Raw genomic sequence first — 230,686 nt, 5'->3', positions numbered from 1 at the left:
TGCACCTTCTCCTATAAGGTAACTCCCTGTTGATGCAGCTAGCCGAAAACCATGCTGACTAGTTTTAAATTTTATCTTAGTGTTTTGATCACAACTGATGATTGTATCTGGAAACATTTCTTTATACCAAGCCGAACTCATAATATATCGAGTATCCAAAGAATGCTTAATACTCAATCCATATGAATAACTAGCTACAATAATATTAAGCGATGGGTCGTTTCCCATAAGCCAAGCAGGAAAAACAATACTAAAAAAAAAAGATTTCATACTACGAGGTGGCATATTTATAATTGATCTCTTTATTTTAAAATTTTCTACAGCCTCGATATGATCAAGTATTAAGTCTAAATGCCAAGATTCATGAAATTGTGTATTAGGAAACAATTCTTTAAAGCATTTTAAAACAAAGATCTTAAAATCGTAATTATTCTTATGAGGCATTAATGTTATTATTCTCTAGAAATAAGAAAATTCTAATTTTATGCCTATAGCCCTATACTAGAAAGCAAAAAATATATAAAATAGGATTGGTTGTGTTTTGCTCACGAAAAGTAATCACTAAAATTGATGTGTTATAATCTTGTTTTAGGTAGCCGTATTTATGATGAAATATAGCAGGAGATCTTTTATGGTCTATGGTCTATGCTTGATATCACTAAGCATTATCCCCAAAATTTATACTGTATCATCTAAAAATAGAAAGAGAAACACAGCAAATAAAACAAGCTATCCTTTTCAAGGAACAAATAAGGTCAGCATAATATCAATTGATAAACCTGATAAAATCGTAGCAAATGAAAAACACTTCTTTCTCATATAAATATGAAAAAATGACAGAAAAGAAGATTTTTAGTAGAAGAAGATTCATAATTTCATCTCTATTTTTATCATCTCAGCTCATTTTATTAAGTAGATTATATTATCTACAAATGGTAAAAGGTAATAAATATAAACTATTATCAGATCTTAATAGAACTAGAACATCCGTAATATACCCTTTAAGAGGCAATATATTAGATAGGAATATGAAAGTAATCGCTAATAACAAATTATGCCACAGTATCATATATGACCCTTCTATTCCATCTGATAACAAAAATATATTACAAGATATCCTTTCAGTAATTGATATTTCAGAGCAAGAGAAATTAGCAATTCAAAAAAATTCTTCTAAAACACATAAACCAATCATATTAATAGGTAATGCGTCATGGGAAGATATAATCAAAGTAGAAATCAACAGCTCAAATTTAAAAGGGGTATACATAGAACCATACTATAAAAGATCCTATCCATATGCATCTATTATATCTCATTTAATAGGATATGTTAGAAATTTCTATGGTGGATCAAAGCTGTTTTATAATCTCAGTGCAAGAGAAGTAATAGGATCAAGCGGAATAGAATACATACATGAAGAAACTTTGAAAGGTACGCAAGGATTTATACAAAATGAAGTCAATTCTCACGGTGTAACAGTACGAGAATTATCAAAATTAGATGCAACATCTGGAAATCAAATAGTACTTTCTATAGATATAGAGTTACAGTCTTATATTTATAAATTACTTAATGATCTAGTAATTGCTAGCGGAGCATCTGCAGGTGTTATGAATACAAGAAATGGGGAGATTCTTTCCATGGTTAATACCCCTTCATATGATAATAATACTTTCACTTCAATCATTTCTGACGATTTATGGAAAAAATCTATGCAAGATATAAAAAAACCTATGTTAAACAGATTTTTATCATCAAGAATATCTCCTGGATCAACGTTTAAGTTGGTTATAGCAATAGCTTTATTAGAAGAAAATCTAATATCACCTGAAGAAGAAATTGAATGCACTGGCAAAGTTACTGTCGGAGATCGTGAATACCATTGCTGGAAAAAAACGGGACATGGAAAACTGAATCTGTATAAAGCAATTTCTTGCTCCTGTAACGTGTACATATACCAAATGATAAAACGGATAAAAACTATAGATTCAATACACAAAATAGCAACTGAGCTTGGATTAGGTAAACATTGCAGACATACAAGATTGAAGGAAGAAAATACTGGAATAGTTCCAAATCAACAGTGGATAAAAGACAATAATATCCCATGGTATCTAGGAGATCGAATTAACCTTAGCATCGGGCAAGGATACATCTCAATAACTCCCATGCAGATGATAATTATGACAGCTAGAATAGTCAGTGCTAAAAAGATTAATCCTGTTTTTTTATTCAATGAAAAAAGAAGTTTTGAAAAATTAAACATCAGTGAAAGAACATTAAGCATTATTAAACAAGCTATGATAAGTGTTGTCTCTGAACCTTACGGGACAGCAAGAAGTTTCTACAGTAAAAATTTTGTCACGGGAGGTAAAACAGGAACAGTACAAAATCAGAATAAAGATAATCACTCCATTTTTACTGGATTCATGGAATCTAATAATGAACAATATGTAATTTCTGTCGTTCTGGAGAACAATAATGTCAATTCATCAGTAAGAGCAACAAGAATAGCTAAAGATATCAGTACTTATTTATCGCAGATATTATAGATATCACTTAATCTTTCTTTCTTTTCCTTCTATTAAGTTGAAGATATTGCTTTTATGTCTATATATTATAACAATACTCATGGAGAGAATTAGTCCAATATCTAGTTTATTATCAAGAAAAATCACGCTACCAAATAATATTGTCAAAACACTAGATATACTTGCCAGAGAAGAATAGCGAAAAAATAAAAAAATTCCCAGCCATATTACACATGCACACAATGTTATCATTGGTTGTATTATAAGGCATCCAGAAATAATACTGGCAACCCCCTTACCGCCTTTGAATTTCAAAAAAATAGGAAATATGTGACCCAACACAGACGCAAAAAGAATATGTAGCAAGTATACATCTTCTAAGTGAAGATAATATTTAGCTAATAATATAGGAATAACTGTTTTAAAAAAATCACAAAAAAAAACTACCAAGGCAGCAAATAAACCTGCTGTCCTATAAACATTTGTCGCACCTATATTACCAGAGCCAATTTTTCTCAAATCCTTTTTATAAAAAAAACGAATATAAAGCAATCCAAATGGAATAGAACCCACTATATACACAAGCAAAATAAATATAAAAGATTGATATGAGTAAATAGGAAACATAATGATTTAAAATCAAATAACTTTAATAACGGTCGTTTATAACATACTTTAAGATATTTCATCAACTTTATGAAAATCTCTTGGCTCTCTGAACTCTTTTAAATTCTTTGATATTTTCATTTTGCTCTGCTAGTGTTGTTGCAAAATTATGTTTGTTATACCCATTAGAAACAAAATAATAATAATTATGATGTGCATATTCTAAAACAGCAATAATGCTTTCTAAACTTGGATTTGCAATCATCTGTGGTGGTAAACCATATTTTTTGTATGTATTAAAAGGATTATCATATAGTTTATCTTTGTCCGTAAGTCTTCTTTCTAAATTTCCAGAACCACCAGTTAAAGCAAATATTAAAGTGGGATCAGAATCTAAGCGCATATTTATTTTCAAGCGATTAATAAAAACACCAGCAATGATCCTAGGGTCATCTTCCACTCCTCTTTCTTTTTCAACAATAGATGCAAGAATAAGTAATTTTTCCACATTATTAATTTTAGGAGGCATTTTTCGTCCATTTAGCGCTTTACTTACTGCTTCGCTGCCTTCCCTTGACATAAAATTTATTATCTCACTCATTTTTGAATATTTTTCAAAATAATAAGTACTAGGAAAAAGATACTGTGTAGGAAGATCAGTCAGATCATTTATCACGCCATTATAATCACTATCAGACATAATACGATCTATCACTTGATAATTAGATAGCCCCTCAGGTAATTGTATTTTGATAAGATCAGTAATACCATTGACCATTTTATATATTACATCATATACCATCATATCACTATCAATGATGAAATGTCCCGCTTTATAACAATCTTCTACACCTAAAATAAAAGAGAACAATCTCAAAGAAAATACACTATCGATAATTCCCTCATCTTTAAATTGATCAGCTATTGCAGTCATAGAACGTCCAGAAGGAATATCGATTTTCACTTTGGCAGCGTAATCTAAATCTGGTAATACATTAGAGGATAAAAAATAAGCTCCGTAGAAAAAAAAAGAGCAAATGAAGACAAGAAAATAAACAAAAATCAAGTCAAAAAAAAAGTAATACTTCTAAAAAAAAAGTCTTGATTCATCTAATCTTCTTAAAAATCAATGAAGCGTTCATTCCACCAAAGCCAAAAGAATTTTTTAAGGCATAATCATATACTTTATCTTGAGGATAATTAGGCACAAGATTAATACCCTCTGCATAATCATCTGGCTCTTCCAAATTAATGGTAGGAGGTAATATCCCTTTATTTAATGACATTATCGTTAATATTGTCTCTATAGCTCCTGCAGCACCTAAAGCATGACCTATAGAAGATTTAGTAGATGAAACTGCAATATTATTACAATGTTCTCCAAACACCTCTTTAAGCGCAAGGAGTTCTGCTTTATCACCAACAGGAGTAGATGTTCCATGAGCATTCACATATCCTATTTTATCAACAGATATATCAGCCTTTTTAAGCGCATTCCGCATTGCGGAAATAGCACCTCTTCCATCTTCTCTTGGAGCAGCATAATGAAAAGCATCTGAAGAACAGCCATAACCGACAATCTCAGCATAAATTTTAGCTCCACGACGTACAGCGCTTTCATAGCTTTCTACAACTAATATTCCGGCACCTTCGGCCATTACAAAACCGTCTCTATTTTTATCCCAAGGCCTAGAAGCTTTTTGTGGAGTATCATTAAATTTAGAGCTAAGTGCACGCATAGCATCAAATCCAGCAATTCCAATCTCACATATAGCGCTTTCAGCACCTCCAGCCACTACTATATCTGCTTCTCCTTGTCTGATTATACGAATCGCATTAATAATAGAGTGACAACCAGTAGCACATGCAGTGACACAGCTATCAGAAGGCCCCATAATACCATGCTGGATAGATATCTGACCAGATAAAAGGTTGACCAATGAAGATGGGATAAAATAAGGAGAAATACGTCTGGCTCCCCTATCTTTAAGAGTAAAACAAGATTTTTCTATATATTGTAACCCACCTATACCAGAGCCAACGGTCAAGCCGACTCGATTCATATCTACAGACCCAACAAATCCAGAGTCTTCAATCGCTTGAGCCGCTGCAACCAAACCATAAAGTATAAATTCATCTGAAGCCTTAACAACAGAATGAGTAATTCCATATTGCTCTTCTGCTTTAAGCTTTTTGGCTTTCTCAAAGATATCACAGCCCAAACTCTTGGATACTTCAAGACTACCTGCAACTTTACTTCTCATACTAGAAGGATCAAAAGAAGTTATAGTATCAGTAAAACTTGTAGAAGAAATTATACCATTCCATGAATCCTTAACGTTCTCACCAGCAGGACAGAGTAATCCCATCCCCGTTATAACAATCCTGCTATCACTTAAATCGCTCATACTTCAAAATCACCCCGTTAACTTACTATTATTATTAATGAACAAAAAAATCGTTCCAGAGATCTTTATTTTCTATTTGATTACGAAGAAATACAATTTTCACCCGTTTCTATTTGCTGATCATCAGATAATAATAATAATTTATTCTGATCTTTCATTTCTTTTTCAAGAGGACATCTATATCCTAATTTTTCGGCCAATAGATCAAAAAAATCATCGCTAAAATCATCATGAGAAGCAATCAATGAATCTTGAGCAACATTATCTTGCAAATAATCAACAATAGTTAAAATATTAACCATCTTTTCTGCCACTTCATCAGGAACAGCGATACTATATTTATCTTCAATTCCCATTATCATTTCAATAGTATCCAAACTATCTACACCGCCTTTTTCACGTATTCCAGCATCAATTGGCAAACCTTTTAGTTTTGGCTTTGTTAACTCTCCTGCATTTTTGTATAAGACTTCCCTAACTACAAATTCTATAGAAGAACGCAATATAATTTGATTGATCTCTTTCACATCTGAAATATCAACACCATCTTTATTTGTTTGATCCATTTTAACTCTGATCACTGACATATTACTTAAAATTACTAATACAAAAAGTATGCAAGAAGCTAACAAAAATAACATAATCAGACAACCGGCATGAATCAGATAAAAAATCTATACCTGATAAAACCAATTCATAAATATGAAATTCATAACTCCGCTGTCATATATTATTATATAACGAAGCACAAAAAACAAATTTTTTATTAAAAAAAAATATTTTTTTACAAAAAAAAATGTTAAATTAACTATTTTTAGATTAATTTTCTCTGAAATTTACTAGTACATTAAATATATAATTATTTGAACATACCAATCAATTTATTAAGCATCAAAAAAAATCTGTCTTATTTTGTTTTCTATAAAGTAATTTATTATAATTTATATACTTATCACTTATATTGTGCTGGAAATATTTCACTAAATTTTGTCTAATTATTCCTAAGTATGCAATATAATAGATTTTTCTCGATTAGTATAATTTTTTAATTATAAATTAATATAAAATGGCAAATGAAAATGTATCAGATATAACAATAATAGGAGCTGGTCCTGTAGGATTATTCACTATATTTCAAGCTGGAACTCTAGGGATGAAGTGTAACGTTATTGATAGCCTAGATATACTAGGAGGTCAATGTTCCTTTTTATACCCAGATAAATACATTTACGACATCCCAGCATTTCCTAAAATTAAAGCACTTGAACTTATTAATGCATTATACAAACAGTGCAAAGTTTTTAATCCAAACGTATATCTTTCTCAAACTGTATTATCCATCGAGAAAAAAAATAACTGCTTTCTAGTAAAGACATCAAAAACTGAAGAAATATTATCTAAAAAAATAATATTAGCCATTGGAGCAGGAAATTTTGAGCATAATAAAATACCTATTGAAGATGAACATTTACATAATGGAAAATCGATTTTGTATTCTATAGATAAAATAGATAGATTTACAAATAAAAGAGTTGCGATTTTAGGCGGTGGTGACGCCGCTGTTGATTGGGCACTAAATTTAGCAGAGAAAGCAAAAGAAATATACTTCGTACACCGAAGAAATAAACTAAGATGCTTACCAGAAAGTCAACAAAAACTTGAAAATTTAGTTCAAAAAGGTCTTATAAAGCCTTTAATACCATATAAAATAGTCAAGATAAACAGTAATCAAAATGGTAATATCTCTTCTGCTGATTTTGAATCTATCGGACTTATAGATAATACAAAAATCGAGACAATAGATCTGGACTATATTTTGCCATTTTTTGGCTTAAAACAAAACTTAAGTACAGTTGCTAAATGGAATATCAGTGTTGCAAACGGAACTATACCTGTAGAATTTTCAAATTGTGAAACAAATATTGAAGGAATATATGCAGTAGGAGATATTGCATCATATAATGGAAAATTAAAACTTATATTGTCAGGTTTTTCAGAAACAGCAATGGCATGTAATCATATCTTTAAAAATCTATACTCTAATAAACCTTTTAATTGGGAATATTCAACTAGCAAATCTCATATATTTGAAACAAAAATAGGCACTTGAATGAAAATAATAGTACAAAAATATGGTGGATCTATAATCAACTCATCAGACGATATAAATAAAATAGTTAATTGCGCTATTAGGGAAAAACAAAATGGAAATAAAGTAATAATTGTAGTATCTGCGATGAAAAATTTTACTGATAATTTAATATCGCATGCTAAGAACTGCTTTTATGGAAGCGATTTAACTTCTCTTTCGTGTTACGATTTTTTAACATCATCAGGTGAATATATAACAGCAGGTTTATTTGCATTAGCACTAAAAAATCACAAGATTAAATCAGAAGCGCTATCTGCGTGGCAAATTCCTATCAAGACAAATTCCCGACATGGCATAGCTTCGATAAAATCAATTAACACCAAGATAATTTTGGAATTGCTATCAAAAGATATAACGCCAGTAATCACAGGTTTTCAAGGAATAGATGAGCAAAACAGAATAACTACAATAGGCAGAGGAGGCTCTGATACTACAGCCGTTGCTATAGCAGCAGCTGTTAATGCAGATTTATGTCAAATATTCACCGATGTTGATGGTATATACAGATGTGACCCCAAAATAATTAACAATCAAAACACAAATCCAATACCTTGCTTATCCTATAAGCAAGCAATGCTTCTATCTACAAGAAATATCAAGATCATCCATAACGAAGCAGTTAGAATAGCTTTGAATAATAATGTTAAGGTAAAAATTTTAACACCAGACAGTAAAACGAGAGGAACCTTTATAATGTCCAACAATGAAGAAAAAAATTATGATTATCTATTTGAAGATAAAATTATAAAAAATATGCTATTCACTAAGCCAATGTATTTAATTGAAATAGATTGTAGCACCTTGAAAGAGGTTCTAAAATATACGGAAAGCAACGATATAAACATTATATCGTATTCAGATAAAAAAACTGTTTTATTAATCAATCCAGCTGCTCTAAAAGCCGTCAAGGATTTAATCAATGATAACGACATTATCTCCAATAATGCTGTAATGACATCAATAATCGGATCATTTGATAATGAATTATATTCCAAGATACTGGATATCATATCAGAAAATAATATAAATCTATATTTCTTATCTTCTTCAGATAAATGCACGATTTCATTAATAATAGAACACACACAACATATACTATTAAAAGAGAAGTTGGACTTACATCTAGAACAAATGTATAACCAGAAAGAAAATAAAGAAGAGAAAGTTTAAATAACAAGGAAAGGCATAATAATTATAAACAGTACTTGAGTAAATATTTCTCATTATTTTTTGATTGCATATTCTCGTGATCTTCTTTTTCTAATTTTACAAGATGGATATCCACATCATGATTTAACGGTAAAGGATAATTAATTTCTCCGTGACCAAAATTTTCATTAATAAATATTGGTATAGAGCCCTCAGTTTGAAGCAATATTTCTTTACAGACAATTTCATACATTTTTTTTATCATCTCTGATATATCGCTTTCAGGTTCTCGCACAGTAATTGAACCAATAATAACAGCTTCTGCATCTTTAATTAATCCCGTAGATAACAATTGATAAAATGATCTCAAAAATTCATACGCTTTATCATAACTAATTATATCTTCAAAAAATAGAATTTTTCCTTTAACATCTAAAGAAAAATCAGTCTGCAGAGAGCAATTAATCAAAGATAAATTACCACCGGCTATTTTGATATTATCAAAAGATTTTTTCATACTTCCAGATACATGATGCAATTCATATTGCGCATTATAATTACCCTTAAGACCATTTTGAATATGAGAAAGCATATCTATTGTGGTAGTAACGGTTGGGTTATTTACATCAAGATCTTTTAATCCAGAAGGCATTGAAGCATGAATAAAAACCCAATCAAATTTTTGAGTGAAGTATATGCCAAGGATAGTAGGATCACTGTAACCAACAATCACCTTGCTGTTAACATCATCATGTATACTAATAGGGTTCTCCAATAATTTATAAGCAATAATATTGGCCCCATAACCACCCCTTATGATCCATAATACATCATTATCTTTATTATTTATTGCTTCAATAAAATATTGAAATTTATTATTTTGGATAATTTCTTCAAGATTATCAGACTCACCTTTAGTTAACTCTGATTCCAGTACCTTTTTATGATCCAAGGAATAATTTACCCCCTTTTCTTTTAATAATTGTTCAAACCTTTGAATTGCAGCAATTTCATCATCTAATATAGTTCTTGAGACAGCAACTATATCAATACCAGTAGTAGAAACATTTTTAAACATCACGGTCACCATATAAAAAACAATCCATGGAAAAAATACGCTTATAACAATCAAGATTGAAAAAATTCAATAATCCTTCCTAAATATGGATCTAACAATGCAATATTGTCAAATTTATCAGATTCAATAATTATTCTAATTAAATTATTTTCTGTCCCAGATTTTCTGATGAAGACACGTCCGGTTTGTCCTAGATCATTTTCCATATTGCGACATAATAATGTAAATTCATCACTAGAAATCATAGAATCTATATCAGATACATCATGATAATAATCATATTCTATTCGAACACTCTCCTTGAATTTGGTCATCATATCAATGAATTTCTCTCCATAAAATGAATACATTTCAAGAATCTTCATAAAAACAATAATAGCATCAGCTGATTTATTAATACTCTCAGGAAGTATAATATGCCCAGATCTCTCACCACCTATTTTTATATTATGCTCCATCATAGCACGTGTTATATTTTTATCTCCTACATCCACACAAACACAATTTATACCCTTACTATAAAGATAGTCAGATAAATTACTAGACGATACAACACTTACAATAGCATCAGATAATCCGTATTTTTCTTTATGAAATACAGCAATAGAAGCTATCAATTGATCTCCTGTAACAATACCACCTTCTCTAGTACAAACAACTATACGGTCACCATCTCCATCAAATGCAACTCCCAAAGAAGAAGAGTGTTTGTTAATCGAATTAGATACAATTTTAGGAAAGAGCGCTCCGCAATTTTGATTTATCTTCAAGCCGTCATTATCATTATTCAAATACCTAACATTCTTAATAAAAGGATCTATGATATCTCTTATCAGACTAGAAATAGAACCATTAGCACAATCTAGATCTACAGAAAAATTATCTGATAACTTTATCTTTTCAGCAAAACTATTTATTACATAATCCTTGTATAATTTAATTTCACAAGATACATCATCTCCTTTTTGTAACATATCTGTAGATATAGGAAATTTATCTAATATTTTTTTATTTTTTAGAAGATGATAGAAAGCTGATTCAATTTGCGTCTCTTTCTCATCGGAGATTTTATAGCCATGATTATCAAATATCTTGATCCCATTGTACTTATAATCATTGTGTGAAGCAGTAACCATTATTGAATAATCCACATCCATTTTATTTGTCAAAAAAGCAAGACAAGGGGTTGTGATAATCCCTATATTTAACACCTTCACACCCAAAAATTGCAAAGTAGAAGTAATCATATTGATTATCGAAAATCTCGATATCCTATTATCAGAGGCTATTAGCACGATACCACGTTCCTTACCATATAACACACTGTGAACGGCAATAGTCAAGAAATTTAATGATAAAACATCTAAAGGAAATTTTCCAAATTCAGTTCTTATGCCATCAGTTCCAAAGATTTTGCTCATAAAACATTACGTGATATTATCTCTTCTGATTTCTATTAGATGTCTTTGTCTTATTTGCTCGATAATATCAGTAGAATATTTAAATATTTTTTGATTAACAATAATATTCTCAAAGACATCATTCAAATGACTGTCATCGCATATCAGAAATTTTGTCTTTTCCTTATTTTCAAGATCAACAATATCATATTGATTACTCTGAATAATTTTTTTACGCGCTGAAGGCTTCAAATTAACAAAACTAAGCTTATAAAGATTCTTATCTGCATTAACATTCTCAACAGAATTTTTTGATTCATAGTTCATTTCAAAATCAACTACTTCCTGTTCCTGTCTTGCGTTACACATTGCACGCCCTATTCCAGAATGCCCATCTTTCTGTAATGGAATTCCTAGCACATAAGAATCAAGAATCTCTGAATTTTCTCTATCATATATCCTATATACATCACAACTTTTCTTGTTTTGTGTATAAAATATATCTTCCACATCAGATAAATGTGACATCTTTTCAATTACATTATCAGGTAAAAAATCTTTTTCTATCCATACTGGGTCACTTTTAGATCTCACATTATTTAACTTTTTGTTCTTTAAAATATCAAACTTGATCTCTGAAAATTTAGAGCAGCTACTAACAGGAAAAGAATATTTTGCCAACATGATGCTTTCTTTATCAATTGATGGATTATTTAAATAGCGCATATTATATATCTCATTTTGAGAAGCGCTTAGTCTATTTTTATATTCTCTGTCCATTAACATGGTCAGCATAAAACTTGAGGCCATATCCTCTCTCAAAAATTTCTGAAAAGCTTTATTTGTAATATCAACAAACGAATTTTCAATGGCTGTAATTTGCTCGCGTGATAAAGAAGCCCCCAGTCTCTTAAATTCTGTCGTCACTAAAAACACGTTGATCATGCTATTAAGTAATTCCAATTTTTGTTCTTTTAATTCAGTCGCGTCAATCTTAATAAGAGCAAGATCGTTATATTCTCTAACGGCATCAAAAATAATATCTACTTCTATATTAGTAAAAGGGATATTATCAATAACTGCTACAACTTTAGACTCAAACTTATCCTTAGCAAAAACGCATGCTATACAGGTATAAAAGAAGAAAACAAATACAGAAAATTGTATCAATCTAGACGACATAACAGACAAAAGCAAATAACGAAACGATATAAGCTAACTAAAAGATGGTTGAATCATGTTAACAAAATTCACAACTAAAACCAACCCCTATAATAGCTAGCGCAAGCAACAACAAGATAAGAAAATATAATATTAAAAGAATCGGAGTGACAGGATTTGAACCTACGACCTCTAGTCCCCCAGACTAGTGCGCTACCCAAGCTGCGCTACACCCCGATAAACATAATCATATTACTTTTTATTGTCTTTAATTTTGTAGTAAATGGACTCCAATCGCTTATTAATTTGTAATAAGGAGTTATAAAGTTCACCACTTCTTCTCGCAGACAAAAAATCTTTGGCTCCTTTAATAGTATATTTCTTTTCGTACAATAAATGTACTATTTTTTTTAGAAGCTTAATATCATCAGGGCTATAATATCTAACACCTTTATATCTTTTTGGATTAAGCATTGGAAATTCTTTTTCCCAAAATCTAATTACATACTTTTCCAAATTTAATTCTTTTGATACTTCTGCAATATTTTTAAATATTTTATCATCTAAACTAATCTTATCAATAATATTTCTCATCATAATTGAATAAATAGGCAAAATTCAGAATTATTATCTATACAATAGGATAACATCCAGGATACAATACAAAGTACACATTAATAGTATATTTTATACCATTAGCCGACAAAAGGATAAAAATATATTTGTTTTTGTTATTCTTATTGAGTAGAATATATTTTCGGTTTCGTTGATCTTTCGGCTTGTGGGGATTTCATACAACAACGAGCTATTGTTTGTGAATTATGTTATATTATTGTTTGTTTTATGTTAAATTTCTCAGAATTCAACATTAAAAATTTTTTCTGCTACTTCATATTATTGTTTTTTTTGTTTCCGTGTTGCATTTTCTGCGCACAATCTACAAATGAAAGTCCAAAATTAATATATAAATCCAAAGATTGGGAGCTTTATCTATATAAAGAGGGTAATAGCGTAGCTTGTTTTATGACTTCTTCTCCTATACATACAGCAGGTAATTTCACAAGAAAAGGTGAATCGATGATTTTTATTAACCACATTGCACCTAACATAGATGAAATAAGCGTCAAAGCTGGTTATCCATATAGTGATGCTGTGCCAGTAGCAGTATATTACAGCTCTGGAGAGAGTACTCAAAAAATAATGGCCACTGTTCTGTCAAATGCAAAATCAGGAAAATGCTCTACTGGATCTGATTTAAATATGTACTTGGATATTATTGTTGATGAGACAGCATGGTCCCGTAATGTTGATGTTGATCAAAAAGCTGTAGCCTCAATGAGAAAAGGATATTTTTTAATAACAAAAGGAAGATCTCCAAAAGGAACATGTTCCGTTGATGTATATTCTCTCCTCGGCTTCTCTTCTGTCTACGAAAAAATGTTGAAAGAATGTAATTAACAGGAAAAGAGAATATTACTTTATTCCTATTGTACCGTCTATAAGCACTTTCCCTCTTATGATATTTCCAGTATCGCTCATCTTTACTTTAATTTCATCTTGATAGGAACCATTCTCCATAGCTTTTCCTTTTGCTTTTATCTTAATTGAGTCACTATTATAAACGATGTCTACTGTTGCGTTTTTTCTTACTAATTCCGTGTCTTTTAAGAAATTTTTTTCTAGAGGAACGTGTGCTTCTACTTTTTTTTTTACAGTTTTACCAATTAGAGTTTTTTTATTCTTAACATAACGATGATTCAAATTATTCTTGCGGATTTTATTGCGAATTGCTTCAGGCACAATAGTATCATCGATACCATCCAAATCAATCTGCTCCAACATATTAGGAAGTATAACATCGCCCACTGATACATCGTGTTTAAACGCGTACGCAAAATCTTCTGCATACAGATTTGTCATATTTAGAAAAACTGTACAGCATAAAATCAAAGAGACTCTACAAATTTTCTTCATCTTAATATTTGTAAAAATTAACATAACGCATTTCTTATAATAAATTGATCATAATTTTCTTAATTATATTAATATAATAATATTTGTTAATAATTTTATTTCATTTTAGACTAAATTACGTTACTTTATTATTTGAATTAAATACTGATTTTAACATTTCATGCGAAGTGTAAAGACACTTTAAGCAATAATCAAAATTCCTATGTACTTTCATCATATCTGTCATGGTAGAAACTATATTAACATTAGAACCTTCAAGAAAACCTTGGGATAAAGTTCCCGCAACTTCTTCTCCAGGGATATAATTCTCCGGTGGACCAGACCCAACAGTTTCAGCATATAAGTTATCACTCATTGCTTGTAAACCAGAGGGATTAATAAAGGTTGCCAATTCTATTTGGCCTAAATTAACTTCTGTTAACTCTTTATCTTCTCCAAGAATAAAGCCATCTCCTGTGATTTTAATATTAACAATATCATTGCTAATCGTTATTCCAGGATATAATTCAAATCCGTCTGATGTTACAATTTTGCCATTGGCATCCAGACGAAAATGACCATTTCTGGTATATCGCTCTTCCCCATCGGGCATTGTTATAATAAACATACCCATACCCACAATAGCAACATCTAAAGGAACTCCCGTGGTTTGCAAGGGGCCTTGTTCATGTATTCTAGAGATATCAGAAACTTGTGTCCCTAACCCTACTTGCATTTGCTTTACATATGGTTCGTCATCATTCTTCTTAATATTACGATTAACAGATTGATAAGCTAAATCACTAAAAACTGCATAATTTCTTTTATAACCAACTGTACTAGCATTTGCTAAATCGTTAGCAATAACGTCAAGACTTGTATCTTGAGCAATCAATCCAGTAGTAGAAGAATCTATTGATATACTCACTTTCTATACCTTAAGATCGTAAAAGTAATCCTGAATTTCTAACACAGTTAGATGAAATTATTATTAATATAGAATATTAACGATATCAGAAATATTATTTATTATGAAAGCCAATTTTTTACGGAAGTTTTATTTATGAGTATGAGATATTAATGAATAAATTTAGGAAAAAAAGAAGAATAAGAACAAAACTAAGATCTGTTATTATATCTTTCAATCATTTTTGAAGCACAAGAAATGCCTTGCCCAACCATAAAACTAACAGCACCTGATATTGCAGTTCCTACAATTAGGCTCATATCATGTCTATCAGACATATCGGCATTCACAACAGGAGCGATGACTTCATCGACATATGAATTCATTATATGGTTAACCACATAGCTACTAACAGCTACTCCACTAGCAATTTTAAGTATACTACCTACAAAATGTGCTTTACCACCACCAAATATATGAGAAATGCCCTCTTTTATAGGCTGATTAATAGCTTGAGAAAGTTGATTTGGGCATAAAGCAACTTGAATAGCCGTTGCGGCCGCCATAGATTGCGCTGCATGATAATTAATATTCCCTACATCTTCTTTTACCCAATCAACTGCAGATTCAATATAATTTTGATTATTACCAGCATCATAAGCTGCAACACTGCTGTTAACATATGGCGTAGATTGCAAGGCTGAGATATTAGAATAGTCGTCCATTTATTTTCATATATTAATATAGATATTAATTGTAATTTTAACATACTATTTTGTTATATTAACATTTTTTAGTTCAAAAGATATTAAAATTAATCTTTAAATTGTATTATATATATTATATTTTTTCAATAAATATTATTATAAAAAATATTAATATTTGTTTTTTTAATCCATATATATATATTTTGAAAATCATATTATATATGATAGATTTATACTTATATTAATATTTAACATGTTTGACATTAATATCGATAATAGCATATTTTCGTTAACTGAAAATTTCAATGAAGCTTATCATAAAGATTGTACATTCAAAGAAATTTGGCATGTAGTGACTCCTTCAAATGAAAGTATCAATATGGAAATTAACCAACTATCTTTTATCTTTATAAATTCTAAGATTGAGTTTATAAAAGAAAGCGAAGAGCTATATGATTTTTCAGATGCAGAAAAACAAAACGTAATACTACAAGATTCTACTGGCTCAATTACTCTAAAAGACAAAATAGACTCTCTGGTAGAAGATGAGTTGTTGATTTATCTAACAGATGCAAATTTTGATAAGGATAGAAATACAGTAGTTCTTAGCTATAGAATAGGAAATTATCATGTAGCAAGATTTATGCCTCAAGTAATAAATTATTATAATGATAATCCTGAAAATATCGAAAGAATAAGAGAATTAAAATCAATTTATAGAACTGGTGTTATATCAGCAATGCTGACCAATGATGATTACACTGTAATTTTTGAAAGAAAAAATGATAACCTATTTTCTGGACTTGGTGGTTTTATGAATCCACTTACTAGTGATGAAAATATTGCATTGGCAAATTGCAAAAAAGAAATGGAAGAGGAATTTCTACAAACCGCAGCAGAAACAGAAAAGGGGAATAATTATGATTTTGCAACAAAAACAAAAATATACGATAGATCATTTGTGATATCTATCAGAAAATTTACCGATGAAGATAAGTTAAACGTTCCTACTGTAATTGAAATATTCATTCCAATAAAATTTTCCTATATGTCATCGGATACATTAAAACAGATGATAAACACAAGAATTCCAACCAAAGCAGATCATGAATTGTCTGAGCATGATCAATCAATGAAAGCAAGAGATGCATGGGAGCATACAGGAAAATATCAAATGCTATCATTAACAGAAAAAGGAACATTGAAAAATTTATTTGAATCAAAAAATGGCAAAGGAATGGGTTTAATAACACCACTATTTATGGCAGCAAAAATGGCTTTTATGGGAGATAATTTACCCCAACAAAAAGAAGATTTTTGTAATATATTGAGAGATGAAATAGAAGATTTAAAGTGTCAAATTATTAAATACAAGTAATATATTTCTTTTTTAGAAAGCAGATCTTGTATTTTTCATAGGAAGGACAATATAAATCATAAGTAAATGATTACTATTAATAATGCAAGAATCTTTATACCATTTCGCTGATTTCGCAGTAAAGATAGTTTTATTCTTCATCTTTACCTATCTCGTTTTTAAAATAATCATATATCTGTTAATGGCAGCTCTATTTTTGATGCTTTTGTTTGCTATCATCTACTTATGTTGTAAAACAAATAGGATCAATTGAAATCAGTATGTTGATGTTATTGTAGAAGATTATTCCCACTCTATCGTACCCGGTGGCTTGGAAGTAATATCAAAAAGCACTCTATTAACACCTTTTACTTTATTTACTATTTCGTTACTAATGTGCTTCAAAAAATTTACCATATGTATAATTTCTACGTCATCTTTAAAGTTAAAAGGCACAACATCAGCGGTCATTCCATCAACCGAACTAATGGCTCTTAACACACAAGAATATCCGTAAGACCTACCATCTCCCATTACCCCGACACTTCTTACAGGTAATAAGATTGCAAAAGCTTGCCATATTTTGTCATACAGATTCTCTTTCTTAAGAGCAGAAATATATACTTCATCGATTTCTTGCAGGATATTTATTTTCTCTTCAGTGATCTCACCGGGAATTCTTACAGCTAATCCAGGACCAGGAAATGGATGGCGCCATAATAAATCATGGGGTAAGCCTATTTCTGCACCAATTCTACGCACCTCATCCTTAAAAAGCATTCTCATAGGCTCCAAAATTTTCAAATTCATTTTTTCCGGCAAGCCTCCAACATTATGATGAGATTTTATCTTTGCACCACCAGATTTACCGGATTCTATTAAATCTGGATATACTGTTCCCTGTAATAAAAATTCTTCCTCTTTAACTACAGATTCAAAAATAGAAATAAATTTTTCTCCAATTATTTTACGCTTCTTTTCAGGATCTGAAACTCCCTTCAATACTGATAAAAATTCTTCTTTGGCATCTATCACTTCCAAATTTATATTAAAGTTATTCCTCAAAGATTCTTCAACATTTTGCCTCTCATTTTTTCTTAACAGACCAGTATCAACAAAAATACATCTAAGATTATCTCCTATAGCGCTAGATACTAATGCAGCAGAAACAGAAGAATCAACTCCTCCACTAACAGCCGCTAAAACCTTTGACTTTCCAACGATTCTTTTAATATCATTTACAATTTCAGACTGTAATATTTTTGCATTCCAACTTCTTGATACTTGGCATATGGACAAAAAATTCTCTAATATTTTTTCACCATTTTCTGTATGATGCACTTCCGGATGAAATTGGATTCCATATATATTTCTTTCTTCATTAGAAACAATCACATTTTCACAATTAATACTGCCAGCAATGCTTATTAAATCATCAGGCAAATGAACCACACTATCTCCATGACTCATCCAAACGTTAAAATTCTTCTCAGCAATATCAGATATGAGTTTAGAATTTCTATTCACATTCACAGAAGCTAAACCATATTCTGCATCCGAAGAGTGAATAGTACCTCCCATATATCTACTTAGACATTGATGCCCGAAACATATTCCCAATACAGGAATTTGCAAACTCTTATTAATTTTTAATATTTCATTTAATAAAGGGCTGAAATCTATATCATTTACAGAATTATAGCCACCAGATAGTATTATTCCTTTTGTATATCCGGCTTGAAAATTAAAATTATCTGGTGTCACGACGATAGAAAAAGAATTCAAATCCCTTATTCTACGTGCAATTAAACTAGTAAATTGAGACCCAAAATCAATTACCAATATATGTTCCGCCAACCCCATATTTCTTTCCAAAATAATCCAAGAGAAATGATCGATAGATCTAAAAACCATTACAGGTTACGTCAGTATAATACTATGCCGTAAATATATATTCAAGGTATTATTCTTATGAGAGAAAAAATCTAATAACTTAAAATGACCTATTGCAAATAACTTTTAAAACCAAAAAATTTATGTTATTTTGGATTTTGATGTTTGTTTTTTTGCAATTCCATTATGTCTAATATCAGCTATTCGGGAATAATAACAGCATTAATCACACCTTTTATGAATGATAAACTAGACTTAAAATCTTGGGAAAATTTAATAAAAAATCAAATAAAAAGTGGGATAAACGGTGTTGTAGTAGCTGGAAGCACCGGAGAATCTTTTTCTTTAAGTGACAATGAAAAACACGAATTACTTCATAGTGCAAAAGATGTAATAAAAAATAAGATACCAATTATTATGGGAATCAACACTAATTATCATCATAAAACTATAGAGCAAATAAATAGATTCAAAGAAGCTGATGCATTTCTTCTTTGTACTCCTTATTATGTAAAACCCAGTCAAATTGGTATCCAGGAATACTATACAGAAATCTCAAAATATACTACAAAAGATATAATAATATATAATGTTCCTAGCAGAACTGCTTTTAATTTAGATATAGATTCAGCTATTCAACTACTTTCCTTACCTAACGTTATCGGATTGAAAGATGCCGTACAAGATATTTCTCGTGCATCAATTATTAAAAATAACCATAAAGATAAATACATCCTCTCTGGGGATGATGCAAGTTTTTTTGGCTATATTCTATACGGTGGCGACGGAGTGATCTCGGTTTTATCAAATTTAATCCCGAATTTCATGTCTACCGTATATCAAGAGTGGAAAGAACAGAAATTAGAATCTGTTCAAAAAAATTTAATGATAATAAGCGCAATCAATCAAAGTTTGGACATAGCATCAAATCCGGTTCCGATTAAACATGCAATGTCCAAATTATATCACTACATACAAAAAGATGTCAGATTGCCATTAGTTACACTAGATAAAGAGCAAATAGAGATACTAGAAAAAACTCTTGATGACTATATCTTTATCTTAGATTCAGAATTATCGCTATCTGTATAACTATTATTTTCAGAAAGAATTTGAATAACTTCTCCTGATACAGTATTCTGTGAAAAGGATGATATACGCATCTGTGCAACTTTCCCATATAATGATAAATCATTACTGTAGAATGCTTGCATGTAATCTGTTCTACCCATTACTTGATCACCTTTTATTTTATCAAACACTACACGCACAGATCGCCCTACAGTAGATTGATTAAATTCCATTTGCTGTTCTTTTAATAAAGATTGTAATATTGCCAATCTCTCTTTTTTTAATTCTTCAGGAATTTGATTAGGGAATTCACTGCTTGGAGTTCCAGGCCTTGGGCTATACTTAAAACTGTAGGCACTAGCATATTTTACTTCCTTTACTAACTTTAACGTATCTTCAAAATCCTCATTTGTCTCTCCTGGATATCCAACAATAAAATCAGAAGAAAACGCTAAATCAGGATTCGCTTTACGCAATTTGGCTATAACTTCTAGATAATAATTAGCAGTATGTCTCCGATTCATTGTCTTTAAAACTCTATCTGAACCCGACTGCACTGGTAAATGCAAAAAATTGATTAATTTATTCTCATAAGCGTGAGCTAAATACAAATCTTCATGCATATCAGAAGGATGAGAAGTAGTATATTGTATACGCAACAAACCTTCTATACGCGCTAATGAATTTATCAATAGCCCTAGATTATATTCTTTATCATCATAGGTAGAACTATAAGCATTGACATTTTGTCCTAACAATACTATTTCCTTCACTCCACTTGATACGAGATTCAAAGCCTCTCTATATATTGCCGGCACTTCGCGTGAATATTCAGCGCCTCTTGTATAAGAAACCACACAATAATGACAAAATTTATCACAACCTTCTTGTATTGATAAATAGGATGAAACTTTCCCTTTTTCTATTCCATGTGTTTGATCATATTCTTCTACAGAATCAAACTTGGCTATTGGGTCAAAATCCAAAGAAATAGTGTCTCCACTTTTTTTATTTAAATTAGATAAAAGTACAGGAATAGTATGTATACTCTGTGGTCCCACAACTATATCAACATTCTTACTTCTCTTTTTTATAACTTCTCCCTCGGCTTGTGCTACACATCCTGCAACAATAACAGTAACTTTTTTGTTCCTTCTTTTAGCCATAAAATCTATTGTGCCTAGCTCTGAATAAACTTTTTCCGTAGCTTTTTCTCTTATATGACAAGTATTTAACACAATAACATCAGCACAATCTATTGATTCAACACTCTGATAACCAAGAGATTTTATCATCTTACTTATGATATTTGAATCATAGACATTCATCTGACAACCATAAGTTTTTATATAAAAATTTTTCATATCTTACACACAATATAAAAAGATAAAAATCTCACAAATAAGAATGATTTATTCATATTCTTTACGCCCCATAAATGCAAATTCCAACGTACTTTCGTCTAGATAATTTATCTCTCCTCCAACTGGAATACCATAAGCCAGTCCCGTAACTTTAGTACTAGAATGCTTTTTAATTAGATCAGAAATATAGTAACCGGTTGTTCTACCGTCTATTGTAAGATTTGTAGCAATAATAACCTCTGATATACTATTTTTTTTGATTCGGTCAATTATAGAGTTAATTTTTAGATCTTCTGGGGTAACCCCTTCTAAAGCTGACAAACATCCTCCAAGAACATGATAAACTCCATTAAAAATATTAGAGCTCTCAATAGTCCAGAGATCTGATACATCTTCTACAATGCATAATTTATCCTGTACTCTATTTTCATCACTACACACATAACACAGCAAGGAATCATCTATATTGTTACAGACGCTACAACATTTCACATTATCTGCAACATCTTTGAGCAATTTTGATAAATTAAGCACCAAGTTCTTTTGGTCTTTTACAAGCGTTAAAACAATGCGTTTTGCGGAACGATGACCCACACCATTAATTAAAGAGAATAGCTTAACTAATTTATCCAAAATAGGTGGCATTTAATTATATTTATTTAAAACGTTCATTATAACATTTTGATAATTTCTTTACAAAAGGCAAAGATAAAAAGCAATCAAATTTTATTTATGTATAATAACTACATATTATGATCTGATATATTCAGCAAAAATTGTAATGTATAAAAAAATATATTAGATTATACGTTTCTGTGTATTGAATAATTTAGATGCAATCTATCAAAACTAAATCAATGATAACTTTGTTTATTATTTCTCTTTTCTTCATTTTGTTACTACACACAAATTGTACTCTTAGCAATGTGAATCCCGTTTATGCAGCAGAAAAAACAAAGGTGGGTGAAGATAAAAACGCAAAAAAAAGCAAAAAATTTGACGAAAAAGAAATAGTAGAGTGGGTATATGGACAAAAAGATGCTCCTTTGGAAATTATAACGTATATATCCATGAGCTGTTATGCTTGTAGGACAATGTATGAAAGCATTATTCCTAAAATACAGGAAGATTATGTTCAAGATGGACTTGCAATGTTAAAAATACGCTATATATCCACTGAAGTAACATCTTTTGAAGCTGAAATATTGGCTCATTGCATGAAAATAAGTAAATATCAAAAAACCAAAGAAAGAAGGGATCCTAATAAACCTATGGATATGATATTTAAATCTGCAAAACAGTGGTATGGAAAATCAAATAATAGACAATTGATGTTTGATACGCTTTCAACTAGCGGCTATAACAGATCAGAAATGGAATTATGTTTAGAAGATAAGCAGATGACAGATCAAGTATTAAAATCTAGGTTGTATACAGCAAAGAATATGCAAATATTAGCAACACCAACAATGATAGTAAATGGTAAGCATTATCAAGGATTGCACTCATATGACTGGGTTGATAAAACTCTAAAAGAAGCATTAAGAAACGCTGAAGTTACAAAAAAATAGATTTCTATACTTTTAATTGAAAACTATTCCCACAGCCACAAGAAGCCATAGCTGATTTGTTGATTATAACAAAACCGCATCTCACCAAGGTATCTTCATATCCAATTTCACACCCTTTGAGCATTAAACTTAAAGATAAATGATCAACTATCACCGCTGGAATATCTTCACATTTAAAAATTGCATAGCAAAGTGATTTTTTCGCCTCACCAACAACACTAAAAAAATTTACTTTATATTTCTCAATAAATTTCTCTATTAGGTCATTAGCATGATTATCCTGTGCACTATTCTTATCCACAGTATCTTTTAAACTAGATAGCGCATCACTAACATTGATACAATTTTCAAAATTCATTGTTTTGAATGCGTAATATTCATCTAAATTAACCATCTCTAGCTTATAGTGATAATCTTTACATCCACCAGATTTGATAGCAACTTTCAAACAATAATTTGCTCCTTTGATTTTCTTTAATTTCATTATTTGAGCAAAACCATCCGCTGCAACGGAAAATAAACCTTCTTCTGTCATAAAAAGTAAATTGTTATATAATTTTAATCGATAATAATATTATACTACTAGTAAGTATTATATTATCTTGATATATATGTTTGCAAATTATCGTTCTGAATCCGTAAAAACAAAGGGTAGGTTATTTGAAGAACAAAATGATGTTCTACCCTTTGAAAATTGCTATGAAAAAGACAGAGACAGAATTTTATACTCACATTATTTTAGAAAATTAGCAAATAAAGCACAAACATTTCTCCACTATAAAGGAGACTATTATAGAACAAGATTAACTCACAGCCTTGAAGTTGCTCAAATAACTCGTTCTATATGTAAATCAATGGGGTTAAATTCAACTCTAGGTGAAGTTATTGCTCTTGCACACGATATTGGTCATCCACCTTTTGGTCATACAGGAGAAGATGCATTAGCAGATTTAACAAAGGATTATGAAAAATTTGAACATAATGCTAATACCATTAAGATTCTCACAAAATTAGATCAAAGTTACATCAATTTTCCTGGGTTAAATTTAACTTGGGAAGTCTTAGATGGCCTAATAAAACGTAAGGGACATGTTAAAAAAGACCTAGCGCATCCTTACATATTAGAATATAGCAAAAAACACAATATCAAATTAGATACTTTACCTTCTCTTGAAGCACAGATAGCCGCAAGATCAGATGAGATAGCATATCATATGCACGATTTGGATGATTGTATAAGATCCAATATAGTAAAAATAGAACAATTATTTGAATTATCATTTTATGGTGAATTCTTCAAACAAAGCTATGAAAAATATAAGAATAATAATATTGAAATAAAATATATTGCATTGCATGCGATAAAAAAAATCACGAACTGTTTGATACTAGATATCATAGAAAATACAAAAGGTGTGATAGAAAAAAAAGCTATATCATCTATAGAGCAAATACAAAATGAGAATACATTTATTGCTTCTTTTTCACCAGTAATTAACGATAACATTAAGCAATTACAAGAATTCTTCATCACTAATATGTATAATAATTATCGGATTCTTAGAATTACATCAAGGGCTCATAAGATGATTAAAGATATATTCAACGCGTTATTGAACAAGCCAGAGATGCTTCCCTCTCTTTGGTTTGATAAATTCAAAAATGCAGAAGGTGATAGAGATAAAGTGACAGTGATAACAGATTTCATATCTGGCATGACAGATAGATATGCCATAAAAGAACACGGTGAATTAATTGATAATCAGACTTTGCAAAATTTCTATTATGTTGAATAATATATGAAAGTACATTACATAGAATTATTAAATACTGTAGTTCCATAAAATGAGACATTTTCTGATTGTAGGCACCTTTTTATTAAGCACATTCATTATATATGATGCACATGCTGAATGTGTGTGCGCTGTAAATAACTCCTCTCAACAAAATATGAATGCAGGAAATCAGGCGACACAAACAGAAAAGGTCAATGTTTATAATCAGTATGATGTAATTGCATTGGGAAAAGTTGCGAAAAAATTTTATCTCAATGAAGAAGATGAAATGATCAAATTCCTTGTGGCTGTTTCCTGGAAGATGAAAAAGAAAGAAAAATACATATATTTGCTTACTAAATCAAATCCCGATAAATGTGGATTTTTTTTCAAAACAGGGCATGACTACGTTATATTTGGCAAAAGAATGCAAGAATTATTCTTAATAAGTAGTTGTAGTCCAACAACAGATTTATATGATATGACTGAAGAGCAATTGAAAAATCTGGGAGGATGTAGAATAATTAATCCAGATTATATGCATGATGATCTAATAAAGATGTTGGGTGGTAACTTGAAGAAAATAAGCAATCCCCAAACTAAAAAGAATAAGAAGATGTTGATTAAGCCTCCTACATGAAAATAGAAGATAAAGGGATTGTCATCAAAATAATCGAAACTCTCAATGATGCTTATATAGTTTCGGTACTCACGAAAGATCATGGCATTATTAAGGGATATTTTAAAAGATCTAGAAATGCAAAATATCTAATATCCATAGGTTGTATGGTACAAATATCTTTTTATTCTAGAATTGATCAAAATCTTGGATATCTAAAACTAGATGTAGAAAGAAATATTCCAGCAAATTTAATGTTAGATCCTTCTAGGATGTGCATTGTAGATTCAATGTGCAGTTTAATTAACTATGCAATTCCTATAAATCATAGAGAAATGGCAATATATGAAGAGATGCAACATCTGATATTTCAAAAAGAACCTATTTTATATCCCTCTTGGGTGATATGTCATATCGCAATAGAAATGTATTTATTAAAAATATCAGGATTTGGATTCAACTTTAACGAATGCTATATTAATGGAATAAATCATGAAGTAGAGTTTATTTCTCCCAACACAGGAAATTCCGTATGTAAAATAGTTGGAGAGCCTTTTAAAAAAAGACTATTTGCAATACCTAAAATTATGAAGGATATATATTTTAAAAAAAATATGGATTATTCAATTGATATTGAAGATGTAAAAAAATGCTATGAGATATTATTATTCTTTTTACAAAAAAATATTTTCAATGGCAATAAGAGTAAAATGCATCCTAAAAGGCTTAACATACTGAAATATGTTAAAGTATAAGCATTATTTTTTCTTATAAAAAAATCAAATGTTTAAGAAAGCTAAGTATCTTATAATATTTCTTATACTTTTTATCTCAATCGATAATGTTAATGCTCAATTTATAGGTTTAGCAAATTATAGTAACATCATAGATGATGAACACATTATAGAAATTCTAAAAGACTTCAATATAATAGATGTAACATCACAGATCCAATATGAGAATTTAGACCCAGCTGTTGATCTAATAATAATTTTTGGTGGTAATGATCCAAATAACAATATAAAAATTGAAGAAGCAATAAACAATATAAAAAAGTTCAAAAAGCCTGTAATAACATCTGGTTATGCAACACTATATTGGCTTGATATTGAAAACGTAAAACAAGATACACCAAATACTACAAATAATATAAATATGTTGAAGCTAAATCCTATATCTTATTTAGCAAAATATATAAATGATGTTAAATGTAATATCTATGATACAAATGGCTGGATATATTTTGAATCTCTGAATACAAATATCCCATTAATAAAAGTGGATCAATTTTTAAAACAAAAAGAAATATATAGAATAGTCGGGATTAATCCGCATAACGTGAGCGTAGATATAACAGAAAGCCTGAGTAATAATTCGTATACTATTTTGTTTAGAGAAGCAATTGAATTATCATTTTTAGCCCCTGAAGAAAATAAATGCATCATAGATAACTTCATGGCACTAATAAAGGGAATAGTTGATATATAAAATGTATTACTTTGAAATCTTAGTATCACAAAATCTAAATCAAACATTTACTTATAAATATCATAGCGAACTATCTATTGGGCAGATAGTCAAAATAGATTTTGCAGACAGGATCATAAATGGACTGATAATTAAAAAACAAACTATACAACCTCAAGGAAAAAATTACATAATAAAGGATATCACACACCCCTATAAAGAAGTTATTTTCACATCAGAAATTATTAAATTTATAAAATTTGTAGCACAATATAATCTGATAAGCTTAGGTAATATACTTCAATCTTTCTTAATAAAGGACATCATTGATATAGGAATCATTTCTTGTGATTCTACGTTAAAACATAAAATAAAAAAGACTATTGAAAAAAACAGTCAAACAACAACTAGGGATGCTATTAAAGAAATGCGAATAAGCAGTATCCATAAAATGATAAAAAAAGGAGATTTGATAATATCCCCAATAAATCACAGTAACCATACAATTGAATTAGCCTATATCCTTGAACCAAAACAAGAAGAAATAAAAAATAGTATTATAAAATATCAAGATAATTTCAAAGTATCACTAATAGATGGTGTCACAGGCTCGGGAAAAACAGCTATATATATTTCTATAATATCAGAATTATTAAATAGCCACATACCCAAACAAGCCCTTATATTAATCCCAGAGATAGCCTTGACCGTTCATTTGATACAAAATATCAGAAAATATATAACTCCTAAATCTATAATACAAGAATGGCATTCGGGAATTTCAGAGCATCAAAAAAGCATATTATGGGATAAAATAATAATTGGAGAGAAGATGATTATAATAGGCACAAGATCTGCGTTATTCTTACCATATAAAAATATAAGTGTAATAGTTGTAGATGAAGAGCACGATACATCATTGAAAGATACCAATAGCTCAATAAACACAAGAGATATGGCAATAATGCTGAGTAAAATAAAGAAAATACCGGTAATATTAAGCTCAGCAACACCTTCATTAGAATCAATATATCAAGCAGAGCAAAAAAAATACGATTATTATCAAATAAAAAGTAGATTCCAAGATATTCAAATGCCTTCGTTTCACGCTGTTGATATGCGTAAAACAAAAATGAAAACTAAAAATATTTCAGAACCTTTATATGAAGCAATAAAAAATACATTAAATAGAAACAATCAAGTACTTCTATTTATAAATAAAAGAGGTTTTGCTCCGATTATTTTATGTAACAAATGTGGAACAAAAGTAAAATGTAGATTCTGCTCTAGCTTTTTAAATTACCATAAAAAAGAACAGAAATTGATATGTCATTTATGCGGATACAATGAGATTTTTACCTCTGATTGTAAAAAATGCAATACCGTAGATTCAATAATAGATCATGGCCCTGGTATAGAAAAAATAGCTCAGGAAATTAACATCTTATTTCCGCAAGCGCAATATTCTATTTTAAGTAGCGATACTATATACAATAAAAAATTAAAAGCAAAAGCCTTAGAAGGCATTGAAAATCAGCAAGTAGATATAATAATAGGAACACAATTAATATCAAAAGGATATCACTTTTCCAAAATAGAGCTAATTGGAGTAATAGATGGTGATAATAATGTCTCCAGTATTGATCTAAGAAACACAGAAAAAACTTTCCAATTGTTAACACAAGTCATAGGACGTGCCGGAAGAGAAAAGATGTTATCAGCAAGTGCCATTATACAGACTTTTCAACCAGAAAATAAAGTAATACAAGCAATACTAAATCTCAATCGAGATATACTGTACAAACAAGAATTATCTGAAAGAAAGAAATATGGTATGCCGCCTTATACACGCGCTACGGCGATAATTTTTTCTGGTAAAAATGAGGAAAAAACTCTACAATTTGCATCTATAATAAAAAAGATAATAGAGAAAGAACAAATCATGACACTAGGGCCATCAATTGCTCCTATACGAAAAATGAGATGCAGATACAGAGTCAGAATACTACTTATATACCCTAGGGATTTCAACATACACAAAAATTTGAATACTATATCAGAAAAAGCAAAAGCGCTAAATAAAGACATAAAAACAAGAATAGATATTAACCCTCTAGAATTTAGTTAGAAATCGTCCATGAGACAAAATCCAAAGATGTTCTTTATATTCTTTTGCTAAAAACAAAAATCAAATCTGAATAAGAAAAGTAACTAGCGTCTTAAACAAAGGTATTTTTTTAAGATCATATTTTATAATAATATATGAAAAAAACTTCTTCTATCTTGAATGCCTTCTTATTGCATCTCTCTGTGAACGAAGCATTTCGGCATCAGAATCAACCTGCGATACATCACCAGATTCTATATCAGAAGATGGATTGTTGCTTACTGCTGCATTTTTCTCAATTTTATCTGCTTTTACAACATCTTCATAAGCTGGTGGATTATCAGGAAATTCACTATACCTTGGAGGTCCAGCAATGTTCAACCTACACACTTTATCTAAAACTTCGTAATGTACTTGCCATAAAGCATTAATAGCATTAAACAGCATAAAATTCTGACGCTGTAAGTTATCAATAGCTGCACTCACACCATCAGGAGTATTAAACTCTTCTTCTTTCATTACCTTAGGACCCTGACTAGAAAATTTTGCAATATCCTCATCTTCTACAGGTAACCTTGGGTATAATCTCTCTTTTTCATCAGAAAGTTCTAGGACATCTTCTGCAGAAGGAGCAGAAGGTCTAAACTCTTCCATTGATGTCTTGCTTATATCTTGATTACCAAAACCTAGTGTTCTTTTAACAGCTACCAATGCACTCATTATACCCTTGGCTATACTTCGCAAAAAATTGCCAATTTTCATAAAAATTCCACTGGAACGGCTATTTGCTGAAAGATCTTCTTCTTTTGAATTTTTAGGTATCACCATAAACTAAATCCTCCTTTATTATCTTATATCATAATTATATCTTTAATATAGTTAAAATAATGTTAATGTTTTAACTATAAAATGAACAATTTTAAGAAATAAGTCCCAGAAAAATTGTTTAAGAGTGTATCTTAGATTTCTTTAAATGTACCATTATTGCAATAACAGCGGCAGGCGTAATTCCTGGAATTCTTTTTGCTATCCCAATGTTTGTTGGGCGTATACGTTTTAATATATCAATTACTTCAGACGATAAACTTTTGATGTTATCATAATCTATATCATCAGGTATTTTAACCGTCTCTTCACGTTGGAATATATCTATATCTTCCCTTTGACGTACTAAATATGGAGCATATTTGGCTCTGCTAACCAAATTATCTAATTTATCTGTACTTAGAGATAATAAATCAAGTTGCGGAAAGATATAATCTATATCTTTGGAAGATATATCACTAAAACCTAAGAAATCAAATGCATTTATAGTAGTTCCGTTACGAATAGTCCTTTTAAAATTTTTGCTCTTTAATAAAGCATTACTAACAAAAGAGTTATTTTTCATTTGATTAATTAATGCTTCAACTGCTTGATATTTTATTACACAATGATTATATCTTTCATTATTAACACAACCATAATCAAAAGCCTTTGTGGTCAATCTTTGATCTGCATTATCGGCACGAAGGTTCAGACGGTATTCCGCACGAGATGTAAACATCCTATACGGCTCTCCATTATTCCCTAGTCTTACTAAATCATCTATCATAACGCCAATATACGATTCTGAGCGATCCATAATAAAATCTTTATCTTCACCCTTAATTTTTAAAGCGGCGTTAACACCAGCAATTAAACCTTGAGCCGCTGCTTCCTCATAGCCTGTAGTTCCATTAATCTGGCCAGCCAAATACAATCGCGAAACCTTTTTTGTTTCCAAAGTCAGAAATAGCTCCCGAGGATCTATATAATCATATTCTACATGATATCCATAGTGAGCAACCTTAACATTTTCTAAGCCAACAATAGTACGTAAAAATTCATCTTGTATATTTTCAGGTAAAGAATTAGAAATCCCACTAGGATAAATCAAGTCACTTTTTAAGCCTTCAGGTTCAAGGAATATTTGATGTGAATCTCTATCAGCAAAGCGTCTTATTTTTTCTTCTATAGAGGGGCAATATCTGGGTCCTTTAGAATTAATACTAATACTCATCGCTGATAAAGGTAAGTTAGATCTTATAATATCGTGAGTTTTAATATTGGTTCTTGCTATATAACAGGATACTTGCTTCTGTGATACAGAATCATTCATATATGAAAAAGGACGAATAATTGCATCTCCACGTTGAGGCTCTAAGACATCCCAATTGATAGTATCAGAATAAAGTCTGGGAGGTGTTCCAGTCTTCAGACGTGACATATTAAAACCCAAAGACCTTATACTATCTGATAATCCAGCTACAGCAGGGTCACCTCTTCTTCCACCTTCAGATACTTTATTTCCTATATGCAATGTTCCATTTAAGAACGTACCAGCAGAAACAATAATAGCTCCTGCCTTGATAATATCATTATATTTTAATTTAACTCCAACAGCTGTATTGTTCTCTACAATTAACGATACAACTTCATCTTCTAATAATTCAACAAGAGGATAATTTGACAACACCTCTTGCATATGTTTTTTATATAGATCTTTATCAGCTTGTGCTCTGGGGCCCCAGACAGCAGTTCCTTTACTTCCATTCAAAATACGAGAATGAATACTGGAATAATCTGTTATTTTCGCCATCAAACCATCAAGCGCATCTATTTCTTTAACTATGATGCCTTTACCAATTCCTCCTATCGAAGTATTACAAGACATCTGCGCAATAGCATCAATTTTTGTTGTAATAAGAAGAGAAGGAACACCCATACGTGCAGCAGCAGCCACTGCCTCACAGCCGGCATGGCCCCCTCCGATAACAATTATTTCATAAGATTTATTAACATTAAGACATTGCATAAAATTTTATCTGCCATCTGATGCCATTTTTAATAACAAATAAACAACAAAAGCAAAACACCCCAAAGCAGCCCAAGATGTAAACATGAACAATTTCCAGTCTAAATTAAAAAAATAGTTAATAATATTTTAACATAAAATAGCAGGTATTACATAATTCTCAATCATTGAATGCAAATAAAAGAATTTACATATATCATCATCATTAGTTACAATATACCTTTAAACATATAATATTAATTCTGATTATGGGCTTTTCTTGTGGAATAGTAGGTCTTCCTAACGTAGGAAAATCAACTCTTTTTAATGCAATTACAGAAACGCAAAATGCTGAAGCAGCTAATTATCCCTTTTGTACAATTGAACCAAATATTGGAATAGTACCTGTTCCAGATATAAGGCTAGAAAAGGTCTCTGACATATCAAAATCAAAAAAAATTATAGCAAATCAGATAAAGATTGTTGATATTGCTGGTCTTGTAAAAGGTGCATCGAAAGGAGAAGGCTTGGGGAATAAATTTTTATCCCATATAAGAGAAGTTGATGCAATAATACATATGGTACGCTGCTTTGAAGATAAAAATATCCAACATACAAATAACACTATATTACCCATTGAAGATATTGAGATTATCGAGACTGAGCTAATAATTGCAGATATGCAAACAATAGAAAAACAATTGACTAAAAAAAATAGCGGTGGTTATGCAAAATCTACGTTAGAAAAATTACTAAGTGATCTTAATAATGGGACGTTAGTAATAAACAGCAAATATAGGAATGAAGTAAAAGATTTGAACCTAATTACCGATAAACCAGTAATGTATTGCTGTAATGTAGATGAAAATTCAGCTAAAGATGGGAATAAATTGGTCAATGAGGTCAAGGAATATCTTAGAAAAAAAGAGATAAAAGCGCCAATAGCTATCATATCTGCTAATATAGAATATGAGATAACTCTTCTAGAAGATTTAGCAGAGAGACTAGAATTCTTAAAAGATATCGGCCTTGAGCAATCTGGCCTTACAACGTTAATACAAGAAAGCTTCAGATTATTACAGATGATAACTTTTTTTACCTCAGGTGAAAAAGAAACTAGGGCATGGGCAACAAAGTCTAATAGCACTGCACCTATAGCAGCTGGAAAAATACACTCTGATTTTGAAAAAATGTTTATAAGAGCAAATGTTATCTCTTATAAAGATTTTATAGATTTTGGCGGAGAAACAGCATGCAAGAATCAAGGGAAAATGCGTACTGAAGGGAAAGAATATATAGTGCAAGATGGCGATATAATCGAATTCTTACACAATGCTTAGTATGAAGAATAATAATTACTGCATCGCTTACTCAATAATTAAGCATGAAAAACCTTAACAATATAGGCATTCATGGATTTATTCAAACGAAGCATATATTGATACAGTAAAGTTTCATATCAGCAAATAAATCCCCTATATTTATTTACAGATGCACTTTGTTTGTTTTCTGTGAAGCACAAAGATTTGATCGTTTAAAATGCACTATATACATCATAATTAACCCTAAGAGCACCAACGGTAAATTAAGAACCTGTCCCATTGTTACTTTATCCCATAAAATATAGCCAACTTGTGGATCAGGTTGTCTAAATAATTCACAAAGTATACGAAAAAAAGAATAAAGAAAGAAAAATAGGTATGATAAAACCCCATCTTTTGCTGGCCTATACTTATTTTTTATAACATTCATTATAAATAGCAATAGCAAACCTTCAAGAAAAGCTTCGTATAATTGACTAGGATGGCGCGCTACTCCTTCATTAATATAACTAACAGCCAATATAAAGTCAGATTCTCTCCCAATCAATTCATTATTAATTAAATTGGCAATTCTTCCTAAAAAAATAGCAAAAGGCACTATACAAACCAAACTATCTAATAGTCTAAAAAACGTGATCTGGTATTTTGCACTCATGTGATAAACAGCAATAGCACCACCAAATACTCCACCATGAAACGAAAGACCTCCTCGCCAAATATAGAAAATTTCTACCGGATGGTGCATAAAATATTTTGCTCCATAAAAAATTATGAAGAATAATCTTGCAAACAAAACACCATAAACAAAAGAAAAGAATATAGAATCTTCAAAAAAGTCTCGGGATGCTTTCATATCTTTAGAAACCTTAAAGCAGCATACAAATCCACCTATTAAAAGCAAAATCGCATACCAGCGAATATTAACCCATCCAAAATCTATAGCAATTGGATTGAAAAAAGGAACTTCTATAACCATACGCAAAAAATTCAAAATTTATAATGCACACTTATTAACATGAGCCATTTTTCTTCTATCACTTATTTTTTCTTTGCCATAGATATGAATAAAATGACTGTCACAAGAATATTTATCAGCTCCCACAGGATGCAAATCTCTTATATCCTCCCCCAAGATATTTTCCATGATACAATCATACGTCTTTTTTATCTTCTTCAAATTGTACCCGAATAATATTCTAACCAATTGTTCAAATTGACTAATATTACAAGCATTCATACTCCAGTGCCCCGTATTATGTGGTCTAGGAGCAATCTCATTAACAATGATATCTTCATTCTTGTCAATAAAGAATTCAATAGCTAATATACCAATTAAATCAATATTAATCGCTATTTTTTTGGCATAATTTTGTATTAATAATACTTGATCATTCCCAATATCTGCTGGAATTTTTGACGTACATAAAATTCCATCGCGATGTATATTTTCTGCTACAGGGAAAAAATCCACCTCCCCTTTCTTATCACGGGATACAATTATTGACACTTCTTTTTTAAAATCTATTACCTCTTCTGCTATTAAATCACAATCTGGAAAAACAAAATTCTCCAAATGGCCATTATCGCGAATTAAATATTGCCCCTTTCCATCGTATCCTAATTTATTAGTTTTTAGTAATGCCGGAAAGCCAAATTTTGATATATCATTTTTATTTCTTATTGGAGCATATCGTGCAGTTTTTATACCTATATCAGAGATAAATGTTTTCTCTAGCGTTCTATCTTGAGCGATTTTTAAAATCTTCGGATGAGGAAAAATATGATCATACCTTTCTAAGAAATCTAAACAATTGATTGTTATATTCTCAAATTCAAAAGTTAGATAGTCAACGCTGGCAGCAAATTTAGCTAATGATGCAGTATCATCGTAAGATGCAACAGTAGCAAAAGGTGTCATTAACAATGCTGGATCATCTTTTTTATCTGTATATATATGTACATTAGCACCGAATTCAAAAGCACTTAAGGCAATCATTCTTGCTAATTGTCCCCCACCTATTATACCCAGTTTTTTATACGATATAGACGACATATATCAAAAAAATTATATTCTATCAGAAAAAATTCTAACATAAAGATTTACGAAAGTTAAGGTGAGTTAGATTTAGAAATAAAACAAGAATATTCAACTCAAAAACATTTGAATTTTTGGTTCTTGCACAGAAGGTAATGAGTTTATATCCCCTTGCCATAATAATTGCCCATCAATAAGAAATAAAACTCTGTGGCCAACTTCATACATGCACTTAGCATTGTGCGTTATAGTAACAGCGGTTATTTCATACTTATTTATATAATGTTTAATTAATTTACTTATTTTATCATTGGTGATGGGATCCAAGCCTGTTGTTGGTTCATCAAAAATAGCAATCTTTGGCTTAATAATAAGGCTACGCAACACTGCAACTCTTTTCCTCATTCCTCCTGATAATTCATTAGGATAAAATTCAGCAACATCTTCATCAAGGCCAATATTTTTAAGCTCAGAAATAGCAATTGCTATAGCTACTTTTTTCTTCATATTTCTTCTCTTAATCAAAGCAATAGCAAGATTATCTTTAACCTTTAAACTATCTAATAATGCATCACTTTGAAAACAAAATGAGATATCATTAGAAACAACATTTCTTCGCAAATTAGTTGTTAATTTTTTATCATTTACCCTAATAGAGCCCGATTCTGGCTGCATAATCCCTATCATCATTTTGGCTAACACTGATTTTCCACTACCAGAATTACCCATAATAACTAAAGAATCCTTATGCGCTATGCTAAGATTGAAACCATCAATGACTTTTCTTCCAGAAAATTCCTTACATACATCTTTTAAAACTATAATATCTGCCATATAACCTATACTGACATTATCGAAGTAATAAAGTAATTTAGTACCATTATCATGACAAGTACCATAACTATAGCAAAAGTTGTATTAATCCCAACACCTCTAGTTCCTCCTGTTGCATTGTAGCCCATATAACAAGATACAAGACCAGCTATTAGAGAAAATATAAGTGATTTCACGAGACCAATATAGATATCATACCATTGCAATATGTTAATGATATGACTAATATACCCTAAACCACTCAATTTGAAATAGTATTGTATCACTAGATAACCACCATACAGCGCAAAAATATCAGCAAGTATTAACATCAATGGGAAGCCTATACAACATGCTAAAATCCTTGGAAAAACAAGAGTTGAGTAAGTATCAATGCCCATGACTTCCAATGCATCTATTTGATTAGTAATACGCATTGAAGCAAGTTCTGAAGTAGCCCACGATACAACCTTCGCAGAAAGAATAATCCCAGTAATAGCTGGTGCTAATTCACGCATTATTGCAAGCGAAACAATTTCTGCTACAATTTCCTCATCTTTGAACAGCTGTAGGCCTGTGTAAGTATGTACTGTTAAAACAGATCCTGTACTCAAAGAAGTCAAAGCAACAACTAGTAAAGAAAAAAAAAACACTTCCATAAAAGCGTACAAAGTGTTTTCCCAATAATCACGAAATTTTATGAAGCAAAAAATAGTTCTTACAGAAAATATAAAAAAGAGAGCAGCTTTAACACACAATTCAAAAAAAGAGCGTCCTGTTAAATTAACAAAATTAAACATCTACAATAGAAAGTTAGCTAAAATTGACATCAATATATACAAAATTATACAATGCACATATGAAAATAAAGTTTATATGTAAGAATTGTAGTTGTACATACTACAAATGGCAAGGCAAATGCTCAGAGTGCAATAACTGGAACACAATTGTACAGGATACTCAAACAAGTACATCATCGTATCAACCACAGGAAGTCTTCTCATTGGATAGAGGAATAACTTTAACTAACAATTCTATGTCCAGAATTAAATCTAATATAAAAGAAGTTGATCAAGTACTGGGAAGCGGTATGGTTAAAGGTTCTGCAGTACTCGTAGGAGGTTGTCCAGGGATTGGCAAATCTACTCTAATGCTACAGATATTATCCAAGTGTGAACAAGAATCTCTGTACGTTTCTGCAGAGGAATCTCTGGAGCACATATTAATGAGAGCCAATAGATTATCATTAGAAAATAAAGCAACAATAAAAGTTTTAACTACAAATTTACTAGAAGAAATAATTGCAACTGTTAATAATCTTAAAACTAATAACATATTAGTTATAGATTCTATCCAAACAATTTATAGTGAAACGATAGATTCTTCTCCGGGCACAATCACGCAGGTGAAATATTGTACTCAAGTGTTATTAGAGATAGCCAGAAAAAAAAATATAGTGCTATTTATCATAGGACAAGTAACCAAGGATGGACAAATAGCAGGCCCTAAAGTATTGGAACATATGGTAGATACAGTTTTATATTTTGAAGATGAAGCAAATGCATCTTTTAGAATATTACGAGCTATAAAAAATAGATTTGGCGCAACAAATGAAATAGGCATCTTAGAGATGTCTAAAGAAGGTTTAATAGCTGTACATAACCCTTCTGAGATATTCTTAGGAAACAATCATAAACCAACCAGTGGCAGCGTAATATTCTCTGGAATGGAAGGTACCAGGCCAATATTAGTAGAAATACAATGCTTGATCGTAAATACAAATATGACAATACCAAGACGCTCTGTAGTCGGGTGGGATATAAATAGACTAAACATGATAATCGCAGTTATACAATCTAGATGTGGAATATTCATGGGAAATAAAGAGGTATATTTAAATGTTTCTGGAGGACTGAAAATAACAGAACCAGCAATGGATTTAGCAGTAGCAACAGCACTAATTTCTGCTTATAAAAATAAACCTCTGATGGAAAGTACAGTAGCTTTTGGCGAAATATCTCTTTCTGGGGAAATAAAGCCTGTATCATCTGATTTATTACGATTGAAAGAATCTGCAAAATTTGGTATTAAAAAGGCAATTATTCCTTCCAAAGAGTATAAGACAACAATGGATTTTCATAAGATAGATAATGTAAAATTGCTACAACAAATAATTTAAAATCATCAATAAATTCCTCGTCAATATCAATTAACAGGATCAAAGAATTCTAAGGTGAAAACAAAACCTTATAACAATTACTCCTAACATAAATTATGTATCAACAGATAGCTTGCCTATATTTCTTAATTTTCAACAGCACTGCAATATCTCTCTTCAATAGAACATCCTAAGCTAAACAAATAGCAGATGTAACCTATTAATCACTAATTGAGATATTCCTACTCTCTTTTGGAACCTTAATAACCATTCCATCAAAGCTTTCATCAACCATAAGTTGACACCCTAAACGAGATGTCGGCTGTACATCATAAGCAAGATCCAACATATCCTCTTCTTCTTCTGTCGCAATACTCATTCTTTTAAAATCATCAGCAGTAAGAATCACATGACAAGTAGAGCAAGCCAAAGAGCCCTCGCATGCACCTTCCAGGGGAATATCATTATTTCTTGCAACAGTCAATATATTTTCCCCCTTAGCAGCTAAACATTCTATTATGTTTCCTTCTTCAAGTTCAAAATAAATTTTTATAATTTTATCTTCACTCATACTTTATCTATATTACTATCTAAAATATCATCGATCTTACTACTTAAATAAGTAGTAACTCTATTCTCTAGCTTGTCATACACAACATCTAAATCTTCAACCTTCAGATCGTGTACATCTATTTTCAGCAAACGATAGGCATCATTCAGACTGTTCCTTAAAAATTCAGAAGATTCAGTATCAATATTTTTGCTAAGAGAATCTTTACACAAAGAGAGCAATTCTTCAAGTTTTCTTTTTTTATCAATTTTCTTTTTAAACTGAGAATCCATCATGCCATACTCACAAGAATCTCCAATAAGACGATCAATCGCATCATCATCAATTCCATCTTTATAACTAAGCTCAATACTCTTCTTATTACCCGTTAATTTATCTTCCGCAGATACAATGAGCAAACCATTTTGATCTACCTTAAATGTTATATCAACTCTAGCCTTCCCAGCTTTAAAATTAGATAATTTAAAAGAAAATTCTCCAAGAAATCTAATCCCCTTAGTATCCATTTCTTGATCTAATATTTCCCTCTCTCCTTGCCAAATTCTCACAGACATATATCTTTGATCATCAGAATAATTTGTAAAAGATTGAGTTACACTAATTGGTAGAGGACTATTACAAGGGATTAATTTTTCTATTATACCACCCATTGTTTCTAATCCAATAGAAAGAGGTATAACATCCAAAATAACCTCTCCATAGCCAAACGATAACTTTTCTGCATATTTTGCAGCCCCCTTAACAACAGCTTTATCAGGATCGTCATAAAAACATAACTGTTTTAACTTTTCTTGAAAGAAATTTTTTAAAATTCTCATTTTTGTTGAACCACCAACAAAAACAATATAATCAATTTCATCAATACCTAAATCCAGTGATTGCAGCGTGCTTAACAATATCTGATAAGTAGAATTCAACAAAGGGTGAGAGGCATTTTCAAAATTATCATAAATAACATGACAACAATATTCTGCACCATTAAACTTCACGCTATATGATATTTCATCATTATCATTAAGTTTGCATTTGAGGCTTGGCATATCACGTATTATCTGCTGCTTCAAGATATCTGGAATTTCTTTAAAAGAATGAATATCTCGCAAATATGTACACACCATATCGTAGAGCAAATAATCAAAATCATCTCCTCCTAGATTATTATCCCCTCCTACACCCAATACTTTAACAATATCACCTTGAACATTAAGAATAGAAACATCAAAAGTGCCACCTCCTAAATCATACACAGCACATATCTTATTATTTATGTCAGATTTATCTGAAAAATTAGACTTATAGTGCATCAAAGCAGCTGTTGGTTCATTAAGTAATCTTAATACCTTAATATTAGCTATATTAGCAGCATCATAAATAGCGCTACGAGCTACTTCATCAAAATATGCTGGTACAGTAATAACTGCCTTATCAACTGTTGTGTTAAGATATTTCTCTGCTTTATACTTTAGTATTTTCAAAATTTCTGCAGTAATATCAACAGTATTAAATTTCTTCTCTCCTAGCTTAAAATTCAATGACCCCCTGCGACTAGAATCTTCAAAATCTATATTATGTATACTGCTATGAGTAGTTTCAATTGATTCAGTTACTGTTTTACCCAATAAGCGCTTAATGGATGCAATATGATTTTTCTTATCTAGAGCAGCATATCCAAAAAAAGATTGATCATCTTCATATGCAAAAGCAGATGGAAAATAATAATTATCTTCATCATCAATTGGAACAATTTCTATTATACCGTTTTTAGCATAAGCTATCAATGAATTGGTAGTTCCAAAATCAATACCAATTGCGATTCCATCTAGATTTTTCTTTGGCTCTTCAATAGTTATAAAGTTATTCATATAGTTATTAAATTAACTTATTCAAATATCTTAAAGATAAATAATGTTCTTTTATAGATGAATGATTATCCATATCAAATGCTCTCATCAAACACAATTTAGCATATCTTATCTTCTCTTTCACCAGATGTATCATAGCATCATCTTGCTTTTCTTCTTCTAATCTCATACGTAGATTAAACATCTCATTTAGAAATTCTTCACTAGGTGCTATATTATCATGATTAATTCCCCTAATTTTCATCATATATTCTGCTCTTAATATATCATCACGTAAAATTCTATAAGCATTTTGAATATCTAATAATTTTTTCTCACAGACCTCTTTTTGTAGATCAGAGACAAAATTATCAGGATGAATTAAAGAACAAATCTTCAGATAATTCTTCTCTAAGATCGTAAGATCCAAATCATAATTCTCTGATATTCTTAATATAGAGAAACAATCTTTCTTAACTGAAGCTTTCACCACAACCGCACCTACCAGATTCTTGTGGGTTATTAAAAACAAACCCTTGTGAAATATCATCTGATTTGTAATCTAATTCCGTACCTATCACAGATAAAATAGATCTTCGATCAACAACAACATAAAATTTATCCTTCAAATTTTTGTATTTGGTGGAGTGAATTCTGACAATCTCATCTAATTTATGAATAGTATCTTTATCGTATATAAATTCCATGTTGTACTTTTTTCCGTAACAACCGCCATTGACTACCACTATCTTTATAGCAAAAGCTCCTTGTTCTTCCTTATTAAGAATAGATTCAAACAATTTATCAGAAGCCAATGTTGTTACAGTAATTACACTACGCGCCATATCCAGAAAAGAATAATTATTTACCCTTCTATTTTATCAAATGATTCATCTTCATCTGTAGAATCATCTATTAAAAATTTATCTTCATAATCTTTCATAGCTGCACTGATTGCATCTTCTGCAAGAACAGAACAATGTCTTTTCACGGGAGGAAGAGAAAGGCGTGATGCAATAGCAGAGTTTCTAATCCCTTTAGCTTCATCAAGAGTTTTCCCAATCAACATAAGAGTTGCCAAAGAACTAGAAGCTATTGCTGATCCACATCCAAAAGTTTTAAATTTTGCATCCACAATAATTCTTGTTTTAGGATCAACTTTAATTTGCAATTTCATAACGTCTCCACATGCTGGAGCACCAACCATACCAGTACCAACATTTTTCTCATTCTTCGGGAAAGACCCAACATTATGAGGGTTATTGTAATGATTTTTTACATCTTCACTATAAGCCATATAAACACTCCTTTTAATGCTCAACCCATTCTACTTTTGAAAGATCAATACCTTCTTGCACCATTTCCCAAAGAGGGCTTAAATCCATCAATCTTTTAATTTGTTTTACTATTTTTTGTCCAGTGTATTCAATCTCATCTATAGTATTAAATCTACCGATACCAAATCGTATAGATGAGTGCGCCATTATATCATCTAAACCTAACGCTCTTAACACATACGAAGGTTCTAAAGATGCAGATGTACAAGCTGATCCTGAACTAACAGCTATATCATCAATAGACATAATAATAGATTCTCCTTCAACATATGGAAAACTAATATTAAGATTACCTGGCAATCTACTTATCATATCACCATTTACTGTAGCCGATGGAATACCTTCGCAGATTATATCACGCAATCTATTTCTCAAGGATAAACAGCGTTTGCTCTCTTCTTCCATAAACTCTGCACAAATCTCTGCTGCTTTTCCAAAACCTACAGCAAGTGGCGTTGGGACTGTCCCAGAACGCATACCTCTTTCTTGCCCCCCTCCTATTATAATCGGGGATAATCTAATTCTGACAGGTTTACGGCTCACATATAATGCTCCAATACCCATCGGGCCATATATTTTATGAGAAGATATACTTAAGAGGGATATATTCATATCATTTACATCAATTTTGATCTTTCCATAGGCCTGTGCAGCATCTACATGAAATATGATATCATTATCTTTGCATATTTTACCTATCTCTTTCATTGGTTGAATAACGCCAATCTCATTATTTGCAAACATGACAGATATAAGTTTAGTTTCAGATTTTATAGCTTCTTTTAAATCCTTAATATCTATTAAGCCGTTACTTTGTACTCTAAGATAGGTCACTTCAACACCCATTCTTTCTAACTTACGGCAACACTCTAAAACACATTTATGCTCTGTTTGAAGTGTAATAACATGCTTAATTTTATAAAATTCCACTGCCCCTAATATAGCAAGATTATTAGCTTCGGTAGCACCAGAAGTTAATATAATATCCTTTCCAGAAGATCCTATTAATTTGGCAATATTATCTTTAGCGTTATCCACTGCTTCTTCGGCACTCCAACCGAAATTATGGCTACGAGAGTGCATATTGCTAGGTTTCAGAAAAAAAGAGCTCATCTCTTCGAGAACGCGAGGATCAGTTTGAGTTGTAGCATTATTATCTAGATAAACTAACTTAATCATTTAAAACCTCTTCTTTAAAAAGTCCTTCTGAAATTCTCTATCTCCTAGTTCAATATAGGATAATTAAATTGATAGAGGGAATTATACATACTTTTCCAAGACTTTACAAGATGTTCAAAATCATTTTTATCGTTATTGATATTTGAGCTAATTCTAATAGCACATTGAGCTAAGGCATCTTCATAGCCCATAGCCTTCAATCCATGGGAAGTTTTATATAATCCAGAAGAACATGCAGAACCATTACTGACACATATTCCATTCATATCAAAATGTAACATCTGCAAATCATTTTTAACATTTGGTAATATTGTACAAGTTGTATTACCTATTCTAGATGCCTCACTACTACATATAATTATGTCAGGTATTAATTCACATAAATCGCTTTCAAAGGTGCTGTGTAATTTTACTAAATTCGCAAAAGATTGAATTCTATAATTTAACATATCTGCAATTTCCCCTAAAGCGTATATAGCAGGAACATTTTCTGTACCAGAACGCATTCCTTTTTCTTGCATTCCTCCTAGAAAAGTCGGAAGGATTGAAATATCTGATCGATATATTAAAGCACCGGCGCCAAATCCCGCGCCAACTTTATGTCCAGAAATAGTCATTAAATCTATTCCAAGGTCTTTAATATTTATATCAATCCGCGAATATGCTTGAACAGCATCTACATGTAAAAGTCCTCCCAGAGAATGAACAATATCAGATATTCTTTTTATATCTTGCATAACTCCTGTTTCACTATTCACAAAAGCTATGGAAATCAAGAAAGGTTCATTTAAACAAGTATTTTCATCAATCATTGATCGCAAGGTATTCAGATTTAATACTCCGTTGTTATCAACACCTATTAGATTAACATTAGGCAAATTATCTAATATTGAAACATGCTCTATAGCTGAACAAAAAAACTTACTAATACCTTTAATTTTTCCAATGTAATAATTAGCTTCTGTAGCGCTTGATGTAAATAATAATTTATAATCGGATTCTATCCCTATAGAACGTAATATTCTTTCACGAGCTTGTTCTATTAAATATTTTGATTTTTGCCCCAATTTATGAGTTGAAGACGGATTATAAAATAACTTAGAATTAATTTTTTGCTGTATGGTGTAATCAATTGGAATGGTAGCATTGCTATCAAAATAAATAATATTATCTTTCGAACCCGCCTGATATTTCTGAATTAAATCCAGGATTTTATAATCTGCTGTAAGAATTTGCTCCATGTTTTCTTGAAGATCTGCTAAAATATCGTGAATAAAACATTTAGCACCGTTATCAAGGCATCCAACATGATCTTTACAGCGTGTAAATTTTATACCATTTTCAATAGATTGGATTAAATCTAATATTGATAACTCTGATAAATCTTTGGCAATAAGATAACCGCCGCCAACACCAGAAGAAGACTTCAATAATCTGGTCTTAGCCATAACAGTCATTATTGATTCAAGATATTTTATTGATACATTTTGTCTTTTTGCAATCGCTTGCATTTTAACTGGTATCGTATTTTGCTCACTATTCATAATGATGTCAAAAACAGCTAAGATTGCATATCGCAAACGGTTAGATATCAGCATATCACAAAACAAAAATTAAGTAAGTACAACACATCCGTTGCAAAGATTAAAAATTTGACATATTAGCAAAATTTATTGTATAATAGAACCATTACGTTGTGCAACATTAATTGAGAAATTAAATGTATAACAAGTTAAAAAAAATCTACGTAAATGTACTTTTAGGGAATATTTAGACAACAAAGTGTTCTTTACAGATTTTTTAAAATTTATATTGAGATATTTATCCTCAATTAAAGCAAGGAGGTGTAATCTAAATGAAGCGAATATGTATTAATACAACCGCTGGTAAGATAACTGTGGATTCATATTTTCACAGCACCGATAGGTGTATGTTGTTATTTCCTCCTCATCCAAAGTATGGCAATGCTAATGCAAACCCTGCTATTAGAACAGTCAATAAGGCTTTTGCAGCAAATAATTTTTCAACACTATGTGTTAACTTGGATGAAAATATGGGAGAAGAAAGCTTTGGCAAGATAACAAGTAATCTGATTGCATGGATAGATAATAATTTCCCGCTATTGAGTGATTTTTGGATTGGTGGCATGTTTTTCGGCTCTTGGTTAGCGCTTAATTTAGTAATGAGAAGGCCAGAAATAACTGGATTTATAGCTCTGGGATTACCAAATAAACTTTATGATTTTTCATTTTTAGCACCATGTTCTGTTCCTGGAATATTGATACAAGGAGAAAAAGATAAATACTCTGATCTGCAGCAAGTAATTAATGTATCATCCACAATAAAAAAGAAAATGCCTTCACTATTTCACTGTGAAGTAATAAAAGATGGTGATCATTCTTTCAGTAGAGTATCTGATTTACAAAAGATCTATGATATAACACAGACGGAAGTAAAGAAAATCATTGCAAATTCCAAAACGCAAAAAAATGAAAATGCAAAATTGAATAAAAAGCCTAGTGATAGCAATAATACTCAATATTTATCAGATTTTACAGCAAAGAATATCAACCATTCGAGTTCAGAAGATGTGTCTGAGGAAAAAATGGAAGAAGAACTATTTGATTGCACTGGATAAATCTGCTTTATTTATTTTTCTTCTTGAGAATTATTGTATCTGTTTAAGATTCCTCCTTGACAGAATTTCTTTCTGACGCCAGTTGTTTGAGTTTCTGTGATATGTAGGTTCAATAGACTACGAACAGCTAAATATGCAAACGCCCCTGATTCTATGAAATCTCCGTTAAAATCACCAATTTTATCGATATCGATGACATCGATCTGCATTATTTGAGTAATGCAATCTATTATATACAGATTTTTTCTGCCGCCGCCTGATACTATAATCTTAATATTTTCAGTATCTCTCGCAAGACTATTAATAGCATCACATATACATAAAGCAGTAAAATATGCTGCAGTTGCTACTGCATCTTCAAGTATCATATTCTCAAAAAAATGCACACTAAAAAATTCACGATCAAAGGACTGTATTTTCTTTGTAGTTTTAAAGTAATCGGACAGACTCTTTATAACATTTTGATTCACATTGCCTTTAAATGCTATTTGCCCCCCTATGTCATAACATATTTTATCTGATTTTTTATACAGAATATTATCAATTATGCAATTCCCGGGGCCAACATCTGAAGCATGAATTTTATTTTTATAAAGATGAGTAATATTAGCAATACCACCAATATTAATTACAAATAATTCCTGACCTTGATAATATTGAGAGAATAGAGCGCGATGAAAGATTGGCACCAGTGGAGCACCTTGTCCCCCATAAGACATGTCATTTTTACGGAAATCACTTATAACATTGCATTCACAGAGAGCAGAAATTAAAGATGCATTACCAATTTGCCAAGTCATAGAAATATCTGGTCTATGAAGAACTGTATGACCATGAAATCCGATAATATCAATTCTTTTGACCCCAAAAGAAGCAGCTTTTTGAATTGCTTTATTTATTGCATCAACATGTAGTAAAGTAATATTATGCTCTATTTCTAAAATATCATTTACTACTAAACTAGTTTTACTGATATCTAACAAAGATTTACTAAAACGCTCATCATAGGCAAAGAATTCATTGTATATGAAACGAATAAATTCTTTACCATCGGTTTCAACAATAGAAATATCTATTCCATCACAAGAAGTTCCACTCATTGTCCCTACTGCAATGTAAGAATCCTCTTTATCCATATAATCTTCTTAATAAAATCTAAGAATTAACATTAGCAAGAAGATCTTTCAATTCTCCTGTTTGATAAAGATCACGTACAATATCTGCTCCACCTATAAATTCCCCTTTTACATAAAGCTGTGGGATAGTTTGCCAATCGGAGAAAGTCTTAATACCCTGACGGATTTCTATATCTTCTAGTACATCAAATGTTTTAAATTGGCAATTTAAATCATTAAGTATCTTCACAACAACCCCTGAATATCCACAGGCAGGGTAAAGCTCATTGCCTTTCATGAAGAGTACTATAGGAGCACTGTTAACGATATTAGTTATTTTCTCCTTGAGTGTTTCATCCAACTGTACATTGATAGGTAAATTCATATAAACATCAAAAAATAAAAATTAAGCAGCAGAATACTCAAATATTACAATCTTAGAAAGTCCATAACAAAATACTCTCTTTAAACTAAGATCTTTAGGAACATTCTGAAAAAGATATTTACTAGAAATTTCACAAATAATCAAGGATTCCGGTTTTAGCATATCATACTTTAGCATATTTTGTATTGTCCTATCTGCAAGTTTACTATCATAGGGAGGATCTAAAAACACAATATCCGCTTTTCTCAAACCTTTTTTGCCAATTCTAAGAGATAATACATCTGATGCTAACACAACAACTTTTTGATTATCTAAGGCATTAGAATCAATATTAGAAGTATTTGTATCAACTAAGTATAGTTTTTTTAATCCTAGTTTATTCAATATATTAAGGCTAACAGCAGCAGATCCACAATATAAATCATACATTATCTTTTCATCTAAGCTGTCGTAATAATGCTGTAAAAAATCGTATATGGCATCCCTAACTCTTGATTTGGTAGGCCTAAAAGCATTATTCTTATATCTATCAAACATAAGACATCTAGATAAATTTTATAGTCATAATAATGACATTATAATATTCAAAACTTACGAATACAAACAATTACTATATTTATATAAAGCATTTCTTGTTAAATATTTAACTTGTTTAATAATATCAAAGATACTTTCTATATTGTCTATAGCATCTTCGTTATAATAATATGTACTTAAGACATCTTCTATGCATTTATATATGCTATCAAATCCTATAACTCCAGAGATAAAATATTCTACTGCTATTTCGTTTGCAATTGTTAGTGTAATGTGCTGATCTGTTTTTAGAAAATTTAACATAGGATATTCACTAACATCCGCTCTAAAAAAAGATAGTTCGCCATGTTTTACAATATCAAGACAATTCTGATATGAATGCATTTCAGCAGAATCAAATATAGAGGATATTGGAATTTTCATATCCGGTAAAAATAATGAAGCGTGCTGTTCTCCATTCTTATAATGAACAAAAGAGTGCACTATGCTCTGTGGGTGAATAACAATGTCAATTTTATCTTTCGGGAAAGAAAATAGATAATGAGCTTCTATTACCTCCATAACCTTATTGAACATAGTAGCAGAATTAATTGTTATTTTCTTACCCATTGCCCAAGTAGGATGTTTCAAAGCATTATTAAGATTTTTAGTTATTTCTTTTTCTTGAAAAAAAGCACCACCTGATGCTGTGAGAGTAATTTTTTCAACATCATTATTTAGAATTCTGCTTATAGCATAATGCTCAGAATCTAGAGGAATAATCTGTTCAGCATAATCAGAAAAGAGCTTACCTCCACATATTATGGATTCTTTATTAGCCAATGCAACTTTATTGCCAGATTTTAATGCATTCATTGTGAATGTTAATCCATCATAACCCATAACAGCATTAACAACACAATCTACTCTTTCTGCAACAAGTGAATTAATTGCATCATACCCACATAACAATTTTGTTTGGGAATTTGTAAGCAATGATTTTAAATCATCGTAATAATCTTCATTTAATATGACAGCAAATTCTGGATTATATTTCCCTATCTGCTGTGCTAACAATTTATAATTATTAGCAGCTACAAGGGCAAAAACAGAGTAATTAGTGTAAATATCCAACAAATCCAAAGTTTGTATGCCTATAGATCCTGTAGATCCTAAAACGATTATTTTCTTATACGAGATCATTCATTTATATGGAAAAGAAAAATGTTAATCAGATATTATATATCAAATTTTTTAATTCTTGAACTGAGTTACTCAATCATTCTCTTGTAATGACAACTAAAGAAGTTTACACTAAACTAACTTCGTCTAATCTAATATTGAATTCTAATTCAAGTTCTCTTATTACAGAGTTAATAGTGGAATGTGCGATTCTTATTTTGCGTAATGAAAAATGAAAAAGCATAGAAATATACTAGAAATATTAAAAGAAATAAGAGATATTAGAAAAGATAAAATAGAAACTAGCGTCAAGGAGGACAATGATAGAATAACATTGTTAGAAATAATAGCAGTTTTGCATGCAAAAGGCTTTGCGATTCTGATACTGTTGTTTTGTTTACCTTTAACTGTACCTCTTCCCGTTCCTCCAGGATATACAACTGTTTTTTCTATTCCGACGCTATTATTTTCAGTACAGATGTTATTTGGCAGACAAGCACCTTGGCTTCCTAAAAAAATTGCAGAGATAAAAATCAAGCGATCAATATTAGCCTATCTAGTTGAAAAAACTTCACCGATTTTACATAAAATAGAACATTTTTCACGTGCACGTATTATGTTTTTTAGTTCAAAAAAAGGAGAAAAATTATATGCAATAATATGTTTGATATGTTCATTAGCTATAGCGCTACCTTTACCTATGACAAATATGATTCCTGCAATAGGTTTAAGCATTTATTCTATAGCATTAATCAATAGAGATGGTTTGTTAGCAATATTAGCAATACTAATTTGTATAACAGGCCTAATAGTTACATCCCTTGTTATAATATTAGGCAGTAAATTCGTGCATCTGATGCTAAACATAATAAAAAAATAATATCAATTGCACTTTTTCAGTTTGCTTTGAATGCCATAAAATAATTTGTATTAACTTTATTTTTTTGTAATTTCCATTCAAACAATAATGGATTGTAATTTAATCCAGTAATATCTAACAATTTTAATTTAATTAATGCATTAGTTATCTCCGAAGGTCTAACAAATTTATTCCATTGATGAGTTCCTTTAGGCACAAAATTCAAAAATCTCTCAGCAACCAATATAGCTTTAATATAAGAATGTATTGTTCTATTAATTGTTGAAAGCACTAATATCCCCCCGTGACATAATAAACTAGCACACTGCGTTAAAAAATCTTCCAATTGATCAACGTGTTCTACAACTTCCATCAAGCATATTAGATCATATTTTTTATCACCATTGGATATAAGGAAATCTTCTAATTCACAATGAAGATAATTTATATTTAAAGAGTTATCTTCAGCATGCTTTTTAGCAACACATATACTCTCATAACACGGATCAATTGCGGTGACATTTGCTTTAATCTTAGACAGTGACTCACTTAATATTCCTCCACCACAACCTATATCAAGAACTTCCAAGCTATCAATATTTATTAAGCTATTAATATAGCTAACACGCAAAATATTTAAATCATGTAATAATTTAAATTTACCATTTTTATCCCACCATTCATTTGCCAATTCAGCAAATTTTTTTATCTCAAAGCTATTTGAAACCATTTATACAAATTCTGTTAATAAACATTACATAATATAGCAATATAGTTTACTTGGTAAAGAATATTTTGAGAATTAGCATGCAAGATAAAATAGTGAAAATGTTTCATAAGAGTGTAAATAAAGTTATTTCTTTTCTAAAAAAGTTATTGCTTTCTTTCTGACATACTCTGGTGGATACCCCGCCATATGGCATACTTCTATGAAATCTGGATTCATATTAGTTAACCATTCAGTAGCTCTTTTTTTTTCAACAACGTTTTCTGTTCTTTTTGCCATACTGGATGCATCAAGAATAGCTTGTAAAATTACTCCTCTCCATAAAGAGCGATTTTTGGCAGTCTCAGTATTGTTATGAAAGATAATATCTTCTATGTCTTCATCGCTGTGCAAATAACCAAACTTTAGATTGTTATTCTCTATCCTACATACTTTCATAATTGTTTTTCCCCAAAAAAAAATTAGATCAATATGATTTTCGCCTAGCAAGTATTAAAGCTTTGAACAATAAGTTAATAGACTAGCTATGCAAATAAGAAACAATACAGAAATTATACTTTTCAAGGAAACAAATAAATAAAAAAAATATGTTATTTAACAATATATCAATAAAATAAATAATGTTAGAATTATAATATAATAATTCGCAAATAAAGAGAAAATGATTCTGCTAAAAGCTTGAAAGATAGGAACTTTTAACGCCTTCGAACGAACATAATAAGTGTGATAAATAGCAACTGATATCTTCTACTAATGCAGCTAAACAAGATTGGATAACCATGGTATATGCATATAATATGGCGAATTTATAAGTGGAGAAAAGATGTCACTCTTCTCTCCACTTAGCATTACATATGTATGGCTTTATCAAATGCTTGCAAAGCAGCTTCTTTTAACGCTTCTGGAAGGTCAGGATGAGAGTGACAAGTAACAGCAATATCTTCTGCTGATGCTTTATAATCTAAAGCTAAACAAGCTTCGGCAATCATAGTTCCCGCTTGTTGTCCTAATATATGTATCCCTAGTATTCTTTTATCTCCAGGCGCTACAATAACTTTAACAAAACCACTTGTTTCACCATTGACTTTTGCTCTACTGCAAGCAGAAAAAGGGAATTTTCCAACTGAGTATTTTATATTTTTTTGCTTTAATTCTTGCTCAGTAAGACCAACAAAAGCCGCTTCTGGGCTGGTATATATAACAGATGGCATACAACCAATATAGGGTTTTTTTCCAGATATTATCTCAGCTACTGCTATTCCCTCTTCAGAAGATTTATGAGCAAGCATAGGACCTTCTATTACATCACCAATTGCATAGATATTTTTTTTACCTTTCACTTGGAATATATCATCAACAGCAATTTGACCGCCCTTAGATAGCTCAGCATTTAAATTTAACCCCTTAGTATATGGCCTTCTACCAATAGAAATAAGTAATTTTTCTGCTTCTATATCATGCTCAGAACCTGAAATTGCATCTTTATATTTTATATTCACAGAATTTTTCTTCTTATCAACAGAACTCAACATGCTGTTTAATTTAATCTCTATACCCTGTTTAGATAAAATGCCCTGCATTGTTTTACTTACTTCGTTATCAAAGACAGGGATAATAGAATCAGAACCTTCTAATACTGTCACTTTAGAGCCTAGACGAACCCATACAGAAGCCATCTCTAGGCCTATGACACCTCCACCAACAATAACTAAGCTTTTAGGGATATAATCCAACTCCAATACACCAGTAGAAGACAGGATCTGTTTTTCATCGAATTCTATATTTGGAATAGCAATTGATTCAGAACCAGTAGCAATAACTATATTCTTAGCACGAATTATATCTTGATCATTTACTATAATTTCTTTAATATCTGAAGAATCATTCTTAATACTTGCAGTTCCAACGATTCTTGTAACTTTATTTTTTTTAAAAAGAAAATCTATTCCATTACAAAGCTGCTTAATAACTGCATCTTTTTCATCGTGCAACAATTTTGCATCGATATCAACATTCCCAACTTTGATAGATTTACTATGAAAGCTATTTTTTGCATCAAAATATCTATGTGATTCATTAAGAAGAAATTTTGATGGAATACATCCTTCATTTAAACATGCTCCACCAAGCGTAGAACGCTTCTCTATGCACGCAGTTTTTAATCCCAATTGTGCACTACGTATAGCACAAACATATCCACCTGGACCTCCTCCTATCACAATAACATCAAACACTTCACTGGTATTAGACATATACAACCTTATTCAATAAAAACACTACAAGAACATTATATAAACCAAAATTAAAATCTCAAAGGCTTAGTAAATGATTAACTAGATTGAACTTATAATGCTGGGCAGTGAATATAAATTGAAATACAAAGTTATTGAACATAAAAACAATTACTAGTATTATATCTTTGCTATCTAGTTAGTAGGAATCCACTAATTTGATTTTTTGTTAGATTGGTTAGCGAATAATTTTGGTAAGTAACAATAATAATTCTATGAACACATCATATATAACAAGTGAAGAAAAAAAGAAGTTGCTAGATACAATAAGTGATCTATACAAACAAAGAATTAAAGCGTTAAAAGAAAAAGAAGATGCGGCAGCTATGGGTGATTTATCAGAGAATAGTGAATATAAAGAAGCTATCAGAATGCTTGCTATAATAGATAGAAATTTAATGCGCTATAATAAAATAATTTCTAGTTCCAGCGCGGTCGATCCATCAAAATTAACTGGTGATACTGTAAAATTTGGAGCAACAGTAACTGTTATGGATATCGAAACTGACAAAGAACGTACATATCAGATAGTTAGTGAATATGGCGCTTCTATAGAAACCCACTCTATATCTATTCTTTCGCCTCTAGGGAAAGCATTGATAGGTAAAAAAACAGGAGATTACATAGAGTTTTTCACTCCCAAAGGCTTTAAAAATTATCAAGTAATAGATATTAAGTACATCTAGTAAACATACACTTCTTATGTCTTGAGTTCTTAATAAACATGAACAGTAATTTAATGGATGTTACGCACTTCAGAAAAGTGTTCTCAGAATATGCCTTTAGTGAAGATAATATGCTTTTGCTAAAATATTTTTATCCTATTATGTGCAGTAGATCAAAAATTGCGAATCCTGTTATCATGCAACTTGGATGTTTTAAACATTTCACTAATGAGTATATTGAAAAGTTAGGCTATAAAGAAGTTATAAATGTGGATTTTGCAAAAGGCATGATGACCGATGTAATAGGGGAAAAATCTCTATTACAGCATACGTTACAATTAAACAAGGGCTTTGAAAATCGATTTGATCTAGTTTTAAGCTTTATAATAATTGAAATGTTTCCAAATATTCAAAGAACTATCATTGAGATATACTCCACCTTAAAGATCGGAGGACAATTTATCGCAGCAGTGTTTGGTGAAGATAATTTGAAAGAGTTAAAAACCATTGTAAAACAGGAAAATATAGCATCAGAAAATGATCATAAAAATTTATCTAATATTTATATTGGCTCCATACTGCAGATGAGTATGTTCCAAAAAATTGTACTACAAAACGAATATCTCGTAATTAAATATAAAAGATTCAGTGATCTATTCAGAGATTTGCAAGCTCTTGGATATTCAGTTTATATTCCACTAGCTAAAAAAATAAAAAAAAGTACATATAAATCGATTAAACAGAAATACAAAGAATTATTCTATGATAAAGTGAATGGTTACACAGTAACAATACATTTGATATTAATTAGCTGTGAAAAAAGATAAATTATTCTAGATATGTTTTCTTCTATTCAATATATAGTAAGATAAGGCGACAATAGCAGCTGTCTCGGAACGCAATATATTAGAACTTAAATTGAGCTTTTTAATACACGGAACAGATAATTCATCTTCGGTTAAACCGCCTTCTGGCCCAATAAAAATAATAGGAGCCCTGACTTCATCAAAAATTTGTTCTAAATTTTTTTCCCCACTATAGCAATCACATGCCAAAATAGTATGATCTTTATACATGTTAATAAAATCTTTAAAGGAAATATATGGTTTGAATTCCGGCACACATAACCTATTAGATTGTTCTGTAGCTTCTACTAAAACATCATAGACTTTTTCATATTTAAAATTATAATTCCCGTTCGTATGAACTGTAAAAACTGGCTGAATAACATCAATTCCTATTTCTGTTAATTGCCTGAGCATAGTATGAAAATTACGCCATTTAATAGGAGAAACTGCAATCATGACCTTCATATCATCACTTCTTAGCGCTTCTGATCTAATAATCGATCCAACAACACATTGACTAATACCAAAAGTAGCTATCCACTCTTTTCCACTACCGTTAAAAACATAGAAATTATCTCCTTCTTTAAGTCTCATTACATGGAGTAAATAATGTTTATTCTCATTACTAAGAGAAAAAGCCGTCCCAGATTGCAGATAAGATTTGTGAAAGATTCTAATTTTTGACATTCAAAATAAAAGAAAAACGTTATACATCAATTATAAATGTATGATCACATAAAATAGCCCAATTTTCTAGATATATTTGATAGCTAGGAACATTAGAAATATTACTCTTAAGGTAGGCCATAAAACTCTCAATAGAAAGATTATATCCTTCTGAAGAAATTGAACCTCTGCTATGTAATGTTCTCAAATAGATTAGATAGGTACTCATAACATCAGATACACAATAATCCTTTAATTTTTCCCATTCACCTTTATCATACAGAGTAGTCACCTGAGAACCATCAACTCCTTCAATTTTACAAGGGATATTTAACAATGAACAAATTTCTAGCATCTTAACTGGAGCAGAAGCCTTATAATCAGAGAGAAATTCTAATAAATCACAATGCCAATCAAGACCGGTATATCGCTGATTATAGGAATTCCATTTATCTCCAGCAGAGTGAAAATGGCCCAATTGTATAAAATGCTTCATAGCTCTATACTTCAGAACTGGTAGATCGAAAATTTTACCATTAAAACTGACAATAATAGGCAAAAATTTCCCTGGTCTAAAAATAGAGAAAAAATGTTTTACGATATCATGTTCTGTATTATTATCTAGACCAATCGATGAAATCTTCTTCATAGACAAAAACCCTTCTTCTGAGACTTTTGCATGCAAAATACTAAGCATAACTATCTTATGAAAAGGCTGTCTTAAAAAGTCATTACCTGTTGATTCGTGATGATATTGTATCATAAAATCCCGAGCTTCAACATCTGATGTAAATTGCTTCCCCGTTAAGGATTCACAACATTCCACATCAGGTATCGTCTCAATATCAAATACAACTACATCACGAAAATTCATAGCAAGAATTACAAATATACTATCGTCATTTCACCAGAAGCGTCAGGAATATAAGTATAAACCTTAAACGGTGCAAAAGGCTCAACGTGCACCAAATCAGGATGACAAGTTATACTATGATACCGCATATCATAATCTGGCACTCCTTCCATAGCTGCAAAAAAACCATGGTCATGTTTGATTTCCTTATATACTTTATTATCTGTTGAATTACATACATTACATTTACTATCTGGTATTACAGCAAAAGCCTCTTTATGACCTGTAAAATAATTCACACTTTGCAAAAATATATTATCAAAACTCATACCACATGCCTTCCCAAAACCTCTATGAGTATCTACCCTAACTTCTTTAAAGCAGATATCGTATCCATTTTTCATACAATATTCTACTTTCCCAAGAAGAGAAACATTTGGTAAATGTCTTTCTAAACTAAGTAACATATTTACCCCCCTAAAAAATATGAAAATACATTATAACATAAATTGTATTTATTTGAAATTTAAAATTATAAAAACACGGAAACTTCATTACCTAATGAATCAATGCAGTTAATAAAGGGAACACCAAAGACATCTACTTGTACACTTTCAGGAAGAGAAATAGAAACTTGAAATTCCTCATTGAAGTCAAAAAATCGATCATCTTGATAATCTTCATTTTTGTATTTAAGTGCCTTCAATACATTGAAATGAGAACCTTTTTTCTGCGGTAAATCTGGCATAACAGCAAAAGCAACATAATCACTATTATAGCCAAAAATTTTGTTATATATATAATTAAAAAAACCTGATGAATTATTTTGTTTATTCATAACCTTTAAGAAGGCTATTCCAAATCCATTTTTTTCACAAAACTTAAATTTTTCTTTAATTCCAGCATTAGGCAAAATATAATCAAGAGAGCGATACATTCTATTAAATCTTACCAATAAAATCATCATTGGAGATTGTAATATCATAAAATGAGAATATCAATGAAATGCAATAATAAAAAATTCACAACCAACCCAATATATCATCATCGGGTAATATTATTATTTCGTTTAAGGAAATATTCTCATCTTGATAACTTGGTAAGCAAAATTGTCCATCTTGGATCAATTTTAAAAAAACTTGATTAAAGTCTTTCATATATGTGACATGTTCATGTTTTAGGGCTACTAGATGTGAATATAAATGCCCCTTCTGAGTTTTATGAGTGTTTATTTCGTCTAAAAGATACTGATAATATATATCAAACATATTTCTAGCATAAGCTATTTCATCAGGAGAAAGTTTTGAATAATCAAATTTTTTCAAAGAACAGGCTACCCTATGATAATCACCCCAACACTTAAGTGCTTTATTCTTTGTTATAGCTTTATGTAAATAACGATCAAATATCTTTTTTCCAGACACAGCATATTTCCCCCCGATAAAATCGTATTTTATCATATATGAGAAATTTTTCGAACATCAAATATTTAACTTATTTTTATTTCCCCATTTTTTATCAGGTTACGTGCAACAGATGCAATAGAAGATCTAGCAGTCAATATTTCTTCTTCTGTTACACTACCAGCTGACATTTGAATATCATCTTTAATAACACGAGCTGCACGTTCAGACATATTCTTGAAAATCATATCAAATATCTTTTTAGGTGCTTTCTGCATAGCAAATTTTAGATCTTCTTTATTTATAGCATTAAGTAGAGTTTGCATATCTTTTTCCCTTAAGCCCTCTAAATTCTCAAATTTAAATATGTGATTCTTTATAAAATTTGATAATTCAGGGTTAATAACATTAATTCTGCCAGTAAGATATTGTTCCTTTTTAACACTCAAATTATTAAATAATTCAATCAATACCCTTCTACTAAATGAAGATTGTATTTTTGTTAAACCATCTTTAAGGCTATCTTCTACTTGCTCTAGTATTTCATTATCTATATTTTCAACATTAGAAAGTGCTAAAACAATATCCAAGGCTCTTTCTTCTTCAATTTTAGTTATAAATTCAACTACCAAATCGCTTGATAGATGTGATAAAATCAATGCGACAACAGTTGGTCTTTCTTTATTTAAAAATTCAAATAGGTTCTCTTTATCAAGATTTTCAATATCTTTCCAGATAGTTCTATTGATGCCCTTTAAAATAGATTCTTTACGCTCAGGAGATAAATTAGATATCAGGTTTTCAACTGTCTTCATATCTCCAATTCTAGTAGATTGCCTTAATCTAACAACAAACTCTTTTGCACTAACATCAATAAAAGATTGTGAAATTTGACCAAGTTCACTAATAATAAAGCATATTGCTTGTACTTCCTCTATATCAAGCATATTCATGACCTTATCCGCTTGCACTTCCTTAAGTTGCATAACGATAGCAGCTACAGAACGTAGACCTTCGTAATTAAATTTATTACTAATTTCATTTGGGATTTTTTTCATCATTAAAAATCATTGATCTTAAAACATTCACAAAAGTATCTGGTCTTTTGGCTATAAAAGCATGTATTATACTCATATTTCTATCAGTATTATCCAGATTGATTCCATATAAATCTATATCTTCATTTTCTTCCAGAGCACTTAAAAAATCCCCTGCTTCTTCACCATCTTCCTCAAATTTTGAAGTCTCTTGCTTATTTGCATCATCTTCAATTTGATTTCCTATTTCATCCACTAATATATTATTCGCATCTTTCGTATTTTTTGCACCATAAATTTGATTTATCACTGACACAATAGGACGTGAAAATATAAACATTCCTAAAATTGCTACTATTCCATAAACTACGGTACTAACTATTGGATATATATCTTCTATATCATTTATGAAACCTAATTCTCCACTTTCTAAAATATCATCTTCAGAAAATTTAATATTAACTATCTCTAATTTATCACCTCTGTCATAATCTATCCCCACAGCAGAAACTACTAAAGTCTTAAAGGATTCAATAAATTCATCACTACGTGGTTTATACTGTATAACGCCGTCTGCATCAGCCTCATATTCACCATCTACCAATATTCCAATAGATATATTTTTTATAGACCCTGGAAAATAACTTATCTTATTAATAGAACGTGAAATTTCATAATTAAACATTTCCTCTGTTTTTCTATTGTTGCTAGCATCTCCCCCAGACTGCTGAGTAGGGCTTTGGTTAGGAATATTATTTTGTACAGAAACATTTGCAGAACTCCCACTAGTTTCGCTACCCTCTTCATTAAGAACATGGCTAGAACGAATAACTTGCTGATTGGGATCATATATCTCAGAATCTGTTATTTGATATTTCATATCTATATCAATAGAAACTTCCGCAGCTATTTTGCCATATCCAACAGTTTTGAATCCCAAATTTTCGATAGAATCTTTAATTTGGCGCTCCAAGGTTATTTTATATTCATACATGGAACTAGAACCATGTTCCTCTTCTCCATCAGCAAGCTTATAATTTCTTCCATCAGTACCAACAATTGTTATGTTATTTATATCGAGTTCTGGCACTGCTGATGCAACAAGGTGGCTGATCGCCTTTATTTCTTTTTTTGATAAATCTCCATCTTTATAAAGCTGTAAAGTAACAGATGCAGATGGAATATGCTTAGACTGCATAAACAGTTCTTTTTTAGGCAAAACAAGATGCACTCTTGCGTTTTTAATAGATTCAAACGAAGATAATGTCCTACTTAATTCCCCTTCCAAAGCACGCAATAGATTAACATTCTGTGCAAAATTTGATGTTCCTAAAAATTCACTTTTATTGAAAATTTCATATCCTATAGTACTCCCATTACGTGGCAATCCTTCCTCAGCGAGAGTAATTCTTGCTGTTTGCAAATTCTCAGAATTAACATAAATTGCTCCTTCTTTCTGAACATAATTAATACCAGATTTATTAAGAACATAAAGCAGCTCTGCAATCTCTGTAGCATCTGAAGGTTTATATAAAAGAGCTAAATTAGTTCTATTAGAAGAAAGAAAAAACAGCGAGAAAAAAAATAGAACTGCTCCCAACAAACCAAAATATATTTGCTTTTTAGGAACTAATTTAACCTTATCCCACAACATTACAACTAAACCACCTGCAATAGGAGAAAATCCTCATACCATACGTTACAAACGCTGGTAAAATCAATAAAATCCTATGATAGATAGAACATGTTTAAAAAAATACTAATTACACAGATAAAAATAAATTATAGCCAAATAACCTAATATATTCCGTCTTTAATTAACATTTCTCCTTCTTTATGAGTGTTATCATCTGCCCTTACAGTATCGGCATTATCCGCTTTATGAAGCAATTTATTTCTTACTTTCTGTTCAATATCTAAAGCTATATCTTTATTTTCTGATAAAAATTTCTTCACATTTTCTCTTCCCTGCCCTAGCTTTATATCTCCAAAGGAATAATAAGCCCCGGATTTATTTATCAGATCATGTTTAACTGCAATATCTAATATCTCTCCCTCACGAGATATACCTTGTCCAAATATTATATCAAACTCAACTTGCTTAAATGGAGGTGCGACCTTGTTTTTTACAACTTTAACTTTTACTTGATTTCCTACTGCTTCATCTTTATCTTTAATAGTGCTTATTCTTCTTATATCAAGACGTATCGAAGAATAAAATTTAAGAGCATTTCCACCTGTTGTGGTTTCTGGATTCCCAAACATAACGCCTATTTTCATACGTATTTGATTGATAAAAATCACAGTACATTTAGATTTAGAAACAGATCCTGTGATTTTTCGCAGAGCCTGACTTAACAATCTAGCTTGCAAACCCATATGAGAATCTCCCATTTCACCTTCAATTTCTGCTCTAGGTGTTAATGCAGCTACTGAATCAACAACAATCATATCAACTGCTCCAGAGCGCACTAAAATATCTACTGTATCCAGTGCTTGTTCTCCTGTATCAGGCTGTGAAACAATCAATTTCTCAGTTTGTACACCAAGCTTGTTAGCATAAACAGAATCCAATGCATGTTCTGCATCTATAAAAGCACAAGTTCCACCTTTTTTATGAACTTCTGCAATCGCATGTAATGCTAGGGTAGTTTTACCTGAAGATTCTGGGCCAAATATTTCGATAATCCTACCCAAGGGAAAACCTCCTATACCCAAAGCCACATCTAGTGAAAGAGACCCCGTTGAAACAGATTCCATATCTATTGGGTCTTGGTCTAGTCTCATTATAGAACCTTTTCCAAACATCTTCTCTATTTGCTTTTGCGCTAAATTCAAAGCTTGTTCTCTATCTTGTTGCATTATCATACTCGAATAAAAATTCACGATATAATTTCATGGTAATATACTATCACAAAATTACAACACACAACAATTATTTCATTATACGAAAATAGTATAAACTATAGTAGAGCGAAACCTTATATCTCCATTTCAGGATTACAATAGACATCCTCAGTTAAAGATTCTACAGAAGCTTCTGGTGCTTCTTCTGCTTTCTTCATGCTTTCAGCAACTTGTTTATTAATATCACTTTTAATGATCTTTACCTTATCAGCATCACAGATCTTATTTTCCAGCAAATAATTCTCCAACAGTATCATAGGATCTATTTTTCTCATTTCTTTTACCTCATCCTTAGATCTATATTTCGCAGGATCAGACATTGAATGCCCTCTATACCTATAAGTTTTAAATTCAACTATTATCGGCCCCTTATTCATGGCATGTTCTTTAGCTTCTGATAATGCATCTAAAGAATTAAACAAATCCATCTGATCAACTTTTATTCCAGGAATTTCAAATGATGCTCCTCTATTAAATAGATCTTCTGTTGGAGATACTCTATTTATCTTTGTTCCCATACCATACATATTATTTTCAATAACATATATAACCGGTAAATTCCATATAGCAGCCATATTAAATGATTCATACACCTGCCCTTGATTCATACCACCATCTCCAACGCAACTAAAACATACACCTCCATTTCCTTTGTATTTATTAGCAAATGCAATTCCAGTTCCAAGTGATATTTGTGAACCTACAATTCCATGCCCACCATAAAAATTATTCTCAGGAGCAAACATGTGCATGGAACCACCCTTCCCCTTTGAAATACCATCTTTTTTGCCTAATAATTCAGCAAATATTATATATGGATCAGCACCACAAGCAATCATCATACCGTGACACCTATAACCTGTGATAAGATAATCAAATTCTCCTTTTAAATACTCTATTGCAATACCAATAGCTTCTTGACCATCATATAAATGACAAAACCCCCCTATTTTTCCTTGAAGATAAGCATCTGCTATTTTTGCTTCAGATGACCTAATCAGCACCATATCATGATACATCTGTAACAATTTCTCATCACTTATTTTAAGCTTATTCATAAAGAACTATCTCCAAAGTTTAAAAAATTAGAATAATATAGCACATATTGCACCTTCAATAAAAGTAAACAATTATGGCAAACTATTATGATATTATGTATCCAAAAGGTTAAGAATAATACTATTCATCCTTCTGTAATGAGTTGTTTTAAAGAGTTAACAGATTTTTCCTTAGCAATCAAAACTTTTTTTCTGCCTAAAACAGATGCAATTCCCCTACTCATTACATAATATCTTATATCTTCCATAAGATTCTCTAATTTATATTTATCTATTAAGGAATTCAAAACCACAGCTGAGCGCTTAGACATAATAACAATCCCTGTAATTGATTGTTTTTTAATTAACGAAAGAACTTCTTCTGAAAAATCACTCTCTGCATCCATACGATAACAAGACACTTCTGTAAAATTAGAAAAGCCAGATTGCAATAATTCATCTTTAATATTTTTGGAAATATGTACAGCTCGCAAATATACTAATTCGCATGAATGATCAACATTTTTCTTAATAAACTGTATAAGAGAATTTACATCATTAGCAGCATGTTCTATTTTTCGAAAACCATTATCCATACCAAAGTGATAAGAATCAGAACCTACAGCAATAATTCTAGTATTAAGAAAATCATATTCAGAAGACAATAATATCTCAAAAATCCTAGGACTAGTGCAAATGATAGTTTTATCCAATATATAAGATAAATCAGGGTCTAAAGTTTGATATTTAAGAAGCGGATAACTTAATACTCCAGTTCCTATATTCGCAGATAATATCTTGGAAGTTAATGATTTTGCTCCGATCCCTTCACTAGTAATTAAAAGCACTTTCTAAATAATCCTAATCTGTGAAATAAAGCAAAATTTAAAATGATTATTAATCATCTTTATCATATCATCGGTCATATAACTTAATCTTAGTCTTATTGAACTAATATCTTGAGATTTAACATATAAAACAGCTTTTTCATCGTCAGAAAAAACAATTTTATGTGGCTGGCAAAGATTTGACAAAGACTCTCCAACAATATCATTCCAGTTGTAGAATAATTCAGAATTATATTTTCCAAAAGATACTTCAACGGTGGAAAGAACATTTTGCAGACATTTTTGAAACATCTTCATAATATACGGTTATCAGATCTATTATAGATAAACACTAAATTCTTGTAATACTTCTTCATAAACAACACGTTTAAATGCAGTTGATATATCATTCACTTTCAAATGATGCACCCAACACCAAGCACGAAATTCTCTAGGTTCACGCATTATGTTGATATCTTCATCTCTTCCTAAAAATTTAAATAACAACCAATTTTGTTCTTGACCAATATATTTATCTCGATCTATAAACTTCTTTCTGCTAATGCTGTCTTTAGGTATCTCATAACGAAAAGATCTATCACTACAAGCTATTAATTGAACTTTATCCCTTTCCAAGCCTACTTCTTCAGAAATTTCACGAAACGCAGCTTCTTCTAGAGTCTCTCCAGATTCAACTCCACCCTGAGGCATTTGCCAAATATTTTTGTGATCTATACGCTGCCCCACAAACACATAATTATCTTTATTAAACAAAACGATCCCAACATTTTTCCGATATATACCCATAAGGACAATCTACAGCACACATAAAGAACAATACAATCTGTTTCTTGCTAAACTATGAGCAACACTCAACAATAGCACCATTTTCAAAACAAGTTATAGGGGTCTTATTCAACTTAATAAGATACTGATTAGAACTTCCCCAAGTTGCAATACAATTCTTTAGCAGTGCTTTTGCTAAATCTTCAATGTAGTCAAAATGATTGTCTACAATAAATTTCCTAGTACAAGAGACTACATTATCATAGTCAATAATATCACTAGTATCAACTTCAATATGAACTAATAATTTACGATGTATGACCTTTTCCCAATCATATATTCCCAATTTTGCATAACATATAAAATCATCGATTATTAATTTCATCCTTTAATTGTTCAAATAAAAACAGTACATCGTATGTTCCAGGATTAGCTTCAGGATGATATTGAACAGAAAATATTCTACCATCTCTACTTCGTATACCTTCAATGCTGTTATCAATCAAAGAAGAATGCGTAATCTCTATTTGGGAATCATCTAATCCTTCTGATAATATAGCAAATCCATGATTTTGACTGGTTATAAAAGATCTATTGCTATTTAAACACACAACAGGGTGGTTAGAACCCCTATGCCCTACAAACATCTTTTCACACTTTGCACCATATCTAATACCGATGATTTGGTGCCCTAAACATATACCAAATATCACCCATCTTTCATCATCGATAATTTTACAAAGATCATCTTGCAGATTTTCAAATGTTTTGGAAGGGTCTCCTGGGCCATTACTTAAAACAATTCCATCAAATTTATCTTCGAGTAAAGTTTCATATAATCCTTCTTTCGATGGAAAAACATGAACATTCGCAAAGTCACGTAAACTACGTACTATGCCATCCTTAGCGCCAAAATCAATAACCGCAATACGAATCTGACTATTACTATCGTATGATTCATAAGTTTCAACATGATCAGATGTACATTCCGCAGCCATATCAAAACCTGTTACATTACCATAATCCATAATCGATTTTTGAGCATCTGTAACAGTTGTGTTATATGCTTTCTCACCCATAGCAACAAAAACACTGGAAGCAGGGTTACTTCTGATATACCTAACTAATCTTCTAGTATTTGCTCCAACTAAAACAGCAATCTTTTTTTCAGATAAAAACTTTACCATACTAGTATAACTTTGATAATGAAAACCCGTAAAAGGTTCATTATCTAAAACAACACACTTGATGAAGGGTAATCTAGATTCATTATCAAGATAATTAATCCCGATATTACCAATATGTGAAGTAGAAAAGACCAGAATCTGATTTGCAAAAGAAGGATCTGTAATACTATGTTGATAACCAGACATCCCAGTAGTAAAGCACAATTCCCCTATTATGGACTCTGTAAAACCTTCTAAAGCAAAACACTCTTCTCTAGAGCCATCAGAGAATTGTATAAAAGAATCGACAAATTGGTTATTACAGGCACTGTAAATCACTCACTACCTTCTTTGTTTTCATCACTAGAATCTAACAAATCAAACATGCTCTTCTCTCCCCATTTTTTCCTAAATTGAGAAATTTTATCAGTTTCTTCGACCTTCCCAACAGCACCAGTCCAAGCAACGTGATTTGTGGGATCCACAGCCATTTTGACAATCTTATCTTTTTCACGCAAACCCTTTCCATCAAGGGTGTAAATATCTAAATATATAGACTGCCCATTACTTAATTGAAACTCAACTGGATTAGGAGTAGGATGAATGCCCTTTTTCATTATTTAATAACCTTAAGAAGAACTTTATTATGTTGTAATATTACACTTTAAGCACTAAATTATCAACATCTTCAATTCCCACAATTAGTCTTATAAATTTCCTCAAAAAACCCATAATCAAACCAAAATATATAGGCAATAATATTGTAATCGCTATATATGTTTCTTAAGATATTCACATATCCAATAGCTTGTTGATAATAGTCAGAAGAACGCACATAATGCCCTGTTTTCAACTCTAGAATAGAAATAAGTTTTCTCGTTTTATCAATATAAAACCTATCTATACGCTTTATATTGTTATTGGCATCTATAAATTCAATCTCAGAAAATTCCTCTCCCGAAAAATTCTCCTTACATAATCTAACAGACAGCTTAATTTTATAAGTTAGATAAGACAAATCATCTTTTAATAAACAGGAGCCAATATGCTGATTCAACATATTTTTTATCCAAGCATCTTGTTTATCAAAATTAATATACATAACATGTTCAAATAGCATATGAATAAATTTCCCACGATCAGAAGCAATGTTTATTTTAGATTTTTGCCTATCTTCTGTTTCATTAATTGGGTTAAATTTAAGCTCTATTAATCTACCTTTATCAATTGTTTTCTTCTGTACTAATATATCTCCAGAGACAAATTTATCCCCATATTGTATAGAAAAATTATTTTCAGCACATGATAAAGCATAGTTATGCTTATTATTAAAATAATGACACAATTTTTCTTTATTATCATACAATATAGAACAGAGCGATTCATTTTGCTTGGATGAAGCTTTTTCACTGCTCCAGAAAAACAAATTTAAAATTGACTCCGCCCTAGTAAGAGCAACATATATACAACGCAAATACTCTCCATATAGTTCTTTTTCTAAAATTTGTTTCTGTTGATATATAAAACGAAAAATAGGTAAAGTTTCATCATCATCAGATAAGAAACCTCCCCAACCGTCATTGCTATGCAAAAAAATATTATTATTTTGAGAAATTAACGTACTCCCTAAAGGATTAACATCATAAGAATCTTTATCCGCAAAAATTATAATTGGCGCTTGCAAACCCTTTGCATTATGTACTGTTCTTAATCTTATAGCACTATGTTTTGTGTTATTGTATTCAATGTTAAAACTAAGAGAAGGCAATATATTCAAAAGAGTAGTGAAATCAGATATTTCTCTAATTTGAGATAAAAAAGAATCAATAATATTGCTACTCCCGAATCCAAAGAAATCATCTATAGCGTTTAACATTTCTATATTGAATATCCTTTTCAAGATGAAAAATACTGATTCATCTCTACTGTATAGCCAGGAAGAAAGGATTGTATAATTTTCAGCGTAATGAGAGTTAATAGTGTATAAAATACCTTTTTCCACACTGATTTTAGCATTGCATATTTTAAAGATATCTTCTTCTGAAAGACAAAAAGGAGGGAATCTCAATAACGAAATTAGAATACTATGATCATTAGGTGATAATAAGAATTTTGCTATAAGTGAAACCCACTTAATAACGATGTTATTGCTATCTATTTTATCAACTGAATAAGGTAATTTGGCACAATTTAACAAATGAGTCAAATAGCGATAAAAGTTTGAAACTCTTTTTCTAACTAAGATCATGATATCGCTTAAATCTACTTTCTGATCTACATAACTCAGTATTTTATCTACAACATTTTTTGCTGTCTGATACTCCGAACTATCTTGATATCCAAGCAATAAAGATCTTATAAAATCATCTTCTAGAACATCTTTTTTCTTAGGAAAATAGATGTTTATTTCCCCATATTTATCATGAACTGCATAGTGTTTAATATCAACATCTGTATCATTATTTAAGTGCTTATGTAAATTATCATTGGAATTTATCAATGTGTCTAAAAAATCCAAAACAAGTCGAGAAGATCGATATGAATTCTGAGATTGAGCATAATGAATATTTTTGTTCAAAGTATTTAAATATTGAGTAAATTGTATACGGCTTTTTATAAAATACTCTGGCTTAGAACCCTGAAAATTATAAATAGATTGTTTAATATCGCCAACAACAAAAATTGTATTATCTCTATGCTGAGATAATATATCCCAAGCGATTTTGCGTATTATTTCCCACTGCAAAAAAGAATTATCTTGTGATTCATCAATCAAGACATGTTCCACATTACCGTATAAGGCAAAAATTATACCACTTCGTTCATGATCTTTTGTATATAACAAGAAGAAATATAATATCTCATCATAAGTTATCTTACCGCCCTTTAGCCAAAAATAATGACGGGAAACCTTACATATCAATTCTATCAATTCTTGTGTATCAGATATTATACTTCTTTCAAATTCAGCATTTTTTTTCTTCTGTAATAATTGCTGAATATCAAAAATCAATTGCAAACAAATCTCTGGTAATTTATCTTTTTTTTTGATCATCTTCTTTCTTGGTGATAGTGTCTTGGTTAAAAATATCTCAGATAAATCACTTTTTGATGCTTTTAATTTGTTATAAAATTTTTGTAAAGATTCTGTAGGTTCATAGGAATTTATATATAATTCCAGATTTTGAGTTAACAAATCCACAGCCCCAGATATCTCATTGTCTATTTCAGATAAATCTGTTGTTTCAAATTGATACAAATCGCATAAAGAAGAGTAGAAGAAATCTGTAATTGCCTTGGAATCTTGAAAATTTGTAATATGAAAATTACAAAATAGATCATCGAATATCTTTAATAATCTAGAAAAGTCCAACTTCAATATTTCATTTTTTTCACTTGATAATACTGAAATTAATGAGCGCTTATATAAAAAATCTTTATTTTCCGTAAGAATTTGAAAATTCCCTAACAGATTTTCATCACGCAACAAGGAAATACAAAAGGAATGTATTGTATGTATATTGACGTAGCTTCGAAAACTATTATGTAGAATCCGAGCATTGTTTAAAACGTTATTATGAGGAAAATAACCAATAATATTCTTACATTCTAAATTTAGATCTTCATCTGATAAAGAAGCTAAATTAGTTAGTTTTTGACTTATCCTGCTAAACATTTCTTCTCTAGCAGCATTTGTAAAAGTAAGACACAATATATTGCGCTTTCCCATCAATAACATTTTTATTATACGAAACGTCAACAAATGGGTCTTACCACTTCCAGCATTTGCATCTATCCAAACAGAATTTTGAATATCCAAAGCGTATGAATCAATATTTTTTGACATTCACATAAAATAAAAAATCAACAAATCATATTATACTTTAACAAATAGTTCCGCATCTGTAATAAAAGAAATTTTTATGTTAACATCCTGCATAGAGGGTTTTATTTTTGATTGCTCAGGTTATCTAACAAAGTTCAGAGGGCAGATATTGAAATTGAAGAGGTATCTCTAGTGTTGTTATTTTTAATACAAAGCTTGTTTTTCTGCTTCATAAAGCCAATTAATTCTTTTAATTATGCCAAGAAATAGTTTATAGCGATATCAATAAATATGGAATGTATTAAAATTGGGTCGAGAAGTAGTACACTTGCGATTAAACAGGCAGAAATAGCAAAAAATATGCTTGAATCACTGGGACATAAGTGTGATATCATAGGGATCAAAACTTCCGGCGATAGAATCAGGTCGAAAATTAGCGAATACGGAGGGAAAGCTCTGTTTGTAAAAAAAATCGAAGAAAAATTATTAAACAAAACAATACATCTGGCAGTACATTCTCTAAAAGATATTCCAGCATTTATTGATGATAGATTATCTATACCCTGTACTCTAAAAAGAAATTTTCCTAATGATGTTTTAATATCCAAAAAATTTAGCTCTATAAATGAATTAAAACATAATGCAATAATAGGCACCTCTTCTTATCGTAGGCAAACTTTTTTAGAAGATAAGTGTAAATTCATTAATATAAGAGGTAACATTGATTCTAGGATAGAAAAAACCCTTTTATTAGATGGAATAATATTAGCACAAGCTGGAATTGAAAGAATAAATATTAAAAATCATATTCGTGATAATTTGAAAATGAAAATGTCGCAAATAAATACTGCCCAATTTATTCCATCACCTGGTCAAGGCACAATAGCTTTGCAGTGTAGGAAGGATGATGATTATATAATGAATATTATTAGTCAGATATCTGATAAAGAAACGATGTTGTGCAGCATTGCAGAAAGAGCATTTATGAAGTATCTTAATGCAGACTGTACTGTTCCAATGGCTGCGTATGCATTTATTGAATCAGATAAAATAGTATTTAATTCTATGCTAAGAACAAAAAAAGGAATATTTTATAACAAGACAACAGATAAAATTGAAAGAGCAAAAGAAATAGGAACAGAAAATGCAAAAAAATTATGCCTAAATTCAGATTATAAATAGACAATCAATGCAGCATCTATTTAGTGCTGCATGATTCCATGATTCAATAATTCGATATTTACTACTGACCTAAAACATTATTAATCTGCCTGGCTCTTCTTCTTGATTGGATGTGTCATCAACACCTGTACCATCTAACCACATTTGTGCTAATGCTCCAACACCCTGTGCCATTGCTCCAAAAAGACCGCTACTTGGACTTTGATTATCATCTCTTGGCGCAGCACTACTTAATGTCATATCATTAGGTGATAGATCAGATTCGTCATGATAATAGCTATTATAAGCAACCTCAATCGCAACACATTGTTCAAGACAGTAGCTTCTTTTCGTATCTTCATGTTTTTCTACTTTGCTATCTTGTATCACACCAGCTATATTTGCACATATATTGCCAGCCAATCCTGATCTTATAGATGTAAGCAAAATTAATTTAGGTAATAAGCTTCCTAAAGGAATATTTTTACTCAATGCAGTTGAAGACACTGCTATTACTAAAGCAAGCATCTGTGAACATGCATTCTGCAAAGATTTCAAATCTTCTGTTTCAGAATGACCATCTATTACTTGTAATGTACTAATCTCCGACTTTAACATATTAGAATTTAAAAATTCTAATACAAAAGGAGCAATTTGAACTGCTGGCATTTTGTTGGTACCGATCATAGTAAGTAATGCAGGAGCAGTATTCCTTATGATGTCTAAAGTAATTGTTGGTCCGTTCACTAATGATTTGATAGCAGAAGCATTTCCTACAATATAACGAAAAACATCACCATATATCTCTTTAAGTGTCTTTGCAACATCTCCTGCTATCGTCAAATTATTTTGTTGCTCTGATCCTTGAGTTATCAAACCAAGAGATTGACAATAATCTTTCATCATCGTATTCATAAAACTAGGATTATTTTTCGAAGTAATTTGGTTAAGAGCTATCATTTCAATTTCAGGATTATATATGTTATATACTTCTAAGGCAATTAACATACGAAAAAGATGTCTACGAGATTCAAAATTAAAAGGATTTTTTATCTTTTCAATTAAAATTTCTTTATATGCTTTTTTGATTTCATCTGACTCTCGAAACCCTGTTAAAGAATTAAATTCGCTTATCTTTCCCATTTTGTTAAAGTTAAATTGTATCCAGTTATTAAACCCTGGAGTTTCATGCCTTTTTATCATATCTTTTATTTTCTCAATCCATCCTTGGTCTAATTGTTGATAAAAATTATTTTCTAATTTCTTAAATGATCTATTATCTTCCACTGCAAGCATTTGATTCAATAACACCTCATTGTCTACAGATAAAGTAGATTCATCAAGCAAAAATAAAAAGAATAATATGTCTTCAATATTACCATCCTTCTTCTTTGAATGTAAAAATAAAGCTTGCGTCGTAATTTGTTTTCGTATCTGGTCAAATGCTTCGCTATCTAAAGCACCTGTAGAATCACCTTCAGAATGACCAATTTTTGGTAAACTATTACGTATACAATGCATTAAATCGACATCTGCATTCCGGGCATATCTCATAAAATAATGCAATAAAATCTCAGCTTTATAACAATCTAATGCTACTTCTTCTGTGCTTTCCTCTCTATCAATTGTAGCTCTCATTTCCTCTAATTCTTTCAAAGCAGAATGTACTATAAAGTCATCTGTTAATTTTGACTCTCCAGAAAATTGTAGATGTAGATCACGCATTATCATATTTGCTGTGACATTTTCATTGTCAGCATAATATATATTGAAAATACTATCATCTATTAGACCTTTCTGTAGTAAAAATCTACAAAATTCCCTTTCATAATAATCTGTACTTGAATTTAATAATTCAAAAAATTCTAATTTTAAGGTAATAATTTTAAAATCATCAGTAAAGCCATGATTTTGAGTAAACATTTGCACTACATTTTCTATAGTAAAAGCAGGTTGTGTCGATTTATTTTTTACATTAAGTAAATAGATAACACGCTTAAGAGTACAAATATCACTTATAGAAAGTTCTATTTCCCCCCCTGCTTGTACCATGCAACTGTATAAATCATCTATTTTATGGTCTGAAAAAAAATTTTTTAAGCCCTCTTCTCCTTTAGCCACAAAAATACACAGTATGTTTGATTCAGATAGAATTGCGTTATTAACACAGAAATCAATAAGTTTTTGCAATTCTACATCTTTGATATCGAAAAATTCTACTAAATTCCGTAGTTTAGGTTCTTTTACATTGATAGTCTCATTATCAGGTTCCATAGGTGTCACCATCTCTTCTTGAGCAACAAATTTCGCTAAATTATTACCAACAGCAGGATAAAGAAACATATGATGTTTCATAAAATGTCTGATATTGTCAATATCACCTATACCATTAAGTCTACAAATATTTTCAAATTCTTTATCTAATAATTGCTTTTTAGCAATAATTCTCTTGTCATGTTTGATAATATTTAAGAAATTTTTCACAACTTCAATACCATGATATTTAAACATATCAAGAATATTTTCAGTTGTTATTGATGTGTTATTTACTCTATTAGTAGCAGAACATTTTACAACTTCTAAATCTCTTTTTTTGACAACAGTCATCATAGGAGAAGGCGCGACAACCTTTTTTTCTCTACTATCATCTTTATTCATATATTGATGATCAGCATGCAATACAAGTTTCAGCAAGAGAGCAATTTCTCTATCTTCAGCAGGAAGTTGAATTAATATTTTATTCCATTTATCTTCTGCGTCATTTATCTCACTTGTAGTACATTTATTGTTTCTCTCATTAGAAGTTTGCTTTATTTTGTCTACACTTTTGTCATCTATAATTTCTCTCTTTTGCAAGAGTTCGATGTAATTATTCAACACACCCATAACAGTTTCTTTGTGTCCATCCAAACTTGTGCCTTTACATTCTAAAGTTGCAGATAAAAGATAGCTAAATTCATCAAAATCGGATACTTTAAAAATATCACTTGATCTTGTTATTTTGAGCATTACATTGTACAAAGTTTGCATTGTAGTATGCAGAACAAATATTATAGGAACAGTAACTAACATCAAACATTGAGAAGCCCAATTTAGCACTGCTAATCCTATTTTTAAAGTGAATATCAATAAGTTGTCACCATTATATGCAGAACTTAATAAGCCATGTATATGTGTGCGATTTAACAACATACTCAGTACAAATTTTTCTGTTGCACTAACAAAATAAGAATCTCGGTTGTGTTTCTCATCAATTGCACGCAATTCTTCTGAATAAGATTGTATACTTGACATAAAATTGTTGCCAAAATCTGATATAAAAATATTGAACATCGCATAAATAGAGCGCCGATAATAACCTCCACTGCTATTAACATTCGTCCCAATATTTACCCATTGAGTATGATCATTTTCGCTGTCACTATCAATAATAGTATCATTTCTTTCTATTTGTGTTGATGCATTATTATTTTCCGAACGAGTCAAAAACGATTTGAAAGAATTAAGCAAACCTACCATCTTATAAGGGATAGTAATACCTGCAATTAATGCAACAGCTAATGCCTGTGTTATCAAGCCTATTATAGAGTTAATAGCAACATTAATTGTTGCAAATGTTAAGATACGAATATATCTCAACAAACCCAATTGATTTATATTACTGCCGCGTAGCCCAGTATGTACTACAATATTTCGAGATAAATAATGTGCCAAATTTCTATTATCTGTTGTGTGATGTAAAAAATTGAATATATGGCTATACATCAGATCTAGTATTCTCGTACCTACAAGATCTAATGTGATGTCTTTGTGTGTTGTGTTTTCTGTTGTCATTTTGTCTTAAACTAATGATTTTTTTTGAGTATTTTTAAATTTCTATATATAGAAATTTATTTAGCAAGAATAATGTTATTTATTTTAATATTAGTATAACATTTTTAAATAAAAATATCTATTTTATCTGAAGAGACAATGATGCATTATATAAATTTTCTATACCTATAAAAAGATGTTAACAAAAATAAAATAATTTTACAAGTTATTAATTAATAAATAAATTTATTAAAAAATATAAAAAGAATTTTTTTAATATTTTTTTTAAGTATCCTTGATTTATGAATTGTTATGCTTATATCAATAATTGTAGTGTGATATTGGACAATCTGATCATTAGGCAGTGCGCATTTTGTTCATTAAAATAGAAAGCTAAACAGATCTTTGTTAGCAAAAATACATATTAATATACATAGTTAAAATTAAGTTTCATCATGAGTACAAAAAAAGCTGATTATTATGAAGTAATGGGAATTGATCGCAGCGCTTCACAAGAAGAGATCAAGAAAAAATTTCGTAAACTAGCCTTGAAATATCATCCTGATAAAAATACCGATAAGCAAACAGCAAGCGAAAAATTCAAAGAGATATCTAATGCTTATGAAGTATTAGGAGATCCTAAAAAAAGAGAACAATATGACAGATTTGGACATGCCGATGAAAATAGCGGATTTGGCCATCAAGGAGGATTTGGAGGAACATCTGGCTTTGGTAATGATTTTTCCGAAATATTTGAAGATCTATTTGGACATTCTTTTGGCGGAAGAACAAATAGCCGAAGATCACAAAAGAGTAGCGCAATAAATGGTGCAGACCTGAGATATGACTTAAATTTAACCTTGGAACAAGCTTTTGCTGGAACAACAATACCAATAAAATATTCAACATTTGTAAAATGCGACAATTGCAACGCCAGAGGTAGCACAAATTCTTCAATACCTTATAAAACATGCTCAACATGTAATGGGAATGGCGTTATTCACTTACAACAAGGCTTTTTTACAGTTGAAAGATCATGTCATACATGTAATGGAACAGGTCAAACTATAAAAGATCCATGTACAAAATGTAGCGGAGAAGGAAGATATAAAAAACAAAAAAATATTGATGCAAAAATTCCAGCAGGTGTTGATAATGGTTTTAAAGTAAGAATAAAAGATGCAGGTGAAGCAGGTATGAGAGGAGGCTCTAGTGGGGATCTATTCTTATATATAACTGTCAGTCCGAGCAACATATTCAAAAGACAAGGGAATAACCTGTGCTGTGATATTCCAATTAAAATGTCTACTGCAATACTGGGTGGTAAGATAGAATCTCCTTCTATTGATGGCGGAAAAATACGAGTAAATGTTCCAGAAGGCACTCAACATGGATCATTATTACGAGTCAAAGGAAAAGGGATGATGAAATTACACAGCACAGTAAGAGGAGATTTATTAATAAATGTAATAGTGGAAATTCCTGTTAATGTAAATCAAAGACAAAAGCAATTATTAGAAGAATTTGATAAAGAATGTAAATCAAACAGTCATCCAAAATTTGAAGCATTTGTAAAGAAAATGAAAAATTTCTGGCAATTCTAATAATGTTAAAAGTAGCAATTCTAGGACGCGCAAACGTAGGGAAATCTACTTTGTATAACAAATTAGTTAATAAAAAAAAGTCTATTGTTTATGATAGACCAGGTGTAACACGTGATGTCATTGAAGAAACAGTTGAGCTTGGTGATTATAAATTTAACATATATGATACAGCAGGTTTTGAAGACAAAGTCTTCTTTTCTAATGAATTTTCTGATACTGTCTTGCAATGCGCAGATGTAATTCTCTTTGTTGTGGCAGATTATCTGTTAAAACAAGATTATGAAATACTTTCTTTAATTAGAAAAACCAGTAAGAAGCCAAATCACAGGATAGTCTTGCTGATAAATAAATGTGATATTAAGAAAAACGATGATATTAGTGATTTTCTATCTCTAGGCATTGATGAATATATAAAAATATCTGCAGAACATAACATAGGGATAGCAGATATACACAGTATAATCATCGATGAATGTGAAAATTTTTATTCAAACATAGATGAATCTGAAAATGAACTAGATGAAAACGATACAATTAAATTAGCCATAATAGGCAAACCAAATGTTGGAAAATCAACTTTCATTAATAATATTCTTCAAGAAAACAGAATGATTACACAAGATGAACCTGGTACAACCAGAGATTCTGTAGATATCAATTTCATCCATAAAAATAAAAGATTTATCTTAACTGATACACCAGGAGTCCGCAAAAAAAGAAATATCACAGACAATTTAGAGAAAATTAGTTCTTATACCTCAATTGCTACAATAAAAAAAATAGATGTAGTTTTATTTATGTTTGAAGCAATAAGAGGCATTGATAAACAAGATTTCATTTTAATTAATCATGCTCTTAAAAATGGAAAAATCGTTATAATAGGAGCTAATAAATATGATATTATCAAAAAAAACAAAGATGACAAAGATATCAGAAAATATATTGAATATCAGTGTAAAAAGATCTTAGTATACAAAACGCCCATAGTTTTCTTCTCAGCTTTAAAGGATAAACAATGTGATGATATACTGGATGTTGTTCACATTTTAAAGACGCAAAGTCGGCGTAAATTCACTACAAGTAAATTAAACAAATGGTTAAAAGAAGCATGTAGCAAACATGTTCATCCATTAACCAATAAAAGATTGGCGATAAATTTCAAATACATAGTACAATCTGGCATTAATCCTCTATATTTTACAATATATTGCAATTATCCTGATCAGATATTAGACAGCTATATAAGCTATCTAAGAAATAATCTGAGAGAATTTTTTAAGATAGAGGCAATTCCTATATCTATAAAATTAGCAAAGAGTCACAATCCATATGCAAAATCAAAGTAGATACTCTGATTTTCTTATGTATCAATAATTGTATGTATAGCATTTTCCATAATGAACTCTTTTCTGGGAGCTACATTATCTCCCATAAGCATATTAAAAATACGATCTGCATTTTCTGCATCTTCAATACTGACTTGCAAAAGACTGCGAATTTTAGGATCTAATGTAGTATCCCACAATTGATCTGGGTTCATTTCACCCAACCCCTTAAAACGCTGTAAAGTTGAGCCTTCTTTTATCTTTGTTTCAGTAAAAAGTATGAAATCACTTGGAGAAGAAAAATATGTATTTTTGCTATTTCCACGTATAAATACAGATTCCAAGAAATACTTAGCAGAATCTATGATCGAGGTATAGCGATCAAATTTTAAGAAATAATCAAAACGCACTTTATAACTATGCTTGATACCATTCCGCATACAAGCACAAATTATATAATCATCATCTTTCACATCTATAGTCCAATCTTCAATTGGGTTTACTTTCTTAAGAATGTTAATTATTGTATCAAATTTTGCATTCTGCACATCCCCACAATAATAACCAATTAATAAAAGCTGCAATAAATTCTTTGGAACATCATATAAATCAAAAATGATAGAAGAATTAAAATTACGGCATGATAGAATAAACTGCTCTAACTCGTCCCCTGATAGATCAACATCACCAAAAGAAATTTTGAATTTTCTTATGCTTTCCTTCAGTACATAGGATAATAATTCTTCATCATCGCGCAAATAAATACCCTTATTGGCTCTAGATATACGATATAAAGGAGGTTGTCCGATATATAAATAACCATGCTCAATAATCTTTGGCATGTAACGGAAAAAGAAAGTCAATAATAAAGTTCTAATATGCAGCCCATCGACATCGGCATCAGTCATTATTATCACTTTGTGATATCTTATTTTCTCTATATCAAAATCATCTCCTATTCCACAGCCCAATGCAGAAATAAGGCATATAATTTCCTGAGAATGCATTACTTTATCTATGCGTACTTTTTCCACGTTTAATATTTTCCCCTTTAAAGGTAAAACAGCTTGATTAAATCTACTTCTCCCCTGTTTTGCAGAACCTCCAGCTGATTCTCCCTCTACAATGAATATCTCTGAATTAGCAGGTGATCGCTCTTGGCAATCTGCTAATTTACCAGGCAAACTAATTGTATCTAAAGCTCCTTTACGTCTTGTCAATTCACGAGCTTTTCGCGCTGCTTCACGTGCTATTGCTGATTCAACCACACGATCAAAAACTGCTTTTGCTTGTTTTGGATTTTCTTCAAACCAAGATCCAAGTTTATTATAGACAACTTTTTCAACAACTGATCTAACTTCTCCACTTACTAATTTTTCTTTTGTTTGTGAAGAGAATTTAGGATCTGGCACCTTAACTGAGATGATAGCAAGCATTCCTTCACGTATATCCTCTCCAATAATTGAGAATTTTAATTTTTTTCCTAGATTATTTATAGAAACATAATTATTGAAACATCTAGTGATAGCATTTTTGAACCCGGATAAATGCGTTCCTCCATCTTTTTGGCGAATATTATTAGTAAAACACAATATATTTTCATAAAAAGATTTAGTGAATTTAAGAACAACATTAACCTCAATATCAGAAGATATATCGCTAAAAAACAAGATGTCATTAATGACAAAATCCTTTCCTTTTGATATATAATCTATAAATTTCTTTAATCCTTCATTTACCTCTTTTTTTTCAAAGACAATTTTACGAGGTTCTATGGGACGCAAATCCTCTAATGTAATTAATACACCTTCATTAAGAAATGAAAGTTCTCTCAAACGCTGTTCTAGAGTATTAAAAGATAAATCTATGCTGGCAAAAACTTCTATAGAAGGTTTAAATTCCACCATTGTTCCTGTTTTTTCTATACCGCCTCTAATCACAGATATATCACCATCTGGCACACCTTTGGTAAAAGATAGCAAATATTCTTTTCCATCTCTCCATATTGTTAATTTCAAGTATTCTGAAAGAGCATTGACAACCGATACACCTACCCCGTGTAATCCACCTGAAACCTTATATGAATTGTGATCAAATTTTCCACCAGCATGCAATTGTGTCATGATAAGAACAGCAGCAGAAACTCCTTCTTCTTCATGGATATCAACAGGTATACCACGACCATTATCAGAAACAACAACTGAATTATCTTTATTAATAATGATATTTATCTCATCACAATGTCCGGCTAATGATTCATCAATTGCATTATCTACAACTTCATACACCATGTGGTGCAGACCTGAACCATCTTCAGTATCTCCAATATACATACCTGGACGCTTTATTACTGCTTCCAAACCCTTCAAAACTTTTATGGAGCTGGCGGAATAATCAGACATAAGATAACAATAAAGAAAAAATAACCCTTGATTGTATCAAAAATATCCATATATTAAAACACAAAAGAAAAGACGTCTATCATACAATTAAAAAACATTATTAATTAATTCAGTGATATAAGAATTTTTTAACTTTTAGATAGTAGAATTTTATTAGTTTAGTCTCTCAATCAAAAAGTAGAAAGCAGACAATAACCAAGATATTAAATTAGAATAAATCTTTGAGGAATATAACAAATGGAAAGAAATGTTTCTACAATAATGAAGAAAATAAAGTGCTGGCTTGGATGCGTTAAGCCAGCAATGGAAAAAGATCTAGAAATACAACATCGTAGTGCTGAAGAAGAAAGTACAACTAATGGTATAGAAGCAAAAGATAAAACAGATGCTCCTAAGCCTGCTAAAAAAAAATCTACTGCCACTAAAAAAAGTAAATAAAATAAAGGTATCAAAAGAGTAACAGTAGCGTGCTTCTGTTTTGTGAATTATACTATAAGTATATTCTTTTCAACTTTACTTCATTGGTATGAAAAATGATTTTTTGATGCTACACGTTCTGTTGGAGATATATGTAGAAACTGGCAATGATTTTTCTCTTATGATTCCTACAAAAAAGCTCAAAAATTTAAAAATTCCAACCCAAAAGAAGGAAATTTCATCCCAAAAAAATAATGTATCATTAAATTCAAAAGAAATTGAAAGTAATTCCTACGCCCTAAATAACATAGATAGTATAGATGATCTAAAAGAGCATTTATGTAACAATAAACTCAGTATATGTAATATAGCGAAAGAAGCTAAAAATACTGTTTTTTCTGATGGGAATATAGATGCCAATATTATGGTGATCGGAGAAGCTCCTGGTGCAAGTGAAGATGATCAAGGTATTCCGTTTTGTGGAGCCAGTGGTAAATTATTAGATAAAATGTTTGCATCAATAGATCTTTACAGAGCAGAAGATATATACATAACAAATACTATATTTTGGCGCCCTCCAAATAATAGAAGGCCAACCGAAGAAGAATCCAATGCTTGTTTACCTATCGTTGAAAAACATATTAATCTGTTCAATCCCAAATTAATAATATTAGTTGGCGGAACCGCATTAAATGCATTGATTAAAACAAATAATTCAATTTCAAGAATGAGAGGAGATTTCTTTATTTATATTGATCCTATATCAAGAAAGGAAATCCCCACTACTGCTATATTTCATCCTTCGTATTTGCTTAGACAACCGAAGCAAAAAGTAATAGCGTGGAAAGATCTACAGATGATAAGAAAATATATAGATGATAATAACATTCTTAAATAAGCAAATTATTCTAGCCGTTTAGAACGTCCTTAGCTGTATTGTCAAATATCTTGGTTTTTATAGCCAAATTTTTGATTAAATTAGAAGTAGAAATAATATTACTTTGTTTAAAGATAGCAATGTGCTGTCTAGTAATAATGGGTTCAAAATTTCCTAGAAAAAATTTAGATAATAAGCGACTAACCTTTAGCTCTAAAGGATAAGCGACAATAGTACAAAGAAAAGATGGTAATCTGATAACAAATCTATTTCTTTTAGGCCTACTATATTCTATAACAAAATCTAGAATGTCTTTTAAAGAATAAACAACAGGACCTGCAAGCTGAAAAGTTCCATACATTTTAGAATCGATAATCTTTATTACCGAGGTTACAACATCGGTAACATGAATTGGTTGTATCTTAGCTTTTCCTGCACCTATCCAAGGCAATAGATAAAAAGAGTTAATAAATCTTGAAAAATAGGTAATAAAATGATCACGCTTTCCATAGATAAAACTTGACTTAATTATCGTCAAATTACTTATTATTCCATTTAAAATATCTTCTGATTCTAACTTTGTCTTTACATAATAATTCTTCTTGCTAGCATCTTCCATTAACGTGGAAAAATGCAACATATGAGACGCCTCTTTTTCTAAAGCTGCATGAGCAATATTTGCGGCTATATCCACATTAATTGCTCTAGATTCAGATAATGTACAAGAATATGAAGCTCCTACAAGATTAACGACTATTTCACCGACACCTATACAAGCAGCAATTGAAGCAATATTTTCAGGATTATATTTTAAAAACAAGATTTGTCCAGGGATTGCGGATACTGATAGTTCAGAGAGTAGATCTGGATTACGAGAACAAATTTTAACTACATATCCAGCAGATACAAGCATTTCCACAAGATATCTTCCAACAAATCCACTTCCACCGAAAACAACTACGACCTTCTTATTCACACCATTCATAAGCCTGATATACTATAAAACAAGGGGGTTCAAAATACTCATAACCATCAAATGATCCTGAACAAAAAGTTCAAGGTGGGATAGAGTGTTGCTTGTATAGAATTATCCAGGGATCAAGCAGGGACCAATCCCAAAAATATTATCACGGTTCTAGGCACTGACAATCATAAATACTCCAAACCCGTAGTAATCTAACATGAGCAATAATCTAAATCAAGCCATTTTCTGAGTATATAACTAGCCTGATGATCATCCAAAAATGAAAGATAGTTTTTTTGTATCTCTCAAAAGAAAACCCTCATTTACCATAGCACCAACGAGTATATAATCAGTTAATTTAGATTCAGTAATATCTTGCAATAATTTTTGTCCGACAAATGTAAAATTATTCATCATACATGCTCTAACAATGCATTCTATTTTTTTATTGTTGAGCGCCGATATATTGTCAATGGAGAAATCTAAATTAAGTTTGAGTAAAGTACTTTTAACACTTAGTAATTTTTGTGTTAAATTATCTCTAAAATTAGACTCCAAAATGCTTAAATTGTCATTAAAATTATAACAATTATTATCAACCATAAGAGATACCGAAACTTTTTAGAATCTATATAAAAACGTTTTTTGTCCTACGTTCTACTGAAAATATGTAAAATGTATATACATATAATGACATATATATTAAAATTCTCTTAGAAGGTTATTATTTTGTTCGTTTTTTTTCTTTGATTTATGGATCTATCTGATTATTCTAATAATTTACTTGATAAATTTAAAAAAATTGAAATAAAAATGCAGGACGCATCTGATTTATCTGCAGAAGAAATGGTAACGCTGTCCAAGGAATATTCTGAAATAAAACCTACAGCAGATTTAGCACAGCATTATTTGGCTAACAAAAGACAACTAGAAGATGCACTGAGTGAAATGAAGAACCCTGATTTAGACAATGATCTAAAATCTTTATTTAAAGAAGAAATATCTGATTTACAAAGCACAGTAGCAAGTCTTGAGAAAAAAATTAAAACATCTTTAATCCCAAAAGATAAAGATGATCAGCGCAATGTGATAATGGAAATACGTGCTGGTACTGGCGGCGATGAAGCATCTTTATTTGCATATGATTTGTTTCGCATGTACCAAAAATATGCAGAACGAATGAATTGGAAAACTGAGATTCTTAACATATCACATAACGAATTAGGTGGATATAAAGAAGCTAGCTTGATAATCAAAGGTCAAATGGTATTTTCAAAGTTAAAATTTGAATCTGGCACCCATAGAGTACAAAGAATTCCTGAAACTGAATCTGCTGGCCGTGTTCATACATCGGCGGCAACTGTTGCTGTTCTCCCTGAAGCGGAAGATGTAGATATAAATATCCAAGACAAAGATTTAAGAATTGATGTATATCGTTCAAGCGGCCCTGGAGGACAATCTGTTAATACAACTGATAGTGCTGTAAGAATAACTCATATTCCGACTGGGATTGTTGTCATACAGCAAGATGAGAAATCACAACATAAAAATAAAGCAAAAGCTTTGAAAATATTGCGTGCTAGATTATATGAAAGTGAGCGTAATAAGAAAAATACTGAAATATCAGAAATGAGAAAGCAGCAAATTGGCTCAGGCGATAGATCTGAAAGAATAAGAACTTATAATTTTCCTCAAGGAAGAGTTACTGATCATAGAATCAACTTGACTCTTTATAAGATTAATCAATTTGTAAAAGAAGGACAGATAGAGGACATGATAAATGAATTAATTACACAAGATGAAGCAAGTAATCTATCACAGATAGAAAAAGATAGTAGCAGTATAAATAGGTAATTTTTATGAAAATATTATGAAATCGTTATTAGGCAAAATCACATATATTTTTAGGTATTGTGTTTATATCCTCTGCACTGCAATTGTTATGGTAACATCGGTTCCTATAGGCAGATCAATGACTTTTTTCCGAGTCGGGTGTAATACAAAAAAAATGCCAGAAATAAATTATCATCTACACTTTAGAAATTTATGTAACATCTTAACTAAAATAACAAACATAAAGACTGCTGTAGAGGGATTAGAACATATACCAAACAATAAAGACTTTATTATTGCTTCAAATCATGAATCATCTGGGGATATCTTAATACTCGCAAACACCTTTAAAAAATTCCCTGTTTTTTTGGCAAAAAAGACCTTATTTTTTACTCCTCTCGGAATTAGTATGCGTAATCAACACATACCAGTAAATAAAGATTCATCTAGCATTACAGATATCAAAGAAACTTATATGCACTGTAAAGACAGAGTAAAAAGAGGTAAAACCATTATATTATTCCCTGAAGGCACTAGGAATCATAATCAGAAGAAAATTGAATACAAACCTGGGGTGTTTTATATTGCAAAAAAAACTAATACTGTCGTTCTTCCTGTAGCACATCATTCATCTGATTTAATGGGAAGAAATTTCTTTCATATGCCAAAATCAGGAACAATAAAAATAAAGTGCTTAAAAGCAATAGATCCTGCCACAATGGATAAAGAAACATTTTTGCAAAAATTACAAGAAGTTATTAGTATAAATGTTAAACAATTACATGAAGATTTTCAGAAAAATAAGACCAATTAGTAATTTAAAAACTGTTGTAACTTTTGGTAATTTTGATGGAGTACATTTTGCTCATCAAAACATATTTAAAATTGTTTCTAATCTAGCAAAAGAAAAAGGATTGCTTTCCGTGATTTTAACATTTAACAATCACCCAAAGACCCTCTTATTAAAAGAAAGTGATTTCCTTATTTATGACAATACAACAAAGATGAAATTGTTAAAAGAACAAGACTGTGATTATTTATATTTATTAGATTTTGATGAATCTTTTTCAAAGATAGAAAGTGAAGATTTTATCTCTGAAATATTAATCAAAAAACTAAACATGAAATTCATAGTACAAGGATATAACTGCAGATTTGGTACGAATGGAAAGGGTTCAAATGATATGCTGAGATCTCTACAAGATAAGTATAAATACAATTTTCAAGAATTAAATGAACTAACAATAGCTAAAGAAACATGCTCTTCATCAAATATCAGAAAATATTTAAAAGATGGAGAGCCAAGTATCTATAATAAAATGTTAAACAGGATATTTGAAATATCAAATAAGGTAATAGAAGGAAATAAAAGAGGTAGATTAATAGGCTTTCCAACGGCAAACATAAAAATAGATGCAGAACAGATTACTCCTAAGAAAGGTGTTTATAAAACCTATACAATAATTGATCAAAAAATATATAGTTCTATAACGAATGTAGGCACGCGTCCTACTTTTGATAACAAACCAGAAATTATCATAGAGACCCATATTTTCAATTTTGATGCTGATATATATGGCAAAGATATATCAGTAGGATTTGAAGAATTTATAAGAGAAGAGATGAAATTCAATTCACTAGAAGAACTAAAAAAACAAATCATCCAAGATATTGAATCAGTGAAAAAATTACATTCTCTCCAAAGCTTCCAATCCTAAAATTTCAAATACTCTACCCATTACTATTTGTGCACAATATAAGAGAGATATTCTATTTTTAGTCAATTTTTCATCATCAGGAATTATAAATCTCATGTTATTATCTTGTACTCCTACATTCCAGAGGGAGTGTATAGACTCTGCAATGTCATACACAAAAACTGTTAGCAAATGCGGTTCCAAATTTTTAAAAACAGTTTCCATCACAGATAAAAATCTTGCTAATAGCCTCATAAGCCTACGCTCATGTGTGCTATTCAAAACAGCAACATCAATAGAATTAGTATCAGTGTAATCAAAATCAACCTTACGTAAGACAGAACAAATTCTCACATAAGCATACTGAACATAAAAAACAGGATTATGTTTGTTTTGCTCTTTGAATTTATCAAAATCAAAATCGAGTATAACATCAGAGCGTCTACTGATCATAGTATATCGCACTGAATCTTTAGGGACTTCATCTAAAACATTCTGTAATGTTAAAAAATTTCCAGCTCTTTTTGACATTTTAACAGGCTCTGAACCTCTAACAAAATTCACTATATTAGAAATTTTTACCTTTATATCTTTTTTAGAATCAGTAAGAGCAGTAACCACTCCCTTAATACGCTTAACATATCCCTTATGATCTTCTCCTAGACCAATAATTAATTCATCAAAGTCCCTTCGTACTTTATTAAAATGATAGGCGATATCAGATGCAAAATATGTAGGTTCTCCCGTATCTTTCTGTAAAATTCTATCTTCATCATCTCCAAAATTTGTTGAGCGAAACAACGTTGTCTTTCTCTGCACCCATTGTTTCTTGATTGCATCATTTCCACCTTTGGGAGCAGTCAATACATTAGATTCATATATTAGATCCTGCTCTTTTAGTAATCTAAAGGCATTTGAAAAATCACTATTTTTATGTAGTGAAGATTCGAAAACAAAATTATCATGTTTTATCCCCAATCTTAATAGCTGCTTTTTTATATCCTTCAAAAGAAAAAAGATAACTTGGTCTTTGACAGCATCAAAAAATTTCTCCCTTTCAAGATTCAAAAGAGAATTTCCATGCTCTGAAACAATGTATTTTCCTACTTTTTTTAAATAATCTCCAGGATATAACCCCTGCGGTATGGCATCTATATCGTGACCCAAAGCTTCCTTATAACGCAAATAGCAAGAATCTAAAAGTGTGATAATTTGAGAACCCATATCATTAACATAATATTCTCTACATACTTCATAGCCATAGAAGGTGTATACATTGGCTAATACATCTAATAAAACAGCATTTCTTGTATGACCAATATGTAAAGGACCGGTAGGATTTGCTGATACAAATTCAATGTTAATTGATTTATTTCGTTCAGTTAATACATCAAAATTACAATTTTGCGAAATAATTTCATAAAAAAAAGAATTCCACAGACGATCATTAATAGAAAAATTTATAAAACCATTATCTGAAACTGTAACATAAGAAAAATCTTTATTCTCCAGCAGCTTATCTTTTATCTTATTTGCAAAAGAAAGAAAAGAGTCTGCAAAAAATTTATATAATATAAAAGCAAGGTTAGTTGAAAAATCTGCCTTTAAATCAAATCTTGAATCAACAATTTCTACTTCCATCACAGCAGAATTAATCTTCAATTTCATCTCATCTGAAAGAGAATTTGGAGCAGAAATAGATATCAAATTATCTATAGAAAATAAAAAATTTCTCCTAATACAATAATAGATATCACGAGTTTTATTACCATTTATCACTCAAGATCCTCATCTAATTCCATCAATAAAGAAATGTTGAGTGAAAATCATAATAACTTGAACAGAAGATAAGATCAAAAAAGAATATAAAAATATATTACAAAAACGCCTGAGCAGAAGATTATGAACATAATCTTCCAAAATAATATATAATCCAATAAAGCTATGATAAATAACAGTAAGAAAAAAGCTCAAAGATAAAAATGGATGCAAAATTAAAAAGTCTATTTCAAGATGATCATAATCATCAAAGAACCAGCAAAATACAAAACATAAAAAGAAAACGGATAATAAAACAGCCGTTAATCTTTGCAGCCACCAAAATGAGAAAGCTTTATCAGAAGACATAAAATATCAATATAAAAATAAAAAAATTAAATATGCAGACAATAGAAAAGCAAAAAATATAACTATAAAGCTAGATATTTTAATAGATCGTAAAGATATAAAAAAACGCATATCCCACAAAAGATGCCTAATACCGTTCAATGAATGATAAGTAACAGAAAAGATTAATCCAAGTGATAAAAGTAAAAACATCCATCCTTGAGAAAAATAAGAAAATAAAGAAAAAATAAAACTATCTGGATAAAAAAGGAAAAAAAAATACCAATTTAAAAATAAGACAGAATAAAAGAAAAGAAATAGGCCAGAAAATCTATGAAGAATAGAACAAACAACAGCTAAAGGAAATTTGTATACCTGCAAATGAGGCGATAAAACCGACAATTTATTAAACATATCAAAACAAGATAAGAAAAAATAAAGACAGCGAGAAAACTGAAAGCTTCAAATAAATCACAAATAAAATCTGTGATAAATAACAAAAAAATCCTAAAAGGAGGTAATCCAGCCACAGGTTCACCTACAGCTACCTTGTTACGACTTCACCCCAGTTACCAGATACACCATAAATGGCTCCCTCCAAAAAGGTTAGTATACCATCTTCAAGCATAACCGACTTCCATGGCGTGACGGGCAGTGTGTACAAGACCCGAGAACGTATTCACCGCAACATTGCTGATTTGCGATTACTAGCGATTCCAACTTCATGCTTTCGAGTTGCAGAAAACAATCCGGACTGAGATAAGATTTAGAGATTAGCATTGCTTTGCAGCATAGCGACCCATTGTTCTTACCATTGTAGCACGTGTGTAGCCCACACCATAAAGGCCATGATACCTGACGTCATCCACACCTTCCTCCAGCTTATCACTGGCAGTTCTTTTATAGTCCTCAGCACTACCTGTTAGCAAATAAAAGTAAGGGTTGCGCTCGTTGCGGGACTTAACCCAACATCTCACGACACGAGCTGACGACGGCCATGCAACACCTGTGTGAGATCCAGCCTAACTGACCCTATTTCTTCAAATAGGTATAATCTCCATGTCAAGGTGTGGTAAGGTTCTTCGCGTTGCATCGAATTAAACCACATGCTCCACCGCTTGTGCGAGTCCCCGTCAATTCCTTTGAGTTTTAGTCTTGCGACCGTACTCCCCAGGCGGAGTGCTTATCACGTTAGCTTCAACAAGGAAAGAAATCTCCCCTTGCTTAGCACTCATCGTTTACAGCGTGGACTACCAGGGTATCTAATCCTGTTTGCTCCCCACGCTTTCGTACCTCAGTGTCAGTATTAGCCCAGATAACTGCCTTCGCCTTCGACGTTCTTTCTAATATCTACGAATTTCACCTCTACACTAGAAATTCCGTTACCCTCTTCTATACTCAAGTAAACCAGTTTTGGATGCAATTCCAAAGTTATGCTCTGGGATTTCACATCCAACTTAATAAACAACCTACGTACCCTTTACGCCCAGTAATTCCGAACAACGCTCGCCCCCTTCGTATTACCGCGGCTGCTGGCACGAAGTTAGCCGGGACTTCTTCTGCGATTAACGTCATTATCTTCATCGCTGAAAGAGCTTTACAACCCTAAGGCCTTCGTCACTCACGTGGTATGGCTGGATCAGGCTTGCGCCCATTGTCCAATATTCCCTACTGCTGCCTCCCGTAGGAGTCTGAACCGTATCTCAGTTTCAATGTGGCTGTACATCCTCTCAGACCAGCTATAGATCATCGTCTTGTTAAGCATTTACCTCACCAACTAACTAATCTAACGCGGACTCATCTGATAGCGAAAATTCTTTCCCCCGTAGGGTATTATACGGTATTAGCTAACATTTCTATTAGTTATCCCATACTATCAGGCAGATTTCCACGCGTTACTCACCCGTCTGCCACTAGATAAACTCGCAAGCGAGTTTATCTCGTTCGACTTGCATGTATAAAGCCTACCACTAGCGTTCGTTCTGAGCCAGGATCAAACTCTCAAATTAAAAGTTTGAACCTAACAGAAACTCACTGTCTTTATTTTTTCTTATCTACACTTATCAAACAACAACAGAGAAAAACATCTCATGTCTTAAATGTGTCGAAACACGATGATCATATTAACCCATTTTGCTACGGATAGTCAACAAGTTAATTTAATTTTTTATTAAATTTTATTTTTCTCTAAATAAAGCTGTCTATTGATATTCAAATAATCATGTTAATTATCATTTCGATATTAAAGAAATTCTGCTATATTTACTCAACAATATTTAAGCATAAATATGCTGCTCTCATAATGGTTATTTATTCAATAAAGCGTATTATGTTGCAATGATTTATACTATCTTAATTAAACATGCGATATAAATGGACATGTTGTTGAATGTGCATATTGCATCAAAAATATGTTGTAATTTGATTGATTCCTTGACTGATTATATCAATTATGTACATTTTGTTTGATGCTGAATGATTGTTAGCACGATCTTGTATCGTTGTAGATCTATTTTTATTATTTTTTATATGAATTCCGTCTATCGCGTGTTGCGCTATATTCTAATGATTGACTTCATTAAAGGTTTTGCAACTGTCCTGAAATATATGTTTTTTAGAAGAAACGTAACCTTGGATTATCCTAGGGAAAAAAATCAAATCAGCTTGAAATATAAAGGAGAACACGCTCTACGTAGATATCCTAATGGTGAAGAAAGATGCATAGCTTGTAAATTATGTGAAGCAATTTGTCCTGCTCAGGCAATAACAATAGATGCAGAAGAAATAGCAGAAACAGGCGCTAGAAAGGCCAAGAGATATGATTTAGATATGACAAAATGCATATATTGCGGTCTATGTCAGGAAGCATGCCCTGTAGATGCAATAGTAGAAGGGCCGAATTTTGAATTTGCATCACGTACACATGTAGAATTAATGTATACAAAGGAAAAATTATTAAGCAATGGCGATCAATGGGAACCCGTACTAGAATTGATGGCAAAAAAAAGAAATAAAAAATAGAAAAATCACAAAACATAAAATATCCGGACTTATAATAAATTAAATGATCATACGTCAAAAAGATGTTTAAATATTGTTGTTTCGCATATATAATTTGCCTATCGTATATGTAATCAAGGGGCTTGATATCATTTTGTTAACAGATGAAATATTTGCAAAAAAGATAATTAATGGAAGAAATATTGCAGAAGAGATATCAAAAAAAATAGCAAATGAAACAAAAAATATAATTAATATATTAAAAAAATATCCCCCTAAACTGGCTGTAATAATGGTTGGTTCAGATTATGCAAGCAGCGTCTATATAAAGAATAAAGCGCAAAAGGCTAATGAAGTTGGTATTGAATCAGATACTATAAAATTACCCGAGGATATTTCTTCAGAGGATATGCTCTCTGTGGTACAAAAACTGAATGAAGATATAAGTGTAAACGGTATACTTGTACAGCTTCCTCTACCCAAGCATCTAAACAGTTTTGAAATAATAAATTCAATAGATCCTGCAAAAGATGTCGATTGCTTTCATTATGAGAATGTAGGAAAATTTTATCTGGATAAAGCTAATTTTTTACCATGTACTCCAGCTGGATGTATGTATTTAATTAAAACAGTACAAAAAGAATTACAAGGGTTAAATGCAACTGTAATCGGAGCATCTAATATAGTTGGAAAACCGATGGCACAAATGCTTTTAAAAGCGCAATGTACTCCAAGCATAGTGCATATAAATACAAAGAACATACAAGAAATAACTAGTAAAGCAGATATATTAGTAGCAGCCGCAGGAAGCTCTCTATTGGTGGAAGAGAATTGGATAAAAAGAGATTCCATATTGATAGATGTAGGTATCAATAGACTAAAGACAGGTAAAATTGTTGGAGATATAAATGCAGAATCTGTGATAGATAAAGCTCAAGCGTTAACCTTGGTACCAGGAGGTGTAGGGCCAATGACTATAATATTCTTGTTGTTAAATACTTTAAAAGCCTTTTATAATCAGAATAACATGAATATTGAAAAATCTGTAGTACAAGAGATATACAAAATAATACAATAAATCTCTAAATTATCTTGGAATGTGGCTTATGAAATTATAAATTGTATAAATAATACTAATTATATGTGTTAATTATCTTTGATTGAATAAAAAAAATGTGTCATTAAGAATAGCTATAAATTAGTATTTGCCATGTACATTTATCTGATGTATAAAAGCGAATTGGCTGAAATTAAATTGTTGTGTATTTTTTGTCTAATATGTTGTTGTTGATATGGAAAAATATGAATTAACCAGTTACTTATCAATATTCTTATTTTTAATAATAACTGTTATAGTAAGCATAGTAATGTTTATTATCCCTACTCTGTTTGCAAGAAGAAGTTATAATAAAAATAAAGTGAGTCAATATGAATGTGGTTTTGATCCATTTCCTGAAAGTTCAAAAAATTTTGGGATTAAATTTTATTTAGTATCAATTTTATTTGTAATATTTGATATAGAAGTAGCTTTTTTGTTGCCTTGGGCTCTAGAGTTCAAGAATTTGGGGATGTTAGCTATGATAACAATGGGAAGTTTTTTAGCAATACTTGCAGTAGGATTACTTTATGAATTAAAAGAAGGAGCGCTAGAATGGAACTAGATACTCAACAAGACCAAGGGTTTATCGTAACCACTATGGATAAGTTAACAAAATGGGCAAGAACAGGCTCTCTTTGGCCAATGACGTTTGGCTTAGCTTGTTGTGCGGTGGAAATGATGCATATTAGTACCAGTAGATACGACAAAGATCAACGAGGTTTGGTGTATAGAGCAAGCCCCAGACAATCTGATGTTATGATAGTGGCAGGTACATTAACCAATAAAATGGCAAAACCTTTAAGAAAGGTATACGACCAAATGCCTAATCCTAAATATGTCATATCTATGGGAAGTTGCGCTAATGGAGGAGGCTATTATCATTATTCGTATTCAGTAGTAAGAGGATGCGATAGAATTGTCCCAGTGGATATATATGTTCCTGGTTGTCCTCCAAGTGCAGAAGCATTAATGTACGGAATATTATGCCTACAAGAAAAAATCAAAAGAGGGTCAATAACAGTACTAAGGTAGATTATATGCAAACCAAAAGAATAGAAATATCATCTGATAAATTATTGAGTACTATAGAAGATCTCAAGAAATACGAAACATTTAATATACTGATAGATATAGTGTGCGTTGACTATCCAAAGAAAAAAGTGCGAATGGAATTGATATATTTATTATTAAGCATCACGCAAAATAAGAGAATAGAAATAATAACTCATTCAGACTGCACAAAGCCTATTGAATCAATTAGCAAGATATTTCCTGCAGCAGTTTGGATTGAAAGAGAAGTTTACGATATGTATGGAGTGCAATTTGTTAATAGTCCAGATATGAGAAGAATATTAACAGATTATAACTTTGAACACTTCCCTTTGAGAAAAGACTTTCCATTATCTGGATATGAAGAAGTTTCATATTCTACAACAGAAGAAGATATATTATATAGTCGTGTAAAATTAACGCAAGAATACAGAAATTTCGATAACATGAGCCCTTGGAAAGGGCCTGAATATGCTATTGTATCAAATCAAAAAGAAGAAAAGCAGGATTAAACATCAAGCTATAAAATTTCTAATATTGCCTTGAATTTATAATATAGTTGACATATTTGATAAATCATCTACGGTTTGTTTTTTTTTTAAAGGAATCAAACATTGTATATTGGCTTCTCTTATTAATGAAAGAACAGTAAGCTTTGAAACAATTTCTTTGGCAAATTTGATATAAGTATCATTAACTTCATCTATTGCAGTAAATCTAGCACCTACAGAATTCAAATTACCTTTATTACACTTTCTTTCATTGTATCTGTAGAATTGCGATATCAATTCACCATTAAAATGATATAACACCGTCTCAGAGGAGAAATTATCATACAGTTGAGCAGTTGAAATTCCTTCCTGTAATAGATAATCATAATTTTTTTCTCCAGAGCGACTATAGTGTATATTTTTCCGTGTTTTATTATTTAAGGTATATAATTGCTCAGCATCATTAATCATCAATACAGACATTCCATGTGTTCCATTATTTGATTTTAAAACAACATACGGATGATCTGTTACATTGTATTCAGAATATTTTTTGTTAATTTTTTGTAGCATATCATCAATTTTCGTGGCTAAGCTATCTAATTCTTTGCTATCTTTAAAATTAGAGATGGTCACTTTTTTACTAAACGGCGAAAATAGCCAGCTATCACATCCAAAATAATCACAAAAAGACTGAACCAATTCGTTATAAACATTAAAAGCAATATCTTTTCTTCTATAAAACCATCCCATTTGTACAGCTGGATAACAAGGTATTGGAATATCACCATGTAATAAAGAATCAGAATGGATAACTGTCATATCATTATTTACCACGATAATGTCAGGAATAAATCCATTTGATGTTTTAATTACAGAATCTTCTCTGATTAAGGAAGGAATAAATTCATTATTACCATTTATTGTAATTGTGCGTTCTGAGGAAAAAAATGCTAATTGACATTCATTGCCTGCATTTATGATCACCTTACGTAAAATATCGGCACTCGCAAGATATCGAGCATTTCTATCAAAATCTTCCAAGATTAAGACAATTTTTTGTCCTACTAAAACATTTCGACAAATTTCAACAAAATACTCAAAATCTGAATCCGAAATATTATTAAAACCAGCAGGGAAACAATTAATATCCACAGGAGATATTTTAAAATCTGATATTCTGACATCAATAGAATGATAAATAGGCTTTTTATCATTAAAATTGTTAGATTCAAACCACTTATTAATCTCTTGTTTATTGATTAATAATTTTTTCATTACAGAAGCAAAAGGCAACATAAAAACACCAAAACTACGTGAAAAATAATTCCCAAAAATTTACAATCTTCAAGACAGTAAATTGCCCATGATCTGAAAAATCAACCTTTAGAATTTTCTCAAATTTGAAACAACTCTCTGACTTTATAGCTTCATTATTAATTCGAAATCTATATTTGATTAACAAGTTGCTATCAGAATCAAAAACTTCTAATACAATCCAAAAATTACGTATATCATAACCATTGGCATTGCAAATATCAGATTTAACACGCATATAACGCAAATCATCTTCTGAATAAAGGGAAGAATGGGTATTTTCTACATGCACACCACTAAGATCTGTAAAATAGAAATATGGTTTAAGATTGATGTCAAATTTCTCTCCATATAAAACAAGCATAACTAAAGTCATGCATGATAATAAAACAAAAAGAAGCATCCAAAGAGTAGCTTTTTTTAGAGAGAAACCTCTTTCTTTATCATTATTTTCGTCTTCTTCATCAAGAAAAAAATCCTGATTCCATATATGATCACAATAAGTGCAGCGAAACTTCTTATTTTTTGCTAAAGAAGATTGTTTGACATAATATTTAGTCTTACATGATTTGCAAGTTACTATCATTAAACTTGATATTTCAGCAATATAAACATAATTAAACAAAATTATAATTGAAAAAAATGATTATTGAAATACATTATTACAATAAAGCAAATATCAACAATCATTAATCATTTAAGCCAACATTGAATAAAACGCAAGATATGCTATAATTGCATTTGATATTTTATAAAAATACCATCTTTTCGTACTCTTTTGTAATGACATATAAATAAAAATGTCATTATTCTTGTTCTTATAGATTATTTCAGTTACTTTCCTTTTTTTTATGCAATTTATTGTTAATAAACTGGCATCATTCTTCTTAGAAGACACCAGAGATTATAACAAACTTAAGATACTACTAATCACCATGTTGGCAAATAGTGTAATATGGTATGAATATGCCATGTATGGCAGCTTATTAACTGTTATTGGTAATAATTTTTTCCCTGTTGCAAATGAATATATGCTAAAGATTAACAGTTTAATAATCTTTTCTATAGGTTTTTTAGCAAGACCTATGGGATCAGTGTTTTTTGGGCACATTGGAGATAGATATAACAGAAAAACATCTTTAAATTTCAGCTTACTTACGATGACCTGCCCTTCTCTTATGATAGCACTTTTACCAGGTTACAGCGCGATTGGTTTCATGTCGATCGTTATTTTAGTAATGTTACGATTCACGCAGGGCTTTGCATTGGGGGGGGAATCTGGTAACGCTGTTTATCTTATTGAAAACTGTGTTCAAAGTAAAAGAGGGATAAATTCCTGTACAGAGATTTTAAGCGCTATAGTAGGTGCTTTATTAGCTACTCTGGTTATAAAATTATTGCATTCAGCGATGTCTGATGCCCTATTTAATTCTTTAGGATGGAGAATAGGTTTTGTATTAGGATTTTTGATTGGCTTAATTGTCACTATAATGAGAAACAGCTTACAAGATAAATATGTCAGTAAAATCAACAAAAAAGATGATAAAAGTGAGATGCCATTATTCAAAGTATTAAAAGATTTCAAAAAAATCACTCTACTATCTGCTGGATCAGACTTAGTAGAGATAGTAGTGTTGTATTTTTTCTTGATTTCCATGGTAAGCAATTTACTATTTTCAATACATATTATCGACCTATACAAAGTTCCGATGTTGATAATAATGGCATTTTTAACAATTTTCTTTGGATATCTTTCAGATCTAATAGGTAGAAGAAAAATAATGCTATCTGGCATGTATTCTTTACTCTTTTTATCCAGTGTGATGTTATATTTTCTGCAAAATGATAATCCACTATTAATCATTCTAGCGATGACAGTAATAGTAATAATTATCTCTAGTAATCTTGGTCCTATGAATGCTTTTTTGCTTGAGAATTTACCATTTGAATGTAGATTTACAACATTCGCCTTAGCACGGAATTTATCAGCTGCTGTAGGAGGCATGACTCCTTTGATAATAGAGATATTGAATTATCAGGGAATTGTGATCTATATGTCTATTATTGCTGTCATAGGAATAATCTGTGTTTCATATTTGAAAGAAGGTTTTCACAATCCTTTGCCAAAGGATTGATAAAAAATTGTCATATATATTATTATGAATGATAGCATAATCATTTTTTAGTTGATACACTTACCTTAATTTATGGACAATATTCAAATGAACGAGCAAGAAATAAAGAATAGAATATCTCAAAAGATAGAAGATATAGATTATATCAATGTTGTTAATTTTTCAGAAAGCCATGCTGGACATGAAGGCGCTTCTAAAAATTCACATTTTCATGTTACTCTAGCTTCTGACTATTTTCTAGGAAAAACAAGGATACAAAGGCATAAAGCTGTCTTATCTCTCTTTAAAGAAGAGCTTTTAGCAAACAAAATACATGCATTATCTCTTACTATTTGCACAAAAAAGGAATTTGATAAAGTAAGAAATAATAATGTAGAAGAAGACACTGTTAAATAGAATGAAAAAGCTGCCATCTGTGAAGGGGATGTCTGATTTATATAATAATGATCAATATAAATACGACTATATCGTAGATGTTGTAAATAATTTATCTAAAACATATGGTTTTCAAAAGGCTACAACTCCTATATTAGAACATACTTCAACATTCGATAGAACCTTGGGTGATTTGTCTGATATTGTTAACAAAGAGATGTATACTTTTAAAGATAAGAGTGAAAATTCGTTGACATTAAGGCCTGAATTCACAGCTGGTATTGCACGTTTTTTTATTAATCAATTACAGAGTGATCCACAGCCTATCAAATTATTTTCTCATGGACCATTATTTCGCTATGAGAGGCCTCAAAAAGGACGCTTCAGGCAATTTCATCAATTTAATCTGGAAATAATTGGATCAAAATCATTATTGGCAGATGTAGAGATGATATGCTTAGCACAGAATATATCGGACAGTTTGAAAATAACAGAAAATAGTGTTCTTGAAATAAATTCATTGGGAAATACAAAAAGTAGAACAGATTATAGACAACAATTAATAGATTTTTTTGAAGCAAATAAGCAATCTCTTTCTAGTGACAGTCAAAGAAAGATTCATATAAACCCCTTAAGAATATTGGATTCTAAAAAGATAGAAGATATATCTGTTGTAAAAGATTGTCCTAATATTAAAGATTATTATGATCCAGAGAGTTTAGAAAGATTTGAAACAATAAAAGATTACTTAGATAAACTAAAAATAAAATATGTTTTAAACCCAAAATTAGTGAGAGGGATGGATTATTATACTCATACTGTATTTGAGATAAAATCGAAAGATAGGAACAATGCATCTCAGAATACCATTATTGCAGGTGGTCGCTATGATAATCTAATAAAAATCATGGGAGGAGATGATACCCCTGCTGTAGGTTTTGCAGGAGGAATAGAGAGAATAGCCGATTTATTGACATTACCAACACAAAAAGAACACGAAATAGCTATAATTACAAGTTCAAACGAAATGCAGTTAAATTTAGTTGCGTTTCAGATTGCAAAAAAATTGCGTCAAAGCGGATTGGTAGCTATAATACCATACGCAGAAAATTTTCGTAAGAAAATGGCAAAATCAAAAAATGTAGCGTATTTTATAATAATAAATTCCGAAGAGTATTATAGAAGCAATCATATCACACTAAGAAATGTTGCAAAAGGTATGGAAGAATTATTGTATGTTGATAAAAATATAGAAGAAAAAATAAAATCATTAATAGATTAACAATTATTTTGATAGGTATTACGTATGAAGAGGAAAGTAGCGTTGATTGCAGTACAATCACCAGAATTAACAAAAGCAATCTCAAAAAGATATGCTCATGAAAAGTACAATGTTATAATATTGCATAGAGATTTATCACTTCTTGAGCAGACTGATGATGAAATACAGTCTTTGGGGCATGCAACTACTCTTGTGCCATTTATGCAAGATGAAACAGAAACACAAGATAGCTGTGTAGCGTTATTAGATAGCTTATGTAATTCTATTGAAGGGAAATTTAATGTATTAGATGTTCTGGTTCTTGGGTTTGACATCAAAGAACAACTTTGTTTAACAATAGATCATTCATATAAAAGCTTTCAAGATAATTTATTTCATGCTGTTACTTTAAATTGGTTACTAATCAAGACTTTTGACAAATTGCTCAAGAGATCGGAGAATGGCCGCCTTATTTTGGCTAGATCGGGTTTAATTGATGAAAATAATATATCATCTTTTTGGTCACTTTATAATATTGTAGAAGATTCTCTTGTTAAGTTAGTGAAGGTATATGCGAGGGAAAATTTGCAATCTAATATCAAAGCAAATATTATCAATCCAGGAATAATAAAATCTTTGGCTTATAGTAGAAATTATCCAGGCAAGCCCACAGATAATTTACCAGATGTGGATAAGATAACTGATGTTTTTGTAAAATTGAGCTCAAGCAGTTGTCAAATCACTGGCGCAGAACACAATGCTCAATATTAATTAATTCCTTATTAATTTTCACCATTTACAATGAGTAGATAGATATTGGCAGAAGTATATAATGAAAAGATTATTTCTCACATAATTTCTTGCGTAATTATAGAAAATAACGTAAAAGTATTAACATAAGATACTTTTTGGTATATCGTAGCAGTCTTTATTAGAATAGAAGTGTTAGTTTGCGTTTTTTATATCCGCGTTCTTATGTTAGAATGACATTTAGGGGGAAATTTCCTTTATAACTTGACAATATTTATGATATGTATATCGTTTTCCCTGAATGAATACGTTTGCACCAAATTAAATGAGAAGGTGTATTTGGTAAGCACATATAAACAGACGCGCTAATACTTTCTGTATGGCGCTAGATTTTTTTTGAAGAAGGCTCTTAGGAAAGGTTGAATGTTAATTCTCTTTATGGAGGAGAGGAATGAAAGAAAAGATGGATGAAATAGCCTTACGTAATACGACAGGCAGGGGTGTCATCAGTAAAAACAAACTCAGCGTATACAATGTTGAAGATATCAATGATCTTCAAAAGATCAAGATGTCGATAATACGCACTATATCAAAATTAATCGAAAAAAATAATTGGAGTCAATCGTATACTGCAAGATTACTTGAAGTTGATCAACCAAAGATTTCACAGATAAAACATTGTAGAACTGATGGTTTTTCGCTAGAACGTTTAATTAGGTTTTTAATATTGTTAGGTTTTAAGATATCTTTCAAAGCAGAACTTCCAGAAGAATAGAAAGTTAAATTCTTTACGGTTGAAATATATCGTGATTAGTTGTAGTATTTCATGTAGTTTATTTATAGCAGTATTCTGATATGAGAGATAATCTTGATTCCAGATTTGGAGACTTTATGACATCGGTTTTGGTATCACAGAGGGTGCACGAATTAGATTCAGGGTCTGACCCCTTAGTGGAGAAAAAAAATAAAGATGAAAAAAATGTATTAGTCGCACTAAGAGAAGCGGAATGTGGTATGATTGATTCTGATTATCTCATGAAGATGGTAATCAGGAAAGTAAATAAAGGAGTTTCAGAAATGGGGTCATCAAATAATACCCCTGATATTAACCCAAATTTCCTGAAGAAAGATGATGAAATAGATGCTTTGAATGCTAATTTTTCCAACGATGCAAAATCAGATTCCAACATTACTACTTCCCAACCTTTGGGTGATAACAAAATGTCGAAAGGTAAGAGTCCCGACATATCATTTCAAACTGTTTCTGATGATGAAGTGGAGCAATTTCTTTCCAGCCTTGACACAATAAAACCTGATACAGAAGATTAATTCTCAAAAAATAATTAGGTTCTTTTAAGAGGTTTTTTGGTTTTGACTTTAGTGGATAATTTAAAGCACAATGTTGCTGTTATTGGCTTACAATGGGGTGACGAAGGTAAAGGAAAAATAGTAGATTATTTATCTCAACATTATGATGTGGTAGCTAGATTTCAAGGTGGAAATAATGCGGGCCATACAATTGTCATAAATGAACAGACATTTGCACTTAGTATCTTACCCTCTGGGATCTTAAGAGATAACGTAGTTGCTGTAATAGGAAATGGGGTAGTTTTAGATCCATGGAAGCTATTAAAGGAAATAAAATATTTGAAAGAATCTGGAATTTCTGTAGATTCCAGTCGCTTGATGATTAATAGTAATTGTCATATTATCACTAGCTCTCACAGAGAATTAGACTCCATATACGACAAGGTAAAAAATATAGGCACCACTAAAATGGGCATTGGCCCTTGTTATGAAGATAAGGTAGCTCGAAGAGGAATTAGGCTGTGCGATCTGCTTAATGTAGATAGTTTGAAAGAAAAAATAAACGCCTTAATAAAGCATCACACGTTAATTAAAAAAGGATATGGTGTAGACTCTTATAAAACATATGAAGAAATTCTAGAAGAGCTATTAAATGTCAAAGATGAACTGTTACCTTACATCAAAGATAATATAACAATATTGTCAAAAATAGAAGATAAAAAAATAATGTTTGAAGGTGCACAGGGAATAATGCTTGATCTTGATTTTGGCACCTATCCATTTGTTACTTCTAGCAACACTATTGTACCACAAGTAATTACAGGTACTGGAATAAATACATCATATAAAGCGCTTGGGGTTATAAAATCTTATACAACGCGTGTAGGAGAAGGACCATTCCCTACAGGTCAACAGAATTCCCTTGGAGATAGTTTAAGAATCATAGGAAAAGAGAAAGGTACTGTTAGCAGCAGAGATAGAAGATGTGGTTGGCTTGACATTCCATTACTGAGAATGACTTTAAAGATCTCTAAAATCGACGCTTTAATTTTAACTAAGTTAGATGTACTTGACAGTTTTGATGAAATAAAAATATGTACATCGTATTCATTGAACGGCACTGAATACGATATTGCATCAAGTACAATAGACTGTAATAAAGTAGAACCGAATTATATTACATTACCTGGATGGCATAACCAAGCAAAAACAGAAAAAGTAACAGATTTTGATCTATTACCAGAAAATGCAAAGAGTTATATTGAAACTATAGAAAAGCTATTAAAAATTAAAGTTATTATTATCTCTACTGGTTCTGAGCGTAAAGATACAATTTTTAGATAAAAATTAAGAGCAATTTCAGCATTATTACAAATTAAGCTGTATTTAGACTATAACTAGGTAATTTTTTCCTTACTGTTGTAGCATTACAATCTTCATAAGAATTTGTTATTAGTATTTATGTTAAAAGGAATAGCTAAAATATTCTTATTAATTATAGTATTTTATTCTGTTTTTAATATACTTTTCTATGAAAAGCACTTTGCAAAGGTTATGGAGAAGAAATTAGAAGAAGCGCAAAAGCAGTATAATATAAAATTTTTAAGTGTAAAGAGTCATGCAGCAAATGAAATAACAATTTCTAATATATCCTTTATAGATGATGAAGAGCAATTAATAACCATCAGAGAAATTATATTAACCTCTTCTCTCAAAAATCGCTTAATATTTTCTGCAAAATCTAAAGAGATAACATTTCGAGGTATGAGTGGAAATGTCCTTGTAATTGAAAAGATTTTTGGTCAGATTAAAGAAACTCTAGATGTAACTAAAATATTAATATTGGATTCAAACATCCACACTAACTTAAGTATAGTAGATAAACTAAGTATAAAAAAAGGATCGATTGTAATTGATAAGAATGAACTAATACTTCATACTGATATTGAAGGACGTAGATCGGATATTATATATAATATATCCTATACTAAAAAATCTACTACCTCAGGTGATAACAAATTAAACGAGCATAAAATATTATTGAAATCAGACAATACTAAGGTAGAAATATTCTCGGATGAAACACAACTCTATCTTAAAGGAGAAGGGCGTAATATTGGTTATTTAATTAATGATTTATCAAGTAATTTTTTAAGAATAAAAGAAGAAGATAGCAATTTTAAAATCGATATTATTTTCAATAAAGAAAGCAATGACATTGAAAATTTTTTGATACAATCTGATGTTTTAGATGTCACGTTATCAAATCAAAATCCAAATATCAAGAACATATCATGTAATAAAATAATAACTGATGAAGAAAATGAAAACAGCATTAATGTACTACCAATACTGTCATTAATAAAGACTTTATTCAATCATGAATTTGATACTAAGATAAATACAAATATTTTATTTTCGATTGATAATATAAATAATGTTCAAAATTCAACATATTTTCAATTTAACATACAAGATACAAGATTAAGGTCACTGCTTATTAAAACAGATTTGATGAAAAATCTTAACATATTAATAAATTCTGGAATTGAAGAGATGAATAATAAGCAATATAGTACATTAGATACTAAGATATATGGTAAAACTTCAAAAGGTCTATGCGATTTATTAGGCATAGAATGTGATGCATCCTACAATGATTCAGTAAATATAGAAATGAAATCACTACTTTCAGATAGAATGACAATAATACCCTATATAGGAGGCAACATTGGTCAATCTAATTTATATGTTAGTGGAAATATAAAAGAAGTTACAGATCACAGTATAATTGCAGGAAAAATAACCCTTCATAACTTAAAATTCCAGAAGGTATTAAAAGGAACTTCTATATTCAACTACTTAAAATATAATGCAAGCAATCTCGATATGAAAATTGATGTAGATTTTAAAAATCTATCAATGCCAAGTGGAACATTAATAGAAAAACTAATGTTTGACGTAAAAAGTACAGAAGACGGGATATTAATTAGAGATATTAACTATCAATCTGAAAAGAATGATATAAAAGGCAGCATTTTGATCAAATTTCATTATTTAAATCCGGAATTCAATATTAATTTCCAATCTAATTATATTAACATTTCAGATTTCACGGTGCCTCATTTTATTCGTAATATTGACACAGCAAATGAAGATAAAATTATGTGGAATACTAAACAATTCTTCAGCGATAAATACGGCATAACAGACAACAGCATCTACCCTGCTATAACACTAAATTACCATATTGAAAACCTTAATAATAACGAGGTAGAATTATTAAAGAAAGCAAATATCATGATAAATATCAAAGATTCTGGTAGTGGTACATTTCAAATAACTGGTAGTGGTAAAGAATTTACTAATAAAGTTGTAGCACCTAAAACATTGAATGACGATAATATAAATGCTTCTGCGCAACAAACATCACCTCAAAAAATTGCTAATGGTTCGTTATATTTCTCTGGTATTTTATCTATAAAAGATAAAATATTTTCCTTTTCTACATCATTTTTGCTACAAAACATTACTATGGCTAAATTCATGAATAATGTTTTTAGTATCCAAGATATAGATGAAGGCTTATGCAATATCTCAGGAAACTTATCTTCAAAGGGAATAAATATGTATAACATAATAAAAAACCTAAAAGGAGAAGTTAGGTTGTTAGCTACTAGCATAAATATAAAAAATTTTGATATTAATCAGATTGTGCGTGACGTCCCTAAAATCAAAACACAAAATGAGCTAGAGGGAATATTACAGATAAGTATATTTAATAATAACACACACATTAGACAGCTTTATTCGTCTCACAAGATTAACAAAGGATTATTGAGATCTGAAGGAACATTTTTAACGAAATATGCAGCTGGTAAATTTGCCTCCAATATGTCTATTCTTAATTTTGACATAAATGCATTAAGCATATTATCTTTTCAAACTCCAGCTTTAAAATCTGATACAATGTCTGTTAACATGTACATGAAGGGTTCAGTATGGAAACCAAAAGTTTATTTTGATAATAATAACATTTTTAATTTTGTTTCACAGAATAAATTACAGAATGTTACACCACAAGCTGCATAAAACATATAGTAAACTTAATCATGATAGCAAGTATAAAAATTAGACATCTATTTACAATAAAAAATTATTTGATTTACATACTCTGTTTTTTCTTAGGCTTAGCCTTGCATCTTAGTCAAACACCTTATCATATTTTTATATCTATATTTGTACTCTCAATATATTTTGTCTTAATAACAAAAAAAACACCTAGAGAATCTTTTATAATGGGCACGATATTTGGCACAGGATATTTCTTGGTCTGTATGCATTGGATACTCATTCCATTAATTGAAAATGACTTCACATTTTTCATAATTATGATGCCAATTGCTTATATTATACTTGGTTTATCATATGGGATACCCACATTAATATTTAGACTACAAGGTCAAAATAGTCCTTTACTATTTGCTTTAATATTCACAATAACAGAATATATACGTTCAACACAATTTATTAATATGCCGTGGGGATATATAGGTTATGCTCTGTTAAAAACAGATAATCTGGCACAAATTAACAGTATAGTTGGGATAAATGGTGCAAATTTTCTCACTTATTTTATTGCTGTAATACCCGGATATTTGGCGCATTTACAATCTAAAAAATATAACCATCTCATTGTTTCTTATATTATTGTTATTATAGCAATAGTAAATCTGTCGCAATATCTTAGCTTTATTCCTCCTACAGAATTCACAGATCATACTACGCGTATTGTACAGCCTAATCTACGATGTAAATACTCTGATTATCAATGTGCTTTACAATCAACGAAAAAAAGTACGGAGCTATCTATTCAAAACAAGATATCAAAGATAGATCTTTTAATATGGCCAGAAGGATCAATGAATATCCTAATTAAGAATAATTATGACATCTTTAAATATAGAAAGGATATCAACAATATAATAGATAACTATTTAATTGCCGGTGCCTTTAAAAAACAGAATGAGAAAATCTATTCCAGTATGATGATGGTTGATAAGAAAGGTAAGATAGTTGATTTATATAACAAAATACATCCTGTACCTTTTGGAGAAAAAATACCATTCACAAAAATTTATAAAAAATTTGTAAAAAATGATAAGACAGTTACAGGAGCAATTGATGCTGGTACAGATAAGACAAAAGCTTTTGACACAAAATTCCCATTAAAGATAAAGCCTAGTATATGTTTTGATATTGCATTTCAAGATTACGTTCCTCAAGATACTGATCTAATAGTTAATATAGCAAATCAAAGCTGGTACAATAATAATCAAATGATACGTAAACAATATATAGAGTTAGCTAAAGTAAGAGCAATAGAAAACAGGCTACCAATTTTAAACAGTACGGTGAATGGAGAATCGTTCATCATAGATGCATATGGGATAGTGATGAAAATGCTGGATATAGAAAAAAATGGATATATAGATCATTTAATTCCCAAGAAACCAAAAAAAAGAAGTATATATTATAAATACGGGAAATATTTCGAATTATTCTTAATATTCATCACTATATTTTTAGTGTCAAAAAATTTTTTAAAAAACAAAAAATAGAATATTAGAAATCAATTTCTCTTCCTTTGCTATCAACAGGAACCCAAGAATCACCTTCTTTTTTTACAGTTTTACGGGCAGATATTATATATCCAGTATGAGCAACCATTCTATCATTTGGTCTTAGTCTGTTAGCAATTGTACGATAATAACGCACTAATATCTCACACATTTCTATCATGTGAAATCCACTTTCTTTTAAATTTCTTATAATATCAGCGCTATCATTGGTAGTAACAGTAAAAACACATATCACACCGCCATCACGCAATGCTTCAAAACATTTTGGGATTGCATTATAAGCTTTTGGCAGATCAATAAATATTGCATCGGCATCATTATGCGTGAAACCATCATTCATAACATCTCTACAAATAAATTCCACCTTCTCTGACAAGTCACAAAATGCAACATTCTCTCGAGCAACTTTTAGCATATCTTCTCTAATTTCATAGCTATATATCTTTGCACCACTTTTTATCATATTTTTAGCTAAAAAAATGCTAGTAGAACCACTACCACTACCTGCTTCTATAACTTTATCACACTCAGTAATATTCATAATTTGCATAATAAAACTCAAATCACTTGGATATATTATCTGCCCACCTCGTTTTATTCCATGTAATATTAAGTCACTTAAAGTTGGCTGGACGACAAGGTAAGTTTTATCTTTGTGAGTTTTAATAAAAGAACCATAAGGGAGACCTATTAGGTCATCATGAGAAATGAAACCCTTATTTGTATGGAAAACAGCCCCTGCACTCAAAGAGATTACCCACTTTTTCCTATCTTCAGAGACCAAAAGTACTTTATCATCTTGCTTAAAAACACTACTATTCATTTTAATCTTATAGAATAAACCTCTTAAACTCATTTCTTTCAAGTAGATAATGCTTCAGCAATCTACTCATTTTGATCCTAAAATTATCCATCATTTCATCACAAATAGCCACAGTAACCGTTTTATTTTTTAATAAGGAATAATAATTCACGTAGCAAACATCTTTATCTGTTATCTGCTTAACAGCCATAGCTTGTAATAACAATTGAGGTTCCAAAAACTCTTCCACGGATTTTTTTGATGGTATTGTACTCATTTTGAAATCTATAATATTTAAAGCCAAACTATCTTTTAATTCTTCCACTCTATCACAGCGGACATCAATAATAATATTATCAATATTAAAGCTATACTTTTCTTCTACTTTGACATTACTAATCATAGCCATCCTTTGCAGATTAAATTGATAAAAATGCTTAGACATCATGTCTATTTTATTTTTCCATAAGCTACCAATAAATCTATATTCATCCTGACAATCATCAATAAAGCCATAAAATAGCTTATTAATCTCTTGTTGATGAATAATCTTGTTTTTTGTAATATACTCAATTGCACTATGTATTGCTGTACCAATATGTTTATTATCAGGTGATTGCACAACTTCTTTTATCTCATCAATTCCTAATATATAGCGCTCATAAAAAAGATAAGGATCCTGCATCAAAACTGAGATCATAGTACTGGTGACTCTTTTTGGTCTATACTCTACTTCTGGATTAGCAGACAGTTGATATTCAAATCTTTTATACTGAACAGTTTCTCTTTTAACATTAAATTGATATTCATCAAAACAACGCCAATAATCCGTGATATCTTCTGATATTAATTTCAGATTTGATATTACATCATGCAAGATAGCCCCTTCTTCATTAATGAAAACTAGCTCTATCCCGCTACACAATAAATAGATAATATTACGTATAGAATCTATTTCATTTACATCAACAAAATTGATACTGCTATCTAGTATATAAATTTTATCGTAGGATATAAGATTCGCTTGAGAAAATCCAAAACACGTTATTGAGTCTTTTTTATCATCATTAACAGCATAATCCGTAAATCTAAAGATAACCTCTAATAATTGCTTATACTCTATAACATTAGTTATCTTATAACCTGAAAGCGCCATCTGACAGAGTATCTCTATTACTTTACTGTCTTGATTAACCAAATATTCTCTAAGAAAAAGAATATAGTAATCCAGTAAATTATTTTTATCTAACGCTTCTGATTTTGATTTAAAATGGATTATATCATCCATAAAAGCACAAGCTTGAAGACTCAAATCACTCTTCGAATTTTCCAATTTATTAGTGATTGAATGTAAATAGAATTTATCAATCTCTGCTAATACTTCAGAAGAAAGAATCTGTCTAACATTATAATTTTCGATAATACTAGAAAAATATAATTTATCGCCAAAATGAATAACATAATCTAAAAGAGATAACATAAGTTTGGCATCTGCATGAGAAACTAAAGGCCTTTTATAACAAAGGGAAATTCCAAGATTGCGACAATCAACCGATAATTTATCAACAATAATATTGTTATTACTAACTATCGCAGACTGCACCTTTTTTTTCATATCATTATGCAGAAGATAGCTAACGACTCTAGAAATTTGATTGGTATTATCACAAGAAATATAAGACAGATTTTCTGAGAATACATTCACATCCTCTTTTATATGAGGGTTAAATATCTTCTGATAACACTGCTCAATATAACAAGAGCCAACTTTGTTATTTTCATATTGTATGAAATCGAAATTGGCTAAATCAAATTTCTTTATCAGCTCTTTAGAAGGCACCCTTCCCAGAACAAACACTATTTTATTTTTTATATTGGTTAGATTATGTAGAATGCAATTAACAATATCAAAACTGCGATCATCAAAGCCTATAAAATATACTGCAACATTTGAGGATAATTTATCTAAAAAGCTAAGTATGGACAATTCACGAAATTTCTTATTACAAAAATAAAGATTATGTTCAAAAAATCTCTGGAAAAAATCTGTATATTTTCCCAAAGATAGACAAGCATCACTATTTTTATCAAAACGCTTGATAAGGGAAAAAAGCTCTGAGTAGGACATCAATAATCCAGAATCATTTTCAGATAGTAAATTTCTCATATACCATAATCGATTAAACCATCGAAAATGCACTGAATGACCCAATGATATATGATAATTATCATACAAATCTCTCAGAGTCAGAATTTGAGGAATGATAGAAGAAACTCCTGTAGATGACAACTCTCTTGTTATAAAAGACGCCCAATAGCCGTTTGGAACAATGATTTTTGTCTGTAAAGCTTGATCTCTAGATGATAAAAATCCCTCACTCAGGTAAATCTTTAAAGAATCAAGATAAGTCTCATTTTTTTTACCTAAGCAATGATAATAAATCACTTTAAATCAATTGGTTATTAATCATCATTAATACCTATTTTGGCAAGTGCTAATTTTGCAATAGGCACTCTATAAGGGGAACAAGATAAATAATCTATACCCTTTATTTGAGATAAAAACCTTATTGAAAGCAAATTACCTGCTTGTTCTCCACAAATACCTATTTTCAAACTGCTATTACTATCTAATCCCTTTCTAATAGCTTCTTTAATCATAAAACCTACAGTGCTTTCATCTATTACTTGGAAAGGGTCGTGTTTGAATATTCCTTCTTCAACATATTTGCTAATTAAAAAGGAGGTATCATCTCTTGAAAGAGCTAATACTGTCTGTGTAAGATCATTGGTTCCAAAACTGAAAAAATCAGAATACTTAGCAATATCTCCAGCATTAATAACAGCCGCTGGAACTTCTATCATATTTCCAAATGAACATTTAACATCATATTTATCACTAATCTTACAAAGCTGTGATTTAATAACGTAAAATTCCTGAGCATTTACAATAAAAGGAATCATTACTTCAATAGAATCAATAATTATATTTTCTTGATCCTTTAGTTCTTTTATAGCAAGCATCAAAGCTTCAACTTGCATGCCGTATATCTCAGGATATGCAATGGATAATCTACATCCTCTTGATCCCAACATAGGGTTAATTTCATGTAGAGAAGTGATTCTATCTTTAATCTGAAGTTCAGTAAAACCACTTTCCATGCTCAAAGCCTTTATGGATTCAGTAGTTTTTGGTAAAAATTCATGTAATGGAGGATCCAAAAGTCTAACAGTTAAAGCTTTACCATTCAAAGATCTTAAAATATCTTTAAAATCTTTTTTCTGCATGGGTGTTAGTTTAGCAAGGGCACGATCTCGACTTTCACGGGAATCTGACATTATCATTTCCCTAATCTTATTAATACGCTCCTTAGAGAAGAACATATGCTCTGTTCGACATAAGCCGATTCCATCAGCTCCAAAATCTATCGATAATTTTGTATCATCTATAGTGTCAGCATTAGCTCTAACAGATATATTGCTATAATCCCCAAGCCAACTTATAAATTCCTTCAAACAGTCAGAAATAGCCACTGATTCTGTTGCTACCTTCCCATTTAGAACATAGCCTTTCGTTCCATCAATGGTAATAAAATCTCCATACTTGATAACTTTGCCAGAAGCAGTTTTAAAAAAAGTATCCGAACAATCTATATGAATATCCCCTACTCCACAAACACAAGCTCTTCCCATTCCTCTAGCGACTACTGCAGCATGAGAAGTCATACCACCATTGACCGTTAGAATTCCATTGGCAATACTCATTCCTTCTATATCTTCAGGACTGGTATCATTTCTCACCAATATTATGGATTCAAAATTATCAGGATTATTAATAGCATCCTCAGAATTAAAAACCACTCTTCCAAATACGGCTCCTGGAGAAGCAGGTAAACCCTTTGCAAGACATTCGGCATCATGATTTTTATAATCAATAACAGGATGTAATACTCCTTCTAAATCTTCAGATGAAATTCTCCTAATAGCTTCTTTTTTATCAATTAAACCTTGCTTAACAAAATCCACCGCTAACTTCACAGCAGCACCCGCTGATCGCTTTCCAGAACGAGTCTGTAAGATCCACAACATACCATCCTGAATTGTAAATTCAACGTCCTGCATATCTTTATAGTGATTCTCCAAAGATTTCACTACAGATAAAATATTCTCATATATTTTTGGATCTGATTTCTTCATATCATGGAGTGCAACAGGAGTTCTAATCCCAGATACCACATCTTCTCCTTGCGCTGACATCAGATATTCTCCCATCATGATATCATTGCCATTGGTAGGGTCTCTACTAAAAATTACACCTGATCCAGAATTATCATTTAGGTTTCCATAGACCATAGATTGAACTATAACGGCTGTTCCAACATCATCAGGGATGTTATGCATCTTCCTATAAAATATAGCTCTTTCATTCATCCATGAATTCAAGACTGCTTTTAAGGCACCATTAAGTTGTACGTATACATCATCAGGGAAATCCTTTCCTGTATGTTTTTTTACTAATTTTTTGTATGAGTCGATTATTTTCTGTAAATATTCAGCTGAAATTGCAGAATCATCTGTAACACCTAGATTGGATTTAAAATCCACAAAAATATCTTCAAAAAATTCGATAGCAATACCAAAAACTACCGAACTGTACATTTGAATAAAACGCCTATAAGAATCATAGGCAAATCTCTTATTTGTTTTTCTTGCAAGAGCCTCAACTGTATTGCTATTTAATCCAAGATTCAAGATGGTATCCATCATTCCGGGCATCGAAGAAACAGCACCTGATCTAACGGAAACAACAAGAGGTAAATTATTATCATTAGTAGAACCAAATGATCTCCCCAATTGCTTTTCAAGCATTGCAATATGAACTTTAACATCACTCAATAATGAAGTTTCAAGTACACGAGAGCCTTTAGAATAAAACCTCTTACATACTCCTGTAGTTATTATAAAACCAGGAGGCACTGGTATTCCCAAATCCACCATTTCGCAAAGGCCAGCCCCTTTACCACCCAAGATTTCTCTATCATAAAAGGAAGAAGAGGAAGACCTCTGGAAAAAGGGAATTATATCAGAAATCATGAGATAAATATAAAGCGTTACTTAACTAAACACTATCGCTAATGATAATATTTTAATAAAAATATATCAACCCAAAATTGCCAATATGTACAAAAATTATAAAGGTAATTTACGTATCATATCTTCAACAGATTTAGCAGATTTTACCAATTCTGCTTGCTCTTCTTTTGTAATATTCATATTAACTATCTTCTTCCTACCATTAGCATTCAACATGATCGGTAATCCAATATATATATCTGATGGCAAACCATATTCTCCCTTAACATAAGTAGAACAAGGCAATATATTGTTAGTATCATTCAATATGACTTCTATCATTGCGTATATCGAAGAGGCAGGAGCATAATATGCAGATCCAGATTTCAAATATTTAACTATTTCTGCTCCACCATTCTTAGTACGCTCAACAATTTCATTAAATCTCTTCTGAGTAATATCTCCGTTGGCTATGTAATCTGAGATAGGCTTTCCAGCAATTGCACAACAAGATTGCAATGCAACCATTGCATCACCATGACAACCCAAAACTGTAGCTTGTATATCAGCAACACTAACGTTTAACTCTTCAGAAAGGAAATATTTAAAGCGTGAAGTATCAAGCTCTCCAGCCATTCCAAGTACTTTATCGGATGAAAAACCTGTAACTTTACACATTGCATAAGTCATAACATCCAAAGGATTGGTAACAACAATAACAACAGGCTCATTTTTAGCACAATCTTTGATTTTTTTTGCAACTTGCTCAATGACCTTGAAATTTGTATCTACCAAATCATCACGTGACATACCAGGTTTACGAGCTATTCCAGCGGTAACAACCACTATATCTGCATCGGACAATTCTGCATAATCATTACTTAAAGAGAATTTTACGCCGCTATCAAAAATTGGTGCTGACGACATTATGTCGATCGCCTTTCCTTTCACAACATCTGCATCTATATCAAGCAAAACAACATCTGCTAGTAAACGCATCATGATCATATGCGCTAGAACTCCCCCGATATTTCCTGCGCCAACTATTCCAACTTTTCCTACTTTTCTTTTTCGCGAAGACATAACACAAAACAAAAATCTATAAAATATCTCATATGCTAACACAAAAAAGAAAAATTACAGCTAAAAGACGTTAATAAAAAAATTAACTTGTGCTATGTTCTACAGAAGATATCTCTCCAACAAGATCGAGTATTTGCTTACGCAAAACCGGACTACGAATATTCTTAAAACCCATAATCAATCTAGATAACGAATCACTATCAAAATCGTATACAAATCCATCTCTAGGAGCTAACTCTGCATCACTGAGCGATACCATAGAATTTTTCCCCTTCCGGTGACTGATATGATGATGCTCTCCAACATCATCTTTAAGCTCTGCTTCAATATCTCCAAGTAATTTATAAAAGAAATCAATGATCGATATATTACAAAACTTACATATAGCCATCAAACGACTAACATATAGTCTGTTCACCCCTGATTCATATTTCTGAAATTGCTGAAAAGTAACCCCTATCGCACTTGCAATGCTGCTCTGGCTGTAACCTCTAATATTGCGCAATATCTTAATGTTAGCGCCAATTTTCTTATCTAATAGACTGTACTCCTTAGAACCCTTCTCTAACTTAAGACTAGACGGAATCTCGGCCATATTTTAACCAAAAAATATTCTTATAATGGAGATTATAATACCAAAATTATGATAAATCAAATCAATTTATGAAGAATACAAAGCTAAAGCCGAATTACTAAATATTTTGATTCGCCATCCTAAAAATTTCTAATCCTTTTTCAGTTAAAGGGTGGTCAAATAACGATTTGAATAACTGTGGAGGAATTGTGACAATATCTGCTCCTATTCTTGCAGCATCAATAATATGGCCAATATTACGCACTGAAGCTACAATAATTTTAGTAGTAAAGCTATAATTATCATATACATTCACGATATCTTCTATCAAATTTATGCCAGAATATGATATATCCTCTATTCTGCCAACAAATGGTGAGACAAAAGCAGCACCAAGTTTAGCAACCAAAATTGCCTGAGGAAGTGAAAAACACAAAGTAAAATTTACTGGGATATTATCCTTTGTTAAAGCACGCGCAACTTGAAAAGAATCCGCTATCAAAGGTAATTTGATAACGATATTATCTGCAATAGAACGCAATTTATAAGCTTCATTAAGCATATCTTCATAAGTCTCAGAGACAACTTCTGCACTAACAGGCCCAGAAATTATTGAGCATATATTTCGCAAGCTATCAATATAATTTCCTCCAGACTGAGCAATCAATGTAGGGTTAGTTGTTACGCCATCAATGATTCCAGATTTTCCACATTTTTCTATTTCAATCGCATCTGCTGTATCTAAAAAAATTTGCATTTGTACTATTTACCAATTCTACTCAACTTCAAAGATAATAAATCATCCACTAAAGATTTATCCTTAATTTTATTTTTTATAAAAAAAACTGATAAATCATCTAGATCATAAGCAATAGAAGAACAGATAACATAATGCTTATTATCACAATTAGTGTTAACTCCAAACACCGCATTTTCTGCATCAATCACTATATAACGATCAGAATCATCATCAATATTGACTTTAACTATACCACTTTTCATGACCATCAAAAAAGGTTCATGGTTAGCCAAAACAGCACACTCCCCCGTAACAGTCTTAATTGTTGTCATAACAACATCTTCAATAATTAAACTATTATCGTGTGCAACAATCGACAAATTATAAGAATTTGACATCTTAAAATACTTTAATACTACAAAGATCCGCTCAGCAAATTGGCTGCTTTTTCTCTTGCTTCATCAATGTCACCAATCATCAAAAAAGCTTCTTCTGGTAAATCATCACATTTACCATCAATAATTTCCTCAAAAGAGCGTAAAGTATCCTCAATTTTAACATATTTCCCCTTCATTCCAGTAAAAACTTCTGCAACATGAAAAGGTTGAGATAGAAATCTTTCCACTTTACGAGCTCTATAAACTATAATTTTATCTTCTTCAGACAGCTCATCCATTCCAAGTATAGAAATTATATCCTGCAAAGATCTGTAATCTTGCAAAATCTTCTGCACTCTACGAGCAATGTCATAATGTCTATCGCCTACTATATCAGGTTTTAGCACATCTGAAGTTGAATCCAAAGGATCTATAGCTGGATATATACCCATAGATGCTACTTTACGCGATAAAACAGTACGCGAATCAAGGTGTGCAAAAGATGTAGCAGTAGCAGGATCTGTTAAATCATCAGCTGGCACATATACAGCCTGTACTGATGTAATTGAGCCTCCTTTTGTTGAAGTTATTCTTTCTTGCATTTCTCCCATATCGGTTGCCAAAGTTGGTTGATATCCTACAGCAGAAGGCATACGACCAAGTAATGCTGATAATTCCGCTCCAGCTTGAGTAAATCTGAATATATTATCGATAAACACCAACACGTCCTGTTTGCATTCATCACGAAAATGCTCTGCCATTGTCAAAGCAGAGAAAACAACTTTAGCACGTGCTCCTGGAGGCTCATTCATTTGACCATACACTAATGCAGCCTTGGATTTTTTATAATCACCCTTTGTTATAACTTTTGAATCCAACATTTCATTATACAAGTCATTGCCTTCACGAGTACGTTCCCCTACTCCTGCGAAAACAGAATATCCTCCATGACCTTTCGCGATATTATTAATGAGCTCCATTATAATGACAGTCTTTCCAACACCTGCGCCACCAAAAAGGCCAACTTTACCCCCTTTCATATAAGGAGCTAATAAATCCACAGCTTTGATTCCTGTCTCTAGCATTGAGCACTTAACATCTTGATCAGCTATAGTAGGAGATTTTTTATATATACAATCATAATTTTTAAACTTATCACTCATGCCATCTATAGGTCGGCCAACAACATCAAAAATTCGACCTAAAACTTCTTCCCCAACAGGCACTTTTATAGGCCTACCTCTGCTGATAATTTTTGCACCCTTGATCAATCCTTGTGTTGTATCCATAGCAACACATCTAACCAATCCTTCTCCTAGCTGTTGAGCAACTTCAAAATAAACTGTTCTATTTTCTTCTGGTAACTCACAAACCAATGCATCTCTTACTTTCGGTTTTTTTCCAGAAAAATAAACATCAACCGTAGCGCTATCAACATTCCTGATTACACCTTCAATCAAGATGTTAGAGTCCTTTTCCAAAGTATTAGTAGATGCCATAAAATTAAAAGTTTAATGCAATAATCTTTCATCATAGATTAAAACAATATTTACAATTTGTCCATAGTTTAATTGCCCTGTTATATACACTCTAATGCAGTAATATTGATTGATATCACTCAAATAAATCTGATGCTAAATATCATATTTTTGAATTATTTAATTGTCATGTAAAGCTGATATTTTCCCTTCAAAGCACTTATTTCAGAAAATCTTTCTTGGAGATTTCATATAATATTTATGATTTATCTATTACATATACATTTTGTCCTATATTGTTTAAAAGATGTTACTTAGAATACTAAGTCTCCTTTTTTTTATAACAGCATACTTTACAATAGAATCAGTATGTAAATTAAATATAGTGCATGCCATAACTCCCTATAACAGATATGGATTTGATTGTAATTCAGATAGAAATCGTTGGCCATTATATTTAGGGCAAGGACTTTCAACTGGATGGTCAGGCGGCAATCGTCCTGATACAGGGAAACCCCAATTAACATGTTCCTCATTAATAATGAATGATCGTAGCACAGATCATGATTATAGGGTGTTAAATTGGGAACCTTCGCACTCAATAATGTATCAATTACCACAATCACTAAATGACGGATATATAAAAGTTGGCTTTAGAATGAATGAATATTATACATCTTGGTTTAAAGAAAAATACTATGGTAGTCACACAGCTCAATCTTATGGATGTATGAAAACTGCTATAAAACCTTGTCAGATATCAGATGTACCATCTAATGGATGCGCAAAAAATTCCAAACATGCAGATGGGTTATTAATTGTAGATTGTGTAGATACAATTTGGGCACCTAGAGCATTATCTGAGTGGAATACTTGGCACAGAGAAAAGGGTGGGATGAAAATTCCCAAAAAGCAATCTTCCACACCCACTAAAATAACTCATTTAAATGTAGCAGCAGTATATGCAAATTGTGCAGTATATGATGGCGACTTAAAAAATTCATCGAAAATAATAGATACAGAGCAAAATTGGTGGAATAAGTACGGATTAAAAAATTCAAATTGTAAAAATCGTATAAGAAATGATAATGGTGATTTAATAGCTGGCATTTATGGGACCTTCAGCTATTTCACAGGATCTAAAGGAGAAAATATGCACATAATGTGTGATGATTATCCCGCACTATTTAATAATATAACCAAAGTAACTACAACTTTTTGCACAAAATATAATACTGAGACAGAATCTAACATATTTGATTGTTGGCTTAATGAAATATTTAAACCATGGGCGGATGGGAATGTCCCAACAGAAAAAAATGGCAAAGAAAACCCTTTACATTCAGAATTTAGAATGTGCAGACAAGATGTATACCCACCAGATCTATCTGTAGCGGGCTCAAATAGGCCGCTATCGTTACCAGCAAAAACCAAAATATTACAAGAATTTGTTACTAGAATGTCTTCTTTACCGAAAGAAGAAAAAAGAATCAACAGATTAAAAATTGAATTAGATTATATCTTTAGACATTCTTGTGTATGCGTATTGTCACGCAATCAACCTTCAAAAAAGAATAAGATTGGCAGTTATCATCCAATGCTTTTAACAGGCGAAAGATGCGTCTTAATGCCTGTTAACACCGGAATTCGAACTATAAAATTTCCTGAATTTTGGCAAAGCAGGACTGTTAATAGATCTTATTTATCTGTACCAACAAAGCCCTCTGAATACTCTACAAGCAGTAATGATCTAGTGCTTAATACTTTCTCAAAAAGCAGTGTATCTTCAGGCATTGAATATGATGCCCTAAGATATAACGAATATGAAAAAAAAATAAGAGATACAATAGTAAAAAGAACACCATTAGGTGCAATAAATTCATATGTAAAGCAAGAAAAGCAGAGCTTAGAAAATCAATCCAATGAATTATTTAATACAGAAGTTGTATATAATTATTCTTATAGAGCCCCCTTTCCTGAAGTAGTCACTGCTAGCGCTGTTGATAATCAACACATTGAATTCATTATAGAAGGCAAAACAAAAACAATAGGTATAGGAGAAACACTTAGTAGCGATAAATATAATCTAAAAGCATTTAAAGCAAATAAAGATAGCAATACAGGAGGTATAATGCTAAAGACTGAATGCAGTGGGGTTTTAATTCCTGATACAGAGGCTATATCAGAATGCGAAGACAGCAAAAAAGAGTGCTATAACGAAGCTGGATTATCTAATGAAGAAAAAAAAGAGTGCGATGAAGATTATCAAACATGTATGAATAACGCACAAAAATTATTGTCCTGTCAAGATATGATGGATCAATGTAATAAAGAACCAAGTAATACGGCAGAAATTTGCCAAGCAAACTATAATCAATGTATTAAAACTCACTTCATTAATGAGAAAGGTAAATTTGGCTATTACTGCTCCGCTGATAATGAAAAAGGACAGGTGATTTATACCATCCCTGATATAAAATCTGGTAGTACTAATTACAATCAAATATGCTTAATGGGCTGGACACCCTATATCAACCTTAGCGGAAAAAAAGATGATGACATGATTCCTCTCGATAAACCCCTAGAATATAGTAAAATGGATAAATATGGTTTCACTTCTTATACTACAACCTCCGATCCAAGCGATCCTACGAAGCAAATTATAGACCATCAGATGGGTTTTTTATCAAGAGATTATGGCTTTATTGATATAGGATTAAATGAAAGTGGAAAAGAAGTCCCAGTTTATACTAGTATAACAAACATACCTTATGACAACGGAACAGATGTAAACTTAGGAAGTTTACATGGTTTTATGTATGATAATTCATGTTCATGTTTTAGACCATATACAACATCTGAAAGTTCTACATATAAAAGATATTCTGAAAGAAAAAATTTTATAGAATTAGAGGAATATTATACTCCCAAAGAGATCGAATCAGCATTAAAAAATGGCCATATTAGCGAAGAAGATATATATGTAACAGATAATTATGATGAAGCACGTAATATGATATATGATCTTAAAAATAAAGGAAGTGGAGCAAAATATTATATATTTGATAGTGGATATCAAGATTTTAGTAATTTCTCTAATCCTAAAGCAACCATGCTTATAAATGATTTGAATAGATCTCATCTATTGAAACATGGCATCCCTATTGCAGATCCCGTACATATGGGTTTATGTAAAGATGTACTGAACTATGCATATTCCGATGATTTATTAGAAAATGGCATTGTGCAGATAAAATTTCGGCCACAGTTTGCTACATATAATCAATCTGCCGCAACGGGCATACATTACATATACAAAGTAGGCGCAGAAGAATGGGAAGATGATGCTTCTGGTAATTATAATTTTGACACGTATGATTTTGAATTAAAAAATGAATATTATCCAAATCTGAAAATAGGCATTCACGCCAAAAGTTTTCAACTTTGCTCAAACAATGGAGTAAATTATACCGGGACAAAGATAAAAATATCATATAGAGCTACTAATGGAAAACAAATTGTAAATGAATTTTGCATGCCTACACATTTAACAAGCGGCAATAGTATAGGTGCTCGAACAGCAAGCGGCTTAGGATTGTCCTCATTTAATAATTCAAACAGTGCTATAAATTATATGACAAATAACTATATAGATCCCGATCTATACAAATATGTTAAAGGGGAAAACAATGGTCTTGCAAAATATTGGCCAGAAGACCCAAATAAGGGGAATATCATTTTCATGCCTATAATCCCTTCAGCAGATTACCCTATAGATGCACCCTTTGATACCAATGAGATAGACAAAGAGAATGAAGCAGCTATGCATGAAAAAATGACAAAGGTAAGATTAGATTATTTATTTAAAAAAGGCAGTAGCAGTGATGAATTAGAATACAGAAGAAACAATAAATTTTATTGTTATGATAATAAAACAAAAAAAGAAGCTGTAAAAAATAAATTCGGATACTATGTTTGTCCAGATAATCACATATTAAAAAATGACGTTGAAGAATATAAATTACCATTTAAAGATTATCCCCAAAAATGTGAAAATGCTCCAAGCTGTTTTTATAATCACCCAGATTTTGCATCTGGTGATGGATTTTTAGCGTGCCGCGATACAGGTGATAGTATCCAAATTCTTAAATCAGTTAAAAGCCTTAAAAAATCAAATTGCCCTCTACGACATGTAGGTGATGAAAATTTATATGCAACAATAGATTTAAAAAAATTAACTAATCCTGGTATTACAGGTCACACTCCAGAGATGTATAAAATGATATATCAAGACTTACCATTCCAAAATAACTGCATGATAGATTATCAAGATCAATACGGTGCATTTGAAGTAGCATATGTCCCATATACAGATAAAGGCGATGGATCGCTTGAAGTAAATTATAAAGCAGGAGAGCAAATAGATCTGCTGACAATGGAGGCTAGAACCAACAGAAGCAAATTTATTACAAAGCTCAAAACTTTATATTATGATCATACTGGAAAGATAAAAGGTAATGGAAAAAACGCTGAAATATATTATAAATTAGAACCTGTTATTCACTATCTCAATATTAATCACAGTGATTATCAATATTTAAAAAGTGAAAAAACAAAAAATATATTGAAAAATGTCAGTGCAGAACAAGCAGAAAAATATGGAGCGAAAGGTCTAGATGGAAGTGCAACTTATGATTTGCTCGCTACAGCATTTGTAGGTTACAGTGATTCTATGGTAGAAAATGATAATTATCTAAAAACAACCAAGCACTACGTTGCATACGACGATACAGATACATCAAAATACACAGATATAATGTTACCTGGTACGAGCTGTTTCATTAAAGCTCTAAGGATATCAGGAGCGGCGGCCAATATTCTCTCAGCACCATTGACTGTAAAAATAAAAAAATAAAACTAGAGAAAGTTTTTTATCTTCTTATTTAATATTTATTTAGTAAAAATCAATTTTAAATAGAATATATTCTAGAAAATTCTGTGCGAATGAGCCGCTTAGCCTTTTTGATAGCCTTTCTAATATGTATAAAATGCACGCCACTAAATGCTGGGATCAATCCATCGCAATTTGATGTAAGTGATTGTTCTGGTGCAGTAAATGCAAATTATCATCTAAGAACAACTGAAGATACAAAATTACAAAGTAGAGCTGCCATAAATAATACTAGCTTAAAATTCTATGGTGATGGATGCAAAAATGTAAGAGATTTTGGGACACTAAAAGTTAATGAAGGTTGTAAGCAAAAAAATTGGAACTATTCTTATGCAGAAGTTTTTTATGCACATTGCGCCCCTGATAATAACTTTCAACATAACGGCATAACTTATGCTGGAACGTATGGTACAGATCAAAATTTTCGTGCTAATGGTATATATGATAGCTACAGAAAAGCTATCATGAACTGCTCAGCTGATGATAATTGTTGCGTAAATAAAATATCAAAATGGGCAAATAGAGAATATCAGAGTGATTTGGATCGATACGATATAAGAAGTGAGCCACTAGGCGGTGCAAAAGGAAATAAAGATTATGTTAAAGAACAGAAAAAACGTAAAGATGATTTAATAAGAAATGCGTTAAATAGAAGTGATAAAACATGCGCGGGAATACTTAAGGAATTAGATTTTACATTTAACAGAAAATGCGCATGTGCTGAAAGATGCAAAGGCCAAATAGGATTATATAATGTAACATGTGCATTAATCCCAGAGATTCTTCCTCCAAGTCAATGCCCAGGGTTTAAAGCTGAAAGTATTGGTTCTGCTTCATTCTATGAGGACGATCCTATATTTTCAATTTATAAGTTATCAAATGTAAACGCCGAAGATATAACAACAAAAGAAGAAGAAAAATTCAACATAGAATCTGTAACAATATTACCTATTACTTCACAAAAGAAAGAGGAAGATCAAGAGATATCCACTTACTTTGAACCAAAATCGAAAATTAAGATCATAGGTAGTAAAAGAGAAGCAATAGGGAAAAAAATAAATAACAAGAACCCTCCCCAAAAAATGCAATATGTGAAAAAAGTGTTTATTTTAAAACATAATGCTAAACCCAGAGAAATAAATCATAAAATTAAATTCATGGATAAGGAGCTAATATTTACAACAAAAATCGTAGATAATAGTTTATGTACAACTTATTATGCTGATGATGGCAGCGCAATAAAAAGCTCTTGCTTTGAAAGGCCTGGGCTCCCTAAACCTGTTGATCTAGAAGGGATATTTAGTGATGATAACGAAATAACTGGCATCTCTTTTAATTTAGAAGGAATGAACTCATCCAACAAAATAAAATTAAATATTGGCGAAATAAACGATAAATTAGGACTATCCGTTGCAAAATTAAAAAAATCTCCCAAACATAATATTATCGAAACCAAAACGATATGTATAAATCCTCAAAATCCTTCAGATTACATTGAAAGACCCAATCAAAATATAAAATATGTAAGAAGTATTGAGGAAAATGATTTAATAGATTGTCCAGAAAATTATATTCAACATGAATCTTATATATCAGATGATGGGGATAATAATGTATGTATCGTTGGGTGGCAACCTAAACCAGAAATAATTACTATATTTGATCCAGTGAATAAAAAATATGTTCTGGCAAAACAATTACCTGAATCCTTTATACCTTATTCTGGCCCAGAAAATAACAAATTTATAGACTATGTAAATGCTGGACCAATAAATGTAGATAGAGCATCAGAATCAACTATAGAATCATTAACTCAAGATCCTTATGGTCAATATAAATACAATAATCAAATTTATAGATATGAGAAAGAGAAAAGATTTTTCTATATAGATCAGTCGATGCTTGAGCATTATCCAAGCATAGCAAAATCAAGAGAATTTGAAGGCATACAAAAAGAAGTTAAAATCCCTGAGTTATCACGTAACAAAAATAAGATATTAATAGCATCAAATTACGTAGGCAAAGATAATCAGAATATTATATTTAGCGGTGAACAAGATATGAATCAAAAAATACTTGATCCCATACTAGCAGATTTATGTGTAACAAAGAAATCAGGAAATAGAAAGTTTATAATAGACAACATAATAACACATGTATCAGCATTATCATGTCAGAGTAATCAAATAGAGGTGCATCTTGTTGGTGGAGGTGGCGCCAGTGGTATTGGAACATCCAATAGTACCTGCTCATCATTTAGCGGACACTCTGGCAATTATACCAAAGCTACAATAGACATAGATACAAATTCTTCTCATCAATATATGAAATTCCAGGTAGGAAAAGGAGGAAAAAGAAATGGGCAAAAAGGACAAGACAGCAAGATATTCATATGTGCAGATGCATATGGTAAGGATTGTTCTATACTTATAAATCCACATAATATCATGCAATCTAAGTCTGCTAACATAAATACACAGCAACGAAATTCTAATTTACCCAATAATAAAAAGCGTCAACAAACAAACAACGTATCTCCTGAAAATAGTATAAATAATTTACCTGCTCAAAATTCCAGTATGGTAGTATACGGTCATAAAATATCTATTATTACAAATAAGAGTAGAAAAAATGGAGAATGCATTGATACCAACGAATCAAAAATGATACAAAATAACCTAGTCGAAATGGAATCTATAGAACCATTTAAAAATCTACAATCTGAATCTTTGTGTGCAAAAAGTAACAATGAGGAAACAGAAAAATGTTCTGAAGATGATCTAGCAAGCAGAAAATGGTGCATGACATATTGCAACTTTGTTAATCCAGATAATAATCTAGGGTTTGAAACATGCTCTCAATATTGCAATATAAACTTGGATAGAAGCCTTGGATATAATACCCAGTGCATCACGAATACGACAATAGATAATCCCTCAGAAATTAGCGGGTGTAACAGCAGTATTGATGGTAAATGTCAACAAATATGTGCAATAGGCACAGTTATCAATATAAAGGATGATGAGACAAAATGGTGCCAAATGTTTTGCGATCCATTAAAACCAGAAACGTATGTCGGAAATAGAACGTGTAATAATGCAATGTTAAATTTCAAAAGATGCTGGAAAAGTGAATTATATCCCGTTCCACAAATACCATATAAATGCTCACAATCAAGCAGCATGGTTGCAATATCACAAGATAATACAATGAGCCTAGTACCTAAAGATCCCCTACTAATAGGCGCTGGAGGCTGTATCTCTACAGAAAACAAAAGGTGGCAATATGGAAGTGATGGAATGGTTATAATAAAGTGTACCGATAAAAACTAAGAATCTGATGCCTATATTTTTTCACTTTGTTGTTTTGAATCTAAAAACAGCTCAATCCAGTCTTTATTTTGCTCCTTGGCTTCTTTAACAGATTTCCACATTAATGAAATTGATTCTTCATCTGAAACAAAAAGAGGAAAGAATTTACTGTCTAATATATCAAATCTTACTATCGTACTTTTATCCCTTTGCTTTAAAAAGAATGACCTATCATAAGCCTGTAGTTCTTCTATCAGCGTCATTTCTTGCTCAGTGACTGAAATTTTATGAGCCATTTTCTTATCTATATCTGAAGTAAAGAATACAACAGTATCAATAAATTCATGTATCATATGGTCATTCTCTCTAATTTTTGCTGTATTTACCGATTCTATTACAATTAAAATCGTGCAATTTAATCTGCTTGCTCTAATCATAAGGTCTCTTATATATGTAAAATCGAAGAAATCCACCAATAAAGAACCAGCTATTCCTATAATTCTTGGGCTGCCATTTGCCTTATCAAAAACGCTATTTACTATATAATCCATTACAAAACGAAAATAGTTTCCATCATTTTTCAAGATATGCACATTAAATCCTTCAATTCTCTTTGCAAGAAACCTTTCCTCTGGTGCAAAAATTTTATCAAAAATAGGATTATTAACAAAAAAATCAAGCTTTTCTCCTTGCCTTAATAGAGCTTCTTTAACAGATTGCATATCATTTAAATCTGGAAGATTTTTCAAATCGTCAATTAAATTATTCAATTCCTCATCATTTAAAATACGCTCTCCCGAATATTGATCTTTTAGGTGACAAAGGCTACTACGCAAAATACGCGTACCGCTATCGGTATTAATTTTTGCAAAGGGATTAAACCCATATTTTGCAGGTTTATCATCAGAAAAATTCAGAAATTTTCCGCCCATGGCATAACTAAAGACATACCCTCTAATATTTTTATCAATCAGAACCACCTGTAGATCAGGTATTTTCATTATAGATTGACTAAGTAAGAAATTACGCAGTGAAGATCTTCCACTTCCTTGATTTCCCGTAATGACCATATGACCTGCAACTTTGCTTGTACCATGAAAATTAAAGAAATTCATTCGATTCCCTAAGGTTCGAAAACCGGCAATAACAACTCCCCAAAGACCTCCTGTTATCAATCCGCTAAAATAATCACCTATATCTGTCAAAATACAAGTATTGTAAATTGTAGTCATATTCATCTTATGAATATAAGCAAAATTACCAGGAAAAGTAGAATAATACATATTTTCCAAAAATATATCGTGCCTAATAACTATAAATCCACATTTACTTAATAGATTCATTAAAGCATGGATTTTTTCATCTACTTTAGCAATGTCGTAATCAAATAGAGTAATAGTTAAACTATTGTTACAAAAACCAGATTGTGCATCTTTCTTTTCAAAATTTTTCAATAACATACTTTCTTTTAATGTATCATCATCGCTGATATTAAGCATGGAAACTTGTTCGTCATAAATTGAATGGGCTTTTTTCATATTTTCTTCAAATATAATAATTTCTGTTATTATGAACTCTTGCTCATTTTCAAATATATTATTGATATCTACCATATCTTTGGGTACGCGAGCTTCTTTCAAAGAAATCAAACTAGCATATCGGCTTTGTGACATTTCTTCATCATATATTTGGAATACGTTGTGTCCAAAGGCAATTTTATAATCCTTAACTATAGAAGCAGATAGATTTTTTCTCTCTAAAGAGTATTCCCTATTCGCAAATGAAACTAAAAAATCAAAATAAATAGATGGCTCAGCAACAGAATCCCTAACTTTTAATACCTTTATATTAAATTGCTTCATATTCTCCATAAAATTCTCTTTGATTTTTTGGAGTTTAAGGCGCTCTTTTGCAAATATATCTTCTAATGTTTTTCTTGCTGTAAAACCAATAAAAAGATTTTTGACGCGACTTAGAAATTTGTTAAATATCTTTGGACGCTTAGAAATACAAGTTATATATAAATAGTTTGTAAATTTCCGCCTAGAATCATTGTTTTGCACAAAATCTTCATAAATACGTGACATAATGCTATCGTTATCATTACGCATTACAAAATCACCTTTTTTTATTCTAGTTCTCACAGTTTGTATCCATAATGCCATTTCCATTTTTTCACATAGAGGCAAAGATTTTTGTAATGCAACTCTGATAGAATCATAAGAATAAAATTCTTCCAATCTCACGGTAAATAATAATTCACCATTCTTTGTGACTACAGTTTCAGAATCATAATAAAAAGCATAAGGCGTAACTTCTGAAGATAATTTCGTGAATTGAGCCTTTTCTTTTGTAACATTCATCAGATAAGGGAGATAATTTATACATTACAGTTTAAAAAAAAAAATTAAATAAATAATAAATTGATAAAACATCATACCATATTTGCATAAAATAAAAGTTTTTTAGATAAGATAATTACTTAATCAATTAATATAAAACACTTGAAATATTTGTTAAAACAAAATATTTTTTATGTGTAAAGCTATAAAAATCTATTTTTGATATATAATTAACATGTATATATACGTAAATTCATTAACATGTACAATTTTAAATACGTTGAAACACCCACTAAATTAATTAGAATAGTACTGCTGACAACACTCTTATTAAGTAGTACATTATCTACAGATATACTTCTTGCTTCTGATATCCAAGATGGTCAAGATGTTCTATATAACTATAAGGTAAGAGGGAAATCATATTCAGTTATTAATGGCAAAGGTTACAAAGAACGCGGCATTGCATCTTGGTACGGTGCTGATTTTCATGATCGCCTTACTGCAAGTGGAGAGCTTTATGACAAAAATTCTATAGTTGCTGCACATAGAAATTTACCCTTGCATTCGATCGTAGAGGTTAAAAATTTAAAAAATGGCAAAAAGATACGTGTTAGAGTTTGCGATCGTGGTCCTTTCTATGATGATAGGATCATTGATCTTTCTGAAGCAGCAGCAAAAGAGTTGGATTTTTTTGAAGATGGTTTGACAGAAGTAGAGGTAAAATTCATCAAAATTGCAAACATTAAGCAGAATTTTCATAAAGAAAATAAACACCTAAGAAACCTGAATCTAATATCAGATAATAAAATGCGTTCATTAAAAGCTTTGCATTACAAAAAAATGCATGAAAAACGTAAGGGGAATCAATAAAAACCTATCTTACTTTAGCAATCATGATCGTGCTTTGTACATGTGATGATTATTCATTAATCATCATGCAGTGCCACCACTACCGCTGCCATCAACTGAGCCCCACTCACATTCAACTAAAGCGGTATCTCCCATTATCCAACTCATCAATGTTTCAGCGCCAAAAACTAACATAATTCCACCTGCAACTATGAAAAGCATACTGGCAGAAACTTTTCCCATGAAGAAACTATAACCCGTAATGACAATTACCAAAGTCGCGATACCCTGTGCAACTGGACCAGATATAGTACGTATAACGTTACACATAATTTGTACTATTATATTGTCAGTACCCATATTAGGATCTTCAGCTAAAACAGTAGAACCTATAAAAAGTAACAGAGCAACTAATCCAAAGTAAAAAACAAAGATATAAAGCTTGTATTCAAGATATTTTGATAGATCTTTTTGCATATAGAACTCATAGCATGTTATACACTTATAAATTGAATTCTACTATAATTATGTTAATAATATGAAAATTTACACAACCTATAATTTGTAATTATCTCCTTTATTTCATTTAGAAATAATAGAAGCATCACTATCAATAATAACAATGATCATATCTCTCTAATACAAAAGCTTCAAACTTTTATATCTCCAAACATTAAAATACAACACACTATCGCCCCTATACCCTAAGTAAATTAGGCATCACTCATCAGAGATGAGCAAAATATTAAACGCCCATTGTATAATAAAAATTTTCTAATACTATCTCTCCTTAAAAAAATCCCCTATTATAACAATAAGCAATATAGTAATCAGCAAATTGAGAAAAACAAAAACAGCAAGACACAATCTACTATCCTTATATTTTTTCCTATCCTATTCCAAAACCACCATCAAATGATGGAGATAACGAGCAATCTACAAAGCTTTCACCACTGGCTGATAGACCTTTAGTAATAGCTGGAATAATTGCTGGTGCTCCAAATACTAATAGTATTCCACCAGATATAATAAACAGCATTGAAGTTGATATTTTCCCCATGAAAAAACTATAACCGGTAATGGCAATAATAAGAACAGCAACACCCTGCGCAACAGTTCCAGAGACTATATTTTGTACATTACAAAACAGCTGGCTTATTATACTATCAGCAGATTTTTCATCAAATGCCTCTGCCAACGCATACTCAATATTGTAATAATAGTAAGTAAAAAGTAAAAACACAATAAGCCATTTTTGCAAATATTTCCCCTCCATAATAGACTCATGACAATAGCTTAAGCTCCAATACCACTATCAAAAACTGAACAATCTTCAAAGCTTTCACCACTGGCTGATAGACCCTTAGTAATAGCTGGAATAATTGCTGGTGCTCCAAATACTAACAGTATTCCACCAGATATAATAAATAGCATTGAAGTTGATATTTTCCCCATGAAAAAACTATAACCGGTAATGGCAATAATAAGAACAGCAACACCCTGCGCAACAGTTCCAGAAACTATATTTTGTACGTTACAAAACAGCTGCTTTATTATACTATCAGCAGATTTTTCATCAAATGCCTCTGCCAACGCACAATCAACATTGCAATAATATGCAAGAAACAAAAATAAGAACAAGAACAACCGGTTCTGCAGATTTAGATCCTCTCCATAACCCTTCATTTGAAACCTCCCAACTCCAATAGAGTTTAAAAGGTCCATTATATCATTAAAAAGTTAATTTTAAGAAAATAAATTAGGAATAATCAAAAAATCAGATTAATCAGCTTTGGTCTGTAAAACATCAACAAACGTTCTACCTTTGTAGCCCTTGCGAAAAGAAACGTAACCATCGGTAGCTGCATGTACACTATGGGTTCTTCCACTGAAAGCATTACGTCCAGGATAGAATTTAGTACCCCTCTGAGTTACTATCATCACTCCAACTGTCACCTTCTCTCCACCGAATTTATACACCTGCAGATGTTTACCGGGGGAATCCCGACCATTCGACGTACTACCACCAGATTTTTTCGTAGCCATAAAGCAATCACAACCTCTAAAAAACTATTTACTTATTTCTCTAACTTTAAGAACTGTAAAACGCTGCCTATGACCTTGTTTGCGTTTATAACCTTTACGCCTTTTTTTCTTGAAAACAACAATTTTATCAGCTTTTTTATGTTCTAAAACTTCTAATCTTACTTTTCCAACACCTAACTCTACATTACCTTCATTATCGGAAACAAACATGGCATCCAACTCCACACTCTCCCCTACATCAGAATTCATTTTTTCAACGCCAATAACACTATTTAGAATCACTCTATGTTGTTTACCATCTAGAGTGCGAATTACAGCCGATAACATAGCTATACCAAAAAACTCCTATACAATACTACGACAATAATATTGATTTTGAAGTAAAAAGTCAATATATTTAGTTCTGATCAACGGCAAATATATCATTAGATTTAGATGATCCGTGCACTCAATTGTTGTTATGTTTTCAATTTTTAGCTGAATTATGGAAATTAAAATTGCAAATTTGCAAGATGCTATAAATGATTTAATCGGCAGCAATCCTGTTATCATTATTGATGATCCCGATAGAGAAAACGAAGGTGATTTGATATGCCCTGTTGAAATTTTGACCCCAGCAATTATCAATTTTATGATAAAAAACTGCGGTGGCATGATATGCATCACCATAACAGAAGAACAGAGAAAAAAATTTAATTTACCCATTATAGAAAAACGCAACGTCAACAGAAATATGGCAAATTTCACTGTGCCTATTGAAGCAGCTCATGGGATATCAACTGGGATATCAGCCAATGATAGATATAAATCCATAAAGACGTTAACCGATGCAAATAGTACTATTTCTGATATTGCAATTCCTGGACATGTAATGCCCATTGTCATTGAATCTGCCGGATTACAAAAAAGAAAAGGTCATACTGAAGCTAGTGCTTCGCTAAGCAAACTTGCAGGATTTACTGTTAATAACGTAATATGCGAAGTATTAAATGAAAATGGTGACTCTGCAAAAGGAGATATCTTGCAGCAATTTGCTCAAAAACACAATTTGCGTATCATAGATATCAATTCAATTAAGCAAAATATGATAGAACAAAATATAGATTTCAAATTAGATTGATGCTCTGAATTTAAACTCTTTCTATACTATCTTTATCATTAATAGATTGTAAGATATCTTCAAAAGTTTTTTCAGATTCGCTTTTTTGCTTTTTCTTGTTTATTACGTGACCAAATTTTGAAAGACCAGCGCTGCTAACTGACTCTATGTCATCCATTATTCTTTCAGCACGATCAATTAAAAATTTCAAATCTGATATTGAAGCATTAGATTTATCCAACAAATCTGAAAAAGTTTTTTCACATTTCACAGCTTCTGCTTGCAGCTCATCATTAACTTTTACACTAGAATTTATAGTATAATTAAGATTCTTAAACATACGGTCTAATCTATCATAATCCAATCCTATTTTTTTCAAATCAGAAGATAATTTCATATAATAGAATATGGTTACTCCTAATAAAAAAATAATCATTCCTTCAAACATATCATTCGTCCTCTGTAACAATGTAATCAACCTTAACAGCTATTTTTTTGTCCAATTCTCCTAAAGAACAGTACCCAAGATCAGTACTCATAGATCTCATAACTACCCTTGTTAAATCGGCAGGGTTTATTGCAATTTTATCACCTATTTTAATATCTTTTGTATGCTTAGCAGATACTTCATCCAACTTAACTACAAAATCAATTTTTGTTTTGATATCAATTACAGAACCTCTAAGGCTTTTATCACCCTTTACACGTTCTTTTTGCTTTATATTAAAATCCAATAACAAAGATTCTATGAAATTGCTAGGCATGAATATCCGCACAGTAGAAGAAACATCATTAACTGTTAATTTCAAATTAAAAATAACTCCCTTATCTATGGCAAGATATATAGTTTCGTTATCTTTTATATCACAAACAATAGGCTTATAATCGACACTTATTCTAAATTTCAATGCACTAACAACACTCTTAAATATGTGATTAGTAAACATCCGTAATATTCTATACTCTATATCTGTCAGAGTTCTATTGAAATATTTCTCGTCTTGTATTGTATTTTTGTTTTCATTTTTCACTCCTTTTAGAATATCTCTATTAAAACTATGCAATATATAGTCAAAAAGAAATTTCACTTCATCAGAATCGAGTAAAAGCAACAAAGGATCATCACCAAAATGAGAAATAAAGATATAAGGATAATCTGGAATAATATTCCGTAAGATCACATTATTTTCAAGTTTATAATCTTTAGTAATAGAAACAGTATTAAACCTTCTAAGGTCATTGACTATAAATCGCATAAGACAATTGAAGATTTTATCAAAGAAAATTTTGCGATCTTTCTCTACTAAATTGAAAATAACATCTTTATGTTGCATCTAATTAAAAAAGCACAATTATCAGCCCGTCATTATCTCTTCGAAAAGTATATTTTTTACTACTGTAGGCTGCACCGCTTTATTAAGTCGCAACATTAGTTCTTCTCTCATGATGTACAATGCATTACTTCCGTGTAAATCTGCAGGTCTAAGAGCAGTAAAATATTTCAAACACATATCTCTTATATATGGATCGAATTTTTTTATAGCCTTCAAATCCAACATATTATCCAATTCTATCGAGATCTTAATCTGCAATAATTCTTTTCCTTGATCCAGATTAACATCAAAGATCTTTACAGAATAAAAAAAAGGGCCTTTTTTACTATCATAGAGATCCATAACATATTTTGTCCCGAATGCGGCACCCAGCATACAAGAAATTACCACAGCTAGGAATATTAAATTAACCTTTTTTAAACCAAGCATAAACAAATTCAAATAATTAGAGAAATACAAACATCTATTAAATTATATAATAAATAATGAAGATCAATAGTAAAAAAGATATTTTTGCCTTATCATTTTCAGTATAGAAGTTTTTTTGTATTGGAATGAACAATTGTTACAGAGATATTAATCTGGCTGAGATTACAGAGAGTGATGTTGGAAAGAGCCTAAAGATATCAGGATGGATATTTCATAAAAGAGATCATGGCGGATTATTATTCCTTGATATTCGTGATTACTATGGCATTTTACAAACCGTGTGCAATGAAAAACATAATGATTTTGAAACTATCTCTTCTATTAGAATAGAAAGTGTTGTAACCATAGAAGGAAAAATAAGATCAAGAAGTCCTGAAACAATCAATGAATCTATCCCAAATGGTAAAATAGAGCTGGAAATTGAGAAATTTCATGTTGAATCAAGAGCAGATGTATTACCTCTCCCTATAGCATCTGAAGATAATTATTCTGAAGAAATAAGGCTAAAGTACAGATTTTTAGATCTTAGACGAGAAAAAATGAAGAACAACATGAATCTTCGTGCAAGCGTTCTAAATGATATAAGGCAATTTATGACAGAAAATAAATTCCTTGAAGTACAGACTCCTATTTTAACCTCTTCTTCTCCAGAAGGTGCAAGAGATTATCTTGTGCCTAGTAGAATAAACAAGGGCAAATTTTATGCATTACCTCAAGCACCACAAATATTTAAACAATTGCTTATGGTTTCTGGCTTTGATAGATATTATCAAATAGCACCCTGTTTCAGAGATGAAGATTCAAGAGCAGATCGCTCACCTGGTGAATTCTATCAATTAGATGTGGAAATGGCTTTTGTAGAGCAAAATGAAATATTTTCCATCTTTGAGAAATTACTATTAAAGATATTTAAAAAATATCTGAAAGATAAAACAATAGATGAGGATTTTATCCAAATTCCATTTCGAGAATCAATTGCGAAATACGGCACAGATAAACCTGATTTAAGAAACAGCATTGAATTATCTGAGGTAACAGACATATTTGCAGATTCGGAATTTTCTATCTTCAAAAAAAGTATTGAAAAAGGAATGATAGTAAAAGCTATCCCAGCACCAGGAACAGGCAATCATCCTAGAAGTTTCTTCGATAAAAAGATAAATTATGCGATTACAGAACTTCAGGCTTCAGGATTAGGGTATATAAATTTTAATTCTGAAGGAGAAGCAAAAGGGCCCATCGCAAAATTCTTGACTCCTGATAAAATAAATAAACTAAAAGAAATTACTAAGATTAAACCGGGTGATGCTGTATTTTTCTCTTGCGATAATTCTGAAAAAGCACATTATATTGCCGGAGAAGTTAGAAAGAATCTGGGGACAGAGCTAGGTTTAATAGATGAGAATCTATTCAAATTTTGTTGGATTACAGATTTCCCTTATTTCCAATATGATGAAACCAAAAGACATGTTGATTTCTTCCATAACCCCTTCTCTATGCCACAAGGCGGTCTACAATCTTTAAAAGAAAAAGATCCCTTAGATATCCTTGCTTATCAATACGATATTGTCTGTAATGGCGTAGAGTTATCAAGTGGTGCAATTAGAAATCATAAACTTGATGTATTAGAAGAAGCATTTAAAATCGCTGGATATAAAGATGGTGAATTGGCATCAAAATTCCCGAGTCTATATAATGCTTTCAAATTTGGGGCCCCTCCTCACGGTGGTTTAGCTCCAGGAATAGATAGAATCATCATGCTTCTTTCAGGAGCAAAAAATATAAGAGAAGTGATATGTTTTCCGCTGAATCAAAAGGGTGAAGATTTAATGATGGGGGCACCATCAACAGTATCAGAGAAACAATTAAAAGAATTAAATATTACACTAACAAAAAAGACCAATTAATGTTAATGTAACCGAATTGTTTGTTTAATATTACATATATCAATATCTAACCCAGAGCGTGGGACTAGTGTGTGCAACCCTCCTGATAATTGCTATCAGAAATATAGACTCTTGTTTAATGAAATTGCCCTATTGTTAACAAATACAATTGATCATCATTGCAATCTAATTATAACATCATCATCTGATACCAATTCTCCCTCTTTAAAACATACCTCTTCTACTATCCCAGATTTTTCTGCTGTAAAAGAATTAAGTGATTTCATAGCTTCAATAACAAATAGTGGTTGTCCCAAATCTATACTATCTCCAGATTTTACATAGATATTTTTAATTAAACCACACATAGGAGAACTCACTACATTTGATAAATCAGAATCCGCCACATTGTTTTTCACAATATCTAAAGCATCAAATTCATTTTTCTGTAATGTCATGATATCTGTTCTGAGACAATCATATTCTATGATAAAAGAAAAATTGTTACTGCCTTTAAACAACTTGAAAGCAACATCTTTATGGCCTACTAGACAACAATTCACGATATAATTACTATAACTTTTAATTATCAAATCATATTTTTTATCATCATAAGAAAATGAAAAAACTCCATCTTTAGCAAGATTTAAGAAGCTCACTTGTAAATGCTCATCATCAACAATCAAATACCAATCTCCTATTAAGCTTGCTAACTCTACATCTGAATCTTTAAGAATATTTCTTATCCTTATAGCAACACAGACAAACATTAATTTTGATATGATATCAGTATCCAAAGGTATTTTTTTTCTCATCACCCCAGAAGGAAAAATCTCATCTAAAAAGCCTGTATGTAGATCTCCGTCTTTAAATTTTTTGTGATTAACAATTTCTTGTAAGAAAGTAATATTATTAATGAGAGTACCAACGCTAAATTTATTCAAAGCAGTATTCATCAATTTAATCGCAGATTCTCTATCTGAGCCGTAAGTACAAACTTTGGCTATCATAGGGTCATAAAATACACTGACCTCACAACCATTATTCACTGCTGAATCTATTCTGACTGAATCAGGTTCTGCATAATTACTGATTAAACCTCTAGTAGGTGCAAAACAATTATATGGATCTTCAGCATAAACTCGCGCTTCTATTGCAGCGCCCTTTATCTTCACATCTTTTTGTTTGATTAATAATTCTTTCCCTTGTGCTATTTCTATCATTTGTTTGATAATGTCAAAGCCAGTAACAAGCTCAGTAACTGGATGCTCTACTTGTATTCTAGTATTCATCTCAGAAAAGAAAAAATTTCGCTCATGATCCATTAAAAATTCCACTGTTCCGGCAGAATAATAACCAATTTTTGAAACTAAATTTTTAACTTGTTTATACATTTCCTTTCTAACGTCCTTTGTCACAAAGCAGCTAGGAGCTTCCTCTATTATTTTTTGATAACGCCTCTGTATAGAGCATTCACGCTCCCCTAGGCATAAAACATTCCCGAACTTATCTGCTACAACTTGTATTTCAATATGTCTTGGCCGCTCAATATAACGCTCTATAAAAAGAGAATCATCCTTAAAAGAATTAAGAGCTTCCGTTTTCACTATTGGCAAATCATTCAGCAAGTCCTCATCTGAATAACAAACTCTAATACCTCTCCCTCCGCCGCCAGCAGAAGCTTTAAGTATAATTGGATAACCTACATTATTAGCAATCTCCAAAGCATGTTTATCAGAATCAATTGTCCCAAGATAACCTTCAGCAATAGATACGCCAGATTCTTTTGCAACTTTTTTAGAGTTGATTTTATCTCCCATAAGGTTAATTATTTTAGAGCTAGGACCGATAAAAACAATGCCTTCACTTTCTATTCTTTTAGCAAATTTTGCATTCTCTGAAAAAAATCCGTACCCCGGATGTACAGCATCCGCACCACTTTTTTGAATAATATCAAAAACCTTATCTTCATTAAGATAGCTATCTTGACACAAGTCACCATTTAAGGGATATGCTTCATCAGCCTCCAAAACATGAGGAGCGTTATGATCAATATTAGAATACATCACGACACTCTTTATATTCATATTTTTAAGAGTCTTAACGATTCGACATGCTATCTCACCTCTATTGGCGATCAACACCTTTGAAAAAGCCTTCATACAAAGATTATAAATAACGAATAATGGAATTTAAAATAAAAGAAGAAACGTCCAAAAGTTTAATTTTTGAACATTTAGCAACAGCAATCGAACAGTCTCTTGTATTAGTAACAAACACACCTTCTAAGCTGGAATTCTGGATGCTCTCACAAGCTTGTCCAGAAAATATACCATGTGTCAAACATGCAAAGATTTTTTTTGCGCCATTTTTTTTCAGCATATCAGCAGCCTTACAAAGAGTCCCTGCAGAATCAACCATATCATCGTATATGATACAATTTCTACCTTTGATATCACCTCTAATAGAGATCATATCAACATCACCAGAAGACAAATCTCTCTGTTTTTCAATTAATGCAACCGGAAAAGATAATTGCTTTGCCAAATCTCTGCTACGTTTAATGGAACCAAAATCCGGAGCAACAACCACACCATCTTTGCCAATAGATTTTCTTATTTCTTTGATAAATAACTCAGAAAGATTAAGATTATTAACCTGACAATTTCTAAGAATAGTAAGAGAATTTGGATTATGAATATCAATAAAATTGAAATTACGCACCGGATAATACTCCGATAACATTCTAAATAATACAGCTACCGAAATAGCTTCACCAGAAGCATTCACTCTATCTTGTCTAGCGTATCCCATGTAAGGGATAAAAATATTTAAACTCCTAGGCCTAAGACGAGAAACTGCATCTATCATAAGCATCAGATTAATTACAGCGCTATCATTGGATAAAGTTTCTAACAGAGTTACATCTTCATTATATACAAACTGATCATCAAGCCTTGTGTAGTTCTCACCATCGGCAAATTGCTTATGCAAAACTTTTTGTACTGTCAAATAATTTTTGAATTCATCTGAATTTTCATAAGATGCAACAATATTGTTGATTAAAACATCATTATTATTTCCAAGAAAAACATGCATAATATTTTACTCACCATTAGATGCAATATAATTCTCCAGATCTTCAACATCATGAGGCAAGGCAACCACCTCATTTACTTTTTCAGGAAAATAATATCTAAGCAAGCTTTCTACACCCTGCTTAAGTGTTATTGTGGAACTTGGACAACCTACACATGCACCTTGCAATATAACATAGACACACTTTTCTGCATATTTTTTGAATATTAAATTGCCCCCATCTTGCCACAGGGCGGGCCTAATATTTTTCTCTATAACATCATTAATCTGTGAAACAATTTCTGAATCTGCAGGGTCAAATTCACACTCCAATAAAGCATCATTTTGTTCAGATATCTCTTCATTATTTTCCGTAACATTAGATTTTTTATCATAAGCTATTTTAGAACAAAAGCTTGCTATTATCTCAAGTATCTCTGGTTTTATAAAATCCCAGAATGCATTTTCTTTTTTTGTCACGGTTAAAAAATCTGGAGAAAGGAAGATACTTTCAACAAAATCAAGTTCAAAAAGAGCCTTAACCAAATCGTGATCTAGTTTATTTTTATCAATAGCACGGATAAAAAAAGAATCCTTTCCATCAATTACAGGAACTTCAGTTACAAATTTTAGTGTATTTGGATTAGGAGTATCCACAGTTTGTATAAACATAAGTATAAAATTCCAATAAGACAAACCTGCTTAACCGTACTATGTTAACAAAACAAACATCAATCATCAATAATAGACAGTACAAAAATTAAAATTTTGATATTTAATTCATATTGCACTACTATCTTATATAGATCATACCTACAATGCGCTTATATTTAAAAAATAATAAAAGGATGATATATTACTCTCAGCGGGTATTATTTTGAAACCAATATATGGTAGTAAATTTTTTGATATTTTTCTTAGCATATTTAGCTATTCTCTCTTTGCTAGGAGGGATATTATGGATATATGATAAGGAAAAACTCTATAAAATTCTTCTATTTATAGATAAATACAGCATCTTTAGGGTTTTTGATACCTCAAAATTTCGCGAAAAAGATAGTGATAATAAAACAGATATGTCTGTTGAGACCGCATTAAAAATTCTAGGATTTAAAGAAATGCCCAAAACTCAACAGGAAGTAAGAAAAAGATTTAATCAGCTTATTAAAGCAAACCATCCTGATAAAGGTGGCTCTGACTATTTATCAGATATGATAACAAAAGCGAAAGATAAGATAATTAAATTAGTAAAGTAAATAGATACACAGCTTAACTTTGCATATAGTGATTTATTATTTTTTTAGCGCGTTCATCAAATTTAATAGGGATATAATTTTTATTAACAAATAAAGTTGCTTTATATCTACTAGATTTGTCTTTTTTATTCTTAACATAGTGTTCCAAATAATTCTCATATACTTTGGCATCAAAAAAGACTATTACTGCACCACCATTGGCTTTAACACTAAAGACTTGAAAGCCATGAAAATCAATAGGACGATCACACCACATATAGCCGATAAGTTCTCCTGATATTTCACCTTCTCTACATTTCATTAATATAGGATTTCCAAAGAGCTTCTTTGTTACATAGTCAAAATTTTCATACCAACAAGCGATTTCTTCTTGTGAATTATTTTTAATCTCTAAAAATAAAGGCAGAATTTTATAATTTTGTTGCATTTGATAATTTGCAGTAAACGTAACACCATTTACTTCTCTCCGAGGATACGTAGCATCCATGAGCAATTGTTGCACTTGCAAGGCACAATCTTGCACTTTCAAATTATCAGAAGGCACAGAATGAATATATGACAGCGAAGTATCAAAACCCTTCTCTCCTTTTGGCCAATGCTTAAAACCTTTAATCTCTACTGTTATTAATTTTCCTCTTATTTGAGGACGTATAATTTTCTTCCACAGCCACAGAGCAGCTATTTTACTATTTGCCATTGCACATGGTAGTACTGCTCTAATAAAAACACCAATATCTATCAAGAATTTGATCCCCTAAAAATTGATAATTGCTAATTTTATCCAAAACAATGCAACAAAACAACCTAATTACTGCATCATATCACACCACAAGAACTAGCTTTTTTAAATGATTAATCATTTTACTAATCACTTAATACTCACCTCCTTGTTCACTATTTCTTTGATCGTTGGAATGGGTTTAAATGGCTTTTTTAAGAAGTTCTTCATCTCAGCAGAGATTTTTATTTTTGTTATACGTTTTCTTTTACTCTTACAGTTTCTTTTAAATATTGGCTTCCAAGATTTTCTTCCTTTTGTATCCATTGATGAATACCTTTTATGAAATTCATTTACCTCGTAATAGCTACAATAAATTCTCCAGCAATCTCCTGCTTTCAATGTAGGACTGTAAATATCACTAGAATAATAAGTAGATTCCTTCTTTCCATCACCAGCATCGGTTCTTGACTGTATCAAAAGAATTCGAGTCAAGGGATCAAAATTAACATCATTAAAAGAACAATCAAGATCTGTGTTATTACGCATTTCTAAAACAAAATCTTTGTAACCGTTCTCTTTAAAAGGATCTTTATCTTCTATCTTCAATTCTATAGTTAATTTACTACTTAGATATTTTTGAAATATTTGTACATATTTGATGATTTTTTTAAATAGTTCCAATAATACTTCTCCCATATTTATAAAATATAATAAATAAAAGGCCATTTTATCTTTAAAAGATTAAATGTTAAAGTTTAATTTTTTAAATTCTGGTAACAGATGAAGAAAATTGAACTATATACTATTAAGTTATTTCAACGACGGATAAACCTATCAATTGGAAAGAACTAGGACTCCATTGACCTCAGTATAGTAGCTATAAATGAATCTTTTTGTTTATTTTCCTATGTAAAGTTGTCTTGGTCTGTATAATTTTTGTTCATCATCAAGAAGCATTTCATTGACCTGTGACATCCAACCTGCAATACGCGCCGTGGCAAACATAGTAGTAAACATATTAACTGGAAAACCTATGGCTCTCATAACAATCCCAGAATAAAAATCAACATTGGGATATAACTTTCTGCTTATAAAATATTCATCTTCTAATGCAATGCTTTCTAATTTATTAGCAATTTTAAAAAGCTCTGCTTCATCTCCTGAATGAACTTCTGCTGCATGCAATACATCTTGACATACGTCTTTAAGTATTTTTGCCCTAGGATCGTAATTTTTATATACTCGATGCCCAAAGCCCATTATTCTAAAATCATCATTAGGATCTTTTGCTCTTGCTATCAAACCTGGCACATCATCAACGCTATTGATTTCTTTTAACATTAATAGCAAAGATTCATTTGCTCCACCATGAGCCTTTCCCCAAAGAGCTCCTATTGCTGCAGTCACTGCTGCCAAAGGCGGAACTTGAGTTGAAGCAACCATTCTAGCAGTAGAAGTAGAAGCATTCTGTTCATGATCAGCGTGTAAAACACAGAACTTATTTATGGCATCCACAAAGACATCTGGGATATCTGAACTGGGAAATAATAAATACAATAAATTCTTACAATAGTCTGAATACTTATATTCATTAGAATTAAATTCTTCCCCATTTAAAAAGTGATAAATGGCAGCAACAACATATGGAGCTTTTGCAAGAGCCATTGCATATGCATTTTCAATACTAAGATCTTTATATAAGCATGAAAGAACAGAAAAAGCAGACATCATAATAGACATTGGATGACTAGCAGGTGGAAGATTAAAAATCATATCCACAACTTCTTTATCAAGATAAGAATGCTTTTTCACTTTATTCAAAAAACCATCAAATTGAACTGAACTTGGTTCCACACCGTAAAACAGTAAATATGCTACTTCCAAAAAGCTTTTACTTTCTGCAATGTTGGATATATCCAATCCACGATAACGCAATATTCCTTCATCACCATCAATAAAAGCAACTGATGATCTACAAGATGCTGTTGAAAAAAAACCCGGATCATAAGTGAAAAGCCCTGTACGCTTATATAATTCACGTACATCTATAGCACTTGGACCAAATGTAGCATCGAGTTTTGACAAAGATAATTCTTCACCATTTTCCAAAATAAAAGTTATACCTTTTTTTCTCATAAAAAGAATCTTCTCATTAATATTATATAAATTAGATCAACACCCTTAGAAAGTGTTTTTAAAATCCCAAAATCACTTACTTTTCAAATTTTTAGGTTAATAAATTAATTATATTCCAATAGAATTAAAAAAATATAAATTAATGATAAGTATCTTTTAGTTATAGAATAAATAAAAGCCAAAATATATCTCGTAAAACTAGCATCTTTTAACTAATTTTCAATCACAAAAAAGTAGAATAACATCGTATGCAAAACATAAAACCAACAATGAAAATCATTGTATAAAGGATTTTTAGAAGTTTTGAAAAATCTAGATCTGTTGTTTTACAGACACATTTTTGACATACTTTCAAATATACTGAGCAACAATATATTTTTTAATAACCTAATGATAGATTTTATCAGACAAAACGCTATTATGCTAGCACTTGCTCTACTCTTGATAGCAGTAATATTTATTATATTTTTAATATTGAAAAAAAAATATCACATCAAGATAGTATATAGGGTATATTATCAGGACGACTATGAAGAGATTCTAAATAAAGAATACCACGAAAAAAAGCTAAAAGAATTAAAGCAACAAATACAAAAAGAAAATGAAGTTTTCAAAGAAAAACAAAGAGAAAGTGCACAAGAAGTGGAAGAAATCACAGCAATAAAATTTGCAATCCCGATTGGTAAATGGACGAAATTAATATTCGGAGAAAAAATAAACGATATGAAAGCAATAAAATCGCTTGTGAACGAAAGCATAAAGAAGAAAAAGAAGATTGGAATATGGCAAATTAAACTTGAAGCAACTAAACAACAAATTGCTCAAGGGAAAAAACGTGGAAGGGGTATGTGAACAATATCATACTAAAATATCATATTCTCTCTCTTTTAAACTCGATACTGTAAAACTCAGGAAAATAACCAATATAATACTATTGATAAAAATACATAGAATATTTAGTAAAATCTCAACCTGCAAAATTGAGTCATTTATGATCTTAAAAATCACCAATCTATAAATACACAAAGCTACATACTGTAAATTAAAAACAACAAGCAACTTAATATAAAAAGATTTTTCCCTGTTCATATCTGTAGTATCAACAATTTTCTGTATTATAAAAAAAGATAAGAAATGCAAGGTAATATAGAATATGGCACTCAGGCCAAAATAAAAATTGTAAAGTATGTCATAAATTAATCCAACAATTAACCAAAATAAGAAAGATAATCTAAAAACAGAGAAAATAGATAAAGCAACCAGATCCAGAGATAAATCTGATAATATGGACAAATGCTGTGAAAACACTATATCCAGCATAATTAAAAAAATAGATATGTAAGTACTATTATTAACACCAATTCTCATTGCCTATATATATCTAGATACAAATATAGCAAATTTACAAAAAGACTTTATACATAAGGTTAAAAGTGCACGGCTATCACAATCTAGCGCATCATGTTCAATTCCGATTCTATGATGCTCTAACTCATCTTCGCGGAATTTAATAATTTTGTCTTTTAACAATTCTACTTCTTCATCATGATCTAATTTTTCCAACATATCTAACTGAGATTTATAATGCTCTTCTATTACCTCTTCCACAGCAACAGTACATAACATTGCTGCTTTTTTACCTAATCTAGCAGTAGTAAAGCCTAAAAATCTACTTGCTATATCCCATATAGGAATCATAAGTGTTGGAGATATTCTATGACGCAGCAATTGCTCAGCAAAAAATTTTAAATGCTCCTCTTCCTGTTTTTTCATGGTATCAATAAGTTCCCTATACTCAGGATCATTTTTAAAATGCTTCAGTTGCGCATTATAAATACAGAAAGCACCATATTCACCAGCATGATTAATTCTAATAATTTGGCTTAGTAGCTTTTTTTTTATCATAGTAAAAAACAAAAGTAGATAGAGATATAATACATAGTAATGAAAGGAAATTCCACATTGCCAGAGGATAACCAAAAATATCAAGCGAAGAAGTCGAGCAATCTAACTCTTTGTTTAGAACAATAAAGTCATATAAATCTGATAATGATTCAGACGATATAAGCTCATCAGAAACTGTAATATGAGAGCATTCTGCTGCAATAATCCCATGTAATACCAATAGATGATATACAGCAATTGCCATATCAATTAGCATGGAAAAAAACATAAGTAAAATAATACAGTTTCTTATCTTGATTTTTATACTCCTCGAGACAAAAAGTAAAACCACTATATATAGCAATCCTAAGCAAAAATTCACTATATAAGGAATCCTCTGATAAACACAAAGTATACAGCCTTTGAAACCTAAAGAAGCTAATATTACGTAGGAAATATTTACCAATACACAAAATGCAAACAAAATTGCAAATGTTGCCTTCTCATGAATTTCTGATCTAAAAAGCATTTATTATCCGTAATATCAAATTAGAAAGAACATAGTAGAACAATATGCAGATCAATGCAATTAAAATTTCTCTAAAGACCTAATAAACTGCGATTATAATAAACTAAAATGTTGCATTAAAAAGACATATGAGCAATAATGAATCTGGTTCATTGAGACTTAATTTTTTAGAGAAATTAAAATATATATAGAGGGTAAATAAAATGAAAATACCACCGGTAAACCAAGAAGATTTGTTAACCGAGCTTTTACAAGATCAAGTTGATGGAAAAAAATTCCCCAATAGCACATTAAATCAAGTAACGCAAGCAGAGCAAATACAACCAGAGAAGGTAAAAAATCCTGTCAAGTCATAATTTAATCTCGCTTATGCGTTGTAATTGTCAGAGAGGATAATTACGTCGACAATTTTTTAATGACATGACGTAATATTCCTCCATCTTTTAGATAGTCGATTTCGCTTTGTGTCCTAATGTCTGCCTGCAATTCTATTGTTAATATCGTGCCATCTGGATTGGTAATATCACACTTACATTTAAAATATATCTGAATTGAATGTGCCTCAAAATGGATATTAATTTTTTCATCTCCCGTAAGTAAAGAAGAATCAAAATTTTTATCAAGGATAATAAATGGTAAAACTCCCATTCCAACTAAGTTAGAGCGATGTATGCGCTCAAAACTTTTTGCAATAACAGCCTTGATCCCTAACAACATTGTTCCTTTTGCTGCCCAATCACGGCTAGATCCAGTACCATATTCTTCACCTGCAAAGACAACCAAAGGAATTGAACTCTTTGCATACTCTGTAGCAATATCATAAACTGTCTTAACAGTTGGATCATCATGCATTCTTGTGTATCCACCTTCAACTTGACCACCCAACATTAAATTGCGTATACGAATATTGGCAAAAGTCCCTCTTACCATAACTTCATGGTTACCTCTTCTAGAACCATATGAATTAAAATCTTCCTCGTTTATGCCTTTCATTTTTAAAAATTGACCAGCTGCACTATTTTTGGCAATTTGTCCCGCAGGAGAAATATGATCAGTTGTGACACTATCTCCTAAAGTAAGGATTATTCTAGCATCTGAAATATCTGATAAAGCAAAGGAATTCAAATTATCAAAAAAATTGGGCCTACGCACATAGGTACTATCTTCATCCCATGAATAAACCGTTGAAGAAGGCATTTCTATACTTCTCCACTCTGCACGACCCAAAAATACATCTGAATATTTTTCTTTGAATATATCTTGATTTATATGTTCGGATACAATTTTTGCAATTTCACTATTATTAGGCATAATATCTGCCAAATAAACTAATTTACCATCCTTGTCAGTGGCAATAGGATCTTTTGTTATATCTTTATCAATAAAACCACTCAGTGCATAGGCAACAACCAAAGGAGGAGAGGCAAGATAATTTGCCTTAACTAATTGACTAATACGGCCTTCAAAATTACGATTACCAGAAAGCACACTAGCAACTATCATATCATTTTCGTTCACTTTTTCAGCAACGTCAGGAATAAGTGGTCCCGAATTTCCAATACACGTAGTACATCCAAACCCAACTATATGAAATCCAATACCTTCAAGATATTTATATAATCCAGATCTACGAAGATATGCATCAACAACTTGTGACCCAGGTGCCAATGATGTCTTAACCCATGACTTAGGTTTAATTCCCAATTCAACAGCTTTTTTTGCAACAAGCCCTGCTGCTATCATCACATCTGGATTAGAAGTATTAGTACAACTTGTAATAGCTGCAATAACAATAGCACCATCTCTTAATTCATCCTTAGTATTATCTATTTTTTTGTTTACTGTAGAATAAAAAGATTCCGGTACTTTGTGTAATAATACATTATCCTGTGGTCTTTTCGGGCCAGCTAAACTGTGTTCAATGGAAGATAAATCAACTTCGACTGTATCAGTGAATTTGATATCACAATTCTTATTGTGCCACATACCTTGTTCTTTGGCATATTCTTCTACAATTTTGATTTTATCCCTAGCACGACCAGTAAGTTCAAGATATTCTAAAGTATGTTCATCAATTGGAAATAGATTACACGTACTACCGCACTCTGGCGCCATATTTGCAATTGTTGCTCTATCAGCGAGAGAAAGACTATCTAAGCCATCACCATAAAATTCAACAAATTTTCCTACTACTTTTTTAGTACGTAGTATATGAGTAATGTAAAGCACTAAGTCTGTTGCTGTAATACCAGGCTTTAAAGATTTCTCTAATTTTACACCAATTACTTCTGGAATAACTATAGATATAGGTTGACCCAACATAACAGATTCCGCCTCTATGCCTCCTACTCCCCAGCCTAAAACACCAAGACCGTTAACCATAGTAGTGTGGCTGTCAGTACCAACTAGAGTATCAGGGTATAATAAATTATCCTTTGAAAGGGTCACAACATTTGCAAGATATTCTATATTCACCTGATGACATATCCCTGTTCCTGGAGGAACAATGCGTAAATTATTAAAACTCTTTTGCCCCCAATTCAAAAATTTGTAACGTTCAATATTACGATACATTTCAATTTTAACATTTTTGTCAAGAGAGTTTTTTTGACCAAAAGAATCTACCTGTACAGAGTGATCAATTACTAGGTCTACTGGAACAAGGGGGTTAATTCTCATTGCATCTTTACCAATGTCTTCCATAGCATTACGCATGGTAGCCAAATCAACAATTGCTGGAACGCCAGTAAAATCTTGCATTAAAACCCTTGATGGATAAAACTCTATAGGTTTACCAGTGTTATTTGTATAGTCTAATATATCTGCTAAACATTTCTCATCCCCATTACTTTTTCTAAGATAATTCTCTAAAAGTATTTTAATAGAGATCGGCAAAGAATCAATATTGTATGACAATGAGTCACACGCAGCTCTTAGTGAATAATAATGATAAGATTCTACCCCTATCTTTTTTACCCTTTCATACATCCTTGGCACCTCTATCTATGTAACAATCACAATAATACATTAAAAAATAATATAAAAATATGACAAAATGTTAATAATATTTTTTCAACTAATCAATATTATAATTAAAAAATCAATAATTCTTAAAAAGAACTAGAAGATTTAATACCTAATGTCACAATTTATTTAATAAATCATAGGATAAAAAGTTTAAAAAACCATACACTTTATGCTGAATAAGATATACACTTCTTCTTTTTTGATATTATGATTTAACAAAATTTGATTTATTCTATATTAAATAAAAAATGCTAAACATATTAGAAAACATAAAATATGAAAATTTCATAATAAATAATCATAATTATCATTTAGCAATCTATGATATAAACACAGACAAAAAATATACTGATGTTGCACTAATGCTACATGGGGTGGATGGCTTATCTCACGATTTTGATTATCTAGTTGATGAATTAGCTAAGAAAAATTATAGAATCATACTAATAGATATCTTTGGCAGAGGAAGAAGCTCTCACTTACAAGAAGCAAAATTATATAACAATAGTTTCTACGTTGACATCATAAAAGAAGTTATCAACAGACTAAAAATAAAAGAAGTCGATTTATTTGGCACATCCATGGGGGGAATTTTAGCAATAGAAATGTGTGCAAGATTCAAAAATATGATAAAAAGAATCATTCTCAATGATGTAGGACCATATATAAAAGCAGATAAACAATTTAGGTTAGCAAAATTCTTTAATACAATACAAACAGAATTTGAAGATTACAATGATTGCTGCTCATTTTTGAAAGATATGTATCAGCATACCGGTATTAAAGGAAAAGAACAATGGCTACATTTTTTTAAATGTAGAACAATATACAGAAAAGGAAAATATACACTGCATTTTGATAAACAAATATTTCATACTTTCTTAAAATACGCAGAAGAAATGAAAGATATAAATTTATGGCATTATTGGAATAAAATAGATGATAATGTCAAAATATTAGTTCTAAGGGGTAATTTATCGCCTATATTAGAAAAACAAACACTAAATAAAATGCTCGATAAAAAAAACTGCGAAGCTCATACTTTTCCTAAAGTATCTCATGCTCCCATGCTCTCAACTAAAGATCAATTAGATGTGATATTAAATTGGCTAGATTAATTCTATCAATTAATCCTTAATATCTCTCCAAACACTCTTATTCACTTTGTACAACAAGACGCTCAAAATCAGCAAGAATACCATTATCTTTAAACCCAATTTTTTACGAGATTCCATCTCTGGTTCAGCTGCCCATTGTAAAAAATTCACAACATCATATGCCATCGTAGAAATAGAAGCTTCGGTCATATCAGGGTAAGTGACTATGCCTTCAATCAAAGGAGGTGCCATAGAAAGAGCTCCTCCTTCAAAATAAGGGTTTTCATATAACCCCTCTTCATTGGGATCCGTAGTGGTATACCCCGTCAGCAAAGAATATAGATAATTTGCACCATTGTGTCTTGCTTTAATAATTAATGAAAGATCTGGTGGTACAGCACCATTATTTGCAGCCGCAGCAGCCTGTTTATTTTTATAAGGAGATGGAAAATAATCATATATTTCTCCCTTTCTAGATTGCACTTCACCGCTATCATCTATTGCATCATCAAATTCGTAAGAAGAAGCAATAGCCTTTACAAAATCTTCCGGCATCCCAATCTCCTTAAGATTCCTAAAAGATATGCGATTTAAACTATGACAAGAAGAACACACTTCTTTGTATACTATATAACCACGATTTATACTATTCTTATCAAATTTACCTAATACCCCATTAAACGACCATCCCAGCGATATCGGCTTTTCTTTTCCTTCTTCAGCTTTCAAAATATTTACTGAGCAAATCAACAAAATAAAGAAAAAAGTGTAAATACTAAATCTCAACATACTTACAAAACCCATTAACATCTTTTCATAGAATCACTTACCGAATTAGGCAATTCAAGAGTTTTCTCAAATTTAGGCAAAATAGGCAAAATAATCAAAAAATAAGCAAAATAATAAACTAAAGAAAGCCTAGATAAACTTAAAAAAGGTTCTTTTGCTTCTTGCCCACCTAACCACATTAAAAACAAGAAATTTAATGCAAATATTATATAAAAAATACAAAAAGTAGGCCTATAATTACCACTTCTGATTTTAGATCTATCTAATATAGGTAAAAACACCCACACGACAATAGCGGCAATCATTGCTATAACTCCACCTAATTTATTAGGAATAGCTCGTAATATTGCATAAAAAGGTAGAAAATACCACTCAGGTACTATATGTGAAGGCGTAACTAAAGAATCGGCTTCAATATAGTTATCCGGATGCCCTAAATAATTTGGAGCAAAAAATACAAAAACAAAATATACAATGAAAAATATTGCAAAGCCAAAACTATCTTTTGCAGTGTAATAAGGATGAAAAGGTACAGTATCTTTCTTATCTTTTATTGATACTCCTGTTGGATTATTTGAGCCAAAGGTATGCAAAGATGTCAAATGTAAGAACACAATGGCACACAATATGAAAGGAAGCAAATAATGCAATACAAAGAATCTATTCAACGTGGGATTATCAACAGTAAAACCTCCCCAAATCCAAGATACTATACTATCTCCAACTAATGGTATCGCAGAAAAGAGATTTGTAATAACTGTCGCACCCCAATAACTCATCTGGCCCCAAGGCAATACATAGCCCATGAATGCAGTTGCCATAACAACAAGGAATATAATAACGCCTAAAATCCATAACAGTTCGCGCGGTGCCTTATATGATCCATAATAAAAACCCCTAAATATATGAAGATATAGCACGACGAAAAACATTGAAGCTCCATTAGAATGCGCATATCTAATTAGCCAACCAAAATTAACGTCTCGCATTATATGCTCAACGCTAGCAAAAGCACCTTCTGCACTAGGATTATAATGCATTGCTAAAAACAGTCCGGTTAATATCTGTATAACTAGAACAATTCCAGCAATGGACCCCATGTTCCAGAGATAATTAAGATTCTTAGGAGCCTTAAAAAACACATAATGATCAACAAAATATGAAACAATCGGCAAGCGATAATCTATCCACCCTAAAATTCCTTTAAACCTAGAATTTTCACTATCCTGAGACATCAAACACTCCTATAAAAATTATTTTTTATCTTCTTGTTTAGCACCAATCAATATTCTATTATCATCCATAAAATAGTAATCAGGGATATCAAGATTTCTCGGTGCAGGCCCCATCCTAATTCTACCTGATAAATCATAATGAGAGCCGTGACAAGGGCAAAACCACCCTCCATAATCTCCCTTATTTTCTATTGGGATGCACCCCAAATGAGTGCAAATACCAACCACAACAAGCCATTCTTCTTTCCCTTCTTTAACTCTAGCAGAATCAGTTTCTTTATCTATTAAATCATTTATTGGAACTTTTGACATCTCACTTATTTCTTCAGAGGTGCGTCGCCTTATAAAAACAGGCTTCCCTTGCCAAACAACTTTGATGACTTGTCCTGGCTTCACATCACTCAAATCAACTTCTTTTGTTGCAACTGCAAGAACATCTGCTGACGGATTCATAGAATTTATCAATGGCCAAGTGGCAGATACAACACCAAAGCCTGCCATAGCCATACTGGTAAGAACGATAAAATCCCTTCTTTTAGTCTTCATAACGATAACACACTATAAACAAGCTAATATATTTAAAATCGGATTCCCAAAGTGGTCGTAAGACTTTAGAATAAAATAAATCATCAATTGTTGCAATAAAAATGTTAGATTAAATTAATATATTTATTGATTAACACTAACTTTATATTTAAATGATGCTATATTGAATGACATATAAAATCTTTTGGATATTTTTTTCAAATGGCAGGATATGATACTTGTAATGATAGAGAAAATAGTATTATTATTCTTCACTTTGAAGGAAAGACAAATCAAAACCATATAAATAAAAATTACGATGTAAATTTTGCGCAATGAACATATTAATGATAAATCTTTTAGCACCAATGCTTTCTGTTCCAATATCCTTAATAATTAAAAACGGCAAATTGAGGCTTTTTTGTAATGTTTTGATAGGTTGTGTGCTACTATATTTTACATTTATTCTTTTGCAAGATTTTCTAAATCAGAGAATTTCTGTATTTTTTATAAAAAAAAATTTCCTACCAGGCATTTCTATACTGATGTATCCAGATATCATAAGTATTGTATTTACCTCCCTAATATCGATTTTATTGATTCCAGCAACCATCTATTCTCATTTTTACATGGAAAAACACTGTAAATCTGCGCCTATTCTTATGTCAAGATTTTTTGCTCTTTTTGCAGTAGCAATATCTAGTTCTATAGGAGTTGCTCTGTCTGGTAATTTATGGACTTTATTTATATTCTATGAATTATTAACTGTCTGCACATATCCGTTAGTTACTTTTGATAGAAAAGCTGTACATTTAAAATCTGGAAAAACATATATTAATGTTCTTATGGGAACTTCCATGGCTTTATTGATGCCAGCAGTAATCATTATTTGGCAATTTAATGGAGCTGATTCATTAATTTTTGGAAAAGATATGAAGGTGGTAATTCCTAACATATTGATGCAATTAACTTTATTTCTCATGATTCTTTATGGATGTAGCAAAAGTGCTCTATTTCCATTTAGTTCTTGGCTCCCAAAAGCGATGACTGCTCCTACTCCTGTTAGTGCTTTATTGCATGCTGTTGCAGTGGTAAAAGCAGGAGTTTTTAGCATCATGAAAATAACATATTATGCATTTGATATGCATAAAGAGGAATTGCAAATAACATTAATGGCGATAACGATAATAACCATAATTTTTGCATCAATGGAAGCAGTACATAAAAAGCAGATAAAATCCATACTCGCTTATTCTACTATAGGTCAATTATCATACATATTGATGATATTTGCTTGTTTTGGAGAAAAAGGCTTAGCTGTAGCTCTTTTATATATGATTCTGCATTCAATGGCTAAAATAACTCTCTTTTTTACTGCAGGTGCAATATACATAAAGACTGGTTATAAATATGTTGGAGAAATGAAAGGCTTAGCAAATAGAATGCCGACAACTTGCGTTATCTTTTCCATCGCTGCTTTTGGTATAATTGGGATTCCTCCTACTGCAACGATATGGGCAAAATATATGATGTTTAGTGTTGCACAAAGTAAAATAATACTTATGGCGCTAACAATAGGTTTTAGCACGCTTATGAGTGTGTTATATTTCTTTCCCATAATCCATAATTTCTTCTTTGGTATCAGTAAGATAAAATATGATAAAAATGAACCTCCGGCCTTGATGTTGTTTTCTTATGGGTGTACTTGTGCTATTCTAGTGATCATGTATTTCTATCCTGCATTAACAGCAAAATTTATTGATTTTGTTATCAACAATCAAGATATCTACAAATAGATAATTTGTTGCAGATGTTATAAATTAAAAAAAGTAATTATTTCAGGAGTTTTGTATGGTAAAATTTGAATATACCTACGATTACAATTTAGTCAGCAAGGTAACTGAAATGGAAAGCGGGATACTTATAGCTATCTCGATTGATAATTTTCCATACATTGTATCTAACGATAATGTTAGTCGTGATTATGAAGATTATGTTATAAAAATACAAGAAGTACTTTCTGAGCATTTGAATGCTACCGTGATTAGGCATTCTGACCATGTTTTCTTCATATTAACTGAACAAGAAATTTCAGTACATAACGAAGTTTTTCCACTGATTAGAAATTTTAATAATCAGGAAGGTCATAATATATTTTTAAAATGTGTTTTAGGATATTGCATATTCTCTTGCAATCAAAAGACCACTAACACTCACCCGATATCAAACGCTCTGGCTGCTTTAAAATTTGCTACAAAGACAAATGTATTCTGTGTTAATTATGATGATTATGCATCTCATTTTCACCTTGATGATACAAAAAATAACCATGAGTTACCAAAATTTATATCTTCTGCAATTGATTCAGGCTCTTTAGTTATGTATGCAAGGCCAATAATTGATATCCACAATGGAAAAATAGAAATGTATGAAAGTTTTCTATCAATCAAAGATTTACCTAAGCAAAAAAAGATTAGAGAAATAGATATAATACGCTCTGCTGAAGAATTTAACTTGATTGGAATATTAGATAACATAGCGTGCAAAATGGTAAGAAATCAAACAGCTCATGATGCAAACAATAAATTTATTACAAAAATATCCCTAAAAAGTTGTATAAGTAACTATTGGCTTACAGATTTTTTCAGTAATATACAAGATTTACCATTAGCTAAGCGTATGGTAATTGAAATACATGGAGAATATAGTCACTACAATAAAAAAGAGATTGTATCTTTTATCAATAAATTGAAAGATCTGGGATGTAAAATAATGTTTAATACGTCCGGTATTGCTATAGGTAGAATGACAGAGATACTAAATTTGAGAGTAGATTTTGTTAAGATAGATGAGAGATTAATAGAAGATATAGAGAATAATCCGGTAACACAGAATATTGTTAAATTTTTATCAGATTTTTTCTATAGCATAGGATCAAATGTTATAGCAACTGGCATCACAAATGATACCCAAGTAGAAATATTAAAGAACCTTAAAATACAATATCTACAAGGCCCTCTATTTGGAAAAGAAATCCCTATAGATCAGCTTTTATAGATGAGCTCTAAATTTACACAAAGAAGACTTGTATAAACATCCTATCCGCGCAGTACTTTAGCAGGTTCTATTCTGGTTGATTTATAAACTGGAAAAGTTAAAAATATGATTGTTAACAAAAAGGAATATATCCCGATTATCATTATATCATCTGTTTTAATTAATATGGGGATTTGTTCTAAATCATAGATTTTTATATCGATAATCTTAAAGCCAAATCTATTTGATACAAATGCAACGATAGAATTTACATTGACTGCAACACAGAGCCCAAGTAATACTCCGATAGAAAATCCGACAATATGTAGAATTACTCCACATAACATAAAGATGATAAATATACTAGATCTTTTGGCCCCAAAAGCTCTAAGGATAGCAATATCTTTCATTTTTTCTCTAATCATAATCACGATACAAGAGAACACATTAAAGATAGAAATCAAAATAATCATGAAAAGTACTATTTTCATCAATTGACGCTCCAAAGCCATAGCACGACAAAATGATTTATGTCGTTCAAACCAATTAGAAATAACTAGATGATCAAACATACTAATCAATTTAGTTTGTGTTTTGGCAATATCATCATTTTCATATAAAAAGATTTCAATTCCATCTGTTACATTTTCTTTTTCTTTAAATAGAATCTGAGCATTTCGTAGATTAATATACGCATAATTCTCATTGATATCTTTGACATTAGCATCAAAGAAACCTGCAACAATTAATTGCTTCATTGTTGGAAAGATTCCAGAAGGGGTTTGTATCATAACAGGAGAAATGATATTCACTTTATCTTCGACATCAACACCCAAAAGGGATGCCATATCATAGCCGAGAATTATCCCATTTTCTAAAAGCTCTTCCTTAAAATCAATCAATTTTTCAGATAAATTCTGAAATTCTTGAATATTAATTCCTTTTATTATTGCTCCTCGTGGATGACGTGCATCGCTGCTAATAATAGCTTGTCCTTCTATGTATGGAATTGAATATTTGATAGTATCAATTTTATTTAACTCTGACTTAATATCATTATAATCTTCCATTTTATGTTCATAGCTATCCATTTTTATTTGACCGCTAATATTAATAAAGATATTTTGTATCTCATTAGAGATGCCATGCATTACTGCTAAAACTACGATCAGAACAGCAGTGCCAATTGCTATTCCCACTAATGATGTAAAAGCAAGGAAACCTTGTGCTCCTTTCATTCTTAAATAATGTAGAGCAAGTAATAACTCAAAATTCTTTAGCATGATAAAATTGGAAAATCATCTTAATATGATGCAGGAAAATTACATTTCATACAAGATGTCCTATGTTAAACGCTATTGTCACAAATTGTTTATTATTGTAAAATCAGTTGATCGGTGTGGTTTTTGTAGATGAATGATTTAATTATTGCTGGCAATTATGCTAGAGTCATCCTTGGTAAATATGGAGAAGAGATAATAAGAGAATTGGAAAAATTCTGTTCTTTATTAAGTGATTCTGAGTTGTTAAGAGACTTTCTTAATAGCACTCTTATTGGAAAGGAAGAAAAAGAATCTCTCTTAAAAAAGATAGTCAATGATAAAAAATTGTTAAAATTACTTCTCTTGTTAAATCAGAACAAAAAAATGTATATTGTCTCTTTATTGATGAAACAATTGACATATATTAATTTGAAATTGAAAGGTGTAACAAAATTAACCATTGAGTCTTCTCGTAAACTCAGCGATGAAACTGTGTCAAAAGTACAGGATGGTTTTGTTAAGAAGGTAAAAATTAGAACATTTGTTGAGCAAAAGCTTAATAGTGCATTAGGCAGCGGTTTTATTGCCTACACTGATAATTATGTTATGGATGCATCACTAAATAATCTTATCAGTAAAATAAATGAGCGCTGTAAAATATCGATAAGGAAATCTTTTGGTGCTATATAAATCATAATATTTTAATTGGGTGTTACAAATATGGATCTTAAAATATCAGAAATAGAAAGTATTATTAGAGAGCAATTTCAAGATAATCCTGTATCGATAGATGTAGAAGAATGCGGTCGCATAATCTCTGTAAAAGATGGAGTTGTTGTAATCTATGGGATGAAGAACGTTGGTTTTGCTGAGCTCATAAAAATTGATGATAAGCACAATGCCATGGTGCAAAAAATAACAGAATTATCTGTTGAAGCTACTCTTTTTTGTAAAGACTCTGAAGTACAAGAGGGGATGATAGCCAAAAGAACTAAAGAAGGTGTAAAGGTGCCTGTAGGAGAAGCTGTCATTGGTAGAGTTTTGGATCCATTGGGCCATGAACTAGATAATCATGGTTCCATTGAAACTGATATTTATGATTATATAGAAAAGAAAGCTCCTGGTGTAATGGATAGAAAATCTGTACATGAACCTCTACAAACAGGGATTAAAGTTATTGATAGTTTGGTGCCAATTGGTAGAGGGCAACGTGAGCTAATAGTTGGGAATAGACAAACTGGGAAGACATCTATAGCTATAGATACAATATTGAACCAAAGAGCAAAAAACAAATCTCGAAGCAAAAAAGATAAGATGTATTGTATATATGTTGCAATAGGGCAAAAATGTTCATCTATTGCGAGAACTATAGAGGTATTAAGGTCTGAAGGAGCGATGGATTACACTACTATAATTGCTGCAAATGCATCTTCACCTGCTACTTTACAATATATAGCTCCATACACAGCTTGCACTATGGGAGAATATTTCAGAGATAATGGCATGCATTGTCTGATAGTATATGATGATCTATCTAAGCATGCTGTAGCCTATAGAGAAATATCTCTATTATTAAGAAGGCCCCCAGGCAGAGAAGCGTATCCTGGTGATGTATTTTATTTACATTCTAGATTACTTGAGAGAGCTGCGAAAATGTCTGATGAACGTGGTGCAGGTTCTTTAACAGCTTTACCAATAGTAGAAACACAAGCTGGAGATATTTCTGCTTATATTCCAACAAACGTTATTTCAATAACAGATGGACAAATATTCCTAGAAACAGAATTATTTAACAAAGGTGTTAGACCAGCACTTAACGTTGGAACGTCTGTTTCTCGTGTTGGATCTGCAGCACAAACAAAAGCAATGAAAAAAGTTTCAGGAAGCTTGAAGTTAGAATTAGCACAATTTAGAGAAAAAGAAGCATTTTTACAGTTTTCTTCTGATATGGATGATGTAACTAAAAGATTGCTAAAAAGAGGTCAAGTATTAACTGAATTGTTGAAACAAGGCGCTCATAGTACAATGAACGTTGCGGAACAAGCTGTAACAATACTTATGGGTACTAGTGGTTCGTTGGATGATATGCCAGTTGAGTTAATCTCTGATATAGAACAACAGGCTTTGTTATATCTGGAATCAAATGAATCGGATATGATGAACGAAATAGAAGAAAAAGGAGATATAGTAGACAGAGAAAAGGTATTAGCAGCAATTGAGAAATTTAAAGCATCTTACGCAAACAAAACATAAGAGAACAAGAAACTTAATGCTACTGCATAATGTTATGAAATAGCATTAAGTTATATCTTGATCTTGCTATCTGCTATTGAGTGCTGCTGTGAAAATTGGATATCAATATATCTCTCTTTCCGTTACTCTGCTGGGGTCCTATTATCTCTTTTCTTTCCATTTCTTCTATTAAACTAGCGGCACGGTTAAAGCCAATTTTCAATCTACGCTGAATGTATGAAATAGAAGTCCTCTTTTCTTCAAGAATTATTTTCACAGCTTGAGCGAACAATTCATCTGATTCTGTATCATTCACATTCATCAAATCATTATTTATTCCTAGATCATTATTAGTTGAATATTGCATTAAGACATCTTCTGAAGCATCGTCAGAGAATTGAGAATTAAGGTATTCCACAATATTTTTGACCTCAGTATCACTGACAAATGGCCCATGTATACGCTTTAATCCTCTTCCTGGAGACATATATAACATATCCCCACGGCCAAGCAATTGTTCTGCTCCCTGTTCACCAATAATAGTACGACTATCAATACGGGATGAAACAGCAAAACTAATTCTAGTAGGGAAATTTGCTTTAATAACACCTGTGATAACATCAACTGAAGGTCTTTGTGTTGCCATAATAATATGAATACCCGAAGCCCTAGCCATTTGCGCTAAGCGCTGTAAATAAGATTCAATCTCTTTTCCAGCAACGATCATCAAATCTGCCATTTCATCTATTATTACAACTATAAAAGGCAATGCTTTTCTTTCGATAGAAACTGTTTCAAATACCCTATTACCAGTCATTTTATCAACTTTTTTTAACACACGTCGCTGAATGAATTCACCTTCTGATTTATCATTTGTAATAACAGAGTTATACCCCCCAATGTTTCGTACTGAAAGCACAGACATTAATTTATACCTACGTTCCATTTCCTGTGTGAGCCATTTAAGGACAATTACTGCTTTTTTAGGTTCTGTAACAACAGGCGTCAAAAGGTTAGGGATATTATTGTAAACGGAAAGCTCAAGCATTTTAGGATCTATCATGATAAACCGACATTGTTCTGGAGTTAAGCGATATAGCAAAGACAATATCATTGCATTAACAGCAACAGATTTTCCTGATCCGGTAGTTCCAGCTACCAATAAATGTGGCATTTTTGCCAAATCTACTACGATAGGCTTCCCATCAATTGATTGTCCTAAAGCTATTGGTAATTTATATTTAGAAGCACAATATTGTTCTTGTGCAAAAAGCTCCCTTAGATAGACTGTCTTTCTGATATCATTCGGTAGCTCTATTCCAATAGCATTTTTACCCGGAATAACAGAAATTCTAGCCGATATTGCGCTCATAGAACGAGCTATATCGCCGGCCAAAGAAATAATTCTAGCAGATTTGGTTCCTGCTTCTGGTTTTAGTTCATATAAAGTAACAACAGGACCAACACTAACATTTGTTATCTTCCCTTTAATACCAAAATCTAATAATACATTCCCCAGATAAGCAGCCTTATCTTCCATTACTTTAACGTTTTGATTGATTTCTCTTTTCTTATCTAAAAAGTTCAAACTAGGTAATTCAAATTTACTAACATCATATGTTTTATTTGCAAAATGTTTATTTGCAGCACAGTCTGTATCATCTACATCTTCATCACATTCTTCTAATTCCTCTTGTTCGATATCTTCATCTTCTATTTCATCAGGTTGTACATCAGAGATATTCTCATAATTTTTTTCTTCTTCTCTATGATTATTATTATCATCATAGATATCTTTTATGTCATCATAATTATCATCAACTTCTTCTTGATATAAATCAGAATCATTGTACTCATTTATAATTTCATCGTCAGAGCAATTAATGTTTAAAGGCTCTTTAGATCTTTTTTTTTTTGCTAATAGAGAGAATATCAATGCATAAAAAACATACATCATCTTGTACAATCTTTTTGTACAGAATAAAATACAAAACGAAATAAAATTAACAATAGCAATTGTATATTTTATGCTTGTATGAAATACAGAAATAAATGCATCAGACAGCTGTTTAAAGATAATAATATTAGATAAGCAGAATAAAACAGGAGAGCAATAATGTATATATGTTTTAAATACAGATAGAGAATCCATATAGGTTAAAAAACCAAATATACCTGCATAATTGGAATATAACCAATTTTCATCAATATTTTCGTAATAAGTGAAGAAAAAATAGCTACTACATAGTGCAAAATAAGTAGCAATATATTTAATATTTCTGCTTCTTTGAGAATAAAAAGCGTTCACAAGAGTTATTGCTAGAGCTATCGAATAAAGCCCAAAATACTGAAAAGATATATCAGCTATCACAGCACCTAATATTCCTCCTAAGTTGGTTATTTCATCACTAGATATGACATTAACGGCACTATCTTGTGAGCTATAAGTCAGTAAACTAACAAAAAAGTAAGTAAAAAGTACACAAACAGCTATTTTACGTATATAATAAGTAATTCTACGCGATATCATAAGAATTTTTTGAATCACTAAGTAGCGGTATATAAAGATATAGAGGCATTCTTCCTAAAAAGGAAACAGCAACCATGAGTAAATATATAGCAAAAATGAAACAAATACCACATATTAAATCACTAAAAATAAGCAGCTTTTTATATATTTCTCTTATCATCTCTGCAGTTATATTTATTGATCAAATAAGCAAGCTTTTTATTACTGAACATTTTCAAATCAGTGAAAGTAAAACAATAACAAATAATTTTGCTATTACATTGGCTCTAAATAAAGGAATCAGTTTTGGCATGTTATCTGAAGTAAAAAATGCCTCTCAGTATATTCTAGGTATAACTGCAATATGTTTATCTGGAATTATACTAATAATATTGAGAGAAGAGAGAATGGTTATAAAATATGCCTTATCTGTGACATTAGGCGGTGCGATATCTAACCTGATTGACAGAATAAGAATTGGGGAAGTGATAGATTTCATTGATCTACATTATGATAAATTTCATTATCCAGTTTTTAATATAGCAGATATATGTATAACGCTCTCTATAATATTTGTAACAATAAGAAGTTGTAAATAAACAGTATATACACTATCATCAATAGATTTATATCAATTAAAAATAGAAAAATGCATCAATATAAAAATCACTAAAATGTTTAATAAGCTTTTTTTTGTTGAAGTCTTAATAACACTAATAATATTGCATACAACGCCTATAGACGCTACAGATCTTCGTGTTTTTAATATAGATAGCAATGACGAAAATGTCATTACAAATCTTATAAAAGGCACAAATTACGAAGAAAAAAGAGTAAGAGTTTCTTTGTTCAATTGTGGTTATAGTCAAGAGAATGAAAGCAATAATGGTATCACTTTTCTGTTGATGAAAGCCTTTGAGAACTGTGACACCATAAAGTGGTCTAGAGAGAAGATATCAGAGATTACGAATAAACACAATATAGAGATCATATATGGATACGGATTGGATGACATATATTTTGAATTCATATTCAAAGACAAGGCGCTATTTCAAAATATCATCCCCGAATTAATTAACGAAATTATATACGATCTACACCTTGATGTAGAAAGGATCAAAAAAATTAAAGAAATAGCAAAGATAGAATGCCAAGATAGAAATAATCTCCTAGAACCAATAAACACTCTGATGCAAAAAATATTTCAAGAACACCCTTATATGTTAAAAAAATATGGCACTGTCGAAACAATAGAAAACCTCAATATGCAACAACTAGATGATTTTTTAGCAGCAACACATAACAGAGAGAAATTAGTAATAACTATAATGAGTAATGATATCTCTGAGGCAGAAGTGGTAAAATTAGTAGATAAGATATCAAAAAAACAAAACACCAAAAAGAACTACAGTTATCAACACAGTCAAATAGCAGATCTTGAGATCAAAGAAAATCTGACAAATTCTTCTGAATTCAACATAGTAAGTGATACAGGGAAATTATATTATATAATCCCTTTTGATAGAAGAAACGAAGATAGTGATTATCAATTCATGGTGATATTATCACTTATAATGCATTCTGTATATCAAGATATTCCATCTGAAATATCTGACATATCGCTAGATAAAAAAGTTTATTCCAAGGGAACATTTTATTTGATAACAATAGATCCAACAAGAGAAATAGATATTCAAAAGATAAAAGATAGAATTCGAGAGATAATCAGAAATATAGTAAAAATCGGCATTAACATTGAAAAATTCAAGGAAACTAAAAAATATATAATCCAAGAATTCTTAGAGTCCTTTTCTGAAACTGATCATATAATGTCAGAGATAGCAAATTTTTCACGTTTTCATAGGTACCAAAATTATATGGATAAATTTATAGAGAATGTTAGTCAAACTACAACAAGCAATATAGAAAAAAGTGATTCAACTAATTTACTACTGTATTATCTTTAGTTGTATTATAGCAAGAAAAATCTTTTGCATCATGATATCGAAGTTCCAATTTATTTGTGATAATAGTAGGCAATATAACAGGTTGAACGTCATCATTGGAATATAAAAGACTATGATATACAGCAACATTTTCTAATACACGCATAACATAATTTCTGGTTTCACTAAAAGGAATAAGCTCTATCCAATTAATCATCTTATCTATGTCACCACTTTCAAATAATTCTTTATTATCATTAATCCATTTATCAACTCTGTGACGACCGGCATTATAAGCCGCAATAACGGGTACTATTCTTCCAGAATAATAATTACCAAGATCAATCAAATGATTGGTTCCACACCAAACATTGCAATTTGGATCGAAAAGATTTACCTGATCATGAGTTAATTTAGCTCCTGATTTATTTCTGATAACTTCGCCAGCCGTCATTGGCATAAGTTGCATTAAACCTCTTGCGCCTGCTGGGCTAATGGCCATATGATCAAAACTACTTTCTTGTCTAGATAAAGCATAGACTAGGCTAACAAAATATGAATAATACTTATGATCACGTCTAGAAAAATTAAACATCTCACCTTCATAAGGGTATAGATGGGAAATATGAATAATATTTTTATTAAGATAAAGATCCTTTGCGACAATTAAACCCAAATACTTATTATCCGTCATTGATGCAATCTTAAATATTGAATCATAATCGTAAGCTGCCATATCACCGGTATGCAAAGCTATTCGATCCATCAATATCTTTAATAAACCATTTTCTTTTAAAGCAGATAATATGTAGATATTTTTATATAGAACTCCACGAACATAATTAACTTTGCCAATATTACCTTTGGAAATATCAACTTTCTTTATCAATTCATAATTGTCTTTAAAAGATAATGAGTGCACATTTCCCAATTTCTGTAATGCCAATTGACCATAAAAGGTATTGGGATAGTTAGCAGCTTTTTTATATTTTTCATAAGATGTCAATTTATCGCCCAATGCATCATATGATCTAGCAAGCCAATATAAACCTCTGGATTTTGATATAGCACGATTTGATTTTTCTACTATCACAGTAAAGTGCCTCCTAGCGAGAGAAGGGTTATCAAGATATTCCAAAGCAACCCAGCCAGCCAGCCACTCCATTTCTACCATATCCCCTCCTGATTCAAAAGGATTAGCAGATGTCAGAAAATATGCATCCTCGTATAGCTCTGTTATGTTATTGTACAATATGTTTCTAACGTATATTTTACGTAAATTAGAAAAATTAACCCCTGAAGACCAATCAATCGGCAATTTCTTGAAGATAGCTACACCATCTTTATATAATCCACGCTCCTTGCACCACAAAAGATAAGAATAAGATAACTCTTTATTCATTAAAGCATATTTTTTAATCTTCGCTAAATCACCTACCGTAACATCATTTTTTGCTAATTTATCACGCATATAATCATATCCACCAATATAAGAGTACGATAAATTATCATTTGAAGCAGATTTGATGGTTTCATTTTTTTTGCTATTAATGCTAACAATTTTTGGGCAATTCATAAATATTTTTCGTATGGAAGCATTGTTAGCTAGCGGAAATGATTTATACTGCGAAACATTCACAGTAAGTTCCTCTATTAATTTTTGATCAAATTCCGAAACACTATAAGATTCATTATTTTTAGATAAATAAGATAAATAAGAAGAATATAACCAGTATACCAATTCGCTGAATGCAGGATCTTCCATCTTTTTGGTCTCTGTAACTGCTTCATCCCACTGACAACTATAAACCTTATTTAGAACAGAAGAGTATGATTCAAATGAATTTATATTATTCGATGATAAAAGACTCTCTACATTATCGTGCGCAGAAAGATATTTTAAGCCGCAAGGTACCTCAAAACTAAATAGAGGTACAGACTCAAATAGAAACACACTCAGGAAAAATAAGCAATAAGAAATCTTACAAGGCAAAGACACTTAAAAAAAACCTATAGAACACAGACACCCTTAAAAATACACACTGAAAGATAATAAAGCATGAATACAGAAGACAACAAAACTAAAAGCTTTATTATCCACTTTCTTGATAAGGCTATAATGTTTCCATAAAAATAAGAAAATCTATCTTTTAGAGAACTGGAACCTTTTTCTAGCTTTTTTACGACCGTATTTTTTGCTTTCAACCACCCTAGAATCCCTAGTTAAGAAACCAGAATTTCTCAAAACAACACGGTGATCATCATCCATAATAGCTAATGCTCTACTAAGGCCAAGTACAATAGCACCACTTTGCCCTGTAGTACCTCCTCCGCTAACTGCTACCTTCACATCAAAGCCGCTCGCAAGTAAATTAACAGTTCTAAAAACAGTTAATACATTTCTAACATCGTATTCATGTACAAAATATTTATCAAGTAACAATCCATTCACGACAAAATTACCGCTACCTTTAACTATCCAGACTTTGGCAACAGAAGATTTTCTTCTTCCTGTTCCATAACAGTCACCAGATTTTGCTAAAAAAGATTTCCCGACTTTTCTTACCTTAACCGTCTTATCACTAACCACTTACGACCCTCCTCGCATTCTTAACATTCAAAGACTTAAAATCAACAACCATAGGCTTCTGAGCTTCATGTTTATGTTTAGATCCAGCATAAACTTTAAGATTACTTAATCTATGACGACCCATTGGAGTATTTCCAAGCATACGCTTAACAGCCAATTTCAACAAACGTTCTGGGTTCTTTCCAGCTATTATTTTTTCAGGAGTTGTACTCTTAAGCCCTCCTAAATATCCTGTATGTCTGTAATACACCTTATTTTTCATTTTTTTTCCTGTTAGATGTAATTTTTCAGCATTAACAACCACAACATTATCACCACAATCTAGAAAACTGGTATAATGAGGTTTATTTTTACCTTTCAAAATGCTTGCAATATAAGCAGCTAATCTACCTAAAACTGCCCCTTCAGCATCTATTTCTATCCAATTTTTTTTAACATCCCGCACACTAGGCACATAAGTCGCCATCGACTTTATAAAAACCATACAACTACTCTTTCTTCTCTCTATAAATAATCACAAAATTATTATCTGGCTCCCCGAAGCAATATCTGATATAGGGAGGATTAATATTCACAATTCAAAACAACAAACTCACTAAAATAACTGAGCGTGCTAAATGAAAACAAGCCAACCATAATGTTATATTTACTAATAGTAATTGTCAAATCAAACCATAAATTCTTTCTTATATTAATTTAATAAAAATTAGTGAATATCGCGATCTTTTCATGAAAAAATATATTTTCATGAAAGTTGATCAAGAATAGGGAATAAAAATAGTCAGTTCAAAATTAAGCTAGTGTATCAATCTTGAAGATTGATATATCATATTCTTTAATTTATTCATCATAGAATTGTGACAGTATTGACAAATTGTAAGTAGAAGATAGAATGTAGTTTACACCTTCTATCTACTATACGAAAGGTGCTTACTTTGAACTATGGATGGGTCTTTTAGTGATCAACTTTTTTGTGATTAATTGTTATGAAGCTAATTGATCTTTTTATTGTTGATTATTGTCTTATTGTTGACGTTTGATCTATTTCTTAATGAAATGAAAATAAATCGATCGGTAGTTTATGTTGTTGCGAAAGGACGTTTTCTGCCTCTATTTTTAGTCTAATATCGGGATTTATTTTCTATTTCTATATATAGCAGTGATCTGCGTGTTATTGTTTTCTAGTAAAATGTTGCTAGCAATGTATAAATAGGATCTTTGATTATAAGGTATCAATTTTATGGAAGAAAATATTAAAACTAAAATAGGCGTTAAAAAAAATATTCTTGCTATTACATCCATCGTATTGTTCTGCTGTTTGTTTTCTTTTACTTCTATTGGAATTGTTGAAGCTGCTCAAGATGAGTTAACTTTGAGAGCTGCAATAAAATCTGCAATGGAAAACAATAAAAGTTTAAAAGCACAAGAACAAAATGCTATCTCTACACATAATAAATCCTCAGCTAGTAAATCTAGTGCTTTCCCCACAGCTTCTGTTGGATACAATAGTGAGTATTCTAGCTTTGATAGTAATCATGTTCTTAACCCAAATGGTAATCAGAGAAGTGAAAATACCACTTTGGGTATATCACAAGATTTAAATCTCCCAAAACATATAAGTAATTTTAAAGTTCAAAATTTGAATGCTAAGATTGCTGACCTAGAAGTAGAAGATAAAAGACAATCTGTAATATTGAGCACTATAAACGCTTATAATAAGGTGATAGCAACAAGGAATGAATTGAAGTTGTATTCAGAGAATGTTAATAGCTTTATGCAACATGTTAAAATGTCAGAAAAGCAATTGGAACTTGGAGAGATCTCTGCTAGAGAGATGGCTAAAGCTCAAGCGAAATTGAGTGAACAGATTTATAAGAAAGTAAACGCTGAAGGAAATTATGAAATTGCCAAAGAGGACTTTCATAGAATTACTGGTGTCTCTGCGACTGATAATATGACAATTGATGAATCTATCTCTGACCTTTTACCTAAAGAAAGCACAATGGATGATTTTAAAACTTTAGGAATAAGTAATAACATAGCCTTAAAGGTGCTAAGAGAGAAGAAAGATTTAGTTAAACATGCCGGTAGATTAGAAAAAGCAGGAATGTTTGGAAGTTATAGATTAACCGTAGGAAGTTCTATTCAATCTAATTCTTCTAGTGCTGGAGCAACTGGAGCAGATGTAGGTAAGGAATTTGTAAATTTATCATTATCTCTGCCTTTCTTTCAATCTGGAGCATTTTATTTCGTACATAAGAAAGGTGTATCTGATGTCGCTGCATCTGGTTATAATTATCATTTTGCATTAAATGCTACATTAAAAGATATTGCAAGTGACTATTTACAAGTAAAAGCTTCTGATAGTTCAATTAAAGCAACTGCTGATCTTGTAAAAGCCAAACAACTAGAGCTTAAAGCAACAAAAAGAGAAGTTGATTTAAAATTAAGAACTTTTATAGATGAATTGGATGCTCAAACTGATCTCACAGATGCGAAGTTACAATTAATGACTAGTAGATTGAACAAAATCTATTATAGTTATTCTTTGTTTATGAGATCACAAGGAGTTGAATCTATCAACCGAATAGTGTAAAGTTACGTGATTTATTATTAATATAATCTAGACTTTTTCGTATTATGTTCGTAAGATGTATTTTAAAGTTCTGAAATGAAGCTAAAGAAAGTTGATGAGAATCTTTTAAATTCAATAAAGAAAGTTATGACCAATAAAGGGAGGGATATCGATGATGAATCAGTTATCGATTTGACAGAAGTTGTTCATAGTGATATGAAAGACTTAACTTATGAACAGAAAAAGAATCAAATAAAATTACTTAGCGATATTAATGATTCGATAGCAATGTTGGATAATAAAGATAAAAAGAAAAAAAAAGGAAGTAATACTCCCGCAGATAGTGTTAATGAAGATACTCCGAAGGCTGTAAAAACTGAAGCGTCAAGTGAAATTGATAAAGCGAAATTAAAAGAGATCATCAAAAATACGCAAATAATAAACAGAGATAGAGATCGTAAAATGGACAGGGATGCAGAAAATCCTCGTTTAAAAGTATTTTTTAAAAATGTTCTCACCAAAGAAATTCAGGGAATATTACATGATAACCCTGCAGAACCCGAAAAATTAAGCAAGGAAATATTAGACTTACTACAGGATGTCATTGAGCGTGAAATTAAAGCATGGCTAAGCAACAATATAGAAGAGATGGCTCACAGAATGTTGCAAAACGCTATTGATGATATTACAGACTCCTAATTAGTATTCTATAACTACTATGAGGAAGGGTGTTAAATAAAATAGTTAGTACTATTTATCCCAATATGTGCTTTATCTGTGGTACATTATACAGATCGACAATATGTCTTGATTGTTATCGGAGAATTAGTTTTCTAAAAAATATCAAGTATTGCAGAATTTGTGGAAAGCTGTCTTTTTATCGAACATGTCATGAATGTGCTGTTCTTGATAAATATATTAATCCCAACAACATTCATTCTGTATTATTGCACAATGATGATTCAAATGTTGCTAGAAAAATCATATATAACTTAAAGAATACGAAAAACCCTCTTGTTATAGATATAATTGCACATTTTATGACACGTCACACTAGGGATATCTTAGAGAAGTGCGATTTAATAATCCCTGTACCTAGTACACTGCCAAAAAGAATATTAAGAGGTTATTGCCAAACGACCTTAGTAACGAATAAGATATGTAAAATACTGAGCATAAAAAAGCAAATAATATTCTATATAGAAGACATTCTAGTGCACAAGCTCAAAAAAGCATGATTTCTAGAAGCAATAGAACAGTCAACATCGGTAAGATTAAATATTGTGTATCGCATCCCGATAAATTGTACAACAAGAATGTTGTAATATTTGATGATACAATAACCACTGGTTTAACAATGCAAAAATGCTACTACCTTTTATCTCAATATGAATGTAAAAGCATTCATCTGACATCATTTTCCCGCACAATTATATCTTAATTATTTTTTTTGCAAGCTACATACAACGCTTCAGCACAACATCATAAATTGGATGCTCTACTTTTGTGACAAATGTTGGGTAAGAGGCCAACCACCCTATAAAGAATTTCTCATTATTAAAATCGCGGTCTATATCATACAGATTAACAAGAGCATAATACATATTATCACCGTAATCGTCCTGATATATACATCCATCAAATTTCAATATCAAATTATCGACCACACGTTCTTCATTCACTTCTAAAGAAATCACATTTCTCCGAGCACTAACTTTATTTAAAATTATGAATTCTGCTTTATTCATAAAGGTGTAATCTTCCGAATCACGCATATTATTGATTAACTCATCTTTACTTTGATTAAGTAAATCGTACATAATACTATCTTCAGAAAAGATCTCTTCAGCGAAACAAGAAGGGCAAGAGACTGTTAAAAAGGATATAACAATAGCGGAGTAGTAAATCAGTTTAGCAAACATAACTAGCTGTAGCTATAAATACTTCATAAGAACTTCATAAAAATACTAGAGACAACATCATCGATGCCAATAGCCTGTTTAGTATTATACACCACCGAACCTTCTTTTAGATATTCTTCTTCTTCACCTGTAAGAGGTTGAACATCCACATAATAATCTTTTATGATACCAGCCTGCTTTATTGCAAACAGACTATCTATTGGTATTTTATCCCACTTAGAATCAATCATCATATGGAAAATCACTGAGTAATCCTTGGGGTTTAATGTAAAATCTGTAACATATCCGACATCGACTCCAGATATTTTAATTTTTGCATTCACATTCATAGACTGTGAATTTTTGAATACCGCTGTTACATTATAGAATGAAGTGCTTTGTTCTTCCAAGGTATTTTTTGCGACTCTAGAAAACAACGTAACAACAATAAAAATGGCACAAGAGATAACCAACAATCCCAGAACGAATTCTAATTTTCTACTTATCATTATTTTCTACTTTCCAATAATCATATATGGAATTATTTTTAATGCGTTTATTTTGCTCAGAATCTGGCATAAAAGAATCTGTATCATTTGTTACATTTCTATGTCTTTCTATTTCCCAAGAAAATTTACGCGATACAACATCAACTGACTTGTTATGCAACCACATGTACCATAGTGATGATATAGTGGTAGGGTCTTCTCCTTTAGAATATTTAACAAACCTTTTTCCTGTTTTTGAATCTGCATAATATTCGTTACTATTGCTATCTTTTCCAACAAATACAACTCCTCTATTCATTATACCCTTTTTGCAAAATGACTAAAAATATCTATGTCAGGCCAACCTATAAGATCCAATTCAACTCTTGTGTTCAAAAACTTAAAACATTTGCTAGCTATATCCATTCTACCTTCTCTAAGCAGTATTTCATTTAGCTTGTCATGTAGCTGCACCAAATATATCACATCAGAAGCAGCATAACGACGCTGTTCTATAGATAAATCGAAATTACCCCAATCAGAAGACTGCTGACTTTTATTTAACTTAATGCCTAATATATCATGACATAAATCTTTCAATCCATGACTATCTGTGTAAGTTCTCGCCAATCTAGAAGCAATTTTCGTACAGTAAATAGGGTTAACATCAACCCCCAAGTAATATTTTATTATACCAACATCAAAGCGTGCATAATGCAAAATCTTTAGAATTGAATTATCAGTTAAAATTTTTTTTAAATTAGTAGCGGAATAATCCTTTCCATCAAATTGAATAAGATGTGGTTTATTATTTAAATCAGTAATCTGTATCAGACATAATCTATCCCGACAATAAAGCAAGCCCATAGACTCTGTATCAAGGCCAACATACTTAACACCTGAGAAACACTCTTCAAAGGTCTTATCATCGATATCATTTTTATAAATAGGTATATTTTTATTATTGGTCACAAGACACAAATAAAAGTTAAAAGTTTAATGAAATTCTATGATGTACTACAGAAGTTGTCAATCGCTAGCTTAATCATAGAATAAAATAGATTTTTACACTTTAAACATTGAGAAAATATAAATCTTCAGTACCAAGTAGGTCAGAAATTTTAACATTATATCTATCTGGCAAGAGAGATTCCATAAGCCCTTCTTCTTTTTCAAAAAATAGGACTATCTGCTTTCCTTTTGGTAATTTTTCAGCATCGTTGCACTTCTTTTCACATAATAATTTTAATAATTCTTCACATGCTGTAGTACTGCAAACCTTAATGCTTATCATGTCTTCGTATAGTGAATCTAAGTATTCATCAAGATCTTGCATATACTCAATACTTGAATCGTTATTCCTGAATCTTATAATGAGTTTTTTTCCATTTTGTAACATATCATAATATTTTTTAATCCTATTATTACCATAAACAGAGCAAACAAAATTTCTATTAGGAGCAGAACAAAATAATAGTGCTATTCTTTCAGCATCGCGTGATCTAAAGATTATCTTATTAATGATACACAGCACACAAGAAGAATCATATAAGGGAATTCTATTTTCATATTTTTCAATTGGATGTCCAAATATATAAAATCCAAAAAATTGATATTGATAAAATAACAGATCATCTTTAGATAGATCTTCAATAATATCAATATTTAAATCATTATTGTTATCAGAATGCACATCGAATAAAGACATTTGCTTCCCTACATCACAGCCTGCTGACTGATAATGAATAATATGATCAATTGCATTAAGCATGGTTGCACGGTTATATCCAAAGCAGTCTAAGCAACCTGTTTTTATAAGAGATTCTAGAACTTTTTTATTAATTGATTTATGAGCAACGGCCATTGCAAAATCCTTTAAGTTATCGTATTTAGCGCATGATTTAATATCTTCAGCGATAGTTTTTCCAATATTTTTTAATATTGCTAACCCATATCTTATACTCTCTCCTTCTATACTAAAAAGCACGCTGGACAAATTAATATCAGGCTTTAATATTTCTATCCCCATTGAGATAGCATCATAACAAAAAGATGCTATTTTATCTGTATCATCCATATCTATATTCATAGATATTATAAAAAATTCTTTTGGATAATGTGCTTTTAGATAGGCTGTTTGATATGCGATAAGGCCATATGCTGCGGCATGAGATTTATTAAAGCCATATCCTGCAAATTTGGCAACCAGATCAAATATATCTTCTGCTTTTTTGCGCTCTATTTTATTCTTCTCTGCTCCAGCGATAAATTTTTCTCGCTGCATATCCATTTCCTCTTTTCTTTTTTTACCCATCGCTCTACGCAATATATCGGCTTCAGCAAAGCTATATCCAGACATAACACGAGCTATTTCCATAACCTGCTCTTGATAAATTATCACTCCAAATGTTTCTTGAAGAACAGATTCTAATAAGGGATGATAATAATCCACTTTTTCACTCTTATGTTTACGCCTAATATACATTGGTATATTTTCCATAGGACCTGGTCTATTCAAAGATATCAATGCTATGATATCTTCTAATCCATCTGGTTTTAGGTTAGCAAGAGTTTCCTGCATAAATTTACTTTCCAGTTGAAATATCCCTACACTTTTACCGGTTGAAAGAAAATCATATGTTTGTTGATCATCCAAAGGAATTCTAGATATATCAAAATCTGGGTCAGTCTCTCTAATAATTTCCGATATTTTATCGATAATTGTCAGTGTTTTTAAACCCAAAAAATCAAATTTGATCAACCCGCACATTTCCACAAATTTCATAGAATATTGAGTTACAGGTATTGTTGATTTTTCATCGTCGTATATTGGCACAAAATCTGTTAATTCTTTATCACTTATCACTATCCCAGCAGCATGAACCGAAGCATGTCTGTACAAACCCTCTATTCGACGTGATATTTCAAATAAGTCACGGATCATTTTATCACCATTTTCTGCTAGATTTTTAAGCCTTTCATCCAAATTAATTGCCTGCTCTAAATTAATGGGATTTGCAGGATTATTAGGGACTATACGACATATTTTATCAACTTCGGGATAAGGGATTTGTAAAACACGCCCGACATCTCTTAGTGCTGCTCTAGGCTGAAAGGTACCAAAAGTTATAATATGAGCAACATTTCCATATTTCTTTTTTACGTATTCTATAACTTTGAATCTCTTTTCTTGGCAAAAATCTATATCAAAATCTGGCATAGATATTCTATCAGGATTTAAAAATCTCTCAAAAATCAGACCATATTTTATTGGATCTAGATCTGTAATCTGTAATCCCCAAGCCACTAAAGATCCAACACCAGAGCCTCTACCTGGTCCGACAGGGATCCCATTATTCTTACTCCATTTAATAAAATCTGATACTATCAGGAAATAACCCGCATAATTCATGCCATTTATAACATCAAGTTCATAATTTATTCTCTTTTCATATTCTTCTGGTAATATTTCAATATCAAGCCTTTTTTTAACACCAGCTATGGATTGCAGACGTAATTCTTGGTCTTCAGATTGTTTAAAAAAGATAGGAAGAGTAACAGGTTTTTTTGTAATTAAGAATCTACATTTCTTGGCTATATATAGAGTATTTTCCACAGCTTCTGGAATATCAGCAAAGAGCTCCTGCATTTCATCAGGAGTTTTGAAATAACAATTTTCTGTGTATGGATACTTATCTTTCTCCACTAAATAAGAGTTATTGGCAATACAATATAGAGCTTGATTAGCAACAACACATTTTATGTTTTCAAATAAAACATTATTAGTTGCTACGATGGGTACATTAAATTCATCGGCACATTCGAAGATAATATTTTCAGCAAGAGATTCTTTATTTCTACCTATTCTACTAATCTCAATAAAGAGATCTTCAGCAAAAATATTTGATAATCTATCTAAGATAGGCTTATAGTCAAAACAATCTATAAGAGAATTATAAAAAAGATCTCCTGTCAAGCAAATTAGACCTTCTAAATTATTCAGTAAATGAAAAGGCACAGGTTTACAAAAGAATCGTCTGGTGTAATACAATAGATTTTTATATCCTATTTCATTTTTAACCATAAGATTAATATTAAACTGTATATTCTTTTGATATAAAATGGACATTTCATATCCTATTATAGGTTGTATGCCATTTTTTATCGCACAATCTACAAATTCCATCATGCCACACATGTTATTACTATCTGTCAAAGCAATTGCTGGAGTATTTTGTTCTTTACATAGTTTAATTATCTCCGATACTTTCATCCCCCCTTTTAAGAAAGAAAAATCGCTATGTACATTTAAGTGGACAAACATATTTTTTTAACTAAACAGATTGCAATATTTTAAATTATTAAATATTTAACGATTATAACGTAAAATGTCTTCATGACTTATCTTGTTAAACAATTAAACAACAATAACATAATAATTAATTATTTCTAAAAAAAGAAATGGAATATATAGGAGAAGACAGTAATATAGGGAAAGATCAAGGATATGATGAGAATCAAGAAAGAATCACTCAGAAGAATAAATCATCTGGAAATTTTCTTTCTACCCTCTCAAAAAAAGTTTCTTTTTCAAAATATAAAACAGCAAAAAAAGCTGCAAAAATTGGCGATATAGCACTGGGAGTAGCAACAGCCTTACTCATGATAAGCTTAGTATCTGCAATGCCAGGTTTATCTTTTGTCACTATAGCCATCGCAGTTGGAGCTCAATTTGCATTTACCTATTTGAGACAAAAGCTTCAATTGAAACTTGCTCAGAAAATCAATGAGAAAAGATTAGAAGGCTTTGAAGAGAAGACCGTAGACGAAAAAAAAGAAATGTTAGATACCTCAGTTAGTGAAGAAAATAGAGGCACTGATAATAAAAAAGAGTTAGAAAATGATAGAAGGTCTCCTGAGAGAAAATTGACAGAGGAAGAAAAAATATCACGCTATAAAAGACGCAGATTAAATCAATCTCCTACAGAGATAGAAGGAGATAAAAAAATGCTTCTTCTATCAACCTGGAAAAGTATGGCCGTGGGATATGTTGCAGCTATTCCATTGGCTGCTCTAATAGCTACAATAACAGCGCCTTTTGCAATACCTATAGGAGCAACAATTGCTATGACATTAGCTCTCAGCATTCCAGTAGGTCATGTTATTTCAAAAGTCCTGAATAAGTTTCTAATCCCGGAGAAAATACATAAGTATGATGTAGCGAATTTGTTAGACTATGATCCTAAAGAAGATCGTATGCTAAAACCTAAGGAAGACAAAAGTATATCTGAAGATGCAAAAGATAGATCAAGTACTTCTGAGAAAGATGAAAGCGAAAGGTCGTCAGATTCCAGAGAATTTGCTTCTCAAAGAAATAAACGCTACATGACAAGAGAACAAAGAGAACAAAGAGCGCAAAAATTCGAAGAAAGAAGAAATCAAATGCCCCAAAGACCTGAAGAACAACAACAATCACCTCAGGCTGCTCCAAGATCTGTGTTCCCTGGACAACAACAATCACCTCAGGCTACTCCAAGATCTGTGTTCCCTGGACAACAACAATCACCTCAGGCTGCTCCAAGATCTGTGTTCCCTGGACAAAAAACTGATGGACAAGAAAGGCCTCAAGTGCCCCCTAAACCTGGACAAAGAATTGATGGACAAGAAAGGCCTCAAGTGCCCCCTAAACCTAGACAAAGAATTGATGGACAAGAAAGACCTCAAGTGCCCCCTAAACCTGGACAAAGAATTGATGGACAAGAAAGACCTCAAGTGCCCCCTAAACCTGGACAAAGAATTGATGGACAAGAAAGACCTCAAGTGCCCCCTAAACCTGGACAAAGAATTGATGGACAAGAAAGACCTCAAAGACCAAAGTTTAAAGCACAAGTCATGAGTTCTGATGCACAAAGAACTCAAACATTTGAACACTTTAGCAAAATAAGCAAGCAAGCATCACAAGCACAAAACTCCGAAGAGCAAAGACCTAAAGTACCAAAATCACGAATAATACAGCTTAATCCGCAGGCAGCCGAATATCTAAAGAATCAAATGCCAGGAGGTGAATTACCAAAAATATATCAAATGACACCTCAAGAACTGCGAGAAAAAAGAGCCCAAAGAAACGCACGAAGAGCAGAACAAGATATAAGAAAAGCCGATATAGAAGTACGAAGAACAGAACAAGGTGTAAGAAAAGAATTACAAAAGGCTGACAGAACAATTAGAAAGGTAGAACAAGATGCACGAAAATTGGAACAAAAAGAACAAAGAGATGCACGAAGATTGGAACAAAAAGAACAAAGAGATGCACGAAGATTGGAACAAAAAGAACAAAGAGATGCACGAAGATTGGAACAAAAAGAACAAAGAGATGCACGAAGAGACATGCGAAATGCTGACAGAGAAGTGAACAAGGCAGAACGAGATACACAAAGAGACATACGAAACGCTGACAGAGAAGTTAGAAGGTTAGGACGAGATGCACAAAGAGACATACAAAACGCTAACAGAACAATTAGAAGGGTAGAACGAGATGCACAAAGAGACATACAAAACGCTAACAGAACAATTAGAAGGGTAGAACGAGATGCACAAAGAGACATACGAAACGCTGATAATAATCTAGAAAATGAAACCCAAAGAATTACAAAACATACAATACAAAGAACACAGCAGGCTGCAGGATTAATAAGTAAAATAGCACAAACACTTGAAGAAGCAAAAAATCAAAACAAATATCCACCAAGTAGATTAAATGAAGGTCGTGCTCAAAAGGTTTCTCAGCCTAAAGAAGAAAAAGTCTCTAAGTCAAGAGGTAGAGGAGAATAGATGTCATATTGTGTTGAATCAAAATCTCAAATGATCAAAACATTTATTATAATTTTCTCGATCACAGAAAATATTAAAAAATAAGTATAAAATAATGTAAAAATATGTAATCTTTATTTTTATCAGATTCCATTATTTTTAGTTTTTTATACCATGCTGAATAACAAATATAATCCAAAAGATCTTGAGAAGAATCAAGGGGATAAATGGGCAAAAACAAGAATCTATAAGTGGAATAATACAAGTGATAATAACTACGTAATCGATACACCACCACCAACTATATCGGGAAGTTTGCATATTGGTCATATTTTTAGCTATTGTCATACAGATTTCATCGCAAGATATAACAGAATGAAAGGGAAAGATGTATTCTATCCTATGGGCTTTGATGATAATGGCCTGCCCACAGAACGCCTTGTAGAAAAGAAATTTAAAATCAAAGCAGGAACAGAAGATAGAACTGAATTCTTAAAGAAATGCCATGATGTATCGCAAGAATCACGTGCTATTTTCAAAGATCTGTTTAATAAAATAGGCTTAAGCATAGATTGGTCTTTGGAATACAACACAAACAGTGAAACATCCCATAAAATTTCACAGATGTCTTTTTTAGAATTGTATAAAAAAGGTCTAATATATAGAAAGTCCACCCCAATGCTTTGGGATAGTATAGATCAAACGGCAATAGCTCAAGCGGAAGTAGAAGAAAAAGAATTTCAATCTCACATGAATTATATAGCTTTTAAAATAGCTGATACAACATATGAAATTGCTACAACAAGACCAGAGCTATTACCCGCTTGTGTCGCATTGTTATATAACCCTGAAGATGAAAGATATCTCCATCTTAAAGGAAAAGATGCTATTGTTCCGTTATTTAATTTTAAAGTACCTCTCATAGCTGATGAAGAAGTGAAAATAGATAAAGGATCAGGATTAGTAATGTGCTGTACATATGGAGATGAGCAAGATCTCATTTGGAAAGAGCGTCATGATCTGGCAGAAAAAATAATAATTAATAAGTACGGTAAAATTAATTTAGAACATATCATTCAGACAGAAGTACATAACTATGCTGGTGATAGTTCTTTAGCAAACATTATTAACCAGCTACAAAAACTTAAAGTAAAAGACGCAAGGATAAAAATCATTGAATTATTAAAAGATACAGGAGATTTACAAAAACAAGAAGAAATATCACACTATGTTAAATGCGCTGAACGCTCTGGCATACAACTTGAGCTCATTCCAACAGAACAGTGGTATATAAAGATACTGCCATTTAAAGATGAATTGCTAGAAATAGGAGAATCGATTGTTAATTGGTATCCTCAATCAATGAGCAATAGATATGTACAGTGGGTTGATAGCTTAAAATGGGATTGGTGTATATCAAGACAAAGATTTTTAGGAGTTCCAATTCCAGCTTGGAAACATAAAAATACAGGAGAAATAATTTTACCTGAAATGGAAGATCTACCTATTAATCCAAATATTGATCTTCCTAAGGGTTTTAATAAAGATGAAATAATTCCCGTAAAAGACGTTATGGATACATGGGCAACAAGTTCTTTAACACCTAACATCAATGCACTGGGAATAAATGAAATTTTTAGCTTGGAAAAAACTAGAACACAAAAGTTATTGCCTGCTGATCTAAGACCTCAAGCACACGAAATAATAAGAACATGGGCTTTTTATACTATAGCCAAGACTTTCCTACATAATAAAGATCAACAGGAAAAATATCCTATGCCATGGAAGAATATCATGATAAGTGGCTGGTGTTTATCAAAAGATCAGCAAAAAATGAGTAAATCCAAAGGAAATATTATAGCTCCTCTTGAATTAATTGAAAGATTTGGTGCCGATCCCATAAGGTACTGGAGCGCAACCGCTAACTTAGGCACTGATACTGTCTTTAGTGAAGATGTAATCAAAAATGGGAAACGTCTCGTGACAAAATTAATAAACGTTGCTAGATTTGTATCAAATTTTGAAATCATAAAGAAACCAGATATAAAGAAGATAACAGCACCAGTTGATGTATGGGCAATAACTAAATTTGCTGAGTATATAAATATATTTGAAGAAGTAATGGATAATCGTCTTGATTACTGTAGAGCAAAATATTTTGCTGAAGAATTTTTCTGGAAAATTTTGTGTGACAATTACATAGAATTAGCAAAAAAAAGACTCTATACTACACAAGATAATAAAACCTCTGATGGCGAAACCGCTCTACACGCTCTAAATTATATGATGATAGGGGCGTTGAAGATGTTTGCACCCTTCTTGCCATTTGTGACAGATTATCTATATGAATACCTTTACAGTGAAAGATCCATACATGCTAAAGGATCATGGCTAGAAAATCACAAAGAAATAATTAGCTCACATGATCCAGAAAAGTATTTTTTAGGAGAAATAGCATGCCAAATACTAGAAGAAATAAGATCGTGGAAATCTAAAAAACAGATATCCATAAAAAAACAGATATCAAAAATAGTTTTAAATACCTCGCCACAGAGTCAAATTAAAAATGAATCAAAAGTAGACGCTGATGATAATGCAATAGATAATTCAAAAAAACTAAGTACTGATTCAATAATTAAAACAGATAACTCTAAAGTTTCATTATGGATGAAAAACATGAAGAATGCAGAATTTGACCTTATACATGCTTGTAATGTCTCAGAGGTAGAATATAAAGAAGGCGATAATACAGATAAAGTAATATTAGATATATTCGAATAATATTGATATAAGATATTCCGGTCTGCTCAATACATTACGTTCTTTTTAGATGAAAATACAGGTCAAATAATTTTAGATAGAAGTGGATAATATTACTATTTTATTAGTTCAAAATATAAATAAATGAACAACAAAATAATTAATACAGATTTTTATTTTGTTGTGATAAATAATCTCATCTATATCTATAATACGTGACGAAATAACTCTCAAGAATAAGTATGATATATTGAAATGGTCCTATCAATCATTTTAAAATTTAAATACTTCATTATAATTCAGTGATATTCTTTATCTCGATACACTGAACAGTGCTTATAAAAAGAGTGAAAAATTAATAGCTTTTAGTTGAATAATTAAAAAATATGACAGCCTATATAACTACACCGATTTATTATGTTAATGATGTTCCTCATATAGGGCACGCTTATTCAAACTTAATAGCAGATATATTAACAAGATATTATCTTCTAAAAGGGGAAGATGCTTTTTTTGCTACCGGCACAGATGAACATGGCCAAAAAATAGAAAAATCAGCTAAAAAACAGGGAATAAATCCAAAAGAGTACGTTGATAAAATCAATAAGTATTTTGAAGATCTAACTAAGATAATGAAACTCAAAAACACTGATTATATAAGAACCACCGAATCCAGACATATAAAAAATGTTAATCTAATATGGAACAAATTATATGAATCTGGATACATATATAAGGATAGTTATAAAGGATGGTATGCAGTAAGAGATGAAGCTTTCTATACCGAAAGTGATTTAATAGACGGCAAAGCACCCACTGGCGCAGATGTTGAATGGATAGAAGAAGAAAATTATTTTTTTAAACTATCTGCATTTCAAGATAGATTAATAGAACATTATGAAAAGCACCCTAACTGTATATTTCCCGATAGTAGAAAGAATGAAGTTTTATCTTTCATTAAATCGGGATTAAAAGATCTATCTATATCACGTAGTAGTTTTAAATGGGGAATATCTGTCCCAAATGATCCCGAACACGTTATATATGTATGGATAGATGCTCTAACAAATTATCTGACAGTAGCGCAATACGCCGAAGATTCCAGAGGAAAATTCAACGAAATGTGGAATAAAAGTAAGGTGATTCACATCATCGGAAAAGATATTTTGATGTTTCATGCAGTCTATTGGCCAGCAATATTAATGGCATGTGATATAAAAATCATGGATAACTTATTAGTCACAGGGTGGTGGACAAACGAAGGACAAAAAATATCAAAATCCCTTGGAAATGTCATTGATCCTTTTGAAATTATAGATAATTTTGGTTTGGATTGTTTTCGTTACTTTTTGGCTAGAGAAATAACAGTTGGCAAAGATGGTGATTTTAGTATATCAAATTTAAAAAATAGATTTAATTCAGAATTAGCAAATAATATTGGAAATTTAGTACAGCGTACTACATCAATGATATATTCAAAAACTCTGAATCGTTCAGTTAGAAAGAACCTTGATAATAATCTCCTCTTAGGTGAATTTTACAAGATAAAAGGTTCCTTAGAGAATATTGAACAATTCAATTTCAATAAAACGCTCGATGATATACTAAATTTATCATCTAAAGCAAATGCCTATATAGAGGATAATGCACCATGGAAATTGACTAATGATCAAGAAAAATTAGAAAAGGTCTTGTATACTGCAATGGAAATGATTAGGTGTATCATAATTGCTATGCAAATCTTTATTCCCGAAACAGCAAACTCTATACTGAATTTTATGGATATAGAACAAAGGAATTTTGATGCATTAAAGATAAACAATGCAAAAGATATCTATGAAATAAAAAATAAGCCTGATGCTTTTTTCATGCGCAAATAACACAATATCTTAAGAACATAACTCTATTCATATTCTTTTAATAGCAAACAATATGCTAAAAATGCTTATCCTGTTATTCTGCGCTAAATTTTAACGTCTTTTTCATTGCACAGGGATAAATTAATGTCAATGCAATAAGACAGCTGGAAGGATTAAATGTAGAATATCTAATATGTGTATTCTTAAAATATCAAAGACAAACAACAAAAATAACTTATTTATCCAAAGAAAGAGATATAACCCTACTAATAATTACGTATTACGTAATAAATTCGCATCTAACGCATAGATAGATACCTATAAAAGCAAAAATCGCAATAAATATCTTTATATATTTTTCACATTATTTAAAAATAATGATTTATCATTGATACGATTATGATAATATATATATAATTAGAAATATTGCTATAAAAGTATTTATATGAAACAAATTACATGCTATACTTAGCATAGCTCCTTAGAGTTCTCAATACGACAAATCCTAGTCGTAAAATTTCTTTCCCCTATATCTAACTCTGGGGAGCAACTTTTTATAGGACAATATTTAATATTTTCCTAGGGATAAAAATAGTTTTAACTATTTTCTTCCCAGTAATGTATTTATCTAATTCTTTTTTTGCAAGATCTATAATTTCCTTTTCCTTAATATCAGCTTGTACCTTTAAAATTTTTCTCACTTTGCCATTTATCTGTAATGCAATATTGACCCTTTCTTCAATACAAAGTGATGTATACTCAGAAGTTTCTGGCCATGATACCAACAAAAATTCCTCTCCTGTTAAATCAGACCATAATTTATATGCCAGAGAAGGTGCAAAGGGCTCTAAAACAAGAATCAGAATTCTTAAAAAGTGCCTGATTACTTCCACATCATCAATTTTAACAAGATAATTAAATATCTCGTAAAGCTTTGCTATAGATTTATTAAATAAAGATTTTTCCATATTAATATTCAATTCTTGCAAAATTTTCCCCAGATTATATATGTCTTCTTTATTACCTTCAGATATCGTAAGATCAAAACATTTCTCTATTCCATTTTTCTCAATAAATTCACCAACCATTCTATAAATACGATTGATAAAACGTGAAACACCTTCTAATCCATTATCTGACCAATTCATATTTCCTTCTGGTGGATTATCAGACATCATAAAAATACGCACTACATCAACACCATATTTTTTTATGATATCTTCAGGATCAACAATATTTTTCTTAGATTTACTCATTTTTTCGCTGCGCCCTATGGTAAATTTAGTACGATCTAAATTAGCAGCTTCTGAAGGATATAACCACTTATCATTTGCATCTTTAAAAGTTGGATGACATACCATTCCTTGAGTCAATAATTTTTGAAAAGGCTCTTTAAGATTGAAATATCCACAATCACTCAGTGCACGTACAAAAAATCTGGAATATAACAAATGCATAACAGCATGCTCTATTCCTCCAATGTAGTAATTAACCGGCATTAAATCACTGATTTTAGAAAAATCTATGTTTTTTATATCTTGACTACAAAATGCCAAAAAATACCAAGAAGATTCAAAAAAAGTATCTAAAGTATCTGTATCACGCAATGCATCAGCGCCACACTTAGGACATGTAGTATGCTTCCAATCAGGATGCTCATCCAGAGGATTTCCCTGGCCAAAAATTAAATCGTCTTCCGGAAGAGTTATTGGTAAATCAGCAATAGGTACAGGAACAATTCCACACTTAGTGCAATGTATCATGGGTATAGGACAGCCCCAGTACCTTTGTCTAGAAACACCCCAATCTTTTAATTTATAATTAGTTACTGGCTTTCCAAGCTCTAGATCTTGTAGCTTTTGTATACAAACATTTCTTGCTTCTTTACAAATTAAACCATCTAAAAAATCAGAATTAACTATAATCTCCTCATCTATTGTAATATTTGGTAATTTATCTTCAGATTCAATTATACTTTTAACTTCTAATCCATATTTAGTTGCAAATCTATAGTCTCTATCATCATGAGCAGGACAGCCAAATACAGCCATAGAACCATAATTGAGAACATAATCTGCAATATAGACAGGAATATTAAAATCCTCTTTAAAAGGATGTTGAGCAAACAACCCTGTTTTAATCCCTATTAAATCTTGTAATTGATTATTTTTCTCAATGATACTAACATCAATATCCCCTAATAATTTGGACACAATTGGATGTTCAACACTTATTGCACAAAAAGTTGCTCCAAATATTGTTTCTGGTCTGGTTGTAAAAATAGTGATTTTTTCTTCATGATCCAATATTTTAAAATCTATGTTAACACCTTCAGATTTACCAATCCATTTGCGCTGCATACTTAAAACACTTTCTGGCCATTCTCCTAGGCTATCAAGTTCTGATAATAAATCTTCTGCATAATCTGTAATACGAACAAACCACTGCGATAAATCCTTTTGTTCAACTTCTGCACCTGATCTCCAACCTTTGCCATTCACAACCTGTTCATTTGCTAATACTGTTTTATCTACAGGATCCCAATTAACCTTGGCATTTGCTCTATAAGCTATTCCTCTCTCATAGAATTTAATAAACATCTCTTGTTCATGTTTATAATATGATGGATCACAAGTTATTATCTCCTTATCCCAATTATATGAAAAAGCAAACCTTTTAAGCTGATCTTTCATAGTTTCAACATTACTATAAGTCCATTTATTAGGAGATAAATTTCTTTCCAAGGCTGCATTTTCTGCTGGAAGACCAAAGGCATCCCACCCTATTGGATGCAAAACATTATAACCCTTGGCTCTTTTATAACGAGCTATAACATCACCTATAGTGTAATTACGAACATGACCCATATGTAATTTCCCTGATGGGTAAGGGAACATTGATAATACATAATATTTTGGCTTTGTATCAGAGGCATCAAAAATAAAGTTACACTTTTTAAAATAGGTAGATTCTATTGTATTGAAATCATATGTAAAAGAAGACTGCATTTTATAAATTTCATAAAGAGACAATATGAAACATCATTATAATCTAAAGAAAACGACAGGTAACGGATTTTTTTAATATATACTTTGAATTTATTTTAAACCTTCAAAGTATTCATTCGGTATAATGGTGATTTTTTAAGCATTTACTGTAAAAATCGTAATCTAAAGAAAATCACATATATTGGATTTTACCCTGCAATTCCTTTATCAATACCTTTACCAATAACATTGGAACGCATTCGTGTATCAGAAATTGATTTAGTAGCGCCATTAAAAGCATAATTAAACGCCTCTTCTTTTACATTACCATCCATACCCTGACAAGCTACAAATACTGTTTCTATCAGCTTAATTTTATCCTGTGCTACGCTTATGCCTTTATTGGCATAATATCTGACCTGATGTGCTATTGGGCTAGCATCATCTTTAGGCTCACCAATATAAAGATTAACTGAAACATTAGCACCCCTAGGGTCACGCCCTTCCACTGCCAACGCAATATAAATTCTCTCTTTTGAACTGTAATTATCGTCTTTATTAGACATATAAAATTAAACGAATATCAAAGCTAATTTTAACAGACAAATAGCTAAATTTAGCTTAAAAATAGACCGATAACGCAGTTATAAAATCTATGAAAGATTTGATATAGCATCTTTTATGCGTTTACAGGCAATACGTAAATTCTCTTCTGAAGCGGCATAAGATATCCTAAAGTGATTTGGTATTCCAAATATAACAGCAGGAGTAACCGCAACATAATATTCCTCTAGAAGGTACATAACAAAGTCATAATCATTACTTATAACTTCGCCTTTTGGTGTCTTTTTTCCTATAACACCAGCACAGCTAGGTAAAACGTAGAATGCTCCCTGAGGAATATGCACTTTCAAGCCAGCAATAGAATTCAGTAAATTTACCACGATATCCCTTCTCTGTCTGAAAATATCACAACGCAAATTTAATTGTTCATAGGATATTTCATTAAGAGCGGCTATAGCTGCTCTTTGTGCTATTGAACATACGGCTCCTGACGAATTAACATGAAATTGACGCATTTTTTTCATTACTTCTTCATTGCCGGATGCAACATATCCAACACGCCATCCGGTCATGGCATAAGCCTTTGAAAGACCGTTAACTATGTAGACTCTATCAAGAAGATCTTTATTTTCATCTAATATATTGGAATACTTAACATCATATACTATGTACTCATATATATCATCAGTTAAAACACTGATTTGCTCATTTTTCCTCATTATATCAGATATCGCATCAAAGTCTTTTTTTACATAGACATAGCCAGAAGGATTACTAGGAGAATTAATAACGATCATCTTTGTTTTCGATGAAATCTTACTTTGCAAATCGGCAGCATCTATTGAAAAATCTTCATTACAATCAACCATTACTGGTTTTGCGCCTATAAATTCAAGCATACTAACATAAGAGAACCAGTAAGGTTTAAAGAGTATAACTTCATCATCTTTGTTCAGGATTGTCATGAAAACATTAAATATAGCTTGCTTTGCTCCTCCGCAAATAAGAACTTGATCACGGCTGTAAATCAAATTTGAATCTCTTTTCATTTTAGCTATCACTGCATCTTTTAATTGTACTTTACCATCCATTGGAGGATAATGCGTATCATGATCATTCACTGCATTTATTGCAGCATCAGAGATAGATTGTTCTGTATTAAAATCTGGTTCTCCTAAATTTAATGATATAATTTCCCTTCCTTGCTCCTTTAATTGTTGTGCTCGATTCGATATCTGTGACGAAATCATTCCACCTTTAATTCTCAATACACCATCAGAGAGATACAAATTCATAAAATAAACGAATAAATAAAAATACAGATGTGGTGATTATAACACAGCTAAGAAGAAAGAATAGAGCTATTTATATTACTCTTCAATTGACAAATAATGCGTACAAGGACTAGGCAAACCTTTATCTTCTTCATTTGTAACTCCTTGAGTACAAGAGCTCAATAAAAAAACAGCAAATAATAAAATAATAATTACACGTATATTCATTTTCTATTTATTAGTGTCATACAAGAAAAGTTTGTTCTAGTATATTGTGATAATATTCTCTAAAGTAAGTCATAACACTCAATAAAGAAAAATATAAAACAATGAATAAAATGTAAATTTGCAAAGGCAAACTGACAAAAAACACTTGAATCTGAGGTACCAATCTATTGAGAATCCCCACAGCAAACATAAAAATAAGCGATATAAGCCATATAGGAGCAGATATTTTAAGGCCAAAAGCAAATATGTCATCCATGTTATGACAATAAAACATCATCATATCATTCATATTTTTTGTCTGTGCTATGGGGATGATATCGTAACTTTGAATAATAACCTTCAAAAACAAGATATGTGTATTACTAGCAAAGAACATAGCCACAACAATCCAGTTAAAAAATTTAACCATAATCGTACTTTGTGGATCAAGAATATTATTCAGCACCATAAAGCTAGTAACATTTGCCTGAGAGCTAAGAACTTCTCCAAAAAATATAATAGCGCTAAAAGCTAAATAGGTTATACTGCCTATGATTAATCCGTTAAACAACTCTAATATAATACATAAGATCAATTCTGTTTTTATTAATTCTGAACTATTTATATAACCTGCTACACAAAAAGAGAAAATCGTTGCAAATATAATCTTCGATTTTGTAGAAAAATAATTACTGATCGGTATTAAAAGTATAAAAGATGATATTCTACAAACTATAAGTAGAACATGTAGCAAAAAATCATAACCAAGTAAGTTATACATAAATAAAAAACACAATAATCTGAATAATTTGACCAATAACTCAAATAGTGATAACATTATCACACTGTGCAATTTATGGGGGCATAGCTCAGTTAGTAGAGCGTCTGTTTTGCACGCAGAAGGTCAGCGGAGCGATGCCGCTTGCCTCCACAAAACTGCAAGAGCCCACATACTAACGTCGATTAGTAAAATGTAGATTAATTTTTGATTCGCTAAATTCCGATTCAGTTGCCAGTTCTTAATTAATGAAATAATACATTCCACTCTTTCTAATTTAGTCTAACAATTCATTAACATATGAATACATAACAAACATATCTTTTTTACTGTTTAATATGAGATTTCTATTTCTGCTAATTCTTTATTCGGCTCTCAGAATTTTTATATTTTTTCATAATTCTTCTGATCTGTTGTGGATTCATAACCTTTGAAATGAATTCACTCTTTTCTTCCCCATTTAAAATGACCCCTATTGTTGCTTCAATAATAGGAAACATTTCTGATATTTGTTTTTCCTCGATAAACTTATTTATAGATCGCAAAGTAGATAAACCCTCTACTAATGTATAACTCATATTAGTATCGGAAATATTCTGAGCAAACTGAAAACCAAAATTCATATTACGGGATTTTCTGGTATAACAGGTCAGCACCATATCACCCATTCCTCCATAAGAATGGAATACATTATCCAAATCAGATTCTGAATCTGATCCTAATATAAAATTAGCAAACAATTTACATTCTTTAATAAGAAGAGTAAAAAGACCAGCAGCAAAATTTTCCCCAGCTTCTAAGCCCCTAGCAAAACCCATTATAAGAGCAGCAACATTCTTAATGGCACCATATATTTCCAAGCATGGAGTACCTATCGAATATTCCAAATAAACAGAATCTCCTTTAAAAGCATAATCCAGCATATTGCAATAATTCTGCACCTTAGAATCATCAATATTATCTGCAAACGCAATGGTCGTAAACCAAGGTCTAGAGCAAATTACTTCTGAAGCAAGATTTGGACCAGCAAGTATAGCAAAGTCATTACTAAAAATTGAATTAAATATCTGCGATACAAAATAAAAACTACCCTGCTCTATCCCTTTAGAACAAGATATAAACAAGACATCTTTATTAATTTTCGTCTCCTTCAGTTTTAGCAAAACATCCCTAATGCTCATAACCGGAACTGCAAGAAAAATTATTTGGCAATCTTTCAAATCACTGAGCAAATTTACTGCTGATACATTATCAGCAAATTTATGCTCAGAAAAACAAATTAAATTCTTCTTCTCATTATTAATTCCCTTTACTACAACAGGATTTCTGCTCCACACTAAAACATCTATCCCTGATTTTGCAACACTGAAAGCTAAAGCAGTTCCCCAAGATCCTGCTCCTATAAAACCTATTTTCATGATCAAAAAAGTCAATACTAAAGCTATTAACTGTTTCTGTTCTATACATAAAGCACAGAACTACCCAACTTATAACTCTAACATTCTTTTATCCAATAGCAAGAGTTATAAATAGTATAGCTTCAGTAGAAATAAATGATTTCCTAAAAAGTAGACAAAGTATCATTTGACACTTAAAATTTCCTTTTTGGTAAAAGCTTTTAAGAATATTATGTTAGCTAAAGGATCAATAGATAATTTTCAGTTACTTTCACAGAAAGGCGAAAACATGGATTTTGCCGATACAGCAGAAAAGAATTCATTAATCATTCTGTATTTTTATCCCAAAGATAATACTCCAGGCTGCACAACAGAAGCAAAAGATTTCAACGATAATCTAGATTTTTTTATGGAGAATAATGTTGCAGTATTTGGAATATCACCAGATAGTGTAAGTTCTCACAGAACTTTCGCAGATAAATATGACTTAGAATTCCCGCTTTTATCGGATCACGATAAACAACTCAGCAGAAAATTGGGAGTATTACAAGAAAAATCCATGTTTGGAAAAAAATATATGGGTATTGTTAGATCAACTTTTCTGATTTCTAATAAAATGGAAATTATCAAAAGCTGGGAAAAAGTTAAAGTGCGCAATCATGTGCAAGAAATAATGAAATATATTGAAGAATTAAAGTAGTCTTATGCGTTTATTTTCTCTTTTATTTATTCCGATTTTATCAATTGGTTTTTCGTGTATAACTAATGAACAAATAAGTGAAAAATCTCAGCCCCCTAATTCTTTTAATAAAGCATGGGTAAGTAACGAAATTGTCACACCTACTGCTTCAATCAATCTGATTATAACAAAAATTAGCAAAGATAATATTTTAGAAGGATTTATAAGATTCCAAATGCATGATAAAAAAGATAAAATGTTATCTTTTGATCCTGGTTCTATAGGAAGTCCTGTAATAATAAAAGATTTGAAAGGAATCAATAAACTTTCTGTATGTTGGTCTGAATCTGAAAAATATGTGAATAATAAAGCCGATTATCCAATATATAGTAACGGATATAGCGATGCTTTTGTATTTCCAATTAAAATGCAATTAAAAAGTAATAATAAAAAAGAAGAACGTAGTTTCACAATGAATTATATGTCATGTGGAGAAGCATGCATTATGATAGAGCAGAAAATAAACTTCAAACTATCTGATGTCAACAACATGAAATACATTAACAATATTGAAAAGAAAAATTTAGTTTTTCAAACAAAAATAACTGAAAGTTGTGATATAATTACTTTTAGTAAAGAATGTGTTAAAGAAATTAACTATAAGTAGATTTTTATTAAATAAGTAAGTAAATATGAATAATTCTTGTGATTTAACAATACCAATACAGCAAAAATCTGCAAATAAAGATTTAATAGAGCTGAAAAATTATTTCCATAGACCCAGATACATTGGTTTGATGGCAATATTTGTTTTTTTTGGAATTTTTGGCAGTTGGGCAAGTTTTGCTCCATTAGATGGTAATGTTATGGCTCCGGGAGTGATTATTCCTGTATCTAGAAAGCAGGTTGTACAACACAGAGAAGGAGGAACAATAAAAGATATAATGGTAAGGAATGGAGAAAAAGTAAATAAAGATCAACCTCTTATTGAATTATATAAAACACACGATAAAACTGATTTGAGAAATCTGAATGAAACGCTAGTATATTTATTAGCAACAAAAGATGCTCTGAATGCACAGTATGTTGATAATGAAGATTTAGAATTCACACAAGAAATATACGATATTATAGCAAATAATGATCTTTCATCGGATGTATTAGCTGCGCGTAAAATTTCCTTTCACAGTCATAAAAATTGGCTTGCAAATCAAAAAGCGATAATGCTTAATCATGTGAATCAACTAAATAGTAAGATTAAATCTCTAGAAATTAAAAGAAAGGCTAGCGCTAATAATTTAGTGCTAATGCAAAAGCAATTCAATCGTAAAAAAACGTTACTAGAACAAGGTTTCTTAAGTTCAAGTGAATTTGAAAAAGCAGAATCTCAGAAAATAAATATAGAGCAAGAATTAAAGGAATTGGATAATTCTTTAACAATATTAGAGAATCAAATACAAGAAAAAGAACTGGAAATACAACAACTTATCATGAATGATAAAAATAAGCTTTCTTCTGAATTGACAGATATTTTGAAAAAGATTCAAGATGTGACAAATCAAATAAGCAAAACTCAATGCACAATAGATAGTGCCATAATAAAGTCTCCTTCTGACGGTATAGTATCTGGTTTGGAGTATAACAATATAGGTGGGGTTATTCCTCCTGGATCACCTGTAATGGAAATAGTACCTAATGATGACAATATGATGATAGAAGCTCACATTTCTCCTCAAAACATGGAAGAAATACTGGTAGCTCTTGGTAACAAAAAAGCGCATATCAAAGCAGGTGAAATAAGTGGAGTCCCTGTGAAAATTAGATTCACAGCATTTAATTCGAGAAAACTTGGAATGGTAACTGGTATTCTTACCTATGTCTCAGCAAATGCTCAACCTTCTTCTGATGGAAACCCTCCTTATTACAGTGCTCATATTATGATACCAAAAGAAGCAAAGGCTAATGTGGAGCGTATCGCACCTTTGCATCCTGGAGTTCCTGTAGTGGCATTTATTAAATATACTTCACGAACCTTGTTAGACTACTTGTTATCACCTTTGACGAGTTCTATACAGAAAGCGGTTAATGAAAAATAATCAAGCTGCTATTGAATGAAGAAAATTCATTATCAAATAAATCAAAATATAATCTGGGATTCACAAGTTCAGTAAGAATTTAGTGAGTTCCAGTAGAACCGAATCCTTTATCTCCTCTTTCAGTATCTGAAAGATCTTTGCAAACACTCATTATCGCTCTGGTATATTGGGATAAAATAAGCTGTGCTATTCTTTGTCCTTTAGTGATTTCAAAATCACTATGCCCTAAATTTATCAAACCAACTTTTATTTCGCCTCGATAATCACTATCAATTGTTCCTGGACTATTCACGATTGTCACGCCACTTTTAATAGCCATCCCAGAACGCGGCCTGACCTGTATTTCATATCCTGGTAAAATTTCAACTGCAATTCCAGTTGGCACAATTTTTATTTCTCCTGATTTTAAGGTTAAGTTATCAGTTATTGCCGCTTGCACATCAAATCCCGCACTTCCTTCAGTAGCATACTTAGGAGCATTGATTCCCAATTCCAAAGCATAAGATAGAATTTTAATCTTAAGAATTGCGGAGTTCACATCAAGTTTTTTATCAAGTGTAATGATCATAATCTAACTATAGAATCAAAATTTTTGCTCTTCTCTTTGGGAATATCTCATAAAATTTCCACAACATATTGAGAAAAAACGTTACCTTACATCTTAGTAATTTTAGAAGGACTATTATAATCTCAAATCTATTAAACTAAGATATTCAGTGGATTTTCAATATAGAATTTGAATCTATCTAAAAACCCTGCAGCGACAGCACCATCCACAACACGGTGATCACAAGATATAGTAAACGTCATAAAATTAGCCACACTAATGTTATCACTATCATCCACGAATGGTTTTTTTATCATGGAGCCAACAGAAAGTATAACAGATTGAGGAGGATTGACAATTGCATAGAATTCTTCAACATTATACATTCCAAGATTAGAGACAGTTAAACTCCCTCCTTGATATTGCTCAGCGCTCAAAGTACCGGCTTTCGCATGCTTTATCAGTTCTTTAATTTCCTTTGAAACAATACTAAGAGGTTTTTGATCTGCTGAACTGACAATAGGAGTAATAAGCCCTCCTTCGATAGCAACTGCTACAGCGACATCTACTGTATTAAAATATTTAATATGATCATCAGCCCAAGATACGTTAACATCTGGGATATCTCGCACTGCAAATGCTGCTGCTTTAACTATAAAATCATTCACTGTAATTTTCACATCTACTATCCCAGCGTCCACTATTTCTTTTCGGAATGCTTTCAGCTTATCAACGTTACAAGTAGTCTTTAAATAAAAATGCGGTATTGTAACTTTTGATTGCAATAGCCTATCACCAATGACCTTTCGCATTGGTGTTATATCCACTCTGGTGTATTTTCCAGCACTCATAGTTGGCATATTCTTCATTTGACTTATAGCACTACCACCAGATTGGGAGAATTCCTCTATATCTTTTTTTACAATTCTACCATCTGCTCTTTTTGGTTTAATTTTTGTAATATCTACTCCCTTACTGTTTGCTAAATTTCGCGCTACAGGTGTAATGAAAATTCTATCTCCTGTAGATATTTCTGGAAGACCAACATTCTTTATCGAATCTACTTCAGATTTCACCTCAACATTTGTACTCTCATCTGAACTTTCAGCAATCTTAGCAGGAGATGAAGATTTGGCTTCATTGATTGCATTTTGTATATCTTCTTCAGTATCTCCTTCAACTGACAGAACCCCGACTAAAGAATTAACAGGCACATTTGATGTATCATCATCAACAATTATCTTAGCAAGAACGCCATCTTCTGGTGCTTCAAATTCCATTACAGTTTTATCAGTTTCTATCTCAAAAAGGACATCCCCTAATTCTACGCTATCAGATTCTTTTTTTAACCATCTAATTAATTTCCCGCTTTCCATCGTAGGAGATAATGAAGGCATAAAGAGCTTACTAACCATATCAAAAGCCAATGAACATAATATATATAGCGACTATACTATATCCTATACAAACGATTGTAAAGTTCTGACATTACCTCTTCTAAAAAGCGCTAATAAATATGAAGCAAAGCACAAAATATATTTGTCTTTTATTAATAAAAACAGCATAACTAATATAGTTTGCAATTAATAAAATTTTAACCTATAATCGCTGTGATTTACTGTAATCTAAAATAGACAGTAACAGATTACTTAAATATTTTCCGAGTATTCGGTATGAAAAATATCGACAAATTGTGTGCTCTTTTTGTGTCTTTAACTATGGCAATAAATTATTTGGTTCAAAAAGAAGTGGTCAAAACCTTTCCTCCATATTTGATGTTCTCTTTGGAGGCATTAATCGTTGTTGTGTGTACTTATCCTTTCAGTAAAAAGATGCCGTTACCGTTCAGCAAAATGATGCTGTTATCGTTCATATGGGGTCCATTAACATATTGTAGTCTAATTGCTGCTGCAAGCATGGGTCTAGATGTAAGTGTGATGCTAATAGCTGGCAAAACAAATACTATTTTCGCCATAATAATATCTGCAATTTTTCTCCGAGAGAAGATTACTACACGTTCAGCTTTAGGTGTACTAATGGCATTTATTGGGCTCATTGTTTTAACAAAGGCTCCTAATGTGTTAGACAAGCCCTTGGCATTTTTATTAGTAATGGTATTTGCGATATCCTGGGCTATTTATACTGTACTTATTAAGATTTACAAACCCAAGGACATGCTTGCTCTTTTGTGTTGGTTATGTATGTTATCTTTTCCACAAACTATTTTTATATCAATAATATTTGAAGAATCTTTTTCTCTATTGCAGATAAATGCAACAAGTATTGTAGGTCTTGTTTATCTAGCTTTAATAGGAATATTTTTGACTATGTATATATGGTATTCTGTAATAAGCAAAAATGATATAAATAAAATAGTACCTTTCATATTATTAACACCAATATTTGGATGTTTTTTAGCATATATAATATATAGAGAACCTATGAGCACAAATATGATTATAGCTTCTATAATGGTAATCTCAGGAGTTGCAGTGAGTACCATACGAAGGTAATATATTATTATTCTTTTATCATTGCTATTGGCTGCTTAACAGACTGCATCATGTACAAAAAGGGCAGTAGTTTGGATTTTCTCTATGCATTTTTGGTTGCATTTATTTGGTCTGGAGATTATATAGTAAAGAAATTTCTAGTTTCTGCAACAAATATACCGCCTTATCTTACTGTTTCATTACAGTGTGCACTAGTAGCAGTTATTTTATTTCCGTTTTGTCCAAAATTACCTACCAAAAAATTGAAATTATTTTTCATATCATTTTTATGGGGGCCATTGTGTTATGGGAGCATGCTAATGGCTTTAAAGTGTGGGATGCCAGTGAATGTTGCATCCATTATAGCTAAGACGAATATTATATTTCACATTATTTTATCGATAATATTCCTTAAAGAAAATATAGATTTTCGTATATTATTTGGATTATCTATTCTGATAATTGGTGCTTTTACGCTAATTGAATGGTCAAATATAGAATTAAATATTTTGTCTATTGTATTCATATTATTATTTGGCATGGCCTCAGGATCATATTATTTTTTTATTAGATATTTTAAAATACAAAATTCATTGAGCTTAGTATGTTGGGTTTCAATATTTACAGTCCCACAGACAATGTGTATATCATTGGTATTTGAATCATATACAGCTATAAAAGATATTTTTTTTGCAGATTTAATCCCAATAATTTATTTAGCAATATTTGGAAAAATTATTGGATTATCCATTTGGAATAAAATAGTCATAAGAAATAGCTCACATAAAATATTACCTATCTCCTTGACTATACCGTTTATAACATCTGTATTATCATATTTCATATATGGAGAGATAATTTCAAAATATCAAATATTAAGCATTATAATAATATTAGTGGGTTTGATTACATTAAATATAAAAAAAAGTAATGTTTAAAAATAAATATATCAGAAGAAGATTATACATATTCACAATAACAGCGATTGTTATTTCTTTGTTATTTTATATGTTAATAACACTATTATCAAAAAATATATCTTTCTTTTATACAACAACAGAAGCATTGGAGTACATAAGGAATCAAAGTTCTTCACAGGATAATTATATAAAAGATTTCAATAAACAAATAGGAATACAATCTTCTAAATCCATGAGAATAAGTGGTTTTGTTGTAGAAAATAGCACAGAAAAAATCAATGGAAAAATTAGCAAATTTGATATATCAGATGGAACAACAACCATGACAGTTAATTACACAGGGACATTACCACCAATATTTAGAGAGGGGCTGCAAATAATTGCAAAAGGTTACATAGACAGTAAAGACGAAAGATATGTAATAGAAGCACAACAAATCTTAGGAAAACATGATGAACGATATATTCCGAAGAGCAAATATCAAAAACATGGTGACTCTCACGGGATTTGAACCCGTGTTTACACCGTGAAAGGGTGTTGTCCTAGACCGGGCTAGACGAGAGAGTCACATCAACATCACTCACTAACAAGATTACATTATTTTCTCTTACTTTTCCATAATAAATAATCATTTTCATATTATTTCTACAAAAATTAATAAAATTTTATGAAGAATGCTAAATTTAAGTAATTTGCAAATCACATATTAAGAAAGTATAATGTGCTTTGATGCTCGAATTTTACTAATCCAATAATTAATTAATATTTCAATATATGTACCGGAAAGTTGTGTGCATTTATGTTGATATTTTTTTTGTTGCGCTCGGTAGGATTTTAAGAGCATATTCGATGCCTTCTATTATAGTATTACTTGATAGAAGCCATATAAAATGTTAATAAATAAAAAAAAATCAGATATAATAAAGAAAGTGAGAATAATAGTAGATGCAGAATTCAAAGAAGAAAGCAGAATAGCAAAACTTGATACAGATGGACAACTTATAGCATTAGAACAAAGTAGCTCTTTGAACCCTTCTCTAAAGGGGTACATATTCACCGGCTACATAAGTAACGTTGAACCATCTTTGAATGCTGCTTTTGTTGAATGTCCAGATGGTAGAAATGGCTTCTTGTCTTTTAAAGAATTAGATGAGAGATACATAAATTTGAGAAAAAACACTCGCAAGAGGAGTGATGGAAGCTCTAGTACTAACGCTATATCTAGCGGCCTTAAGAAAGGCAGTAAGTTAATAATTCAGGTAGTAAAAGATAAGAGAGAAAACAAAGTATTAACTCTCTCTACGTATATTTCACTACCTGGTAGATATTGTGTTTTGACTACCAAAAGAAAGGAGCAAGTATGCAAGTACATAACAGATGAAGTAGAAAGAAAGAGGCTGCATTCACTTGCGGAAAAGCTGAATAAAGCAAGAAAGACAGGCTTATTTATAAAATCTTCTGCACAAGGAAAAGATGAAAATTTAATAGCTGCGGATTTTAAACAACTAAAGAAATTGTGGCGAAAGATTTCAGAGGATGCTAATAATAGTACAAAAAGTACAATTCTTTATTCTGAAGGTTCTTTAGCTAAGAAAGTTGTACGTGATATGTACGACGAATCAATTAAGAGTATTGTAGTATCAGATGATAATACGTATCAAGAGATCAAAGAATATGCAGATATAGTATTGGGGAAAGTTGTATCTAGTAAAATAATCAAGCGATACGAAGAGGAACAATCTATATTTCACCATTATCATATAGAAGAGCAAATACACACTCTATACAACAGTAAAGTAAGCTTAAAATCTGGTGGTCATATAGTAATAAATCCGACGGAAGCTTTAATTGCGATAGATGTAAATTCTGGCAAAATGCGTAGAGAAGAATCGATGGAAGAGACTGCATATAGAATAAATATAGAAGCAGCCTATGAGATTGCGAAACAAGTAGAGCTAAAAAATCTTTCAGGGTTGATAGTAATAGATTTCATAGATATGTCTGAATATAACAATAGGAAAGAAGTTGAAATAAGTGTTTCCAAAGCTTTTGCGAAATATCAATCTGACGCGGTAATTGCGGATCATTTAAGTGATTTTGGTCTGATGCAGATATCGAAAAGAAGAGTAAGAAATAATATCTTTGAGCTAAATACTGTTGCTTGCAAGAAGTGTAGTGGCAAGGGAAGGATGATATCTTCTAATTATGTAGCAGTAAAAATACTTAGAGCTATTAATAATGTGGTTATTAAACATAATCATGATATAACTGCTTGTGCTGATGAAAACATAATAATAAATCTTATTAATACGTACAAAGATAAAATATCTGAAATTGAGAAAAAGAAGAAAACCAAGATAATACTAAAAATCAGCAATGAACTACCAGAAGGGGGATTTATTGTTGAATCTACAGCTTCTGAGAAATCAATTTTCGTAACAGATTTTGAAAAAAAATCAAGAATTGAGGCTCCTTCAGAGGCTAACAAAGAACCACAAAACAAGATAAGTAGCGAAAATAAGAAGACAACAACTAAGAAAATTCGTGAGAATATCAAGAATTCGAGCAAACCAAAAGAAAAGCCTAAGATCACAGCGGAAGATGATAGAATTCCAAAAGAAGAAATTATAGAAGCTGTTAAAGAAGAAAAAGTGGCGATATCTCAAGAAGAAACTGATGAGAAAAATGAACTCTCTAATGAACCCTCTAAAATAAAAAGAAATAGACGTAGTCATTCTTTCAAAGATAAAGTTGGGATCATAGTAAAGAAGATTATAGATTGATTTTAATATAAAAAAATAAAATAAATACTTGTAACACTTGTATTTTGGATTGTAAGACATATATGTTTTATGTGATATAAAAAATACTAGAGGTTTAACAATGAATGCTGTGATAGGTATAGATCTAGGAACCAGTAATTCCTGCATAGGAATTATGGAAGGTTCTAATCCAAAAGTGATTGAAAATTCTGAAGGTAATCGTACAACTCCATCTTTTGTTTCATTTAAACAAGGCGAAAGAATTGTTGGAATAGCCGCTAAAAATCAGTCTATAACGAATCCATCAAATACTGTTTATTCTGCAAAAAGATTCATCGGTAGAAAATTTAGTGAATTGACATCTGATGATAAAAATATGCCTTTCAAAATAGTTACCGCCAAGAATGGAGATGTAGCTTTCAGCATAGATAATGAGAAACTTTCCCCAAGTCAGATAGGTTCTTTTGTATTACAAAAATTAAAGATGTATGCAGAAGAATATTTAGGACAAAAAGTAACAGATGCTGTAATAACAGTTCCAGCATATTTTAATGATGCACAAAGACAAGCAACGAAAGATGCAGGCGCTATTGCTGGTTTAAATGTATTAAGAATAATTAACGAACCAACTGCTGCAGCTTTAGCTTACGGCTTCAGTGATGATAAAAACCTTAATAAGAAGATAGCTGTCTATGACTTAGGAGGTGGAACTTTTGATATTTCAATTTTAGAAATAGATGAAGGTGTGTTTGAGGTTAAAGCAACTAATGGTGATACTCACTTAGGGGGAGAAGATTTTGATAAGAGAATTTTAGATTTCTTAACTAAAAGTTTTAAAGAACAAACTGGCATAGATTGCTCAAAAGACCCTATGGCTCTTCAAAGACTAAAGGAAGCGGCAGAAAAAGCAAAGAAAGAATTATCTAGTTCTACACAAACACGTATATCTTTACCATTTCTATCGGCAGATCAAAATGGCCCTAAACACTTAGAGTTAGATTTCACAAGATCGAAATTAGAGAGTTTAGTTTCTGACCTTGTAGAAAAAACTATAGCACCTTGTGAAAAAGCTATAAAAGACAGTGGTTTTGACATCGGCGAAATAGATGAAGTTATCTTAGTTGGTGGAATGACAAGAATGCCTAGAGTTGCTGCAGAAGTTGAAAAATTCTTTAAGAAAGCTCCTCATAAAGGTGTGAATCCTGACGAAGTAGTAGCTCTTGGTGCAGCTATACAGGCAGGCATATTATCAGGCAGTGCTTCTGGTAGTAAAGCAGATAACATAGTGCTTTTAGATGTTACTCCTCTATCATTAGGAATCGAGACTTTAGGTGGTGTATTCACCAAAATTATTAATAGAAATAATACTATCCCTGTTAAAAAATCCCAGGTTTTCTCGACTGCAGAAGACAATCAAACTCAAGTTGAAATAAAAGTATTCCAAGGAGAGAGAGATATGGCTGTAGATAATCATCTATTAGGGAAATTTCAGTTAATTGGTATAGCACCGGCTCCTAGAGGTATGCCGCAAATTGAAGTAACATTTGATATTGATGCTAACGGTATAGTGCACGTTTCTGCTACAGATAAGGCAACTGGTAAAGAGCAGAAGATAGTAATACAAAGCTCTGGTGGACATACTCAAGACGAGATTGATCAAATGATCAAGGATGCTGAGAAACACGCAGAATCTGACAAGAAAAAAAGAGAATTGATAGAAGTGCGTAATCAAGCTGAGTCACAAATCTATGAAGCTGAAAAAAATATTAATGAACACGGAGATAAAGTAGCACAAGAAACAAAAGACTCTATAAACAAAGCCTTAGAGGAATTAAAAAGTGTTTTATCTGCTGATAATTATGATGAGATCAAAAGTAAAAATGATGCTTTATCTCAACAGCTTATAAAGATTGGTCAAGAGATATATCAAAGCCAACAACAAACAAATAATAATGCAGATGCGAGTGAAGATAGTGCTTCATCATCAACTTCAGATAATCAAGATGAAAAGATTGTTGATGTTGAAGAGGATAAAAAATAGTATTTATCTGGTAAAAAAACGGAGTGCTTATTGCACTTCGTTTTTTTTATTTTCTATTATCATAACTCGCTTAATATTATTCAAGTCCTTACGATAATCTACGGATAAACCGGCTTCTGTGAAGAGATTGTGTAATGCTTCGTATTGGTTATAACCTAATTCGAGGAAGGCTTTTTTATGCAAACACTTCTTCATTATTGGAACCATTTTCATATAGTGTTCCAGGCCACTCTTACCACCATCCAGCGCAATATGTGATTCATGTTTATATATATCATCTGCAAGAGTTATAATATCGCCACTTGGAATATATGGTGGATTACAAAATATATAGTCAAATTTTTCAGATGTATTATGCCAAGAATTTTCAATTATTTTAGCCCTGTGAAAAAGATTATATTTTTGTAGATTATTTAATGTATTTTCAATTGCTAACGGAAAGATATCAAATGCTTTGGCAGTAGCAGAAGAAAATTCCAAGAGAATGGTGATACATATACAACCTGTACCGGCTCCAAAATCTGCGAAATACATTTTTTCATCTGGAGTAATAAATTCCTTTGCAGTATCTATTAATAATTCTGTTTCTGGCCTTGGGATTAAAACTTCTTTAAGTACATTAAATTCCCTACCATAGAACTCCTTAACACCAATTATATAGGCGATTGGTTCACGTGTTATGCGTCTTTGTACCAAGGAAAAAAAATGTTCTTTTATACTTTCCTCTACAATTTTATCGCTATTTATAATAATTTCAGATTGTGTCATATGTAAAACATGCATTAACAATATCTCCGATTCTAATGCAGCATTATCTACATAATCAGATAATAATTTTGTCCCAGCAATATGAAGGTCAAATATTTTCATTCACATTGTCCTTCTTGCTTTTATTAATATAACGAGCAGCAATAATAGTTATCTCATATAAAACAATCATAGGAAAAGCTAAGCCTATCTGACTTAAAACATCTGGAGGCGTCAAAATAGCAGCAATAATAAAAATCATAACTATTGCAATACGTCTTTTGCTAACCAGGGTATCGTAACTTATAATACCAAATTGAACCAAAATAGCTAACAAAACCGGAAGCTGAAATGCACAACCAAAAGCAAACATCAATTGCACAACTATATCTAAGTATTCAGATACTGAGGGCATAAATTCTATTGGAACACTGCTATTATCACCACTTTCACAGCCTATGCTAATAAAGAATTTCCAAGCTACTGGAAATATAAAGTAATAAACGACAAAAACTCCAAAAGCGAAAAGAAATGGAGATGAAAAAAGATAGGGGATCAATATTTTACGTTCTTGTGTATATAGTGCTGGTGCAATAAAAAGATAGCACTGCCATATCATGAAAGGTGCTGTCACCAAGAATGCAAATAACAAAGAAACCCGTAGATATACAAAAAATACTTCTGTGATATCTGTATATATTAAAGTAAAATCTGTGTTATTTAATTTATCAAAATCTTGAATGATATCTTTTAGAGGTAGCAATAAAAAGTCATAAATTTCCTGAGAAAACCAATAACATACGATAAATGCAAATACAAAAAACACTAGAATTTTAACCACACGTGACCTAAGTTCGTGTAAATGACCAGTGATACTCATATAGCCTTCGCTTTTATTCATAGGCACAGAAAGTTAATATGATATAATCCATTATTAAATTGAATTACTATATAGTTTTATATCAAAAACGTGATGACTAATAACAACCCAATTTTAGAAGTATCATTTATTAAAACATTAAAAGATAATTATACATATTTTATCAGAGAAAGTATAAATAATGCTACAGCAATAATAGACCCAAGTGAATCTGATCCATGCCTATATTTTCTAAAAAAAAACAATTTTAAATTAGATTATATATTAAATACACATCATCATTACGACCATGTTGGAGGCAATTTAGATATAAAAAAACACACTAGATGTAAGATTGTTGGTTGTTATAAAGATCGCCACAGGATTCCAGGTATTGACCAAACTTTTAGTAAAGAATTTAAATTTGGAACACTTACAGCAGAGGTAATAGAGTTAGATGGTCACACAATTGGACACATTGCAATTTATTTCCCTAGAGAGAAAATTTTATTTTGTGGAGATACTCTTTTTTCTTCAGGATGTGGGGTGGTATTAGAAGGTACAATGAAGCAAATGCATGAAGCTTTAACAAAATTGAAAAATCTCCCAGATGAAACATTGGTATATTGTGCTCATGAATATACGTTAGGTAATCTACGTTTTGCAAAGCACCTAGAGCCGGATAATCCTCTTATAGAAGAAAAGATAAAAGTCAGTCGAGAATTAAGAAAGAGTGATAAGCCTACTTTACCATCAACTATTGGGATAGAAAAAAATACCAATCCTTTTTTTCGCACGGATAGCAAAGCAATAAGAAAAAAACTTAACATACCAGAATATGAAAGTGACGCTTTTGCATTTGCGAAGATTAGAAATGCCAAAGATCGATTTCACAACTTAATTTGAAGTATTTTCGATAACATTTTTTCATATTCAAAATGTAGAATGAATCCGTTAGATTCATTTTTTAAGATAGTCTCTGAAAGATAAATTTTATTTCTATTTTTATCACATATGACAGGTAATAGAAGCGCCTCTTGGAATTTAATAGATAAGTGTTCTTTATACGCAGCAATATCTTCATATTCTGCCTTTTTGATAGATAATCCTTTGTATAAATCATTGACAACACATGTTACTCTATTGTCCCAGCAAAATTTATTATTTGAAATGATGTTTTCGTCATTAGATATAAAATGATATTCCCTCATAAATTTTATACCATATTTAGAAGGCAATACGTAACATCCAAACAAGGTTGATGATTTTTTGTATTTTAAAATCTGTTGTAAAAATTCACAAAACGAAGAATAGCGTGGCTTATGTTTTTTGCCACCGATGATCATTATTGTATAGAGGAATACTCTAGTATATATTTCTTTTGGAAGTTGTAAGATTTCGTTATTGAAAATAATATATCCAATTTTTATCTCGGCATTTTTAATGGCTTCATTGTACACGTAGTAATTCAAAGCACTTTTGATGTTCTGCATGTGTTGTATTGTCTTATCAAACCTAGAATATAGAATATCCCTATCTTCTTGCATTAAACTAACACACTTTCTGATATAAGCACGTTTATATTTAACATTGCTATTAGTTTGATCTTCAATCCACGGTATATTATGTTTTTTGGCATATTCATAGATCTGTGTTTTTTTTATTCTTAACATAGGCCTTAGAATTGTCATATCGTTTTGCGTGCTCACTTCAGACATACAACTTAAACCATCGACTGAACTACCTCTTTCAAGGGATATCAAAAAAGTTTCAATTTGATCATCCATATGGTGAGCTAAAATAATGTTTTGTACTTTTATTTTATAACATAATTTAAAAAGTGCATTATACCTAGCGTTACGTGCTTGTTGTAATAGATTACCTCTCACATCTCCATTGTGATTCCAAGAATCTTGATAAAACATCAGTTGGTTTAAATGAGCATATCTTTTCACCAAATCAACTTCCTCAAATGAATTGTTTCTTAGTGCATGATCAAAACTAAATACGGTAATATTAAATTTCTTGGATGAAGAGATAATATCCAATAGGGTCATACTATCTACTCCTCCGGAAACAGCGATAACTGCAGATTTCTCTGATTCTAAAATTAGACTCAAACGAGAAAGAACTATATTGTGTATGCTATTTGTCATAGGACGGTTATTTGCACAGATAACATATTATATAGTATCATATATAGAAGAAATTATTAGAATGTCTTTTGTTTAATAAAATTCAAATAACTAAACATGACTACATAATTGGGTTTTTTGTCTTAGTTTTTCTTTCGCCGATGTTGTTTTTAATATATCCAGCATTTGGTACATCAAGTTATAATCTTTCAACATCCTTATTTGTAGAATATTTATCAAACAGCATGATAATAACTTGTGCAACTGGAATATTAACTCTTATATTAGGCCTAATGCCTGCTATGCTCGTAGCTTTTTATGACTTCCCTGGGAGAAAGTTTGTCCAATATACAACAATATTACCCTTGGCAATACCAGTTTATATCAGTGCTCTATCATATAATTATCTAATTGACTATACGCCATTATTAAAAGGGCTAATATATAGCACGATACCCTTCTCCGTAGGGAAAAAATGGGCTAATTTAATATGTCAGATATTTGTTATGAGCTTTTCGTATTATCCTTACCTATACATAATATGCATGCCCAAGCTATGTATGATTAAACCATATATGGCAATCTCTTCTTCCATGGGCTATTCAACTAGTCAATCTATTTTGAAGATTGCATTACCTCTTAGTAAATCGGCAATTATTACTGGAACAGCGTTAATAATGATGGAAGTAATCTCAGATTTTGGGTCAACACAAATCTTTGGGATTAATACATTCACAACAGGAATATATCGTTCATGGTTTTTATTAGAAGACTATAATTTAGCAGCAAAATTGATACTATCTCTTTTGTTTATAGTGATGATGATATTTATAGTTGAAAAGGTTAATTGTGATAAAAAGAATTTTGCCAATAACAGTAGTATTGATAAAATAGGCTATGATCATGAAACAAAATTAGCGGGAGCAAAGGGGTATCTGGCATTGATTATAGCTTTATGTATACCTTTTATAGGCTTTTTAATACCAATTATCCCCTTAATAAAAATTCTCTTAGTAGAAGATATTTCAATTAATACCAAAATTACCGGCAGTATCTTTAATACAGTATTTATATCTACTATAACTGCATTATTGATAATCATCATAACGCTAAAATTGAGTTACATCACACGACAACGTAAGAAGTTAGTTCATCCTGTAAGATTATTGACTGTTGGTTATGCAATTCCAAGCATTGTATTAGCTTTTGGAGTAATGACATTCTTAAGTCATTTATCTGGTTTAATGAATTATTTATCAGAATTACTGATAGATTACAATCCAAGAATAATAATGATGGGCAGCATAGGAGCTCTTATGTTTACTTATACTTTTAGATTCATTGGGATATCTATAGGAACCATAGATCCTGCATTAGAAAAAGTGCCGGCAGAATATGATTGGTTAGCTGAAATAATTGGTAAAAACAAACTAAAGTCTTTTGTATCAATTTATATACCACTGATATGGAAAAGTATATGTGTATCTTTTATGTTATTGTTTATTGATATTTCTAAAGAATTAGCGGCAACATTAATAATAAGACCCTTTAATTTTGATACAATGTCAACAAAGATGTTTGATTTAATTAGTGAAGAGCAATTTGTAGAAGCGGTACCTTTAGCAACGATGACAATTCTAATTAGCCTAGCCTCTGTAATTTATGTATCAAGGCAGATATATAAAAATAAAAAAGAAGAACAAAGCTGCCCAAAAATCAATATTGAAGGGTAATTAAATGAGATTACATCCTTATAGGTATAACCTATAAAGGGTTTTTTGGCATTTTACAAATAAACTAATTTTTCACCTATAGAAAGATACGATGTTCAAGTATTTATTTCTTGCAGCTTTTTTATTTTGTTCATTCACAAAAATTTTTGCTGAACAAAAATATTTGAGCATTTATGAAATTATCGATAACAACTCTGCTCTGTGTTTTGATCGAAGGTATAAAACGATCCATGTTGTAGGAAATTTTACAAACATCCATAAAGGTAATTCTCTTGATGTTGAAGTAGAATTCAGGGGTATTTTTCACGATGGGAATCGTAAAATTAGATCTTATAGAATAACCAAGATAAATAAAATATATTAACTGATAATGTAATTTTTTTGCGATAGTACATTTATAGAGATCATTTTATTGTTTTTTTAGATTTGCAACCAACACTTATATTTCTTTCTTGCAAAAATTTTTGGAGAGACAATACTTCATTTATATATTGATTAGGCTGTTTTTATATCAATATATTGTATCTGATGCAAATATCATAATATGTCAAAACAGTTATTTAAAATAAAATTGATAATATACTAAATTATACCTGGTTTGCGAAGTGTACATTATCACTCAAATAAAAGATTACTAAAGTGAACAACCATTTCACTATTAACATTAATTCACTTGGTATTTACCGATATAAATTTGATCAAGCAATTATATATAGAAGTGTTGCAAAGGATAGCTATAAGGTATTCAGATTATTAAAAATTAAAGCAGATTTGCACATAAATAAAACAAATGATAGAATTTCCCTTGTAATTATGATGTGTTTTGGATTGCATAGTAGATAAAAAGTTAATCAAAAAAATCTGCCCAATGATCTTATATGGATTATGATTGATACATAACACAAATAATGATGCTTCAATGATATATGAGGAATGAGAAGATGTTAGAATTAAATTATAAAGTGCGTCCCGAAATAGGACGAAAAAGCTTAGCTAAAAAGCTCCGTGCAGAAGGTTTGATACCCGGTGTAACCTATGGATATAATCAAAAAAATGTTCATATACAAGTGTGTAAAAAAGAACTGGAAAAAAAATTCAAAAGCCTAATAGGATATCTAATCACTTTAAAGAACCAAGATAACGAAAAAGAGGAGATAAAAGCCTTCATCAAAAGCGCTGCAAGACACCCTGTTACTGATCGTATAATTCACATGGATTTCCTTAGTATCGCAGATATGGAAAGACCAATAGAAATTGATGTTACTGTTAAATTATTGAACTACGATAGGTGTGTTGGAATAAAGATGGGAGGAAACTTAAATATAGTAAAACGTAGAATCAAAGTATTAGCAAGGCCTGCTGATGTACCCAGATATATAGAGATCGATATAAAAGATGTTAATGTAGGTTCTTCTGTTAGATTATCTGACGTGGAAGATATCAATAACGTAAAATTCATTGGGAAAGCAAAAGACATAGTAATATTAACCATTGTTGGACGCCAAAAACGTGCTGCTCAAGAACAGGGAAATAAATCTTCTGAAGCGTAAGGTAGCATATTTATTTCCATGTAATTTGTTTTAAACCTGATAGTTGAAGCAATGAATTCTTTTGGTGATGATAATTTTTTTGTTATAGTTGGCTTAGGTAATCCCGGTATTTCCTATAAAGCAACTAGACATAATGTTGGCTTTATGTTTGTTGATTCATTGCTCTTGACTCTAGAAGATGGCGCTGCTCAGTATAAAAAGAAATTTAATTCTGACTTTGCATTATCTCAGTATCATGGAAACAATATAATTATCTCAAAACCATTGTGCTTTATGAATAACTCTGGTTCTGTAGTCAGTGGAATAAAGAAATTCTATAAGACAATAAATCACAAAATACTGATTGTACATGATGACATAGACTTATCTCTGGGAAGAGTAAAAGTTAAATGTGGTGGCGGTAGTGGTGGGCATAATGGAATAAAATCTATAGATCAAATGATAGGAAAAAATTACTGGAGGTTACGCATAGGTGTTGGAGAGCCCCAAAAAAACCAAGATACTGCCAATTATGTTTTAGCAAAATTCACGTCATCAGAGCAGCAAACCATAGATTCTACGATACATAATATTATCTCAATGTTCTCTGAATTAATTGATCATCCAGAACTATTCGCACAAAATTATCATAATAGGTTCTTGTAGTCTGTCTTGATAAGGTCACGAAGGCTATTAGCATAACTTTCTGTATTTCCAAAAGATTGAGATAACTTATATATTTTATCAAAAGAATCCTTAAGATCTCTAATATTAAACAAATGTGAAAAACCTTCGTACAATTTTTGTATTTCACTTAAGCTATCCTTTTTAAGATATAAGAAAGCTAAACGCAAAACGGTTTTTTGCTGTCCTTCATCTAATTCTTCATATGGATATTCACGAAATTCCCAATAAGATTCTAAATAATCCACATATTCATCAAACATCTCATTTTCCCATAATGCACGTGCTTTTAAAACAATTGCTGTATCAGTATTATAGTTTTTTATCATCTCCCAAGCTCTGTCATAATCTTTCAAATTTAGATAAATACGGGTTTTAAGATAGATAAAATCTATATCACTATCTAAAAAAGGATATCGAGCAATAATATCCAATAGCTTTGCATAATCAGAGCGTTTTTCAAAGGTAGGCTGTAAATATAGTATGGACTGCCTTCTTAAAAAATCTGAAACATTCATATTAAGAAGTTCGTCTTGCAATTCTACTATATAATTATCCATATCCAACTTTTGAAGACTATCAATAAAAGAACGTATAATATTTATTGAAGATGATTTAACTGGGATAATATCATTAAATGCTAGGAATATTTTTATCTTTGTAATGTCACTTAGAAAGGTATCTTCTGATAAAGAAAGGAATATATGATCCACAAGATTAAACACATCAACTATATTAGAATATCCTAATATTTTGCTGATGATGTTATTTGCGTATTTAAGCGACTTATAATAATCTCTTTCTTCATAAAAATACTGTGATAAGAAGTTTAATATATTACCTTCTAGGTTATCTTGATTACGCCACATAAATTGCATATTTTCCACACTAAATAGATCAAATTCTTTGACATATCTATCTATGTCCTGCACGGTAGCATTCTGCATTAGCATTAATATTCCATTTGCTCTGTTCTCACCATCATAATCAGAATTAGCAAGATAACTCCATATCTCCTGAGCTTGACTAATTTCATTTGTATTTTGCAAGATCTTAGAAATAGCCCATAATATTTTATTTCTCTGTATAAGAGTTAGATTTTTTTGGGAACGCAAAAATTGCTGTAAATTCAATACCTGTATATTGAGTTTGCTAGAATCTGCAATAACTGCTAATAGCGGAATAAAGAAATTTTCTGCAAATGTATAATTTGATAGAATAGTTCGAGTATAATCTCTATTGAAGTCAAAATATTCTTTGCCTTTAGGATCACTAGACAACATATCAGAAAAAGATTGCCATAAATTTACTTCTTCTCTCTGCTCTTCAGAAAGAAGAGAACGATCTATATCCTTAAAACCTTCAGAAGCCTCATCATATTGCTTATCTAAGAATAAATTAGCGAAATATATAACATTAAAATGCAAATCTGCCATAGTCATATCAGGATATTTTGCCTTCAGGTATATCCCATAATTATTTGCCTGTCTAAACAACCCATGTGCAACATAAAATTTGAATAAATCTGTACTGGCTTTATATTTACTGTAACCATCAAGGATAATAATTCTCTCTAATAGATCACTCTCCTTCTCATAGAAACCACTGGTATCATTCTGCCTCCAAGATTCAAAATCAAATAGAGCGGTTTTTATTACACTATTGTTATCAGCATATTTATTTCCCCCATATATGTGTTCATTAATTTCCTTTGAAAGAGTAAATGATATATTACTATTACCGGAATTAATGTGTAAATTATCAACCTTACTGGTTATTGTGATCCCTAACGAAGAAGGCAAAACATCAGCAAAAATGTATTTATATTCACTTGATACAGAAAAAGCTCTACTTGACGACTTCACAGGAACAACATAAGTTGACCCAATCTGTTCTGAATCTTCTATTTTGTATGCAGTAGGATGGTCTAAATTCCCAAAATATACAGTATAACCATCATCATGAGGTATTGCATCCATAGAATTAAGAGCTGCCTCTTCTCTAATAATATGCCATTTATTTGCTTTCCAAGATAATCCAAATTCCTGCGTGCCCTCAAACGAAACTAAAAAGCCACTTTTAATGCTTTCTACTACAACATCTTGTATCCCGAATTTTGTTATAATATCTTCTATCCCTCCATGTTTAGCTTCAGGAACATTACAATTAAAGAACAAAAAAGTGCGATTATCTTTAAAAAAAGATGCTGCTTTTGTATTTTGATCTGTAAAATCTAATTTAAGATCCAATTGATTATTATTGTCTCCAGCATAGATTACATTATTGTAAGATGAAAGAAATCCTTTAAAAGCAGACTCTAGATAGAAAAATAGTCCTGAGAGAAACAACAATAGCAAACAGACAAGAATTATAAAAATCTTAACAATTTTCCCGCTAAATTCAGACTTTGACATCTATTAGACCAAAAAACCAGACCAATGGTAGGTTAATTCGAAAAAATTAACATTTACTTAAGGCTATAACAATGTAGACTATGATAAATTCAACGACTACTTTTAGAAGTAGCTACAAAATTAGCTGCATAATTTTTTGCCTGTAAAGTTTCATTACCAAGATCTTCTACAACCGAAAATTCCTTTCCCGTAGATTTAACAAACTTTATCGCTTCCTCTTTAGAGTCAAAATAGAGCCGCATTTGTGCGTTAGTATCAGTACTAAAAAACAAACCATTCACATTATAAGACTCAGGCTCTCTTTCATTAAAATCAGCAGAACTAACAATCCAACGACTAGACTTGTTATAACCTGACTGCGTAACAGAATTCTTATCTTTATATATCTTCAAATTACCAGACATAAAAACCACTATATAGAAACTAAATTCATTGCAGCACTGCACACAGCAACATTATCAGATAATTGGCCACCTGCATATAGCACATAATCAATTCCAGCTTCTAACGCTGCTTTTGTTACATCGTACAAGTAATGAGTATCATAATTATTATTATCAGATGCCTGATGGTACTCTTTTAAAGCATTCATTTCAATTGCATCTGTTATGTACTTAACATCCATAACATTATTACGTAAATATGCAACAACTTCAGGCGACAAAGTTGCAACAATTTCTGATATATTCTTATAAACTATATGGGGTATAAGAGCATATTTACAATTTTGCACTTGTTTAAATATTTGTTCATCTTGTCCAAGATGAACATCATGAATTGGCAATTTATAGTGACTATCAGTCTCAACCACGCCATGTCCTGGGATATGCTTTGCAACTGTTAAAATACCTTCATCAGCAAAAACTTCTGTAGCAATGTTAGCAATTTTCACAACAGCTTCTGGATTATCAGAGAACAGTCTTTCATTCTGCACTAACATGTTATCAACGCCACCATGCCTTAAATCAACACAGGGAGCAAGTGCTACATCTATTCCGAGGCTTTTTAGAGCATTAGCCATTTTATAAAATTCTGTCCTTACAGCAGCATTTTCTCCTCTATCAAAGATATTACCAATATCGGCAGCAGTCTTGAATGAATACTGAACTTGAGTATTTAATACATCAATCAAGGAATCTTTTGAGATTAATTCTCCTGCTTTGACAGAATCAACAACTCTATTTAGATCAATAGAGAATAATCTATTAACTCCCCGATAAGAAGCTTTACAAATATCCTCTACTTGTTTTTTACTAAGCAATGAATCAGGCAATGTGGATGCAAGGCGAGCGGCTCGCTCAACATCCAATCCCCCACATTCAAGGTCAATAAAGAAAAGAGGCTTGTGATTAAAATCAGCGTATAGATCTTTGATGGACTGAATATAACGCTTAAGCTGCTCAGCATTTCTGATATTTCTTCCCATTAAAATGAATCCATATACTTTATTTTCTTTCAATAAAGCCTCTTCTTGATCTGTCAGAAAATAGTCTGAGGTTGAGATAATAACTGGCAACATAATCAAAATTGCAAAATAGAAAGTATAGAATAACTTTATATAACCCTGTATCTATTATTATTGAGCATCCGGCAAAGGATAAGGCTTGTCAGAATAATCTCTCATATAAAGTATTAAGTCGGCAATTTGCTCATAATTTTTTATTCCAACAAATGCCATTCTTGTACCCTTAACGTAAGCTTGTGGTTTATTTAGATAAACAAACAGTGCATCATAATCCCAAACACCACCTTTTGCAAGCATTGCTTTAGAATACGGAAAGCTTGATACAGTTGCCTTATCGTTTCCAACGACGTTCCAAAGGCTTGGCCCAACTTTATTAGGAGATCCTTTAGCAATGTTATGACAACTAACACATTTCGCAAACACCTTTTTTCCGGCTTCGGCACTGGCATTGGTAAGCAAAGTAACAATATCCAATTTTTGCTCTTGCGTAACAGCTCCGCTTGTCCCTTCTGGTACAGAAATATCTCCATCGTTTTGAAACATGCTATCGACAACTTTAATAGGTTTATAAAGCAAATCGATTAAATTAACAGAAACAGAAACTATTAAAAAGGTCAGAACTATAGAAGCAATAATCTTATTTTTCTCAAGGTCTTTCATTCCACAAAAACACGCAAAAAGATGAACACACTAACTGTAAAAATTATGAATTCACAGAAACAATTGTTTTATATTATCTCATATAGTAAGAAATTATAAAAAACAAATACATTAATCGTAGAAGTTGTAAATTCACAGCAACAATCGTCTTATATTATCTCATATAGTAAGAAATTATAAGTACTTCTCCAATAAAAATGACGCTCTTTGATCTCTAATTTTAGAGCTTTCATTGCCAACTATGACCAAGACAAGCTCTGCTCCATATTTTTCTGCAATAACAGCAACATTAAAACCAGAACGATAAGTAAAACCGGTTTTAGATCCAGTAGCATATTGGAAGTTACGTAATATATTATTGTGCCCTTTAACAAAATTACCTTTAAAATAACAATCCCTAGATTGCAATAGTGCATAATAATTACTAAATTTATCACGTAAAGAAACGGTTAATCTTGCAATATCGGTAACTGTTGAATATTGCCTATCGTCATGTAACCCAGAAGAATTAATAAAATGGCTATTCTTCATCCCAATGCGATCTGCATATTGATTCATTAGTTCTGCAAAATCTTCCTCACTACCTGCTATATTCTCTGCTACCATGTATGCAACATCGTTTGCTGATTTAACCAGTAATAATAAAATTGCATCATATACACTGACCTTTTCACCTATTTCGAGCCCAATTTTTGATGGGACTTGTGCTACAGCTTTTTCTGAAGCAATAAATTGTGAATCCCAAGATAATTCACTTTTCCTAATCTTGTCAAAAATAATATACGTAGTTAATAACTTAACAAGAGAAGCAGGATATATTTTTTTATCTGCAAAATGATTATATTTAACAACACCAGTTTTTGTTTCTATTATTACTCCAGCATAATCTTGCATAAAAAAATTGGTTTCAGCCTTCAATGCTCCCATTGAAAAAAGAAAGATACAAAAAAGTAAGAAAATAAAAAGCTGCAGATTCTTCAGGATCCTAAACGACATAATCATTTATTATTGAACGTATCAAGCGCATATTAACTTTATGACCTGTTCTATCAGATATGTCACATACTATATCAACCAAACGAAAGACAGCCTCTGCTGTTCTATCTATTCTATCCAATACATATTTTATGATATCTGTGTCAACACGTATATTGCGCTCATGAAAAGCTTTAAACAACATCACCTTTAACAAATCATCATCCGGTGGAAAAAGTTCCACATGCATTGCAATAAAAAACCTGGTTTTAAGATCAGGTAAAAACAATTTCAACTGATTAACATGCACAGAACTAGTAAGTAAAAGCTTATTGCCATACTCTTTTGCGATGTTAAAACAATGAAACAGATTAATTTCATTTATATCTTTATCAAAGTCTTCAATAACACAAGAATAAGTCATTAATCTATCGTATTCTGCGTTAGATATGAATTGTGCTTGTTCTTTTTCTTTCCATAAATTTGCTAAGTGACTCTTACCGCTTCCTTTGACACCAAAAAGTATCGCACAATGTGAATCCCAAGGAGATGATATCAACCTCTGATGAGACAGACGATTGCTCTTGGAGATTATATAATCTTCTATCTTATAACTTTTTTGTATATCATTTTCTATTAAGCTTAGCTGCTTTATCATTGTAAAAAGCACTCCCCAGATATTTCCGGTACTGGTGTTTAATGACAACTTTTAGTATCGCTGCAACAGGAACAGCAATACAAACTCCTAAAAACCCTAATACCGCACCACCTGCAAAAATAGCGAATATTATCCAAACAGGATTCATATCCACACTCTTTCCTAAAATTTTAGGAGATATGACAGTTGTTTCAAGCATCTGTCCAGATATGAGTATAGCATTTGTCATCACAATAGACCACATACCATATCCAGAACTAAAGACAACAAAATTAGTAACTACAAAAGCAAATAAAGTGCCTACATAGGGAATAATAGATAAAATACCTGTTAGAACACCAATTAACGCAAAATAAGGAACTGTCATTAACGCCAGTCCAACAGTATAAAAACATCCCAAGAAGAATGATATCTGCATTTGACCTGTCATATATCTAAATATTATGTGATCTATTTCTGAGAACTGCAGTAAGACAGAATCATAATATCTTTTGGGAATGGCATTTTTTACTCTTTCAACAAGAATATCCCAATCTTTTAAAAGATAAAAAGTAATAATGGGAATCAAACAGATAAAAGTACCAATATTTATAAAGACCTTTCCAGAATTTATTACACCTTTTAAAAAAACTTTGAAATTCTTGAATAGACTCTCATATATTTTGCTGTCTTTGAAAGTTTGAATATCAGAATACTCAAATAAATCAATATCTAGGGTGTCATGCAGCATATGTGCCAAAGAATCAACTAACTTTGGTATGTAATCTATGAAATTCAATAATTCACGATATAAGTGAGGAACAACAAGAACAACTGCCAAGATAAAAATGGAAAAAAAAGCAAGGGTAACAACAAAAACACTAGTGTGCCTGCCAACTTTATATCTACGTAATTTTAATATAAGAGGATACAAAAGATACGCAAATATCAAAGAAACAACAAAAGGAGCTAATATTGATTTAACAAGTACAAAAAAGTAACCAGCTATAAACAATAAAAGCAATATAAAAATATTGCTTAACAAAGACATAATAAATCAAACAACAGCGACTAGATAATAATTAACAGATTATTGTTTAAAATATATTGAACATCGTAAACACTCTAGTAATTTTCTACAGAATATTTATCAAATATTTTATTTATTACAGCATTAGCATCCGCAATGTCCCGTTGAAACATATTTCGCCCAACAATTGATCCATCTGCACCACCTTCGATTATCTGTTCAATCTCAGACAATAATTCTTTCTCAGATTTACTTGCACCACCAGAAAAAACTACCAATCTCTTTCCATTAAATGCAGATCTTTTAACTATTCTAACTCTACTTGAAAGAGAAGATATATCTCCATAATCTAATAATATATCGTCTTTAACGTAGTTAGCAGGAGGTTTAGCTTTAACAATAGTAGCGCCTAAAAGGCACGCCATATGCACACCATAGCTTATAATATCCAAGGCATTTTCATCTCTTTTTTCTAGCTCTCCACCCCGTGGATATGACCAAATCACAACAGCTAATCCGCTGTTTTTTGCAGCATTAATAAGAGTACGCACTTCATCAATCATTGTCAGATATTCTGCAGAACCCGGGTATAATGTTAAACCTATCGCAGAACAACCTAATCGTAGAGCATCATTAACAGTAGAAGTTACAACTTGTACAGGTTCCAAATCCTCAGGAAAAAGTTTAGAAGCATTATTGATTTTCAATATCATAGGAATCATCCCAGAATATTTGCGAGCCACTGCCTCTAGCATCCCCAGAGGTGCTGCATAAGCGTTAAAACCGGCCTCTAAGGCAAATTTTATATGATATTCAGGATCATATGCAGGTTCATTAATCATAAAACTACGATCTGGCCCATGCTCAAAACCTTGGTCAACAGGAAGAATAACCATCTTCCCAGTTCCACCTAACTTTCCCTGCATTAATATTCTTCGTAAATTCCCTATCAAAGCTGGATTATCCGAAGAATAATGTTCCAAAATCGATTCTACTGCAACGCTAGATTTCATCTAAGTGTAAAAACTGTATTAAAAAGGAACATTATAATGCATAATGACATATAATGTCTATTCCAACGCAAATTCCTCTAATTTACCCAAATTATTTCCCATTTTACAATCAATCTCTAAGGGGAATTCACTAGCATTTTTCATAATATCCTTTATTAATTTGGCTTTATCTAACAAATTATCATTTGCAAATTCAAAGACAAGTTCATCATGAACTTGTAAAACTAAAGAATTCCGTAATAAATCATGATGTGCAACCTCAATCATGGCTTTCTTTATAATATCTGCTGCCGTACCCTGTATTGGTGCATTAATTGCAAAACGCTCAATAAGACCGCTAATATTATTAGCAATATAACCTTTATCTCCTAAAGAATAGCTAAAATTACATCTTCTTCCATAATAAGTCTGAGCATAATCTCGCATCTTAATACCAATACGAGCGTTATTCATATATCTCTTAATGCCAGGATAAGTAGCAAAATAATTATCAATATATTGAACTGCTTCTGCCTGTGTAATACCTACATTCTTTGCTAAGCCAAAAGGAGTAATGCCGTATATTATACCGAAATTTATAGCTTTTGCTTTATTTCTGTATTCTTTTGTAACCTCATCAATGGGAATACCAAAAACGCTACTTGCGGTAACTTTATGTATATCGATGCCTTGCTCTAAAGCGGCTTTTAGTTCCTTAATATCTGCTATATATGCTAACAATCGCAATTCTATCTGAGAATAATCAGCAGTCAAAAATATTTTCCCTGATTCTGCTATAAAAGCCTCTCTGACTCTATCTCCAACAGGAATATTCTGCATATTAGGATTATTAGAGCTCATACGTCCTGTGGCAGCGCCATTAATATTAAAATTAGCATGAATTCTTCCTGTCGTTGGTGAAACATGCTTCACTAAGCTGTCTGTATAGGTATTTCTTAACTTAGAAAAATGACGCCATTTTAGTACAAGACCAGCTATCTCATATCCCTCATGCGCTAATTTTTCCAAAGTATCAGCATCTGTACTATAAACACCAGACTTTAATTTCTTAGATTTAGGAAGGTTTAAATCTACAAACAGAGCTTCCCCTAATTGCTTAACAGAACCTATTAAAAATTCTCGGCCAACTGTTTTAAAAATATCCTTTTCAACTACACTTATCTTACTAGTAAGTTCATCTGATAATTCTTTTATTTTATTAACATCAAGTTTTATTCCCTTGATTTCCATTAAGGTAACCAACTCAATTAATGCACCATCTATTTTATGATAGATGTGTAAAGTCTGATTTTTTTGCAGAATATTTTTTATATTATCAAATATTTTAAATAGCAAAAACGATAGTTTATCTTTATCATCTGGAACAGTGTTATCGCAAAAATCCGATATAATTCTTTGTAAATTACGTACAATGGAATCGCAACAAAAAGCCATTATTTGTAGATCAACAAAAGATACAATATGGAATCTTTTTAGAAAAGTTTTTGCATCAATAAAAATTTTGAGTACACTACGATCTGCTAAAATTGGCGCAAGGAATTCATCAATTTCACTATCTGAGTTAAGGTAAAAAACGCTCCCAGACAAAGTACACACCACTATCTCTCCTTCAGATTCGACAATTGTGATTTTACCGCTCCTGATGGAAAAATCTTTGATATTTTGTAACGTCTCTTTATGTAAAATAGAATCTGTTGAATCAATATAATCAAAAAATCCATTATTTTTCATCTTTGTCATTATACTGTTCAATTCATATCTTCTAAGGAAATGAGATACTTTTTTGAAATCTGGTTTCAGATATTTCATATCATCAATTGAGATATTCAAATCAAGTTCCTTGTGTAATGTTATTAATTCCCGTGAGAGAATAGCAGATTCCTTGTTTTGCATTATCATGTTGCGAAATCGCGGATTTGTTATTCCTTCAGTATTAGTTAATAAATTATCCAATGTTCCATATTCATTGATTAATTTAGCAGCGGTCTTAACTCCAATTCCTTTAACACCAGGAATATTATCAGATTGATCACCAATTAAACTCATAACATCAAGTAATTTATCTGATTTTACGCCAAATTTATTCAGTACATAATCTTCTGTGATAACTTGATCTTTAACAGGATCATAGACTGTAACATTTGCATATTGCATTAACTGTAATAGGTCTTTATCAGAAGAAAAGATTTTAATCTCAATATCAAAATCTTGCATTTTATCAACATAAGAAGCAATGATATCATCAGCTTCATAACCCATAACCCTTACAAAATTAATATCAAAAGCCATCATAGATTCAACAAGAATATCAAATTGCGGAACTAAATCTTCTGCCACTTCTCCTCTGTTCATCTTATATAGTTCATATATATCAGAGCGAAATGTTTTACTACCAGAATCACTTGCTATAATTACATAATCTGGATTATCAGCAAGATATTTGGTTAGCATATTCAAAAATCCGTGGATTGCTCCAACATTTATTTCATCTCCTGTGCACAAATTAGGCAAAGCATAGTAGGCACGGAAAAGAAAATTATAAGCATCAAATATGAATAGATTTTTTGACATAAGAAAAAATTGAAACATCTATCATCAATAGATGATACTGTAGATTTCAACAGATATTAATATATGTTAGAAAATTTAATGAATTTTATTCATGTATAGAAAAGATAGCAAAAACAGCATATTATACGTAAACTGAAAAGATAAGAAATATTAACCTATTATTATGTAAAAAGAGTTACAATTATTGCTAGGGATTTAAAATGCGCATAAATGAAAAATCAAGAAAAAATCAACAAATATTTGCAAAATAGCAAATTAAACAGTAAAAATCGCGTCTTACAAAAAGTCTTTGAAGCAATAATAGATTTATCAAATAAAATACTGGATGCAGAGAGTCAAAAATCGGTCATTAGCTATTCAAATAAAATAGTGATGGTGATAGATACTGTGATAGCCTCTATAAGACCTGAAGGTGATGTAAGTCATAAATTCATAGAACTAATGAAAAAATTCAGGTCTGATATCTTAAAAGCGGGTTATCAAAAGGACTACAGAGAAGAATTCACTAAAATTTCAAAAGAATTTCAAAAATTAAAAGAGATATTATAGTATTACTATTCGCTGAAAATTTCATTTCAAAAAGGACAATGCATATCAGATAATCTACTAAAAATTAACTTTATACAATCTAGAATTGCATAAGATTAATTTTTGATTACACAAAGTGCTAAAAAGAATATTTGTTATATCACTATTATTCATATCCCTCAGAGTTGAAAAAGTTATAGCTGAGAAACAGGGTATTGGACAAAAAATACCTATTGTTAGTCAATGTTTATATTGTCTGGATTTAGATCATATATATTTGAGAAGTATAGAAATAATGGATCATGACCTAAGCCACATGCCCATAATGATAGAATTAATGAAAATAGAAGAAATAGATATAGATGAAGAACATGATGATCAAAAATGCAAAAATATTGCAGAACAGATAATTTATCTTTACGGAGGAAAGGAAAAAACTAAGAATAGCATCATTCAATCTGTAACTATGGAAGCAGAAAATATGGAAACAGCCATATTAACTGCAGTGATGCATTTAATTTACACAGATGATGAAATAATCACAGAGATATACAATTTACTGTTTGAGTAATATTCTTTTTAAAACTATTTGCTATATAGAATGCTAACAAACTGAATATTATTTCCAAGATACATCATGATAAATTTAATCAATGATCTTAACAAAATGCTTAATGTCAGGGATTTTGAAATAGATGGTAACAAATTACGTGGTCCGGGAAAATTTGAACAGATCATAAAAACAGATAATCAAAAATTCACAGATGATATAGAAGATCTGTCTGATAAGATGGAAGAACAGAGTCAAACAATAAATGCAATCACAGAGTTTCTAACTTTAGAATCTGCACTATCAAAACAATTAAGTAATGTCTTAATGAAAGAATCAGATAGCAAAATTGAAGTAATTGCAGATACAAAAAACATATCTGCAATTGAAGCAGCTATCGAAGGAAAAATTCAACCTCAATTGATAACATTTAGTGAAGTAAAAAAGACAGTTATCCCAAGAGCAATATTACAAATTGATAAGAATAAAATAGCAACAAATCCTGGGAAAATAACCATATCTACCGTAATGAGAGATACAAAACCAATAATAACTTCTCCCAATAGTGAATTACAAATATCAGATATAAAAATAAATCATAATATAGAAAGGGAAGGCACTCCAAGTGTAGAAAATGAATATCATACAATAGTGTCACAAGACTGTAAAACAGCAAACATAGTATTGAAAGTCAATGGATACAGTTTTAAAAGTGATCCAATAAACGCAAAAAATCCCACAATACATAATCTAATATTTAAAGCAGAAACTACAAAAAGCCCTATTAAATCCTTTAGAATTACATTATCTTCCCCAGAGGCTGAAACAAAATTACAAGATATTAAAAATTCATTAGATAAAAATATACAAGATATCCAAATTGCTACCAAGTATGAAAGCACCTTTGATGGAGGGAATCTAGCGCTACTATCAGATACAATTAAAGATCAGGAATTAGCAATAGAAGAAGTGTGGCACGATCAACAATCAAATCAGCTACATATTACAATCAACGGCTTGGAATTCAAAAGTGATACATTAGATAAAGTAGAAGATTTAAAGCATATAGAATTAACCAACAATCAAAATAAAGAAAAGGCATATCTATCTTTTACTGAAGAAAAAGATATCAAGGATCAGATAAAGAATGCACAACAGGAACTATCTGTTAGTTTTATTATGGATACCAAAGACGATGCACAATCTTTATTGAAAAAAATAGCAAATACACACAAAGGCATTGCAGCTAGATTAGCTGGCAATGTGTTGATCTTAACTAAGAGTTCCAGATTGGATCAAGATTTCAGGTTACAAAATCTAGATGGAATATTAAAAGAAGATACAGAAATAATATACACTGATTCTCAAGAAGGTTACGTAAAATATGAAAATATAAAAATACCTTTAAGTAGTGAAAATAAACTAGAAATAACACAGGAAGAAGGTAGCATCAAAATTACAGTTAAAGAAGATTATGCTCCTAACCCTTTAAAACCAACTGTTATTCTTAGAATTAGTGATAATTTAGAAGAAAAATATAATATGTTGAATGAAATGCTAAAAAAATTTTCAGATCTTTTTGTCTTTTTAAAAGAGCAAAATGAATATGATTATATGGAAAAGACTTTTACAGAATCGGCATATCTTGGAAAAAATAGTACAATGCGAACAATATCTCAAGCGCAGATTCGCGCATTAGAAAAAAGGCTTTCCATACCTGATTTTCCTATAAGAGTCATTGAGAATAAAATAGAATACACAACAGAAGAATTAAAGTATTATGTAGAAACAAATCCAGAACTAAAAGATGTGCGCAAGGCAATCCCGCCACTACTTAAAACCTTCAATAACAAATTCAATGCTGAAAGAGAAATGAAAAAAATCAGAGAAGATCATCAATCTTCTCGAAATAAACAAGAAAAATTAGAAGATGAAAAATACGAAAAATACAAACAAAATGTTATAAAAATGGCTAATGTTATGAAATCAATTAATGTGCAAAATAAAAAGATTGCAGGGTTAACAATAATGATGGATAATCTTAACAGAAGAGAGTAGAAAGGTATCAGTTTTTTGCTGACTATACATCACAATATTCTCTACAGCCTTGTTTAATCCTTTGCGTTTATTTTGTGCTTTCTGAATTATTCCATAAATTGATATTGCTTAACATCAACCCTGAAATTTCTCATAATATTGCAACTAAGTTTTTGGCCTCGGGTTTTGTGTCTATAAAAAATCCTTATGAAAATAAAATACTGAGCACCGAATGTCTGGATCAAACATTCAAGAATCCAATTGGATTAGCCGCTGGTTTTGATAAAAATGCTGAATGTTTATCTTCTTTAAAAAGGTTAGGTTTTGGCTTCTTAGAGGTAGGGACAGCAACAAAATTCCCACAGGAAGGAAACAAAAAACCAAGACTATTTAGATTAAAAGAAGATTATGCAATTATCAATCGGATGGGTTTTAATAACAAAGGTATAAATAACCTGCTTGAAAATATCAAGAAGAATAAGATAAACATTCCCTTGGGTATAAACATAGGAAAAAATCGTGACAGTGCAGATAGTATTGCTGATTACGTAGATCTATTTACCGTAGTACATTCTCTGTGTAATTATGTAGTGCTTAATATATCTTCGCCTAACACAGTGGGTTTGCGAGACATGCAAAAAAATGAAACTCTCTCATCTTTGCTGGAAGCTGTATTAAATAAAAAAAATGAATTACAATCCAAAACGAAAGTCGTTCTTAAGGTATCCCCTGATATAGATGAGAAAGAAATAAACAATATAGCATCTGTGTCTTTGGCAAAAGGAATAGATGCACTGATTGTTTCTAACACCACGGTTACAAATCGTGAAAATCTAAAAAGCATCTATCGGAACGAACAAGGGGGGTTAAGTGGTGCTCCATTAAATGATTTGAATCTAAAATTGACAGAAGATTTCTATAACGCAACGCATGGGAATATCCCGATAATTAGCTGTGGAGGAATAACAAATGCACAAGACGTATTAAACCGTATAAAGAAGGGGGCAACAATTATTCAATTGTATTCGGCGATTATATATCACGGATTCAAAGTTGTAGAAGATATAAAAAAAGAATTAGCACAAATGCTGCAAGCAGAAGGAGTAAAAAATATTAAGGAAATAGTAGGTTGTGAATGCAAAAAAAGAAGTTTTTAGCAGCAATTGATATAGGAAACAGCAACACCAAATGTGCTTTCTTTGAAAATGAAAAGACGTTCTATGGACGTGGCCAAGGAATGCCAGAGCTTTATGTCACGAAGGAGCCAATTGGGATACTTGGGAGTGATTCTGCGGCTATAAGTATAATAGCTGAAACAATAGGATTTCTTATAAGAAATAAAAAAATAGTTCCTCCGCATAAAGATGCAACTATAGAAGAGATAATGGATTTCATCGCAGCGGATCTCCCTTGGAGAGCTATTGGATTGCCCACTAATATACCTGCACTAAATGATTTTGGATATTATATTAAAGATTCGGCATTCAAAAAAGAAACAAATTCTTTTAGACCACATATTAGCGAACAATTAATAAATCTGGGGAAAAAAGGTATGATTGAAGATATTTTCATATCCAGTGTTGTACCATATTTAAACATTTCTTTTGAAAAGGAAATATTTAATTTAGTTGGGATTAAACCAACATTTATTTCTTCATGTATGGCTGGGATAAAAAGTAACTACTCAAAACAGCTTGGAGCAGATAGAGTAGCCAATATAAAGGCTGCCAACTTTTTATATCCCAACGAAGATATCATAATCATTGATATGGGTACTGCAACTACAATAGATATTATCAATACAGATAACATATTCTTGGGAGGGATGATATTACCAGGGCCTAATCTTTTTAGAAATTCTTTGAGCGAGAATACAGAAGTGGAATCATATATATCTGAAGATAATGAAGAAGTAATATCATCTAGAGAACCTGAACCAGGAGAGGTGATATTAAAATCTATATCGGTAAATGAACGGAAGATTGATTTTTCATCGACTAGCTTAATTGGCACTGACACATCTAATGCAATTTCTAATGGCATAAAGTATGGATATATTGCAATGATTGAAGAATTGATATCTAAAATTTTTCAAGAACAGAAAAAAGATTTTAAAATTATTATAACGGGAGGGCACTATAACTTAACAGAAGAATTAAATCTCCCAACAGAACCAATAGCAGATGTCAACCTGACACTAATGGGTATCATGTGTGTGTATAAATATACAAAAATGAGAAAACATTGTCATTCACCTAGCAAGTGAATATTATAAAATAACAAATCAACACACTAAAAAATTAGAAAAATCTTATTTTCGGGTTATAATTATCGTTTTATTTTTTAACATATAGAAGATTTGTCCATCATAATAGTAAGAAATGATGCAGAATTACTGGATCAATGTGATAAAATAAAAAAATCTGGCACGAATTATATTGCGTTAGATACAGAATTCATACGCAATAAAAGAGTTTTTATCCCAAAAATATCAACGATACAAATAGAGTTTCTTGACAATCTTATTCTTATAGATTGTATGAGTAGTAATTTGCAGTGCTATGACCCTCTTTCTGAAATATTAAGCTCTAAAAATATACTCAAATTATTTTTTGACTATCAGCAAGATTTGATGGCATTATCGAACATCATAAAAATAATACCATCCCCTGTCGTTGATGTTCAAAGAGCATTTATGCTTAGCTCTTATAACATACATCCAGTAAGTTATGCTGGAATGGTGGAAAAGTATTTTCAGATTAAAATAGATAAAGTAGAAAAGAGAAGCAACTGGACCATCAGGCCACTAACCGATAATCAAATTGAATATGCAGTAACCGATGTAAAATATCTCAATAAATTGTTTAGAATAGTACAACTTTCTCTCAATCAGAAAAATAGGCTTTCTTGGCTTTATGAAGATATGGATCTATTGCTTAATTTCTCTGGAAGTAACCATGTTGAAAATTGTTTATATCATGCGGTATATGCAGATCTATCAAAAATCAGAAGAGAAGAGGCATCAAAATTAAATTTTGAGCCTGACACCGCAGTTATGAGTGATATTAATATGATGTTTATGTCTAAATCGATGGTAGATCACAATAACTATCTATCGCAAATAATAAAGAAGAGTAAGATCAACAAAAACAAATTAAAGTCAATAATGGAATGTTATCCATATCTCATCGATAAAGCTCATAGCAATGAAGAATCACAAATAATTAATTTTGTTAAATCTTATGTAAAAATAATTTGTATAAGAAACGATATTTCATTCAACGTTGCAATAGATAGGAATCACATATTATATCTGGCAATTGTAGCTAAAGAAAAAAGAATTCCAATATATAATGGATGGCGCAAAGAATTATTTGGAACAGATATAGAAGAATGTTTATCAGGGAAAAGGTCTTTATTTTTAGAAATGTCCTTTGAAGAAAATAATGTAGTATTTGGCTCTAAAAATAATAAGGTTAAGAATTAACACAAAATATAGCATCTTATTTTCTATATCTTTTTTCATTGAAGAAATTTGTTATGATTTCCTTTGCTTCATTTTCACATAAGCCCTCATAGACATCTGGCTTCCACAAAGAATGGTTCAACACCTTGGCTCCATTATATAACCCTCCAGACTTAGGATTCTCAACTGCAAAATAGATATTACGCATTCTCACCAAAGAAATGGCATGAGAACACATTGCACATGGTTCGAGAGTGACATATATATCCATCCCATAAAGATACTTAATATTTAAATAATCACACGCTCTTTGAATTGCTAATAATTCAGCGTGCAATATTGCATTATTATTTTTTTCAGATTCATTATTTGCTGTACTAATAATCTCTCCATCTTTAACAATAACAGCTCCCACCGGAATTTCATTTGCCACTATAGCTTTTTTTGCAATATCTATCGCTAACTTCATAAAATTATTCATACTTTATAAAATCTTGTAAAATTGTTCTTATTACTAACAATTTTTATACAAAAAAAATATAGACGTTATATAATACTACTTTTATAGTATTGAGTATTTAAAAAAATAGACTAAATATGAAAAATGATATGAAGAACGTGTTAGTATCTTCAAAAATTGTCAGATGTAATGGCCAAGGAACAAGTCATCCTGTTGTTTACCTAAATATAGAGAGAAAAAGTAGAATTGTCTGTCCTTATTGTGGTATTGTTTATCTAAAAAGTTGTTGTATAGATAAGCAAACAGTAGCAGATGATAAAAAAGCGTAACATAGTCTTAGATACTGAGACTACGGGACTAGAAATTAGTGATGGTCATAGAATAATAGAGATAGGATGTGTTGAACTTATAGATGATAAAATAACTGGAAATCATTTCCATGCATACGTCAATCCTGAAAGGGGCATATCCATCGAAAATAGTAAGATTCATGGTATAACGACTGATTTGGTTGAAAACAAAAGAAGGTTTGCTGAAATAGCAGACGATTTTTTAGATTTTATATCTGATTCAGTGTTGATAATGCATAATGCACCTTTTGATATGAAGTTCTTAAACTATGAGCTAAAAAAAGCTAAAAAGAAAACAATATCAAATGAAAGGGCTGTTGATACATTAGAGATTGCCAGGAAGAATTTTCCTGGAGAGCAGGCCTCTTTAAATGCATTATGTAGAAAATTCAATATATCGCTGGAAGCAAGAAAAATGCATGGTGCGCTAATTGATTCTTACCTACTTGCTGAAGTTTATTTTTTTCTGAAAAGTAGGTCACAGGTACAAAATAACTTAGATTTTTTCGCTATGGAAGAAAGTCTAGATAACATGGAATCTGTAAATAAAAATAGAATCTGTAGAAGAAAAAGGCGCAATGATGATAAATATGAGGAGGATCAACATAAACAATTCATCAAAAAAAATGTAATAAATTCTATATGGTACGGAAAGAGCTCTTAGGATAAAAAATTTATTAAAGATTTAGCTTTAAGAAATTATAAAAATTTGTTAAAATTTAAACTATTGATTGTTTTTCACAGAAAGGACTTTGTATATGGGTAGATACTTTCTTTTTTGCGCCCCCATATTGGTGTTACTTTTGAGCATGGGCATGTATAGTTTTTCACAGAATATTGATATTAATCAAGTGAGAAACAGTGAATACATCAGAAATATTGAAAATAAGTGGCAAGATACAACTGAATATGTCAAAAACTCAATCGAAGAAATGAAAAAATTAGCAAATAAATTTGCTTAATATTATTCACGTTATGATGTGCTTATATTCTTTATTTTCTAACAGATTGATGAGTTTGCGATGATTTTTGATCTCATGCACTCTCAGATAATCAACACCTTGTGAATAAAGGTATCCGGATATCCCTAGGGTTATGCGGTCTTTTACATCGATAGATTCTTCTTCAATAAATCTTTTTCTGCTACACCCAATATATAATTCAACCCCCAGCTGTTTAAAGAAATAAGCATTCTTTATTATATGTCTAGCTTGAAGCACTGTGGTTGCAAACCCTATTCCTGGATCAAAAACTAACTTTTGCTTATCAAAACCAATTTCTGTTAGATATTTTATTCGGTCTTCTGCCCACGATTTTAGATAATTCAACACGTCTTCATTCTCTGAGAGAATAACATCAAGATCCGCCGGCACAGCCACACTATGCATAAAAATTATTTTATGTATATTGTTAATGTTTGCCAATAATAGATCGATAACTGCTGGATCTTGTAAACCTTTTTGATCGTTGATAATATGCACTCCACTTTCCAATGCGTATTGGATAACAGCACTATTATAACTATCAATAGAAACCATCACTGAAGATTTATTAGCTATTTCCACTATCTTAGGTAATACACCCCATAGTCTTTTTTTCTCCTTTATCGGATCAACATCATTTTTAACAAAAGGATTAGTAGCCTGTGCACCAACATCTATTATATCTGCTCCATCATTAATCATCTCTTCAACTTTGCTGAGAACAGCAGAATGATCTAATAAGCCATCACCAGAAAAAGAATCAGGGGTAATATTGATAATTCCACATATTTTCATATTAAATCCTCATATATTTGTCTTATTGTTTTGTTTAATTTTGGATGCACATAGTCTGGTAATATCTCCATAAGTGGTTCGATAACAAACTTTCTATTGTGTAAATCATAATGCGGAATGGTCAAATAGGCACTATCTATTATCTGATTATTCCAAAACAGAATATCAATATCTAGAGTTCTTGGAGCAAATTTATATTTTCGAACTCTCTGACAATTTTTTTCTATAGAACAGCATAGAGAGAAAAAGGACTCTAAGTTCTGCTCAGTAAAGCCACAAAGAACACAATTAACAAATTTTTCATACCAACTGCTGTCCAATTCCATGGATTTTTCAGGCAACAATGGTTCTGTCTCGTGCATTTTTGAGATTTTCTTATCATGCAAACTAATATTGTTTATTGCATAGTTTATGTAATAGTCACGAGGTTCAATATTTGACCCCAAAGATAGAACCACAAACTTATATTTCACACCACTTTCAGCAGACACAATAGTCAATTTACACAGGGAATAGTATAATTCTAATATACTGTTAAAATATAAACAATTCTAAAAATTGCTTACATGAAAAGATTCTGCTGATTATCATCTGTTTTAATATTCCAAGTTATTTTTAGTATAAAAGATGTTCTTAGAAATTAGATTCCCTGAAGATATATCATTTGGTGCAATTGGTGGACCAAATTTTAATACTAACATAGAACAAACGGCTGCAGGCTATGAAGCACGTTTTATAAATTGGCTAGAACCAAAAATCTACTACAATGTGAGTCACGGCATAAAAACAAAAGATCAAATAGATCAAATTATATCCTTCTTTTATGTCACACAGGGCAGAGCAAATGGCTTTAGATTTAAAGATTGGATGGATTATAAAATACCTAAACAAGTTATTTCTAAGGCGCCCAGCTCTGGCATGCAGATATATAAAAACTATACATTTAATCAACAAACATTCAAAAGACCAATAAAGAAAATAGTCCCAAATACAGAAATAGTATATTCAAATGATATACCATTAGAGAGTACACAATATACAATAGATTATAATAATGGTTTGCTCGTCACAGAAGAAGGAGGAGAGATAAGTATAGAATGCGAATTTGATATCCCCGTAAGATTTGCATCAGATGATCTGAAAATAGGGTTAGATAACCCAGGAATCTACGTAGCTAAAAATATCATATTACACGAAATAATAGAGTAAAAATGCAAAATATATATTACACATTTCTCATAACTTTAAACAATAAAGATGTTATATCATTAACAAATTATAATAAAGATCTAATTCACAAGAATATTACCTATAAAGGAAAAGCAAAGTTAAGCATTACTAATAGGACACAAAGTAATGAAGACAAAGCAACAAAATTGATAATATCCAGTATAATTGATTCAGAGGAAATTAAACCAGAGTATATGCATCAAGGTTTATTTAATAACGCAACTATATTTATAAACTCCATTGAAAAATCCAATGAAATAAAACCTTTTTTTAGCGGAAAGATCACTCAAACAGCACAAGATGATAATAGAATAAAAATCTACGCAGAATCAGATATAGCATATCTATCTAAGATAATAATTGGGCAAACAATATCTAAGAATTGTAATGCTTCACTATTTGATAGCAAATGTACGTTAAATAGAGCCACTTATCAAAATAAAGGGCAGATATCAAAAATTATAACATCAGACACCTTTATTGATAGCACTTTGTCAAAAGCTGATGGATACTTCAATTTTGGAGAAATAGAATTCACATCAGGAAGAAATAAGAATATTAATTTCAAAATACTAAGATATGAGAAACAAGCATTTTCCCTTTCACTTCCTATAAAATATGAACTAGAAATAGGTGATGAATTCATCGCGACAGCTGGATGCAATAAAACAATTGAAAACTGCACACACAAATTCAAGAACAACAAGAACTTCCATGGATTTCCATGGATCCAAATGAGTGGGCGATAACGGTCTCGATCCGCCGACATCCTCGGTGTAAACGAGGTGCTCTACCAACTGAGCTAACCGCCCTCAACAATGATTTATTATATTATAGAAAATAAAAAAAAGATATAATAAAACAGCATTAATTTTAAAATAATGTACTATGTTAAAATCAAACAATATCCTATATCATGTTAACAGCCATCCCATCAATGCTAAGGCTTGTGATTATAAATCATATAGTGAAGTAATTCACGTAGCAAACTAAGAGGCTAATCTCTTAGTTTGAAAAAACTACTCCACGTTATAATCTCCAATATAAGAAATAGGAATTTTACAATGTGCTTATTGGATATTAATAATTCTGAATATTACATAAGCATTTTTGGCCGATTAGTGAACAAAGTGTCTGACACCAGTTAAAATCATAGTAATACCCTTATCCTTAGCCTTGGATATCACTTCTGCATCCTTTATAGAACCACCAGGTTGTACTATAGCAACAATATTGTGATCAGCGGCATATTCAACGCTATCAGCAAAGGGGAAAAATCCATCAGAAGCCATAACTGCACCTTTTGTCCCAATAACAGATTTTGTCACTGCCAATTCTAAGCTATCAATCCTACTCATCTGACCAGCACCTATTCCCACAGTCATACCATCTTTTGCAAGTACAATCGCGTTAGATTTAACATGTTTGCATACTTTCAAGGCAAAAATTAAATCTGCTTTTACTGCCTCAGATAACTCATCACCTACTGCCAATTTAAAGTCATCATAAAGATGGTTATTGCAGTCTTGCAATAAGATTCCACCTAGAGTATTTCTCAAGCAAAAATTATCCTCTATATAATGGTCTATACATAAAACACGAATATTTGGTTTTTGGTTAAACAAATCTAATGCTTCTGAAGAAAATGACTTAGCTATAACAACTTCAGTGAAAATATTAGTAATTTCTCTAGCTAGTGTTTCTGATACGTGACCGTTAACAGATACTACACCACCAAAACTACTACGGCTATCACAGGAAAGAGCTTTTTTATATGATTCTATCTCATCATTTCCTACAGCCACTCCGCAAGGATTATTATGTTTAACAATGACAGTAGCAAATTCATTTTTAAATTCTGCAATTAATGCAAGGGCTGCATGCACATCCAGTACATTATTATAGCTTAACTCCTTTCCTTGTAATTTTTGGAAAGGTAACTCTCCATTAGAATAAAAACTACCTTTCTGATGAGGGTTCTCTCCATAACGAAAATCATTTTTTTTGACAAGATTCAAATTTAATACATCAGAACCAGTAAACCAATTAGAAATAGCAGAATCATATTGAGCTATATTAAAGAAAGCTTGCTTAGCCCACAATTCACGCAATTTTGCACTAGAATCTACATTAACATCATTATATTGCTTAACATCTGTAACAACTGCAACATTCTTGTAGTTCTTTGCTGCAGCACGAATCAAAGTAACGCCTCCAATATCAATATTTTCTATTATCTCATCTTCAGACGCACCAGAATTCACAGTATCAACAAAAGGATACAAATTAACAATAACTAGATCTATTTTTTGAATTTCATTTTGTTGGATATCATCATCAAATTGCCCTGGAACACATAGAATACCTCCATGTACCTTAGGATGCAGAGTTTTAACACGACCACCTAATATCTCAGGAAAATCTGTGAAATCTGCTATTTCCATCACTGGAATATCATTTTCTTTTAAAAGTTTGAAAGTCCCTCCCGTTGAGATAATCTCAACATCGTTTTCTATTAAATACCTAGATAATTTAACAATACCTGTTTTATCGTATACGGATATTAATGCTCTTTTTATCCTCATAAAGAATGTATGGCCTCCATTATATAATTCGCAAAGTCGTGCAAAGAACCAGCAATGAAAGCAATTGAGAATAAAATGGAGAAGAAAACAGCTACTATTTTAGGGACAAAAGTTAACGTAACTTCATTAATTTGAGTTAAAGTCTGGAATATAGAAATAATAAGACCAACACTC

General features: G+C 31.1%; 209 protein-coding genes, 4 tRNA genes and 1 rRNA gene (2 of these 214 only partly in view). 85 read left to right on the top strand and 129 right to left on the bottom strand.

The features are described from left to right. Positions 1–444, bottom strand: partial view of a phage terminase large subunit gene (gene terL, locus GUI12_01650; GenBank protein ID UAT42857.1) — the 5' portion only. The gene continues 939 nt to the left of window position 1, outside the view; only the first 444 of its 1,383 coding nucleotides appear in the window; its start codon is at positions 442–444; the stop codon falls past the left edge of the window. Positions 445–797: 353 nt separating this feature from the next. Between terL and mrdA the strand changes: the two genes are divergently transcribed. Next, positions 798–2,555, top strand: a complete 1,758-nt coding sequence (gene mrdA, locus GUI12_01645; GenBank protein UAT42856.1) for a penicillin-binding protein 2 — start codon at positions 798–800, stop codon at positions 2,553–2,555. A 3-nt stretch (positions 2,556–2,558) separates the two neighbouring features. On the opposite strand, the gene plsY is transcribed toward mrdA, so the two are convergent. From plsY to GUI12_01625, 4 genes are all read right to left on the bottom strand, one after another. Continuing rightward, the gene (gene plsY, locus GUI12_01640; GenBank protein UAT42855.1) at positions 2,559–3,116 is read right to left on the bottom strand and encodes a glycerol-3-phosphate 1-O-acyltransferase PlsY; all 558 of its coding nucleotides are present in this window, start codon (positions 3,114–3,116) and stop codon (positions 2,559–2,561) included. Between the two features lie 112 nt (positions 3,117–3,228). Beyond that, entirely contained in the window at positions 3,229–4,206 is a 978-nt protein-coding gene (gene mltG, locus GUI12_01635) for an endolytic transglycosylase MltG (protein UAT42854.1), read from the bottom strand. Positions 4,207–4,246: 40 nt separating this feature from the next. Beyond that, the gene (gene fabF, locus GUI12_01630; GenBank protein ID UAT42853.1) at positions 4,247–5,548 is read right to left on the bottom strand and encodes a beta-ketoacyl-ACP synthase II; all 1,302 of its coding nucleotides are present in this window, start codon (positions 5,546–5,548) and stop codon (positions 4,247–4,249) included. An 80-nt stretch (positions 5,549–5,628) separates the two neighbouring features. Continuing rightward, positions 5,629–6,135, bottom strand: coding sequence for a hypothetical protein (locus GUI12_01625; GenBank protein ID UAT42852.1), 507 nt, complete (start codon positions 6,133–6,135; stop codon positions 5,629–5,631). A 479-nt stretch (positions 6,136–6,614) separates the two neighbouring features. Between GUI12_01625 and GUI12_01620 the strand changes: the two genes are divergently transcribed. Then, on the top strand, positions 6,615–7,658 hold the full coding sequence (locus tag GUI12_01620) for an NAD(P)/FAD-dependent oxidoreductase (protein ID UAT42851.1): 1,044 nt from the start codon (positions 6,615–6,617) through the stop codon (positions 7,656–7,658). Further along, the gene (locus tag GUI12_01615; protein ID UAT42850.1) at positions 7,659–8,870 is read left to right on the top strand and encodes a hypothetical protein; all 1,212 of its coding nucleotides are present in this window, start codon (positions 7,659–7,661) and stop codon (positions 8,868–8,870) included. Between the two features lie 22 nt (positions 8,871–8,892). On the opposite strand, the gene GUI12_01610 is transcribed toward GUI12_01615, so the two are convergent. The 5 genes from GUI12_01610 to GUI12_01590 form a co-directional block, all read right to left on the bottom strand. Then, positions 8,893–9,927: a hypothetical protein gene (locus tag GUI12_01610; GenBank protein UAT42849.1), complete on the bottom strand. Its 1,035-nt coding sequence runs from the start codon at positions 9,925–9,927 to the stop codon at positions 8,893–8,895. A 50-nt stretch (positions 9,928–9,977) separates the two neighbouring features. Then, the gene (locus GUI12_01605) at positions 9,978–11,348 is read right to left on the bottom strand and encodes a hypothetical protein (protein UAT42848.1); all 1,371 of its coding nucleotides are present in this window, start codon (positions 11,346–11,348) and stop codon (positions 9,978–9,980) included. Positions 11,349–11,354: 6 nt separating this feature from the next. Then, complete coding sequence (locus GUI12_01600) at positions 11,355–12,509, bottom strand: hypothetical protein (GenBank protein UAT42847.1); 1,155 nt, start codon at positions 12,507–12,509, stop codon at positions 11,355–11,357. Between the two features lie 141 nt (positions 12,510–12,650). After that, a tRNA-Pro gene (locus GUI12_01595) sits at positions 12,651–12,725 on the bottom strand. Between the two features lie 15 nt (positions 12,726–12,740). Continuing rightward, the gene (locus GUI12_01590; GenBank protein ID UAT42846.1) at positions 12,741–13,085 is read right to left on the bottom strand and encodes a MerR family transcriptional regulator; all 345 of its coding nucleotides are present in this window, start codon (positions 13,083–13,085) and stop codon (positions 12,741–12,743) included. Positions 13,086–13,511: 426 nt separating this feature from the next. On the opposite strand from GUI12_01590, the gene GUI12_01585 reads away from it, so the two are divergent. Next, entirely contained in the window at positions 13,512–13,946 is a 435-nt protein-coding gene (locus GUI12_01585; protein ID UAT42845.1) for a hypothetical protein, read from the top strand. Positions 13,947–13,961: 15 nt separating this feature from the next. Here the strand turns inward: GUI12_01585 and flgA are convergent, their stop codons facing one another. The 3 genes from flgA to GUI12_01570 all read right to left on the bottom strand — a co-directional run bounded on the left by flgA (position 13,962) and on the right by GUI12_01570 (position 16,073). Beyond that, complete coding sequence (gene flgA, locus GUI12_01580; GenBank protein UAT42844.1) at positions 13,962–14,486, bottom strand: flagellar basal body P-ring formation protein FlgA; 525 nt, start codon at positions 14,484–14,486, stop codon at positions 13,962–13,964. A gap of 91 nt (positions 14,487–14,577) precedes the next feature. Then, a complete protein-coding gene (gene flgG, locus GUI12_01575; protein UAT42843.1) occupies positions 14,578–15,369 on the bottom strand; it encodes a flagellar basal-body rod protein FlgG in 792 nt (263 codons plus the stop codon). Between the two features lie 191 nt (positions 15,370–15,560). Continuing rightward, positions 15,561–16,073 carry a hypothetical protein gene (locus GUI12_01570; protein UAT42842.1) on the bottom strand — a complete coding sequence of 171 codons (513 nt, stop codon included), beginning with the start codon at positions 16,071–16,073 and terminating at the stop codon, positions 15,561–15,563. Between the two features lie 235 nt (positions 16,074–16,308). On the opposite strand from GUI12_01570, the gene GUI12_01565 reads away from it, so the two are divergent. Further along, complete coding sequence (locus tag GUI12_01565) at positions 16,309–17,433, top strand: hypothetical protein (GenBank protein ID UAT42841.1); 1,125 nt, start codon at positions 16,309–16,311, stop codon at positions 17,431–17,433. Positions 17,434–17,715: 282 nt separating this feature from the next. Here GUI12_01565 and guaA read toward each other — a convergent pair whose 3' ends face one another. Then, positions 17,716–19,275 carry a glutamine-hydrolyzing GMP synthase gene (gene guaA, locus GUI12_01560; GenBank protein ID UAT43439.1) on the bottom strand — a complete coding sequence of 520 codons (1,560 nt, stop codon included), beginning with the start codon at positions 19,273–19,275 and terminating at the stop codon, positions 17,716–17,718. Between the two features lie 216 nt (positions 19,276–19,491). Between guaA and dapA the strand changes: the two genes are divergently transcribed. Continuing rightward, entirely contained in the window at positions 19,492–20,397 is a 906-nt protein-coding gene (gene dapA / locus GUI12_01555) for a 4-hydroxy-tetrahydrodipicolinate synthase (protein ID UAT42840.1), read from the top strand. On the opposite strand, the gene miaB is transcribed toward dapA, so the two are convergent. Together miaB and recR are read right to left on the bottom strand one after the other, a co-directional pair. Then, on the bottom strand, positions 20,355–21,740 hold the full coding sequence (gene miaB, locus GUI12_01550; GenBank protein UAT42839.1) for a tRNA (N6-isopentenyl adenosine(37)-C2)-methylthiotransferase MiaB: 1,386 nt from the start codon (positions 21,738–21,740) through the stop codon (positions 20,355–20,357). The genes dapA and miaB overlap by 43 nt on opposite strands. 48 nt (positions 21,741–21,788) lie before the next feature. Continuing rightward, positions 21,789–22,385, bottom strand: a complete 597-nt coding sequence (gene recR / locus GUI12_01545) for a recombination protein RecR (protein UAT42838.1) — start codon at positions 22,383–22,385, stop codon at positions 21,789–21,791. A 188-nt stretch (positions 22,386–22,573) separates the two neighbouring features. Between recR and GUI12_01540 the strand changes: the two genes are divergently transcribed. Further along, complete coding sequence (locus tag GUI12_01540; GenBank protein UAT42837.1) at positions 22,574–23,311, top strand: thioredoxin domain-containing protein; 738 nt, start codon at positions 22,574–22,576, stop codon at positions 23,309–23,311. A 4-nt stretch (positions 23,312–23,315) separates the two neighbouring features. Here GUI12_01540 and GUI12_01535 read toward each other — a convergent pair whose 3' ends face one another. After that, positions 23,316–23,846, bottom strand: coding sequence for a hypothetical protein (locus GUI12_01535; protein UAT42836.1), 531 nt, complete (start codon positions 23,844–23,846; stop codon positions 23,316–23,318). A 76-nt stretch (positions 23,847–23,922) separates the two neighbouring features. Between GUI12_01535 and dgt the strand changes: the two genes are divergently transcribed. Genes dgt through priA form a run of 5 tightly spaced genes read left to right on the top strand, consistent with a single transcriptional unit; the run spans position 23,923 to position 29,300 of the window. Then, complete coding sequence (dgt, locus tag GUI12_01530) at positions 23,923–25,107, top strand: dNTP triphosphohydrolase (GenBank protein UAT42835.1); 1,185 nt, start codon at positions 23,923–23,925, stop codon at positions 25,105–25,107. A 49-nt stretch (positions 25,108–25,156) separates the two neighbouring features. Continuing rightward, positions 25,157–25,726, top strand: coding sequence for a hypothetical protein (locus GUI12_01525; protein UAT42834.1), 570 nt, complete (start codon positions 25,157–25,159; stop codon positions 25,724–25,726). Beyond that, entirely contained in the window at positions 25,723–26,460 is a 738-nt protein-coding gene (locus GUI12_01520; protein UAT42833.1) for a hypothetical protein, read from the top strand. Before GUI12_01525 ends, GUI12_01520 begins: the two co-directional genes overlap by 4 nt. Positions 26,461–26,488: 28 nt before the next feature. Beyond that, positions 26,489–27,193: a hypothetical protein gene (locus GUI12_01515; GenBank protein ID UAT42832.1), complete on the top strand. Its 705-nt coding sequence runs from the start codon at positions 26,489–26,491 to the stop codon at positions 27,191–27,193. Between the two features lies 1 nt (position 27,194). Next, on the top strand, positions 27,195–29,300 hold the full coding sequence (gene priA / locus GUI12_01510) for a primosomal protein N' (GenBank protein UAT42831.1): 2,106 nt from the start codon (positions 27,195–27,197) through the stop codon (positions 29,298–29,300). Positions 29,301–29,450: 150 nt separating this feature from the next. Here the strand turns inward: priA and GUI12_01505 are convergent, their stop codons facing one another. Both GUI12_01505 and mnmG read right to left on the bottom strand, forming a co-directional pair. Next, positions 29,451–30,107, bottom strand: a complete 657-nt coding sequence (locus tag GUI12_01505; protein ID UAT42830.1) for a hypothetical protein — start codon at positions 30,105–30,107, stop codon at positions 29,451–29,453. A gap of 118 nt (positions 30,108–30,225) precedes the next feature. After that, on the bottom strand, positions 30,226–32,115 hold the full coding sequence (gene mnmG, locus GUI12_01500) for a tRNA uridine-5-carboxymethylaminomethyl(34) synthesis enzyme MnmG (protein ID UAT42829.1): 1,890 nt from the start codon (positions 32,113–32,115) through the stop codon (positions 30,226–30,228). 248 nt (positions 32,116–32,363) lie between these two features. Between mnmG and ychF the strand changes: the two genes are divergently transcribed. Beyond that, the gene (gene ychF / locus GUI12_01495; GenBank protein ID UAT42828.1) at positions 32,364–33,434 is read left to right on the top strand and encodes a redox-regulated ATPase YchF; all 1,071 of its coding nucleotides are present in this window, start codon (positions 32,364–32,366) and stop codon (positions 33,432–33,434) included. Between the two features lie 145 nt (positions 33,435–33,579). Here the strand turns inward: ychF and lgt are convergent, their stop codons facing one another. From lgt to GUI12_01475, 4 genes are all read right to left on the bottom strand, one after another. Beyond that, positions 33,580–34,392, bottom strand: a complete 813-nt coding sequence (gene lgt, locus GUI12_01490) for a prolipoprotein diacylglyceryl transferase (GenBank protein UAT42827.1) — start codon at positions 34,390–34,392, stop codon at positions 33,580–33,582. A gap of 18 nt (positions 34,393–34,410) precedes the next feature. Beyond that, positions 34,411–35,469 carry a 5-(carboxyamino)imidazole ribonucleotide synthase gene (locus GUI12_01485; GenBank protein ID UAT42826.1) on the bottom strand — a complete coding sequence of 353 codons (1,059 nt, stop codon included), beginning with the start codon at positions 35,467–35,469 and terminating at the stop codon, positions 34,411–34,413. 93 nt (positions 35,470–35,562) lie between these two features. Next, positions 35,563–36,285: an ATP-binding cassette domain-containing protein gene (locus GUI12_01480; GenBank protein UAT42825.1), complete on the bottom strand. Its 723-nt coding sequence runs from the start codon at positions 36,283–36,285 to the stop codon at positions 35,563–35,565. A 5-nt stretch (positions 36,286–36,290) separates the two neighbouring features. Further along, positions 36,291–37,064: an ABC transporter permease gene (locus GUI12_01475; GenBank protein UAT42824.1), complete on the bottom strand. Its 774-nt coding sequence runs from the start codon at positions 37,062–37,064 to the stop codon at positions 36,291–36,293. Positions 37,065–37,123: 59 nt separating this feature from the next. Between GUI12_01475 and radA the strand changes: the two genes are divergently transcribed. Further along, a complete protein-coding gene (gene radA, locus GUI12_01470) occupies positions 37,124–38,443 on the top strand; it encodes a DNA repair protein RadA (protein ID UAT42823.1) in 1,320 nt (439 codons plus the stop codon). A gap of 199 nt (positions 38,444–38,642) precedes the next feature. Here radA and GUI12_01465 read toward each other — a convergent pair whose 3' ends face one another. The 7 genes from GUI12_01465 to GUI12_01435 are packed head-to-tail and all read right to left on the bottom strand — an operon-like array spanning position 38,643 to position 44,948. Then, a complete protein-coding gene (locus GUI12_01465; protein ID UAT42822.1) occupies positions 38,643–38,993 on the bottom strand; it encodes a 2Fe-2S iron-sulfur cluster binding domain-containing protein in 351 nt (116 codons plus the stop codon). Continuing rightward, positions 38,990–40,855, bottom strand: a complete 1,866-nt coding sequence (locus tag GUI12_01460) for an Hsp70 family protein (protein ID UAT42821.1) — start codon at positions 40,853–40,855, stop codon at positions 38,990–38,992. The genes GUI12_01465 and GUI12_01460 overlap by 4 nt, the downstream gene beginning before the upstream one ends. A 7-nt stretch (positions 40,856–40,862) precedes the next feature. After that, positions 40,863–41,327, bottom strand: coding sequence for a DnaJ domain-containing protein (locus tag GUI12_01455; protein ID UAT42820.1), 465 nt, complete (start codon positions 41,325–41,327; stop codon positions 40,863–40,865). Continuing rightward, positions 41,308–41,679: an iron-sulfur cluster assembly accessory protein gene (locus GUI12_01450; GenBank protein UAT42819.1), complete on the bottom strand. Its 372-nt coding sequence runs from the start codon at positions 41,677–41,679 to the stop codon at positions 41,308–41,310. The genes GUI12_01455 and GUI12_01450 overlap by 20 nt, the downstream gene beginning before the upstream one ends. 20 nt (positions 41,680–41,699) lie before the next feature. Beyond that, positions 41,700–42,131: a Fe-S cluster assembly scaffold IscU gene (iscU, locus tag GUI12_01445; protein UAT42818.1), complete on the bottom strand. Its 432-nt coding sequence runs from the start codon at positions 42,129–42,131 to the stop codon at positions 41,700–41,702. A gap of 13 nt (positions 42,132–42,144) precedes the next feature. Then, positions 42,145–43,350, bottom strand: coding sequence for an IscS subfamily cysteine desulfurase (locus GUI12_01440; GenBank protein ID UAT42817.1), 1,206 nt, complete (start codon positions 43,348–43,350; stop codon positions 42,145–42,147). Between the two features lie 44 nt (positions 43,351–43,394). Then, positions 43,395–44,948 carry an aminotransferase class V-fold PLP-dependent enzyme gene (locus tag GUI12_01435; GenBank protein ID UAT42816.1) on the bottom strand — a complete coding sequence of 518 codons (1,554 nt, stop codon included), beginning with the start codon at positions 44,946–44,948 and terminating at the stop codon, positions 43,395–43,397. Positions 44,949–45,205: 257 nt separating this feature from the next. Between GUI12_01435 and GUI12_01430 the strand changes: the two genes are divergently transcribed. Continuing rightward, on the top strand, positions 45,206–45,988 hold the full coding sequence (locus GUI12_01430) for a hypothetical protein (GenBank protein UAT42815.1): 783 nt from the start codon (positions 45,206–45,208) through the stop codon (positions 45,986–45,988). An 11-nt stretch (positions 45,989–45,999) separates the two neighbouring features. Here the strand turns inward: GUI12_01430 and GUI12_01425 are convergent, their stop codons facing one another. Genes GUI12_01425 through dxr form a run of 4 tightly spaced genes read right to left on the bottom strand, consistent with a single transcriptional unit; the run spans position 46,000 to position 49,207 of the window. Next, complete coding sequence (locus tag GUI12_01425) at positions 46,000–47,124, bottom strand: anhydro-N-acetylmuramic acid kinase (GenBank protein UAT42814.1); 1,125 nt, start codon at positions 47,122–47,124, stop codon at positions 46,000–46,002. A gap of 19 nt (positions 47,125–47,143) precedes the next feature. After that, positions 47,144–47,464: a Grx4 family monothiol glutaredoxin gene (grxD, locus tag GUI12_01420; protein ID UAT43438.1), complete on the bottom strand. Its 321-nt coding sequence runs from the start codon at positions 47,462–47,464 to the stop codon at positions 47,144–47,146. Between the two features lie 45 nt (positions 47,465–47,509). Next, complete coding sequence (locus GUI12_01415; GenBank protein UAT42813.1) at positions 47,510–48,025, bottom strand: hypothetical protein; 516 nt, start codon at positions 48,023–48,025, stop codon at positions 47,510–47,512. Positions 48,026–48,079: 54 nt separating this feature from the next. Continuing rightward, positions 48,080–49,207, bottom strand: a complete 1,128-nt coding sequence (gene dxr, locus GUI12_01410; protein UAT42812.1) for a 1-deoxy-D-xylulose-5-phosphate reductoisomerase — start codon at positions 49,205–49,207, stop codon at positions 48,080–48,082. A 211-nt stretch (positions 49,208–49,418) separates the two neighbouring features. On the opposite strand from dxr, the gene GUI12_01405 reads away from it, so the two are divergent. Then, positions 49,419–50,066 (top strand): exopolysaccharide biosynthesis protein, encoded by a 648-nt coding sequence (locus GUI12_01405; GenBank protein UAT42811.1) that lies wholly within the window; start codon positions 49,419–49,421, stop codon positions 50,064–50,066. A gap of 16 nt (positions 50,067–50,082) precedes the next feature. On the opposite strand, the gene ubiG is transcribed toward GUI12_01405, so the two are convergent. The 3 genes from ubiG to lpdA all read right to left on the bottom strand — a co-directional run bounded on the left by ubiG (position 50,083) and on the right by lpdA (position 53,024). Next, positions 50,083–50,775 (bottom strand): bifunctional 2-polyprenyl-6-hydroxyphenol methylase/3-demethylubiquinol 3-O-methyltransferase UbiG, encoded by a 693-nt coding sequence (gene ubiG / locus GUI12_01400; GenBank protein UAT42810.1) that lies wholly within the window; start codon positions 50,773–50,775, stop codon positions 50,083–50,085. Between the two features lie 123 nt (positions 50,776–50,898). Next, positions 50,899–51,147, bottom strand: coding sequence for a hypothetical protein (locus tag GUI12_01395; GenBank protein ID UAT43437.1), 249 nt, complete (start codon positions 51,145–51,147; stop codon positions 50,899–50,901). Between the two features lie 473 nt (positions 51,148–51,620). Continuing rightward, the gene (lpdA, locus tag GUI12_01390) at positions 51,621–53,024 is read right to left on the bottom strand and encodes a dihydrolipoyl dehydrogenase (GenBank protein ID UAT42809.1); all 1,404 of its coding nucleotides are present in this window, start codon (positions 53,022–53,024) and stop codon (positions 51,621–51,623) included. Between the two features lie 230 nt (positions 53,025–53,254). Here lpdA and GUI12_01385 point away from each other — a divergent pair, with 230 nt between their 5' ends. Next, the gene (locus GUI12_01385; GenBank protein UAT42808.1) at positions 53,255–53,749 is read left to right on the top strand and encodes a transcription elongation factor GreA; all 495 of its coding nucleotides are present in this window, start codon (positions 53,255–53,257) and stop codon (positions 53,747–53,749) included. Positions 53,750–53,787: 38 nt separating this feature from the next. After that, positions 53,788–54,555: a methyltransferase domain-containing protein gene (locus GUI12_01380; GenBank protein ID UAT42807.1), complete on the top strand. Its 768-nt coding sequence runs from the start codon at positions 53,788–53,790 to the stop codon at positions 54,553–54,555. 6 nt (positions 54,556–54,561) lie between these two features. On the opposite strand, the gene GUI12_01375 is transcribed toward GUI12_01380, so the two are convergent. From GUI12_01375 to GUI12_01300, 16 genes are all read right to left on the bottom strand, one after another. Further along, the gene (locus GUI12_01375; protein ID UAT42806.1) at positions 54,562–55,263 is read right to left on the bottom strand and encodes a 16S rRNA (uracil(1498)-N(3))-methyltransferase; all 702 of its coding nucleotides are present in this window, start codon (positions 55,261–55,263) and stop codon (positions 54,562–54,564) included. Positions 55,264–55,282: 19 nt separating this feature from the next. Beyond that, positions 55,283–56,116: a 3'-5' exonuclease gene (locus GUI12_01370; protein ID UAT42805.1), complete on the bottom strand. Its 834-nt coding sequence runs from the start codon at positions 56,114–56,116 to the stop codon at positions 55,283–55,285. An 8-nt stretch (positions 56,117–56,124) separates the two neighbouring features. Continuing rightward, entirely contained in the window at positions 56,125–56,562 is a 438-nt protein-coding gene (locus GUI12_01365; protein ID UAT42804.1) for a hypothetical protein, read from the bottom strand. A 65-nt stretch (positions 56,563–56,627) separates the two neighbouring features. Then, the gene (locus GUI12_01360; GenBank protein ID UAT42803.1) at positions 56,628–57,080 is read right to left on the bottom strand and encodes a hypothetical protein; all 453 of its coding nucleotides are present in this window, start codon (positions 57,078–57,080) and stop codon (positions 56,628–56,630) included. A 37-nt stretch (positions 57,081–57,117) separates the two neighbouring features. Continuing rightward, entirely contained in the window at positions 57,118–57,519 is a 402-nt protein-coding gene (locus GUI12_01355) for a hypothetical protein (protein UAT42802.1), read from the bottom strand. A 65-nt stretch (positions 57,520–57,584) separates the two neighbouring features. Beyond that, positions 57,585–58,556: a hypothetical protein gene (locus GUI12_01350; GenBank protein ID UAT42801.1), complete on the bottom strand. Its 972-nt coding sequence runs from the start codon at positions 58,554–58,556 to the stop codon at positions 57,585–57,587. After that, positions 58,537–60,189: a flagellar M-ring protein FliF gene (gene fliF / locus GUI12_01345; GenBank protein UAT42800.1), complete on the bottom strand. Its 1,653-nt coding sequence runs from the start codon at positions 60,187–60,189 to the stop codon at positions 58,537–58,539. Before fliF ends, GUI12_01350 begins: the two co-directional genes overlap by 20 nt. A gap of 143 nt (positions 60,190–60,332) precedes the next feature. Further along, on the bottom strand, positions 60,333–61,397 hold the full coding sequence (gene recA / locus GUI12_01340) for a recombinase RecA (protein UAT43436.1): 1,065 nt from the start codon (positions 61,395–61,397) through the stop codon (positions 60,333–60,335). 119 nt (positions 61,398–61,516) lie between these two features. After that, positions 61,517–62,500, bottom strand: coding sequence for a pyruvate dehydrogenase (acetyl-transferring) E1 component subunit alpha (gene pdhA, locus GUI12_01335; GenBank protein UAT42799.1), 984 nt, complete (start codon positions 62,498–62,500; stop codon positions 61,517–61,519). Positions 62,501–62,625: 125 nt separating this feature from the next. Then, positions 62,626–63,327 carry a hypothetical protein gene (locus GUI12_01330; protein UAT42798.1) on the bottom strand — a complete coding sequence of 234 codons (702 nt, stop codon included), beginning with the start codon at positions 63,325–63,327 and terminating at the stop codon, positions 62,626–62,628. A 3-nt stretch (positions 63,328–63,330) separates the two neighbouring features. After that, entirely contained in the window at positions 63,331–63,618 is a 288-nt protein-coding gene (locus GUI12_01325) for a DUF721 domain-containing protein (GenBank protein UAT42797.1), read from the bottom strand. Positions 63,619–63,645: 27 nt separating this feature from the next. Next, positions 63,646–64,113 (bottom strand): RNA pyrophosphohydrolase, encoded by a 468-nt coding sequence (locus tag GUI12_01320; GenBank protein UAT42796.1) that lies wholly within the window; start codon positions 64,111–64,113, stop codon positions 63,646–63,648. Positions 64,114–64,165: 52 nt separating this feature from the next. Beyond that, positions 64,166–64,477 carry a hypothetical protein gene (locus GUI12_01315; protein UAT42795.1) on the bottom strand — a complete coding sequence of 104 codons (312 nt, stop codon included), beginning with the start codon at positions 64,475–64,477 and terminating at the stop codon, positions 64,166–64,168. Then, complete coding sequence (carA, locus tag GUI12_01310; protein UAT42794.1) at positions 64,458–65,597, bottom strand: glutamine-hydrolyzing carbamoyl-phosphate synthase small subunit; 1,140 nt, start codon at positions 65,595–65,597, stop codon at positions 64,458–64,460. Before carA ends, GUI12_01315 begins: the two co-directional genes overlap by 20 nt. After that, the gene (locus GUI12_01305) at positions 65,594–65,875 is read right to left on the bottom strand and encodes a hypothetical protein (GenBank protein ID UAT42793.1); all 282 of its coding nucleotides are present in this window, start codon (positions 65,873–65,875) and stop codon (positions 65,594–65,596) included. The genes carA and GUI12_01305 overlap by 4 nt, the downstream gene beginning before the upstream one ends. 71 nt (positions 65,876–65,946) lie before the next feature. Then, on the bottom strand, positions 65,947–69,105 hold the full coding sequence (locus GUI12_01300; GenBank protein UAT42792.1) for a UvrD-helicase domain-containing protein: 3,159 nt from the start codon (positions 69,103–69,105) through the stop codon (positions 65,947–65,949). A gap of 270 nt (positions 69,106–69,375) precedes the next feature. Here GUI12_01300 and hemC point away from each other — a divergent pair, with 270 nt between their 5' ends. After that, positions 69,376–70,266 carry a hydroxymethylbilane synthase gene (gene hemC / locus GUI12_01295; protein ID UAT42791.1) on the top strand — a complete coding sequence of 297 codons (891 nt, stop codon included), beginning with the start codon at positions 69,376–69,378 and terminating at the stop codon, positions 70,264–70,266. Between the two features lie 69 nt (positions 70,267–70,335). On the opposite strand, the gene GUI12_01290 is transcribed toward hemC, so the two are convergent. Beyond that, on the bottom strand, positions 70,336–74,079 hold the full coding sequence (locus GUI12_01290; GenBank protein UAT42790.1) for a hypothetical protein: 3,744 nt from the start codon (positions 74,077–74,079) through the stop codon (positions 70,336–70,338). 434 nt (positions 74,080–74,513) lie between these two features. Between GUI12_01290 and dnaJ the strand changes: the two genes are divergently transcribed. Then, positions 74,514–75,662: a molecular chaperone DnaJ gene (gene dnaJ, locus GUI12_01285; protein ID UAT42789.1), complete on the top strand. Its 1,149-nt coding sequence runs from the start codon at positions 74,514–74,516 to the stop codon at positions 75,660–75,662. A 2-nt stretch (positions 75,663–75,664) separates the two neighbouring features. Then, a complete protein-coding gene (der, locus tag GUI12_01280; GenBank protein ID UAT42788.1) occupies positions 75,665–77,008 on the top strand; it encodes a ribosome biogenesis GTPase Der in 1,344 nt (447 codons plus the stop codon). 14 nt (positions 77,009–77,022) lie between these two features. On the opposite strand, the gene gyrB is transcribed toward der, so the two are convergent. Next, positions 77,023–79,389 (bottom strand): DNA topoisomerase (ATP-hydrolyzing) subunit B, encoded by a 2,367-nt coding sequence (gene gyrB, locus GUI12_01275; GenBank protein UAT42787.1) that lies wholly within the window; start codon positions 79,387–79,389, stop codon positions 77,023–77,025. A gap of 237 nt (positions 79,390–79,626) precedes the next feature. Between gyrB and GUI12_01270 the strand changes: the two genes are divergently transcribed. Both GUI12_01270 and GUI12_01265 read left to right on the top strand, forming a co-directional pair. Continuing rightward, on the top strand, positions 79,627–79,827 hold the full coding sequence (locus GUI12_01270; protein ID UAT42786.1) for a hypothetical protein: 201 nt from the start codon (positions 79,627–79,629) through the stop codon (positions 79,825–79,827). A 160-nt stretch (positions 79,828–79,987) separates the two neighbouring features. Continuing rightward, a complete protein-coding gene (locus GUI12_01265; protein ID UAT43435.1) occupies positions 79,988–80,704 on the top strand; it encodes a uracil-DNA glycosylase in 717 nt (238 codons plus the stop codon). A 10-nt stretch (positions 80,705–80,714) separates the two neighbouring features. On the opposite strand, the gene GUI12_01260 is transcribed toward GUI12_01265, so the two are convergent. Further along, positions 80,715–81,668, bottom strand: coding sequence for an NAD-dependent epimerase/dehydratase family protein (locus tag GUI12_01260; GenBank protein ID UAT42785.1), 954 nt, complete (start codon positions 81,666–81,668; stop codon positions 80,715–80,717). A 249-nt stretch (positions 81,669–81,917) separates the two neighbouring features. Beyond that, positions 81,918–82,250, bottom strand: coding sequence for a hypothetical protein (locus GUI12_01255; GenBank protein UAT42784.1), 333 nt, complete (start codon positions 82,248–82,250; stop codon positions 81,918–81,920). 150 nt (positions 82,251–82,400) lie between these two features. Between GUI12_01255 and prfA the strand changes: the two genes are divergently transcribed. The 3 genes from prfA (at position 82,401) to GUI12_01240 (ending at position 85,198) form a co-directional block, all read left to right on the top strand. Next, a complete protein-coding gene (prfA, locus tag GUI12_01250) occupies positions 82,401–83,501 on the top strand; it encodes a peptide chain release factor 1 (protein UAT42783.1) in 1,101 nt (366 codons plus the stop codon). A gap of 88 nt (positions 83,502–83,589) precedes the next feature. Continuing rightward, positions 83,590–84,294, top strand: a complete 705-nt coding sequence (locus GUI12_01245; protein ID UAT42782.1) for a 1-acyl-sn-glycerol-3-phosphate acyltransferase — start codon at positions 83,590–83,592, stop codon at positions 84,292–84,294. Further along, the gene (locus GUI12_01240; GenBank protein UAT42781.1) at positions 84,263–85,198 is read left to right on the top strand and encodes a bifunctional riboflavin kinase/FAD synthetase; all 936 of its coding nucleotides are present in this window, start codon (positions 84,263–84,265) and stop codon (positions 85,196–85,198) included. Before GUI12_01245 ends, GUI12_01240 begins: the two co-directional genes overlap by 32 nt. On the opposite strand, the gene GUI12_01235 is transcribed toward GUI12_01240, so the two are convergent. The 4 genes from GUI12_01235 to GUI12_01220 all read right to left on the bottom strand — a co-directional run bounded on the left by GUI12_01235 (position 85,169) and on the right by GUI12_01220 (position 89,292). Beyond that, on the bottom strand, positions 85,169–86,956 hold the full coding sequence (locus GUI12_01235; protein ID UAT42780.1) for an arginine--tRNA ligase: 1,788 nt from the start codon (positions 86,954–86,956) through the stop codon (positions 85,169–85,171). The genes GUI12_01240 and GUI12_01235 overlap by 30 nt on opposite strands. A gap of 9 nt (positions 86,957–86,965) precedes the next feature. Next, positions 86,966–87,304 (bottom strand): succinate dehydrogenase, hydrophobic membrane anchor protein, encoded by a 339-nt coding sequence (sdhD, locus tag GUI12_01230; GenBank protein UAT42779.1) that lies wholly within the window; start codon positions 87,302–87,304, stop codon positions 86,966–86,968. 6 nt (positions 87,305–87,310) lie between these two features. Further along, the gene (gene sdhC / locus GUI12_01225; protein UAT42778.1) at positions 87,311–87,697 is read right to left on the bottom strand and encodes a succinate dehydrogenase, cytochrome b556 subunit; all 387 of its coding nucleotides are present in this window, start codon (positions 87,695–87,697) and stop codon (positions 87,311–87,313) included. Positions 87,698–87,793: 96 nt separating this feature from the next. Continuing rightward, positions 87,794–89,292: ribosomal RNA gene (locus GUI12_01220) — 16S ribosomal RNA — on the bottom strand. Positions 89,293–89,812: 520 nt separating this feature from the next. Between GUI12_01220 and nuoI the strand changes: the two genes are divergently transcribed. The 5 genes from nuoI (at position 89,813) to GUI12_01195 (ending at position 92,944) form a co-directional block, all read left to right on the top strand. Next, a complete protein-coding gene (nuoI, locus tag GUI12_01215; GenBank protein UAT42777.1) occupies positions 89,813–90,304 on the top strand; it encodes an NADH-quinone oxidoreductase subunit NuoI in 492 nt (163 codons plus the stop codon). 163 nt (positions 90,305–90,467) lie between these two features. Further along, a complete protein-coding gene (locus tag GUI12_01210; GenBank protein ID UAT43434.1) occupies positions 90,468–91,361 on the top strand; it encodes a bifunctional 5,10-methylenetetrahydrofolate dehydrogenase/5,10-methenyltetrahydrofolate cyclohydrolase in 894 nt (297 codons plus the stop codon). A gap of 214 nt (positions 91,362–91,575) precedes the next feature. After that, positions 91,576–91,944 (top strand): NAD(P)H-quinone oxidoreductase subunit 3, encoded by a 369-nt coding sequence (ndhC, locus tag GUI12_01205; GenBank protein ID UAT42776.1) that lies wholly within the window; start codon positions 91,576–91,578, stop codon positions 91,942–91,944. Continuing rightward, positions 91,935–92,414 (top strand): NADH-quinone oxidoreductase subunit B, encoded by a 480-nt coding sequence (locus tag GUI12_01200; GenBank protein UAT42775.1) that lies wholly within the window; start codon positions 91,935–91,937, stop codon positions 92,412–92,414. Before ndhC ends, GUI12_01200 begins: the two co-directional genes overlap by 10 nt. Continuing rightward, a complete protein-coding gene (locus GUI12_01195) occupies positions 92,366–92,944 on the top strand; it encodes an NADH-quinone oxidoreductase subunit C (GenBank protein UAT42774.1) in 579 nt (192 codons plus the stop codon). The genes GUI12_01200 and GUI12_01195 overlap by 49 nt, the downstream gene beginning before the upstream one ends. A 36-nt stretch (positions 92,945–92,980) precedes the next feature. On the opposite strand, the gene GUI12_01190 is transcribed toward GUI12_01195, so the two are convergent. Both GUI12_01190 and GUI12_01185 read right to left on the bottom strand, forming a co-directional pair. Beyond that, positions 92,981–94,222 carry a hypothetical protein gene (locus tag GUI12_01190; protein ID UAT42773.1) on the bottom strand — a complete coding sequence of 414 codons (1,242 nt, stop codon included), beginning with the start codon at positions 94,220–94,222 and terminating at the stop codon, positions 92,981–92,983. A 13-nt stretch (positions 94,223–94,235) separates the two neighbouring features. Further along, complete coding sequence (locus tag GUI12_01185) at positions 94,236–94,865, bottom strand: hypothetical protein (protein ID UAT42772.1); 630 nt, start codon at positions 94,863–94,865, stop codon at positions 94,236–94,238. A 226-nt stretch (positions 94,866–95,091) separates the two neighbouring features. Here GUI12_01185 and GUI12_01180 point away from each other — a divergent pair, with 226 nt between their 5' ends. From GUI12_01180 to lnt, 9 genes are all read left to right on the top strand, one after another. After that, a complete protein-coding gene (locus GUI12_01180) occupies positions 95,092–96,375 on the top strand; it encodes an MHS family MFS transporter (protein UAT42771.1) in 1,284 nt (427 codons plus the stop codon). An 87-nt stretch (positions 96,376–96,462) separates the two neighbouring features. After that, the gene (locus GUI12_01175; protein UAT42770.1) at positions 96,463–96,771 is read left to right on the top strand and encodes a BolA family transcriptional regulator; all 309 of its coding nucleotides are present in this window, start codon (positions 96,463–96,465) and stop codon (positions 96,769–96,771) included. Position 96,772: 1 nt separating this feature from the next. Further along, positions 96,773–98,032, top strand: coding sequence for a histidine--tRNA ligase (locus GUI12_01170; GenBank protein UAT42769.1), 1,260 nt, complete (start codon positions 96,773–96,775; stop codon positions 98,030–98,032). A 24-nt stretch (positions 98,033–98,056) separates the two neighbouring features. Then, positions 98,057–98,782 carry an SDR family NAD(P)-dependent oxidoreductase gene (locus GUI12_01165; protein ID UAT42768.1) on the top strand — a complete coding sequence of 242 codons (726 nt, stop codon included), beginning with the start codon at positions 98,057–98,059 and terminating at the stop codon, positions 98,780–98,782. Between the two features lie 442 nt (positions 98,783–99,224). Further along, complete coding sequence (locus tag GUI12_01160; GenBank protein UAT43433.1) at positions 99,225–99,536, top strand: XRE family transcriptional regulator; 312 nt, start codon at positions 99,225–99,227, stop codon at positions 99,534–99,536. 80 nt (positions 99,537–99,616) lie between these two features. Further along, positions 99,617–100,090, top strand: coding sequence for a DNA-directed RNA polymerase subunit omega (locus tag GUI12_01155; protein UAT42767.1), 474 nt, complete (start codon positions 99,617–99,619; stop codon positions 100,088–100,090). A gap of 51 nt (positions 100,091–100,141) precedes the next feature. After that, complete coding sequence (locus GUI12_01150) at positions 100,142–101,413, top strand: adenylosuccinate synthase (GenBank protein ID UAT43432.1); 1,272 nt, start codon at positions 100,142–100,144, stop codon at positions 101,411–101,413. A gap of 117 nt (positions 101,414–101,530) precedes the next feature. After that, a complete protein-coding gene (locus GUI12_01145) occupies positions 101,531–104,161 on the top strand; it encodes a hypothetical protein (GenBank protein UAT42766.1) in 2,631 nt (876 codons plus the stop codon). 206 nt (positions 104,162–104,367) lie between these two features. After that, positions 104,368–105,690 carry an apolipoprotein N-acyltransferase gene (gene lnt / locus GUI12_01140; GenBank protein UAT42765.1) on the top strand — a complete coding sequence of 441 codons (1,323 nt, stop codon included), beginning with the start codon at positions 104,368–104,370 and terminating at the stop codon, positions 105,688–105,690. A gap of 4 nt (positions 105,691–105,694) precedes the next feature. On the opposite strand, the gene GUI12_01135 is transcribed toward lnt, so the two are convergent. The 8 genes from GUI12_01135 to atpD all read right to left on the bottom strand — a co-directional run bounded on the left by GUI12_01135 (position 105,695) and on the right by atpD (position 115,858). After that, a complete protein-coding gene (locus GUI12_01135) occupies positions 105,695–106,534 on the bottom strand; it encodes a tRNA (adenine-N1)-methyltransferase (protein UAT42764.1) in 840 nt (279 codons plus the stop codon). Positions 106,535–106,541: 7 nt separating this feature from the next. Beyond that, positions 106,542–108,959: a hypothetical protein gene (locus GUI12_01130; GenBank protein ID UAT42763.1), complete on the bottom strand. Its 2,418-nt coding sequence runs from the start codon at positions 108,957–108,959 to the stop codon at positions 106,542–106,544. A 17-nt stretch (positions 108,960–108,976) separates the two neighbouring features. Next, positions 108,977–111,607, bottom strand: a complete 2,631-nt coding sequence (locus tag GUI12_01125; GenBank protein UAT42762.1) for a pyruvate, phosphate dikinase — start codon at positions 111,605–111,607, stop codon at positions 108,977–108,979. Between the two features lie 96 nt (positions 111,608–111,703). After that, positions 111,704–112,669 carry a malate dehydrogenase gene (locus GUI12_01120; protein ID UAT42761.1) on the bottom strand — a complete coding sequence of 322 codons (966 nt, stop codon included), beginning with the start codon at positions 112,667–112,669 and terminating at the stop codon, positions 111,704–111,706. Between the two features lie 82 nt (positions 112,670–112,751). Beyond that, the gene (locus GUI12_01115; GenBank protein ID UAT42760.1) at positions 112,752–113,264 is read right to left on the bottom strand and encodes a helix-turn-helix transcriptional regulator; all 513 of its coding nucleotides are present in this window, start codon (positions 113,262–113,264) and stop codon (positions 112,752–112,754) included. A 97-nt stretch (positions 113,265–113,361) separates the two neighbouring features. Then, the gene (locus GUI12_01110) at positions 113,362–114,000 is read right to left on the bottom strand and encodes a fructose-6-phosphate aldolase (protein ID UAT42759.1); all 639 of its coding nucleotides are present in this window, start codon (positions 113,998–114,000) and stop codon (positions 113,362–113,364) included. Positions 114,001–114,005: 5 nt separating this feature from the next. Further along, positions 114,006–114,380, bottom strand: a complete 375-nt coding sequence (locus tag GUI12_01105; protein ID UAT42758.1) for a hypothetical protein — start codon at positions 114,378–114,380, stop codon at positions 114,006–114,008. 17 nt (positions 114,381–114,397) lie between these two features. Then, the gene (gene atpD, locus GUI12_01100) at positions 114,398–115,858 is read right to left on the bottom strand and encodes a F0F1 ATP synthase subunit beta (GenBank protein UAT42757.1); all 1,461 of its coding nucleotides are present in this window, start codon (positions 115,856–115,858) and stop codon (positions 114,398–114,400) included. 286 nt (positions 115,859–116,144) lie between these two features. Here atpD and GUI12_01095 point away from each other — a divergent pair, with 286 nt between their 5' ends. Both GUI12_01095 and GUI12_01090 read left to right on the top strand, forming a co-directional pair. Then, positions 116,145–120,752 (top strand): hypothetical protein, encoded by a 4,608-nt coding sequence (locus GUI12_01095; GenBank protein UAT42756.1) that lies wholly within the window; start codon positions 116,145–116,147, stop codon positions 120,750–120,752. A gap of 89 nt (positions 120,753–120,841) precedes the next feature. Continuing rightward, positions 120,842–124,120 (top strand): hypothetical protein, encoded by a 3,279-nt coding sequence (locus GUI12_01090; GenBank protein UAT42755.1) that lies wholly within the window; start codon positions 120,842–120,844, stop codon positions 124,118–124,120. Positions 124,121–124,131: 11 nt separating this feature from the next. On the opposite strand, the gene GUI12_01085 is transcribed toward GUI12_01090, so the two are convergent. Further along, entirely contained in the window at positions 124,132–126,462 is a 2,331-nt protein-coding gene (locus tag GUI12_01085; GenBank protein ID UAT42754.1) for a hypothetical protein, read from the bottom strand. Positions 126,463–126,702: 240 nt separating this feature from the next. Here GUI12_01085 and GUI12_01080 point away from each other — a divergent pair, with 240 nt between their 5' ends. Next, positions 126,703–127,314: a septal ring lytic transglycosylase RlpA family protein gene (locus GUI12_01080; GenBank protein UAT42753.1), complete on the top strand. Its 612-nt coding sequence runs from the start codon at positions 126,703–126,705 to the stop codon at positions 127,312–127,314. A gap of 63 nt (positions 127,315–127,377) precedes the next feature. Here GUI12_01080 and GUI12_01075 read toward each other — a convergent pair whose 3' ends face one another. The 5 genes from GUI12_01075 to rplU all read right to left on the bottom strand — a co-directional run bounded on the left by GUI12_01075 (position 127,378) and on the right by rplU (position 129,666). Further along, positions 127,378–127,770, bottom strand: a complete 393-nt coding sequence (locus GUI12_01075; protein UAT42752.1) for a TrbC/VirB2 family protein — start codon at positions 127,768–127,770, stop codon at positions 127,378–127,380. A gap of 412 nt (positions 127,771–128,182) precedes the next feature. Next, entirely contained in the window at positions 128,183–128,569 is a 387-nt protein-coding gene (locus GUI12_01070) for a TrbC/VirB2 family protein (protein UAT42751.1), read from the bottom strand. Positions 128,570–128,589: 20 nt separating this feature from the next. Further along, on the bottom strand, positions 128,590–129,018 hold the full coding sequence (locus GUI12_01065; protein ID UAT42750.1) for a TrbC/VirB2 family protein: 429 nt from the start codon (positions 129,016–129,018) through the stop codon (positions 128,590–128,592). Positions 129,019–129,075: 57 nt separating this feature from the next. Further along, positions 129,076–129,339, bottom strand: a complete 264-nt coding sequence (rpmA, locus tag GUI12_01060; GenBank protein UAT42749.1) for a 50S ribosomal protein L27 — start codon at positions 129,337–129,339, stop codon at positions 129,076–129,078. A 24-nt stretch (positions 129,340–129,363) separates the two neighbouring features. Continuing rightward, entirely contained in the window at positions 129,364–129,666 is a 303-nt protein-coding gene (gene rplU / locus GUI12_01055; protein ID UAT42748.1) for a 50S ribosomal protein L21, read from the bottom strand. 157 nt (positions 129,667–129,823) lie between these two features. Here rplU and ribB point away from each other — a divergent pair, with 157 nt between their 5' ends. Beyond that, positions 129,824–130,459 carry a 3,4-dihydroxy-2-butanone-4-phosphate synthase gene (ribB, locus tag GUI12_01050; GenBank protein UAT42747.1) on the top strand — a complete coding sequence of 212 codons (636 nt, stop codon included), beginning with the start codon at positions 129,824–129,826 and terminating at the stop codon, positions 130,457–130,459. 10 nt (positions 130,460–130,469) lie between these two features. Here the strand turns inward: ribB and GUI12_01045 are convergent, their stop codons facing one another. From GUI12_01045 to GUI12_01035, 3 genes are read right to left on the bottom strand one after another with little or no spacing between them, the layout of a single operon-like run. Next, a complete protein-coding gene (locus GUI12_01045; protein ID UAT42746.1) occupies positions 130,470–130,886 on the bottom strand; it encodes a hypothetical protein in 417 nt (138 codons plus the stop codon). A gap of 1 nt (position 130,887) precedes the next feature. Next, on the bottom strand, positions 130,888–131,772 hold the full coding sequence (locus GUI12_01040) for a hypothetical protein (protein ID UAT42745.1): 885 nt from the start codon (positions 131,770–131,772) through the stop codon (positions 130,888–130,890). Between the two features lie 21 nt (positions 131,773–131,793). Next, a complete protein-coding gene (locus GUI12_01035; GenBank protein ID UAT42744.1) occupies positions 131,794–132,201 on the bottom strand; it encodes a hypothetical protein in 408 nt (135 codons plus the stop codon). A gap of 125 nt (positions 132,202–132,326) precedes the next feature. Between GUI12_01035 and aspS the strand changes: the two genes are divergently transcribed. After that, positions 132,327–134,108 carry an aspartate--tRNA ligase gene (gene aspS, locus GUI12_01030; GenBank protein ID UAT42743.1) on the top strand — a complete coding sequence of 594 codons (1,782 nt, stop codon included), beginning with the start codon at positions 132,327–132,329 and terminating at the stop codon, positions 134,106–134,108. A gap of 155 nt (positions 134,109–134,263) precedes the next feature. Here the strand turns inward: aspS and GUI12_01025 are convergent, their stop codons facing one another. Genes GUI12_01025 through GUI12_01015 form a run of 3 tightly spaced genes read right to left on the bottom strand, consistent with a single transcriptional unit; the run spans position 134,264 to position 137,837 of the window. Further along, positions 134,264–136,249, bottom strand: a complete 1,986-nt coding sequence (locus GUI12_01025) for an ATP-grasp domain-containing protein (protein ID UAT42742.1) — start codon at positions 136,247–136,249, stop codon at positions 134,264–134,266. 7 nt (positions 136,250–136,256) lie between these two features. Continuing rightward, complete coding sequence (locus tag GUI12_01020) at positions 136,257–137,186, bottom strand: ribose-phosphate pyrophosphokinase (protein UAT42741.1); 930 nt, start codon at positions 137,184–137,186, stop codon at positions 136,257–136,259. 6 nt (positions 137,187–137,192) lie between these two features. Next, positions 137,193–137,837 carry a NifU family protein gene (locus tag GUI12_01015; protein UAT42740.1) on the bottom strand — a complete coding sequence of 215 codons (645 nt, stop codon included), beginning with the start codon at positions 137,835–137,837 and terminating at the stop codon, positions 137,193–137,195. A 218-nt stretch (positions 137,838–138,055) separates the two neighbouring features. Between GUI12_01015 and GUI12_01010 the strand changes: the two genes are divergently transcribed. Next, positions 138,056–138,421, top strand: a complete 366-nt coding sequence (locus tag GUI12_01010) for a hypothetical protein (protein ID UAT42739.1) — start codon at positions 138,056–138,058, stop codon at positions 138,419–138,421. A gap of 13 nt (positions 138,422–138,434) precedes the next feature. Here the strand turns inward: GUI12_01010 and GUI12_01005 are convergent, their stop codons facing one another. From GUI12_01005 to gltA, 3 genes are all read right to left on the bottom strand, one after another. Then, positions 138,435–139,163: a hypothetical protein gene (locus tag GUI12_01005; GenBank protein ID UAT42738.1), complete on the bottom strand. Its 729-nt coding sequence runs from the start codon at positions 139,161–139,163 to the stop codon at positions 138,435–138,437. Between the two features lie 126 nt (positions 139,164–139,289). Next, a complete protein-coding gene (locus tag GUI12_01000) occupies positions 139,290–139,868 on the bottom strand; it encodes a hypothetical protein (protein ID UAT42737.1) in 579 nt (192 codons plus the stop codon). A 171-nt stretch (positions 139,869–140,039) separates the two neighbouring features. Then, positions 140,040–141,278, bottom strand: coding sequence for a citrate (Si)-synthase (gltA, locus tag GUI12_00995; GenBank protein ID UAT42736.1), 1,239 nt, complete (start codon positions 141,276–141,278; stop codon positions 140,040–140,042). A gap of 390 nt (positions 141,279–141,668) precedes the next feature. Here gltA and GUI12_00990 point away from each other — a divergent pair, with 390 nt between their 5' ends. Further along, positions 141,669–142,130, top strand: coding sequence for a hypothetical protein (locus GUI12_00990; GenBank protein ID UAT42735.1), 462 nt, complete (start codon positions 141,669–141,671; stop codon positions 142,128–142,130). 6 nt (positions 142,131–142,136) lie between these two features. Here the strand turns inward: GUI12_00990 and GUI12_00985 are convergent, their stop codons facing one another. From GUI12_00985 to GUI12_00975, 3 genes are read right to left on the bottom strand one after another with little or no spacing between them, the layout of a single operon-like run. Then, positions 142,137–142,646 carry a hypothetical protein gene (locus GUI12_00985; GenBank protein ID UAT42734.1) on the bottom strand — a complete coding sequence of 170 codons (510 nt, stop codon included), beginning with the start codon at positions 142,644–142,646 and terminating at the stop codon, positions 142,137–142,139. Between the two features lie 3 nt (positions 142,647–142,649). After that, on the bottom strand, positions 142,650–143,183 hold the full coding sequence (locus tag GUI12_00980) for a demethoxyubiquinone hydroxylase family protein (GenBank protein ID UAT42733.1): 534 nt from the start codon (positions 143,181–143,183) through the stop codon (positions 142,650–142,652). Then, positions 143,149–143,691, bottom strand: coding sequence for a disulfide bond formation protein B (locus tag GUI12_00975; GenBank protein ID UAT42732.1), 543 nt, complete (start codon positions 143,689–143,691; stop codon positions 143,149–143,151). The genes GUI12_00980 and GUI12_00975 overlap by 35 nt, the downstream gene beginning before the upstream one ends. Before the next feature lie 203 nt (positions 143,692–143,894). On the opposite strand from GUI12_00975, the gene GUI12_00970 reads away from it, so the two are divergent. Then, positions 143,895–144,047, top strand: coding sequence for a hypothetical protein (locus tag GUI12_00970; protein ID UAT42731.1), 153 nt, complete (start codon positions 143,895–143,897; stop codon positions 144,045–144,047). A gap of 40 nt (positions 144,048–144,087) precedes the next feature. Here the strand turns inward: GUI12_00970 and acnA are convergent, their stop codons facing one another. Further along, the gene (gene acnA / locus GUI12_00965) at positions 144,088–146,679 is read right to left on the bottom strand and encodes an aconitate hydratase AcnA (protein UAT42730.1); all 2,592 of its coding nucleotides are present in this window, start codon (positions 146,677–146,679) and stop codon (positions 144,088–144,090) included. Between the two features lie 287 nt (positions 146,680–146,966). On the opposite strand from acnA, the gene GUI12_00960 reads away from it, so the two are divergent. Further along, on the top strand, positions 146,967–147,836 hold the full coding sequence (locus tag GUI12_00960) for an alpha/beta hydrolase (GenBank protein UAT42729.1): 870 nt from the start codon (positions 146,967–146,969) through the stop codon (positions 147,834–147,836). 9 nt (positions 147,837–147,845) lie between these two features. Here the strand turns inward: GUI12_00960 and GUI12_00955 are convergent, their stop codons facing one another. From GUI12_00955 to petA, 3 genes are read right to left on the bottom strand one after another with little or no spacing between them, the layout of a single operon-like run. Then, complete coding sequence (locus GUI12_00955; protein UAT42728.1) at positions 147,846–148,604, bottom strand: cytochrome c1; 759 nt, start codon at positions 148,602–148,604, stop codon at positions 147,846–147,848. A gap of 14 nt (positions 148,605–148,618) precedes the next feature. Then, on the bottom strand, positions 148,619–149,839 hold the full coding sequence (locus GUI12_00950; GenBank protein ID UAT42727.1) for a cytochrome b/b6: 1,221 nt from the start codon (positions 149,837–149,839) through the stop codon (positions 148,619–148,621). Between the two features lie 18 nt (positions 149,840–149,857). After that, on the bottom strand, positions 149,858–150,385 hold the full coding sequence (gene petA, locus GUI12_00945; GenBank protein ID UAT42726.1) for a ubiquinol-cytochrome c reductase iron-sulfur subunit: 528 nt from the start codon (positions 150,383–150,385) through the stop codon (positions 149,858–149,860). A gap of 641 nt (positions 150,386–151,026) precedes the next feature. Between petA and GUI12_00940 the strand changes: the two genes are divergently transcribed. Together GUI12_00940 and GUI12_00935 are read left to right on the top strand one after the other, a co-directional pair. Then, the gene (locus tag GUI12_00940; protein ID UAT42725.1) at positions 151,027–152,160 is read left to right on the top strand and encodes a cation:proton antiporter; all 1,134 of its coding nucleotides are present in this window, start codon (positions 151,027–151,029) and stop codon (positions 152,158–152,160) included. 55 nt (positions 152,161–152,215) lie between these two features. Then, on the top strand, positions 152,216–153,421 hold the full coding sequence (locus GUI12_00935) for an EAL domain-containing protein (protein UAT42724.1): 1,206 nt from the start codon (positions 152,216–152,218) through the stop codon (positions 153,419–153,421). A 41-nt stretch (positions 153,422–153,462) separates the two neighbouring features. Here GUI12_00935 and GUI12_00930 read toward each other — a convergent pair whose 3' ends face one another. Next, entirely contained in the window at positions 153,463–154,683 is a 1,221-nt protein-coding gene (locus tag GUI12_00930) for an FtsX-like permease family protein (protein UAT42723.1), read from the bottom strand. 129 nt (positions 154,684–154,812) lie between these two features. On the opposite strand from GUI12_00930, the gene GUI12_00925 reads away from it, so the two are divergent. Both GUI12_00925 and GUI12_00920 read left to right on the top strand, forming a co-directional pair. Continuing rightward, positions 154,813–155,352, top strand: a complete 540-nt coding sequence (locus tag GUI12_00925; protein UAT42722.1) for a F0F1 ATP synthase subunit delta — start codon at positions 154,813–154,815, stop codon at positions 155,350–155,352. 30 nt (positions 155,353–155,382) lie between these two features. Continuing rightward, positions 155,383–156,915 (top strand): F0F1 ATP synthase subunit alpha, encoded by a 1,533-nt coding sequence (locus GUI12_00920; GenBank protein UAT42721.1) that lies wholly within the window; start codon positions 155,383–155,385, stop codon positions 156,913–156,915. Between the two features lie 73 nt (positions 156,916–156,988). Here GUI12_00920 and GUI12_00915 read toward each other — a convergent pair whose 3' ends face one another. After that, on the bottom strand, positions 156,989–159,424 hold the full coding sequence (locus tag GUI12_00915) for a DNA translocase FtsK (GenBank protein UAT42720.1): 2,436 nt from the start codon (positions 159,422–159,424) through the stop codon (positions 156,989–156,991). Between the two features lie 74 nt (positions 159,425–159,498). Here GUI12_00915 and lspA point away from each other — a divergent pair, with 74 nt between their 5' ends. Both lspA and GUI12_00905 read left to right on the top strand, forming a co-directional pair. Further along, positions 159,499–160,002, top strand: coding sequence for a signal peptidase II (gene lspA, locus GUI12_00910; GenBank protein ID UAT42719.1), 504 nt, complete (start codon positions 159,499–159,501; stop codon positions 160,000–160,002). A gap of 75 nt (positions 160,003–160,077) precedes the next feature. Further along, positions 160,078–161,370 (top strand): insulinase family protein, encoded by a 1,293-nt coding sequence (locus tag GUI12_00905; GenBank protein UAT42718.1) that lies wholly within the window; start codon positions 160,078–160,080, stop codon positions 161,368–161,370. Here the strand turns inward: GUI12_00905 and GUI12_00900 are convergent. The 3 genes from GUI12_00900 to rplM form a co-directional block, all read right to left on the bottom strand. Continuing rightward, positions 161,345–163,303: a lytic transglycosylase domain-containing protein gene (locus GUI12_00900; protein ID UAT42717.1), complete on the bottom strand. Its 1,959-nt coding sequence runs from the start codon at positions 163,301–163,303 to the stop codon at positions 161,345–161,347. The genes GUI12_00905 and GUI12_00900 overlap by 26 nt on opposite strands. A 189-nt stretch (positions 163,304–163,492) precedes the next feature. Continuing rightward, a complete protein-coding gene (rpsI, locus tag GUI12_00895) occupies positions 163,493–163,939 on the bottom strand; it encodes a 30S ribosomal protein S9 (GenBank protein UAT42716.1) in 447 nt (148 codons plus the stop codon). Continuing rightward, positions 163,932–164,405, bottom strand: coding sequence for a 50S ribosomal protein L13 (rplM, locus tag GUI12_00890; GenBank protein ID UAT43431.1), 474 nt, complete (start codon positions 164,403–164,405; stop codon positions 163,932–163,934). Before rplM ends, rpsI begins: the two co-directional genes overlap by 8 nt. Before the next feature lie 774 nt (positions 164,406–165,179). Between rplM and GUI12_00885 the strand changes: the two genes are divergently transcribed. The 3 genes from GUI12_00885 (at position 165,180) to GUI12_00875 (ending at position 167,752) form a co-directional block, all read left to right on the top strand. Then, positions 165,180–166,535, top strand: coding sequence for a TolC family protein (locus tag GUI12_00885; protein UAT42715.1), 1,356 nt, complete (start codon positions 165,180–165,182; stop codon positions 166,533–166,535). 75 nt (positions 166,536–166,610) lie between these two features. After that, positions 166,611–167,213: a hypothetical protein gene (locus tag GUI12_00880; GenBank protein ID UAT42714.1), complete on the top strand. Its 603-nt coding sequence runs from the start codon at positions 166,611–166,613 to the stop codon at positions 167,211–167,213. 29 nt (positions 167,214–167,242) lie between these two features. After that, on the top strand, positions 167,243–167,752 hold the full coding sequence (locus GUI12_00875) for a hypothetical protein (GenBank protein ID UAT42713.1): 510 nt from the start codon (positions 167,243–167,245) through the stop codon (positions 167,750–167,752). A gap of 219 nt (positions 167,753–167,971) precedes the next feature. On the opposite strand, the gene GUI12_00870 is transcribed toward GUI12_00875, so the two are convergent. From GUI12_00870 to dnaE, 5 genes are all read right to left on the bottom strand, one after another. Next, a complete protein-coding gene (locus GUI12_00870) occupies positions 167,972–168,436 on the bottom strand; it encodes a DUF2155 domain-containing protein (protein ID UAT42712.1) in 465 nt (154 codons plus the stop codon). 23 nt (positions 168,437–168,459) lie between these two features. Continuing rightward, positions 168,460–168,924: an MCE family protein gene (locus GUI12_00865; protein ID UAT42711.1), complete on the bottom strand. Its 465-nt coding sequence runs from the start codon at positions 168,922–168,924 to the stop codon at positions 168,460–168,462. Next, positions 168,914–169,222: an NADH:ubiquinone oxidoreductase gene (locus GUI12_00860; protein UAT42710.1), complete on the bottom strand. Its 309-nt coding sequence runs from the start codon at positions 169,220–169,222 to the stop codon at positions 168,914–168,916. Before GUI12_00860 ends, GUI12_00865 begins: the two co-directional genes overlap by 11 nt. Beyond that, complete coding sequence (locus GUI12_00855) at positions 169,222–169,770, bottom strand: ribonuclease D (GenBank protein ID UAT43430.1); 549 nt, start codon at positions 169,768–169,770, stop codon at positions 169,222–169,224. The genes GUI12_00860 and GUI12_00855 overlap by 1 nt, the downstream gene beginning before the upstream one ends. Positions 169,771–169,975: 205 nt before the next feature. Further along, entirely contained in the window at positions 169,976–173,227 is a 3,252-nt protein-coding gene (dnaE, locus tag GUI12_00850; GenBank protein ID UAT42709.1) for a DNA polymerase III subunit alpha, read from the bottom strand. A gap of 137 nt (positions 173,228–173,364) precedes the next feature. On the opposite strand from dnaE, the gene GUI12_00845 reads away from it, so the two are divergent. From GUI12_00845 to GUI12_00835, 3 genes are all read left to right on the top strand, one after another. Beyond that, positions 173,365–175,734: a hypothetical protein gene (locus GUI12_00845; GenBank protein ID UAT42708.1), complete on the top strand. Its 2,370-nt coding sequence runs from the start codon at positions 173,365–173,367 to the stop codon at positions 175,732–175,734. Positions 175,735–175,887: 153 nt separating this feature from the next. Beyond that, positions 175,888–178,494, top strand: coding sequence for a valine--tRNA ligase (locus GUI12_00840; GenBank protein ID UAT42707.1), 2,607 nt, complete (start codon positions 175,888–175,890; stop codon positions 178,492–178,494). A gap of 365 nt (positions 178,495–178,859) precedes the next feature. Continuing rightward, complete coding sequence (locus GUI12_00835) at positions 178,860–180,353, top strand: methionine--tRNA ligase (protein ID UAT42706.1); 1,494 nt, start codon at positions 178,860–178,862, stop codon at positions 180,351–180,353. A gap of 533 nt (positions 180,354–180,886) precedes the next feature. On the opposite strand, the gene GUI12_00830 is transcribed toward GUI12_00835, so the two are convergent. The 4 genes from GUI12_00830 to GUI12_00815 form a co-directional block, all read right to left on the bottom strand. After that, complete coding sequence (locus GUI12_00830; GenBank protein UAT42705.1) at positions 180,887–183,340, bottom strand: leucine--tRNA ligase; 2,454 nt, start codon at positions 183,338–183,340, stop codon at positions 180,887–180,889. 188 nt (positions 183,341–183,528) lie between these two features. Next, positions 183,529–183,885 (bottom strand): hypothetical protein, encoded by a 357-nt coding sequence (locus tag GUI12_00825; protein ID UAT42704.1) that lies wholly within the window; start codon positions 183,883–183,885, stop codon positions 183,529–183,531. 87 nt (positions 183,886–183,972) lie between these two features. Then, positions 183,973–185,178: a pyridoxal phosphate-dependent aminotransferase gene (locus GUI12_00820; protein ID UAT42703.1), complete on the bottom strand. Its 1,206-nt coding sequence runs from the start codon at positions 185,176–185,178 to the stop codon at positions 183,973–183,975. 223 nt (positions 185,179–185,401) lie between these two features. After that, on the bottom strand, positions 185,402–186,145 hold the full coding sequence (locus tag GUI12_00815; GenBank protein UAT42702.1) for a flagellar biosynthetic protein FliR: 744 nt from the start codon (positions 186,143–186,145) through the stop codon (positions 185,402–185,404). A gap of 77 nt (positions 186,146–186,222) precedes the next feature. On the opposite strand from GUI12_00815, the gene GUI12_00810 reads away from it, so the two are divergent. After that, positions 186,223–186,295 (top strand) — tRNA-Ala (locus tag GUI12_00810). Between the two features lie 203 nt (positions 186,296–186,498). Here GUI12_00810 and GUI12_00805 read toward each other — a convergent pair. Beyond that, a complete protein-coding gene (locus tag GUI12_00805; GenBank protein UAT42701.1) occupies positions 186,499–187,560 on the bottom strand; it encodes an NAD(P)-binding domain-containing protein in 1,062 nt (353 codons plus the stop codon). 211 nt (positions 187,561–187,771) lie between these two features. Here GUI12_00805 and GUI12_00800 point away from each other — a divergent pair, with 211 nt between their 5' ends. Genes GUI12_00800 through GUI12_00790 form a run of 3 tightly spaced genes read left to right on the top strand, consistent with a single transcriptional unit; the run spans position 187,772 to position 190,314 of the window. After that, a complete protein-coding gene (locus GUI12_00800; protein UAT42700.1) occupies positions 187,772–188,239 on the top strand; it encodes a peroxiredoxin in 468 nt (155 codons plus the stop codon). Positions 188,240–188,243: 4 nt separating this feature from the next. Continuing rightward, positions 188,244–188,885: a hypothetical protein gene (locus GUI12_00795; protein ID UAT42699.1), complete on the top strand. Its 642-nt coding sequence runs from the start codon at positions 188,244–188,246 to the stop codon at positions 188,883–188,885. A gap of 25 nt (positions 188,886–188,910) precedes the next feature. Next, positions 188,911–190,314, top strand: coding sequence for an HlyD family type I secretion periplasmic adaptor subunit (locus GUI12_00790; GenBank protein ID UAT42698.1), 1,404 nt, complete (start codon positions 188,911–188,913; stop codon positions 190,312–190,314). 79 nt (positions 190,315–190,393) lie between these two features. Here the strand turns inward: GUI12_00790 and dut are convergent, their stop codons facing one another. Together dut and GUI12_00780 are read right to left on the bottom strand one after the other, a co-directional pair. Then, entirely contained in the window at positions 190,394–190,882 is a 489-nt protein-coding gene (gene dut / locus GUI12_00785) for a dUTP diphosphatase (protein ID UAT42697.1), read from the bottom strand. Positions 190,883–191,013: 131 nt separating this feature from the next. After that, positions 191,014–192,276, bottom strand: a complete 1,263-nt coding sequence (locus GUI12_00780; GenBank protein ID UAT42696.1) for a pyruvate dehydrogenase complex dihydrolipoamide acetyltransferase — start codon at positions 192,274–192,276, stop codon at positions 191,014–191,016. A gap of 258 nt (positions 192,277–192,534) precedes the next feature. On the opposite strand from GUI12_00780, the gene GUI12_00775 reads away from it, so the two are divergent. The 3 genes from GUI12_00775 to GUI12_00765 are packed head-to-tail and all read left to right on the top strand — an operon-like array spanning position 192,535 to position 194,784. Further along, positions 192,535–193,374, top strand: coding sequence for a DMT family transporter (locus GUI12_00775; protein UAT42695.1), 840 nt, complete (start codon positions 192,535–192,537; stop codon positions 193,372–193,374). Positions 193,375–193,424: 50 nt separating this feature from the next. Beyond that, positions 193,425–194,291 carry an EamA family transporter gene (locus GUI12_00770; GenBank protein ID UAT42694.1) on the top strand — a complete coding sequence of 289 codons (867 nt, stop codon included), beginning with the start codon at positions 193,425–193,427 and terminating at the stop codon, positions 194,289–194,291. Continuing rightward, the gene (locus GUI12_00765) at positions 194,284–194,784 is read left to right on the top strand and encodes a hypothetical protein (GenBank protein UAT42693.1); all 501 of its coding nucleotides are present in this window, start codon (positions 194,284–194,286) and stop codon (positions 194,782–194,784) included. Before GUI12_00770 ends, GUI12_00765 begins: the two co-directional genes overlap by 8 nt. Here GUI12_00765 and GUI12_00760 read toward each other — a convergent pair. Continuing rightward, positions 194,763–194,840: transfer RNA gene (locus GUI12_00760), tRNA-Glu, on the bottom strand. The genes GUI12_00765 and GUI12_00760 overlap by 22 nt on opposite strands. A gap of 323 nt (positions 194,841–195,163) precedes the next feature. Between GUI12_00760 and GUI12_00755 the strand changes: the two genes are divergently transcribed. After that, positions 195,164–197,056: an Rne/Rng family ribonuclease gene (locus tag GUI12_00755; protein UAT42692.1), complete on the top strand. Its 1,893-nt coding sequence runs from the start codon at positions 195,164–195,166 to the stop codon at positions 197,054–197,056. 100 nt (positions 197,057–197,156) lie between these two features. Then, positions 197,157–199,076 carry a molecular chaperone DnaK gene (gene dnaK, locus GUI12_00750; protein ID UAT42691.1) on the top strand — a complete coding sequence of 640 codons (1,920 nt, stop codon included), beginning with the start codon at positions 197,157–197,159 and terminating at the stop codon, positions 199,074–199,076. Positions 199,077–199,103: 27 nt separating this feature from the next. Here dnaK and prmC read toward each other — a convergent pair whose 3' ends face one another. Next, positions 199,104–199,946, bottom strand: a complete 843-nt coding sequence (gene prmC / locus GUI12_00745; GenBank protein ID UAT42690.1) for a peptide chain release factor N(5)-glutamine methyltransferase — start codon at positions 199,944–199,946, stop codon at positions 199,104–199,106. Continuing rightward, positions 199,933–200,724 carry a twin-arginine translocase subunit TatC gene (tatC, locus tag GUI12_00740; GenBank protein UAT42689.1) on the bottom strand — a complete coding sequence of 264 codons (792 nt, stop codon included), beginning with the start codon at positions 200,722–200,724 and terminating at the stop codon, positions 199,933–199,935. Before tatC ends, prmC begins: the two co-directional genes overlap by 14 nt. Positions 200,725–200,796: 72 nt before the next feature. Between tatC and gloB the strand changes: the two genes are divergently transcribed. Beyond that, positions 200,797–201,588, top strand: a complete 792-nt coding sequence (gloB, locus tag GUI12_00735) for a hydroxyacylglutathione hydrolase (GenBank protein UAT42688.1) — start codon at positions 200,797–200,799, stop codon at positions 201,586–201,588. Here the strand turns inward: gloB and tilS are convergent. Beyond that, positions 201,573–202,838, bottom strand: a complete 1,266-nt coding sequence (gene tilS, locus GUI12_00730) for a tRNA lysidine(34) synthetase TilS (protein ID UAT42687.1) — start codon at positions 202,836–202,838, stop codon at positions 201,573–201,575. The two genes, gloB and tilS, sit on opposite strands and share 16 nt — an antisense overlap. Before the next feature lie 140 nt (positions 202,839–202,978). On the opposite strand from tilS, the gene GUI12_00725 reads away from it, so the two are divergent. The 3 genes from GUI12_00725 (at position 202,979) to GUI12_00715 (ending at position 206,745) form a co-directional block, all read left to right on the top strand. Beyond that, a complete protein-coding gene (locus GUI12_00725; protein ID UAT42686.1) occupies positions 202,979–204,550 on the top strand; it encodes an iron ABC transporter permease in 1,572 nt (523 codons plus the stop codon). Between the two features lie 926 nt (positions 204,551–205,476). Next, entirely contained in the window at positions 205,477–206,100 is a 624-nt protein-coding gene (locus tag GUI12_00720) for a 50S ribosomal protein L25 (GenBank protein UAT42685.1), read from the top strand. Between the two features lie 51 nt (positions 206,101–206,151). Beyond that, positions 206,152–206,745, top strand: a complete 594-nt coding sequence (locus GUI12_00715; protein ID UAT42684.1) for an aminoacyl-tRNA hydrolase — start codon at positions 206,152–206,154, stop codon at positions 206,743–206,745. Here the strand turns inward: GUI12_00715 and GUI12_00710 are convergent. The 9 genes from GUI12_00710 to polA all read right to left on the bottom strand — a co-directional run bounded on the left by GUI12_00710 (position 206,727) and on the right by polA (position 217,528). Next, the gene (locus tag GUI12_00710) at positions 206,727–209,177 is read right to left on the bottom strand and encodes a hypothetical protein (GenBank protein ID UAT42683.1); all 2,451 of its coding nucleotides are present in this window, start codon (positions 209,175–209,177) and stop codon (positions 206,727–206,729) included. The two genes, GUI12_00715 and GUI12_00710, sit on opposite strands and share 19 nt — an antisense overlap. An 89-nt stretch (positions 209,178–209,266) precedes the next feature. Beyond that, positions 209,267–209,581 carry an ETC complex I subunit gene (locus tag GUI12_00705; GenBank protein UAT42682.1) on the bottom strand — a complete coding sequence of 105 codons (315 nt, stop codon included), beginning with the start codon at positions 209,579–209,581 and terminating at the stop codon, positions 209,267–209,269. Positions 209,582–209,589: 8 nt separating this feature from the next. Beyond that, on the bottom strand, positions 209,590–210,696 hold the full coding sequence (locus tag GUI12_00700; protein UAT42681.1) for a glycoside hydrolase family 3 protein: 1,107 nt from the start codon (positions 210,694–210,696) through the stop codon (positions 209,590–209,592). Between the two features lie 57 nt (positions 210,697–210,753). Then, positions 210,754–211,302 carry a cytochrome c family protein gene (locus GUI12_00695; protein ID UAT42680.1) on the bottom strand — a complete coding sequence of 183 codons (549 nt, stop codon included), beginning with the start codon at positions 211,300–211,302 and terminating at the stop codon, positions 210,754–210,756. A 174-nt stretch (positions 211,303–211,476) separates the two neighbouring features. After that, the gene (locus tag GUI12_00690; protein UAT42679.1) at positions 211,477–212,220 is read right to left on the bottom strand and encodes a D-alanyl-D-alanine carboxypeptidase; all 744 of its coding nucleotides are present in this window, start codon (positions 212,218–212,220) and stop codon (positions 211,477–211,479) included. A 67-nt stretch (positions 212,221–212,287) separates the two neighbouring features. Continuing rightward, positions 212,288–212,935 carry a hypothetical protein gene (locus GUI12_00685; GenBank protein UAT42678.1) on the bottom strand — a complete coding sequence of 216 codons (648 nt, stop codon included), beginning with the start codon at positions 212,933–212,935 and terminating at the stop codon, positions 212,288–212,290. Continuing rightward, positions 212,904–213,965: an AI-2E family transporter gene (locus GUI12_00680; GenBank protein UAT42677.1), complete on the bottom strand. Its 1,062-nt coding sequence runs from the start codon at positions 213,963–213,965 to the stop codon at positions 212,904–212,906. The genes GUI12_00685 and GUI12_00680 overlap by 32 nt, the downstream gene beginning before the upstream one ends. Before the next feature lie 74 nt (positions 213,966–214,039). Further along, entirely contained in the window at positions 214,040–214,957 is a 918-nt protein-coding gene (locus GUI12_00675) for a class I fructose-bisphosphate aldolase (GenBank protein ID UAT42676.1), read from the bottom strand. A gap of 57 nt (positions 214,958–215,014) precedes the next feature. Further along, positions 215,015–217,528, bottom strand: a complete 2,514-nt coding sequence (gene polA, locus GUI12_00670) for a DNA polymerase I (GenBank protein UAT42675.1) — start codon at positions 217,526–217,528, stop codon at positions 215,015–215,017. Between the two features lie 210 nt (positions 217,529–217,738). On the opposite strand from polA, the gene GUI12_00665 reads away from it, so the two are divergent. The 6 genes from GUI12_00665 (at position 217,739) to GUI12_00640 (ending at position 224,130) form a co-directional block, all read left to right on the top strand. Next, positions 217,739–218,077: a hypothetical protein gene (locus tag GUI12_00665; GenBank protein UAT42674.1), complete on the top strand. Its 339-nt coding sequence runs from the start codon at positions 217,739–217,741 to the stop codon at positions 218,075–218,077. A gap of 115 nt (positions 218,078–218,192) precedes the next feature. Then, positions 218,193–218,627, top strand: coding sequence for a hypothetical protein (locus GUI12_00660; protein ID UAT42673.1), 435 nt, complete (start codon positions 218,193–218,195; stop codon positions 218,625–218,627). A gap of 66 nt (positions 218,628–218,693) precedes the next feature. Beyond that, positions 218,694–220,664, top strand: a complete 1,971-nt coding sequence (locus GUI12_00655; protein UAT42672.1) for a hypothetical protein — start codon at positions 218,694–218,696, stop codon at positions 220,662–220,664. A 56-nt stretch (positions 220,665–220,720) separates the two neighbouring features. Next, complete coding sequence (locus tag GUI12_00650) at positions 220,721–221,800, top strand: quinone-dependent dihydroorotate dehydrogenase (GenBank protein ID UAT43429.1); 1,080 nt, start codon at positions 220,721–220,723, stop codon at positions 221,798–221,800. Continuing rightward, positions 221,779–222,909 (top strand): type III pantothenate kinase, encoded by a 1,131-nt coding sequence (locus GUI12_00645; GenBank protein ID UAT42671.1) that lies wholly within the window; start codon positions 221,779–221,781, stop codon positions 222,907–222,909. Before GUI12_00650 ends, GUI12_00645 begins: the two co-directional genes overlap by 22 nt. A 93-nt stretch (positions 222,910–223,002) precedes the next feature. Continuing rightward, entirely contained in the window at positions 223,003–224,130 is a 1,128-nt protein-coding gene (locus GUI12_00640) for a ribonuclease D (protein UAT42670.1), read from the top strand. A gap of 16 nt (positions 224,131–224,146) precedes the next feature. Here GUI12_00640 and GUI12_00635 read toward each other — a convergent pair whose 3' ends face one another. After that, positions 224,147–224,590, bottom strand: a complete 444-nt coding sequence (locus GUI12_00635) for a nucleoside deaminase (GenBank protein UAT42669.1) — start codon at positions 224,588–224,590, stop codon at positions 224,147–224,149. Between the two features lie 116 nt (positions 224,591–224,706). On the opposite strand from GUI12_00635, the gene GUI12_00630 reads away from it, so the two are divergent. From GUI12_00630 to GUI12_00620, 3 genes are all read left to right on the top strand, one after another. Next, positions 224,707–224,898 carry a zinc-finger domain-containing protein gene (locus GUI12_00630; GenBank protein ID UAT42668.1) on the top strand — a complete coding sequence of 64 codons (192 nt, stop codon included), beginning with the start codon at positions 224,707–224,709 and terminating at the stop codon, positions 224,896–224,898. After that, positions 224,882–225,583: a DNA polymerase III subunit epsilon gene (gene dnaQ, locus GUI12_00625; protein ID UAT42667.1), complete on the top strand. Its 702-nt coding sequence runs from the start codon at positions 224,882–224,884 to the stop codon at positions 225,581–225,583. Before GUI12_00630 ends, dnaQ begins: the two co-directional genes overlap by 17 nt. 94 nt (positions 225,584–225,677) lie before the next feature. Then, a complete protein-coding gene (locus tag GUI12_00620; GenBank protein UAT42666.1) occupies positions 225,678–225,881 on the top strand; it encodes a hypothetical protein in 204 nt (67 codons plus the stop codon). Between the two features lie 6 nt (positions 225,882–225,887). Here the strand turns inward: GUI12_00620 and folP are convergent, their stop codons facing one another. Together folP and folK are read right to left on the bottom strand one after the other, a co-directional pair. Further along, entirely contained in the window at positions 225,888–226,697 is an 810-nt protein-coding gene (gene folP / locus GUI12_00615; GenBank protein UAT42665.1) for a dihydropteroate synthase, read from the bottom strand. Then, the gene (gene folK / locus GUI12_00610; protein ID UAT42664.1) at positions 226,694–227,188 is read right to left on the bottom strand and encodes a 2-amino-4-hydroxy-6-hydroxymethyldihydropteridine diphosphokinase; all 495 of its coding nucleotides are present in this window, start codon (positions 227,186–227,188) and stop codon (positions 226,694–226,696) included. Before folK ends, folP begins: the two co-directional genes overlap by 4 nt. Positions 227,189–227,324: 136 nt before the next feature. Here folK and GUI12_00605 point away from each other — a divergent pair, with 136 nt between their 5' ends. Further along, positions 227,325–227,906 (top strand): DUF2460 domain-containing protein, encoded by a 582-nt coding sequence (locus GUI12_00605; GenBank protein ID UAT42663.1) that lies wholly within the window; start codon positions 227,325–227,327, stop codon positions 227,904–227,906. Between the two features lie 2 nt (positions 227,907–227,908). Next, on the top strand, positions 227,909–228,676 hold the full coding sequence (locus tag GUI12_00600) for a DUF2163 domain-containing protein (GenBank protein UAT42662.1): 768 nt from the start codon (positions 227,909–227,911) through the stop codon (positions 228,674–228,676). Here the strand turns inward: GUI12_00600 and GUI12_00595 are convergent. The 3 genes from GUI12_00595 to fliQ form a co-directional block, all read right to left on the bottom strand. Continuing rightward, positions 228,667–228,739 (bottom strand) — tRNA-Val (locus GUI12_00595). The genes GUI12_00600 and GUI12_00595 overlap by 10 nt on opposite strands. Before the next feature lie 306 nt (positions 228,740–229,045). Continuing rightward, positions 229,046–230,512, bottom strand: coding sequence for a bifunctional phosphoribosylaminoimidazolecarboxamide formyltransferase/IMP cyclohydrolase (gene purH / locus GUI12_00590; GenBank protein UAT42661.1), 1,467 nt, complete (start codon positions 230,510–230,512; stop codon positions 229,046–229,048). Further along, positions 230,509–230,686, bottom strand: partial view of a flagellar biosynthesis protein FliQ gene (fliQ, locus tag GUI12_00585; GenBank protein UAT42660.1) — the 3' portion only. The gene runs 86 nt beyond the window's last position; 178 of the gene's 264 nt are visible here — the last part of the coding sequence; its start codon lies beyond the right edge, outside the window; the stop codon is at positions 230,509–230,511. Before fliQ ends, purH begins: the two co-directional genes overlap by 4 nt.

It is taken from the genome of Anaplasmataceae bacterium AB001_6, from assembly GCA_020002265.1.
In the GTDB taxonomy this organism is placed as follows: Bacteria; Pseudomonadota; Alphaproteobacteria; order Rickettsiales; family Anaplasmataceae; genus AB001-6.
This window is presented reverse-complemented; position numbering and strand designations above follow the sequence as displayed.

Excerpts from the sequence above, each read along its gene's own strand:
- flgA (UAT42844.1), bottom strand. The coding sequence starts at position 14,486 with ATGTTAATTTTTACAAATATTAAGATGAAGAAAATTTGTAGAGTCTCT.
- dnaE (UAT42709.1), bottom strand. The coding sequence starts at position 173,227 with ATGTTTGTCCACTTAAATGTACATAGCGATTTTTCTTTCTTAAAAGGG.
- GUI12_00835 (UAT42706.1), top strand. The coding sequence starts at position 178,860 with ATGACAGCCTATATAACTACACCGATTTATTATGTTAATGATGTTCCT.
- GUI12_01075 (UAT42752.1), bottom strand. The coding sequence starts at position 127,770 with ATGCAAAAAGATCTATCAAAATATCTTGAATACAAGCTTTATATCTTT.
- GUI12_00935 (UAT42724.1), top strand. The coding sequence starts at position 152,216 with ATGGTAAAATTTGAATATACCTACGATTACAATTTAGTCAGCAAGGTA.
- GUI12_01415 (UAT42813.1), bottom strand. The coding sequence starts at position 48,025 with ATGTTTGATAGATATAAGAATAATGCTTTTAGGCCTACCAAATCAAGA.
- rplU (UAT42748.1), bottom strand. The coding sequence starts at position 129,666 with ATGTTATCGGCTGTAATTCGCACTCTAGATGGTAAACAACATAGAGTG.
- GUI12_00830 (UAT42705.1), bottom strand. The coding sequence starts at position 183,340 with ATGCAGTCTTCTTTTACATATGATTTCAATACAATAGAATCTACCTAT.
- GUI12_01585 (UAT42845.1), top strand. The coding sequence starts at position 13,512 with ATGACTTCTTCTCCTATACATACAGCAGGTAATTTCACAAGAAAAGGT.
- radA (UAT42823.1), top strand. The coding sequence starts at position 37,124 with ATGAAAATAAAGTTTATATGTAAGAATTGTAGTTGTACATACTACAAA.
- GUI12_01125 (UAT42762.1), bottom strand. The coding sequence starts at position 111,607 with ATGATTTCTGATATAATTCCCTTTTTCCAGAGGTCTTCCTCTTCTTCC.
- sdhD (UAT42779.1), bottom strand. The coding sequence starts at position 87,304 with ATGTCTTCTGATAAAGCTTTCTCATTTTGGTGGCTGCAAAGATTAACG.
- GUI12_01320 (UAT42796.1), bottom strand. The coding sequence starts at position 64,113 with ATGGGTATATATCGGAAAAATGTTGGGATCGTTTTGTTTAATAAAGAT.
- GUI12_01590 (UAT42846.1), bottom strand. The coding sequence starts at position 13,085 with ATGATGAGAAATATTATTGATAAGATTAGTTTAGATGATAAAATATTT.
- GUI12_01380 (UAT42807.1), top strand. The coding sequence starts at position 53,788 with ATGAACAGTAATTTAATGGATGTTACGCACTTCAGAAAAGTGTTCTCA.
- GUI12_00970 (UAT42731.1), top strand. The coding sequence starts at position 143,895 with ATGAAAATACCACCGGTAAACCAAGAAGATTTGTTAACCGAGCTTTTA.
- GUI12_00725 (UAT42686.1), top strand. The coding sequence starts at position 202,979 with ATGTTGTTTTTAATATATCCAGCATTTGGTACATCAAGTTATAATCTT.
- GUI12_00870 (UAT42712.1), bottom strand. The coding sequence starts at position 168,436 with ATGTTTGCTAAACTGATTTACTACTCCGCTATTGTTATATCCTTTTTA.
- GUI12_00700 (UAT42681.1), bottom strand. The coding sequence starts at position 210,696 with ATGTTGCCAGTTATTATCTCAACCTCAGACTATTTTCTGACAGATCAA.
- GUI12_00715 (UAT42684.1), top strand. The coding sequence starts at position 206,152 with ATGAATTCTTTTGGTGATGATAATTTTTTTGTTATAGTTGGCTTAGGT.
- dapA (UAT42840.1), top strand. The coding sequence starts at position 19,492 with ATGTCTAATATCAGCTATTCGGGAATAATAACAGCATTAATCACACCT.
- mrdA (UAT42856.1), top strand. The coding sequence starts at position 798 with ATGAAAAACACTTCTTTCTCATATAAATATGAAAAAATGACAGAAAAG.
- GUI12_01365 (UAT42804.1), bottom strand. The coding sequence starts at position 56,562 with ATGTTACTTAGTTTAGAAAGACATTTACCAAATGTTTCTCTTCTTGGG.
- GUI12_01065 (UAT42750.1), bottom strand. The coding sequence starts at position 129,018 with ATGGACCTTTTAAACTCTATTGGAGTTGGGAGGTTTCAAATGAAGGGT.
- GUI12_00905 (UAT42718.1), top strand. The coding sequence starts at position 160,078 with ATGTTTAATAAGCTTTTTTTTGTTGAAGTCTTAATAACACTAATAATA.
- GUI12_01045 (UAT42746.1), bottom strand. The coding sequence starts at position 130,886 with ATGTTTGAAGGAATGATTATTTTTTTATTAGGAGTAACCATATTCTAT.
- GUI12_01360 (UAT42803.1), bottom strand. The coding sequence starts at position 57,080 with ATGATATTACAATCTCCAATGATGATTTTATTGGTAAGATTTAATAGA.
- mnmG (UAT42829.1), bottom strand. The coding sequence starts at position 32,115 with ATGCAATGTCTTAATGTTAATAAATCTTATGAAATAATTGTTATCGGA.
- GUI12_00775 (UAT42695.1), top strand. The coding sequence starts at position 192,535 with ATGAAAAATATCGACAAATTGTGTGCTCTTTTTGTGTCTTTAACTATG.
- GUI12_01070 (UAT42751.1), bottom strand. The coding sequence starts at position 128,569 with ATGGAGGGGAAATATTTGCAAAAATGGCTTATTGTGTTTTTACTTTTT.
- GUI12_00920 (UAT42721.1), top strand. The coding sequence starts at position 155,383 with ATGGATCTTAAAATATCAGAAATAGAAAGTATTATTAGAGAGCAATTT.
- GUI12_01255 (UAT42784.1), bottom strand. The coding sequence starts at position 82,250 with ATGGTTGATAATAATTGTTATAATTTTAATGACAATTTAAGCATTTTG.
- pdhA (UAT42799.1), bottom strand. The coding sequence starts at position 62,500 with ATGAATAAGCTTAAAATAAGTGATGAGAAATTGTTACAGATGTATCAT.
- lpdA (UAT42809.1), bottom strand. The coding sequence starts at position 53,024 with ATGTCTAATACCAGTGAAGTGTTTGATGTTATTGTGATAGGAGGAGGT.
- GUI12_00620 (UAT42666.1), top strand. The coding sequence starts at position 225,678 with ATGGGTAGATACTTTCTTTTTTGCGCCCCCATATTGGTGTTACTTTTG.
- GUI12_01570 (UAT42842.1), bottom strand. The coding sequence starts at position 16,073 with ATGGACGACTATTCTAATATCTCAGCCTTGCAATCTACGCCATATGTT.
- GUI12_01460 (UAT42821.1), bottom strand. The coding sequence starts at position 40,855 with ATGAATAACTTTATAACTATTGAAGAGCCAAAGAAAAATCTAGATGGA.
- GUI12_00645 (UAT42671.1), top strand. The coding sequence starts at position 221,779 with ATGCAAAAAAAGAAGTTTTTAGCAGCAATTGATATAGGAAACAGCAAC.
- GUI12_01200 (UAT42775.1), top strand. The coding sequence starts at position 91,935 with ATGGAACTAGATACTCAACAAGACCAAGGGTTTATCGTAACCACTATG.
- GUI12_00695 (UAT42680.1), bottom strand. The coding sequence starts at position 211,302 with ATGAAAGACCTTGAGAAAAATAAGATTATTGCTTCTATAGTTCTGACC.
- GUI12_00770 (UAT42694.1), top strand. The coding sequence starts at position 193,425 with ATGTACAAAAAGGGCAGTAGTTTGGATTTTCTCTATGCATTTTTGGTT.
- GUI12_00630 (UAT42668.1), top strand. The coding sequence starts at position 224,707 with ATGAAAAATGATATGAAGAACGTGTTAGTATCTTCAAAAATTGTCAGA.
- GUI12_01110 (UAT42759.1), bottom strand. The coding sequence starts at position 114,000 with ATGCAAATTTTTTTAGATACAGCAGATGCGATTGAAATAGAAAAATGT.
- GUI12_01090 (UAT42755.1), top strand. The coding sequence starts at position 120,842 with ATGAGCCGCTTAGCCTTTTTGATAGCCTTTCTAATATGTATAAAATGC.
- GUI12_01515 (UAT42832.1), top strand. The coding sequence starts at position 26,489 with ATGTTTAAGAAAGCTAAGTATCTTATAATATTTCTTATACTTTTTATC.
- GUI12_01620 (UAT42851.1), top strand. The coding sequence starts at position 6,615 with ATGGCAAATGAAAATGTATCAGATATAACAATAATAGGAGCTGGTCCT.
- GUI12_00860 (UAT42710.1), bottom strand. The coding sequence starts at position 169,222 with ATGAATAGAGGAGTTGTATTTGTTGGAAAAGATAGCAATAGTAACGAA.
- GUI12_01535 (UAT42836.1), bottom strand. The coding sequence starts at position 23,846 with ATGACAGAAGAAGGTTTATTTTCCGTTGCAGCGGATGGTTTTGCTCAA.
- GUI12_01505 (UAT42830.1), bottom strand. The coding sequence starts at position 30,107 with ATGGTGATACCTAAAAATTCAAAAGAAGAAGATCTTTCAGCAAATAGC.
- lnt (UAT42765.1), top strand. The coding sequence starts at position 104,368 with ATGGGCACGATATTTGGCACAGGATATTTCTTGGTCTGTATGCATTGG.
- GUI12_00985 (UAT42734.1), bottom strand. The coding sequence starts at position 142,646 with ATGAGAATTGGTGTTAATAATAGTACTTACATATCTATTTTTTTAATT.
- GUI12_00855 (UAT43430.1), bottom strand. The coding sequence starts at position 169,770 with ATGGGCTTGCTTTATTGTCGGGATAGATTATGTCTGATACAGATTACT.
- GUI12_00950 (UAT42727.1), bottom strand. The coding sequence starts at position 149,839 with ATGTCTCAGGATAGTGAAAATTCTAGGTTTAAAGGAATTTTAGGGTGG.
- GUI12_01540 (UAT42837.1), top strand. The coding sequence starts at position 22,574 with ATGCAATCTATCAAAACTAAATCAATGATAACTTTGTTTATTATTTCT.
- GUI12_00840 (UAT42707.1), top strand. The coding sequence starts at position 175,888 with ATGCTGAATAACAAATATAATCCAAAAGATCTTGAGAAGAATCAAGGG.
- dnaK (UAT42691.1), top strand. The coding sequence starts at position 197,157 with ATGAATGCTGTGATAGGTATAGATCTAGGAACCAGTAATTCCTGCATA.
- GUI12_01625 (UAT42852.1), bottom strand. The coding sequence starts at position 6,135 with ATGTCAGTGATCAGAGTTAAAATGGATCAAACAAATAAAGATGGTGTT.
- GUI12_01145 (UAT42766.1), top strand. The coding sequence starts at position 101,531 with ATGTTAAAAGGAATAGCTAAAATATTCTTATTAATTATAGTATTTTAT.
- GUI12_00790 (UAT42698.1), top strand. The coding sequence starts at position 188,911 with ATGAATAATTCTTGTGATTTAACAATACCAATACAGCAAAAATCTGCA.
- fabF (UAT42853.1), bottom strand. The coding sequence starts at position 5,548 with ATGAGCGATTTAAGTGATAGCAGGATTGTTATAACGGGGATGGGATTA.
- GUI12_01475 (UAT42824.1), bottom strand. The coding sequence starts at position 37,064 with ATGTTTAATTTTGTTAATTTAACAGGACGCTCTTTTTTTGAATTGTGT.
- nuoI (UAT42777.1), top strand. The coding sequence starts at position 89,813 with ATGAATTCCGTCTATCGCGTGTTGCGCTATATTCTAATGATTGACTTC.
- sdhC (UAT42778.1), bottom strand. The coding sequence starts at position 87,697 with ATGTTTAATAAATTGTCGGTTTTATCGCCTCATTTGCAGGTATACAAA.
- GUI12_01010 (UAT42739.1), top strand. The coding sequence starts at position 138,056 with ATGGTAGTAAATTTTTTGATATTTTTCTTAGCATATTTAGCTATTCTC.
- GUI12_01565 (UAT42841.1), top strand. The coding sequence starts at position 16,309 with ATGTTTGACATTAATATCGATAATAGCATATTTTCGTTAACTGAAAAT.
- acnA (UAT42730.1), bottom strand. The coding sequence starts at position 146,679 with ATGTATGAAAGGGTAAAAAAGATAGGGGTAGAATCTTATCATTATTAT.
- GUI12_00820 (UAT42703.1), bottom strand. The coding sequence starts at position 185,178 with ATGAATTTGTATCTCTCTGATGGTGTATTGAGAATTAAAGGTGGAATG.
- GUI12_00680 (UAT42677.1), bottom strand. The coding sequence starts at position 213,965 with ATGTCTTTGTTAAGCAATATTTTTATATTGCTTTTATTGTTTATAGCT.
- GUI12_01350 (UAT42801.1), bottom strand. The coding sequence starts at position 58,556 with ATGAAAAAAATCCCAAATGAAATTAGTAATAAATTTAATTACGAAGGT.
- GUI12_00930 (UAT42723.1), bottom strand. The coding sequence starts at position 154,683 with ATGCTAAAGAATTTTGAGTTATTACTTGCTCTACATTATTTAAGAATG.
- GUI12_01315 (UAT42795.1), bottom strand. The coding sequence starts at position 64,477 with ATGAAATTAATAATCGATGATTTTATATGTTATGCAAAATTGGGAATA.
- GUI12_00980 (UAT42733.1), bottom strand. The coding sequence starts at position 143,183 with ATGATAAAAAAAAAGCTACTAAGCCAAATTATTAGAATTAATCATGCT.
- GUI12_01175 (UAT42770.1), top strand. The coding sequence starts at position 96,463 with ATGAACGAGCAAGAAATAAAGAATAGAATATCTCAAAAGATAGAAGAT.
- tilS (UAT42687.1), bottom strand. The coding sequence starts at position 202,838 with ATGACAAATAGCATACACAATATAGTTCTTTCTCGTTTGAGTCTAATT.
- fliF (UAT42800.1), bottom strand. The coding sequence starts at position 60,189 with ATGTTGTGGGATAAGGTTAAATTAGTTCCTAAAAAGCAAATATATTTT.
- dnaJ (UAT42789.1), top strand. The coding sequence starts at position 74,514 with ATGAGTACAAAAAAAGCTGATTATTATGAAGTAATGGGAATTGATCGC.
- GUI12_01195 (UAT42774.1), top strand. The coding sequence starts at position 92,366 with ATGCCTACAAGAAAAAATCAAAAGAGGGTCAATAACAGTACTAAGGTA.
- GUI12_01105 (UAT42758.1), bottom strand. The coding sequence starts at position 114,380 with ATGTCAAATTCTTATAATTTGTCGATTGTTGCACACGATAATAGTTTA.
- GUI12_00815 (UAT42702.1), bottom strand. The coding sequence starts at position 186,145 with ATGTATAACTTACTTGGTTATGATTTTTTGCTACATGTTCTACTTATA.
- GUI12_00800 (UAT42700.1), top strand. The coding sequence starts at position 187,772 with ATGTTAGCTAAAGGATCAATAGATAATTTTCAGTTACTTTCACAGAAA.
- tatC (UAT42689.1), bottom strand. The coding sequence starts at position 200,724 with ATGAATAAAAGCGAAGGCTATATGAGTATCACTGGTCATTTACACGAA.
- GUI12_01180 (UAT42771.1), top strand. The coding sequence starts at position 95,092 with ATGCAATTTATTGTTAATAAACTGGCATCATTCTTCTTAGAAGACACC.
- GUI12_01465 (UAT42822.1), bottom strand. The coding sequence starts at position 38,993 with ATGAGTGAAGATAAAATTATAAAAATTTATTTTGAACTTGAAGAAGGA.
- GUI12_01160 (UAT43433.1), top strand. The coding sequence starts at position 99,225 with ATGGATGAAATAGCCTTACGTAATACGACAGGCAGGGGTGTCATCAGT.
- GUI12_01240 (UAT42781.1), top strand. The coding sequence starts at position 84,263 with ATGAAGATTTTCAGAAAAATAAGACCAATTAGTAATTTAAAAACTGTT.
- GUI12_01485 (UAT42826.1), bottom strand. The coding sequence starts at position 35,469 with ATGTCGTCTATATCGTATAAAAAACTGGGTATAATAGGTGGGGGACAA.
- GUI12_00990 (UAT42735.1), top strand. The coding sequence starts at position 141,669 with ATGATAGATTTTATCAGACAAAACGCTATTATGCTAGCACTTGCTCTA.
- GUI12_01040 (UAT42745.1), bottom strand. The coding sequence starts at position 131,772 with ATGCAACATAAAGATGTTATTTTCAATTTAGTAGAGAAAGATCGCAAA.
- polA (UAT42675.1), bottom strand. The coding sequence starts at position 217,528 with ATGTCAAAAAATCTATTCATATTTGATGCTTATAATTTTCTTTTCCGT.
- GUI12_01375 (UAT42806.1), bottom strand. The coding sequence starts at position 55,263 with ATGTCAAAAATTAGAATCTTTCACAAATCTTATCTGCAATCTGGGACG.
- gltA (UAT42736.1), bottom strand. The coding sequence starts at position 141,278 with ATGAGAAAAAAAGGTATAACTTTTATTTTGGAAAATGGTGAAGAATTA.
- GUI12_00805 (UAT42701.1), bottom strand. The coding sequence starts at position 187,560 with ATGAAAATAGGTTTTATAGGAGCAGGATCTTGGGGAACTGCTTTAGCT.
- GUI12_01450 (UAT42819.1), bottom strand. The coding sequence starts at position 41,679 with ATGGCGCGTAGTGTAATTACTGTAACAACATTGGCTTCTGATAAATTG.
- GUI12_00975 (UAT42732.1), bottom strand. The coding sequence starts at position 143,691 with ATGCTTTTTAGATCAGAAATTCATGAGAAGGCAACATTTGCAATTTTG.
- GUI12_01610 (UAT42849.1), bottom strand. The coding sequence starts at position 9,927 with ATGTTTAAAAATGTTTCTACTACTGGTATTGATATAGTTGCTGTCTCA.
- GUI12_00655 (UAT42672.1), top strand. The coding sequence starts at position 218,694 with ATGATAAATTTAATCAATGATCTTAACAAAATGCTTAATGTCAGGGAT.
- rplM (UAT43431.1), bottom strand. The coding sequence starts at position 164,405 with ATGGCGACTTATGTGCCTAGTGTGCGGGATGTTAAAAAAAATTGGATA.
- aspS (UAT42743.1), top strand. The coding sequence starts at position 132,327 with ATGAACAATTGTTACAGAGATATTAATCTGGCTGAGATTACAGAGAGT.
- purH (UAT42661.1), bottom strand. The coding sequence starts at position 230,512 with ATGAGGATAAAAAGAGCATTAATATCCGTATACGATAAAACAGGTATT.
- GUI12_00845 (UAT42708.1), top strand. The coding sequence starts at position 173,365 with ATGGAATATATAGGAGAAGACAGTAATATAGGGAAAGATCAAGGATAT.
- GUI12_00600 (UAT42662.1), top strand. The coding sequence starts at position 227,909 with ATGCAAAATATATATTACACATTTCTCATAACTTTAAACAATAAAGAT.
- priA (UAT42831.1), top strand. The coding sequence starts at position 27,195 with ATGTATTACTTTGAAATCTTAGTATCACAAAATCTAAATCAAACATTT.
- GUI12_01480 (UAT42825.1), bottom strand. The coding sequence starts at position 36,285 with ATGGCAGATATTATAGTTTTAAAAGATGTATGTAAGGAATTTTCTGGA.
- GUI12_01260 (UAT42785.1), bottom strand. The coding sequence starts at position 81,668 with ATGAATGGTGTGAATAAGAAGGTCGTAGTTGTTTTCGGTGGAAGTGGA.
- GUI12_01405 (UAT42811.1), top strand. The coding sequence starts at position 49,419 with ATGAAAAAGCATAGAAATATACTAGAAATATTAAAAGAAATAAGAGAT.
- dgt (UAT42835.1), top strand. The coding sequence starts at position 23,923 with ATGTTTGCAAATTATCGTTCTGAATCCGTAAAAACAAAGGGTAGGTTA.
- GUI12_00925 (UAT42722.1), top strand. The coding sequence starts at position 154,813 with ATGAATGATTTAATTATTGCTGGCAATTATGCTAGAGTCATCCTTGGT.
- folP (UAT42665.1), bottom strand. The coding sequence starts at position 226,697 with ATGAAAATATGTGGAATTATCAATATTACCCCTGATTCTTTTTCTGGT.
- GUI12_01305 (UAT42793.1), bottom strand. The coding sequence starts at position 65,875 with ATGAAAAAGGGCATTCATCCTACTCCTAATCCAGTTGAGTTTCAATTA.
- GUI12_01300 (UAT42792.1), bottom strand. The coding sequence starts at position 69,105 with ATGTCAAAAAATATTGATTCATACGCTTTGGATATTCAAAATTCTGTT.
- der (UAT42788.1), top strand. The coding sequence starts at position 75,665 with ATGTTAAAAGTAGCAATTCTAGGACGCGCAAACGTAGGGAAATCTACT.
- GUI12_01170 (UAT42769.1), top strand. The coding sequence starts at position 96,773 with ATGAAAAAGCTGCCATCTGTGAAGGGGATGTCTGATTTATATAATAAT.
- dxr (UAT42812.1), bottom strand. The coding sequence starts at position 49,207 with ATGATCTCGTATAAGAAAATAATCGTTTTAGGATCTACAGGATCTATA.
- GUI12_00675 (UAT42676.1), bottom strand. The coding sequence starts at position 214,957 with ATGAAATCTAGCGTTGCAGTAGAATCGATTTTGGAACATTATTCTTCG.
- rpmA (UAT42749.1), bottom strand. The coding sequence starts at position 129,339 with ATGGCTACGAAAAAATCTGGTGGTAGTACGTCGAATGGTCGGGATTCC.
- GUI12_01370 (UAT42805.1), bottom strand. The coding sequence starts at position 56,116 with ATGAATTTTCGTGATGTAGTTGTATTTGATATTGAGACGATACCTGAT.
- GUI12_01615 (UAT42850.1), top strand. The coding sequence starts at position 7,659 with ATGAAAATAATAGTACAAAAATATGGTGGATCTATAATCAACTCATCA.
- GUI12_01600 (UAT42847.1), bottom strand. The coding sequence starts at position 12,509 with ATGTCGTCTAGATTGATACAATTTTCTGTATTTGTTTTCTTCTTTTAT.
- GUI12_00915 (UAT42720.1), bottom strand. The coding sequence starts at position 159,424 with ATGATATCGCGTAGAATTACTTATTATATACGTAAAATAGCTGTTTGT.
- GUI12_01115 (UAT42760.1), bottom strand. The coding sequence starts at position 113,264 with ATGGCCGAGATTCCGTCTAGTCTTAAGTTAGAGAAGGGTTCTAAGGAG.
- guaA (UAT43439.1), bottom strand. The coding sequence starts at position 19,275 with ATGGGGTTGGCGGAACATATATTGGTAATTGATTTTGGGTCTCAATTT.
- GUI12_01120 (UAT42761.1), bottom strand. The coding sequence starts at position 112,669 with ATGTCTTCGCGAAAAAGAAAAGTAGGAAAAGTTGGAATAGTTGGCGCA.
- GUI12_00755 (UAT42692.1), top strand. The coding sequence starts at position 195,164 with ATGTTAATAAATAAAAAAAAATCAGATATAATAAAGAAAGTGAGAATA.
- GUI12_01325 (UAT42797.1), bottom strand. The coding sequence starts at position 63,618 with ATGTTTCAAAAATGTCTGCAAAATGTTCTTTCCACCGTTGAAGTATCT.
- prfA (UAT42783.1), top strand. The coding sequence starts at position 82,401 with ATGGATCTATCTGATTATTCTAATAATTTACTTGATAAATTTAAAAAA.
- GUI12_01520 (UAT42833.1), top strand. The coding sequence starts at position 25,723 with ATGAAAATAGAAGATAAAGGGATTGTCATCAAAATAATCGAAACTCTC.
- GUI12_00635 (UAT42669.1), bottom strand. The coding sequence starts at position 224,590 with ATGAATAATTTTATGAAGTTAGCGATAGATATTGCAAAAAAAGCTATA.
- GUI12_00960 (UAT42729.1), top strand. The coding sequence starts at position 146,967 with ATGCTAAACATATTAGAAAACATAAAATATGAAAATTTCATAATAAAT.
- GUI12_01290 (UAT42790.1), bottom strand. The coding sequence starts at position 74,079 with ATGACAACAGAAAACACAACACACAAAGACATCACATTAGATCTTGTA.
- GUI12_00940 (UAT42725.1), top strand. The coding sequence starts at position 151,027 with ATGTCAAGATTTTTTGCTCTTTTTGCAGTAGCAATATCTAGTTCTATA.
- GUI12_00710 (UAT42683.1), bottom strand. The coding sequence starts at position 209,177 with ATGTCAAAGTCTGAATTTAGCGGGAAAATTGTTAAGATTTTTATAATT.
- GUI12_00795 (UAT42699.1), top strand. The coding sequence starts at position 188,244 with ATGCGTTTATTTTCTCTTTTATTTATTCCGATTTTATCAATTGGTTTT.
- GUI12_01270 (UAT42786.1), top strand. The coding sequence starts at position 79,627 with ATGGAAAGAAATGTTTCTACAATAATGAAGAAAATAAAGTGCTGGCTT.
- GUI12_00955 (UAT42728.1), bottom strand. The coding sequence starts at position 148,604 with ATGTTGAGATTTAGTATTTACACTTTTTTCTTTATTTTGTTGATTTGC.
- GUI12_01190 (UAT42773.1), bottom strand. The coding sequence starts at position 94,222 with ATGTTGCCTTTTGCTTCTGTAATGAAAAAATTATTAATCAATAAACAA.
- GUI12_01085 (UAT42754.1), bottom strand. The coding sequence starts at position 126,462 with ATGAATGTTACAAAAGAAAAGGCTCAATTCACGAAATTATCTTCAGAA.
- dnaQ (UAT42667.1), top strand. The coding sequence starts at position 224,882 with ATGATAAAAAAGCGTAACATAGTCTTAGATACTGAGACTACGGGACTA.
- GUI12_00865 (UAT42711.1), bottom strand. The coding sequence starts at position 168,924 with ATGATAAGTAGAAAATTAGAATTCGTTCTGGGATTGTTGGTTATCTCT.
- GUI12_01425 (UAT42814.1), bottom strand. The coding sequence starts at position 47,124 with ATGGATAAAGAGGATTCTTACATTGCAGTAGGGACAATGAGTGGAACT.
- gyrB (UAT42787.1), bottom strand. The coding sequence starts at position 79,389 with ATGTCTGATTATTCCGCCAGCTCCATAAAAGTTTTGAAGGGTTTGGAA.
- GUI12_01135 (UAT42764.1), bottom strand. The coding sequence starts at position 106,534 with ATGAATAGTAGTGTTTTTAAGCAAGATGATAAAGTACTTTTGGTCTCT.
- hemC (UAT42791.1), top strand. The coding sequence starts at position 69,376 with ATGGAATGTATTAAAATTGGGTCGAGAAGTAGTACACTTGCGATTAAA.
- GUI12_00665 (UAT42674.1), top strand. The coding sequence starts at position 217,739 with ATGAAAAATCAAGAAAAAATCAACAAATATTTGCAAAATAGCAAATTA.
- GUI12_00880 (UAT42714.1), top strand. The coding sequence starts at position 166,611 with ATGAAGCTAAAGAAAGTTGATGAGAATCTTTTAAATTCAATAAAGAAA.
- GUI12_00685 (UAT42678.1), bottom strand. The coding sequence starts at position 212,935 with ATGATAAAGCAGCTAAGCTTAATAGAAAATGATATACAAAAAAGTTAT.
- dut (UAT42697.1), bottom strand. The coding sequence starts at position 190,882 with ATGATCATTACACTTGATAAAAAACTTGATGTGAACTCCGCAATTCTT.
- GUI12_01025 (UAT42742.1), bottom strand. The coding sequence starts at position 136,249 with ATGAAGGCTTTTTCAAAGGTGTTGATCGCCAATAGAGGTGAGATAGCA.
- ribB (UAT42747.1), top strand. The coding sequence starts at position 129,824 with ATGGAAATTAAAATTGCAAATTTGCAAGATGCTATAAATGATTTAATC.
- GUI12_01000 (UAT42737.1), bottom strand. The coding sequence starts at position 139,868 with ATGGCCTTTTATTTATTATATTTTATAAATATGGGAGAAGTATTATTG.
- GUI12_00720 (UAT42685.1), top strand. The coding sequence starts at position 205,477 with ATGAGGAATGAGAAGATGTTAGAATTAAATTATAAAGTGCGTCCCGAA.
- iscU (UAT42818.1), bottom strand. The coding sequence starts at position 42,131 with ATGGCTTATAGTGAAGATGTAAAAAATCATTACAATAACCCTCATAAT.
- GUI12_00825 (UAT42704.1), bottom strand. The coding sequence starts at position 183,885 with ATGTCTAATAAAGACGATAATTACAGTTCAAAAGAGAGAATTTATATT.
- atpD (UAT42757.1), bottom strand. The coding sequence starts at position 115,858 with ATGGCATCTACTAATACTTTGGAAAAGGACTCTAACATCTTGATTGAA.
- recA (UAT43436.1), bottom strand. The coding sequence starts at position 61,397 with ATGCAACAAGATAGAGAACAAGCTTTGAATTTAGCGCAAAAGCAAATA.
- miaB (UAT42839.1), bottom strand. The coding sequence starts at position 21,740 with ATGAAAAATTTTTATATAAAAACTTATGGTTGTCAGATGAATGTCTAT.
- prmC (UAT42690.1), bottom strand. The coding sequence starts at position 199,946 with ATGAAAATATTTGACCTTCATATTGCTGGGACAAAATTATTATCTGAT.
- GUI12_00605 (UAT42663.1), top strand. The coding sequence starts at position 227,325 with ATGTTCTTAGAAATTAGATTCCCTGAAGATATATCATTTGGTGCAATT.
- petA (UAT42726.1), bottom strand. The coding sequence starts at position 150,385 with ATGAAGACTAAAAGAAGGGATTTTATCGTTCTTACCAGTATGGCTATG.
- ndhC (UAT42776.1), top strand. The coding sequence starts at position 91,576 with ATGGAAAAATATGAATTAACCAGTTACTTATCAATATTCTTATTTTTA.
- GUI12_01525 (UAT42834.1), top strand. The coding sequence starts at position 25,157 with ATGAGACATTTTCTGATTGTAGGCACCTTTTTATTAAGCACATTCATT.
- GUI12_01440 (UAT42817.1), bottom strand. The coding sequence starts at position 43,350 with ATGATTAAGTTAGTTTATCTAGATAATAATGCTACAACTCAAACTGAT.
- GUI12_00705 (UAT42682.1), bottom strand. The coding sequence starts at position 209,581 with ATGTCTGGTAATTTGAAGATATATAAAGATAAGAATTCTGTTACGCAG.
- ychF (UAT42828.1), top strand. The coding sequence starts at position 32,364 with ATGGGCTTTTCTTGTGGAATAGTAGGTCTTCCTAACGTAGGAAAATCA.
- GUI12_01430 (UAT42815.1), top strand. The coding sequence starts at position 45,206 with ATGAAGCGAATATGTATTAATACAACCGCTGGTAAGATAACTGTGGAT.
- GUI12_00885 (UAT42715.1), top strand. The coding sequence starts at position 165,180 with ATGGAAGAAAATATTAAAACTAAAATAGGCGTTAAAAAAAATATTCTT.
- ubiG (UAT42810.1), bottom strand. The coding sequence starts at position 50,775 with ATGGTTTCAAATAGCTTTGAGATAAAAAAATTTGCTGAATTGGCAAAT.
- GUI12_00780 (UAT42696.1), bottom strand. The coding sequence starts at position 192,276 with ATGGTTAGTAAGCTCTTTATGCCTTCATTATCTCCTACGATGGAAAGC.
- GUI12_01020 (UAT42741.1), bottom strand. The coding sequence starts at position 137,186 with ATGCATGTTTTTCTTGGAAATAATAATGATGTTTTAATCAACAATATT.
- GUI12_01605 (UAT42848.1), bottom strand. The coding sequence starts at position 11,348 with ATGAGCAAAATCTTTGGAACTGATGGCATAAGAACTGAATTTGGAAAA.
- lgt (UAT42827.1), bottom strand. The coding sequence starts at position 34,392 with ATGGTTATAGAAGTTCCTTTTTTCAATCCAATTGCTATAGATTTTGGA.
- GUI12_01035 (UAT42744.1), bottom strand. The coding sequence starts at position 132,201 with ATGCTTGGTTTAAAAAAGGTTAATTTAATATTCCTAGCTGTGGTAATT.
- GUI12_01155 (UAT42767.1), top strand. The coding sequence starts at position 99,617 with ATGAGAGATAATCTTGATTCCAGATTTGGAGACTTTATGACATCGGTT.
- GUI12_01165 (UAT42768.1), top strand. The coding sequence starts at position 98,057 with ATGAAGAGGAAAGTAGCGTTGATTGCAGTACAATCACCAGAATTAACA.
- GUI12_01245 (UAT42782.1), top strand. The coding sequence starts at position 83,590 with ATGGTAACATCGGTTCCTATAGGCAGATCAATGACTTTTTTCCGAGTC.
- GUI12_01265 (UAT43435.1), top strand. The coding sequence starts at position 79,988 with ATGATTCCTACAAAAAAGCTCAAAAATTTAAAAATTCCAACCCAAAAG.
- gloB (UAT42688.1), top strand. The coding sequence starts at position 200,797 with ATGACTAATAACAACCCAATTTTAGAAGTATCATTTATTAAAACATTA.
- GUI12_01435 (UAT42816.1), bottom strand. The coding sequence starts at position 44,948 with ATGCTGATATCTAACCGTTTGCGATATGCAATCTTAGCTGTTTTTGAC.
- GUI12_01080 (UAT42753.1), top strand. The coding sequence starts at position 126,703 with ATGTACAATTTTAAATACGTTGAAACACCCACTAAATTAATTAGAATA.
- GUI12_01015 (UAT42740.1), bottom strand. The coding sequence starts at position 137,837 with ATGTTTATACAAACTGTGGATACTCCTAATCCAAATACACTAAAATTT.
- GUI12_01095 (UAT42756.1), top strand. The coding sequence starts at position 116,145 with ATGTTACTTAGAATACTAAGTCTCCTTTTTTTTATAACAGCATACTTT.
- lspA (UAT42719.1), top strand. The coding sequence starts at position 159,499 with ATGAGTAAATATATAGCAAAAATGAAACAAATACCACATATTAAATCA.
- GUI12_00765 (UAT42693.1), top strand. The coding sequence starts at position 194,284 with ATGTTTAAAAATAAATATATCAGAAGAAGATTATACATATTCACAATA.
- recR (UAT42838.1), bottom strand. The coding sequence starts at position 22,385 with ATGCCACCTATTTTGGATAAATTAGTTAAGCTATTCTCTTTAATTAAT.